This window comes from Microbulbifer pacificus, assembly GCF_033723955.1.
Taxonomy (GTDB): domain Bacteria; phylum Pseudomonadota; class Gammaproteobacteria; order Pseudomonadales; family Cellvibrionaceae; genus Microbulbifer; species Microbulbifer pacificus.
The window spans coordinates 3,368,772-3,599,457 of record NZ_CP137555.1; the positions used below are offsets into that span (position 1 = coordinate 3,368,772).

A 230,686-nucleotide genomic window follows, 5' to 3' on the forward strand; every position below is an offset into this window, starting at 1 on the left:
CGAGCCGGTGGTGCCGGAGGTGTACTGGATATTGATCGGGTCACTACAGTGCAGTGCGGACTGTGACCTCGCCAGGGTTTGCGGCGCGACCGATGCGGCCTGTTGTGGCAGTTCCTGCCAGCGCCACATGCCGGGCTGGGGTTTTTCCGCCAGGGTTACCACGAGTTCCAGGTGTGGCAATTTTTCCGACTTTAATCGCGTTTTGTCACTGTTTCTGAGTTCCGGCGCCAGCTCGTACAGCATCGCCGTGTAATCGGAGTTTTTGAATTTTTCCGCAGTGACCAGCATGCGCGCCCCCGAGTGATTGAGTGCGTATTCCAGCTCGTGCAGGCGATAGGACGGATTGATGTTGACCAGAATGGCGCCGATCTTCGCGGTGGCAAACTGCATGGTGGTCCACTCGGCGCAGTTTGGCGACCAGACGCCGACCCGGTCCCCTTTTTCTATGCCCAGAGCCAGCAGCGCGCGCGCACAGGTGTCCACCTGCTGCTTGAATTCCGCATATGTCCAGCGGATACCCTGGTGGCCCGAGATCAGCGCGTCATTGTCGGGAAACTTTGCCGCGGTATCGTCAAACTGGTCACCGATGGTCATTTCGAGCAGCGGCTGGGTGGTATCGCCCTTGGTGTAGCTGGGGAGCGGGTGGTTCATTGCCGGGCACCTCTCGTTTCGTTGTCACTGGCCTGCGCATACCGTTACTGGCTCAGCTTAGCGGTTTATCGTTATTGGCCTCAGCTTTTCACGCTCGAGTTCCCGCTGTCCATTAACCATTCGTCGAAAGAGGTGCACGGATGTGTCGGCGAAAGGGATGGTGTGGGGAGTTAAGGATAGGGGGCGCGAAATGGAAGGGCTTGTCGGCGCGGATTAGGGAGGGCTCGGTTGCGGGGCCCGGTTGGGCCCCGCGGAACGAATCAGAAACAATTCAGAGCAGGGCGTCGAGCTTGTCCTGCAGGATCTGGTTGATCATCTGCGGGTTCGCCTGGCCCTTGGAGGCTTTCATGATCTGGCCGACAAAGAACCCCATCATTCTCGGGCGTTTATCGGCATCGGCATTGCGGTAATTTTCCACCTGTGCCGCGTTCGCGGCGATCACGTCGTCCACCAGCTTTTCGATAGCACCGGTATCGGTTACCTGTTTCAATCCTTTGGCTTCGATGACGGTATCTGCATCGCCTTCGCCATTCGCCATCGCCTCGAACACCTGCTTGGCAATTTTGGAGGAAATGGTGTTGTCCTTGATGCGCGCGATCAGTCCCGCAAGTTGCTCGGCCGTTACCGGGGAATTGGCAATGGATTTTTCTTCGCGGTTCAGCAGTGCGGCAAGCTCACCCATGACCCAGTTGGCCGCCAGTTTCGCTTCGCCGGACTTGGCCGCCACCTGCTCAAAATAATCCGCGGTGGCGCGCTCCTGGGTCAACAGGTCCGCATCGTAGGCGGATAGACCGTAATCGCTTTCAAAACGCGCGCGCTTGGCATCCGGCAGCTCCGGAAGCTCACCGCGAATCTGCTCGATGTACTCGTCCGACAGCACCACCGGCAACAGGTCCGGACAGGGGAAGTAGCGGTAATCGTTGGCCACTTCCTTGCTGCGCATGGAGCGGGTTTCATTTTTGTCGGCGTCGTACAGGCGGGTTTCCTGCACCACCTTGCCACCGTCCTCGATCAGGTCGATCTGGCGCTGGGCCTCCACCTTGATCGCCTTTTCGATGAAGCGGAAGGAGTTCAAGTTTTTGATTTCGGCGCGGGTACCCAGCTCTTCCTCGCCTTTCAAGCGCACGGAGACGTTGGCGTCACAACGCAGTGAACCCTGCGACATATCACCGTCGGAAATGCCGAGGTAGGTCACGATGCTGTGGATCTTTTTCAGGTAGGCCACCGCTTCCGCGGCGCTGCGCATATCCGGCTCGGATACGATTTCGATCAGCGGGGTGCCGGCGCGGTTGAGGTCGATGCCGGACATGCCGTGGAAATCTTCATGCAGCGATTTGCCCGCGTCCTCTTCCAGGTGTGCGTGGTGCAGGCGCACGATCTTGCTGCTGCCGTCTTCCAGATGAATTTCAATCTGGCCTTCGCCGACGATCGGCTGTTCCAGCTGGGTGGTCTGGTAGCCCTTGGGCAGGTCCGGGTAGAAATAGTTTTTGCGCTCGAATACCGAGCGTTTACCGATCTCCGCATTCATGGCGAGGCCGAACATCACCGCATAGCGGAAGGCCTCTTCATTGGGAACCGGCAAGGTGCCGGGCATGGCGAGGTCAATCGCGCACGCCTGGGTGTTGGGCTCGGCACCAAACGCGGTGCTGGCGCCGGAGAAAATTTTTGATTGGGTAGCGAGTTGTACATGTACTTCCAACCCGATGACGACTTCCCATTCCACGTCGCGTCTCCTTATTTTGCTGCCGGGGCGATTTGCTGGTGCCAGTCACTGGCCTGCTGGAACTGGTGCGCGACATTCAGCATGCGCGCCTCGTCCAGGTAATTGCCAATGATCTGCAGGCCGACGGGCAGGCCGTGGGCGAAACCGCAGGGAATGGACATGCCGGGCAGGCCGGCCAGGTTGGTGGCAATGGTGTAAATGTCTTCCAGGTACATGGCCACCGGATCGGCATTTTTTTCGCCGAGCTTGAATGCCGGGTTCGGCGCGGTGGGGCCCATGATCACGTCCACTTTCTGGAAGGCGTCGACGAAGTCCTGCTTGATCAGGCGACGCACCTGCTGGGCCTTGTTGTAGTAGGCATCGTAATAGCCGGCGGAAAGGGCGTAGCTGCCGACCAGAATGCGGCGCTTCACTTCCTCGCCAAAGCCCTCGCCGCGGGAGCGCATATACAGGTCGCGCAGATCCGCGGGATTTTCGCAGCGGTAGCCGTAGCGCACGCCGTCGAAGCGCGACAGGTTGGCCGAGGCCTCCGCCGGTGCAATGACGTAATACGCGGGTACCGCGAGCTTGCTGTGGGGCAGGCTGATTTGCACCAGTTCCGCGCCGAGTTTTTCGTAGGCCGCCAGCGCCTCCTGCACCCGCGCGCCGACCTCGGAATCGAGACCCTCACCGAAGTACTCGCTGGGTACGCCGATCTTCAGGCCGGCAATGGAATCGTTCAGGTTGGCGGTGTAGTCCTGCACCGGGCGGTCCAGGCAGGTGGAATCCTTGTTGTCCGGTCCCGCCATTACCGACAGCATCAACGCCACGTCTTCGGCGGTGCGTGCGATGGGACCACCCTGGTCGAGGCTCGATGCAAACGCGATCATGCCCCAGCGGGATACACGACCGTAGGTGGGTTTGAGGCCGGAGGTGCCGGTCATGGCCGCGGGCTGGCGAATGGAACCGCCGGTGTCGGAGGCGGTGGTGCCCGGTACCAGCTGTGCGGCCACTGCCGCGGCGGAACCGCCGGAGGAGCCGCCGGGGATCCGCGTTACGTCCCAGGGGTTTTTTACCGGGCCGTAGAAGCTGGATTCGTTGGAGGAGCCCATCGCGAACTCGTCCATATTGGTTTTGCCGAGACTGACGGCGCCCGCCTGCAGGAAGTTCTCCACCACGGTGGCGTCGTAGGGCGACACGAAGTTGTCGAGCATTTTCGAGCCGCAGCTGGTGCGAACACCGCGGGTGCAGAAAATGTCCTTGTGGGCGATGGGTACACCGCACAGGGCCGGGGCGTCACCCTGGGCCAGGCGTGCATCGGCAGCGGCGGCCTGCTGGATGGCCTGCTCGCCGGTGACGGTGATAAAGCTGTTGAACTGGCTATCCAGCTGCTGGATGCGCTCCAGCATATGGCTGGTGATCTCGACGCTGGAGAACTGCTTGTCGCGCAGGCCGCGGATAATCTCGGCGATGGTCAACTGATGCATGGGAAATCCGGTTTCTTGTCTATTCTGTAGTCGCTTGCGGCTGGTCGGTCAGTCGGTGACCCGTCAATCAATCACCTTCGGCACCAAGTACAGGCCCGCCTCGGTCTGGGGCGCCAGCGCGAGGAATTCCTCGCGGCGATTGGGTTCGGTGACCTGGTCGCGGCGCAGTACCTGCACCTCGTCCAGCGGGTGCGCCATGGGCAGGACACCGTCGGTATTCACCGCCTGCAGCTGGTCTACCAGTTGCAGTACGTCGCCGAGGCGGCTGCTGACTTCTTCAATGGTTTCTTTGGAGATGGCGATGCGGGCCAGTTCGGCCAGCTTTTCAACGGTTTGCGCGTCCACGGCCATGGGGGTAGAGACTCCAGCTTCTCAAAGGCTTACTTGCGGCCGTGCCCGGTGCGTCGGGTGGCCGGTGAAAAATAAGGGCGCAAATTTAGCATGTTTGTGGGGAAAACTCCCCAGCAGTAGTCATAAGTTGTTCTGGAGCCGTGCCTGTACCCTTTGGGCCTGGACACATTACCCGTTCTTACATGTGGGCATTATTCAGCCTTGCTCTGAACCCGCGCCATTGTTAGAGTTTGCCGATTCTGGCCAGGGGCCCCCTCGGCGCTGGCCTATTTGACGGAGATCGGGCGAAAACGCTGCCCGGAACACAGAATTATTTGCGTGGACTAACTACCCTGTAACGCTTTCCCCAGCCGGGAGCGCTATCGGGCCGTGTGTCGGCGCTCTGCGGCACCTGAACCCAATTCCGCTTCAGGTGTTGTACATCAGATTTAAGGTAACCGAATTCCATGTTTAAACGTTTGCGGGGCATGTTCTCCAGTGATCTCTCCATCGACCTGGGTACCGCCAATACGCTGATCTACGTGCGCGATCGCGGCGTAGTCCTCGATGAACCCTCTGTTGTCGCCATCCGCCACTACAACGGCACCAAAATCGTGGAAGCGGTGGGTGTGGAGGCCAAGCGCATGCTGGGCCGTACCCCGGGCAACATCACCGCCATCCGCCCGCTGAAGGACGGTGTGATCGCCGACTTCCAGGTGACCGAGAAGATGCTGCAGCACTTCATCAAGAAAGTGCACGAAAACAGCTGGATGCGCCCGAGCCCACGAGTGCTGGTGTGTGTGCCCTGTCAGTCCACCGAAGTTGAGCGTCGCGCAATCCGCGAATCGGCTCTCGGCGCCGGCGCGCGCGAGGTATGGCTGATTGAGGAACCCATGGCCGCGGCCATCGGTGCGGGTCTGAAGGTTGAGGAAGCCAGCGGTTCCATGGTGGTGGATATCGGCGGTGGTACCACCGAGATTGCGATCATCTCCCTGAACGGCGTGGTTTACTCCGACTCCGTGCGTATTGGCGGCGACCGCTTTGACGAGGCCATCGTCAACTATGTGCGCCGCAATTACGGCAGTGTCATTGGTGACGCCACCGCCGAGCGCATCAAAGAAGAAATCGGCTGCGCCTATGCCGGCAGCGAAGTGCGTGAGATCGACGTGCGCGGCCGCAACCTGGCCGAGGGTGTGCCGCGCAGCTTCACTCTGAACAGCGACGAGATCCTCGAAGCGCTGCAGGAGCCGCTCACCGGCATCGTGCAAGCGGTGAAGAGCGCGCTGGAACAGTCGCCCCCGGAACTGGCCTCCGATATCGCCGAGCGCGGTATGGTGTTGACCGGCGGCGGTGCGCTGTTGCGCGACCTGGATCGCCTGCTGATGGAAGAATCCGGTCTGCCGGTGATCGTCGCCGACGACCCGCTGACCTGTGTCGCCCGCGGTGGCGGCAAGGCTCTCGACATGATGGACAAGAGCCGCCTGTACCTGGTTACCAACTGATCTGGTGACTGTCTGCTTTGGCGGCGCTCAGGGACGCAGGAGTGCCGCCGCATCAGCGCGCATGGAATTAGCGCCACAGCCAATAACAACATCATTGCTGAGCAGGTCGATGGGGGCCGCCCATTAAACCGTTATTTACTCGAGGTCCGTCGCCGGAATCCCGCATTGTGGTGCTGGGCCTGGTGGCGACCGCGCTTATTCTGGTCAATCTCTACACCGATTGGCTGGACCCCGTGCGCGAACGCCTCTCCAGTCTTGCCGCACCCTTCTACTGGATCACCGGAACGCCGTCCCGTGTGGGCGACTGGGCGGAAGACCAGCTGCGCACCCGCGAAGAGCTGGTGGAAGAAAACAGCCGCCTCAAGCACCAGGTCATGCTGCTGGAGCAGCAGACCCAGCTGCTCGCCGCGGTGCGTGCGGAAAACACCCAGCTGAAAGAACTGATGAACTCCGCCGAGAGTGTGGATCAGCGGGTGCTGGTGGCGCAGGTAATCGGTGTGTCCCCGGACCCCCTCGAGCATGTGCTGATCATCGACAAGGGCCGCAGTGACGGCGTTCGCGACGGTACCGCGATCATGGACGCCAGTGGCCTGCTCGGACAGGTGGTCGAAGCGGGGGATTTCTCCAGTCGCGTACTGCTGATCACCGACGCCGACCACGCGCTGCCGGTGCAGGTGCTGCGCAACAGTGTGCGTGCGGTGGCCGAGGGCACCGGCGACCTGTACCGCCTGAAGCTTCGCCATCTGGCCAATACCAGTGATATCCGTGAGGGTGACCTGTTGCTGAGCTCCGGTCTCGGCGGCCGCTTCCCGGCAGGCTATCCGGTGGGTGAGGTGATTGCAGTCAGGCGCGACCCCGGCAAGGCGTTTGCCGATGTGGATGTACAGCCCCGCGGGCTGATGAATCGCAGCCGCTTTGTGCTGGCAGTGATCGGCAACGAGGACGTCGACCCGACGGAAGGCCTGGCGCCCGCGGCGCGGGATTGATGCCATGGACGCCCACAATCGCTGGTTCATCCTGCTGACCTTTCTTGTGGCCTTGTTGCTGGCGGTAATGCCGCTGCCCGCCAACTGGCTCTGGTTCCGTCCCTCCTTCTGTGCCCTGCTGGTCATATTCTGGACCACCCGCATGCCGGAAAATCTGGGTGTCGGCTTTGCCTGGATCATGGGACTGCTGGAAGACCTGGTTACCGGCTCGACCCTGGGGGCCCACGCCCTGTCCCTTGGGGTGCTCGCCTATTTCAGCCTGCTCACCTATCGCCGCACCCGTGCGTTCAATCCCGGGCAACAGCTGATGTGGGTGTTCGTGCTGGTGGGAATCAACCAGCTGTTGGGTAACTGGGTACACGGCCTCGCCGGCAAAACGGTGCCGGGGCTCACGTTCCTGTGGCCGGCTCTGACCACTGCTCTATTGTGGCCACTGGTGACCCCCTGGCTGGGTGGACTGGCGTCGCGGCTGCGAATTCGCTGAAAATCTACTGCGCGAGCGCCTGGCGGCGTCCGGCGGTGCTCGGAATGCTCATGTACTGAGTGTACATTCCGCTTCCTGTGCTCCGGCGGCCACCACCAGCCACCCGCTCGCTACGATTTTTAACGGTGCCGAGATTGCAGTCGGCAAATTTGTGTTAAGTCGCGCCGCCGGCGCGGTTATTTTTCGAGCGGGGCCGCTATAATCAGGCCTTTAGCCGAACCCATTGCCCGAATTCATAACGATAAGACGAACCCGTGCCAGATCCAGAATCCACACAGCGCCTGATTCTCGCCTCCGCATCGCCGCGGCGGGCGGAGCTGTTGCAGCAGATTGGCGTACCGTTTGCAGTTGCCGCCACTTCCGTGGAAGAGCGCCGCGGTGTCGATGAATCGCCGCGGGATTACGTGCTGCGTCTGGCCCGGGAAAAGTCCCGCGCGGGTTTCGCGCAGGTGCAACAGTCATCACACGCTGGAGCGGCGGTGTGGTCTCTGGGCGCGGATACCATTGGTGTGGTGGATGGCCAGATTTTGGAAAAACCCCGCGATTTCGCCGATTTTACCCGCATGATGCGTCTTATGTCCGGCCGTGAGCACTCGGTGCTCACAGCGGTGTGCCTAAGTGGTGCCGGCGGCGAATTCAGCGAGGTGGTGGAGACCCGGGTGCGCTTTCGCGCACTGGATCGCGCGCTGCTCGAAGGCTACTGGAATACCGGTGAGCCACAGGACAAGGCGGGCGGATACGGCATCCAGGGCATGGGTGCCGTGCTGGTGGAATCCATTCACGGCAGTTACAGCAATGTGGTGGGGCTGCCGCTGGAGGCCCTGGCGGAGTTGCTGGAGCGGGCGGGCATCGCCTATTGGCAGACAGGGACGAAGTTGGGAGCGACCTGCCCGTGAGCGAAGAATTACTTATCAACGTGGCGCCAATGGAAACCCGTGTGGCGCTGGTGGAAAACGGCGTGCTGCAGGAGGTCTATCTCGAACGCACCGCACGCCGCGGGATCGTCGGCAACATCTATAAAGGCAAGGTGGTACGGGTGCTGCCGGGCATGCAGGCGGCGTTCGTGGATATTGGCCTCGAGCGCGCCGGGTTTATCCATGCCTCGGATATTGCGCCGCTGGACGAGCACGGCATGGAGTCCCGCGAGGGCGAAGTGGCGGACATCCGTGCGCTGGTGCGCGAGGGCCAATCGCTGGTGGTGCAGGTGGTGAAAGACCCCATCTCCAGCAAGGGCGCGCGTCTCACCACCCATCTCTCGGTGTCCGCCCGCTACCTGGTGTACATGCCGCAGACCCGACATATTGGCATCTCCAACCGCATCGAAGACGAAGCCGAGCGCGAGCGCCTGCGCGCGCTGGTGGATCTGGCGGCGGCAAAGCTGGCGGAAGAGGGCCACAGCGGCGACGGCGGCTTTATCCTGCGCACGGTGGCTGAGGGCGTCAGTGAAGAGGAGTTGCTGCGGGATATCCCTTTCCTGTACAAGCTGTGGAAGGAACTCGAGCAGCGCGTCAAGATCGAAAGAGAGCCGGCGATCATATACGAAGATCTGCCGCTGTTCATGCGCGCACTGCGGGACCTGGCGCGGCCGCATACGGAAAAGATCCGTATCGACTCCCGCGAGGCCCACGCCCGCGCCGCCAAGTTCACCAGTAAATACGCGCCGGAAATCGCGCCGCGTATCGAGCATTACCCCGGCGAGCGGCCGCTGTTCGACCTCTACGGGGTGGAAGAGGAAATCCGCAAGGCGCTGCAGAACAAGGTTACGCTCAAATCCGGTGGCTACCTGATCGTCGAGCAGACCGAGGCCATGAGCACCATCGATGTGAACACCGGTGCGTTCGTCGGCCATCGCAATCTCGAAGAGACCATCTTCAAAACCAACCTGGAGGCGGCCACGGCCATCGCCCGCCAGCTGCGCCTGCGCAACCTAGGCGGCATTATCATCATCGACTTTATCGACATGCAGGACCCGGAGCACCAGCGCCAGGTACTGCGCACACTGGAGAAGGCGCTGGAGCGGGATCACGCCAAGAGCAGCATCACCGGTGTGTCCGAACTGGGGCTGGTGGAAATGACGCGAAAGCGCACCCGCGAATCCCTCGGGCAGATGCTGTGTGAGCCCTGCAGCGTATGTGCCGGGCGCGGAACCCTGAAAACCGCTGAAACGGTGTGCTATGAAATCTTCCGGGAGATCATCCGCGAGGCCCGCGCCTACGACAGCGACAAGATCATGGTGCTGGCAAGCCAGGTGGTGATTGACCTGCTGTTGGACGAGGAATCCGCCAATGTGGCGGATCTCGAGGAATTTATCGGACGCCCCATCCAGTTCCAGGTGGAGCCCATCTACAACCAGGAGCAGTACGACATTGTACTGGTGTGAGTTTGCCACCGGCGCGCTTCGTGCGCGCCGCCAGCGTGACGCCATCGTCAGGACCATCCGGGGAGGTGGGGCCTGATGTTGTGGCTGCGCTGGTGTGTCCGCAAGTTCTGGTTGCTGGTGGTCACACTGCTGATCTCGCTCGCGATCCTGGTACAGACCGGGCGCATCCTATCGCCCCAAGTTGGCAACTACAGTCCGCAGATCAGCCACTGGCTGTCTCAACGCCTCGGCGCACCGGTGGCGCTGGAGCATATTTCCCTGCGCTGGCAGGCGCTGGAAGTGGCGCTGCAGATCGACGGTCTCAATATCGGCGCCGAAGGGCAGGTGAAGCTGCAGCGCGGTCTGTTCCATCTCGATCTGCTGTCCAGTCTGTGGAACCGTGAACTCATCTGGAAGAACCTGGAGGTGGACGGCTTCTCCGCACAGCTGCAGCAGCGCGCGGAAGGCGGCTGGCAGGTACAGGGTTTCCCGCTGGCGAGCGCTGCAAGCCATGAGCAGAGTACCCACAACACCGCCGGCATGCGCCTCGGTGACCCGGCGCGTATCTTCCAGCTGGGGCCGAAAGTGCTGGTGCGGGATGCCAGTCTCGGCCTGGTACTCAGCGACGGCCAGTCCGCCAATGTCGACCTGCGGGAAATCCAGCTGGAGAACAGCGGCAATTTTCACCGCCTGGTGGCAAGGGCCTATGTCACCGGCGCCATGGAGAGTCTGCACCGCGGCGAAGAGAGTTTTCACCTGGTGCTCGAAGGTCGCGGCAACCCGCGCCGCAGCGACGAATTTTCCCTGCGCGGTTACGCGCAGCTGAACGAATTGATGGTGGATGCGGACCTGGTAGGACTGCTGTACCAGCTGTCGCCGCTGCCGGAGAAACTGTACTGGCCCGGGCGCAAACTCGCCGGTGGCCGCCTGTGGCTGAGCTCCGATGCGAAAAACGGCTACAGCCTGCGGGGTGACCTGAGCCTCGCGCAAATGGCGCAGAGCGACGCCGGTGGCGAGCAACGGCAATCTGATGCAGGCGGCCAACCCCGCGGCGCGCTGGAAACCCTGAACGCGCTGTCGAGCAATATTTCCGGCCGCTGGCGTCCCGGCGAATCCTGGGAGCTGGTACTGCAGGAACTGGGGCTCAACTGGCAGCAGTTGGAAGTGCCTGCCGTCAACCTGCAGGCCAGTGGCGACCAGCAAGGCAATCTTGAGCTGGCGGTGGACCAGATTGAACTGCAGGCCTGGCACCGGGTACTGCGGGTACTGGAACTGATTCCGGAAAAGGCCGACGAGTGGTTACAGGCACTGGAGCCCACCGGCGAACTCATGAACGTGCGCCTGGCCCGTCGCGATGGCGACGTCAGTGTGGCCGCCAACCTGCAGAATGTGTCGGCAGGTGCCCACCTGGGCGCGCCAGCCGTCACCGGCGTCAATGGATACATGACCCTCAATGGCCAGGGCGGTCGCGTGGAGCTCGACAGCGGCCGGGGTTTCAGCGCGCACTTCCCGTTGTTGTATGAGGCTCCTTTCTCCTTCGATGCCGCCCGCGGCACCGTGGCCTGGGATATCGACCGCGACCACAACACCGTTTCGGTGTACTCCGGGCCACTGATGCTGGACGCTGCGCCGGTAGAGCATGCGGAGTTCAGTGCGGCGCCCGCCGCCGGCGTCACTTCTGGGGCGAGCGCCTACCGCGGCCAGTTCCTGCTACAGATTCCGCTGATCCCCCACAGCCGCGCTGCGGACTTTACCCTCGCTCTCGGCCTGCGCGATGTCGCCGTCGACGAGCAGCACAACCTGGTGCCCACTGTAGTGAGCGAGGATCTGCGCCAGTGGCTGAACCAGAGTGTCGGCAAGCACAACAAGGGCCGCATCCCCAGTGCCGGCTTTGTGTACCGCGGCTACAGCTATCGCGAAGGGGAAAAAGAGAATTTGCTCGCCCTGGGGCAGCACGAATTCCGCCAGACGGTGCAGCTGCAGGCGGACATAACCGGCAGCAGCCTGGAGTATGCCGCGGGCTGGCCGGCGGCGGAGAATGTAGACGGACACCTCGGGATCAACGACCGCGATGTACTGGTGCTGGCGCCGCGGGCGCGTCTCTGGCATGTGGATGGGGCCAACGTTTCCGTGCGGGTATCGCCGCAGCAAACCGGATCGCGCCTCGATGTGCGCGCGGAACTGGCGGGCCCGGCGGCCGACGGACTCAAACTGCTGCGGGAATCGCCGCTGCGGGACAAACTGGGCAAGGCCTTCGACAGCTGGAAGCTGGGCGGGGATATGCAGGGTACCCTGCGCATTGCCCAGCCGCTGGGCGGCGCCGATTTTGCTCCCAGCCAGCAGATCGACCTGCAGTTGAGCGATGCGGAACTGACCCTGCAGAACCTGAATCTCGATATCCAACACCTTAACGGCAATGTGCGCTACCACAGTGTCGACGGCCTTGCGGGTTCGGCGTTCCGCGGCCAGCTCTGGGGTCAGCCGCTGAAGGCGTCCATCCAGCACCTGGGGCAGGGCGAAGAGCGCGATACCCAGGTGGTGGTGCGCGGCCAGGCGGAGACCGCGAGTGTTGAGCGCTGGAGCGGGCGCCCGGAATTGCAGTGGCTCGAGGGCGCCCTCGACTACACCGCGCGTATCACCATTCCCGCCAGTGCCAAGCAGAAGCCCTACGGCGCGATTCTGGAACTGCAATCCGATCTGGAGCGGGTGGCGGTGAATCTGCCAGCTCCGCTGGCCAAGCCCGCGGGGCAGAAGTCCCGTTTCGTGCTGCGGGTGCCAATCGGCGACCAGGGCAATCTGTATCACCTCAGCTATGGCGAGCATCTGCAGGGGCAGATCTGGCAGGTCGATGGCCAGCTGGAACGGGCCTCCATTGCCCTGAACGCGGAGGCCAAACTGCCGCCGTCACCGGGTATTTCGATCATCGGTGACCTGCAATTGGTGGATCTGCAGCCGTGGCAAAATGCGCTGTCGATCTATACCGGCGACAAATCCGCTGCCGACGAAAAGGCCTCCGCCGCGCCGCCCGGGGAGAATACCGGGGACACTGCTCCATCCGATGCTACCGATACCGAGATGGCCGACTCCCGCCGTCTGCCGATTACCCTGGATCTCAGCACCGATCTGCTGCGGATTTCCGAGTCCACCCAGATCGACAATATCCATGTAAGTGGTCGCGGTGTCGGTGAGGACTGGCAGTTGCAGTTCGAGAGCGAAACCGCCACCGGTGAGCTCAGCGGTATGCTGCACTCCAGCACGCCGCTACAGGTCAAGCTTGAACATCTGCGGCTGCCGGCCATGGCGAAGGAAAAAACGACCGCGGGCGACGCCGCCCCGGAGCAGGCTGCGCCTCCAGTGGACCGCTGGCAGGGATTCGAATTTGCCAGCTTGCCGAAGGTGGATTTCAGTACCGACGAACTGTGGCTGGGTGAGGAGTCCCTCGGTCCCTGGTCCTTCCGCCTGCGGCCTTCGGCCGAGCGGCTGGTGGTGAGCGAAATCCACGGTGCCATGCGCGGTATCCGGATCGAAGGGCGCGGCGAAGCGGAAAACCGCCTGGGTGCGCAGCTGATGTGGATGCGCGATGAAACGGGCCGTGAGTCGTCGCAATTTATCGGCCGCCTGAGCGGTGAAAACCTCGGGGATGTGCTGCAGGCCTGGGGGCAGGAGGCGGCCATCGAAAGCCGCAGCGCCGTATTCGATACCGCACTGCGCTGGAGAGGTTCGCCGGCGATGGTGAACCCCAGCAGTCTCAACGGCGAGATCCGCATCGATATCCGCAACGGCCGCTTTATGCGCGCCAGCGACAACGCCGGCACCTCGCTGCTGCGACTGTTGTCTCTGTTCAATTTCGACACCTGGGCGCGGCGCCTGCGGCTGGACTTTTCCGATCTGGTGCAGAGTGGCCTGACCTTCGACCAGGTGCACGGCGAGGTTTATTTCGAGGGCGACGGCGAGCTGTTGATCGCGGTACCGATCCAGGTAGTGGGGCCCACTAGTGAGTTGCAGATGGCGGGGCGGGTGAACCTGCAGCGTGAAGACCTGAACCTGACCCTGGTAGCGACCTTGCCGGTGGGCAATAACCTGGCCTTTGTGGCCGCACTCGCCGGCGGCCTGCCGGCGGCGGCGGGAGTCTACCTGATCAGTAAGGTGTTCAAGAAACAGGTGGACCGGGTGGCCAGCGTCAGTTATCGCATCAACGGCGAGTGGTCTGACCCGGAAGTGCGTTTCGACCGGTTGTTTGACGACGGCGCCGCCGATCGCGAGGGCGAAAGTGCGGTGGCCGAGCGCAGGCAGGAAGTTGAACAGCACCAGCGGCAAAAAACGCAGGCGGAAACGGTTAAGCGCGCGGCCGAAGGCGCGGATTCCGCAAGTACCAAGTTACCGGTCAGCGGCGATTCCAGCGCGCCGGGCATACCAGGCGGCAAACCTCAGCAGTGGAACCCGGTGGGCGCATAGCTGCCTACGGGGCCGGTTAGTGGTTGCAATAACCGAATAATTGTTCGATATTGACGCGTCTATAAACAAAAATAACGCCATCAAAAGAATAAACACGTTATCCGAGGTGCGTCGCCAATGACTGAGGTGGTCTCTTTGGCCGGAATTTCCGTAAACCGCTACACGCTGTTCAAGCTTTTCAAATACGCCGTCTACTGTCTGCTGACATACAACGTCTACGCCTTCTTTCTGGAAAACCACGCCGCCGTGGGCACCGTCTTCGCCGACGGCATCAGCCTTGGCAGGGTCATTGAGGGGTATAACGATTTCATCGATACCCTGGCCTGGGTGCTGCTGCTGGTGGTGTTCGAGCTGGAAACCTGGGTGCTGTCGGATACCAAATTGAAGGGCGGTACCAAGTGGCTGCTGAATGTGGTCTCGGCGGTCTGTTATCTCTTCATCATCTATTCCTTTTACGGTTACCTTTCGGAGATGGTGTCGCTTACGCACCTGTTGCCGGTGACTGGCAGTGCCTGTGACCTGGCGGCAAACGGCGGCTGGTCGATGGTGCTGGAGCAGGACGATTATACGGCGCTCACTGCGGCCAACTGCGGCCAACTGGCAGATGTGCACCTGCTGCGTCTGGCGGATGCGCAGATTGTGGGCGATGCGGCGGTGTGGCGTGAGATTCAGTGGCTGGCGTGGGTGGATGTGATCAACGCCGGTGCCTGGCTGTTGGTGGTGGCGATTCTGGCGTTCGATGTTTGGTTGCAGCTGCGCCACGAGCTGTCCGATGCGGTTATGCGCTACTCGCAGATCGTGAAGGGCCTGCTGTATTTCACCCTGCTGGTATGCGCCATCTACTGGGGCTTTAACGGCAGCTTCCTGGATTTCTGGGATGCCTTCCTGTGGCTGGTCGCCTTCTTCTTTATCGAGATGAACCTGTTTGAATGGCAGGCTGAGACTAGCGCCGAATAATAGAAGTTAAATCGTGGTTTGAATTGACTGCAGTGACGGTGCCGCTAACGGGGCAGCCTTGCGAAACACGCCGTGAACCCATCCATGGGGGCTCTTCCGCGAGGTCCCTCTCGCGGAAGGTCTCGCAAGGCTGCCCCGTCAGCGGCACCTTAGCGAATAGTTCGAACTTCGAATCGCTCAGTTTTAAGAGCGGCTGGTCACTTCCAGCAGGTGATAACCAAACTGGGTTTTCACCGGGCCGTGTACCTTGTTCAGCTCACCGCTGAAAACCACCTTGTCGAATTCCGGCACCATCTGACCCTGGCTGAATTCACCCAGATCGCCGCCACTGCGGCCGGAAGGGCACTTGGAATATTGCTGGGCGATTTTTCCGAAATCCGCGCCGTCTTCGATCTGCTTTTTCAGATCCAGACATTGGGCTTCGCTATCTACCAGAATGTGGCGGGCTGTTGCTCTTGGCACAGTGGTCTTCCTTTTTTAAGTGAATGACAAAAATTTTAAGCGCGGAAGCATAGAGGCTGATGCGCTCAGCGGCCAGGCCAATAGTAAAGAAGTTTTGTTACTGCCCGGCCAGCGCGGCAAACGTATTGCACTTGTTCACATCGCCGGTGGTAAATCCTTGCTTGAACCAGTAGGCGCGCTGCTCGGCGCTGCCGTGGGTGAACGCATCCGGGGAGACTACGTGGCCGGTGCGGCGCTGCAGGCGATCGTCGCCGACGGCGGCGGCGGCGCGTAGGCCTTCTTCGATATCACCGGGTTCCAGCATGTTGCGGTCGCGGTGGGCGTAAAATGCCCAGACACCCGCGAAACAATCTGCCTGTAATTCCAGCATCACCGACAGGCGATTGGCTGTCACCTTGTCAGCGCGCATGCGCGCCTGCTGCACTTTCTCTGAGGTTCCCATCAGATTCTGCACATGGTGGCCCACCTCGTGGGCGATCACATAGGCGAAGGCAAAATCGCCCGGTGCCCCCAGCTGTTTCAGCTCGTTCAGGAAACTGAGATCCAGGTACACCTTGGCATCACCCGGGCAATAGAACGGACCCACAGCCGCAGTACTGAGACCGCAGGCGGAGCGCACGGCGTCGTTGTAGAGCACCAGTTTGGGCGTGACATATTGCGAGCCCGCCTGCTGAAACAGGTTGCCCCAGGTATCCTCGGTATCTGCGAGCACCACCGACACAAATTGGGCGACCTCATCTTCCGGTCCCGCCTGGGTGCCCGGGGCGGTCTGGCTCTCTGGTCCCAGACTTGGCGGTTCGCTGTGCCTGCTGCCGGAAAACAGATTGCCGCCAAAGTAGTACAGGGCTGCCAGTGCCAGCAGGATCAGCCAGCCTTTCTTGCTGCGGAGCAGGAAGGGCGCCAGCGCCAGCAGATTGCCGAGGCCGCCGCCCAAGCCGCCACCGCCGCCGCCGGGGGAGGGTTCTCCGCGGCGGTCTTCCACATTCGAACTTCTGCGACCCTTACGCCAGCGCATGGTGTACCTCTTGATTCACATCCGCGTATAGATTTCAGCATAGAACAGCTGGCGCGGTTTTCTGTTTTACCTTCGTGACCTTATCCTTACGAGGCAGGTAGCAGTGGTATCTTTGTCGCCTTATCGGGCCAATTTAGGACCCAACGGGCTGTGTATGACTTGATCTCGGGGCGGATATTTTGTCGTTGATTCCTCTTTTCCCTCTCCACATGGCGCTGTTTCCCGGCGTGACCCTGCCGTTGCGGATCTTTGAGCAGCGCTATCTTCGCCTGGTTACCGAATCCCTCAAGACCGACACCGGCTTTGGCGTTGCGCTGATCCGCAGCGGTCGCGAAGTGGGGCCGGCGGAGGTCTGGCCCCTCGGGCTCTATGTGCGTATCGTCGACTGGAGTCAGGGTGAGGAGGGGTTGCTGCACATCGAGGTGGTGGGGGAGTCGCGATTTCGCGTGCTGGAAACCTACCCCGAGGAAGATGGCCTGCTGATGGCAGATGTGGAATGGCTGCCGGATGAAGAGCCCCACCCGGTACCCGAAAGCTGCGACGGCCTGCTCGCAGTGCTGAACGAACTGAAGCAGTACGCCGCTGTGCTCTCGCTGAAGTTTGCCCCGGTAGAAAGTGCCGAGGCGCTGTCGTGGCAGCTGGCGCAATTGTTGCCGCTGGATGACGCGGTGCGGTTGGAACTGCTGGCCAGTCACGATCCTCTGGAACGCCTCGCACATATCGCCGCCAATCTGGATCAGTGGGCCCGGCAGTAATTCCTCGGGATGCCCCTGTGAGCATGGCTGCGAAAAACACCAAGTACTGAAATAACCATAAACGGACGTTTTGCGGATATATGGATAATCTGGTTTTGCTCGGCGTGCTGCTGTTTCTGACCGTGGTAGTCGGGTCCTTTATGGGCATTTTTGCCTTTGCCGAAGTAAAAAGCCTGCGCGGCGAGGTGCGCAGGCTGCGCGCCGCCGTCGAGTCCGCATCCGGAGCTTCTTCCGAGAGCGGACCTCCCCCCATCGCACCTGCGGCGCAAAGCGTCGCGGCGCCGCCGATAGTGATCGCCCCCGTTGAGACACCGTCGTCTGTTGATATACCGGCAACCGGCCAATTCGCGGCAACCAGCCGGCACAAGCAGCAGGACTTGGATGATGTTGTTGCCGATACCGCCGGGGAATCTGCCCCGCGTGCGGTTCCGCCCCTGCGGGAGGGGTTCTGGGAGCGTGTACAGCAGAACTGGATGGTGTGGCTGGGCGGTGCCTGTGTGGCGCTGTCCGGTATTTTTCTCGCGCGCTATGGCATTGAGCAGGGGTTGCTGGGGCCGCGGGTGCGGGTGGCGCTGGGGCTGATCACCGCACTGGCGCTGTACATCGCCTCGGAAGTGCTGCGCCGCCGAACCGGCGGCAGCCATCCCACCTTTGCCGCACTGGCGGGGGGGGGCGCGATTACTGCGTTCGCCGCCATCCTGTCGGCGGTGCACCTGTATCACTTGGTTGAGCCCGGCCTGGCGTTTGGCATGCTGGCGGTGGTGGCGCTGCTCACCATGTGGCTGGCGCGCTTGCACGGCCCTGTGCTGGCGGCGATTGGCATGCTCGGTGCCTATTCGGTGCCAGTACTGGTGTCCACCGGTGGCGGCAATGTTGTCGGCGCCATGGTCTACGCGGTGATCATTAGCGTCTCGGTGCTGCTGTTGCTGCGCCATGTCTACCGCAGCTGGTTGTGGCTCGGGCTGCTCGCGGGCGCGCTGCTGTGGTGGCTGATTTCGCTGCAGGGCCATCAGGCGGATGGCTGGCGCGGCCCCTACCTGGCGGCACTGGCTTACCTGCTGCTTTCCGTGGTGCCCGGGGACTGGTTGCTGCAGCAGAACGCGGGAGACGGCGAGGGCGATATTAGCTCCGCATTCGCCAGGATCACCCAGATGTTGCTGCCCAGTCTGCTGCTACTGCTAACAGCCCAGTGTCTGTCTATTTTCCGCGAGGGCTTCCCGTCTGCGTCTCTGGCATCCGCGCTGTGGGCGTGGAGTCCGCTGGTTTTGGTGCTGCTGATTGCCGCTCGCCGCCGCACACAGCTGGCACCACTGCCCTGGCTATTGCTGCTCGGGCAGCTGGCGGCGTGGCTGGCGGGGCGCCTCGACCGGTGGGAGGGTTTGCCAGTGCAATTGCTGCCGCTGCCGCCGGACAAGCAGGGCGTGTTCCTGGCATTTCTCGCGATTACTGCCGCACTGTTTTCCGCTTTCGCCCTGTTTAATTACCGCCGCGGGTTGGCCCGCTTCTGGTGGGCGTCGCTCGCGGTGATGGCACCACTGCTGTCGTTGCCAGTAGGTTATTTACTGGCGGGAGACGGGTTGCCGCTCTACTGGTGGTGCCTGTATGCGGCGGTATTTGGCGCCGTGTTCCTGTATCTCGGCAGTCGCGGCGCGGGCCAGGGTTGGCACAAGTCCATGGTGGTGTGGCTGTTTATCGGCGGGCATTTTGCCTACAGCCTTGCGGCCTGCCTGTGGCTCGAGCAGGCGAGCCTGACACTCGCGCTGGCGCTGCAGGCGGTATCGCTGGCTTGGATCATCCGCAAGTTCGAGATGCCGGCACTGGGCTGGCTGCTGAAGGGGGTGTTGTTGCTGGTTGTGGTGCGTCTGACCCTGAATCCGTGGCTGCTGAGTTACGGCGACGACAGCCACTGGTCGCTGTGGACCTACGGCGGTTCCGTCCTGTGTACCTGGCTTGCCACCCGCATCCTGCGCGACCGGCAACCGGCACTGGTGCGCTGGGCCGAGGCGGCGGCGTTGCATCTGCTGGTACTGGCGCTGTGGGCAGAGAGCCGCTACTGGCTGTACGACGGTCACGCCTTTGCCGCGCACTACAGCTTTACCGAGGCAGTGATCAATATGTGGCTGTTTACCGGCTTGGGGCTGGTGTACTACCGCAAGAGCCTGTTGGCCGGCAGCTTCTCTCGCTGGTACGACGGCTACGGGCGACTGCTGATACTGGCGGCGGTGGCCAACTATGTGGGGATTCTGCTGGCCACCGCCATCAGCGAGCCCTGGGTTTGGAGTTCGATCGGCGAGCGGCCCCTGCTGAACATGTTGCTGCCGGCGTTTGCCGGTCCCGCGCTGCTGGCGTGGCTGGTGAGCCGCTGGTACCTGCCGGGGGTGCGACGGCCGGCGGGACTGGCGTCGGCATGTGCCGCGTTCATCTGGATTTCGCTGGAGGTGCGCCACCTGTGGCAGGGGGATATCCGCCTTGACACTTCGGCCTCCACCGGCGAGTTGTACACCTATTCGGCGGTGTGGCTGTTGCTGGCGGTGGCGGCCATCCTGTTCGGCAGCTGGCGCGGCTGGCGCAGTTGCTACCGAGGAGGCATGGCGGTGCTGGCGCTGGTGATCGTGAAACTGTTCCTGGTGGATATGTCCGGGCTCGAGGGGCTGCTGCGGGTGGCCTCATTTATGGGCATGGGGCTGGCTCTGCTGGGAATCGCCTACCTGCACCAGAAACTGGGGCGTGTCAGCGCCGGTCGGAGCCCATAAACGCATTTCTTGGGGGCAGTAATCCCGCGAGGTTACGGTATACTGCGCGGCCGTTTTCCGGGGGCCGTTTATGTGCGTGTTTGGAAAATGGGTGGGATCGAGGCAGATCCATACGTTTTTGCGTAAATTGAATGGAGATCAGCAGTGAATAGTGTCAGTGACAGTGTCGCAACAACCGTGCCGGCAGATGGACAAGCAGATGGGCAAGGTAGTACCGAAGCCACCATGCAGGCCATGGGTCGCGCCGCGCGCGCCGCTGCGCGCCTGATGGCACGCGCTGATACCGCAAGCAAAAACGCCGCCCTGAAAGCCATCGCCGCCGAGCTGGATGTTCAGCGACCGCAACTGGCGGCGGCCAATGCCAAAGACATGCAAAGGGGCCGCAACAACGGCCTCGACGCCGCGCTGCTGGACCGCCTGGAACTGAACGATGCGCGCATTGACGCGATGATCGACGGGTTGATTCAGATTGCGGAACTGCCGGACCCGGTGGGTGAGGTCAGCGACCTCAAATACCGCCCCAGTGGTATCCAGGTGGGCAAGATGCGGGTGCCACTCGGTGTGGTGGGGATCATTTACGAGTCCCGCCCCAATGTGACCATCGATGCCGCGAGCCTGTGCCTCAAGTCCGGCAACGCGACGATTCTGCGCGGTGGCAGTGAGGCACTGTATTCCAACGGCGCCATTGCCGCCTGCATCGCCGCCGGCCTGAAGCGGGCGGGGTTGCCGGAAACCGCAGTACAGGTGGTGAATACCACCGACCGCGCCGCGGTGGGCGCACTGATTTCCATGCCGGAATACGTGGATGTGATTGTTCCCCGCGGCGGCAAGGGCCTGATCGAGCGCATCAGCCGCGAGGCGCGGGTGCCGGTGATCAAACACCTCGATGGCATCTGTCATGTATACCTGGATGACCGCGCCGACCCGGAGAAGGCGTTCAATATCGCACTGAACGCGAAGACCCATCGCTATGGCGTGTGCAACGCCATGGAAACCCTGCTGGTGGCCGAGGCGGTAGCGGCGGAGTTCCTGCCGCGACTGGCGAGCGCCTACATTGATAAAGGGGTGGAGCTGCGCGGTTGTGAAAAGACCTGCGCCATCCTGCCCCAGGCCCTGCCGGCCACGGAGGAAGACTGGGCCACGGAATATCTGGCGCCGGTACTGTCCATTCGGGTGGTGGCGGATATGGATGCGGCGATGGACCACATTGCGCGCTACAGCTCCGGGCATACGGAATCCATCGTCACCGAGGACTACAGCCGCGCGCGCCGCTTTTTGGCGGAGGTGGATTCCAGCTCGGTGATGGTCAATGCCTCCACCCGCTTTGCGGACGGTTTTGAATACGGACTGGGTGCGGAAATCGGTATCAGTACCGACAAGATCCACGCGCGCGGACCGGTGGGCCTTGAGGGTCTCACCTCACAGAAATGGATCGTGTTCGGGGACGGGCACATCCGCCAATGAGTAATCCTTCGTCAGCGCTACCGCGCTCGTTGAAGACTCTCGCCCTGTTCGGCGGCACCTTTAACCCGGTGCACTTCGGCCACCTGCGCATGGCGCTGGAACTGAAGGAAGCGCTGGGCTTTGACGAAATGCGCCTGCTGCCTTCCCACCAGCCGGCGCACCGAGCCGAGCCGCGGGTGAGTGCCCAGGCCCGGCGTGACATGCTGGCGCTGGCACTGGAGGGGTGTCCCGAGCTCGCATTGGACGATCGCGAACTCGCGCGGGATGGACCCACCTATACCGTGGATACCCTGGAAGGATTGCGGGAGGAGCTGGGGGAGGAGATCTCCATCAGCTTCTGCATGGGGCTCGACTCACTGCTCGGCCTGCCCGGCTGGCACCGCTGGGAGCGCTTGCTGGAACTGGCCCACCTGGTGGTGGTGACCCGTCCCGGCTGGCACATGCCGCGGGACGGTGAGGTGGCGGAGTTGCTGGCCCGCCACTGCGGAACCATGGACGACATTCGCGGGCATTCGGTAGGGCGCATCCTGGTAAGGGAGCAGACCCTGCTGCCGATTTCCGCGACAGGTATCCGCAGCCTGATCGCCAGCGGCCGCTCGGCGCAGTTCCTGCTGCCGGAGCGGGTACTTAACTACATTCAGATTCATCAGCTCTACCGGAGCTAAAAGCAGGGGCTTCGGCCCCAGATATAGGTGTTATGACTGATCTCAAATCGATTGCCGTAAACGCACTGGAAGACCTCAAGGGCCAGGACATCACCGCCCTCGACGTATCCGAACTCAGCGATGTGATGGATACCCTGATCATCTGCACGGGCACCTCCAACCGCCAGGTGAAGTCCCTGGCCAACAACGTGGTGGAAGATGGCAAAGAAGCCGGCTTCCGCCCCATCGGCGTCGAGGGGATGGAAACCGGCGAGTGGGTGCTGGTGGACTACGGTGACGTGGTGGTGCATGTGATGCAGGCGGAAACCCGCCGTTTCTACGACCTGGAAAAACTCTGGTCCATGACCCCGAACACCCGCAACAACGCGGATGGCAGCGATCCGCACCGGGACTGATCGTCGGTGAAAATCAGGATACTGGCGGCCGGCGGCAAGATGCCCGCCTGGGTGCAGGAGGGCTACGGTGAGTACGCCAAGCGCCTGCCCCGGGAGCTGACCCTGGAAATGGTGGAAATTCCCCTTGGCAATCGCGGCCAGAAAAATGCCGCGGCGCTGGTGGAGAAGGCCCGCCAGAAAGAGGGCGAGGCCATGCTCGCGGCGATTGGCGCGCGGGATCATGTGGTGGCACTCGAAGTTACCGGCAAGGCCTGGAGCACCGAGCAACTGTCGCAAGAGCTGGCGGGCTGGCAGATGTCTGGCGACAATGTGTGCCTGCTGATTGGCGGCCCCGATGGCCTTTCCAGGGAGTGCCTGGCGCGGGCCAACCAGAAGTGGTCGCTGTCGGCACTGACCATGCCGCACCCGTTGGTGCGGGTGTTGCTGGCAGAGCAGTTGTACCGCGCCTGGACCCTGCTGGCCGGGCATCCCTACCACAAATAATTTTTTACCAGATCACCGGCAGGCCGTATTTCCGACCGCGAATACAGGCTACCTGCGCTTGACGAAATCCGGTTGAACTTGCGCGCGCAGCCCCTGTCTTAAGCGGCTGGCGCAGGCTCCTTTTGCCGGCTCGCGGTCCCGCCGGGGCGAATGTCCAGGCGCAGGAGACTCCGCAGGGACGATAAACTTGTGTACACTTCGTGGTCATTTTCGCGCCACCGATGATCCCACTTCACCGAAATGTCTGAAAACCTGCGCTTCAAAGACCATCACACCGAGCAGCGACTGTTTCGCAACCGTATGCTGGTGGCCATCATCGGCGTGGCGGCGCTGCTCGGCGTACTGGTGGCGCGGCTGTACAACCTGCAGATCGTCAATTACGAAAACTATCGCACCCAGTCGGACGAAAACCGCATCCAGGTGCGACCGGTGCCCCCCACCCGCGGCCTGATCTACGACCGCAACGGCGTATTGCTGGCGGATAACCGCGCCAGCTACACCCTTGCCATCGTGCGCGAGCGCATCAAGGATCTGGACGCCACCCTGGAACTGCTCGGCAATCTGGTGCAGATGGACGATGACGACGTGGAAAAATTCAAACGTCGCCTGCAGCGCCGCCGCCCGTTCGAGCCGGTGCCCCTGCGCTATCGCCTAACCGAAGAGGAAATCGCCCGCATCAGCGTCAATGAATTCCGCCTCCCCGGGGTGTCCGTGGAAGCAGAACTGGTGCGCTATTACCCGGAAACAGAACTGTTCGCCCACAGCGTCGGCTATGTGGGGCGCATCGCCGAGCGGGATCTCTCCGCGTTTTCCGAAGAGGACGTGCGTCGCTACCGCGGCACCCAGAGCATCGGCAAGGTGGGGCTGGAGCGCTCCTACGAGGACCTGCTGCTCGGGGAAGTGGGCTTCGAAAACGTGGAAACCAACGCCCGCGGTCGCGTGCTGCGGGTGCTGGAGCGCCATGATCCTAAGCCCGGCGCCGAGCTGACCCTGCACCTGGATACCCGCCTGCAGCAGGTGGCCACCGATGCCCTCGGCGAACACCGCGGCGCCGTGGTGGCCATCGATGTGAAGACCGGCGGCGTGCTGGCGTTTGTGAGCAAGCCGTCTTACGACCCCAACCTGTTTGTCACCGGCATCAGCTTCAAGGATTACAGCGAACTGCGGGACTCGCTCGACGTACCGCTGTTCAACCGCGTGGTGCAGGGCCAGTACCCGCCCGGCTCCACCTTGAAGCCGATGATGGGCCTCGGTGGCCTGGCCGCCGGGGTGATCACCGCCAATACCCGTGTTGCGGATCCCGGTTTCTTCCGCCTGCCCAACGATTCCCGCATCTACCGCGACTGGAAGCGCTGGGGCCACGGCAAGAGCATCGACTTGATCGAGGGGCTGGCGCAGAGCTGCGACGTGTATTTCTGGGATATGGCTTCGCGCTGGAATATCGATGGCATGCACGACATCGCCACCCGCTTCGGTCTCGGCGACAAGACCGGTATCGACCTGCCGCGGGAGTATCCGGGGATTTTCCCGTCGCGGGAGTGGAAGCGCGGTGCACGCGGCGCGGCCTGGTACCCGGGTGACAGTCTGAACGCGGTTCTGGGGCAGGGCTTCGTGCTGGCCACGCCGCTGCAACTGGCGGTGATGACCGCCACCATCGCCAATCGCGGCACCCACTACCGCCCGCAGATGGTGATGGCCATCGACGGTGTGGAACAGCCGCCGGAAGTACTGCACCACGTGGAGGCGCGCCCGGAACACTGGGATCTGGTGTTCAAAGGCATGGAGCAGGTGGTCAAGGCCGGTACCGGTAAAAATGCCGGCGCCGGGCTGGATTTCCGGGTGGCCGGCAAGTCCGGCACCGCGCAGGTGGTGGGTATTGCCCAGGGGGCAAAATACGACTCGGAGGCACTCAAGGAGCGCCACCGGGACCACGCCCTGTTCATCGCCTTTGCACCGGTGGACGACCCACAGATCGCGGTGTCGGTGCTGGTGGAGAACGGCGAGGGCGGTGGCCGGGTTGCGGCGCCGGTGGCACGGGAAGTACTGGCCGACTGGATGCAGCGGCCGTTTGAAGATACCGCCGGCCTGTCGTCCTGGCGGCCGCCGATGGCGCCGCTGACATCAACACCGTTTGAGGAGGTTCGCGTCCGTGGCTAGTCGCGACTATATGCACCGGCTGCCGGACGCGGGCAGCAGCCTGCGCCGCCCGGAGAGTCTCTCCCGTCGCTGGCATATCGACCTGCCGCTGTTGCTGCTGTTGCTGATTCTGGCGGGGGTGGGTCTGGTGGTGCTGTACAGCGCCTCCGGCGAGGAAATCCACTACGTAAAGCGCCAGGCAGTATTTATGGGCCTGGCATTTACCGGCATGGTGATTGCGGCGCAGATCCCGTTGGAGTTTTATCGCCGCTGGTCGCCCTGGTTCTATCTCGGCGGCTGCTGTCTGCTGGTGGCGGTACTGTTCGTGGGGGTGGGAGCCAAAGGGGCCCAGCGCTGGTTGCAGATCGGCGGTTTCCGTTTCCAGCCTTCCGAGGTGCTGAAGCTCGCAGTGCCCATCTCCGTGGCGGCCTTCCTGCACCGGCGCACGCTGCCGCCGTCGCTCTTCACTATCGTGGGCGCACTCGCGATTATCGGGGTGCCCGCACTGCTGATCGTGCGTCAGCCGGATCTGGGGACGTCTATCCTGATTGCGGCGTCCGGTATCTTCGCGCTTTATCTGTCCGGCCTCAGCTGGAAAATGATTGGCAGCGCCGGGCTGCTGGCTGCTTTGGCCGCCTGGCCCATGTGGATGTGGGGCATGCGGGACTACCAGCGACAGCGGGTGCTCACCCTGTTCAACCCGGATGCGGACCGCCTCGGTGCGGGCTGGAACATCTTTCAGTCCAAGGCCGCTATCGGCTCTGGCGGTTGGGCGGGCAAAGGCTATATGGAAGGTACCCAGTCACAGCTGGACTTCCTGCCGGAGAGTCATACGGATTTCATCATCGCCGTACTCGCGGAAGAGTGGGGCATGCGCGGGGCGCTGATTCTGCTGACCCTGTATCTGCTTATCATTGCGCGGGGCATCTATATTAGTTTTACGGCCCAGCATGTCTTCGGACGCCTGCTGGCGGGCAGTATCACCCTCACATTTTTCGTGTATGTGTTTGTGAATATCGGTATGGTCAGCGGCCTGTTGCCGGTGGTGGGGGTACCCCTGCCGCTGGTGAGTCATGGCGGGACCTCGGTAATCACGCTGATGGCGGGCTTCGGTATCCTGATGGCCATCAGCACGGAAAGACGCAGAGTACTTTTTTGACCCGCAATCTGATTTGTTTCAGTAGCGGTTCAGGCCGGCTTCATTTTTTGTCGTGTATCGTGCCACTTTTTGGCGCTTTTGCAGTCACAACAGCGAATTGATTCTAATAACGAAAGAAGTTGCCGGAAGTACCTTATGAGAACAGGAGCGGTTGTTTTGAAGTGGACCACCGGATTATTGGCGGGCTTGGGACTTGTCCTCGGTGCTTGCGCGCAGGAGCAGGGGCATGGTGAAAACGCCCAGGCCCAGGCCTTTGTGGATTACATGGTGGCCGAACACAACTTCAACCGCGAAGAGCTCCAGGCCCTGATGCAGGAGGCCAAGCGCAAGGACTCCATTCTCAACGCAATCAAGCGCCCGGTGGAAAAGGCCAAACCCTGGAAGGAATACCGCGAGATTTTCATCACCAGCGCCCGTATTCATGGCGGTGTGGACTTCTGGGACAAGAATGCAGAAGCGCTCAAAAAGGCGGAAGAAAAATACGGTGTGCCACCGGAGCTGATTGTCGCCATCATCGGCGTGGAAACCCGTTACGGCGGCAATATGGGCAGTTACCGGGTGCTGGATGCGCTTTCCACCCTGGCCTTCGATTATCCCCGGCGCTCCAAGTTTTTCACCAAGGAACTGGAAAACTACCTGCTGCTGACCCGGGATGAAAAAATCGACCCCACCTCACTGAAAGGCTCTTACGCCGGTGCCATGGGATTCGGGCAGTTTATGCCCTCCAGTTATCGTCACTACGCGGTGGACTTTAACGGTGACGGCCGTGTGGATATCTGGACCGATACCGAAGACGCCATCGGCAGCGTCGCCAATTATTTTGTCGAGCACGGCTGGAAAGCCGGCGAGCCGGTGACCGTGATCACCCAGCCGGCGCCGAATGCGGACATGACCATCGTCAACGATGACCTGGAACCGAAATGGACCGTGGGCGAACTGGAAGCCAAGGGTTTCCCCACCACCGCCCAGGTAACCAAGGAAATGCCCGCCAATGTGTTTTCACTGGATACCCGGGATGGGGAACAGTACTGGATTGGGCTGAATAATTTCTACACCATTACCCGGTACAACCACAGCCGCCTGTATGCCATGGCGGTGTATGAACTGGGCCAGGAAATCATCAAGGCGCGCGGTGGACGCTCCTGATTTCGGCGACAGCCTTCACAATCTAAAGTATTAAAACGCGCCGGGGACCGATACAGTGTCCGGCACCGGCTAAAACTAAAAACTCGAATAACGAGTATGAAAATCGCGGTTGTGGGCGCTGTTTGTCCTGCACCGGGGGGAAGCCATGAAAAAAACAATTGCCCTGGGCGCAGCCCGGGTTAGCGCTGCTTTTTTGCTGACATTACTCACCGCCTGCAGCAACGTGCCAGTGAAGACCGCGGATAAGCCCGCGGACAAGGGTGAAGTCCCGTTTGACCAGCTCCGTGACGGTTACCCGGATATACCGGTGGATATGTTGGCCACGCCGGAAGTGACGCCGGTGCGCGAGCCCATCGGTGTCGCCGGAAATAAATCGCCCTATGTAGTGGATGGCGTTCGCTACAAAGTGCTGAACAAAGTTAAGGGTTACCGTGAGCGCGGCCGCGCCTCCTGGTACGGCACCAAATTTCACGGGCGTAAAACCGCGAATGGCGAGGTCTACAATATGTACGCCCTGTCTGCGGCGCACAAAACACTGCCACTGCCCAGTTATGCGAAGGTGACCAACCTGGACAATGGCCGCAGCGTCATTGTGCGGGTCAACGACCGCGGTCCCTTCGTGCCGGGGCGGATCATCGATCTCAGCTACACCGCCGCACAGAAGCTCGGTTACCTGAATAACGGTACGGCACGGGTGGAGGTAGAAGCCCTGGACCCGGACAGCCTGCCAAGTGCTACCCAGACGCTGGCGGTGGAAAAAGACGCCGCTGCGCGCAAGGGATTGCCCCAGGACGCCAGTTTCAAACTGCCGGAGAACACTTACCTGCAGATTGGCGCGTACAGCTCAGCGAGCCAGGCGGAAGATATCCGCGGCCAGCTTGCCGCTGCATTCGGCTATCCTGTACTCGTCAGCCCGGTCAAGAGCGGAGAAAAAATGCTCTACCGGGTGCGTATTGGGCCCATCGCCCAGCAGCGGGTACTGGCCGCATTGCGGGAGTCCGTAGAGCAGAAGCAATTCGGACAACCCCAGGTCGTGGTGGACTAACCGTTCCACCCGCAACGCTTATTCCGGCGGGAGCCGGAATTTTGACACCCATTGAACGCAAGGATAAAGAGACACCCATGTTCAAACGCTTATTTGCCTGCCTGCTCGTGATTGTCAGCACCAGTAGTGTGGCCCAGGCCGATAAACCGCTGATTCCCGCACCGCCACAGCTGGCGGCGACAGCCTACATTCTGATCGACGCCCACACCGGCCAGGTGCTGGTAGAGCAGGACGCCGACAAGCAGATTCCCCCGGCCAGCCTGACCAAGATGATGACCAGCTACATCGTGTCGGAAGAGCTGGATAAAGGCGCCATCAAGGAACAGGATCCGGTGAATATTTCGGAGAAAGCCTGGCGCATGGGCGGCTCCAAGATGTTCGTCAAGGTCAACGACAAGGTGCCGGTGATCGACCTGCTGCGCGGGGTCATCATCCAGTCCGGTAACGATGCCAGCATCGCGCTGGCGGAGCACGTTTCCGGGAGCGAAGAGGTATTTGCCGAGGTGATGAACCAGCAGGCCGAGCGTCTGGGCATGACCTCCACCCACTTCGTGAACGCCACCGGCTGGCCGGCTGAGGGTCACATGACGACCGCCCGCGACCTGGCTACCCTGGCGCGCGCGCTGATCAACGACCACCCGTCTCACTACGCGCTCTACTCCGAGAAGTATTTCCGCTTCAACGGCATCAACCAGCCCAACCGCAATCGCCTGCTGTGGCGCGACCCTGCGGTCGACGGCATCAAGACCGGTCACACCGAAGAGGCCGGTTTCTGCCTGGTGGCCTCTGCGGTCAAACGCGGTATGCGTCTGATTTCCGTGGTCGTCGGCACCGACAGCGATGAGAAACGCGCCGCCGAGACCCAGAAACTGCTGGCTTACGGCTTCCGCTACTTCCAGACCCACAAGGTGTATGGTGCCAACGACGTACTGCAGACCGAGCGCGTATGGGGTGGCAAGGCCGACACCGTGGGCGTAGCGGTGCAGAACGACGTCTTCGTCACCATCCCCCGCGGCGGTGAAGAGAGCATCAAGGCCGACCTGATCGTCGATGGCGAGCTGAAAGCGCCCCTGGCCAAGGGCCAGCAGGTAGGTAAAGTGATCGTGACCCTGGACGGGCAGACCGTTGCCGACGTACCTGCGGTGGTGGCGGAAGATGTGGAAGAGGGCGGCTTCTTCAAGCGTCTGTGGGACTCCATCAAGCGCTTTGTGATGGGCTTCTTTCAGTAACAGATACTGAAAATATACGCACTATCCCGGCGGCATCTGCCGCCGGGTTCTCTTCAAAGCCGTTTCTCCTGCAATCTTTCTTCCCTGTCCAGCCCCCTGTCGGCACTGTATAATCGCCGCCCGGCCGCAATCCCCGCTGGGTTCGCCCCGCGTCTCCACTTCCGACCTGCGGCCCTGTGAGTGTGGTATGACCCAGGATTCAGAACAGCAGCCCCCGAAAATCGAATTTCCCTGTGAAGACTACATGGTCAAAGTCGTGCGCGACAGCGAAGGCCATGTGCACGAATTCGTGCTCGAAGTCATGCGCCGCCATGTGCCGGACCTGGATGAATCCAGGCTGAAGCACACGCCGAGCCGCAACGGGCGCTTCACCTCCATGACCTTCTTCATTATCGCCACCGGCGAGCCGCAGCTGAAGGCTCTGTTCGAAGAACTCAAGGCCCACCCGGGCGTGCATATGGTGCTGTGATGGGTGCTGCTATATCGGTGCCGGCACCGGCGATCTGCAATCTGGGCCGGCGCGATTACGAAACCGTATGGCGCGCCATGGCCCACTACACCGATACCCGCGGCAATGAGGCCGGGGATCAGATCTGGTGCGTTGAACACCCCCCCGTATTCACCCAGGGCCAGGCCGGCAAGGCGGAGCACCTGCTCAACACCGGCGACATCCCGGTGGTACAGGTAGACCGCGGCGGCCAGGTCACCTACCACGGCCCGGGGCAGTTGGTGGTTTACCCACTGCTGGACCTGCGCCGCGGCAAGATCGGCGTGCGCGACCTGGTGAGTGCACTGGAAGACGCCACCGTGGATATGCTCGCGGAATACGGCATCGCTGCAGCGCCTCGCGCCGATGCCCCCGGCGTGTATCTCACCGAGGGACTGCGCGCGGGCAACAAGATCGCCTCCATTGGCCTGCGCGTGCGCCGTGGCTGCTCCTTCCACGGGATTGCGATCAATATCAATATGGACCTGGCGCCGTTCCTGCGCATCAATCCCTGCGGCTATGCGGGCATGCAGATGGTGCAGATGGCGGAGCTGATCCAGCCAACCCCGGAGTGGTCGGGTGTGGCAGAGAAATTTGTCGCCGCGCTGGCGCGCAGGCTGCAATTGCCGGAGGCCCAGTGGCAGCCGGTAGACGAGAACCTTTTTGCGGTGCCCGGAACAGCGTCCGCTGCACCATCAGGAACAAGCAATGTCTGAACGTTTTGATGCCGACAAGCCGGAAATCATCGCCACCTCGGCCGCGGTGGAAACTGCGGCCCCGGAAATCAGCCCGGTAAAACGCACCCGCCGCCTGCAGCAGGGGGAAAAACTGCGCGATGGCGACAAGGTTGAACGTATCCCGGTGAAGGTGATCGCCAGCGACCAGTTGCTGCGCAAGCCGGACTGGATTCGCGTCAAGGTGCCGTCGGTCAAGGCGTCCCAGGAAGTCGATCGCATCAAGAGCATCCTGCGCTCGCAGAAGCTCGCCACCGTGTGTGAAGAGGCCAGCTGCCCTAACCTGGGCGAGTGTTTCAGTGGCGGTACCGCCACCTTCATGATCATGGGCGAGATCTGCACCCGCCGCTGCCCCTTCTGCGACGTGGGCCACGGCAAGCCGAACCCGCTGGATCCGAACGAACCCCAGCACCTGGCGGAAGCCATTGCCGCCATGAGCCTGCGCTATGTGGTCATCACCTCCGTGGACCGCGATGACCTGCGCGACGGCGGTGCCCAGCACTTTGCCGACTGTATCAAGCGCTCTCGCGAACTGTCGCCGAACCTGCAGGTGGAAATTCTCACCCCGGACTTCCGCGGCCGTATGGAAGTAGCGCTGGACATCCTCGAGGCCGAGGCCCCGGACGTGTTCAACCACAACCTGGAAACCGTGCCGCGCCTGTACCGCGAGTCCCGCCCCGGCGCCAACTACAAGTGGTCGCTGAAACTGTTGCAGGAATACAAAAAGCGTCGCCCCGACGTACTCACCAAATCCGGCCTGATGGTGGGCCTCGGTGAGACCCGCGAGGAAATCTTCGAAGTGATGGACGACATGCGCGCCCACGATATCGACATGCTCACCATTGGCCAGTACCTGCAGCCGAGCAAGGAGCACCTGCCGGTACAGCGCTACGTGCACCCGGACGAGTTTGAAGAGTACCGCCGCTACGCCGAGCAAATCGGCTTCAAGCACGCCGCCTGCGGCCCGATGGTGCGCTCCTCTTACCACGCCGACAAGCAGGCACACGGCGAAAAAGTCAGCTGAATTTCCCTCCGAAAAGTAAGTCACAGCGTTCGTCGTTACACCCAGCGACGAACCGTACTTAGTCCAAGAGGTGGGAGCGTCATACCAAGGTCATGACGCTCCCCACCGACGATCACTCCCGCAATGTACACAGGATCAGACTGCCGAATTGAGGTGTAGCCCCTCCTTTGAGCCCCTGACCCGAGTCAACTTCGACCATCCCCCTTTATTCCAATATTCGAGTCCCCTGCAGTAGATATTCCCGTCGTGTTCAGATAACCATGGCGTGTGTACACCGAATTGAGCGGCGCAAGTATTTGATTTATAAAGACTGCGATACTCCAAACAAAGCCATGTGAGAGGCCGTAAACAACGGCAAGAGGCTTGTTTTCCTGGCGGGCTATTTTAATGAGCCTCTCTAACTTATTGAATTTAAATAATTTTATTGGTTCTTTGGGTGGGGCGATGAGATGTGCACAAGCCTCTGGCTGCACGAGCCTAGGGCTAATGAATAAAACTGCTAGTTTTTCTGGGGGGGAAGTGTGGAGCTTTCAAATATTCAAAAGTGGTTTTTATTCGAGCTACAGTACTTTGATATGTCGCTTCCTCTCCTTTTGTGCAACATCGAAAGAGCTTCCCCTGAAGTCGATGAAATCAATAAATATGAAATTTCTCAAGAATTAGTACTTACTATGAATGAAAAGGGTTTGGTTGACCTTTATGAGATAGATAAGTCAGTAATCCCTGAGTATGATTTAACCAGCGCGCGGGCCATTAGTGGTTCTGAGTTAAAAAAATTTATTTGTGATTCCATAAGGTGGGTGAATCAATATTCACATGATGGCAAGTACCGATATGCGTTTGCAACAACAGAGGAAGGCGATAATTTAATAGCAAGAATTAACTGGCCCAAAGCAAAAAAATAACAAGCAGTTGTAATCGCCGCGAAATGCGCGGCTGAGGCGGCTTCCTCTACGCTCCAGTCGCCCCTAAACCGAGCTTTATGCGTCAATATAAGGAAATGTAATGCGATCGATATTGCCAATCTTTATTTTTCTTTTTGGAAATGTTGTTTTTGCGAATGGTTCGGACAAAGAAATTTTACAAAATCTTAGCCTGAATGAAGAAATGGGTAGGCTAAAGGATATTTGTCCATCGGAATTGTATAGTAAAACGGATTTTGTTTTTAAAGATCGAATTTCGTATTGCCGAGAAAGAAAAGGTGATTGCTTGTCTAAATGTGAAGGCGGTGATCCCAATTTCTGCTTCGGTCTGGGGAATGTGCTGCAAGAGGGAGGGATCTTGGAACTATATCCTGAGCTTCTCTACGCTAAAGCATGTAAGGAGGGGCTCGTAATTGCATGTACTAATCGAGCGGCAGGATTGATGCGATTCGAAGCAGAATCAAAGCAAAATTGCTACTCTTCTACATTCAAACTAACCTGCTCGAAAGATGATGCTTGGGGTTGCGCGATGTACGGACTGGTTCTGCACGAAGGTAAAGGTTTTAAGAAGAACGATACTCTTGCGTTAGAAGTTTTGGATTCGGCGTGTAAGTTTGATGTGGAAAGTCAAGCTTGCCAGTATGCGCAGCAGCTCAAGAGTAAAATAGCTGAGTCACGGAATGCGGTAGTGGAAAAGTGAAAGCATATAACAATTCAAGGAAAGCCGACGTGCTATCGCATGCACCTTTTTGAGGCGTTAAATGCTCTCGGAGTCGAGCAATGATTGAGTGGACGGGAAACCTAGAGGATGATTGCTGCGCAATGTGGGGCGGTTTATTTCTGCACGTCGAAGAGATGGATCGAAATTTATGGTGGTGGGCAGTTTACGATGCCGAAGACGAGATCATCGATACCTCGAATAATTACGAGAAAAAGTTTAAAAATGGTAAGGACACTCGTCTCGCGGCTGAGATCGCAGCTAAAACCTATGTCGGCATTTAACAAATTTTGGTTACCGATAATTTGGCGCTGCGCACCAATGTGCGGCAACAAAAAGCGTTATGCGTAAAAGATGATCCGTGGTATTTACGAACAGTATTGCTGGTTAGAGGTTGATGAGCCGGTATTAGGTTTCGTTGGAGAGGTCTTAAATGCAAACAGCGGAAACCATCTCTACATTACCGCTTTCGATAGTGGGCATATATCTCCGGCTGAGGAAGAATCGAAGAAAGGATGGGTTTCTCAGGGGGAGGTAATGGTTAGCCCGAGGTTGGGGCGAAATACGGAGGTACCTTACGATAACTTCGATGAATGGTATTTCTTTCCAAGCCTCATCAACTTTCCAAAGGAACAGAAAGTGTTTGTTAACTACGGCCGTTTTTCGTTGGTGCCAGTTAAAGAGCAGCTGAAACGCTTTGATTCAACATGGGGGCCTGATTCACTTGATTGGCTTCAGTCTCTACAAGATCAGTTCTGGGAGCAGATCATGCGCCTAGAACCAGAAACATATGTGGCCATGGGTGACCGAGGTATTGTGGTTTCAAAAAACCTACCGCTGTTGGAGAGAATACGTGCATCGCGTAACAAGTAGCTCCATAGGACCACAAAATTCGAGCGGCTTTTAGCGCATGGATTTGCAATTGTTGCGAAATCGCTGCCCTCCGTTTCGGCCCGTTGAGCATGGGCATTAGGCTTCCAAGTGCCCAATTAAGAGGAAATTATTATAAATGAACGCGAGCGGTAGAAATAAGGGTAAGTGCATCTGCGGAGAAGTCGAGTATGAACTGACAGCAGTTCCAATGTTCGTGCATTGCTGTCATTGCACCTGGTGTCAAAGGGAAACCGGTTCGGCTTTTGCAATCAATGCACTTATCGAAGCTGATGAGGTTCAATTAATACAGGGTTATCCTGAAAAAATTTATGTTCCGAGTAATAGTGGCATGGGGCAAAAAATTAGCCGTTGCCCTTCGTGTAAAACCGCTCTTTGGAGTAATTATGGCGCTGCAAAAGACGCTGTATGCTTTATTCGTGTGGGAACACTTAACAATCCAGACGTATGTCCGCCAGACATACATATTTTCACATCTACAAAACAGAAGTGGGTGGAACTAAACAACACCGTGCCAGTTATGGACGAGTACTATCAAAGGAGCAAGTATTGGCCTGAGCCGAGTATTGTGAGGTATAAACGTGCCAATAAAGCCTAGCAAGGTAGTGTTGCAGGCTTGCTATTTTCAAGGAGATCTCTCAATGGTTAAGAAAATTATTACACACCTCCTCGCGCTAAGTGCTGGAGTCGCGGTGACCGTTTCTATCATGGCCATGTCAAAATTTGGTGTAAAAGAAGGGGCGTCAGCGGATATGACGGTGGTAGTGTATCGAGTGGCTGAGGAGCTGATGGGGCCTAAAATGATAACTACCGATTCCAGGTTCAAAGCTTCCTTGGATACAGCAGAGGGGAAACGTGTAGAGCTATCTATAGAGGGAGTTAATTCGCGGTCATCAAAAACTATCTCCTACCAGAATGTCACGGTAAATGGGACAAGTGTGAAAATTGATTCAAATGGTACCGCCCTGGTCGATGATATTATGGTCGTTCTGGTCGATCACTCTAAGTATGAGGTGGAGGTCGCAGCGCGGTAATGGCTAACAAGCGCGGAAACAATTGCGCACTACTTGCACTGGATTCATAACAAGTCGCTTACCCGTGCGGTGAGCACTAAAACTATTGGGGTCCGAATATGAATCAAGAATTGAAGGCGGCTAAAGGCCAATGTTTATGTGGATCTGTCAAATTTGAAATTGATGGCGAAATCTCATCATTTCATATTTGCTATTGCTCAAGATGTAGGCATTCTACCGGTTCGGCCCACGCGTCGAATATGTTTACTAAACCTGAAAGTGTTTCCTGGCTTTCCGGTGAGGAATTCATACAGCGCTTCGAGTTGGAATCAGCCAAAAGTTGGGCAAAGCAGTTCTGTAAGGTTTGCGGCTCGGGTGTTCCATATTTGAATCGCTCGGGTACATTTCTTGTCGTGCCTGCCGGTAGTCTTGATGACAATATAAATATCAAGCCGGATGATAGAATTTTTTGTGAGGATAGGTCTGCTTGGGTTGAGGGTATCCAGAATAGTCCTGAGTTCCCGGCCCTCCCGGATAAGTTTTAACAAGCGAGGCAGTTCGTTCGGGGAAAAACTTGCGAAGCGATACTGCATAATTTGGCCTGCTTGCCATGAAGCCAATAGATATTGGAAAAACGTACGATAAAATTACCCATCTTTGGGAACGGGTAGGGTTCAACCGAGATGATGGGATAGCGCAGCATAGGCGAGCCTTGTCATTCGTAAAAAATCGAGGCAAGGCGCTGGATGTAGGCTGTGGCTGTACCGGCAGATTTATCGATCTGCTTGAACGTGAAGGGTTTTCTCCTGAAGGTGTCGATATCTCCACGGAGATGCTGGCTTTGGCTCGGAGTCGACACCCGGAGGTGGCGTTTCATCACAAGGATATATGCGATTGGGTAATCCAGGAAAGCTACGACTTCATTACGGCCTGGGATAGTATTTGGCACATACCCCTCAGTGAGCACGAGAACGTCTTACAGAAGCTGGTTTCCAGTCTCAACCCGGGCGGTGTGTTGATTTTTTCGTTTGGTGGTACCGGTGAAAAAAGCGAACATACGGACGATGCGATGGGGGCGGAGGTCTATTACTCAACCCTGGGTACCAATGGATTTGTTGACTTGTTAATTAGCCTGGGCTGTACCCTCAGGCATCTTGAATACGATCAGTATCCCGAGTTGCATGCTTTTGTAGTCGTGCAAAAAGGCTAGCAATTGCATTGAGCCGTCTATAGAAAAGCCTCCCGTGAATTGGATTTTCCGCGAGGCTTTTTTTTGCAGAAATACGGCGTTTCAGTGTGCGTAGGTCAGGCAGTTTACCGTGTCGCCGCTATAACCCAGTTCGATCTTGTCCGCTCCACACTCAAAGTCGTCATTGTGGCTGCAACTGGTAATCTTGCAGGCACCGACACCGGCGATGCGCTCCCGTTTGGTGTGGCTGCTGTTACTGAAAAATGTGTCGCAATCCGGCTCATCACCATCGCCGATGGTGATGGCGCGGGCATGGCAGGCGGAGTCGCTATTGTAGGCGCACTCGGTGGCTGCGCAGCGGCTGACTTCGGGCATATCGGTGGCGATGATCATGGCGCAATTCTCACTGGATTATTCTCGGGAGAACAAACTCCCGCTTTGAGCCTAGGTCAGTGTCGGTAGGTGTCAAATGAATGCGTCAAACGATTGGCACAAATTGCTCCTGATCATTGGGTGATGTTGGTACTTGTCAGTCACGTTATTCACCGGCTCTCTTGACCTGAATCAAGCGTCACATTCGCGAGGAGGGAAGAATCCCCGCTCTGCTTTTCGCTGTGTTTTGCCAACTCACCGGCTCACAAGGCTGGGAAGAGGGTGGAAAGATGCAGGAGGTAGCTTGAATGAAAGAGGTATTTTCATGAGCCACACCAAGCTGACCACGTCCGCCGGCGCACCCATTGCCGATGACAACAACAGTATCTCCGCCGGCCCGCGTGGATCACTGACCTTCGATAACTACCGCGTGTTTGAGAAACTTGCCCACTTCAATCGCGAGCGCATCCCGGAGAGAGTAGTGCACGCGCGTGGCACCGGCGCCTACGGTACCTTCCGTCTGAGTAAAGACCTGAGCGACTGGACCATTGCGGATTTTTTGCAGAAAGCCGGCACCGACACCGAAGTATTCGTGCGCTTTTCCACCGTGGGCGGCGGCCAGGACTCCAGCGATTACGCTCGCGACCCGCGCGGATTTGCGGTTAAGTTCTACACCAAAGAGGGCAACTTCGACTTGGTGGGTAACAACACCCCGGTGTTCTTTTTGAACGACCCGTCCAAATTTCCGGATTTCATTCACTCGCAGAAAAAAAATCCGCGCACCAATCTGCCCGACCCTGCGGCGAGTTTTGAATACTGGGCCAACCACCCGCAGTCCCTGCACCAGATGACCATTCTGATGTCCGATCGCGGCATCCCGCTCAGCTACCGCCATATGCATGGCTTTGGCTCGCACACCCTGAGTTTCTGGAACAAAAAGGGTGAGCGTTACTGGGTGAAGTGGCACCTCAAAACCCTGCAGGGTATCAAGAACGTGCGCAGCGAGGACGCGGCCGACTATCCCGCATTCGGTGCGCAGCAGGATCTGGTGGAATCCATCGACCAGGGCGATTACCCCAGATGGAAAGTGCAGCTGCAGATTCTCTCGGAGGCGCAGGCGCAAACGTTGTCGGTGAATCCGTTCGACCTCACCAAGGTCTGGCCCCACAGCGAAGCGCCGTTGATGGATATCGGCGTGCTGGAACTTAGCCGAAATGTTGACAATTATTTTGCCGAAACCGAACAGGCTGCGTTTGCGCCCAGCAACCTGGTGCCCGGTATCGGCGCTTCGCCGGACAAAATGCTGCAGGCAAGACTGTTCGCCTATCAGGATGCGCACCGCTATCGTGTGGGCGCCAACGTCAACAATATCCCGGTCAACGCGCCGAAATGCCCTGTGCATCACTATCAGCGCGACGGGGCATTTGCCGGCATGTGTCCGGTCAGCGGCAAGGCGCCAAATCAGGGCAGCGAGGTGAACTTCTACCCCAATGACCGCAGCAAACTGGGCGCACCGGTAGCGGTGCCGGAAGTTGCCGAACCGCCGATGCCACTGGAGCAGGACGCCTGGATTGCGCCCCATAGCCAGGACGACGAGGACTATTACTCCCAGGCCGGTGCGCTGTTTCGTCTGATGAGCGACGACCAGAAGCAGCAGCTGGTGGACAATATCGCGGCAGGCCTCGCTCGGGCGAATGCGTCCATTCAGGCGCGGATGCTGCAGCAGTTCAACAAGGCTGATGCCGCCTATGCGGAAATGGTGAAAATCGCACTGGCGACGGCTGCGGAGTAATCTAATTCTGAAATAGCCATGCGGCGGGGGCACCCGCCGCATTTTTGTGGGTGCAGTTTCGACCTTTCGCCAATTGCCCGCGGTCCTTGCCATCGGTTATACAGGTACACCTGACCCGGTGCGCGAGGAATTCATGATCGGCAAGTCCCTGTTGCTGTTTTTTGCCCTGCTGTATGTGGTGCTGCTATTTGTGGTCGCGTGGCGCGCGGGCCGCCACAAGCAGTGGATGCAGCATTTTCGCCCCATCATTTACGGCCTCACCCTCGCCGTGTACTGCAGCTCATGGACATTTTTCGGCGCGGTAGGGCAGTCTGTCAGCGATACCTGGAGTTATCTGCCGATCTACCTCGGGCCAATTCTGCTGTTTCTGTTCGCCGGCGGCTTCCTGCGCAAGCTGGTGCTGGTGGGCGAACGCCAGAAGGTCACCTCCATTGCCGACTTTATCGGCTCCCGCTACGGCAAAAGCCGGGGGCTTTCCGCGCTGGTGACGCTGCTCGCCATCGTCGGCAGCCTGCCGTATATCGCGCTGCAGTTGCGCGCGGTGACCATGGGCTGGGAAGTCATAGGTGGCGGCAGTGAAAGCGACAGCTTCGTTAATCTGGACACTGCGCTTGCCACCGCGCTTTTGATGGGGCTGTTTGCCATCCTGTTCGGGACCCGCCATCTGGAAGGCCGTGAGCGCAATGTGGGCGTGGTGGCGGCCATCGCCCTCGAATCCCTGGTGAAACTGTTTGCCTTTGGCGCGGTGGCGATACTGGCGCTGTGGCTGCTGGTGACCGGAGGCAGCGGGCTCGCGGTGGAAAGCCTGCAGTGGCAGCCGCGGCTGCAGTGGCTGGCACCGGATATCAACTTCGTCACCCAGACCCTGCTGGCCATGGCGGCGATCATCTGCCTGCCGCGCCAGTTCCATATGGCCGTGGTGGAATACCGCAACCCGGAAGACCTGAATACCGCGCGCTGGCTGCTGCCGGCGTACCTGGTGCTGTTCTCGGTGCTGATCCTGCCCATTTCCCTCGCCGGTCAGCCGCTGGTGGCGGCGGGCATGAGTGAACCGGACAGCCTGGTGCTGACTCTGCCGCTGCAGAGCGGCAACAGCACGCTCACCATGCTGGCGTATATCGGCGGTTTTTCCGCGGCTACCGGTATGGTGATTGTTGCCGTGCTGACGTTAGCGGTGATGGTTTCCAACGAACTGGTGGCGCCGGTGTGGCTGTATCTCAGCCGGTATACCCAACTCACCGCCGTGTCCCTCGGCAACCACCTGCGCTTGATCCGGCGGCTGAGTATCCTGCTGTTGATGTTGATGAGCTGGGGCATGCACCGGGCGATTTCCGGTACCGAGGCACTGGCGTCCATCGGCCTGCTGTCTTTTGCCGCCGCCGCGCAGCTCGCACCGGCTCTGATCGCCGCGCTCTACTGGCCCGGTGCACACCGGCGCGGGGTGTGGGCGGGGCTGATCGCGGGATACGGCCTGTGGTTTTTTTGCCTGGTGCTGCCGGCCGTGTACCCGGAGACAGCGTTACTTGGCCGCGGGTTGTTCGGTGTTGAATTCCTGCGTCCACAGCAGTTGTTTGGACTGGCGGGACTGGACCCGCTCAGCCACGGGGTCTTCTGGAGCCTGCTCGGCAACCTGACACTGCTGGTGGGCGTATCCCTCACCTGCCGGCAGGATGGCAATGACCTGCGCCAGGCCCGTGCCTTTGTAGCGCCGGAGCAGGCCGGTGAGCCGGCACCGGATCTGGTGCCCACCGGAATCCGCATGGGACAGGTACGTAGCCTGCTGCAGCCCTTTGTGGGGCCGGCAAGGCTGGAGGAAATCTGGAACGACTTCGAGCAGCGCAGCCAGCAGCGCCTGTTGCCGGATGACGCAGCCTCGCGCTTTGTGGTGGCGGATGCCGAGCGCATTCTCGCCGGAGTTGTAGGTTCCGCGGCGGCGCACCAGGTGGTGGGGCTGCTCTACAGTAATCGCCCGCTGAAACTCGAGGATATTGCGCGGCTGGTGGACAGCACGTCCCAGCGCCTGCGGTTCAGCCAGGAGCTGCTGCAGACCACGGTGGAAACCATCAGTCAGGGCATCAGCGTGGTGGATGCGGAACTCAGGCTGGTGGCCTGGAACCGCCAGTATCTGGAGCTGTTCGATTACCCCGAGCGCCTGCTGTACATCGGCTGCCCGGTGGCGTCGCTCTACCGCCACAATGCGGAGCGCGGTCTCTACGGTGACACGCACGATCCCGAAGCGCTGGAGGCCCATGTCCAGCGGCGCCTCGACCTGCTGCGTCACGGTAGTGCCCACCGCTTCGAGCGCCGCCTGCCCAATGGCGCGATCGTGGAAGTGCGCGGAACGCCCATGCCCGGTGGCGGCTTTGTCACCACCTTTACCGATATCAGCGAGTACCGCGCCGCGGTGGATGCGCTGGAGGAAACCCGTCGGAGCCTGGAAGACCGGGTGCAACAGCGCACCGCAGAGCTCTCCGACAGTAACCGCGCGCTGCAGCAGGAAAACCGCCGCCGCGCCGAAGCGGAAGTGAAAATCCGCGAGCTGCACGCCGCCAAGACCCGTTTCCTCGCCCATACCAGCCACGACCTGTTGCAACCCATTAATGCGGCGCGGCTGTTTATCGCCTCGCTGCAGAACAAGGCCGCTGCCGGCAGCTGGCGGGAGATGGGCGATGACATCCACTACATCGACAGTGCACTCACCTCCGCGGAGCAATTGATCGGCGCGCTGCGGGAAATCAGCCGGCTGGATGCGGGCAACCTGAAGCCCAAGCGGGAGCATTTCCCGCTGCGCCAGCTGCTCGACGGCCTCAACGCGGAATTCTCGGCCCTGGCCAGCGAGCGCGGCCTGGCCCTGCACTATGTACCCACGGATGCCTGGGTGATCAGCGACCGCCACCTGCTGCGGCGCATACTGCAGAACTTCCTTAGCAATGCGCTGCACTACACCGCGCGCGGCCGCGTGCTGTTGGGCGCGCGCCGACGGGTTGGTGCCGGCGGTGAGCCGCTGCTGGAAATCCAGGTGTGGGATACCGGTCCGGGCATCGACAGCAGCGCGCGCGAGCGGATATTCGACGAGTTTGTGCGCCTCGGCAGCAGCGAGCGCAGTGCCGACAAGGGCCTTGGCCTCGGCCTCGCCATTGCGCGCCGCAGTGCCGACCTGCTGGGGCACCAGCTGGGGCTTGAATCCTCACCCGGTCACGGCTCCATGTTCAGCATCCGTGTCCCGGTGGGGGAGGCGCGCGAAGCGGCACCGCAAGAGCCCGGGGTCATAGAAGTGGCGAACGTGTCGGCGGTGCCGGTGCTGTGTATCGACAACGAGCGCCAGATTCTGCGGGGCATGGACAGCCTGCTCAGTGGCTGGGGCTGCCGGGTGGTGACGGCGCTCTCGCTGGAAGAGGCGCTGGTGCGCTGGGACCTGCGCAGTCCGCCGGCACTGGTCATTGTGGATTATCATCTCGATCGCGATGCCACCGGCATCGAAGCGCTGGAAGCGCTGTGTGAGCACTGGCAGACCGAGTTACCGGGCATCGTGGTTAGCGCGGATACTTCCGAAGAAATTCGCAGCGCGGCCACCGAGCGCGGCTGGTTTTATCTGCCGAAACCGGTGAAGCCGGCGGTGCTGCGCAATCTGGTGCGGCGGCTGGCACGCACCGCGAGGAATAACGTCAGTTGACCTGGTTGGCTTTGGCTTCCGGTTTCTGCGGCGGGGCAAATTGTCCGGGCGCTTCCACATCCAGGCTGCTGAGCGCCAGCACCGCCTGGGTGCGCGAGTTGACGTCGAGCTTGCGAAACAGCGCGGTGAGGTGCGCCTTTACCGTGGCCTCGGTCACCTGCATTTCGTAGGCAATCTGCTTGTTCAGCAAACCTTCCGCCAGCATGGTGGCGACGCGGAACTGCTGTGGGGTGAGGGTGGCGATCACGTCCACCACCCCGTTATCTTCCTCGGCACCGGCGGATTCGTAGCGCTCCGCCACCGCCGGCGGCAGCCAGATTTCGCCCGCCAGGCTCTGCTGCAGCGCCTGCGCAATCTGTTCCACCGGTGCGGATTTGGGTAGGAAACCGCAGGCGCCGTAGTCGATGGCGCGGCACATGATCTCCGGCTTTTCATTGGCGGAAACCACCATCACCGGCAGTTGCGGATACTGGCCGCTCAGGAAAATCAGGCCGCTGAAACCATGGGCACCGGGCATGTGCAGGTCCAGTAACAGCAGATCGCAGTGGGGGTGTTCCGCCACGCACTGCTGCAGGCTCTGCATATCACAGGCTTCAAAGATTTCAGCGCCGGGAAATGTCTGCTGGATAGACAGGCGCAGGGCGTTGCGGAACAGCGGGTGGTCGTCCGCAATGATGAATTGCCGGGCAGATTGCCCGCTGTCGGTGTGATCGTTCATCGCTATGCATCCCTAACGCAATGGGACTTTTCGGCCGAACCTGTGCCCGGAACAGAGCACAGGAAAAAATTGTACCGGAAAGTCCCACCGATTCCCGTTGTTATTTTTTATCGGTGTCTGCCGCTGATCCTTCACACGGCCATGCATTTCATTCTGATCTACTGCACAAAATCGGGATGAGTGTACGGCAACGGCCCTCCACCGGAAAACGGTTTCGGGCCGGGTCGGTTAGACGGTGGCGGCCGCGCGGTTGGCCACCAGGTGGTCCACCACGCCGGGGTCGGCGAGGGTGGAGGTGTCGCCGAGCTGGTCGCACTCGTCCGCCGCCACCTTGCGCAGGATGCGCCGCATGATCTTGCCGGAGCGGGTCTTCGGCAGGCCCGGCGCCCACTGGATTACGTCCGGCGTGGCGATCGGGCCGATCTCTGCGCGCAGCCAGTCGCGCAGGGCTTTGCGCATATCTTCGCTGGGCTCCACACCGCTGTTCAGGGTTACGTAGACGTAGATACCCTGGCCCTTGATGTCGTGGGGATAACCCACCACCGCGGCCTCTGCCACCGCCTCGTGGGCCACCAGTGCGCTTTCCAGTTCCGCGGTACCCATACGGTGCCCGGAGACGTTCAGCACGTCGTCCACGCGGCCGGTAATCCAGTAGTAACCGTCTTCGTCGCGCCGCGCGCCGTCGCCGGTGAAATACATGTTTTCAAACGTGCTGAAATAGGTCTCGGCGAAGCGCTGGTGGTCGCCGAACACCGTGCGCATCTGCCCCGGCCAGCTGCCCAGCAGCACCAGATTGCCCTCGGTGGCGCCGTCGAGAATATGGCCCTCGTTGTCCACCAGCGCCGGTTGTACCCCGAAGAAGGGGCGGGTGGCGGAGCCGGGTTTCAGCGCGGTGGCACCGGGCAGCGGGGTAAGCATGGCGGCACCGGTTTCGGTCTGCCACCAGGTGTCCACGATGGGGCACTGGCTGCGGCCAAAGGTGCGGTAATACCACTTCCACGCCTCGGGGTTGATCGGTTCGCCGACGGTGCCCAGCAAGCGCAGGCTTTCCAGGCTGGCGCCGGCAACAGGCTTGTCGCCTTCTGCCATCAGTGCGCGAATCGCGGTGGGGGCTATGTAGAGAATATTGATCTGGTGATCGTCGATGATCTGAGCCACCCGGGTCACATCCGGGTAATGCGGTACGCCCTCGTACATCACGGTGGTGGCGCCATTGGCCAGCGGTCCGTAAAGGATGTAGCTGTGGCCGGTAATCCAGCCGATATCCGCCGCGCACCAGTAGCGTTCGCCGCGGCGGTAGTCGAAAACGTATTCGTGGGTCAGTGAGGCGTAGGTGATATAGCCACCACTGGTGTGCAGTACGCCTTTCGGTTTGCCGGTGGAGCCGGAGGTGTAGAGGATAAACAGCGGGTCCTCCGCGCCCATCACCTCCGCCGGGCAGTCGTCGCTCTGTGCCGCCACCAGTTCCGCATAGTCGCGGTCGATCGCCGGGTTCCAGTCCGTCGTGTCGTCGGTGTAGTTGAATACCACCACGTTTTCCACGGTGGTTTCCCTGCACAGCGCTACCGCCTTGTCGACGTTCTGCTTCAGCATCACCGAGCGGCCGCCGCGGCGGCCGGCGTTGGCGGTGATCAGGGTGCGGGACTGGCCGTCGTCCATACGCCCGGCGAGCGCCTCCGGCGAGAAGCCGGCAAATACCACCGAGTGCACGGCGCCGATGCGGGCGCAGGCGAGCATGGCGACCGCCGCCTCCGGCACCATCGGCATGTAGATGGTCACCACATCACCTTTGTTCACACCGAGGCTTTTCAGGCCGTTGGCAAAGCGGCAGACATCCCGGTGCAGTTCGCGGTAGCTGATCTCGCGGGAAGTGCCGGGCTCGTCACCCACCCACAGGATGGCGGTATCGTCAGCGTGTTTTTCCAGGTGGCGGTCCAGGCAGTTGGCGGCCACATTCAGCTTGCCGTCGGCGAACCAGCGGATGTGCAGGTCGTCCTTGGCAAAAGAGACATCCTTCACCTGGGTAAACGGCTCGATCCAGTCGATGCGCTGGGCCTGTTCACGCCAGAAAGCATCCGGATCCTGGATAGAGCGGTTGTACATTTCGATATAGCCGTCTTCATTCAGCAGTGAATGGGCGGCGTAGCTTGCGGGTACGGGATAAATATCTGATTTACTGGTCACGGGTCGGCCTCTCATCAGTGCAAATTCTTATGCTGTGCATTCTGGCACCGGGGCTGCGAGAGTTCGTATTAGACAAAAGTCGAAAGGCGGTGGAATAGGAGGACAGGTACTATTCCAGCGTACCAGTTAGGCACCTAGACATTGGTCGAAATCGACTGCCAATTTAGACCAATGGTTAATACCAGAGTGCTCCGTGAAGTTGTTTGCTTGGAACTGCTCACTCCAAACCCAACAAACAACGGCAAGGACAACGGCTATGTCAGTGAAAATAATAAAAAGTAAACTGGCCGGCGCGGTGGCGCTGGCAGCGATGGTGAATGGTCTGCCCGCACTGGCTGTGGCGGAGACCGAACAGATGACCGCAGCGCAGCTGCAGCAGCTCATTGCCGAGCTGCAGGCGCAGGTGGACCAACTGGCCGCAACCCAGGCTTCCAGCGATAAGCCGGTGGTGGAAAACCCGGAGCCCCCCAAAACTGCGACTTTCGGCAATACCAGTATCCAGATCGGCGGCTACGTCAAACTGGACAGCATTTTCAGTGATTACTCCGATGGCAATTCCGCAACCGCGGCTCTCGGCGAAGATTTCCTGGTGCCATCCACCATTCCCGTCGGTGGTGTGGTGGATGGAGAGGGCGGCGATGTGCACTACAACGCCCACGCCAAATCCACCCGCCTGTTTTTCAAATCCTCCACCGAGGCCGGCGCCGGCAGTGTGGACACCCATATCGAGATCGATGCCATGGCGGGCAACCAGGGCGACGAGCGCATCAGCAATTCCTATGCCCAGCGCCTGCGCCACGCCTATGTGAACTGGAAAATGGACGACAACCGCAGCCTGCTGGCAGGCCAGACCTGGTCCACCTTTTTCAATGTGGGTGCGCTGCCGGATGGCCTGGATTTCGTCGGTCCCGTGGGTACCATTTTTGAAAGGCAACCGCAGATTCGCTACACCCAGGGACTCGGCAGTGGCAGTCTCCAGCTGGCCGCGGAAAATCCGGCAACGACGCTCTACAACGGCGCCGAGAATCCCTATGACGACAACAGTCGCCCCGACCTGATTCTGCGCTACGACAACAGCATCGGGGATCTCAAATATTCTGTAGCCTCAATGAGCCGCGAGCTCGCCTACGATCGCGTGGATGGCGGCAATGAATCCGAACAGGGCTATGCCATCAGCCTGGCGGGCAAGTGGCAACTGGGGCGCGACGACCTGCGCTTTATGTACAGCTACGGCAATGCACTGGGTCGTTATCTCGGTTTGAACAGCTACCGCGGCGGCATTATCGATCCGGTAAACGGCAGTATCGACCTGATCGATCAGCACGGTGGTTTTGTGGCGTTGCGGCATTTCTGGAGCGACCGCTGGCGCAGCAATCTGGTGCTGTCCGCCACGGCGGCGGACAACCCGGATACGGTTTCCGATATGACGCCGTCGGCGTACCAGAGCCTGCAGCTCAACCTGATGTATTCACCGGTACCCAAAATGACACTGGGTGGCGAATATATTCTCGCCAGCAAGGAAGTGGAGAACGTGAGCGGATTACTGGCGGACGCTGAAGGGGAACTTCAGCGGATGCAGTTTTCCGTACAGTACATATTCTGATGTTCCGGGGGCGGGGCGCTCCCGGCACAGATAAGTGCAAGTACGATTCCGAAGATCTAACAATAAACGTGGAGCGAAGACGATGAGTTTTGAGAATAAACAGAAGGCCAGTGATTACTGGCGAGAGAACCTGAAGCTGATGTTCAGCTTGCTGGTGGTGTGGTTTGTGGTTTCCTTCGGCTGCGGTATTTTGTTGGTGGACGAGCTGAACCATATCCGTATCGGCGGCTTCAAACTCGGATTCTGGTTTGCCCAGCAGGGTGCCATCTACGTATTCCTCGCGCTGATTTTTGTCTACGTCTACAAGATGAATCAGCTGGATCGCAAATACGGCGTGTACGAGGACGATGAGTCCGCAGAGCAGGCCGATGCCGCTGCGGCACAGCCCAAAGCCCAACAACTGCAGGGAGGTCACTGAGCCATGGACGTACAGAGCCTTACTTTCCTGATTGTCGGTGGAACCTTCGTTCTCTATATCGCCATCGCGCTGTGGGCCCGAGCCGGCTCCACCAATGACTTTTACGTGGCCGGTGGCGGTGTGCACCCGGTGGCAAACGGTATGGCGACCGCGGCGGACTGGATGTCGGCGGCCTCGTTTATTTCCATGGCCGGCCTGATTTCCTTCATGGGTTACGACGGTGCCGTGTACCTGCTGGGCTGGACCGGCGGCTACGTGCTGCTGGCGCTGTGCCTCGCGCCCTACCTGCGGAAATTCGGCAAATTCACCGTGCCGGACTTTATCGGTGACCGCTACTACTCCCAGGCTGCGCGCACGGTGGCAGTGATCTGTGCCATCTTCGTGTGCTTCACCTATGTGGCGGGGCAGATGCGCGGTGTGGGTGTGGTGTTCTCCCGCTTCCTGGAAGTGGATATCACCACCGGCGTCATCATCGGCATGGGGGTGGTGTTCTTCTACGCGGTACTCGGCGGTATGAAGGGCATCACCTACACCCAGGTGGCGCAATACTGCGTGTTGATCTTTGCCTACATGGTGCCGGCGATCTTCATCTCCATCATGATGACCGGTCACGTGTTCCCGCAGCTGGGCTTTGGTGCAACCCTGTCGGACGGCACCTACTTGCTGGACAAGCTGGACGGTCTCTCCACCGAGCTCGGGTTTGCGGAGTACACCTCGGGTACCAAAAGCACCATTGATGTGTTCTTTATCACCGCCGCACTGATGGTGGGTACCGCGGGTCTGCCGCACGTGATCGTGCGCTTCTTCACCGTGCCGAAAGTGCGCGATGCACGCAAGTCCGCCGGTTGGGCGCTGCTGTTCATCGCGCTGCTGTATACCACTGCACCGGCCATCGCCACCTTCGCACGGGTGAACATGATCGACACCATCAACGGCACCGACGGCCAGGGTACGCCCCACGGGTCAGCACCCAGCTGGGTTACCAACTGGGAAGAGACGGGCCTGATCAAGTGGGAAGACAAGAACGCCGATGGCAACATGTTCTACTCCGGGGACGCGCGCAACGAGATGACCGTCGACCGCGACATCATGGTGCTGGCGAATCCGGAAATCGCCAATCTGCCGGCGTGGGTGATCGCACTGGTCGCTGCCGGTGGCGTGGCTGCGGCGCTGTCCACTTCTGCAGGACTGTTGCTGGTGATTTCGACCTCGATTTCCCACGACCTGCTGAAGCGCAACCTGATGCCGAATATCAGTGAGAAAAAGGAACTGCTCTACGCCCGTTCGGCGGCGGCGGTGGCCATCTGTATCGCCGGCTATCTCGGGATCAACCCACCGGGCTTTGTGGCGCAGGTGGTGGCGTTTGCCTTCGGGCTCGCGGCCTCGTCCTTCTTCCCGGCGATCATCATGGGGATTTTCTCCAAGCGCATGAACAAGGAAGGGGCGATCGCCGGTATGCTGTCGGGCATCCTGTTTACCGCGGCCTATATCGTGTACTTCAAGTTCATCAATCCCGCGGCCAATACCCCGGATAACTGGTGGTTCGGTGTATCGCCGGAAGGCATCGGTACCCTGGGCATGATCATCAACTTCGCCGTCGCCATCGCTGTGGCGAAAGTGACCCGCGAAGCGCCCAACGATGTACAGGAAATGGTGGAAAGTATCCGTTTCCCTCGCGGTGCCGGCCAGGCCAGCGCACACTGATAAAAGCAATGGATGTGAAAAAGCGAGCTTCGGCTCGCTTTTTTATTTTCTGCTCCGCAAAAAATGGCGGATCTTCGGGCCCGCCATGCCGGTAACAATGAGCGGGGTGATCAGCGGCAGCAGGGTGGGGTTTGGTTGCGCCCGGCATCCCATCCCATGAGGATCAGGTTATCGCTGCTGCCGGGAAGTCTGATCATTCTTTCCCGTCTGAGACCGAGTCGCTCAAGCAGTTCGATAGAGGCGCGGTTGTCCGGAGAGGCAATGGCGACAATACGGGTGAGACCGAGTTCGGATTCCCCCCAATGCATCACCGCCTGCGCCGCTTCCAGTGCATACCCCAGACCGCGGTATTGGGGCAGGAAGGCGAAACCGATATCCGCATCGTCGAGGCCGTCCCGTTTCAACAGCCCGCACTGGCCGATGGCGGTGCCGTCTTGCAACTCTACCCGATACATCCCGTATCCGCGCTCGCGGTACATGGCAATGGGGCCGCGCTGGTTATAGCCGCGGGCGTCTTCCAATGTGCGCACACCGCGGTCACCGATGTAGCGGTGGAAGTCCGGGTCGTTCAACAGTTTCAGGGTGAATTGTGCATCGTCGTCACTGTCCGTGAGTTCGCGCAGTTGCAGGCGTTCTGTGCTCAGCAGGTACATGGGGATATCCAGAAAATCAGTCGGCGTCAGAATGACAGATATTTGCACACGACAAAAGAAAACGCCCTCTTGCGAGGGCGTTTTCAGGAGGGGCTACCGAAAAAAATCAGAAGTGATAGCTGACGCTGATGGAGCCGTGCTCGGTGGTCGGGCGAGCGGTGAGGTTGGCGCTGATGGCGATGGCTTCAGCCGCCTGCCAGCGCAGGCCGAGCAGGGCGCCGGCGCCACTTTCGAACAGGCCGACGTCCTTGCTGACGTAGCTCGGCATGGCATTCATATTGCCAGCCATGGATTTGATACCCACTTCCACAGAGTCGTTTTCGGTACCGGTAGTGTCCTCGTACCACAGCTGGCCATAGACGCTGACGCTGTCCCAGTTTTTATCCGCAAACGCGCCCAAGCGCATGGTGGTGTAGCGGCGCTCCTGATCGCCAAACTGCATACCCAGAGGGTCCTGTTCGACGCCGCTGGCATCGGTATAGGTAAAGCCCGCGAGTGCATTTTCGGTATAGCCGTCCACATCTGCAGTCACCTGGCTAACACCGGCAAACGGACCGTAGTGGGTATCGCTCTTGGACATGTTGACGCCGCCCATCAGGTCGAGGGTCAGGCTATTGCCACTGGTGCTGGCTTCCAGGGTGTCATTGAACTGCCCGCCGAGGGCGATATGGCGACCGATGCGGTCGTAATCCATATCGGTAACGGTGGCGCTGGCATCCACGAAAAACTCGTTGTAATAGAAGCGGCCAAACAGGCTGTAATTGATGGCGGTGGTGTCGACGTCAGTTAGCTTGTTTTCCAGCGTTGCATCCGAGCGACTGACGGCAAAGCCGAGCTCGGTATTGCTGCGCAGCGCTACACTGGCGCCGATCAGGGCGGCAGTCTGGTCACCACTGGCACTGGCAGCGAAGCTGTTGTCGTAGTCGCTGTTGCCGAACACTCCGGTGACAAACACCCCGGTTTGCGCGGGACGATAGCGGGCGCTGGCCAGATTCTCTTCCAGTGCAGTGACATGACTGCGCGCCGCCTGCACACCCATATCCGGCAGTTGCCCGGCCACCTGCGCGGCGTTGACCACGCCGGTGTAGTAGTCGGCAAGCAGCTCTTGTGCGGCCTGGGTCGGGTGTACCGCGTCGTTGAAAATCAGTCGGTCCGCATCCGGGGCGGAACCGTTCTTGCCATAGACCGGGTGCTCGATACAGCTGCCGCTGCCGTCGTAGCAGAACTGGGTCTGTTCGATTTGCCCGTCAAAACCCAGTACCGCGGCGTTGGCGATGGACACCTGCAAGATGCCGTTCTGGTCGACCAGCAATACACCGTCGATATTCTTGGCATCGGCGATCAGCGTGCTGTTGAAAAGGTTAACCCCGGCAGTGGCCTGGGCCAGAGTGGCGTCGATGGCGGCACTCAGCTGGGCATTGGCTTGCTCCTGGGTCATCAGGCCTGCGGCCACGGCATCGGCCAACTGTGCCGCTTGCGGACTGCTGATAACCGCCTGGCTCACTGCGGCGTACATGCCCGGGGTCTTGCCGATATCGGGCACGTTGGACAGCAGGATGTAATTGGCTCCGGCATCGGCGAGTGCCTGTGCGCTGTCGGCCAGCATATTCGCCGCGATACCGACGCGAGCGCCAAACTGCTCCGCGGTGATGGCGCCGCCGAGCGAGGCGCTGAAGCCGTTCAACAGGTCATTGCCGCCGCCATTTACCCAGTACAGTGCCCTGCCGTCGGCGCGGCCACTGTTGAGTTCGAGATAGCCGAGGCCAAGGGGGTGTGGGTTACCGGTGATGCCGGAGTCGGCCACAATGGCGCCCGGCGCTGCGTCGATCTGTGCTTGCAGCCCATCGGCCTGGGCGGTCAGGGCTGCGGCAGTAGCGGTATCACCCGCGGCCTCAGCCTGTGCCGCACCGGCGCGCAGCTGGGCTACGACGGTTGGGCCCTGCAACAGCAGGCCGAGCAGGTTCAGGTCAGCATAGAGGCCGGTGCTGGTATCGCGGGTAGGGTCGGGGAGCAGCGCGCTGGCAAAGTTGTGTGCACTCACGTCAAGCGTGAGGCCGTGCTCCTGCAGATACTGCATGTAGCCTTCGGTGCCGAGAATATTCAGCAGCACATCCGCGGCGCGGTGGCCGCCGACGGCCCAGCCACCGCCCACATTCGACAGGGATGCCTGCACCTGGGCCTGGGCCGCGGCCAGCATTTCAGCCTCCGGCAGGCTCGGATCCACATCCGGCAGGCACAGGTACATCCCGGCGCAGGAGGGTGTTACCGGCCCCAGTCCCAGTTGCTGCGACAGCAGGCTGATGGCGGCCTGCTTGTCATCACCACTGGTGAAGATGCCGGCATTGCCAACGTCGGTCAGGCTGTCGCCAAAGGCGATCACCTGTGAAAACGGCGACTCATCGGCAGAGACTGTGGTGCTGGCGAAGCTGGAAGAAAGAGTGAGGCAGGCGATAGCCGCCGCGAGGCGGTGTTGCTTGATTGGCATGAAGAGTTCCTCTCAACAGCACTCCGACCTCGGATTCCGGCTGGCGGAACATCGGGTTCAGGCGCTCATCGTTATTGTTTTTTAAAAGTCGTTTTCGAGATTTTTATTGTTGACGTTTCCGGCCGATGCCGCGGGTCAGAAACCGTTCGATAGTAACCAAGCGCAATGGCTATGACTAGCAGTTCATTTGCAGTCGAGGCCGGTTTGTGTGACCGGGTGGTTTTGGGGTTGCGGTACTCCCTGTCGCTCTCCGCCACAGGCAGTGGCAGCCCCGCAAGCACATCAGCGCACCGTGTGCAGAAACTGTAAGTGCCGCTCGTACTGGGCGAGAATGTCCGTGAGTAATTGCTCCCGCGTCCATCCCATTACGTCGTAGTCCTGGCCACCCTCTGACAGATAGACCTCCGCGCGAAAATATTTCTCGGGATCACCATCGTCGAAGTCATCGTCCAGCGCCTCATCCCGCGGTGCGGCGTCCGGTTTCAGATGTGCCTTGGGGTGAAGACCGTAGAGAAAATCCACTTCCTCCCCGTGAAAAACCTCCAGGTAAACGTAATGGTTCTTGCCTTGCACGACCCGGGCAGAAAAGCCGTTCTTTTCCAGTTCGCTGGCGAATTCACGCAGTGCCGGTTCGCCGGTTTCATGCACATAGTCCTGGACTTCCACCAGCGAGGGTAACTTCAGCAGATTTTTCAGTCGTCTCTGCCAAGACACGGGGTTATGTGCGCTGATCGGGGCTACCACGGCGTTTTGGGAATCGCGTTTCGCCGTCTCTGTGCGCAGTGCCCGGAGCAGCCCGTAGATGGCCGCAAGCAGGATAATGGAGAAGGGCAGGGCACTGGCGATGGTGGCGGTCTGCAGCGAGCTGAGGCCGCCGGCCAGCAGCAGTGCAATGGCTACCGCGCCGATGATTCCCGCCCAGAATATACGCTGCCACAGCGGAGTATCGTCGCGGCCGTGGGAAGACAGCATATTGACCACCATGGCTCCGGAGTCCGCAGAGGTCACAAAGAACACGATGACCATGACCACGGCGAGCAGCGAAAATACCCCGGAGAAGGGAAACTGTTCGAGGAACTGGAACAGTGCCAGCGACTGGTCCTTGCTTACCACTTCACCCAGTGAGGTCAGCCCTTCATCCAGAATCATGTGAATGGCGGAGTTGCCAAATATCGTCATCCACAGCAGGGTAACCATGGCGGGCACCAGCATGGCGCCGATCACGAATTCGCGGATGGTACGGCCGCGGGAAATGCGCGCGATAAACAGTCCCACAAACGGCGACCAGGACATCCACCAGCCCCAGTAGAGAATCGTCCACCCCCCCAGCCAGTCGGTGGGCGCGTAGGCGTAGAGGTTGAATGTGCGGCTAATAAGGACCGAGACATAGCTGCCAAAGTTCTGCACAAAGGTCTGCAGCAGGTACACGGTACTGCCGAGCAGCAGCACCATAAGCAGCAGCAGGGCGGCGAGGACCATGTTCAGCTGCGACAGCCGCTTGATCCCGGTATCGAGCCCCGCAACCACCGAGATGGTGGCTAGCAGGGTGGTAATGACGATCAGTACTACCTGCACGGTCGGGTTAACCGGTAAACCGAACAGGTGATTGAGACCGGAGTTTATCTGCAGCACTCCGTAACCCAGTGTGGTGGCGACGCCGCACACGGTGCCGAGAATGGCGAACACGTCCACGGCATGACCGACGGGCCCGTAGATCCGGTCACCAATTACCGGATAGAGCGCGGAGCGCAGGGTGAGTGGCAGTTTGTGGCGATAACTGAAATAGGCGAGGATGAGCGCCACGATGGCGTAGATCGCCCAGGCGTGGAAACCCCAGTGGAAAAAGGTCAATACCATGGCATCGCGCGCCGCTTCGACGGTACCCGTCTCTCCAACTGGCGGATTCAGGTAATGCATGACCGGCTCGGCGACACCGAAAAACAGCAGACCGATGCCCATGCCAGCGGAGAACAGCATGGCGAACCAGCTGGTGAAGTCGTAGTCGGGTTTGGAGTGTTCCGGTCCGAGCTTGATATCGCCGAACCTGGAGATGGATATTCCAATGACGCTGAGCAGAATGAGAGCAACCACCAACACGTAGTACCAGCTCAGGTTCTGCACGATAAAGTTCTGCACACCCTTGAATCGCGCCGTCGCATCCTCGGAATAAAATACTGCATAGGCGACCACCAGGACGAGCACGGCGGTAGCCGTGTAAAACACCGGCGGGTTGAAATGGGCCTTTTGGGTGGTCAACGGTTTATCCATAGTGCGGATATCCCCTGGGCTATGCAGGCTTGTTGCTGTAGCGAATCAGTGGCATCGTCCGCCGCCACAGCAGGGAAACGACGACGAATTCATTGAGCATAGTTGATCGAGGACGTTAGTCTTTGCGCGAATATACAGAGTATTTTTAATGTTGATTGTTTCTAACCATATTCGCCTGCCCGATGCGGAAATAGAGCTGAGTGCGGTGCGCGCCCAGGGCGCCGGCGGACAGAATGTCAACAAGGTGTCCAGCGCTATCCATCTGCGTTTTGATGTGATGGCCTCAAGCCTGCCGGAAGAAATAAAGGTGCGTGTGCTAGCTTTGCGTGACCAGCGGATTTCCTCCGATGGCATTGTGGTGATCAAGGCACAACGCTTTCGCACCCAGGAAAAAAATCGCGAGGACGCGCTGGCACGTTTGCAGGAGCTGATTGCCAGCGTACTGAAAACGCCGAAAAAACGCGTCGCCACCAAACCGACCAAAGGCTCGCGCGAGCGTCGCCTGCAGCAGAAGTCGCGCCGCGGGCAGGTGAAATCCATGCGTGGAAAAGTGTCGGACCATTAATCCGAGTTTCACAAAATTGATGAGGAGAATCCATGTCCCAGCGCTATAGCGCCGAAGATCTGAAGCAGTTTGCCAGTGCCCTGTTTGCGTCCACCGGGCTTGAAGGTGGCAGGGCTGAGATCATGGCGGATACGTTTCTGCAGGCGGACCTGCTGGGGTTTACCACCCATGGATTGCACCGGGTAACCACCAACCTGCAGTGGCTGCAGTCTGGCGCTTCACGGTTGCACGGCGAGCCCAGTGTGTTGGCAGATCGCGGCAACTGTTTCAACTGGGATGCAGAATTTTTGCCGGGCCCGTGGGTGGTGCATCGCGCGATAGACCAGGCGCTGGCGCGGGTACGCGAGCACGGTGTAGTGACTGCAACCATCCGTCGCAGCCAGCATATCGCCTGTCTCGCGGCCTATCTGCCGAAAATCATCGAGCACAATTGCGTGGGCTTTCTCACGTGCTCGACGCCGGCGGAACATACGGTATCGCCACAGGGCAGTAAAACTCCGCTGTTTTCTGCAAATCCGATTGCATTCTGTGCGCCGGCCGCGGATTACCCGTTGCTATTCGATATCAGCATGTCGGTTACCGCCGGCGGCTATGTGTCCCGCGCCGCGCGCGAGGGCAAAAAATTGCCCGGACAATATCTCAAGGATCGCGACGGCCAACTCTCCGATGACCCCAAGTCGTTTGCCGATGGCGGCAGTATTCTGCCGGTGGGTGGTGCGGATCACGGTTACAAGGGCGCGGCGCTCTCCGCCATGCTCGAGGTGTTGTCGATGGCGCTGTCCGGCTACGGCCGCGCGGACGATGTGAGTGAAGACGATGAGGCGAATTCCGTATTCCTGCAGATCATCGACCCCAAGGCTTTCGGTAGTGAAAGGAATTTTTTGCGGCAGACCACGGCGCTGATGCAGCTGTGGGAACAGTGTGAAAGTGATAGTAACGACCCGCTGCGTGTGCCGGGAAAGCGCGCCTGGAAATTGCGAAATGCGCAGCTGGAATCGGGCGTTGAGCTCTATCCTTCAATCGTCAGCGACTTGGAAAAGCTGGCGGAAAGCACCGGTATTTCAATGCCGGAGGCAATTTCCTGAGGGAAATAATAAACGGGGCGGGTTGTTCCACCTGCATTTTACGAATTCGGCGCGAATCGGGGCTAGGCTAGGGGGAAAGCGAAAACCAGATAAATAGGGAGAATTGCGCGCGTGAACGACCTGGTGCGGAAAACGGCACTGGAACTGCTGGTGTCCTATCGGGAAAAATCCATTTCACCGGTAGACGCTGCAGAGGCGATGCTGGACCAGATTAGACGCGGCAATCCCGTGGTAAATGCCTTCAATCTGGTCGACGAAGAAACCACACTGCAATTCGCGCGTGAATCCGAACAGCGTTATCTCTCTGGCAACCCACTCGGGTTGCTCGACGGTGTTCCCGTCGCCATCAAGGATGTTTTTCTCACACCGCAGTGGCCCACCATCAAGGGCTCGCGCACCATTGATCCCACATCTACGCTTGGCAAGGAAGCGCCCTGTGTGGCAGCACTTCGCCGCAACGGCGCGGTGCCGCTGGGCAAAACCACTACACCGGAATTTGGCTGGAAGGGCGTAACCGATAATCCCGTAGACGGGGTTACCCGCAATCCCTGGAACCCGGAGAAAACGTCCGGCGGCTCCAGTGGCGGCAGTGCCGCGGCGGTGCCGCTCGGGATGGGACCGCTGGCACTGGGCACCGATGCCGGTGGTTCCATCCGTATTCCTGCGGGGTTCTGCGGGTTGGTGGGGTTGAAACCGAGTTTCGGTGAGGTGCCGCACTGGCCCGCGAGCCCCTTCGGCACACTCGCGCACGCGGGTCCGATGACCTGGACGGTGGCGGACTGTGCGCTGATGATGAATGTTCTCACCGAAGCGGACAGCCGCGATACCAATGCCATTCCCCGGCGTAACATCGATTATCTCGCGGAGATCCAGGGAGAGCCTGCAGATTTACTGCGCGGGGTGCGCATCGCACTCAGTGTCACCCTCGGCTATGTGGACGTCGACAAGGAAGTCGAGGCCGCAGTGCGCGCAGCCGCTGAGTTGTTGGCGTCTCTGGGAGCGGAAATTACCGAAGTGGCGCCGGGGTTTGATGATCCCATCGCCAGTTTTGGCCACCTGTTTTACAGCGGCGCTGCCAACGCATTGCGGGATATCGGCAACAAGCAGCGCGCACGGATGGATCCGCAACTGGTGGCGGTTTCGGAAAAAGCTGCGCAACTTTCCATGCTGGATTATCTGGACGCGGTGAATGAGCGCATGGCGCTGTGCGAGCGTATGGCGGCTTTCCACGGAAAATACGACCTGCTGCTGACGCCGACGCTGCCGATTACCGCCTTCAAGGCGGGGCGCGAGGTGCCGGAGGACTGGCCGAGCACCCGCTGGCCGTCGTGGACGCCGTTTACCTATCCCTTCAACCTCACCGGGCAACCGGCAATCTCCGTTCCCTGCGGATTTGACGCCGCGGGTCTGCCGATTGGGCTACAGTTTGTGGCCGCGCGCTTCAACGATACCGCAGTGCTGCGCGCGGCACAGGCCTACCAGCTGGCGGCGCCACTCACGGAAAAACGACCGGATTTGTTTTTTGAGGATGCCGGCCAAAATGCCAGTGCCAGGTTAAACGCATGAGCCGGCTGGATTTCGATTTTTACGAGTCGGAAGACCCGGTGTGGAACCCCGCGCTGCTCACGATTCCGGTGCCCGGCATTCGCAAGATGGTGAATCTCGCGGCCACCATGGACGATGTGATTCATCTGTCCATCGGCCAGCCGGATACGCCCACACCGCAGCATGTGGTACAGGCGGCGGTGGATGCGCTGAACGCGGGGCAGACCGGCTACACCATGGACGCTGGGCTGCCGGAATTGCTGGATGCGCTGGCGGATTATTACGGTGAGCGTTCCGGCCGTACATTAACTCCGGAAAACATCCTGATCACCACCGGCGCTACCGAGGCCATTTATCTCGCACTGACGGCGGTCTCTGCACCGGGGCGGGAATTTATTGTGCCCGATCCTTCCTTCATGCTCTATGCACCGCTGATCCGCATGAATGGCGGTATCGTGAAGTCGATTCCGACCCGTGCGGAAAACCATCACCAGCTGGACCCGCAGGAAGTCATCGATGCGATCGACAGTAACACCCACGCGATCATCCTGAATTCCCCCAGCAATCCCACGGGCACGGTATATCCGCGGGAAACCGTGGAAACCATTGTGCAGGAAGCCGCGTATCGCGGGATTTATGTGATCAGCGACGAGGTCTACGATCACCTCATTTACGATGAGCGCGGCTATCACAATTACGCCAGTGTGTTGTCTTGTTGCTCTGACCTGGACCATGTGATGGTGATCAGCAGTTTCTCCAAAACCTTCAGCATGGCGGGTATGCGTATCGGCTGGCTGATCGCGAGCCAGGGCGCCATCCGCAAATTGCGCCGCTACCACATGTTCACCACCACCGTGGCCAACACTCCCTGTCAGTGGGCCGGTGTCGCCGCGCTCAGGGGAGACCGCGGTTTTATCGCCGACGTGGTGGAAACCTACCGGAAACGACGCAATCGCCTGGTGGAGCTGGTGGACCAGACGCCATTTCTGGAAGGTTATGTGCCCGACGGTGCCTTTTACATGTTCCCGGCATTGCCGGAGGGGGTGAATGGCAACAATGTTGCCCTGAGAATGTTGCGGGAGACCGGAGTGTGCACCATTGCCGGTGATACCTTTGGCGAAAGCAGCCGCAATGCGTTGCGTTTCAGCTATGCGACATCGATCGAAAATATCGAGCGCGCGTTTGCACGGATAACTCCGTGGATGGCGAAGCAGGATTTTGCCTGAGCTTGGCTGTTTTGCAGCGGCATCCTGTGCGAATTATCTATTTCGTCTTCGACAGCTGTGCGCGCAGCACCCGCGGCGTATCTCCAAACCAGTCGCGACAGGCCCTATTCAGTGCGGATTGTTCCGAATAACCGAGCAGCCCGGCGATCTGGCTGAGTTTCAGGTTCGGTTCCATTAAATAATCCCGGGCCAGTTTCTGCCTCTCCCTGCTAAGCAGCCGCTCAAAAGTAATATTTTCTTTGGCGAGTTTTCGCTGCAGGGTGCGCTTGTGCATCGACAGGGACGAGGCGACCGCATCGTTACTGCACTGGCCGGTGGGTAGCAGGCCTCTGATCAGGCGAATGACATCTTCGGTAATAGAATTCGCGTTGGGCGCCTTTTGTGCATTCAGGTAGTGCTCGGCCAGCTGTCGGGTCTGGTGGTCCACGCTGGCGAGAGGAAGGGAATTAACGGATTCCGGCAGACAGAAGCCATACCAGCTCTGGTCGAAGTGCACCGGGCACCTGAAGACTTCCCGGTAAACGTGTTCGTTCCCCACGCGCCGGTGCATGAAAAAAATTCCCAGTGGCGTGAAGTGTTCACCGCACAGCAATTTCATCACCTGCATGGCATTGGCCAGGCCCAGCTCATAGGCCTGCACGCAGGGTCCCAGCTCATCGTCATTAATACTGTAGTCAAATTTGATGGCCCGCTGATGGTCGATCTGGTCAAGCATCGGGTTCAGTGCGAGGGCCGGGCAGTGCAGGTGGAGGTAGCGGGCGATGTTTTCAACCGCCGTGCCCACCGTGGCAGAACTGCGCGCGATCACGGAAATGGGACCGAGGATATCCAGGCCCTGGTATTCCGCGAGCTCCAGACCGAATTCCGGGTAGTGCAACGCTGCGGCGGTATCCTCAAGTAGTGCGACCATATCCTTGAAGATCAGGAAGGATTGGTCATCCCGCTGTTCCGCCGGCGCTATACGGTGTCTGGCCAGCAAAGGCAGTGGGTCGCCGCCACGGATTCTGACGAGCTCATCGTATCCCCACAGGTTTGTCGCCCGGATCAGGCTGCTCATGTGATCTCCGCCGTAGGTTATTCGCCGGCGTCCGGCGAAGTACGCTTTCCAGAATCTTTGTCGTGATTGGTCAAAAATATGTCGCGATCCGTCAATAATGTCAAACGCGGATGGTTAAATATCAATCTTCCAGGTCATCCATAGATATAAAAAGAGGCCACCGTGACAGCGATACACAATGAGATCATTATCATCGGCGCCGGGCTCTCCGGCATAGGTACGGCCTGCCATATCGCGGCAGAGTACCCAGACAAAAGCATTGCCATTCTCGAACGCCGGGAAAAAATGGGCGGAACCTGGGACCTGTTCCGTTACCCCGGTATTCGCTCGGACTCGGATATGGCGAGTTTCGGGTTCAATTTCAAACCCTGGTATTCCGACAAGGTGCTGGCCAAGGGCAAGGAAATTCGCGAGTACGTTGCCGAGACGGCGCGGGAGTTCGGACTGCAGGAAAAGGTGCGCTATGGCCTGAAAATTGTCAGCGCGGACTGGTCCGATTCCAAGCAGCTCTGGACCGTGACAGCACTGCACGAGGCCTCCGGCGAACCCCGGACCTTTACCTGCAATTTCCTGGTGAACTGCGCGGGTTATTACAACTTCGACCAGGGCTATCGCCCGCATTTCCAGGGCGAGGAATCCTTCAAGGGCGAGATCGTGCACCCGCAACACTGGCCGGAAAATTTCGATTACACCGGCAAGAAAGTGGTGGTGATCGGCAGTGGTGCTACCGCCATCACCGTGGTGCCGTCCATGGCGGAGAAGGCGGCCAAGGTCACCATGCTGCAGCGCTCTCCCAGCTACATCATGGCGGTACCGGACACGGATAAGGTGTCCATGGTCCTGAATAAATTCCTGCCCAAGCGCTGGGTATTCAAACTGACGCGGCGGCGCAACGTGCTGCTGCAGCGCGGCCTGTATCTGGCGTGCCAACGCTGGCCCAACGCCATGCGTAAACTGCTGCTGTCCCATGTGCGCAAGCGGGTAGGGCCGGATTTCGATATGCGCCATTTCTCCCCGAATTACAAACCGTGGGAGCAGCGGCTGTGTGCAGCGCCGGACGGGGATTTCTTTGATGTGCTTCGCTCCGGCAAGGCCGATATTGCCACCGATCATATCGACCACTTCTGTGAAGACGGCATAGTACTGAAATCCGGCGGGAAGCTGGAGGCGGATGTGATCGTGACGGCGACGGGTCTGGATGTGCAGCTGATGGGCGATCTGCAAATCAAACTGAACGGTGAAGCGGTCGATCTACCGGGAAAAATGACCTACAAAGGCATTCTGATCCAGGATATCCCCAATTACCTGTGGATTTTTGGTTACACCAACGCGCCCTGGACCCTGAAAAGCGATATCGGTGGCCGCTACCTCTGCCGTCTGCTGGCGCATATGCAGAACGGGGGGTTCTCTTCGGCGCGACCGGTGGATGGCGATAACAGTGCGAGCGGAAACGGTATGCTGGACGGCTTCGCGCCGGGTTACATGACCCGTGCCAAAGACCGCATGCCACGTCAGGGACGGGATGGCCCGTGGAAAGTGACCATGCACTACGGCAAGGACAAAAAAATGCTGACCCAGGACCCGGTGGACGATGGCGTGCTGCAGTTTGAACCTGCTGCCACGGCTATCGGCGCACAGGAACTGAAATTCAATGCCGTTGCATAACGCCTGCAGCCAGGTTTTCGAGGAGTTGGTGGCGTGAGCACGGGAGACAATCGCAAACCGCCGGTGTTGCTGATCCACGGCATGTGGGGTACCTCGGTCGCAATGACGGAAGTCAAGGCGGCCTTCGAGCAACAGGGTTATGAAGTGGAAGCGCTGACGCTGCCTTTCCACCAGGCCAAGCCGACATACGACAGGGCGGCCAAGGCCCGGCTGGCTCGCACCAGCCTGCAGGACTACGTGGACTTCATCACTGCCCGCATGCGGTCCTGTGAAGTCGCGCCAATTGTGGTGGGGCACTCCATGGGGGGGCTGCTGGCACAACTGGTGGCAGAGCGGGCGCCCTGTGAAAAACTGGTGCTGCTGTCATCGGCGGCACCCGGTGGAATCAATGGCTGGAGCTGGTCCATGATCCGCACCCTGGGGCGCAACCTGTTGTTATTCCCGTTGTGGCGGCGAGTCACGCAATTGCGTCTGGGTAATGTCCGCTACGGCATTGCCAATTCACAGAGTTCCGCCACCCAGCAGCAGATCTTGCAACTGTCCACTTACGAGTCGGGGATGGCGACATTCCAGATTGGTATCGGTGGCCTGTTCCCCGATGGCTTTTCCCGGGTCAATGCCGATGCCGTGCGCTGCCCGGTGCTGGTGATTGGCGGCAGCGAAGATCGTATTACGCCGTTTAGAATCCAGCAGCGTATTGCCAGCATGTATGGCCGCAGGGCACAGCTGGTGGAAATACCGGGTGCCTGCCACTGGACGGTGGGAGGATCGAATTTCCCGAAAATTCGCTCGGTGGTCTTCGACTGGCTGGAAGGCCGCGGGGCGTAGCGTTATCCGCAAGGCCCGCGTGCAGCGACCCCTGCTGCCGCGGGCACAGCATGCGGGCTTTTGGCATTACATGGTGGGGATTGGCATGCACTCCATCAGTTCCACGCTGTCGCCCGGAAAAATACTGAAGTGCGGATGCCCCTCAAACAGCTTTGCCGCGGCTTCGTGAGACTCCGCCCTGATGATCGTGTACCCGGTCATGTTATTGCGGATGTCACTAATACCGGTGGGGTCAATACGTTTGGTCTTGCCCAACGGACCGCCGGCTTCGACAAGTATGTCGCTGTGCTTGTCCATCCAGCCATGCCAGGCGAGCATGCCTTCCTGCATGCGTTGTTGTTTCTCGTCCTCAGACAGATGTTTCCATTTCTCCATGCTGTCTGGAGTGCCGATATAAATCGCCATAAAATTTTTCATGCTTTTCTCCTTGTGTCATTTATGTCCAGAGGGGCACGGTAGATACGCTCAGCCCGCATTGCCGCCGGCCTGATTGCCTTCCGCCAGCAGCTCGCGCGCCGGGCGGATTTCCACCGAGCCATAGCGGGCGGGTGGGATTTTACCGGCCAGCGTGATGGCCTCATTGAGATCCCTCGCTTCGAGCATGTAGAAACCGGCGAGCTGTTCCTTGGTTTCCGCAAACGGGCCATCGGTGATGGCGACGCGGTTGTCGCGTACCCGCACGGTTGTCGCCGAACTGGTTGGCAGCAGCGGACTGCCGGTGATGAAGTGGCCGTTGGCGCTGAGGCGTGCAACACACTCCATACATTCCTGATTCAGCGCATCCCATTCATGTTGTGAAAGGCGCTCCATGATCTTCTCGTCGTAGTAGACCAGTGCAAGGTATTTCATTTACTGATCCTCGGGAGTGTCGGTATTGACCATCCAGGAAATGCCGAAGCGGTCCGTCACCATGCCGAAGCCCATCGACCAGAAGGTTGAAGTGAATGGCATATCGATGACGCCGCCATCGGCGAGTCTGGTGAACGCGGCGCGGGCGCGCTCCGTATCCGCGAAACTGATCTGTACACTGAAACCCTGTGGTTTCTGGTAGCGATCCGGTGGCACGTCGCAGGCCATCAGTTTCAGTTTGCCGACGGCGATGCACGCGTGGATGATTTTGTCCTGCCACTCCTCGCCAATATCGCCCGCCATCGGGGATTCACCGAAGGTCATCATCATCTGTATGTCCCCTCCCAGTGCGTCGGCATAGAAATTCATGGCCTCGGTGCACTGGCCATTGAAATTCAGGTGTGCGCAGAGGCTGGCGGGCTGGCGCTCCAGGCGCGCGTCCAACTTCCTGTGCACTTCGAGACCATCACCTTCGGCAAAATCTTCCATGCTGAACAGCTGGCGCAGCTCCAGCGAGACATTGCCGTCGCCATCGCTGGTGGGCCATTGTTTCACCCGCTCGATGGCCGCGGCTTTCGAGTCGGCCTCGAACAGGGTGAAGCCCGCGAGCAATTCGTTGGTCTCGGTAAATGGACCATCGGTGATCACCGGCACGCCGTCGCGGAAATTGATGCGCGCGCCGTAGCGGCTCGGCTTCAGGCCCATGCCATCGACAAATACGCCATCATTTACCATCTGTGCGTTGTAGTGCCCCATGGCCGCCAGTTGGTCTTGGGTGGGCATGACTTCCGCTTCGGTGTCGGTGTCGGCTTTGCGCATAATCATGAACTTCATGGTGACGGTCTCCTTGGTTATTGCCACGTGCTCGGTTCATTAGCTCGATTGAATCGGTTACTTCATTAGATAGTCGAACGGGACAGCTGGAATTCGACAAGGGGATGAAAATATTTTTATTTTTTAAAATAGGGGGCCTGCAGGTCAGCCGTTATCCAGTTCCGCCAGGCGACGGGCGAGAAAACGCTGTTCCGGTCCCTGTTGGGCGAGTTCCAGGGCGCGCGAATAGGCGGCGCGCGCTTCCTCAATGCGGCCCAGGCGTCGGCACAGGTCGGCGCGGGCGGCGTGAGCCAGGTGATAGTCGCTGAGTGCGCCGTGGGCGAGGATGGCATCGACAAGCTGCAGTCCCTGTTCGGCGCCGTCGCGCATGGCCACAGCCACCGCGCGATTGAGTTCGACGACAGGCGATGGATTCCGTTCGAACAGGGCATCGTAGAGCGCGACGATTTCCCGCCAGTCGGTGGCTTCAATGGATGCGGCTTCCGCATGCACCGCGGCGATGGCAGCCTGCAGGGTGTACGGACCAAAGCGCCGGCTTGCCAGCGCCCGCAGTACCCGTTCGACACCTTCACGAATCTGCGGCTGGTCCCATAGTGTGCGGTCCTGCTGCTCCAGCAGGATCAGGTCGCCATCGGCAGAGACCCGCGCGGCGCGCCGGGAATCCTGCAACAGCAACAGTGCCAGCAAACCCTCCGCTTCCGGTTCCGGTAACAAACCGCATAGCAGGCGTGCAAGGCGGATGGCTTCGCTCGCCAGGTCGTGGCGTATCAGAGTGTCGCCAGCGGAGGCGGAGTAGCCTTCATTGAAAATGAGATAGATGGCCTGCAGCACCGACTGCAGGCGCTCCGGCAGCTGCTCCGGACTGGGGACCTCATAGGGAATACGCGCATCGCGGATTTTTGCCTTGGCGCGCACGATGCGCTGGGCCAGGGTCGGAGTAGTGGTGAGAAAGGCGCTGGCAATTTCTTCCGTGGTCAGGCCGCACACTTCGCGCAGGGTCAGGGCCAGCTGCGCCTCCGGCGCCAGGCTCGGGTGACAGCAAGTGAAGATCAGGCGCAGGCGGTCGTCTTCGATGCCCTGCTCTTCCTCCTCTTCTTTTTCGAGTTCTGCTTCCAGCTGCTCGGCAACATCCTCAAAGGACACGTTGAAACGCGCCTTGCGGCGCAGCTGGTCGATAGCCTTGAAGCGCCCGGTTGAGACCAGCCAGGCACGGGGGTTATCCGGTAAACCTTCGGCCGGCCATTGGGCGAGCGCGGCGGCGAAGGCTTCATGCATCACCTCTTCTGCCAGGTCAAAATCGCCCAGCAGCCGGATAAGGGTCGCGAGCACCCGGCGCGATTCCGTCTGGTAGAGCTGGTTAAGCGACGCTTGGGATACGAGAGTCATAGGCTGGCTCGTTGCTGGCGACGTTTGGGCACTGACATTTGCAAAAATATGGCGTATGGCCACTAGCTTGTCAGTGAAGTGGGCAGCATATCAGCGATCCTGCCGCTGTCGCGCCGGCCAACTCTTGGACGGACGTTAACGGCTAACGCCGTCGCAGCCAGTGACTGAAACCGTCCACAGCAAATACCATCAACAGCATTGCGATCAACACCGTCGCCGCCTGGGGCTGTTGAAACAGGCTCAAATGGATATACAGCATCTGCCCGAGGCCGCCGGCACCGACAAACCCGAGCACCGATGACATGCGGATATTATTTTCCCAGCGATAGAGGGTGTAGGCAGTGAGCTGTGGCCACAGCAGCGGCAGTGTGCCGTAGCAGAAGGCACCGAGGCCGCTGCCGCCCGCAAGCCGGATCGCCTGGGCGGGATCGGGTGGGGTGTTTTCCAGGGCTTCGGCAAACAGCCTCCCCAGTACACCCGTGGTGTGCAGCGCGAGCGCGAGGGTGCCCGCATTGGGACCCAGGCCGGCGGCCAGTACCATCAGCGCGGCCCACACCAGTTCGGGGATGGCGCGCAACATATTGAGCAACCCCCGCGCCAGGTATTTGGCCACCTTGCCTAAATTCCCCGCGGCTGGCAGCGCGAGGAGCAGGCCCGTAATCGCGGCTAACAAGGTTCCCGCAACGGACATGGCAAGGGTTTCCAGAGCGCCGCGGCCAACCGCGATCAGGTGGTCGGAGGAATAATCCGGCGGCAGGAATTCGAGCAGGTAGGCGCCCATATGGCGCAGGGTGTCGGCTTCCAGCAGTCCGGAAAAATCCAGCGCGAGATAGCGGAAGGCGGCGATGCTGATCAGCACCAACAGCAGCAACACAAAGAGGTTACCGGTAATTACTGCAGGCTTCAGACCTGCATTTTTAGCGCTCATCCCAGACGCTCCCGCAGCCACCGGCTGATGGTGTCCGCTGCCAGTACCAACAGCAGGAACACCAGCAGGATGGTAATGACTTCGCTACCGGCAAACATGCGCAGGGACAGTTCCAGTTGCTGCCCCAGGCCTCCGGCGCCGACAAATCCCATCACCACGGAGGCGCGCAGGGCGCACTCCCAGCGGTAGACGGTGTAGGAAATCAGTTCCTGCGATGCGTTGGGCAAAATGCCGTAGATGAAGGTGGTCAAGCGCGAGGCGCCGGCGTGCAGCAGTGCCTGCGCCGGACGCCGGTCGACGGATTCAAAAATTTCGCTGTAGACCTTACCGAGCATGCCGCTGTAACTGATGGCGATGGCGAGGACACCGGCGGTTGGCCCGAGCCCAACGCCGCGCACAAACAGCAGCGCCCATACGATTTCCGGCACGCTGCGCAACAGGATCAGCAGCGCGCGCACCGGCCAGCGCAAACAGCGCCCGAGCAACGATGGGGTACCGTCGCGCTCACTGGCCGAGCGCGACAGCGCACGGGTGGCAATAAGTGAAGTGAGTGCGGCCAGCGGCAGGGCCAGCGCTATACCGGCGATGGCAATGGCGGTGGTTTCCAGCGTGGCGGTTGCCACAAGCTGCAGGAATTCTTGTGAGTGGGCGGGAGGCCAGGCTCCACTGAACAGGGAGACCATGGCCTGGGTGCTGTTGCTGTCGAACAGCACGCGTAAATCCAATTCGCTGAAATGCAGGCCCGGCCACACCAGCAGCAATACCAGCAGTGTCAGCAGCAGGCGGCCGCTTGTGGCGGGGTCACGATCCGGTATCGGTTGAAGTTTGGTCGTGGATGCTGCGCTGCTGTGTCTCACTGTATCAGCATCGGGGAATTTGAAACGCGGCGCGAGCGCTGGTCGGTAATTCTGCGGTCGAGCGCAGCTGGCGATTGGCGTATAGCTGCTTGAGTTCTTCACTGGTCAGGTCGTTTGCGGCCTTATCAAACATCACCTGGCCGTCGCGCAGACCGATTACACGGGGGAAAAAACGCAGCGCCAGTTCCAGGTTGTGCAGGCTCACGATCAACGTGGTGTTGCGCTGCTGCGAAATGTCATTCAGCAGCGCTAGGGTATGCTCCGCCAGTACCGGGTCCATGGCGGAAACCGATTCATCCGCCAGTAACAGTTCCGGTGCCTGATACAGCGCGCGGGCAATGGCGGCCCGTTGCAATTGCCCGCCGGACAGCGCGTCACAGCGCGCGAAGATTTTCTCGGCCAGGTCCAGCTGTTCCAGGGTGCGGGCAACGCCGGGAATATCCAGCGGAAAGACGAAATTGAGCAGGCTCTTCCACAGCGGCCATTGCCCGATGCGACCGGCACTGACGGCGGTGACCACGCGCTGGCGCGGTGGCAGAGGAGGTGACTGTTGGATCAGCCCAATACGCGCGCGCAACCGTCTGCGGGCGCGTGTATTCATTGCCCAGGGGGCGGCATCGAGTAACTGAATTTCCCCGGCGCTGGGCTGTTGCGCAGTGGCGAGCACTCGCAGCAACGTGGACTTGCCCGCGCCGGACGAGCCAATCACCGCGACCCGCTCGCCGTGTTCGATGCGGAGGTCGATATCCCTGAGGCCATTGTTGTGATCGATCTTGCCGGCGGTTGGATAGCGCATCCAAACTCCGCGCAGGTTTACACTCACTTCAGCAGGCCTACGGAGCGCGCCGCATCCTCGATGGACTGATAATTTTCCGGTGACGTTTCGATAAAGCGATCCGCGGCCTGCAGCTCGAGAATGGCTTTGTGCTCGGGGTTGGTCGGGTCCAGGTTGAGAAACGCAGTTTTGATTTTTTCCGCAAGTGTTGGGTCCAGATCACCGCGCACGGTCCAGTTGTAGTCGTAGTAGGGCGGAGTGGTGGCGAGTACCCGCACTTTACTCGTATCCACTTTGCCGCTGGCCACGAGTTTGTCCCACACCGAGGCGTTGAGCACACCGGCGTCGGCTTTGCCCGCCTGTACCCAGGCCGCAGTGGCATCGTGGGCGCCGGAGTAAGCCACGCGGCTGAAAAAGCTTTCCGGTTTTATCCCTTCCTTGTCCATGAAATAGCGCGGCATCAGGCTGCCGGAGGTGGATGAAATGGAGCCAAAGACAAAACTCTTGCCCTTGAGGTCCTGCAGGGATTTGACCGCGGGATCGGCGGTGATGAATTTACTGGTGAACTGGCGATCCTTTTCTCGCTGTACCAGCGGAATGGCGTTGCCGGTTTTCAGCCGCGCCTGCACAAATGTGAAACCGCCGAGCCAGGCCAGGTCTACCTTGTCCGACGCGAGGCCTTCCACCACCGCGGCGTAATCGGTAACCGGGATAAACTGTACCTTCATCCCCAGCTGCTGCTCGAGGTATTGCCCCAGCGGTTTGAATTTGCGCAGCAGTTCTGTGGGGGCCTCGTCCGGAATGGCGGATACCCGCAGGGTTTGCAGGTTGTCGTCCGCGGACGCGAAAGTGCCAAACATCAGGGTAAGCGGTAACAGGCACAGGGCGGCCAGCGCCTTGGCGTTTTTGAACATGCGAGTTCTCCAGTTCAATAGTGGAAAAAACGTTAATCGAATGGTTAATTTGGCTGGGCACAGGCCCGGCACTTAGCCCGAAGCGGACTGCGCGCGCAGGTACTCCACCACTTCCCGCTGGTTGCCACGGAAAATGATGCGCCCGGCCTTTTGTTCCAGCTGGTAGTAGTACATCGGGTCGTAGTAGTCGCTCAGCAGCATCCGGATCCAGTCCCGGTGACGATCCACATCGCCATCGGCCAATTGCCGCTGTAGCGCTTCCTGCATAATCGTGTCGAGTTCGCGGTGACGTTCGCCGCCCAGGCGTCGCATGATATTAGCGAGATTCTGGCGTAGCGCGCCGGCAAAAACCTGCGGACCTTCTTCGGCACCGTGTTGCGCAACGAAATCCGCACACAGGTCCACCACGTAGTCTTTCAGAATACGCTCCACCCGGCCCTCCACGGAATCGTCCAGCCACACCAGCGGGTAACCGCGCATTCCCTCGTGCAGGGACAGCGGTACCGAGCAGCGGCCGATCAGGCGGCTTTCGTCTTCCAGCACGAAGCGCTGCCAGCCCGCGGCGCGGCGTTTCAGAAAATCGATCGCCAGTGCATTTTCAAAGCTGATCTGCGAGGGCTGCGGTGTCGCGCGCTTGCCGAAACTGGAGCCGCGATGATTGGCGTGGCCTTCGAGGTCGATGGCATTGTCCAGCTGCGCCAGCACTTCGGTTTTGCCGGTGCCGGTCATGCCGCCCACTATCGTAAATGCGCAGTCGAGTACGGCACTTTCGATTTCCTCGATCAGGAAAGTGCGCATGGCCTTGTAGCCGCCCTGTACCCGCGGGTAGGGAACGCCGGCGTCGCGCAGCCACTGCTGGCTGATCTGGGAGCGCAGGCCACCGCGGAAACAGAACAGGTAGCCGTCGGGGTGGGCACGGGCAAATTCCGCCCAGGCCTCCACGCGCGTCTGTTTAGTCTTGCCACTCACCAGTTCGTGGCCGAGGGCGATGGCCGCCTGCTGGCCCCGCTGCTTGTAGCAGGTGCCGATTTTCTGGCGCTCGATGTCGGTCATCAACGGCAAGTTTATCGCATTGGGAAACGACCCCTTGTTGAATTCCACCGGCGCACGGGTGTCGATCATCGGCAGGTCGTGCAGAAATATTTCGCGGTAGTCCGCACTGTCGGGTCGTCCGGCTGCGTGACTACTCATGCCACTATCACCGCGGCTTCGTCGACGGTACTTCTCGCCACGAGTGTGCCGATGGGGGTGAGCGCCAGATCGAAAGCGGCCGCGGCCGCGAGGAATTCCTCTTCGCCGTCTGCCGCTACCGCTACCAGCAGGCCGCCACTGGTCTGCGGGTCGGCCAGCAGCAGGCGCTGGTTGTCGTCCGCCAGCCGTACCCGGTGGCCGTAGCTGTCGAAGTTGCGCCCGGTACCGCCGGGGATACAGCCCTGCTCGAGGTAGTACTCGATGCCGGGAATGCGCGGCACCGCGTCAAAGTCGAGGTGCGCGGTTAGCCCGCTGCCGTCGGCCATCTCGACCAGATGTCCAAGCAGGCCGAAGCCGGTGACGTCGGTCATCGCCTGCACCGCGGGAATCTGGGCAAAGCGGCTGCCGGGACGGTTCAGCGTGCACATCAGGTCACGCGCCACTCCCTGGTCTTCGGTGCGCAACTTGCCCTGTTTTTCTGCCGTGGTCAGTACGCCGATACCCAGTGGTTTGGTGAGATACAGGCGGCTGCCAGCGACGGCGGTGTCGTTGCGTTTCAGCCGATTTTTCTCCACCACGCCGGTCACCGCGAGACCGAAGATGGGTTCCGGTGCGTCGATGGAATGTCCGCCGGCCAGGGGAATACCGGCAGCGGCGCACACCGCGCGCCCGCCACGGATCACTTCCCGCGCCACTTCCGGCGGCAGCACATTTACCGGCCAGCCGAGAATCGCGATCGCCATCAGCGGGTCGGCACCCATGGCGTAGATGTCGCTAATGGCGTTGGTGGCGGCGATACGGCCGAAGTCGAAGGGGTCGTCGACGATGGGCATGAAAAAGTCGGTGGTGGAAACCACACCGCGCTCGTCATCCAGCGCGTAAACCGCGGCGTCGTCGCGGGAGGCATTGCCCACCCACAGGTTCGGGTCGGGCAGCTGGACTTCGCTGTCCGCCAGAATCCGGTCCAGCACCGCCGGCGAGATCTTGCAGCCGCAACCAGCGCCGTGGCTGTACTGGGTCAGGCGGACGGGTGAGGTGGCGTTGGCCGTGTCGGTCATGGTGATTCCCGGGAATTGGATTTTCGGGGGGGGATTCTAACAAGGTTCGAAAACGCTGGCGGCGTTTTCCATTGGCGATGAGTTGCCGGTGCCGGCGGCGGTCGGATCAATCGGGCAGTGAGGCGAAGTGGGGCGCGGGAGCTTCACACCCGGAGTGGGAAGCTCCCAAATTGGCAGCGGGGCAGATTCAGCCGGCCTGGTTCAGGTCTCCGAACTGATCGACCTGCTGGGCGATGGCTTCCGCCGCCTTGGCGGTGTTGTAGTCCATCACCAGTTGCGGCTCGTCGGTGAATACACCGTCGGCACCCATGTTGGCCACCAGATACAGGTCGTGGGGGTTGTTGACGGTGTAGACGTAGCTTTTTAGCCCGCGCCGGCGACCGTCGGCGATCATTTCCCGGCACACAAAATCTAGGCTCAGGTGCAGGGAGTAGGCCTCCAGCGGCTCGGCGCAGGCGGCGAGATCCAGGGGTACACCGTCGATCAGTACGCCCCTGCGTACCTGCGGGATCAGCTTCAGGCATTCGTAAACCTGGCGGTGGTCGAACGACGACAGGATGTACTGCTCGTAACTGGCGCCGTTGTCGCGAATGTAGGATTCCAGTTCCTGTGCCGCCAGCGCGGCGCAGTTGGGACCCTTCAACTCGATATTCAGCTGTACATGGTTCCCCACCAGTTCCAGTACTTCCCGCAGGGTCGGTACCTGTTCACCACCGGGCAGCAGCATCTGGCGCAATGCGGCTGGGGCGATGTCTGTCAGCAGCTCCCGCCCCGGCAGCAGGCGCCCGAGCCGGCGGTCGTGCTTGACCATCAGCTCACCACCTACGTTCCACACATCGATTTCAATACCGTCGATATCAAACTCGAGTGCATGGGTAATGGCTTGCAGGGTGTTTTCCGTGGCCCGCTTGGGATAACCCCGGTGGGCAAAACAGAACAGGGTATCGGTACTGTACATTTCGACGTCCACAGTTGCGGAGGCCTCCCAAGGGTGTACCTGAAGTATGACGTTGAGGTGACGTATCCGCCGAAAATTTATACAGGGTCCGGCGGATATACGGCGTCAATATAGCCCGAAAATCATCCGGAACAGACAGGATTCTGTGGCGACGCTGTTATTCGCCGGCCAGGGCGCGGTAGCGGCCGCGGTGGAAGATCAGGGGCTCACCGCCGCCGGCGGAGAACTCCAGCACCTCACCCAGCAGAATGGTGTGGTCGCCGCCTTCAATATTCTGGGCGCGGCGGCAGTGGAACAGGGCGGCGCAGTCGTCCAGCTGCGGGATATTGCCCGGGCCGCTGTGCCACTTTACCTGCCCGAACTTGTCGGCGCCGCGGCCTGCGAACAGGTTGGACACATGCTGCTGGTCGCCCTTGAGGACGTGCACCACGAAGCGCTCGCCTTGGGTAAAGGCGTCGTAGCTCAGGGAGCCGCGGTCGATACTCCACAGGATCAGCGCCGGGTCGAGGGACACGGAATTGAAACTGTTCACGGTCATGCCCACCGGCAGGCCATTGGCGTCGAGGGTGGTGATCACGGTGACGCCGGTGGCGAACTGGCCCAGGGTGTCGCGCAGTGCGCGGCCGCGCTCCGCCGGCGACTGCTCGGTACTTACTGGGTTGGCGGTGCTGGCTTGGGCCGCGGATTTGCTGGATGCCGTCATACTTCGATCAAAAATTGCTCAAAATTTGTACTGGCGGCCATTTTACGGGAAAACTGGCCGCACTGTCGGATTTTCTTTGCTACCGCGGGAGCGGGGGTACGGCCAGCTCGGCTGGCCGTCAATCCATCAGCGGCGCACAGCGCTTGCTGAGCGCGTCGCGCTCGGTGATCGCACTGCCGGTGAGGGCAAAGCCCAGCAACTTGCCGGTGTTATCCACGAATTCCGCACGCACGCCGTCGGTGGATGCCGAGACCTGCCACTCCCCCTCGCTGCCGCGCCGCGGCGGGCACACCACGGTGGGGCGCAGGGTGGTTTTCACCGCTACCGGCAGAGCGCCGTAGTGCACCGGTGTCGGGGTACCGCACAGGGTCTGGGCGAGGGCGCGGGCACTCTGGGTGAGCGGGGCGACAAAGTAGAGGCTGTGGCCATCCACTTCGGCACAGTCTCCGAGTGCAAAGATATTGGCGTCGTTGGTGCGCAGTTCGCGGTCGGTGACGATGCCGCGACTGGTGGCGACACCGGCCGCCTCGGCGAGCCCGGTATTGGGGGTGAGGCCGAGGGCGGCAAGGGCAATATCGGCTTCAATGCTGCTGCCATCTGCCAGCTGCACGTGGATGCCGCCAGCGCGGCGCGCCATGGCGGTAACGCCGGCACCGAAGTGGAAACGCACCCCGGCCTGTTCCAGTGTCTGCTGGATATCGCGACCGGCGGCTTCCGGCAGCAGGCTGGCCAGGGGCCAGGGCTGCAAGTCCACCACATCCACCGCAAATCCGGCCTGTACCAGGTCGTTGGCGAATTCGCAGCCGATCAGGCCGGCACCGATCAGCAGAACCCGTTTGCGGTTGGTGAGTGCGGTGCGGAAGCGGTGGTAGTCACCGAGGCTATTGACCCGGAACAGGCGTGACAGCCCGTCGCCGTCCACCGGTGGCAGCGGCGCGCAGCTGGCGCCGGTGGCGAATACCAGACGGCTGTAGCGCAGTTCGGAGCGGATACCGCCGTTGTCGGACACCAGTGTCAGTAGCTGTGACTCCCGGTTCACATCCGTTACATGGGTATGCACCAGGATTTCGGCATTCAGTTCCCGCGCCATGTCCTCGGCGCTGGCGCTGGCCAGTTGCGCCGGCGTTTTGCCGTGGGCGAGGGAGGCGGACAGCAGCGGCTTGGAATAGAAGGTGCCGTCGTCGCCGCTGATCAGCAGCAGCGGGGTGCGCTGATCCAGCTTGCGGAACTCTTTTGCCAGGTGATAGCCGGCGAGACCGGTACCGATGATGACCAGGGGATCGGCGTCGTTCAGTACCGGTGCCGCGGGGGGCGGGGGCAGTTCTTCCGCTTCCGGCTGGCTGACCAGCACCATATCGAAGTCTTCCTTGCCCACACCGCACTCGGGGCAGGTCCAGTCGTCGGGGATGTCCTCCCAGCGGGTACCGGCGGGAATACCTTCTTCGGGGGCGCCCCTGGCCTCGTCGTATACCCAGCCGCACACCATGCACTCCCAGATACGACCGGCAGCAGCTTGCGGTTTGGCAGTGACGGGCGCGGATGCTTTGCTTGCGGCGGCGGCAGGGGCCGGCTTCGGTGCCTCGCCGACGACCTCGACCATGGCGAACTCGTCCTTGGTGGCGCCGCACTCGGGGCAGCACCAGTCGTCGGGGATGTCCTCCCAGCGGGTGCCCGGGGGGATGCCGTCGTCCGGCGAGCCCTTGGCCTCGTCGTAAATCCAGCCACAGATCTGGCATTCCCAAACGCGAAAATCGGACATGTTTACCCCTGATACCGCTGTTATCTATTCGGTGTAATTTTTTAAGGTTGGGGAGTGTAGGGAAAAACGGAGGGAAAGTTAACTTGCGGTTACCGCTGGCGGTAACCGCGAACCAATAGGAGGATTTTACCCGCCGGCGGGATCAATCTTTGCCGCGCTGGGCGAGGCTGGTGAGCGCGCGGTGATAGGTGTCGTGGAGCTGCGCGGTGTTTTCCACGGTAATCTCCAGGTCGTTGACCAGGCCGTTCGACAGGCCGTAGCACCAGCCGTGTACCGAGAGATCCTGGCCGCGCTCCCAGGCATCGCGCACCGAGGTGGTCTGGCACACGTGGATCACCTGCTCCAGCACATTAAGCTCGCACAGCAGATCCACCCGATCCTCTTCCGGGAAGAGTTCGATCAGGGTGTGGTGTTTGTCGCGCACGTCCTTGATATGGCGCAGCCAGCTTTCGATCAGCCCGAGGCGGGTGTCTTCCAGTGCCGCACGCACGCCACCGCAGCCGTAGTGCCCCACTACCATGATGTGTTTGACCTTGAGCACCTCAACCGCGTACTGCACCACCGACAGGCAGTTCAGGTCCGAAGGCACCACCACATTGGCCACGTTGCGGTGCACAAAGAGCTCACCGGGCAGCAGGTCGACAATCTGGTTCGCGGGTACGCGGCTGTCCGCACAGCCGATCCACAAGTATTCGGGCGATTGCTGTTCGGAGAGCTTGAGGAAGAAGTCGGGCTTTTCCCGACGGGTAGACTCGGACCACTCGCGGTTTTTCTGGATCAGATCTTTTAACTGTGACAAGGCAATCATTCCGTCGGTATGCATTGACCGAGCAGGATAGCGTTTTTGGCAGAGGGCGCCAATCTACAATGGTCGCCTGTGCCGTATCGAAGGCCGGTGCCACATCTGCTAATCTGCGCCGTCACCCGAAGTTCGCCGAGCAACTCGTCAACCCAAAAGGAGAGGCCGTATGGGGCTTCGCAACTCCGTGATTCGCCGCCCGGGCCGCCTGAACAAACACAATGCCACCCTGGCGCGGCGGCGCAAGAAAGTGCGCTGGCTGTTGGCTCAGCGTACCCGCGTGCGCAATTACCGCCGCTTTTTCCAAGCGCAGTGCGAGATCTGCGCAAGGGCTGAGGCCAATCGACAGGCGGGCGAACAGGCGCAATGAATAATTTGAACACCGCAGACGTGGAGGTTGTGGTTTGACGGAGCAGAGCAGTGCGCAATTGGACATGGTGCTGGTGGATTACCGCGATCAGAAGCAGGCGGCAGATCTGCTGGCACTGCTGGATGAATACGCGCGGGACCCCTGTGGTGGTGGCGAGCCGCTGCCGGAGATCTGTTGGCACGAGCTGATCGACCGGCTCGCGGCCTTTCCCGGAGCCTTCTCGGTCATTGCATACCGCGGGGATACGCCGCTGGGACTGACGAACTGTTTTATGGGTTTTTCGACTTTCCTGTGCAAACCACTGGTGAATATTCACGATGTGGTGGTGAGTGAAGCGGCGCGCGGTCAGGGCGTGTGCACCCTGATGATGGAAAAAGTGGCGCAGGAAGCCCGTGAGCGCGGGTGCGCAAAAATCACCATGGAAGTGCTGGAAAAAAATCATCCCGCCCGCGCGGCCTACCGCAAGTGCGGCTTCAAACCCTATGCGCTGGATGAGGAATTCGGCAAGGCAGAATTCTGGCAGCGCTATTTATAACGCTGCCAGGGTCGCGATTAGCGATTCAATAATCCCTTGATGGCATGCGGAAGATCCGCCGGGAAGATGATGTTCTTGGCGTTGTCGGAGGCGGAGAGGTTTTCCAGCGCGCCGATATAGCGTTCACCCAGCAGGTACATTACCGGCAGCTCCTGGTCGCTGATGGCGCGGGTAACCCGCTCGATGGCCTCGCGACTGGCATCCGCCAGAACGATCTGCGCCTGTGCATCCCGCTTGGAAGCCTCAAGGCGGCCGTCCGCTTCCAGAATGGCCGCCTGCTTTTCCCCCTCGGCGCGGGTTACGGTGGCGCGGCGCTGGCGCTCTGCCGCCGCCTGCTCTTCCATCGCCTTCTGCATGGTCGCGGACGGATTGATATCCTGGATTTCCACCGTCTTCAGATTGATCCCCCAATCCGAGATATCGTCGGAGATGGCTTCCTTCAGTTTTGCCTTGATCAGGTCGCGGGACGACAGCGCCGAGTCCAGTGACATCTCACCGATAATGGAGCGGAGCGCCGTTTGCACCAGGTTCTGGATCGCGATCTCGTAATCCTCCACCCCGTACACCGCCTTCTCTGGCGACACGATATTGATGTAGGCGACGGCGTTGGCAATGATGGTGGCGTTGTCTTCGGTAATCACCTCCTGGGAGGGAATATCCAGCACGATATCCTTGGTGGTCACCTTGTAGGGCACCTGATCCACATAGGGAATGATGATGTTCATGCCCGGGTTCAGGGTGCTGTGGTATTTACCCAGCCGCTGCACGATATGTTTGGAGCCCTGGGGCACAATACGCACGCCCATGCCGATGGTGATGATCACCAGAATCACCAGCGCTACAACTACAGATAATCCTTCCATGTTTTACTCCCCCTTCAAATTTCCACATTGAAACCGTTGTTGTCGAAAAAATTGCCGGCGTTGTCGCCGAACCTATCAAAGCGGGCTGACCACCAGGGTGTTGCCGGAAATATTGAGTACCTTCACCCGTTCGCCAATGGCGATTTCGCTGGTACTCATGAACTGCCACTCGTCCTCCCCCAGAATTGGCGCAGGGAAGCGCAGGCGGCCGCGGGGCCTGCCGATATTGGATTCGATCACCGAGCCCACCTGGCCGGTGAGTGCCTCCATGGCCATGCCGGAGGTGGTGCGGTCTTTCCAGTTGGGCTTGATGAATTTCAGCCACAACAGCACCAGCGCAACCGACAGGCCCGCCCACAGCAACAACTGCGCGGTGATGGGAATGCCCACCAGCATCAGCAACACGCCGATGGCGAGTGCCGCGAGCCCGAACCAGAACAGGATAAAACCGGAAACAAAAATCTCCGCTGTGACCAGCAGCAGCCCCAGAACGAGCCAGTGCCAGTAGGCAATGTGTAGATTGAGCCATTCGAGCATAAAGGCCATTCTCCCTGTTGAACTCTGTAGCGAGCCTCAATGTAACCAGCTCGTGTAACAAACCCATCGATTATGCCCCAAAGTCACAAGCCGGGAGCACTTTGCCGTTCCTGCCCTTTGGGGAAATCTTCATTCGGGTTATGTCCGGAGCTGTGTTTTCGTCCTCATAAAAAGTTCCCGCAAATTTCACAAATCCGCAGCAAATCTTTACCCCTGTGCAATACTTTTTGCAGGTAAGAGCGCGTTAATCCATGCATCAATTTTGTGCGTTTGCACCCTTCAAATCACCTTCAGCATCAAGAGATATCACGGACGAAGATCTTATGCGAATGACTGCTAACCTGGCCCAGGGTCGATACCAGTACAGCTGCGATGGGCGAACGATGCCGGTGCAGGACGACTGGCAGTTGGGACGCGACGACAAGGGCGGCCTGATGCTGGTCAGCCGTCGGCTGGTGGGCGAGCAGGGTCATGGAATGGAAGTGCATGCCCTGATGAGTGCGGGTCTGGTCACCGAGTGCCGCGTGGTGTGGAAAGACGAGATGGACGAGGTAAACGCCCACTACCGTCTCGCCCCCGCTGCCGGCGAGGCACCCGCCATGGGCAACCCCATTGAGGCGGAGTGGACCGGTCCCAACGGGCTGCAGCAGAGCGTGCTTACCGGCAATAACCGTCTTTTGTTTCCGTTGATGCGGATCTTCATGGGGCCGCTGCTGCTGCGCCTGTGCGATATGGAATTCGGCGTGGAAGTGGTGACGCCGGATATTGTGGATCCCTCCCAGCGCGGCAAGCTGCTGGCGCCGCGGGTGAATCACCGCCGTGCCGCCATACTCCCCGGAGATGCGAATATTCAGGGGGTACATGACCTGGGGCCGGATATCCGCGTTTTTTCCTATCTGGGTGATGAGGCCGAGCGCGACGCTTACTGTTTTGTGGACCAACGCGGCCTGCTGGTGGGCTACGACTGGCCGAGCAGCACCGGACGGTTGTGGCAGGTACGCCTGCGTGACCTGGAATGGTCTCCGGAACTGGTTTCCCTGTGCTGAAGTGCGCGCTGATCCGGAGTTGATCTGGATCTGACCCGCCGCACAACACCCGTTCACAAACCGTGTACACTGGCGCCCTGCATCTGCCCTGGAGCGCCTGTTTTGTCTGTACCCCGTAGCCATTTCCCTCTGAATCTTGTCAAACCGATAGCCCTGTTCCTGTTGTGTGGAGCCCAGTTCTCCTCGTACGCCTTTGCCCAGGAACCGGAGCCGAATCCGGATGGCGTTGCGCAAGAAGCAGAACCCGGGGCGGGAGAACTCGCCCCGCAGGGCGCGGAACAGGTCCCGCCGCCGGAGCGGGAAATCGAACTGCTGCAGATGGACGACTCGCTGCAGAGCGAGGAGCGACGCCAGCAAAACTGCCTGCGGGAACAGCTGCTGACCGCGCCCGCCAATATCACCCTGGAAGAAATGCGTATCCGCTGCAAACTGGCGGTGATGCGCGACAACCCGCAAGCGGAAACCCCGCTTTTTGCCACGGTGCCGGAAGCGGAGTCGCCGGACGAGGGACAGGTTCTGTTCAGCAAGCGCGCCAAGGCCATTCGCGACGCGGCGGAAAACCCGTTTACGCTCGCCTCCCACAAGGTCAATTACCTGCTGCCGGCCACGTATAATCCGCATCCGAACAAAGCGGGTCTCGAAGACGAGGTGCAAAACGGCGAGCCTCTCGACCTGGATTCGATGGAGGTGCAGTTTCAGCTCTCGGTGCAGGTGCCGGTGTGGCGGGGGTTCCTCGGCAAGGCGTCGTTCATGAGTGTCGCCTACACCAACCGCTCCTTCTGGCAGGCCTACAATTCCGACGATTCCTCGCCGTTTCGCGAGACCAACCACGAGCCGGAACTGATCATGACCTGGCTGAATGACTGGACCGTGTTCGGGTTCCAGAACGTCGCCAACCAGCTCGCCATCAATCACCAGTCCAATGGCCGCAGCGAACCGTATTCCCGCAGCTGGAACCGGATTTACGCCAATTTTGTGTTTGAACACGACGAGTACTATCTCGCCTTCAAGCCCTGGTACCGCATACGTGAAAGTCGCGAGGAGGACGACAATCCGGACCTGGAGTACTACCTCGGCCACTTCGAACTCACCGGCGGTGTGGAAATCGGGCAGCACGCGGTGTCGCTGATGCTGCGCAACAATTTGCGCTCGGACAACAAGGGCGCGGGCGAACTGCGCTGGAGCTTCCCCATGGGGCATCGGGTGCGCGGTTACGTGAAGTATTTCAATGGTTACGGCGAGAGCCTGATCGACTACGATGAGTCGGTACAGACTTTGGGCATCGGCTTCGAGCTGGCCCGGGGTACCGGAAGCTGAGATAAAACCGCAAGGTCCACGGATGGGATTTGACGATACCTACAAACTGAGCGCCCATGCGGTGATCACCAATGACGAGGGTGGCGTGCTGCAAGTACGCGCCACCTACGCCGACAAATCCTGGGGTCTGCCTGGTGGTGCACTGGATCTCGGTGAAACCATACACGAGGCGCTGCATCGGGAGTGTCGTGAGGAGCTGGGGCGGGACATCGTCATCGACTACCTGAGTGGCGTCTATTACCACCGGGTCTACAATTCGCACGTATTTATTTTTCGCGCGCACTTCAAGGGTAATGGGGGCATTACGCTGTCATCGGAGCATTCGGAATTCGAATATTTTCCGGTGAATGATTTGACGCCCGTACAGCAAGTGCGTGTGCAGCACTGCCTGCAATTCAATGGTGAAGTGCAGAGTGCCAAGTTCTGATGTGATCACATTTCCCATTGGTTGATTTTGCGTTTCGACCAATTTTCCGCATGAACCCCCAAATCATCGCAACTCTCCGTTTTCGTCGTCTGCCTCATTTAGTATCCGCCTTCTATGCTTAAAGATAAGAAGACGCGATATGGAAATGACGATGCCTGATCTGGGCAATCTGAGAGAGCAGCGCCAGCCACTGGAATGCCGGGTGGCACTGGTCAGTAATGACCGCGATCTCAGTTGCAATTGGGTGAGCGCGCTCAATACCACCGCCGCCCAGCATGAAAATCCCCTGGGGTTGCGTTTCGAATCGGTGATGCACAGCGCGCTGGAAAATTACCTGCTGTCTGAGGACAAACTGCAGGCGCTGATCATCGATGCCGGCTGCAGTCCCGAAGAGTTGAAGGGGGCGGAGATACTGGCGGATCGCCTGCATGATCTGCGTGCGCAGCTGAATGTCTTTCTGGTGGCGCAGGATTCATTTCTGAGCGACCAGGGCGGTGCACCCGCTTCCGTGCGCAAGCGCTTTGATGAATTGTTTGACCGCCGCGAGTGTAACTTCAACCAGATGTTTCGCCTGGTACAGGCATTCATCGCCCGCCGCGCTTCCACGCCATTTGCCGATACGCTGAAGGAATACGTATTCTCTGCCCGCGATGCCTGGCACACCCCCGGCCACTCCGGCGGTGACAGCCTGCGCAATAGTCCCTGGGTAGGGGACTTCTACCGCTTTATGGGGGAGCATGTGTTCAACACGGATCTCTCGGTGTCGGTACAGGTACTGGACAGCCTGCTCGAGCCCCACTCGGTGATTCAGGAAGCCCAGGACCTGGCAGCCCAGGCTTTCGGTGCCGAGCACACCTTCTTCCTCACCAATGGTACGTCCACCGCCAACAAGGTGGTGATCCAGCAGATACTCGGTGGTGGCGGAAAAATCATTGTCGATCAGGCCTGTCACAAGTCGGTGCACCACGCGATTGTGATGAACCGGGTGGAACCGGTGTATCTGAAGTCCACCCTGCATCCCCAGTTCGGTATCTACGGCCCCGTGCGCCGCGCGGATATCGAAGCGGCGCTGGACGAACATCCGGATGCGGGGTTGCTGGTGATTACCTCCTGTACCTACGATGGCCTGCGCTACGACCTCAAACCCATCATCGACTACGCCCACGAGCGCGGTGTGAAGGTGCTGATCGATGAAGCCTGGTATGCCCACGGATATTTCCATACCGAACTGCGGCCGACGGCACTGGAGTGCGGTGCCGACTATGTCACCCAGAGCACACACAAGATGCTGTCGGCGTTTTCCCAGGCCAGCATGATTCACGTGCAGGACCCGGACTTCGACGAGTTCCGTTTCCGCGAGAACCTCAACATGTACGCTTCCACGAGTCCGCAGTATCTGATGATTGCGAGCCTGGATGTAGCGCGCAAACAGATGGCGATGGAAGGTTACGGCCGCCTCCGTCACTGCTTGCAGATGGTGGAAACCCTGCGTCGTGAAGTGGACGCCACCGGGGTTTTCCGCGCGCTTACCTGTGAAGACCTGATCCCGGCGCCACTCGCCAATGACAATATCCGCCTCGATCCCACCAAGGTCACCATTGATGTGACCGGCAGCGGCTTCTCCGGTAAGGAAATCCAGGTAAAACTGTTCGACCAGTTCGGCATTCAGGTGGAAAAAACCACCTACAACACCATCACTGTACTGGTGACCATCGGCAGCACCGAAAGCAAATTACTGCGGCTGGTGCACGCGCTGAAGGAACTCGCGCGCAGCCCGCGTCGCCGCCGCCATATCAGCGCATCGCGCCAGCTGCCGGAATTCACCCGCCTGAGCTGTCTGCCTGCGGATGCCTATTTCGCCGAAACCGAAGAGCTGCCGCTGATGGACAATGGCGTGGCGGCGGAGAAGAAACTGGTGGGGCGCACCTGCGCCGATGAGATCGTGCCCTATCCCCCGGGGATTCCAGTGCTGGTACCTGGGCAGGAAATCTCCGCGCAGATCGTGCAGTTCCTGCAGCAGTTGTTGCAGGGCCAGAACACCACGGAAATACACGGGCTGATCTTCCGCTCCGACGAGCCCATGTTGCGGGTGGTGAAAGGTTTCGAGAAACGCGCCGAAAAAGCCCCGCCCGCCAAGCCGGAAAAGTAAGCCACGAGCGGGCGATGCGAGGACCGTGCAGCCGATGAATCAACCGGACAATTCGCCGCCTGCATGTATCCTTGTCGCCGGGGCCAGTGGTGGTCTCGGCGTCGCGTTATGCAGAGAGCTGATTGCACGGTTTCCCCGCGCAACACTGCTCACCGTCAGTCGTGGGGAGGTGCAACTGGCGCCGACCCAGTCTCACCTGAAAACCAATCTGAGCGACCCGGAATCGGTGGCTGCGACTGCCCAGTGGCTGCAATCGCAGCCACTTCCCAACTGGGTGATTAATTGCTGCGGCACACTGCACTGGGATGGGCACCTGCCGGAAAAAAACCTTTTGCAGTGTACCGATGAGGCACTGCTTCGCAGTATTTCTGTCAATGTACTGAGCCACCTGCACCTTGCCCAGGCACTGTCGCCGCAGCTGCGGCGACAGTCTCCACTCACCTGGGCGTCGCTGTCGGCCAAAGTCGGAAGCATCGAGGACAATGGCCTCGGTGGCTGGTACAGCTACCGCATGAGCAAGGCGGCCCTGAATATGCTGGTGCGCAACCTTTCCATCGAGTGGGGGCGCAAACTCGATTCCTGCCGGGTGGTAGCGGTTCATCCCGGTACTACGGATACCGCGCTTTCGAAACCGTTTCAGAAAAATATTGCTGTAGACAAATTGTATGCGCCTGCCCTGAGTGCGGAGAGAGTGGTTTCTGTAATCGCAGGATTGCAGGATTCTGATACTGGCAAGCTGCTCTTTTGGGACGGCACCACCATACACTGGTAGCGAGTGCTATGAACAAGCCGCGTATCGCACGGGTAACACCGGCGCAGTACGCGGCTTTTTTTATTGCATCAACCCTAAATCTGAAACGACTTCGAGAGCATCAGGGATTCAGCAGGCCAGGCCAGGTATCGCCATTGATACTTTTGGGGTAATCGCTATCCACCTGATCGTTGCTGATGCCGTAGCGAATATAGCGCTGGTTGGTCAGGAAAAAATAGGCGCGGCTGTTGCTCCACTGGTGGGCTGCGGTGATCTCCGTGGCGTAGTCGGACATACCGGGCCAGGTGTTGTTGTTGATGGCCTTGGGGTAGCCCCCATCGATGCTGTCATTGGTCATGTCGTAGCGCAGGTAGCTGCCATCGGCCAGGAAGAAATACACCTTGCTGTTCGGCCATTTCAGTGCGGCGCGGATCTGCGTTGCGTAGGGAGCGAGTCCCGGCCAGGTATTGTTATTGACATGTTTGGGATAGCCGGGATCGACGCTGTCGCTGTTCAGGTCGTAGCGCAGATAGCGACCGTCTTCGAGAAAGAAATAGCCTTTGCTTCTACTGGCCTTGAAGGCTGCAACGATTTGATCGGCGTAATCCCCGAGTCCCGGCCAGGTGCTGTTAGAGATCGCCAGAGGGTAACCGCTGTCGGCGCTGTCACTGGTTTTGTTGTAGCGAACATACTGGCTGTCATCGCGAAAGTAGTAGGCGCGGCTGGTGCTCCAGTCCAGCGCTGCGGTGATATCCAGGCGGGTCTGCCGCAGTGCCACTGGGGTCTGGTCCTGAACGAATACAAAATCGGCGGTGCCGTGGAAGCTGCTCTGGTCCTGCCAGCTACGCGCGAGCGCATCCACGCTGTCAACGAGTTCGCCGTTGCGGTACACATCGACCTGGCCGGCAGTCTGCGCAAACCACTCTGCGGTGCTGTTGTCTCCGGGCAACAGTTTACGCGCGCCGGTATTGCCGAGTAGCGGGGTGCCATCCAGTTTCCAGTCGCGATCAAGACTGATGCCGAGGTGACGCAATACCGTGGGTGCAATGGCGGTCTGCGCGGAGCGTCCATACAGCCCGTCGAAATCGGTATTGCTGATATCGCTGATTTTTTCACTGTGCTCCAGGTTCAGTACCTGGTTACTTGCGATAAAAATGGTTTTCTCATTACTGGTCTGCGCACCATGGTTGCAGCCGAGGGGGTCGCGCCCGTGGTCGGTGGTGACCAGTACCAACCAGTTGTCGCCCTGTGCGTTGCGCGCTTCCACGGCATCCAGCAGTTGGCCTAGCAGTGTATCAGTGCTGGTTATGCTGCTGTTGTAGGCGCTGCCGAAACAGTAGCTGTGGCCAGCGTGATCGGGTTCGTCCAGGTGCAGGAACAGGAAGTCCGGCGTACCGCTGTTGATCCGGGTAATGGCCTGGGCAGTCACCTGGTCATCGGAAAGGCCACTCAATACCAGGTCGGCGTTGCCCAGGTCCTGGGTAAAAAACTGGGTATTGATGGGACTCCAGTTAACGATACTGCCCACCCAGTGATTGCTGTCCGCATCCTTGATGCGCTTGAACAAGCTCGGAAATTCGTTGTTGGCTAAACCGGAACTGTTGGATGTCACCCGGTGCTTATTGGCCCATACGCCGGTGAGGATGGTGGACCAGCCGGGCCCACTGTACGTGGTCTGCTGGTTGGCGGCACCGTTGATACCACCGGTGTAGGCTTGTTCCACGCGCAGGCGATCGAAGTTGGGTGTATTCACGGACAGCAGTTTCTCGTACTGGAGTCCGTCGACGCCGATCAGCAAAACTTTATTGTTGGATTGGGCCTGCGCCACGGTGCAGCAGGCGATGGCCAGTAAGGCGCAACACCAATGTGTAACACGATTCATGGATTTTCTTCCCGTTAATCTGTGATATGGAATGCTGGTCTAGACCAGGATTTCAGGTTAACGAGACAGGATGAAATGCCAGTGAAGCTGGCGTGACCTGACAATGACTAAATGGAGAAAACAGAGGTAGAGGCGACAACGCGTTGTGCGCTGGTTCTCGCCTCGCAAAAGAAGGCTGAAATGGACGGGCTGTCAGCGGGTGGCGACTTCCATTTCAATGGCGTGTGGCAGCCAGTGCTCGACGTTGTAGTCGATCAAACGCTCCTGTGTGTCGTAGCGCAGGCGCAGAATTTTCAGGCCAAGGGCACCTGCGTGAATTCCCAGTGGTTCCGCATAGCACTCTTCGAGATGTCCCATCTGGATATTGCACTGCTCGCGGCTGACAGATACGCCGTAACGGGCGTGTAGTTGCGCGGTAACAGAACCGGACAGGTCCAGCTCTTCCACGCCGCAAAAACGCTCTATGGGTAAAAAGCTGTCTTCCACCATCACTGCGCGTCCGTCGAGGCTGCGCACCCGGCGCAGTGCGTAAAAACGACTGGATTTTTCCTGGCCAAACGCTTGGTAAATTTCCCGACGCTGTTGCTGACGGCGCAGTTGCAATACCCGGGTGCTGGGGTGGAATCCTTGCTCTTCCGCCATGCGATTGAAATCCACCTTGTGTGCCGGCTTCATCACAAAGCGCTGCGGCGCGACAAACCAGCCGCGGCGGTTTTGCCGGTAAATCAGTCCTTCGCCTTCCAGGCGATTCAGTCCGTCACGCAGGGTGATACGGGTTAATTGCAGGTGCTCGGCCAGCTCGCGCTCAGAAGGCAGTTTCTCATTCGCTGCCAGGCGGCCGCCTCCGATCAGGCTACAGATATGGGTTTTGATGTCGTCGTAGGCGAGGGACACAATACTTCACTCAAACAAGGGGATGCGGCCATATCCTAACTCATAGGGAGCGAGCTGGCCGCATCAAAAACAACGGAAAAATTACGGTGTTTCACCCAGCGCAAGGCGGCGGTTGATATCCACCAGTACCGCTTCAAGCTCGGAAACATCGTCGATCAGATAGTGGGCGCCGCAGGATTCCAGTGCGCGATAGGCGCGATCTCTTTGCGTTTTTTTCTGCTGCTCATCCAGCTGTTGCCACTGCGCAAGCGACAGACCGAGCGCATTGCCGCTGCATACGACCGCGACGGTCCACATGCCGGCGTTACGGCCCTCGTCGATACCGGGGGCTGTATCGTCCACTTTGACACATGCACTCACACAAGAAATCCCCAGATCGATCACCGTACGCAGGGCGGCGGCGGGGCCGGGACGCGCGCCGGGGGCTTCATCGGCGGCCACTACGCTGTCGGGAAGCAACTGCTGTTGCGCCGCAGCTTCCAACATGCCTTCGATCATGTTGCGGCTGTAACCGGTAGTGGTGCCGATTTTAAGGCCGCGCGCGCGCGCCATGGAGAAGGCCGCAGTCGCGCCAGGTACCGCGGCGCTGTGGTGGTCGATAGCACGTTGCTGTACTGGTCCCAGGTTTTTGTAAAGCCGGGCTACGTCGGCTTCTGTGGCCGGAGTATTGTGCGCAGCCTGCCAGGCGTCACGAATGCGCGGCATTTGCAGCAGGCGCCGGATGTGCTCCTGTTTTTCCGTACCCATGGGCGTACGGGTTTCACTTTCGCTGATGTCTATGCCGGCATCAGCAAATACCTGCATGAATGCGCTGAGCGGAGCGCGCGAACCGAAGTCCACGAGCGTGCCGGCCCAGTCAAAAATAATGGCTTCCAGTTGTCTCGTCATCGTTATAGTCATCCGTTGGACTCGAGTGAAGTAGAGGTGATGTTTTGCGGGAGTTGTTTGGCTGCGATACCGGCAGTGAGTTCGAGTTCGCAGAGATCGAGCCAATAGTCCATCTCGGCAATGGCTTTTGAATCGCACTTGCCGGCTTCATCCCAAAGCCGCAGTGCAATGGCATCTTGTGCATACGTACCCAATAGAAAGCGGCTTCGTTCCGCGGAGGACATGGTATCCCCCTGTAACTGCAGTGAGCGTTTGCTCGCGGGGCTCAGGTGCTGGATATAGTCCCCGTCACAGGCCGCGAGAAAACGCTTGGCTTCCACGTGCTTTGCCACCGGGACAAACACGGATTCCGAAAATCCGAGCTGGCACAATAATTGGGCACCGATACGGTCGTGATCCCTGTGGCCTTCATCGTCGGTACCCGGCAGCAGCAGGTGCAGGGCCTGGAGGTGGCCGATATCGTGCAGAAAGGCCGCGCACACCAGTGGGCGCGCCGCGCCTTCCGCCTGCGCCAGTGCCGCACACTGGCGGGCGTGTTCCAGCTGGCTGCAACGCTCGCCCAGTGGCAGATGGCCGAACTCTTCAAGCAGGTAGCGCAGGTATCGAATGTCCTTTGCCGCGTCGCAGTTTTCCGGTTTTGCTTTACGGATATCAGGCATAGCTGTGCTCGCGGGGCAATGTCAGAGCTTCTCCTCGTAACAATTGCTGCACGACGTTTTGCATCAGCGCCGGGCCAGTGGTCATGCCTTTGCCGCCGATACCGGTAACCAGATGAATTTTCTCGGATACGGACCGCAGCAATACCTTCTGCCCGGACATGTCCTGGCTGTAGTAGCCATTCCAGCAGCTCGTCATACGCCAGTGAGGCAATTTGAGGATATTCCGCGCTTCTTCGAGCATCAGCTGGTTGATGTCCTCGCGCACTTCGTAGTCGATGGAGGTAACGTCGTTCGCAGGAAAATACTCGTGGGAATCGCCGATGATGATGCTGCCGTCAGCCGATTGGCGAAACAGCATGTGAATACCGAACTCTCCGTAACGCGGGTCCAGTACCGGCTGTGGCAGAACCGGGTAACTCGGGCAGCTGTGAAATGCCTCGTAGCGGCGGATACTGAGGCCGGTGAGCAGGTTACCCGGCAGGCGGATGCCGGGCACCGATTCGCTGCGCAGCATCTGTAATTTGCACAGCTTCATCTGGTCGTGCTGGGTGATGTCCGGATATAACTGGTTCAGCAGATGCCCGCAGCAGATAAGAGCCTGATCTGCGCGCAGGGACTCGTTGCTGCTGGTAAGGATTTCTACGCTGCCGTCGCGCTCGCGGATATCCCGCACCAGGGTGCCAGGGCGCAGGGTCAATGCCGGGTTGGCGCTCAGCAGTGACCACAAGCGCGGCATCAGCTGTCCGCTTTCCGCACTCATCTCGTCGGGATAGTACAGGCCGCCATGGCAGTACTCCGCGCGCAAAGCCGGCATTTTTTCCATACACTGGTTCGGGGTCAGCAATTGTGAGCGGTAGTTATGTGCGCAATCGATTGCGTGCATCTCTTCCAGCAGCATGGCTTCCTCCGGCGTGGAGGCAATATAGGTGGATCCCTGTTGCCAGATCGCACCCCCCACCATTGGTTGCAGCTGTCGGTAAATGGACAGTGAGCGGATACCGAGTTCCCGCCAGGGGCCCAGTGCCATGCCGGAGGGAACCAGTTGCCCAAAGTTGCGTACCGTGGCGCCGCGTGCGATTACCCCGGCATCCAGCAAAAGTACACGCTTTCCCTTTCTAAGTGCTTCCAGTGCGGCAAAACTACCGAGTACACCGGCGCCCACGATGGCGAGATCAAATTTCATAGGTAATCACTTAAATGGTTGTTTTTGTTTATCAGGTGGATGCTGCGGTGGTGTGGGTTGAAACCGAATCGTCGCGCTGCATGTCGGGGTCGAGTTTCCGGAAGTACAGCAGGGAGACAACAATCAGTAACATGCAGGCACCACCGGCGACGTAACTGAATTGCAGGGTGAACGGCAACCAGGCGAGATCCGGCTGCGCAAAAGTTTTGTACAGAAGCACACAAATACTGCCGGCGTAACCGGAGGCGTCTGCCAGGTAGATAAGGAAGCCCGCGTTAGCGATGGAACGCGAAGCGGCCACCAGGCGCTCGAACAGCAGGCAATTGAACGGAATAAACCCCATATACAGCCCGGTGTTGATCGCGATCATCCAGCTGGCACCATCGATCCATCGGTTTTCAAAGGCATAGGTGGCCGCAATGCACAGCAGGCCACCGCCCGCCACTACCAACTGGTTGCACACTAGGGCCAGGTAATTGCTGCGGATGAACATCAACAGCCATAGACTGCCAAGTACGACCAGCGTCACCGGAAGCGTACTGGTGAGGAATATTTCCGGCGCTTCGCCATAACCCAGGGCGGACCAGAGTTCCGCGGCGAAGTTGTCGGTGAAGTCGCGAAATGCCGTAAGGAAAACATATACTGCCACCAGCGCCGCCAGACCCAGTCCGGTTTCCTGCAACAGCGCATTGCGCATCGCAGCATCCATCGGTGGTCGCGGTTTGCGCGCGGCCATATCCTCGCGGTCCGGTGCCGGTGTTCTCGCCAGCAACCACACGGACACAAGCAGGGGGGGAATAAACAGCGCGCCTACCAGGGCCGGCATCCAAAGTTCCGGGACCTGCCATTCCACCAGTAAATAGGCGGCGACGGCCTTTACCGCACCGGATGAGACAATCAATGCTGCGCACAGAATGGCTCCCAGTGCCTCTGTTACCCGGCGCCCCTCGAGATAACTGAAAACCAGCCCCCACACCATGCCGAGCGGAATACCGTTGATAAACAGCATGGTGACATTCAACGGTGCCGGCAGCAGGGCGAACCCCACCAGTGCCAGGTGGCTGACCAGCAACATGGCGACAAGAATCCAAGCGCGGCGCTGCGGTTGCATCTCTGAAACGACCTTGATGCCAGCAAATTTGGACAGTGCGTAGCCGAGTACCTGCGCAATGATCAGCGCGGTCTTGTAATCCATCTCAAAGTGCCAGTCTTCCACGTCACTGAATGTCGCTGCACTGAACGGCTTGCGGAAAGCGTACATGCAGAAGTAAGTAGAGAAGGCGGCAAGCCCTGAAAACATAACCAACGCAATCCTGTTGGCTTTCACCGCTTGTTCAGTCTCGTCTCTGGTACCCATGTTTTGCGTACGCACATTTTCCCCCTTTGGGATCTGGTCTAGACCAAATATTAGGGGTATGAAATGTCAGTTTCGTGACCGCAAGGTGACAGTTGCATTCGATGGGTGCAGACCTTGGATTGAAAAAGGCGGTGTAAGAATTTCAGCAAACAAATTTAATCGTCCTGTTACAAAAGCGTCACAGGGGCGGCCTAGGATTCTGGTCTAGTCCAGATGTGTGTGGGCGAAATAAATCTCAAGGCCAGACGTAGAACGCTAATTGAAAGCAGGGGTGGATGATGAATAGTCACAAATTGCTGCCGGCAGCCATTGCGCTGATCGTGGCACAGGGCCTACACGCCGATGACGGGGTGGCGGAAGCCAGGGAACAGGCCACTCAGAGTGGCAATATCGAAGAAATCGTCGTACTCGGAAGTATGTTTGATACCGAGCTGCGTGCAATTGAATTACAGCGTGCATCGGACCGCATAGTGAATGTGGTCTCCGCCGATGGCATCGGTCAACTGCCCGATCGCAATGCTGCAGAAGCGGTTCAGCGTGTTTCCGGTGTGTCTATCGAGCGCGACCAGGGTGAAGGCCGCTTTGTGGCGGTACGCGGTCTGCCGTCTGAGTGGAGTTCATCGAGCCTGAATGGCCACCGTTTGCCCTCCGCGGAAGAGGAAACCACCTCCCGCGCCACCGCGTTTGACTTTTTTCCCTCTGAACTGATTGAGCGCATCGAAGTAACCAAGGCGGTGACGGCAGATCAGGAAGGAGATTCCATCGGCGGTAACGTCAACTTCATTACCCGTACCGCACCGGAATCCCGCACCCTGGATATCTCTGTGGCCGGTGGTTACGCCGACAAGGCCGACGGTGATATCAAGTCGCTCAATCTGTTGTTTGGCGATCGCAGCGAAGATGGCAAATTCGGTTATATCGTCAACATGACGGGCTGGAGCCGCGACTGGGCTACCGACAACTTCGAGCCGCGCCGCGATGGCAATGGCATCTACCGCCTGGAACTGCGTGACTACACCGGCAACCGCGAAACTCTCGGCATGAATCTGGGTGCGGAATACAATTTCAGTGATGACGACCGTGTCTTTGTGCGCGGGCTCTACGGTACCCTGGCAGACGAAGAGACGCATTACAAACATCGCCTGCGTTTCGACAAGGATCGCATCGAGCTTCAGCATATTCACAACGAGCTGATCACCGAGATGAAGGGCTTCGAATTCGGTGGCGAACATGCGCTGGGCGAAACCTCAATGCTCGACTGGAGCTTGGCCAGTTACGACAATGAATTCCACTATGGTGCGATTCCCAATGGCGAAGACCGCTCCTATTTCGTGGTGCGCTTTGACCAGAAGAATGTGGGATACGAAGGGCTTGCTGACGACGGTCTGGCGTACAACACCATCGACGGCGGCACCGATCCGGCCAACGCCATATCTACGCATCTGCCAGACGGTTTTGTAATGGACCCGGCCCAGGCTGCACTGTCATGGGTGGAGCTGTACAAGGTTTACGTCAACGAAAAAGACAAGGTCGTTGCTTCTTTCGATTTCACCAGTGAGCTCAACAGTGAACTGGAACTGAAAATGGGCATGAAGTATCGCGACAAGGAACGTGTGTCCGTGTTTGCTGATGAGTTCTACGAGTGGACAGGTGAAAACCCAGTGCTGCTGTCGGATTTCGCGCTGTCAGATCAGCCGGGTCGCGGCGACTACCTCGACGATGTGAGTGTGGACTACGCTTCACAGTTTTCCCAGGTGGCATCCATGTCGGACCTGGCGCGCTTCTGGAACGAGAACCGCGATCAGTTCCAGTTGGTGGACGAGGAATCCGCTCTGGTAAGTAATGGCAATGCGCTCGGTCGCAACTTTGAACTGGCCGAGAAGCACCTGTCCGGCTACGGCATGGCAACGTACCTGATGAACGACCGCACCACTGTGGTGGCCGGTTTGCGCCTGACCCAGACCACCACCGAAGTGGACAGCCAGGTTTATGTCGAGGATGAAAGCGGTGAGGGCCATCTGCAGCCGTTCAAGGGCAAGAAAGATTACCTCTCGGTACTGCCTTCCGCGCATCTGAAGTACGCATTGACCGAAGACAGCAATGTGCGTTTGGCCCTGACGCGAACCTTCGCCCGCCCCAACTTTGGTGACCTGAACCCGGGTGGCTACTACGCGGAACACGATAATGAATTCCTTGGTGGTAACGCGGAACTTGAGCCCACCTATTCGTGGAACCTGGATGCCATCTACGAGCATTATTTCGGCGATGCGGGCCTGGTTTCCGCCGGATACTTTTACAAGGATATTACCGATCCAATTTTTGAATCGGTGCAGGAAGGTAATTACAATGGAAAGTCCGGTGTGGATATATACCGCCCGGAAAATGGTGACGATGCCTGGTTGCACGGATTGGAATTCAACCTGATTCGCAAGCTCGACTTCCTGCCCGGCGCCCTGGCCAATCTCGGTGTTTCCACCAATGTGACCGTGATGGATTCAGAAATGACCATCCCGGGTCGCGATGGAACAGTGCCAATTTCCCGTCAGGCGGATCTGCTGCACAACATCGCCGTCTACTACGATGATGGTGATTTTTCCCTGCGCCTGGCCCAGAACCACAAGGGCGAGTATGTGGAAGAACACGGTGACAATCCGGATGAAGATCAGTTTTATGGCAAGTACACAAGCCTCGACCTGAGCGCCAATTACACGGTCAATGACCGCCTGGTGGTTTTTGCCGAGGCCATCAATCTCACCGATGAACCGCTGACGTATTACATCGGCAGTGAGGATCGTCCGAAACAGGTGGAGTACTACGGGGTACGCGGCCAGCTGGGTGTGCGCTATAGCTTCTACTGAGTCCGGAACTGGAGCCGCACGGCTCCGGAATCCCGGTACTTGAAACTCCCGATCGTTCCTTGTTTGCCCCGCCACTCGGCGGGGCTTTTTTATTTGGGGGCCGCCCCCGTCCGAATTCGCAACCAGCGTGTTACTGCTTTGCCAGCACCAATACCGGTTGCTTTGCAAAAAACGGAACCTGGCTTGCCGGATCAACCACTTCACCGTCTTGGTGGAGCTCCCAGTGCAGGTGCGGTCCGGTGGCCTTGCCGGTGCTGCCCACCAGACCGAGGATCTGACCCTGTGCGACCCGCTCACCTTTATTCACCAGGCGTTTGTCCAGGTGTGCATAAAGGGTTTCCGTACCATTGCCATGGTCGATAATCACCACTTCACCGCTGGCGCCGTCGGCACCTGAGAAGGTGACCACGCCCGCCCGGGGTACCTGAATCTGAGTGCCCCGGGCCGCGCTCAGGTCGATACCCTTGTGCAGGCGTTTTTTATTGTGTTGCTCGTCCTTGATCGGCCAGGGTCTCATGCCGAAACTCGACGTCACCTTGGCGTTAGGCAGCGGATGGATAAACGCCTCCGCGACCTTGTCGGCCAGTGCCAGCTGCGGTTGCAGGCTCAGCAACAGGGCGCCGCCGAGGGTCATGGCCCACAGCGCTGTGTTGGGGCGCTTGCGGGCGCTCAGTTTGCCGTCCAGAATATGGCGGATTCTCATGGTGAAGCTCCTTTGGTTTTGCGTTGAGAATGCCGCGACAGGATCATTGCCGTGAGTTGTCGCGGTTTGGCGGAGGGTCTTCAGCATTGCTTCTGCATAGGCCCTCCGCCGTTTCGGGTTTTCTTTTCTGAGTACCTGCTCGTCACAACCCTGCTCCAGGGCATCCACCGCCAATTTCGCCAGCGCCTTCAGCGGCCAGTTGAACCACAGCAGCGCCGCCATCCATTGCAGGCCCAGCACCACCAGTGGATCCCGTTGCGCCAGGTGTTCCAGTTCGTGACGGACAACCAGGCGGATCTGTTCGAGGGACAGGTTGTCGAGCATCCACTGGCTGAGTACCAGCGTCGGTGTCGGCAGGGCAGCGGCGAAAGGCGAGATCCGCTGCGGCACCAGAACCAGTTTCATGTTTCTCGGAGCGTCTTCCACGCCGAGATGCCGCGCCAGTTCTCCCTCCGCCGGCAGTGGCTTGCCGCGCCGCACCAACTTGACCAGTCGCCATTGGCCCAATACCAGACGCGCCAGACTGATGGCCGCGCCCACTGCCCAGATCCAGCCCCAGGCCATAAATGCCCAGGACAAGGAAGCGGGGGAGTCTTTGATTTCACTGATAGGAACTGCCGCGTGAGCGGCTGCCTGGGTTGGCTCTGTCAGTGCCGGCAGGCTGAGTTGAATGGCCGGCGCGTTGTCTGCGGCGGGCAGGAATCCCAGGCAAAAACTGGCGAAGGTCAGTACCGCGGCCGCCAGCCAGGGCTCGCGCCAGCTATTGAGCCAGTCAAGGCGGCGGGCAAGCAGTACCAGTATTGCCATGGTGGTGGTGCCGACGACCAGGGAGATAAGGCTGGACAGCGCAAGTTGTGCAAGCCACTCAATCATCGCCGTCTCCCTGTTCCGTTTCTCCTTCACCTTCTTGTGCCAGCAGGGCTTCCAGTTCCATCAATTCGGCTTTGCTGAGTAACTCGCTACCGGCGAAGAAGGAGACCGGCACCGGACCTTTTATTTCCAGAACACGCTCGGCGAAATCCCGCGCATACGCAGCCAGCGTCGGAACCTTATCTGCTTTGGCTTCGAACACCTTGAGTCCATGTACTTCCAAGGCCTGTAGCAGGCCCTTGTCCTGCATGCGGTCCAGCGTCTTACGGGTAGAGGAATAGGACCAGCCCAATTGTTCTTCAATCTGCTGGTGAATCTCGCGGGCGCTGAGAGGCGACTGTTGCCAGAGAGCCTTGAGGATTGCCAGCTCGGACGCCGAGGGTTGCGGTTTCATAGGAACGTGCCTTGTGACTGATGGGGTAAGCGTACGACAGGTGTCGCACACCTGCAACCTTTGTCGCAATACGCATTCACAGCGGGGCTGTCCGCTGCGCTGAGCAGCGGCTTGGGAGGGTGGGGAACAGGTAGCAATGAGATGGGGCGGGAGCCCCGGGCCGTGAACGATCAGCGAATTAGAAACTGTCGTGAATCGCTGGCACAGCCGGGGTACGAATGAGATTTGCGCTGGGTTACGCGATGGTCAGCGGATTACCGCGCTCGATGATCGCTTTCACGTCCACACCTACCGGCAGGGTACCGGTATTACCGATACCCTGGGCACCCAGGCGCGAGGCAATGAAACCCTCGGCCACAGCACTGTTGCCGGTCTGCATCAACAGGTGGCTCTGCATGGTCAGCGCCAGCTGGTCGACGATATGCCGCGCGCGGTATTCGATATCGTCCATGCTCGCGAGCTGGTTTTTCAGTTGCGCGATTGCGCGGTCGTAGCGCAGGTCGCTGCCTTTGCTCCGCTCCAGTTCGTCGAACCAGTTATTGAGAACGGCCGGGGTTTTGGCGATTGCGCGCAGTACGTCGAGCGCCTGGATATTGCCGGAGCCTTCCCAGATGGCATTGATGGGGGCGTCACGGTAGAGGCGGGCGGTAATGAAGTTTTCGATCACGCCGTTGCCGCCTAGGCACTCCATGGCCTCGTAGGCGTGGTGCGGGGTGCGTTTGCAGATCCAGTATTTGCCCACCGCGGCGCCGAGGCGCATCAGCAGCTTTTCCCGCTCATCGTCGAGATGGTCGAAGGCGCGCGCCATGCGCATGGTCATTGCAACAGAGCCTTCCACTTCCAGTTGCAGGTCCGCGAGCACGTTCTGCATCAGCGGCTGATCGATCAGGGTCTTGCCGAACGCGCTGCGCTGGCTGGCGTGATAGATCGCCTGTACCACCGCCTGGCGCTGGCCGCCGCTGGAACCGATCATGCAGTCGAAGCGGGTGGTGGAGACCATTTCAATGATTGCCGGTACCCCGCGGCCTTCTTCGCCCACCAGCCAGCCGAGCGCGCCGCGCAGTTCGATTTCGGACGAGGCGTTGGAGACGTTGCCGGCCTTGCTTTTGAGGCGCTGTACCTGAATCGGGTTTTTCGTGCCGTCCGGTCGCCAGCGCGGTACCAGGAAACAGCTCAGCCCAACCTCGGTCTGCGCCAGCATCAGGAAGGCGTCGCACATGGGGGCGGAGGTAAACCACTTGTGGCCGACGAGCTCGTAGCTGCCATCGCCCAAAGGAGTGGCGGTGGTGGTATTGGCGCGCACGTCGGAGCCGCCCTGTTTTTCTGTCATGCCCATGCCGATGGTGAGCGCGGATTTTTCGGTGTGCGGGCGGTTGCTGGGATCGTAGCCGCGGTCGGTGATTTTCGGCAGCCACTCGTTCGCCAGCGCAGGCGTCAGGCTAATGGAGGGTACCGAGGCGAAGGTCATGGTCACCGGGCAACCGTGGCCGGATTCCACCTGGCAGTGCAGGTAATACTTGGCCGCGCGCACAACGTGGGCACCGGGCTTCGGGTCGGTCCAGGGCGCGGAGTGCAGGCCCTCGCTGAGGCCAAGTTGCATCAGCTGATGGTAGGCAGGGTGGTAGTTGACCTGGTCGATGCGGTTGCCCACGCGGTCGTGGGGTTCGAATTCGGGTTTGTAGTGATTGGCCTGAAAGCCGCGCTCGATCCACTCGGGGCGACCGCAGATCTCGCCGTAGCGCTGCAGGTCTTCTTCGCCCCAGTGGCCGCCGTTACGTGTGACAGCTTCTCGGAGTGCGGTATCACCAGCGTAGAGATTGTGGCCCTGCAGGGGCATTGGCTGGTTGAGCACGGTATGGGTGTTGGCGAAGTCGGAAAGCGCTTTTTTATCTGTCATGGATATTGGTCCGTGCCGTTATTCTGGTACTGATGGGGCAAGCTTAGCCACCCCAGTTGGCAATGCCGAATATCCTAGAGGTTTGTGCCGTTGGAGGCTTGTCTACGGGCGCCCGATTGATTGTCTAGTTGTGCCAAATTGACAGAAGTGCAATGCAGGAGCGGTGAGTCGCTTCCTGCATCGACCGTGGTGGCGGGCTAAATACTGCGCTTGCCGGAGAGATTCAGGGTCAGCTCCAGCAGTCCTGCCCAGGGGTCCATTTCCTTGCCGCCCTTGATGGCGTTGTCCACCGCGCGGGCGCGCAGCAGGAAGTTTTCCAGCTGGCGTGGGCGCAGGCGTTGGCACGCAGCCTGGATCAACGGCTGGCGCTTCTGGATACGCACCAGGCGGTTGATCGGCTGGCCCTGATCCAGCTTCTGCTGGGTTTCCAGCAAGGTGCGGATTTCCCGCGCTATGGCCCACAGCACCACAGCGGCTTCCACACCTTCCGCGCGCAGGCCCTGGAGTGTGCGCACGGCGCCGGCCGCATCGGCGGCCAGCGCCTTGTCGATCAGGCCGAATACGTCGTAGCGGGCAGAGCTGGCGACGGCGTTGTTCATGATATCGGCGGTGATGATGCTGTCCTGTGCCAGCAGTTTCAGCTTTTCAATTTCCTGGCTGGCGGCGAGCAGGTTGCCCTCGACGCGCTCGGCGAGAATCTGGATGGCTTCCGGCTCGGCTTCGAGGCCGGCGGCGCGCAGGCGCTCATGTATCCAGCGCGGCATTTCCGTGGCGTCCACGGGCCAGATCTGGATGAGTACGCCGCGTTCTTCCAGTGCCTTGACCCACTTGCTGTTGAGCTGGGCGCGGTCGAGTCGTGGTAGCACCAGTAACAGCAGGGTGTCGTCGGCCCCCATGCTGGCGAATTCCTGCAGCGCTTTGCTGCCCTTGTCGCCGGGCTTGCCGCCGGGCAGGCGCAGTTCGATGATTTTTTTATCGGCGAACAGGGAGAGGCTGCCGGCGGCGGAGAGCAGTTGTCCCCAGTCGAAGTTGTGTTCGCCGTGCAGCAGGTCGCGTTCAAAGAAGCCGTGTTTGCGCGCGGCGTCGCGGATGCTGTCGCAGCACTCCTGTACCAGTAGCGGTTCGTCGCCGGTGACGACGTAAATGGGGGCTATGCCCTGGCGCAGGTTTTGGCTTAGTTGCCTGGGGGTTATGCGAGCCATGTTGGTCCCTTGCCCTTAAGGGGTGGCGGGGTTGTCGGTGACGGGCGCGCTGATGTCCAGGCGGCGAATGCGGTCGATGATGCGGCTGATGAGTTCGCGGCGCATCTCTTCCCGCTGCAGGCGTTCTTCTTCGCCTTTACTGACGACTTCGTTGTCGTCCCATTCCAGGGTGCGGTAGACGTCGGCTTTGGCGTTGGTGAGCAGGTCGCGACCTGTATTGTCACGCACGCTGTATTCGGCGCTGGTGATGAGTTCATACTCTGAAGCGCGGCCTTTGGCATCCACAGAGACGGTGCGTTTCTGTTCGATTTCTTTGTGGATGGTGAGGGTGAAGTCAGCTTCGACCGGGGTTTCTGCCAGGGGCAGGCCGCTGGTTTGCAGCAGGCGGGTGATGCTCTCGGCGAGTTCGCTTCTGGGATCTTCGGTGGTGATGTAGAGCTTGCTTCCGGGTGGGAAGTTTTTCGGTGCGCCGCGGAGGTGCCAGCCACAGGCTGAGATTGTCACGGCCAGGATTAAGGTCAGTGTGCGAAGCGTGGTTGTTTTCATCGAGGTCCGTTGGGTTCTTTATTAATTCCGGTGGCGGCAAAGCACCGGGTAAGGGTTTTTGAAACCGCTGTGAATACATCCCTGTACGCTGCGTCGGCAACATCCCTGTTGCCGACGCTTTCAAAAACCCTTACCCGGCACTTTGCCTTCGCATCACGGTTTTATGCTTCGTAAGCCTGAGCGTTGAACTCGGGCCCTTTATTCAATTGGCTACAACGTTGACCAGTTTGCCGGGAACAACAATCACCTTGCGCACGGTGAGACCGTCGGTGAATTTCACGACGTTTTCGTCTTCCAGCGCCATTTTTTCCAGGGTCGCCTTGTCGGTGTCCGCGGCCACTTCGAGCTTCGCGCGCAGTTTGCCGTTCACCTGTACCACCAGGGTGATGGTGGAGCGCACCAGGGCTTTTTCGTCCACTTGCGGCCACTGGGTGTCGACCAGCTCGCTGCCATTGCCCAGCAGCTTCCACAGTTCGTGGCAGATGTGCGGGGTGACCGGGGCGAGCAGCATCACTGCCGCCTGCAGGGCTTCGCGTTCTACGGCGAGACCGTTGGCAGAATCTCTTTCCGCCACCTTGCCTACTTCGTTCAGCAGTTCCATGACCGCGGCGACGGCGGTGTTGAAGGTCTGGCGGCGGCCGTAGTCGTCGCTGACTTTCTGGATGGTCTCGTGGGTTTTGCGGCGCAGTTGCTGCTGCTTGTCGCTGAGGTTGTTTACGTCGATCTCTGCGCTGCCGTCGCCGGCTTCCAGATGGCCGTGTACGGTCTTCCACAGTTTGCGCAGGAAGCGGCTGGCGCCTTCCACACCGGAGTCGTGCCACTCGAGGGTCTGCTCGGGCGGCGCGGCGAACATGGTGAACAGGCGCACGGTGTCGGCACCGTATTCCTGTACCGCGGCGTGCGGGTCGATGCCGTTGTTCTTGGACTTGGACATTTTCACCACGCCGCCGGCAACCACTTCTTCTCCGGTGGCGCGCTCGATGGCCTTGATCGGTTTGCCCTTGTCGTCGCGCTCGACGTCCACGGCGGTGGGGGCGATCCAGGTTTTGTGGCCGTCGACTTCCTTGTAGAAGGATTCGGCCAGCACCATGCCCTGGCACAGCAGGCGTTTGAAGGGCTCGTCGCTCTTCACCAGGCCTTCGTCGCGCATCAGCTTGTGGAAGAAACGCGCGTACAGCAGGTGCAGGATGGCGTGTTCGATACCGCCTACATACTGGTCTACCGGCAGCCAGTAGTTGGCGCGCTCCGGGTCGAGCATGCCTTCCTCGAAGTCGGGGCAGGTGTAGCGGGCGTAGTACCAGCTGGATTCCATGAAAGTGTCGAAGGTGTCGGTTTCACGCTCTACCGCTTCGCCGTTGTATTCGTCTTTGCGCCACTCGCTGTCGGCCTTGATCGGCGAGGTGACGCCGTCCAGCTCCACATCTTCCGGCAGCAGGATCGGCAGCTTCTCCGCGGGTACCGGGATTTCGGTGCCGTCGGCCAGGTTGAACATGGGGATGGGCGCACCCCAGTAGCGCTGACGGGATACACCCCAGTCGCGCAGGCGGTAGTTGGTGGTGACGCGGCCCTTGCCGGCGGCCTCTAAACCGTCGGCGATCGCGTTGAACGCGGCGTCAAAGTCGAGACCGTCGAAGCCGCCGGAATTGACCAGCACGCCCTTGTCGGTAAAGGCTTCCTTGTCCAGGTCGAGGGGTTCATTGCCCGCGGGCGCGATAACCTGCTTGATCGGCAGGTCGTACTTTTTGGCAAATTCCCAGTCGCGCTGGTCGTGGGCGGGCACCGCCATGACGGCACCGGAGCCGTAATCCATCAGCACGTAGTTAGCGACCCACACCGGAACTTCTTCGCCGGTGAGCGGGTGGATGGCCACAATGCCGGTGTCCATGCCTTTCTTCTCCATGGTGGCCATATCGGCCTCGGCCATGGACTGCTTTTTGCACTCGGCAATGAAGGTTTTCAGCTCGGGGTTGGACTCGGCGAGTTCCAGCGCGATCGGGTGCTCTGCCGCCAGGGACACATAGGTCACGCCCATCAAGGTGTCCGGACGGGTGGTGTACACGTCGAAGTGATCGACGCCGGCGATGGTCTTCGGCAGCGCGAACGCGAGCTCGACGCCCTTGCTCTTGCCGATCCAGTTGCGCTGCATGGTGCGCACCTGCTCCGGCCAGTCGGGGAGCTGGTCGAGGTCTTTCAGCAGTTCTTCGGCGTAGTCGGTGATCTTGATAAACCACTGCGCCAGTTCGCGGCGCTCCACGGTGGTGCCGCAGCGCCAGCAGCAGCCGTCTTCTACCTGCTCGTTGGCGAGTACGGTGGCGTCGTGGGGACACCAGTTCACCGCGGAGTTTTTCTTGTACACCAGGCCTTTCTTGTACAGGCGGGTGAAGAACCACTGCTCCCAGCGGTAGTAGGAGGGCTTGCAGGTCGCCAGCTCGCGGGACCAGTCAAAGCCGAAGCCCAGCGCTTTCAGCTGGCCTTTCATGTAATCGATATTGGAGTAGGTCCACTTGGCCGGAGCGGTCTTGTTCTGGATCGCGGCGTTTTCCGCCGGCAGACCGAAGGCGTCCCAGCCCATGGGGTGCAGTACATTCTTGCCCTGCATGCGCTGGTAGCGGGAGATCACGTCGGTGATGGTGTAATTGCGCACATGCCCCATGTGCAGCTTGCCGCTGGGGTAGGGGAACATCGACAGGCAGTAGAACTTTTCCTTGCTGTGGTCTTCCTTCACCTCGAAGCTTTTATTGTCCTCCCAGTGGGCCTGGGCGGCGGCTTCGACTGCTGAGGGGTTGTACTGCTCTTCCATCTGTGGGGAACCTATACTCTGTGACTCGATCAATTGGGATATTCCGGCCGTGGACGGCCCGGGCCTTTCGGCCAGAAAACGGCGAATTATAGGAGGGATGGGGTGAGTAAGAAACCTGTAGCTGGCAAACCGGATCTGCCATCGGAAGACGGGGACCTGTCGGCAGAGTTGCGCCGCGACCTGGAGAAACTGGTGGAAGGCGAATTGGCGGTGGAAGAGCTCAGTGCCAGCAAGGCCGCTTTCCTGCGCGCCTGGCTCAAGGACGACGCGCACCGCGCGGAAGATTATCTGCGGGATCTCGGCGGCGAGCTGAAAACCCTGGAAGAGCGCACCGGTGACTGGATGTTGGAGGCCGCCGACCCCACCAAATCCGCCTGGCCGGCGCTGATGTACTGTATCCGCCGCGGCGAACCCTGGGCACTGGCCGGGGAAACAGTGGGAGAGGGGGAGGAACTGCAGTGCATCGGCTGCGGCTACCGCGCACTGCCGCAGGCCGGAAGTCAGATTACCCCCTGCCACCGCTGCGGCTATGGCTGTTTCCGCCAGATCAGTGGCGGTCTCACCTCGGAGTAACAAACCCCGGAATCGCGGCCGGCCGAGATCGCCCGCAAGCACACAAAAAAGAAAATGGAGTCACTCCGGTCAGATGGAACTGCAGACTGCCCTTACCACCCTGATCATGCCGCCGTTCGCCCCACTGGTGGGGCTATTATTGGCATTTATCTTCTGGTTTTTCCCCGCTTCAACCCCTGTAGCCAAGCTATCATTGCCCCTGGCTGTTCTGTGCTTCCTCACCTTGTGGATCTGTGCGACCCCGGCTTTCTCCGGCTGGTTGGGGCAGCGTCTTGTGCACCAGCAGCCGGCGACACCTGCCGTCGAACCGGGCGCGGTGGTGATTCTGGGCGGTGGCCGCTATCGCGACGACGGCGCCGGAACCGAGCGGCTCTCCGCCATCAGTCTGGAGCGTGTGGCCTGGGCGGTTGCGCAGGCACCGGCGGCTTTGCCGGTATTGGTCACTGGTGGTCGGGTATATGCGGAAGAGAAGGTGTCGGAGTCGGACCTGATGGCCGATGCCCTGGAAAAACTGTTCCAGCGCTCGGTGACATGGCGCGAGAATTGCAGCCGCAACACAGCCGAGAATGCCGCGAATTCGGCGGCACTTTTGCACGATTCCGGAGTCGAAAGCGTACTCCTGGTAACTCACTGGTGGCACATGCCCCGCGCGGCGGAAAGCTTCGCCCGTGCCGGGCTCCAGGTTCGACCGCTGCCGGTAGGCAGTCCGGGAGAGCTGTTACCCAGAGGCGGGAGCGGCCTGTTGCGCTGGCTCCCCAGTGCGGCGGCGCTGTTGCGCAGCCAGGTGTACTGGCGAGAACTGCTCGGTGACCAGTGGTATCGCTGGCGAGCGCTGCCGGCGAAGCGCAATTGCTGACTGGACGGGTCCAGAGGTTCCGGATCCGTGCTTGATACGACTGCAACGAATAACTAGTATGGGCGCCCTGATCAAAGGTTTCGTTTGAAACTATCCGGGCGCCGCAAGGACCAGGCTATATGCCGGAAGGATCAGGAGTGAACCTCAGATGGCCGAATTGCACGAAATAACAAGATAAAAAACGAGGTAACGTTCACATGACGGGTATTCCATCTTCCCTTTCCCCTATTCAGTTACACAATCGCCTGAACCGTCCGGTGTGGATCGGATTCAAGCTGACTCGACGTGGCAAGCGCCAGCTGGTCCTGCTGTCTGCTGGCAGTGAAAGCGGTGCTCAGCTGAGCAAGAACTTCGAAACCTTCGTCGGGCAGATCGTGCGCGAATTCAAACTGGACCCGAAGCAGACGGATTTCATCGAGTTGCGGCAGGAACCGCTCAAGGAAGGACAGGCTAACAGCTGGTTCCGCTGGCACGCCCACTGGGTGGGGTCGGCGCCGATGGAATGTAAGGTCGACCCGGTTACCTCGGAAGCGGCACGCTCCTACCTGGAAGACGTGCTGGTTCGCAGCAGCGCAGCAGCCTAGCCTGAATTGCCCAAAATGAGATTCAACTGAGCCCGCCTTGCGCGGGCTCGGTGCTTTTTGGATCTCGGGAACTGGTGGGATTATGCGGAGCTGGTGCTCAGCGTGGGCGCGAGGATACGTGTGCCCCACCTTTATTGCTGACCGGGCCGAGCAGATCGGCGAAGGCCTTTTCCAGGGTGGGAAACTGGAAACTGTAGCCGCTGTCCAGTGCGGTGCGGGGCTCCATTCTCTGGCTGGCCAGCAACAGTTCAGTGGCCATTTCCCCGAAGATCAGCTTCAGTATCCACGCCGGTGTACGCAGCAAGCTGGGGCGGTGGAGCTGCTTCGCCAGCAGACGGGAAAAACTGTTGTTGGTCACCGGTTCTGGCGCGCACGCGTTAAAGGGCACGCAGAGCTGCCGGTCGATGGCGTGCAACATCAGGCCGACAATATCTTCCTCGTGAATCCAGCTCATCCAGTGTTCACCGCTGCCCATGGGGCCGCCAACGCCCAGACGGAAGGCTGGCAGCATCTCTGGCAGGGCACCGCCGCGGGTGGAGAGTACGATGGCGGTGCGCATGATGCCCACGCATATCCCTGCCCGCTGCAGGGGTAGGGTGGCCGTTTCCCAGTCGCGGCAGAGTTCCGCGGCAAAGCCGCCGCCGGGGCCACTGGATTCCTTCAGCAGGTCGCCGCCACGGTCACCGTAATAGCCCACGGCGGAGCCGGACAACACGTATTTGGGGCGCTGGGGGAGCGAGAGTATCCACTGTGCCAGGCGCGCAGTGGTTTCCACGCGCGAGCGGCGTATTTCCTGCTTGCGGGCATCGTTCCAGCGCTGGGCGATGGTCTCTCCCGCCAGGTTCACCACCACATCCACCGGTGCCTGAAGCTGTTGCAGGTCGCGCACACCTACGGCGGTTTCACCGCAGAGCCTGCGCACTTTGTCCGGATCGCGGCTTAAAACCGTAACGCTGTGGCCGCGCGCCAGCCATTGCGCGCAAAAAAGACGGCCGATCAGTCCCGTGCCGCCAGTGATTAAACAATGCATAAATGTGGCATCCGTGCCGCACATTGTCAGGGTGTGCAGAAAATTAGGTATCCGGTTGCGAGTTGGTCGCGCTTCCTGCGCTAGGCCCCGCAATGATTGCAGTCAGTGAATATCACCGGCCCGCAAATATCACAGGATAATAGCAGCCGCATTTACCGGTGCGGTGATATTCCGCGGATTCGCTGCATCGGAGGTGAAAGCAGGCGGCAAGCCGGAGCAAAGGGCGCCCCGGATTGTGCACTAATCGTTAGGAAAGCGTTCCTCTACGCGCATTTGTCGCGCAACTCAGTCCGCAATTTCGCGAGCGAAGACCGCTTCGGTGGTGGTGGCCGGGCGGCGTTGTAGCAGGGCGGCGGCGGCCAGCATCAGTGCGGCCAGAGCTACCAGTGCCCATACACCGATCACCATAAAGGGGGTAAATCCGCTGCGCGCCTCGACTTTGCCGATCAGGGTCGCCTGCTCAAACTGTGGCAGTTGCTCGAGAATGTGGCCATTGGGCGCAACGATGGCGGTCACACCGGTGTTGGTGCCCCGCACAAGGTAGCGCCCGGTTTCCAGTGCGCGCATCTGTGCCATCTGCATGTGCTGTAACGGGCCGATGGATCGGCCAAACCAGGCGTCGTTGCTCAGTGTCAGCAGTACCTGCGCCTCCCCACTGCTTTTTGCCACCAGTTGCGGATAGACGATCTCGTAACAAATGAGCGGCGCCCAGTGCAGGCTGCCCGCGCGCAGTGGTTGCTGCCCCTCCGGGCCGGGGCGAATAAATGAGGTGGGCAGGTTGAAGAATTCAATCGTGCCGCGAATCCAGTCTTCCAGCGGTACATATTCCCCAAAGGGCACAAGATGGCGCTTGTGGTAGAGCTGCTGCTCGCTGCCGAATACCGCTGCCGAATTGTGCACCACGCGGCGGAGATCCTGTTCGGTGTCGTAGAGGATGCCGGTGATGAGATCGGTTTCGGTATTTACCGCGTTGTCCTGCAGAGCCTGCATCAGATTCGGTGCGTGGTGATAGAGCAGCGGCAGCGCGGCTTCCGGCCAGATCACCACATCCACACCCTGCCGCTCGAGATTTTCCGTCGCGGACTGGTAGCGCCTGATGGTCTCGCCGCGAAATTCCGGCAGCCACTTTTTCTCCTGCGGAATATTCGCCTGCACCAACCCTACAGTCACCGCGCGGTCATCGGCCTGGGTCCACTCGATGTGACTGAGCAGCAGGCCCGCGGGCCACAGCAGCAGCGCCGCCATGACCAGGGAAATGGCACTGGCGGATTTCCAGGACTCGAAAGCGCGACGTGCGAGTAGCGCGCAAACTGCCGCGGAAAAGGCCAGCAGCAGGCCGATACCGTAAACGCTCAGTACCGGCGCCCAGCCCGCAAGCCAGGTGTGGATATGTCCGTATCCGGCAAACAGCCAGGGAAAGCCGGTGAACATCCAGGTGCGGAGCCACTCGCTCACAAACCAGAGTGCCGCAAACGCCAGCGCGAAGGACGCCGGGCGCGCGCGAAAGCGGCTGAGCAACATAAACGGCAGCGCAAACACCACTGCCAAAATGGCAACAAAGCCACCGGTGAGAATAACCCCGAGCAGCGGTGATGAATTACCGAAATCCGTGATGGAAACGTACACCCAGGAGGCGCCGGTACTGAACAGGCCGAATCCGTAACACAGCGCCAGCCAGTACGTCCCTTTGCCGGTTAATTGCGCAGTACCGCGGCCGGGCGCCAGCAGCCAGGCGAACAGCCCCAGGGAGAGCAGGCTGCACCACCAGTAATTAAACGGGGCAAAGGAAAGCGTCAGCAGGCCGCCTGCAATCAGGGCGGCCAGTGAGGGCAGGGCCAGTGAAGTCAGGTATTTGGGCATCAGCCATCTTCTTCGGTGGGCTTGTCGGAACGACTTACCCGCAGCAGGTGAATCTGTCGGTTATCGGCGTAGAGCACGCGGAAGCGGAATTCTCCGAGCCTGGTGGTTTCATCGCGTCCCGGCAGATGGCCGAAGGACTGCATCACCAGGCCACCGATGGTATCGAACTCTTCATCGCTGAACTCGCAATCGAAGTATTCGTTGAAGTCCTCGATCAGGGTGAGCGCTTTCACCACGTAATCGTTATCGCTCACCTTGCGGATGAAGCTGTCTTCCTCATCCTCATCGGTCTCGTCTTCGATATCGCCGACGATCTCCTCGAGAATGTCTTCAATGGTTATTACACCGGAAACGCCACCATACTCGTCGATTACCACCGCCATGTGATAGCGGTTCTCACGGAACTCCCGCAGCAGGATATTCAGGCGCTTGCTTTCGGGAATAATGCTGGCGGGGCGGATGATGTCTTCCAGGCGGAATTCGTCCACGCCTTTCAGTACCAGCGGCAGCAGGTCTTTGGCCAGCAGGATGCCGCGGATGTCGTCGATGCTTTCACCCACCACCGGGAAACGGGAGTGGCCGGATTCGATGATCTTCGGCAGGAAGTCTTTGGGGCAGTCCTGAATACTGACCACCACCATCTGCGAGCGGGGGATCATGATTTCCCGCACCTGCTGGCTGGATACGTCCAGCGCACCTTCGATGATGGAGAGCGCTTCCGGATCAACCACCTTGTTCTCGGCGGCGTCCTTGATGATGCTCAGCAGCTCATCGCGGGACTTGGGTTCATGTGAGAAGGCACCCAGTATTTTCTCCAACCAGTTTTTCTCCCCCGATCGGGGGCGGTTGGAAGAGGAGCTACTTGGGGGTTCGTCGGTGGTCATGGAAGTGGCCATACTCCGCGTTACTCGTCGGTTCCGTCTGAAATTTTTTCTGCCTGCGCGCCTTGCGCTGGCTCAATATTGGGTGTCTCTATTGCGGTATAGGGATCGTCAAATCCCAGCTGCGCCAGAATGCGGGTTTCGAGATTTTCCATGATCTCGGCCTCATCGTCCTCGATATGGTCGTAACCCAGGAGGTGTAGTGTGCCATGGACGACCATATGCGCCCAGTGCGCGCTCAGGGCTTTGTGCTGCTGTTCCGCTTCAAGGACCACTACCGGAGCGCAAATCACCAGGTCGCCAAGCAGCGGCAGACCCAGTTCCTCGGGGATATCCGCCGGGAACGAAAGCACATTGGTCGGTTTGTCCTTGCCGCGGTACTGGCTGTTGAGCGCCTGGCTTTCGTCTTCATCGACAATGCGCAGGGAGATTTCAGCCTCGGGGCGATGGATACCCACCGCGGCGGCGGCCCAGCGCGCGAGATCGTCATCGCAGGGCAGGTCTGGTTGGCTGGTGGCCCGCTGAACGTCGACAAATACATCAGCGGGCACCAGCGGCGAGGATTCGGATTGGTTCTTGTTCATGGGCGTTGCGTTAAGCCGCATCTTCTCCGGCTGCGCGCAGGGCTCTGCGGGCTTCGCGCTCCGCCTGCTGCTTCGCTTCCACTTCCGCTTCGTGCACGTCGTAGGCTTCCACGATGCGCTGGACCAGCGGGTGACGCACGACGTCTTTGGCGCCGAAGTGGGTAAAGCTGATGCCGTTGACGTTATCCAGTACCTCGATGGCGTGACGCAGACCAGAAGCTGCACCGCGGGGCAGGTCGATCTGGCTGGGGTCGCCGGTAATGACCGCAGTGGAGCCGAATCCGATGCGGGTCAGGAACATTTTCATCTGTTCGCGGGTGGTGTTCTGGCTCTCGTCGAGGATAACGAAGGCGTTGTTCAGGGTGCGCCCGCGCATATAGGCCAGCGGCGCCACTTCGATCACGTTGCGCTCGATGAGTTTGCCCACGGTTTCAAAACCGAGCATTTCATAGAGTGCGTCGTAGAGAGGGCGCAAATAGGGGTCTACTTTCTGGCTCAGGTCGCCAGGCAGGAACCCGAGCTTTTCTCCCGCTTCCACCGCAGGGCGGACCAGCAGGATGCGCTCGACGGAATCTTTCAGCAGGGCCTCTACCGCGCAGGCAACGGCGAGGTAGGTTTTACCGGTACCGGCGGGGCCGACGCCGAAGTTGATATCGTGGGTCTGCACGGCGCGCACATATTTGCGCTGGTTTACCCCTCGCGGACGCACACTGCACTTCTTGGTGCGGATCAGGACCACCTGATCCCCTTCGCCTTCCGCAACGCTTTGCCGGGCGTCCACCAGCTCTTCGACACCCGACTGCTGCAGGGCGAGGTGAATCTCGTCCGGGGTCAGGCTGTCCTTTGCCCCGGTTTCCCGGTACAGGTTGCTCAGGATCTCGCCGGCGGCGCGGGCGGACCTGGCATCGCCGTAAATGGCAAACTGATTGCCGCGATTGCGGATTTCGATATCCAATCGCTGTTCAATCTGGCGCAGGTGTTGATCGAATTGGCCACAGAGATTGGCCAGGCGGCGGGCGTCGTTGGGCTCAAGGGTGATGCTGTGAGCGAGGGCTTGTGTTTCCAAATTGGTTTCCATGCACCTTTCGTCTATGGGTTCTGACTGTAGGTTATACCCATTTCGCCAATATAGGAAAGGCTGGATTGTGACGATTGGGTTCTAACCAGTCTCACGGCTTATAACAGCGGAGTATGACCGTTCGGGGTTCCTGTCCGAACGGTCACTGCCCGATCATTGCGAGACTAGACCAGAGGCCCTTCCAGTTCGGAGGCTACCAGGGTTCCGCGCAGGGAGTTCGGCAGCGCTTCCTCGATCAGCACATCGGCGAACTTGCCGATCAGTTCCAGCTGATCGCAGCGGAAATTGACCACGCGGTTGTTTTCGGTGCGGCCCTGCAACTGTCCCGGGTCTTTCTTGGAAACGCCGCTCACCAGTACCCGCTCCACATTGCCTACCATGCGGCGCGCGATCTCCGCGGCCTGCTGGTTGATACGGTGCTGCAGCAGTTGCAGGCGCTGCTTTTTCAGCTCTTCCGGGGTGTCGTCCGGCAGGTCTGCGGCCGGGGTGCCCGGGCGGGGGGAATAGATGAAGCTGAAGGACAGGTCGAAACCCACATCCTGGATCAGTTTCATGGTGGCTTCGAAGTCTTTTTCGGTCTCCCCGGGGAAGCCGACAATAAAGTCGGAAGACAGGCAGATATCCGGGCGGATGGCCTTGAGGCGGCGGATCTTCGACTTGTATTCCAGCGCCGTGTGGCCGCGCTTCATCGCCATCAGGATGCGGTCGGAACCGCTCTGTACCGGCAGGTGCAGGTGGTTCACCAGTTCCGGTACTTCCGCATAGACGTCGATCAGCGCATCGGAAAACTCCACCGGGTGTGAGGTGGTGTAGCGGATGCGGTCGATACCGTCGATGGCGGCTACATAGGTGATCAGCTCGGCGAAATCGACCATCTGGCCATCTTCGCCCGCCGCGCGGTAGGCGTTCACGTTCTGGCCCAGCAGGTTCACTTCGCGCACACCCTGTGCGGCCAGGTGTGCCACTTCTTCCAGCACGTCTGCCACCGGGCGGCTCACTTCCTCACCGCGGGTGTAGGGCACCACACAGAAGGTGCAGTATTTGGAACAGCCTTCCATGATGGAGACGAACGCGCTCACGCCGTCGGCCTCCGGTTGCGGCAGGCGGTCGAACTTCTCGATTTCCGGGAAGGAAACGTCCACCACAATGGCCCCGTTCTGCTGTTTGCGGGTTTCCATCATCTCCGGCAGGCGGTGCAGGGTCTGGGGGCCGAATACCAGGTCGACGTAGGGCGCGCGCTTGGCGATGGCCTCTCCTTCCTGACTGGCCACGCAGCCGCCCACGCCGATCACCAGATCGGGATTCTTTTCCTTGAGGTGCTTCCAGCGGCCCAGCTGGTGGAATAATTTTTCCTGTGCTTTCTCACGGATAGAACAGGTGTTCACCAGCAGCACATCTGCCTCTTCCGGATCATCCGTGGGCACCATCTGGTGGGATTCGCCCAGCAGGTCCCGCATGCGCGCAGAATCGTATTCGTTCATCTGGCAGCCATGGGTTTTGATGAAGAGCTTTTTCACCGGTTTTTCGGACGGTTGAGAAGACATAATACGCCTGGTTAAAAACTGGTCAGTTCAAAAGGTGGGGCATTATACCGGCCGCTCTGGGGGCTGCATAGACGGGGGCTGGTTACAGTGATAATCTTCCGCGCTTTTTCGGGGGCAGCTCGCCCCGGAACTCGCTCCGGATCTTGCCCGACACTAGAATTCAGCGGGCGCTCTATCAGAGATTTTCATGGCCAACCCAATCTACAAAGTTATTTTTCTCAACCAGAACCAGGTGTTCGAGCTCTACGCCCGCGCCATCTATCAGAGCGAGATGTATGGCTTTATCGAGGTCGAAGAGTTTGTGTTCGGGGAAAAGTCACAACTGGTTGTGGACCCCAGTGAGGAAAAGCTGAAGAACGAATTTGCTTCAGTGAAGCGCTCCTACATTCCCCTGCACAGTATTGTGCGTATCGACGAAGTGGAAAAAGAAGGTGTGGGCAAGGTACACGAAGTGAAAGGGGACAAGATCGCCCACTTCCCGTTCCCCACCCCGCTGCGTCCCCCGGTCGACTCAGAGTGACCGACCGGCGAGTCTTTACTTGCAGGAATCCAAAAAACGGGCCTTGATGGCCCGTTTTTTTTGGGCTTTATTTTGCCCCCATTTCCGGGCGCTGCGCCGGATCCCTCGCAGTCGGTTTAGTCCTGCGACAGATAATGGAATTTCTGGCGCGGGGATTTGCTTTTTGGCAACGGTTTATCGAAATGGCGCTGACGACAACCGGCGGCCATCTATTCTGAGAAAAGGAAAACGCGCACCGTCCGTCCGCGATCCGGGTTTTGAATCCGGGCGTGAGACCGGCGCTGCAATTTCCGAAACCTAAAATGTAGTGGAAGTTTTTAGGTGATCTCATGACTTCAATACCGGCCATCAAAACCGCCATCTCCGCGCTCAAAATCGAGCAGCGTGTCGAGCGCGACGTGAAAGCGGGAATCCCCGAGGTAGACCGTCGCAACCATACCGAAAGCGAGGAAAGCCTGCGGGCCTATGTAGTGCGCGAGGTGATCGGCAGGGTGCACGAAAACCGCCAGACGGAACTGGACAAGGAGCTGGCTGACCGAAGTGAAGTGGATATCCGCCAGCTGTTCCAGGAAATGAAAAATATCGAGTCGCTGGTGGAAAAGAAGGTTGGTGGCCGGCTGGCCAGCCTGATCGGCGGGTTAAAGCGCAGTGCCCAGGACTACTCTGCGGTGCGTATGGACCTGGAGATTTTCCGCCATCGCAATGGGCTTACACGTGAAGCGGTATATCCCGAATCCAAGCTGCTGCATTATTCCGTGATCTTTTTTATTGTCATTCTGGAAACACTGCTGAATGCGTTTTTCCTCTCTAAAGGCAGTGAACTTGGACTGGTCGGTGGATTTTTCCAGGCCTTTATCATCGCCCTGATTAATCTCGGGCTCGCCGCCTTTATGGCATTCTCCCTCAGAAACTGCTTTCACCAGAACCTGGCGAGAAAGACATTCTCTGCCGTGCTGTTGTCTGCGGTGGTCACGCTTTCCATTGTGTTTGTGCTGGGTGTAGGCCACTACCGAGAAGCGCTGGAACAGGACCCGTTTACTGCCTCGCAGCTGGCTATAAATAGTTTGCGCGTAACGCCGCTGGCGATTGAGGATTTCAATTCCTGGGTAATGATGGTGGTGAGCATTATTGCGCTGGCGTTGCTCAGTACCAAATTTTTCGTGGTGGATGATCGCTACCCGGGCTATACGGCGGTCACCCGTCGCATGCGCAATTTGCAGAAGGCCTGGGGCGAGAGCTTTGAAGACGCCATAGAAGGGGTCAATGAAGTGGTGGATGAGCTGCACGAGCTGCTGGCAGAGAAAGAGAAAACTCTGCGCGCCCAGTTTATCCAGTTCAAGGCCAGCATCGAGCGCAGCGAGGAGATTCACCGGCATTATCAGGAAGATATTGTCAAAGCGCAGACATTGCTGGACGAGCTGATCCGTTACTACCAGTCCTATTCCGCGCGCATGATGAATCGTCGCGCGGCATATTTTGGCGAGTTGCTGCGTTTTGAACTGGATAAGATACCGCGCCTGAATACCACCGGGCTGGAGCAGCACCAGCGGGACCTGTCGGTATTCGAAGAGCTGATGGCGGAGCTGGATCAGGTGTACGACCAGAGTATCGCAACGGTAAATCAGCGCTGTGATGAAATTCAACAGTCCCTAACCGCGCTGGTGGACAAGCTCGAGTTGGATCACGGATTGCGGAGAGCGTGAAGCCATGGCAGTGGGACGACGTCGCGGGCAACGCCGGGGCCGGTATTCATGGGAAGACAAGAAAGGGATGGCGATTATTGGTGTCAGTCTCGCCATAATTGCATTGCTGGCACTGTTCACACTAAAGGTGGCGCGCGCTCCCGAGCGAAATTATGATCCTGTAACCCTGTGTAATCCCAGCCTGCCGCGCGCTGCACAACACATCGTGGTGATTGATGCATCCGATACGCTTTCTGCTCATCAGACCCATTTCCTGAAAACCCATCTGGCGGGACTATTGGGAAGTGCGGCAGTCAACGACCGCTTCTCGATTTTTGTGCTGGATGATCATTACAACGGCCTGTCTGAACCTGTTGTGGACCTGTGCAAGCCAAGTTCAGGCAAGGATGTGAGTACCTTGACCGCGAATCGCCAATTTGTGGAGGCGCTTTACCAGCAGCGTTTTGAGCAGCCGCTGGATCTGGCCATCGCGCGAGCGGTAGGAGGAAGTGAACAGCCTGTTTCCCCCATCTTCGAGGCGCTCTCGGATGTGGCGGCGTTGAATCATTTCGACCCCGCGGCGGAGAATGTTCACCTCACCATCGTCAGCGACATGATCCAGAATTCCCGCGCCGGTTCTGTATTCAAATTGGGCTCGGCGGCCATCGACCAGTTGCCGCCGATCGATTTGCGCCGGGCGCGCACCCGCGTTTACTGGCTGGATCGGGAGAAATACCAGCGCTACCAGACCTCGGAGCTACAGGCCAGTTGGCAGGATTACCTGGGCAGCGTTTCCCGCCTGGAAACCATTCAACGGGTGCGAAATTAGAACCAGATTTCTCTTTCCTGACTTTGTTGTCACCGGTTTTCTCATTTCCGCCCGGCTGACACAGAAGCTTCAAGAATCAGCCGCCGATTTGTAAGAAAACTCCCGCAAAGTTTCCGTCAACAGGATATCCCCAACCGATTTTCCTAACCGACGACGGGACTTGCCAATGAGTAACAGATATCGCGCACTGTGGATTTCCGATGTTCACCTGGGCAGCCGGGACTGCGAGCCGCAGCGGCTGGCGGACTTCCTCGTCCAGAATACTGCGGACACGGTGTACCTGGTGGGCGACATCTTCGATATGAAGGCCATGTCCCAGGGCAGGGGTAGCTGGTGCCACGCATCCAGCATGCTGCTGGAAATGCTCTCGGACCTCAGCACCCGTGTTCCCGAAATCATCTACGTTCCCGGCAACCACGATGCCCCCATGCGCAGCTGGGCCGGCAAGCGCCTTGGCAATATCCGTGTGGAGCGCGAGTGGACCCACACCACCGTCGATGGCAAGCGCTACTGGGTCACCCACGGTGATCAATTCGAGCACCACATCGAGATCAATCCCGTCAGCTACCACATCGGCGATCAGAGCTATTACCTGATGTTGCGTATCAACCGCTGGATCAACTACTGGCGCAGTCGCTTCGACAAGCCCTGGTGGTCCCTCGCCAACCATGTGAAAAACCGCGTGAATGCAGCGCGGCGGATGATGAACAAGTTCGAGGAGGTGGCGATCCGCGAAACCGGTCGCCGCGGTTTTGACGGCATTATCTGTGGGCATATCCACCGCGCCAGCATCCGTCACTGCGAGGCCAGAGACAAGGCGGTTACCTATGCCAACTGCGGCGACTGGGTCGATTCCATGACTGCGGTGGTCGAGGAAAAAAGCGGTGCATTGAATGTTCTCCACTGGCACCGCACTCCTAAAATTGCCCGTATCATGACCGAGGCGGTGGCCGCATGATCCAGCTCGAAAACCTGTTACACAAAAATCCCTGGTACAGTGCCGCGCCGCAAAGTCCTACAAGACGGCTGGTTTCTGCCACGGTTAAAAAAATCTGTTGCGAGCAGCAGCTTCAGCAATTCGGCAGGGATTTTCCACATCTGGGCGGACTCGACTTTATCCGCCAGGTATTCCGCTCCTTCGATTTTCGTTACGACGTCAATCTGGCAGAGCTGGAAAGGATTCCCACCAGCGGACCACTGGTGATCGTTTCCAACCATCCGCTCGGTAGCCTCGACGGACTCGCGCTCATCGATCTGGTGGCGCGAGTGCGCCGGGACGTAAAGGCGGTGGCGAGTCAGCTGCTGTGGAATATCGAACCCCTGCGCAGCTACCTGCTGCCGGTGGACAACTTCAACGGCCGTACCCGCCGCGAGGATGTCGAGGGTATCTACAGCCACCTGCGCGCCGGCGGCGCCATCATTGTTTTCCCCGCCGGGGAAGTGTCCCGCCTTACCCACCAGGGCGTACGCGACGGTCTCTGGAACCCGGGTTTTATCCGCTTTGCCGACAAGACCGGTGCACCGATACTGCCGGTGCAGGTGCGCGGCAGAAACTCTCTGTGGTGGTATGGCCTGTCCATGGTCCACAAGCCCCTGTCCACCCTGTGGCTGGTGCGGGAAATGTTCAAACAGGTGCGCCGCGGTATCGATATTCGTATCGGCATGCCGGTGGCACCGGAGCACTACCGCGCTTGGCCCATGGCGCCACGGGCGCAGGCCAAGTTGTGGAAAAAACAGGTCTATCGCCTGCACAAAAATCCCCAGGGTTTGGCACCGGAACCTATTGCAGGTGCGGAAGCCGCAGCAGACATCGCCGCAGTGCTGGCACACTGTGAGACCCTGGTGGCGCAGGGTGAGTTCGAGGTAAAACTCTACCGCCAGCAGCCGGACTGCCCGGTAATGCGCGAGCTGTCGCGCCTGCGGGAAATCGCTTTCCGCGCTGTGGGCGAGGGCACCGGCAACAGCCGCGACTGGGATGCGTTCGATGCCTGGTACGACCATCTGCTGCTGTGGGACAAAGATCGCCAGCGTCTTGCCGGCGCCTACCGCCTGGTGAGCACCGGCGGACTCACCGCGGACAAGATCTACAGTACCACCCTGTTCAATTACTCCCGTTCACCGGAGGAGTGCCTGCCGGCTTCCGCAGAGCTCGGTCGCAGCTTCCTGCTACCAGACTACTGGCGCAGCCGCGGGCTCGACCTGCTTTGGTGCGGTATCGGCCAGTGGATACAGCGCAACAATCGCCGCTATCTGTTTGGCCCGGTATCCATGCCCGGTAACTTTTCCCGCCGCGCCAAGTCCGCCATCGTGCGCTATTTTCTGCACCACTTCGCCACCCATCAACCGATGGGCAATGCGCGCCTGCCGTTTATCGAGGCGCGTTCCGACTTGCCGGAGCTGGCAGGCGACGCCAACGAAGATATGCTGCAGTTGAAGCAGATCCTGAAAGAGGAGGGGGTCGTACTGCCACCGCTCTTCAAAAAATACACCGCAGTTACTGTCCCGGGCGGCACCAGCTTCCACGCCTTCAATATCGACCCTGATTTCTGCGATTCGGTAGATGGACTGGTTGTGGTAGATCTGGAAAAGATGGATGCGAAGTTCGCCAGACGCTACATGGCGGCGGGTTAACAAAATCTGATTCGACGTGCCGATGCGGGTAGAGGATTACCCGCATCCGGCGCGCCAATCCCTCTGCTTTCCCCCCGCTCTGTTACGCTTGTGGTTCCCCAGTCTTTCCGTCCCCCGGATAACGGCCATGAACCAGCGGTTGTCGAAAGGAGTACTTGCCTGCCTACTGCTATTGGCGCAGCTTCTATGTGTTTTTGGCTTCGCGCAGGAAGTGCAATCGCAAGCTGAACAAAAGGATAATACGTCGGAGCAGGCGGGTCCGCATATTGCCCAGCTCTCGATCAATGGCCCCATTGGTCCCGCCACAGCGGATTACCTGATTCGCACCAGCGATAAGGCACGCAAAAACGGCGCGCGATTATTCATCGTAAATATCGATACCCCGGGCGGGCTTGACGCAGCCACGCGGGACATTATCCAGCACATCCTCGCCTCGGAAATTCCCTATGTTACCTACGTTACCCCCGCCGGTGCCCGTGCCGCCAGTGCAGGTACTTATATCCTCTATGCCAGCCATGTCGCGGCGATGACTCCTTCCACCACTCTTGGTGCGGCCACGCCGGTACAGATTGGAGGTATGCCCGGTCAGCAGGAGCCGCCATCCACTGCGCCGGATAAATCCGGGGAAAAGGCAGGTGAAGAAAAAGTCTCGAAGGAGCAGCAGGAAAAGCACGCTGGCGATTCCGGTAGCGCGATGGAGCGCAAGGTCATCAACGATTCCGTCGCCCATATCCGCGGGCTCGCGCAGCGCAATGGTCGCAATGCGGACTGGGCGGAGAAAGCCGTGCGGGACGCGGCGACACTGACGGCGAGGGAGGCACTTGCCGAGAATGTGGTGGACCTTGTCGCGGACAACCAAAAAAAATTGCTGCAACAACTGCCCAACCGGGAGGTGATACTACCCGACGGCAAGCAGAAAATCGCCGGGAGCATCGCGCAGCTGCCGGTGGTGGCTTACGAGCCGGACTGGCGCAACGAGCTGTTGTCCCTGATCACCAATCCACAAATCGCTTATATCCTGTTGCTGATCGGTATTTATGGCCTGATATTCGAAGGCTACAGCCCGGGCGCGATCGTCCCCGGGGTGGTGGGTATTATCTGCCTGTTACTGGCACTTTACGCACTGCAGGTACTTCCAACCAATTACGCGGGGCTGGCGCTCATTATCGTGGGGGCGCTGTTGATCGCTGCGGAAATGTTTGTGCCGAGTTTCGGCGCCCTCGGCATAGGCGGCGTTATTGCCCTGGTGATTGGCTCGGTGATACTGATTGATAGCGACGTACCCGGAATGCGGGTATCCAGGACATTAATCGGTTCGATCGCCGCGGTCAGTGGACTGGCACTGCTCGGATTTTTATACGCGGTCGGTCGCAGTCTGCGTAAACCCAAAGTCGCAGCCAACCAGGCGATGGTGGGACGCACCGCGGTGGTGTCAGAGGTTGAGCCGGACCTGCTGGTTAAAATCGACGGCGAGATCTGGCGCGCTTACTGTGACAACCTGGTGACCGAAGGGCAGTTGGTAAAAGTGACGGCGGAGAAGGGTTTGTTGCTTCAGGTAAGACCGGAATAACCAAACAAGGAGAGGTTTATGATCAGCTACTTTGCCAGTCTGCTAATGCTGGCCGTTGTTCTGCTGGTGATGTATGCGATCCGCATTCTGCGGGAATACGAGCGCGCAGTGGTGTTTTTCCTCGGCCGCTTTCAGGCGGTGAAAGGCCCGGGCCTGATCATCATCATCCCCATTATCCAGACCATGGAGCGGGTGGATCTGCGCGTGGTGGTGATGGACGTGCCCACCCAGGATGTGATCAGCCGGGATAATGTATCGGTGAAGGTTAATGCGGTGGTGTATTACCGCGTGATCGATCCGCAGTCCGCGATCATCAATGTGGAAAATTATCACGAGGCGGTAAGCCAGTTATCCCAGACCACGTTGCGTTCGGTGTTGGGTAAGCACGAGCTGGACGAGATGCTGTCCGAGCGGGACAAGCTCAATGTGGATATCCAGAAAATCCTCGATGAACAGACGGATGCATGGGGCGTGAAGGTCACCAATGTGGAGATCAAGCATATCGACCTGGATGAAAGCATGATCCGTGCGATTGCCCAGCAGGCTGAAGCAGAGCGCGCGCGGCGGGCGAAGGTCATTCACGCGGAGGGTGAGGCGCAGGCGGCGGCAAAGCTTACCGAGGCGGCGGATCAGTTATCCAAGAATTCGAATGCGATTACCTTGCGGTATATGCAGACGCTTATAGATATTGCCGGGGACCAGAGTTCTACGATTGTATTCCCCTTGCCTATGGACTTGATCAAGCCGTTACTAGACCAGAGTCGTGGTGGAAAAGGGTAGAGATCCCGATTAGATAGTTGAGTGGCGTCGGAGCACCGGGTGCGGGTTTTCAGGACCGGGCTAGGCGCCCCCCTTCAACCCATCCCTGTACGCTGCGTCGCAAACATCCCTGTTTGCGACGCTCCTGAAAACCCGCACCCGGTGCTCCGCCCTAGATCCGAAGTTTGTGGTTTTTCCCCGGCGAATAGGTAATTTCAAGTGGATCAAAGTGCTGAACGAGACGAGAAGGCAAAGTGCTGGGGATCTGTTTTCAAAAGCGTCGGCAACAGGGATGTTGCCGACGCAGCGTACAGGGACGTATTCACAGCGGTTTTGAAAACAGATCCCCAGTGCTTTGCCGCCACCGGGTTAGCTAAGTGAATACCACAAAATTAGCGACTACCTGAGAAGCAATTTCAGGAGGTGGGCAGTAGACCCATCCCAATCCGCCGGAATCTCGCCCTCAATCGCATCGTGCACCCCATTGCCAAGTACCTTGCCCAGCTCCACGCCCCACTGATCAAACGGGTTGATATCCAGCAGGCAGCCAAAGGTAAACACCTTGTGCTCATACAGGGCCAGCAAAGCGCCCAGATGGAAAGGATCGAGCCGTTCGACAACCAGCGTATTGCTCGGGCGGTTGCCCGGAACCACCTTGTGTGGCGCCAGCTGGTGTACTTCCTTGTGGGTGTGACCGGATACTTCCAGTTCCTTGCGCGCCTCGGCGAGGGACTTGCCGCGCAGCAGCGCCTGGCTCTGGCTCAGGCAGCAGGCCAACAGCCACTGGTGCTGTTCCTTCAATTCTGAGGTCGGCTCCTTGATCGCCACAAAGTCCGCCGGAATCATATCCGTGCCCTGGTGCAGCAGCTGGTGGAAAGAGTGCTGGCCGTTACTGCCCTCCGCTCCCCAGATTACCGCGCCGCTCGGGTATGGCAGATGCTCACCGCCGCGAGTAACGCTCTTGCCCAGGCTCTCCATATCCAATTGCTGCAGCCACGCAGGGAACTTCGCCAGGCGCTGGGCGTAGGGCAGGACCGCGAGGCTGCCAGCGCCCCAGCACTGGCGATACCAGAAGTGGATCAGCGCCATCAGCACCGGCAGATTCTGTGAAAATTCCGCCTCGGCGAAATGGGTGTCCATGGCGTTTGCGCCCTTGAGCAGATCGCTGTACACCTCGAAGCTGCAGGCCAGAGCGATGGGCAGGCCGATGGCGGACCACAGGGAGTAGCGGCCACCCACCCAGTCCCACATGGGGAATATGTTCTGCGCGGCGATGCCGAAATCCTGCGCAGCGACGATATTGCTGCTCACCGCCACAAAATGCTTTTCCAGATCCGATGGCGCACAGCCTGCATCGAGCATCCACTGGCGGGAGGAAAGTGCATTCTGGCGGGTTTCCAGGGTGGAGAAAGACTTGGACGCGACAATGAACAGAGTCTCGTCCGCAGGCAGGGCGGCGAGGGTATCGCTCAGGTCTGCACCGTCGATATTCGCCACAAAATGCACCGTTAGTTCTTTGTTGTGCCAGGGGCGCAGGGCCTCACACACCATACGGGGACCGAGGTCCGAGCCGCCGATACCAATATTCACTACATGGCGGATGCGCTTGCCGTTGAAGCCGGTCCAGGCGCCGCTGTGTACCTGTTCGACAAATTTGGCCATCTGCGCGCGACAATCTGCCACCGCCTGTTCGTGCTCGGTTTTCGGCTCGCCCTGAAAGCGCAGGGCGGTGTGCAGGGCGGGGCGGTGTTCCGTGTTATTGATATTGGCACCGGAGAACAGGGCCGCAATGTGGCCTTTCAGTTGCGCAGTGCCGGTGTAGTCCAGCAGCAGTTGCAGGGTTTCCGTGTTCAACAGGTTCTTGCTGTAGTCCAGATAGATACCGGCCGCTTCGGCGCTGAAATTCTGGGCGCGATCCGGTGTGGATGCGAACAGATCGCGCAGGGACCAGCGCTGCTGATCTTTATGTTGTTGCAGTTGGGCAATCGCGGCGGAAAGGGGGAGAGCATCCATGGTCAATTGTTCTTCGATGAAAGGAATAATCTGGGGGAAAGGCGTAAATATTAGCGACAATTGACCGGGGCGGCCAGTGTGTATGGCATGGATTGCTGATGTCAGCGATTGGTTGGATGAATCGGGGAGGGTATGGTGGTGCAGCCGCTGGATGATCTGAATTCAGTGCTGGATTGTGGCTGCGTATATCGCCGACTGGTGGCTGCAGTCGAGCTCTGGAAGGGATTCAAACTTTCTCAGCAAATGGTGACACCCGGAAATGCAAAATGCCGCTTCGAAAAGCGGCATTTGCATGTTCCTGTATGAGTGTGATTATTTAACCACCTTCATGCAACGAACGTTGTCGGATGCCATCCAGCAATCCGCGTCCGCAGGACAGGCCATAGAAGTCGGAATTTGTTCAGAGCCCGGAGGGCAGGCGGCCGGCATCGGAGCCGGTGCACAGCAACCTGCGAGAACCAGTGCACAAATAATTCCGGTTAAGTACTTGGCTGGAGTGAAATTCATCCCCTAACTCCTTTCCGTTGATGTTAGTCAATAGCATAGACAATAAAACGTCACCTGTTTGGTGTGCTTTGTAAAAATATTTTCTACAAACATACCGCCCATTGGAGTGTAATAGGCACGCGGTAAAAATAGCCGCCACGGTTGAATTCAGGATAAAACCGCCGCCAGTTTGTCGCATCAGAAGCCGCGAATAGGCAGGGTTTTCTGCCAATTTTGCCTTGGGTCATTGATGGGCACTGAAGATTTTTTTTCAGTAAAGCGAAAATTTTTTTATTTTTTTGTTTTTAAGAAAATACACGCGGGAATGCGCGTCAGAAACTGGAAATAGGGTTCCACATGGCAGTTGCTCTGCCGGATGAATTGCGCGCATATTTTTATGCGCGCACTGGGCACGTTAGTAATCCGAAAGGTAGAGCCGGGGCTTTGGCGCGTGGAGTATCTCGCGGTTACTGATTCCTGATTACTGATCTCCGGTTATTTGCCGGTGGGCTGTAAAAAAGCACCGAATGCGCGCGCGACGGATTCCGGTCGCTCGGGATTGCGCAGAACACCCAATAAAACGTTGCGCAGCTGCGGTAAAAACAACAGGTCCGTCAGCAGCAGATTGAAGGTTTGCTGGGGTTGGCTTGCGCTCAGTTTTTCCAGCCAGGCACTGGCGACCTCCGGTTGTTGCAGGTCTTCACTGCAGCGGCTGCCGATGGCCGCCAGAACTTCGCCGTGTGCGCCTGCCTCGCTCAGTAACAGTTGCAGCAGGAACTGCTGGCGCATACCCGCGGCGACACTGTGAGACAGCCCGCGCACCACCGCGGTAATCAGGTTGAAATCCGGCGTTTCGCTGGCGAGGGACTGTTGCGCGCGACGAATCAGCGGCTCGGCGATCTGGTGGTCGATGGCTTCACTTTCCAGGCACTGGCACAGGGAAATCAGTGCCGGGGTGGCAAAGCGTGGCAGGGTTTTCAGCAGCTGAGGTTTTTCCTCTTCCCAGCGTACTGCGAGATCGGCGATACCCTGAAGGGCAAGCTGCTCCCAGGGGAAAGACGCCGGATCTTTGGCGTAGGCACGCGCGGCCGCGTAGTGGTCGCTGGCGTCGCGGTTGAGGAAGCGGGCAGATTTCGCATGGAATACCGCGCGTTTATCCGCGGCGGGCGCAAACATGAGGCCACTATCGTCCAGCGCTTGCTGCAGGGACTTGGCGGGAGCCGTCGGTATTCCATTTGCGCACGGTTCATCCGGCGACGGGCTGAACAGTGCCTGCTGCAATTGTTCGAGGAAACGGTCGCGGACCGACAGCAGCAATTTTCCCTGTTCGTCCAGGGGGAGGCGTAAAAACCACACCACCGGTTCAGTGGTTTCCCCTTTCCCGTCGGCGGCACTTTTCCCTTTGGGCCACAACAGCAGTCCGCACCATGCCTGTCGCAAATAGGGGTGGGGCCAGGGAGCCGTGCCACGTTCAAAGTCTTGCGCGACTTTTCTGCCGATGGGTTGGACGCGACGGCCCAGGTCAAACCAGCGCAAATCGAAGTCCGCAGCAGCGATCAATTCGCTCAGTGTGGAAGGCGGCTCTTCGTTTACGGGTGCAGAGGATGTGGGCTGGGAGGGTTTGCTGGCGTCAGTCACGGCAGGGGCAATCCGGATTGGTGTTGTGTCGGAGGGAAGTACCGGGCGGCGCCATTGCGACACCGCCCAGTTTTTATATTAGCGCTGTGGCTCGTCAGCAAACGGCAGTTCGTCCTGTTTGCCCAGGGGCATCTGCTTGAAGTGCAGCCAACCGTAGGCAATGGCCAGCAACGGGCAGATGATATTGAACAGGGCAAAGGGCGCGTAGGTAAATGTGGCAATACCCAGGGTGGCGCTCATGTAGGCGCCGCAGGTATTCCATGGGATCAGCACGGAAGTGATGGTGCCGGAGTCTTCCAGGGTGCGCGACAGGTTCAACCCGTGCAGCCCCTTGTCTTTGAAGGCTTCACGGAACATACGCCCGGGGATGATGATGGCCATGTACTGGTCGCCCGCAGCGGCGTTCATACCGAAGCAGGTAAGTACGGTGGAAGTGACAAGACCACCCACGGTTTTGACGCCGGACAGTGCCCAATTGACGATGCGCTCGAGGAAACCGGCGCGCTCCATGACGCCGCCGAAGGCCATGGCGGAAATGATCAGCCAGATGGTATTGAGCATGCTGCTCATGCCACCTTTGGACAGCAGGGATGCGACAGCCTCATTGCTGGAGGAGGATTTGTAACCGTCGAACAGGCTGTGCCAGGCACCTTTCAGCAGGCTCAGGGGGCCTTCGCCGCCGGCCAGCTGGCGGGTGGCATTCGGCTCGAAAATCATCGCAATCAGGCAGCCAACCAGTGCGCCAATGATCAGCGTGGGGTAGGCGGGAATCTTCCGCCAGGCCATGAACAGCAGCAACGCCAGCGGCAAAAGGCTGACGATGGAAATGCTGAATTCTTCCTGCAGGGCGCCCAGCAGCTGCTGGATATCTTCCGCCGATGCCTGGCCGGTATCGGCGCTGAGTCCGATGATCGCGAATGTAACCACTGCCAGGGTAAATGCCGGGATCGTCGTCCACAGCATATGGCGGATATGCAGAAAGAGATCGTTGGAGGTCACTGCCGCGGCGACGTTGGTGGTGTCGGACAGCGGGGACATCTTATCGCCGAAATAAGCACCGGAGATTACCGCACCCGCGGTGATGGCCGGGTCGAGCCCCAGAGCCGAAGCAATACCCATCAGCGCCACACCCAGGGTACCGGCGGTAGTCCAGCTGGAGCCAATACTGAGGCCGACGATGGCGCAGATGATGCAGCTGGCGGCGTAGAACCACTGGGGCGACAGTATCTGCACCCCGTAGTAGATCATCGACGGCACGGTGCCGGCGAGAATCCAGCTGCCGATCAGCGCGCCGACCGCCAGCAGAATCAGAATGGCGCCGAACACCAGGCTCATGCCGTGCAGCATGCCACCTTCCATTTCATTCCAGGTGAACCCGTTTTTCATCCCCACCAGCGCGGCGACGCCGGCGCACAGCAGCAGGGCGATCTGGTTGGGGCCGTAGGAGGAGTCGGCGCCGTAGAAAAACACCGAGAGGGAAAGCAGGGCAATAAGGATCAGCAGGGGGATCAGGGCATCCAGCAGGCTGGGGTTACGGTGAGATTCACTGGCATTGCTGGAACTGGTCTGGCTCAAGTTGTTCTCCTTATCTCTGACAACAGCCGGCAACCCCACTTGTGGCCGGGCCGTCGGGTCAGTTTCCTGTTGCCAGTATTTGTAGACAGTATCTTGTTATAGGCGCAAACAGGCGCAAAGCGGCCTATTCTCGGGGCCGGGCCAACATATGTCTATAGCGGGCCGGCGGCAGCGGGCAGAGGGCGGTGGCGCCCGGGCGGCGTCTGGGGCCGGGTATTCCTGCACTACAAGGTCCGCTGCAGCGCTGGCAGTTCGTGCGCGCATCCGGTATGTTCTGCGCCGGTTTTACCCGGCCTTCCCTGTGTTTTTCGGGGTGGGCCACAATAAGAATGAGCCAGGGTGTCGTTTCCGGAGTGAACGCGCTGTAGTTGGCAGGTAGAAAATCCCCATGAATGCGAGAAATCTGGACCTGAGTCAATTCGATGAAATCCGTCCCTACCGGGACGATGAGGCGCGCCCGGTGCTCCGGCGCCTGGTAGAAGACCCGGAAATGTCCCGCGTAGTGGCGCACTTCCTGCTGCCCGGCGCTGCCAGCAAGCTGGAGCGACCGCTGGCGTGGCTGGTGCGTCAGTTCGTGCGCTTCGAATTTCGCAAGGCGCACAATATTCGCGGTGTGCAGGAAGTGATTGCCCGCTATCTGGAAAAGGCGGTCAATCGCACCAGTTGCGGGCTTACCATTTCCGGGCTGGATACCCTGCCCAGGGATCGCGCCTGCCTGTTCGTCAGCAACCATCGCGATATCGCCATGGACCCAGCGCTGGCGATTCTCGCCATGTTCAAGGAGGGCCACGAGACCTCCCGCATTGCCATCGGCGACAACCTGCTGTCCAAGCAGTTTGCCACTGACATCATGAAGCTGAACAAGTGCTTCGTGGTGAAGCGCAGCTCCGGCAGCCGTCGCGAAAAGCTGGCAGCCGCCACCACACTTTCCCAGTACATCCACCACTCCATCGTCAACGAAAACGAACACGTGTGGATTGCGCAGCGCGCCGGTCGCGCCAAAGACGGCCTCGACCGCACAAATCCCGCGCTGGCGGCGATGTTTGCGATGGCGAAGCCAAAGGAGCAGCCATTTGCGGATTTCTGGCGTGAGCTGCATATCGTACCGCTATCGATTTCCTACGAGTGGGACCCCTGCGACCGTTACAAGGCGCGGGAGCTCTACATCACCGAGCACCAGGACGAATACCAGAAAGAAGCGCACGAGGATCTGGGTAGTATTGGCAAGGGCGTGGTGGGCAAGAAAGGCCACATCCACGCGGCATTCGGCACCCCGATCGAGAAAGATTTCAACGATGTCTCCGCGCTCGCAGACGAGATCGATCGCCAGATTATTGGCAACTATGTGCTGCACCCGACCAACCTGATCGCCTACCAGATGATCTACGGTGTGGCGCCGGCGCTGCCCGTTGGCTACCCGGCCAAACCCTGGCATCCGGACGAGCATCAGGAGATCCGCGAGCAGTTCGAGCAGCGCATGGCGGCGATTGATGAGCGCTGGCGGGATAAGGCCATTCAGGCCTATGCCAATCCGGTGGTCTCTCGTTTGGCGTTTGAGCAGTAGTACGGGTTGGCTAAACCCTGAACAACCGTGGATAATGGCCGGCTGATTTAACCTCCAGTGCAGATTATTCCGTCGGTCCCCAGTGCTCAGCGAAAAAGACAAAGAATCCATCCAGAACGCCTATCGCCAGTTCCTCAACGGGCGCGAGCTCAAGGCCCGTTACGGCCAGAAGCTGATGATTGCGGCCATCGCACGTGCCCTCGGCGGCATCCAGCGCAATGGCGCCGGTGAGCGGGATCACGGTAAGACCGATGGCGAGCACATCTGCGTGGTGGAGGCGGGTACCGGTACGGGTAAGACCGTTTCCTATCTGCTGGCAGCCATCCCCATGGCGATCGCCCACGACAAAACCCTGGTGGTCTCCACCGCTACCGTGGCCCTGCAGGAGCAGATCATCAACAAGGATCTGCCCGAACTCATCCGCCACTCCGGCCTCAAGTTTGAAGTCTCCCTCGCCAAGGGGCGCGGTCGCTACCTGTGCCTGTCCAAGCTCGACCAGCTGCTCACCGAACTCACCTCCAGCGGCGTCGGCGCGTCTCTCGCGTTGTATGAAGATGAAAAGCCGCAGGTAGACGAAGTGGGGGTCAAACTGTACCGCGATATGGCCGACGAACTGGCCAGTGGCCGCTGGGACGGCGATCGCGACAACTGGAAAGACACCATCGAGGGCGACGACTGGAGCCGTGTTACCACCGATCACCGCCAGTGCAGCGGCCGCCGCTGCCCCCATGTCAGCAGCTGCAGCTTCTTCCGCGCCCGTGAAAGTCTGGGCAAGAGCCGGGTGATCGTGGCCAACCACGACCTGCTGCTGGCGGATCTGGCCCTCGGCGGCGGTGCGATCCTGCCGCCGCCGGAAGAAACCATTTACGTGCTGGACGAGGCCCACCACCTGCCGGATAAGGCGCTGAACCACTTTGCCCACCACAGTCGCGTCGGTGCCACCACCGGCTGGCTGGATCAGGCCAACAAGAATCTCGGGCAGTTGCTCGGCGAAATCGGTGATGGCGGCGAACTCGATCGCGCCGGCGAAGAGTTGCCGGCACTGCTCACGGCCGCCAAGCAGAAAATGGAGATGGCCTGGCCGCTGCTGGAGGACCTGTGCGAATTCGAAGACGAGCGCGGCAATAACGGCGGTTCATTCGCAGGCCGCAGTGCCCGCCATCGCTTTGAGGGCGGCGTGGTGCCCGAATCCCTGATGCACCTGGCGGAGCAGTTGCGGGAGGACTTCGATGAGATCGAGTCCCTGCTCAGCAAGATGGTACAGTCCGCCCAGCGCATGATGGAGGACGTCCACAGCCCGGTGCCGATTGTCGACCTGGAGCGCTGGTACCCGGTGTTGGGCAGCTGGCACGGCCGCGCCGAGGCAAATCTGGAGTTGTGGGCGAACTATTCCCGTGTCGATGAGGGTGCGGTGCCACAGGCGCGCTGGGTGACCCTGGTGGAGTGGGGCGGTTCGTTTGATTTCGAGGTGTGCAGCTCGCCGATCCTCGCCGGCAAGACCCTGGAGTTCAGCCTGTGGCGCCGCTGCTACGGTGCGGTGCTGACATCTGCGACCCTCACCGCGCTGGGGCGCTTCGATCGTCTGAAAATGCGCGCCGGAACGCCGGACAACGCCAGTTACGAAATCGTACCCAGCCCGTTCGACTTCTCCCGCGCCGAGCTGCGGGTCCCGAGAGACGCGGTGGAGGCGAATAATGCAGACCTGCATACGGATGCGGTGAGCGAGGCACTTCCGGACCTGCTGGAGGGGCCGGGCGGCTCACTGGTGCTGTTTGCGTCGCGCCGGCAGATGGAAACGGTGTATGAATCGCTCCCCGGCACCTGGCGCAACCGCATCCTGATGCAAGGGCAGCAATCTCGCCAGCAGCTGCTGGACAGCCACAAGAAAAGTGTCGATAGCGGCGGCCACAGCGTGCTGTTCGGTCTCGCCAGTTTTGCCGAGGGCCTGGATCTGCCGGGGGACTACTGTCGCCATGTAGTGATCGCGAAATTACCCTTTGCAGTGCCGGACGACCCCATCGAAGCGGCGCTGGCGGAGTGGATTGAGGCCAAGGGCGGTAACGCCTTTATGCAGATCACCGTACCCGATGCAGCGCTCAAACTGGTGCAGGCCTGTGGCCGGCTACTGCGTACAGAGCAGGACAGCGGCACCATCACCCTGCTGGACCGGCGCATCGTCACCAAACGCTACGGGCGCGCGATGCTGGATTCGCTGCCGCCTTTCAGACGCTCGATAAACTGAACCAATTTAGCTTTATGAAGTCGATTTACCCCGATATCGCCACCCTGCTGCTGGAGCTGGAGGCGGAACTTCGCGTTCTGAGCCTTTGGGATGCCGAGCCGCCTTCGCCTGCGGCGCTGGCGAGTACCGAACCATTCTGTGTGGACACACTGACACTGCCCCAGTGGCTACAGTTTGTGTTTCTGCCCCGCATGAGCCAGATGGTGGAGCTGGAAATACCACTGCCGCACGCGTGCGGTATCGCACCGATGGCGGAGGAGTTTTTTCGTGGCAGCGAACTGCCGGTGGCGGCACTTACCCGCAAACTGGAGGAGATAGACACGCGTCTGGCCAGGGGGTGATGCCCGGTATTGGGGCGAATACTTGTGGATCGGCGCTTGATTGATCGTGACCAGTTGGTACCATCTCGTTGCAGAGTCTGCTGGAGGCTATCCTTCCCTGACCGTTTTCCGGGGCAGTTCGTCCGGAATGTGTCCTCTGTCACAGTCACTGTGCAGCGGCAACGGGGATACGATAGTATGCGCAGCTTTCAAAAAAACGGGCACCACGGATGGCCCGAATATGTTTTGCCGCCAGGATTTACGCTCGATAACAAGCTCAGGGCCGGTTGCCCCGCCCCTAAGGTAGTAATAAACAGATGCGGTTTTTACCCATAGCTCTCTTTGTGCTGGTTGCCCAACTGCTGTCAGGCTGTGAAACCCAGGCTACTAGCGCGACCCCGATTGAATCCCCGGCTGCGGAGGATGTTGCTTCGGCGATGCCCGCCTCCTTTGATCCAAGCCTTTGTCCCGCCGTTGAAGCGGTCGTGTGCGCCGAGCCTGAAATCCAGGTGGTGGAGCGGGTGGTCGAGCGTAAGGTGGATCGCGTGATCGAAGTGCCTGTCGCCAAGGACAAACTGGTACTCGGCTCGGAAGAGATCTTCACCGTTGAACCGGGCGGTGTCCGCCTGATGGCGCTGGTCGACACTGGTGCCGCCACCTGCTCACTCAGCGTACTGGAGCTGACGCGCTTCGAACGTGATGGCAGCGACTGGGTGCGATTCAAACTGGAAGATGACGACGAGGGGCTTTCGGAGAAAATTGAGCTTCCCATCAAGCGTCACGTGCGTGTAGCGCGCCCCGGATTCGATCGCCAGCGCCGCCCCATTGTTGATATGAGCCTCACCGTGGGTGAGGTTACCCACATAGTCGAAGTGAACCTGGTAGAGCGCGGTGAATTCGAATTCCCATTACTGGTGGGTCGCAATTTTCTGAAAGACGCCGCTGTGGTGGATGTGAGCCGCAAGCTGGTACAGGGCAAGCCCAAACTGCCGGTGATTAGCAAATAATTCCACGTTTAATACCCGGAATTGTGGGCCGGGTACTGGCGAAAGCACCGGTACTCGGCAAGAATACGCGGCCACAAGCTGCATCCAACAACGAACGGGGAATGGCGAATGTCGCCACGGGCACAGGTCTATATTCTCGCTGCGCTGCTCACACTTCTGGGCGCCAGCCTCACCATCTACAAACATTTCGCCCTGGGCTTCCCCCTTTTGCCCGGTGAATATCGCACCGTCTGGACCATCGAAGCCAAGGTGCGCTTCAATGCCGACGGCGGCCCGGTAAAAGCCGCCCTCACACTCCCGCGAGCCCAGCGCAATATGGAAGTACTGGGGGAGACCTTCAGCTCATCCGGCTACGGCTTCAATATTGTGCACGAGGACGACGAGCACCGCGCGGTGTGGTCGCGCCGTCAGGCAAGCGGTGTCCAGTCACTGTTCTATCAGCTGGATGTACACCAGACACCCGGGGCCGCGCTGGAGCAGTCGCTGGATCTCAGCACCGAAGTGGTAAAACCGATGCTCGGTGCCCGTGAGCAGGAGGCTGTGCGCCAGGCGATTTACTCTCTGGTGGAGGCTGGCCGTGCCCGCTCCTCCGACGTTTCCACCTTTACTTCAGAGCTGCTGCTCGCGCTGGCGGACACCCGTAACCAGGATCGCAACCTCATTTTCGGCTATTACAAAGACCGCTCTTTTGTGGATGTCGCGCTGGTGGTGCTGGCGGCTGCGGACATCCCGGCGCACCGGATTCGCGGGCTGTATCTGGAAGACGACCGTCGCCGCCTGGACCCGGAGGACCTGCTGGAAATCTATGACGGCAAGCGCTGGGTGGTGTTCGAACCCACCAGCGGAACACCCGGAGTGCCGAAAAACTTCTTTATCTGGCAGCGTGGTGGCAAGAGTCTGCTGGACGTGGAGGGGGGGCGTAATTCCGGCGTGACCTTCTCGGTGATCTCCAACGACGTGCCCGCGCGCGACGTGGCCATGTTGAGCACCAGCAAGGAAAAAGAAGCGCTGGTGGATTTCTCCATCTACAGCCTGCCCATCGAACAGCAGAGCATTTTCAAACTGATCCTGCTGGTGCCCGTGGGGGCATTGGTGGTGGTGCTGTTGCGGGTGTTCGTGGGGCTGCGCACCTCCGGTACCTTTATGCCGGTGCTGCTCGCCATCGCGTTCATTGAAACCCAGCTGCTCACCGGTCTGTCGATCTTCGTGCTGATCCTGATTCTCGGTCTGTGGGTGCGTTTCTATCTAAGCCGGCTCAATCTCTTGTTGGTCGCGAGGATTGCCGCCGTGGTGATCACGGTGGTGATATTGATGGGGGCCATCAGTGTGGTGAGCTACAAGCTCGGTATCGAGCAGGCACTGACGGTGACCTTCTTCCCGATGATCATTCTCGCCTGGACCATCGAACGCATGTCCATTCTGTGGGAAGAGGACGGCCCCTACGAAGTGGTGATTCAGGCGGGCGGCAGCCTACTGGTGGCGGTACTCGCCTGGTGGGTGATGACCAACCGCTACATCGAGCACTGGACCTTCAACTTCCCGGAGCTGCTGCTGGTGTTGCTCGGACTGGTCATGATTATCGGTAACTACACCGGTTACCGCCTGGGTGAACTGGCGCGATTCCGCCAGCTGGTGCGCTGATGCAATTCCGCTTACCCGCGTTGCGTTTACCACCGTTTTTCCGCGGCGGCCTGGTGTCGCCGTTCAAATTGCGCAAGCTCGGCATACTGGGGATGAATGCGCGCAATGTGCGCTATATCGCCCGCTATAACGACCGCGACAAATACCCGATTGTCGACGACAAGCTGAACACCAAGCGCGCCGCGCGGCGCTACCGTATTCCGGTGCCGGACCTGATCGCCGCCTTTGACACCCAGCCCACCCGCACCCGCATCATGCAGGTGATCGGGCCGTTGCAGCAGTTCGTGATCAAGCCGGCGCGGGGTTCTGGTGGCAAGGGCATTCTGGTGATCGTCGGACGCGACGGCGAAGACTATGTCAAACCGTCCGGCAACAAGGTCACGGCACTGGATATCCAGCGCCACGTGAGCAATATCCACAGTGGCCTATACAGCCTCGGTGGCAAGCCCGATAGGTGCATGGTCGAGGCGCTGGTGGATTTCGATCCGGTGTTCGACAAGTACTCTTTCGAAGGCGTGCCGGATATCCGCGTGATCGTATTTCGCGGATTCCCGGTGATGGCCATGTTGCGCTGCTCCACCCACGACTCCGACGGCAAGGCCAACCTGCACCAGGGCGCGGTGGGTGTGGGCATCGACCTCGCCACGGGTAAAGCTTCACATGCGGTGCAGCGGGGCGTCCGGGTCGATACCCATCCCGATACAAAAATGCCGTTTGCGGATCTCGAGGTGCCGGGCTGGACCGAGTTGGTGAAACTCGCGGCAAGCTGCTACGAAATGACAGGCCTTGGCTATCTTGGCTGCGATATTGTGCTCGACCGCAAGCGCGGGCCGTTGTTGCTGGAAGCCAACGCGCGCCCGGGGCTCGCGATCCAGATTGCCAATGGTATCGGCCTGCGCACGCGCCTGGAGCACATCGAGTCGCTGGATATGGAACACCTGGAAAAAAATGTGGAGGAGCGCGTGGCCTACTCCATGGATTATTTCGCCGCGCGCACCACTCTTTGAGATGTAAGGTGCGGCGGTCTCATCTGCTTCCCGGTCTGTTTCTTATCGCTCCTGCGCTCGCGGTCTCCGCCAATTCCGTGCAGGAATCCCCGCTGCGAATTCAGGAAACCTCTCTGGAAACGGTTGAGGTAATCGGCAAGCTGACACACAAAGGCTCCGTTGCGGATTCGATAGCGGGGGCCACGCTGGATGTGGATACCATCGCTCAGCGAGTACCGACTCATCCCGCAGAGCTTATCAACGGCCTTCCAGGCATCTGGATCAGCCGGGGCGACGGCCAGGAGCACCTCACCGCGATCCGTTCGCCGGTGCTGAGTGGTGCCGGCAGCTGTGGTGCGTTTGCGGTGCTGGAAGGGGATATCCCGGTGCGCGGCACCGGCTTCTGCAATGTCAATCAACTCTCTGATCTCCCCCTGTCCCAGGCCGGCAGCGTACAGGTGCTGCGCGGCCCCGCCAGTGTGCTGTACGGCTCCGATGCCCAGCACGGGGTGGTCCGGCTGCTGAGCGCTGCTCCTGCGGAAACCCGCGAAGTTGGTGTGAGCCTTGAGGGCGGCGCAAATGACTACCGCCGAATTTCCACCGGCGTCAGCGACACCATAGGACGTAACGGTGTGCGTCTCGGTTTCAGCGGCAGCCACGACGGCGGCTATAAAATCGATTCTGGCTACGACCAGCAGCAGTTCAGCGCCCGTCACGATTACCGCGGTGACATTTGGAATACGCGCACGCTCGTCAGCATCAGCAATCTCAATCAGGAAACCGCCGGTTACGTAACCGGGCTCGACGCTTACAGGGATTCCCGCCGCAGGCGCGAAAATCCGAATCCGGAAGCCTTCCGCGACAGTCAGTCTGCGCGACTGCAGACCCGTTTCGAGCGCGCAACGGCGGCGGGTAATCACTGGCAAATCACCCCCTACGCACGCCATACGGAAATGGCCTTTCTGATGCATTACCTGCCCGGCACACCACTGGAAGAAAACGGCCAGCGGGGCGCGGGTATCCAGGCTTCCTATGATTACCGGCTCGGCGAAAACCTGGAACTGCTGAGTGGCCTCGACCTGGAGCATACCAACGCCCGGGTACGGCAGACCCAGGAAAGCGGTTTTTCCTCGTTTCCCGCCGGGCGGCAATACGACTATCAGGTTGCGGCCGATGTATTAGCGGCTTTTTCCAATATGGATTGGTTGTTCGCCGAACGCAGTCGGTTCACGCTCGGCGCCCGCTGGGAATCCCTGCGCTACGACTACGACAATCAGATGCTCGCCGGTGATACCGCGGAAGATGGCAGCCAGTGTATCAACGGGTTCACCGGCACTGAGGGCTGCCGCTACAGCCGCCCCGACGACCGCCGGGATGAATTTTCCAATCTCTCGTTCAATGCCGGTCTCGCACGGGAGTTTGCTAACAACCTGTCCGCCAGCCTGCGCCTTGCCCACGGCTTTCGCGCGCCGCAGGCCGGGGAGTTGTACCGCTTGCAGAACGGGCAGACAGTGGCGGACCTGGATTCCGAATCCATCGACAGTGTGGAACTGGGATTGCGAAAAAATTCTGAGGGCCTGGGTTTCAGTCTCACCGGATTTTATATGGAAAAATCCGACGTGATTTTCCAGTCATCCGAGCGTCTGAACCTGAGCGGCGGGCAAACCCGGCACTACGGTGTGGAATACGAGTTGGACTGGGGCCTGGCCCCGCAGTGGGCACTCATCCTGGCGGGAACCTACGCGCGCCACCAGTACACCAACAATGTCAGTGAGCCGGGCAGTGACACCTTGATCGAAACCCGTGGCAACGACATCGACACCGCACCGCGGCATATGCACAGCCTGACGCTGGGCTGGACCCCATTTGCGCAAACCCGTGTCGAACTGCAGTTCCAGTCCATGGGAAGCTACTACACCGATATCGAAAACGCCCACCGCTATCCCGGCCACGACCTGCTACACCTGCGGTTGCGCCAGCAGGTCGCACCCAGAATAAATCTCGGGGTGCGGATCAATAATCTGGCGAATGTGGATTATGCGGAGCGGGCGGACTATTCAGGTCTGGCAGGTGGCGATCGGTATTTTATTGGTGAGCCGAGAAGTGTTTTCGGGGATGTCCGTTTCGAATTTTGATCGGGCAAAAAAATGGCGAACCGTTTCCAGTTCGCCATTTTTGTTTGCGGGTCTACAGATCCGCCATTACAGGTTCTTCAGGGATTCCAGCTGTTGAACGAAACGGCTGTGGGCAATTTCCAGATCTGCCAGTCGCGCTCTTTCCTTGTTCACCACCTCTTCCGGTGCTTTGTCGACAAAGTTGGCATTGCTGAGTTTGCCGGAAACCGCGGCCAGTTCCTTGCTCAGACGATCGATTTCTTTCTGTACGCGCGCACTTTCCGCTTCCACGTCGATCAGCCCGGCCATCGGTACCAGCAACTCCAGCTCACCGACCAGCGCAGTAGATGAGGCCGGTGCGTCGGCGCCCGCGGGTAGCGAGTCGATGGACTCGAGTTTCGCCAGCTTGGTCAGCAGTGTGCGGGTCTGATCCAGCAATTTTTGATCCGCTGCGGAAACGTTGCGCAGAATCAGGGGGATGCTTTTCGCCGGGGAAATATTCATCTCGCCGCGAATATTGCGCACACCTTCGATCACACCTTTCAGCCAGGCAATCGCCGCTTCGGCGTTCTCGTCGATGCGGTGCTCGTTCGCTACCGGATACTTCTGCAGCATGATGGTATCGCCGGACTGGCCCGCGAGCTCCTTCACGCGCTGCCAGATTTCCTCGGTAATAAACGGCATCAGCGGGTGCGCCAGGCGCAGAGTGGTTTCCAGCACGCGGATCAGGGTGCGGCGGGTACCTTTCTTCACGGCGTCGGACGCGTTGTCGTCCCACAGTACCGGCTTGGACAGTTCCAGATACCAGCTGCAGTACTCACTCCATACGAAGTCGTACAGTGCCTGGGAGGCCAGGTCGAAACGGTAGCTGTCGATGGCTTCTTTAACGGTGATCTCGGTGCGCTGCAGCTGGGAGATGATCCAGCGGTCGGCAATTGAAAGTTCGAAATTCTCGCTGCCGTCCTGACCGCAGTCGTGACCCTCGCAGTTCTGCAGTACATAGCGGGACGCGTTCCAGATCTTGTTGCAGAAGTTGCGGAAGCCCTCGATACGTCCCACGTCAAACTTGATGTCGCGGCCGGTGGAGGCCAGCGAGTAGTAGGTGTAACGCAGCGCGTCGGTGCCGTAGGCGGCGAGGCCTTCCGGGAATTCCTTGCGGGTCTGCTTTTCAATCTTGTCGCGCAGGTGCGGCTGCATCATGCCGGAGGTGCGCTTGGATACCAGGCTCTCCAGGTCGATACCGTCGATCAGATCGATGGGGTCGAGCACGTTGCCCTTGGACTTGGACATCTTCTGGCCGTGGCTGTCGCGCACCAGGCCGTGCACATACACGGTGTGGAACGGCACTTCCTTCTTGAAGTACAGGGTCAGCATCATCATGCGCGCGACCCAGAAGAAGATGATATCGAAGCCGGTTACCAGCACGGACGTCGGGTGGAACGCCGCCAGCTCCGGGGTTTCTTCCGGCCAGCCCAGGGTGCCGAAGGTCCACAGGCCGGAGGAGAACCAGGTATCGAGCACGTCGTCGTCCTGGCGCAGTTCGATATCGCCCAGGTTGTGCTTCTCGCGCACTTCTTCTTCGCTGCGGCCGACGTAGACCTTACCGTCGTTGTCGTACCACGCCGGGATGCGGTGGCCCCACCACAGCTGGCGGGAGATGCACCAGTCCTGGATATCGCGCATCCAGGAAAAGTACATGTTCTCGTAATTTTTCGGCACGAAGTTGACGCGGCCGTCTTCCACTACCTTGATGGCCTCGTCCGCCAGCGGCTGCGTTCTGACATACCACTGGTCGGTGAGCCACGGCTCGATGACCACGCCAGAGCGGTCGCCGCGGGGTACTTTCAAGGTGTGCGGTTCGATTTTTTCCAGGCAGCCGATGGTATCGAGGTCGTCGACGATCTGCTGGCGTGCGGCAAAGCGCTCCATGCCGCGGTATTTTTCCGGCACGTTGTCGTTTAGGTTGGCGTCGGCGTCGAGGATGTTGATCATCTCGAGGTTGTGGCGCTGGCCCATCTCGTAATCGTTGAAGTCGTGCGCCGGGGTGATCTTCACGCAGCCGGTGCCGAATTCGCGGTCGACGTAGTCGTCGCCGATGATCGGGATTTCACGGTCTGCCAACGGCAGCTTGATGGTCTTGCCGATCAGGTGCTTGTAGCGCTCGTCTTCCGGGTGCACCGCCACCGCGGTATCGCCGAGCATGGTCTCCGGGCGGGTAGTGGCGACAACCAGGTGGCCACTGCCATCGGTCAGCGGGTAGCGGAAGTGCCACAGGTGGCCCTGCTCTTCCTCATTCAGTACTTCCAGGTCGGAAATCGCGGTGTGCAGTTTCGGATCCCAGTTCACCAGGCGCTTGCCGCGGTAGATCAGATCGTCTTCATACAGGCGGATAAAGACTTCCTGCACCGCCTTGTAGAAGCCGTCGTCCATGGTGAAGCGCTCGCGGGACCAGTCCGGGCTGGCGCCGAGGCGACGCAGCTGGCGGGTAATGTTGCCGCCGGACTCTTCCTTCCACTCCCACACCTTCTCGATGAACTGGTCGCGGCCCAGCTCGTGACGGGTTTTGCCTTCCGCCGCCAGCAGACGCTCCACCACCATCTGGGTGGCGATACCGGCGTGGTCGGTGCCAACCTGCCACAGGGTGTTGTCACCCTTCATACGGTGGTAGCGGATCAGGGCGTCCATGATGGATTCCTGGAAGCCGTGGCCCATGTGCAGGCTGCCGGTAACGTTCGGCGGCGGGATCATGATGCAGTAGGGATCGGCGGCGGTATCGCCGGAGGGCTTGAAGTAGCCGTTGTCTTCCCAGGTTTTGTACCACTGTTGTTCGATGGCGTTGGGCTGGTATGTCTTGTCCATGCGCGGGGGAGTGCCTTGCGTTGTATGGGCTGGCCGCCCGGACATCTCGATGTCGGGGGCAGTGAATAAATAAAAGGGGCGGAATTATACCGCTGGGGCCAGTGGGGGCAAAAGGCCGGCGGACCGGTTGGTCGACCGCCGTCAGGATTTTTTCGGGTAGAGCTCGTTGAGCATCATGCTGATGCTGAGGCGCAGTTGCCGTTCCAGTTCCGGCAGCTGCTCTGCGACTAGCTGCTCGAGCAGCCGCTCGCGCTCCTCGTCGGAAAGCTTGCGATTAGTGCCAGCTGCCGCTTCAGGCTTGGCCGGGGCTGCGTAGTACGCCGGTGTGACTGCCGGGATTGGGTCCGGCCGGGGGATCTTGCCACCGGTCAGACGCGCGCGAATATGTGGGGGCAGGAAGGGGTTTTCCGTCATGGATACTGTGGTGACCTTGGGGCTGCTGGGGCTCGATGGAATTTGAGCGCTTGTCCGTGTTGCTGGTTGAGTCGCAGTGTTGGCCGGTTTTGCTGCTGGCTCAGCGGGTGCGGGTTCGATGAGCTGGAGATCGGCCAGTGATTCCGGCGCTTGTTCCTGCTCGATGTCGAACAGTTCGGGCTGGAATTCTTCCCGCACTGTTGCGGTCCGCTGTGTATTTCCCTGCGACGTTTGCTGGGGTGTCGGTTGGGTGTCATTTTTCACCGGCCACGGCTCCGCCACCGGCTTGCGCGCTTCGTCTCGCTCTGGTGCCGGTTTCGGCAGATCCTGTAACGGGCGCAGCAGTTTGAGGTCGGCCTCGCTCAGTTCCGTTGAATAATCGTCGAAATCGTCCAGTAGTTCTTCATCGATAGGGGAGAAAAGGATCGGCAGGTCGATTTCTGTCAGCGGGCGCTGTGGCGGCGTCGGCGCATAGCTCGGCGCGCGCGGCGGGGTGGTGTGTTGTTGGGCGTTGTTTACTTTCTGATCGCTGGTGGGCTCGGCTACCTGATCCAGCAGCGGAATATCGGCTTCCATGTCACTGCCCAGCAGTTCCCGCAGGGAGCTGAGTTCCCGGAGAAGTTCGTGAGGCGGCTGGCCGTTTTGGTGTCTTCTGTTTTTCTTGCGACCGGACATGGATGTGGGTTCGGGTTGCGATCAGTTGGTGATGTTGTGAGATTGTAACGGATATCCCCGATCGCGGTAGTGGGTGTATCGCGTTCTGGAACGGGCGAGCGAGCCCGGTTGCTGGCAGACGATTTCGGCGAGGCGCTCGAAACGGCTGAACCAGGCGGGGATGTCGCTACAGAGGTTGATAAGCAGGCCGTGGTGCTGGCCGGGATCTTCGCCGCTGTTGATTTCGATGGCGGCCTGCTGGACTTTGTTCTGCACGGCGTGGGGCAGGAAGCTGTCCTCCCGGTAGGTCCACAGCAGTTCGTCCAGTTGCTGCGCCTGCTCCGGGTTGTCCACTGCAATCAGTACGTGCAGTCCGCTGCGGAAGGCTTTTTCCGCAAGTCGGCAGGCAAAGGTCGGTATCTCGCCGGGATTCTCAGAGGCCAGAACGTAGAAATCGATTCGGGTCATATTACTTGCGACTGTGCGATGAAATTTGATGCGAAGGCCCTGATGCCGATGGCTGTTCGCAGGACCGTCTGCGGCCTGGATGGCCGCAGCCGAGCCCCCATGGATGGGTTTACGGCGTGTCCTGCGAACAGCCATCGGCTACAGGGCCGCCACTGCGGCAGTTTCAGAACTCCGAACTGACTTTAGTGGCGGCGCCGCTACCGGGTAGTGCCTTGCGAGACGCGCCGTGAACCCATCCATGGGGGCTCTTCCGCGAGGTCCCTCTCGCGGAAGGTCTCACAAGGCACTACCCGGTATCAGTTCCTTCGCGTCGAACTAACCACTTCGTGGTCTGATTTATTTTGATTTCAGAATGTATTGCAGCAACAGCGGTACCGGGCGGCCGGTCGCGCCTTTTGCTGCGCCAGAAATCCATGCACTACCGGCGATATCCAGGTGTGCCCAGGTGTATTCCTCGGCGAAGCGGGACAGGAAGCAGGCGGCGGTGACGGAGCCGGCTTCGCGGCCGCCAATGTTCTGCAGGTCGGCGAAGTTGGAGTTCAGCATCGGCTGGTACTCATCCCACAGTGGCATGCGCCAGGCGCGGTCGCCGGCAGTTTCGCCGGCGGCGATCAGGTCGTTGGCCAGCTGGTCCTGGTTGGCGTAAAGGCCTGTGGCGTGGTTGCCCAGGGCAATCACGCAGGCGCCGGTGAGGGTGGCGATGTCGATCACCACGCTGGGCTTGAATTTGCCCGCCCAGGTCAGGGCGTCACACAGTACCAGGCGGCCCTCGGCATCGGTGTTGAGGATCTCGATGGTCTTGCCGCTCATGGATGTAACGATGTCGCCGGGCTTGCTGGCGCGACCGCTCGGCATGTTTTCAGCGGCGGCGACGACGCCGACGACGTTCACCGGAGCATTCATTTCGACCAGCGCGTTCATCACGCCAAACACGCTGGCGGCGCCGCACATGTCGAACTTCATTTCATCCATCTGCAAACCGGGTTTGATGCTGATGCCGCCGGTGTCAAAGGTGATGCCCTTGCCGACAAGAACGATCGGCTTGTCGTTGGCTTTGCCACCCTTGTACTGCATCGCGATCATGGCTGCAGGTTCGTCACTGCCCTTGGCGACGCTCATGAAGGCACCCATGCCCAGTGCTTCCATCTTCTTGTTGTCGAGTACGGTAGTGGTGAGCTTTGGGTGTTTTTTCGCCAGCGCCTTCGCCTCATTGGCGAGGTAAGTTGGGGTGCACAGGTTGCCCGGCAGGTTACCGAGCTCGCGGGCGATGTTGCTGCCAAGTGCCTGGGCACTGCCGAGATCGGTACCGGCCTGCACCGCTTTTTGCTGCTTCTTGTCGCTTACATGCAGGGTGAATTTTGCGAGCGGATTGGGCTTGGCGTCGCTCAGGAAACGGGTGAATTTGTAACCGGCAAGGCCCGCAGCCAGTGCCAGTTGCTGGGCCTGCCACTCGATATCGGCATCGCGCACCGCCACTTCGGTAAGGTAACTGGTGGCGTCTTTGAGCGAGGTCACGGCCTTGGCGCTCGCATTGGCGAGCTTGCGGAATTCCGCCTGGGATACCGGCGCTTTGCCGGTGCGCACAAACAAAACGCGCTCGGCGTCGCCTTCCAGCAGGGACACCAGAAGCGTGCTGCCAGCGGCCTTACCCAGGTCGCCGCGCTTCAGCAGTTTGCCGAGGCTGCCGTTGCTGGCCTTGTCGAGGGCATTGCCACTATCGGTGAGCTGGTCCTTGTCGTTGACGGCGAGGATGGCGCAGGCGCTGCGCTGTTTGCTGATATCGGTGACCTTGGCGAAAAACTGCATGAAATGGTTCCTTGATGTTCTTTGTGCTCTGAAGCCACGGCCACCGGGGCGGACGTCTTGTCCGCTGCTGCCGCGCTGGCGGATTCGGGCGCTGGGGGCCAGACTCCTCAAGACGTTGCGAGCGGGCGGGGTGCGGTGGGGCCGGGCCCTGCCAGGCCGAGACATGGCCGGGCTTTTTGGTGATAATGCGCCCCGCAAGTTTAACCCGAGAAGGATCGGATTGCTTGATCGGGTGTCCTATCCGTCACCTGAGTATCCAATAATCGGATTCTCGATTTCCAATTCGCCGTTTCTTCAAAGTAAGTGCAATCAGGGAAGCTGGTCGTTCAGTGATTATTTTTCGTTACCTCTGTCGCGAGCTGCTCGGCGCAACACTGGCCGTCAGCGCGGTGCTGCTGCTGATGGTGATGAGCGGCCGTTTTGTCAAATATCTGGCGGAGGCCGCCGCCGGGGACCTGTCGGCAGGTATCCTTTTTTCACTGATGGGATTCAAGCTGCCAGGGTTTCTCGAACTGGTTATCCCCCTGGGCTTTTTCGTCGGTATCCTGCTGGCATACGGGCGTCTTTATATTGAAAGCGAGATGACGGTACTGCACGCCTGTGGCTTCAGCGAGCGCCAGCTGCTGCGCTATACCCTGCTGGTGGCGCTGCTGGTGGCGGCATTGGTAGCGGCCATGAGCCTGTACCTGACGCCGACCGGTATCGAGCGCACCTCCCATCTGCTGACCGCAGACAAGTCCCGCAATGAATTTGATCACCTGGTGCCGAAAAAATTTGTCAGCACCGAGGGCGACCGCGCCGTTTACTACGCCGAAGCCCTGAGTGAAGACCGATCCACCATGCACAATGTGTTTCTCGCGGAGCTGGGAAGCTCGCGCGGCGAGACCGAGACGGACCACCAGATTGTGACGGTGGCGCGGGAGGGCGTGCAGCAGATAGACCCGGAAACCGGCCTGCGTTACCTGGTGCTGCGGGATGGCTACCGCTATGAGGGGGTTCCCGGGCAGAGCGATTACCGCCAGATGGCGTTCTCCAGCTACGAAGTGTTGTTGGAAATCCCGCGCCTGCGTTCCAAGGCCAGCGATAAATTGCAGTCCATGACCACGGCCGAGCTGTGGAAGAGTAGCGATCCCCGCGAGCGCGTTAATCTGCATTACCGCTTCAGCCTGCCGGTGTTAGTGCTGGTGGTGGCGATCCTCGCGGTGCCCCTCAGTCGTACCAACCCGCGCCAGGGGCGTTACGCCAAAATGATACCGGCGATACTGCTTTACATTATTTATATCGTTGCACTGCAAGGGGTTCGCGGTGCCATCGAAGACGGCAAGATCGAACACGCCTGGACCATCTGGCTGGTGCATCCACCGTTTCTGATTCTCGGATTACTGCTGCTTGGTGGCGGTAATTTGCGCAAGCCGCGCAACCGTCCGGTGGGAGACAGCGGGGATAGTAACGGGGGACGCAGTGATGTCACGGCTTGATAGTTATATTGCCCGCACCGTGACACTGGCTATTCTGGCCGTGTTGATGGTGATTCTCGGTCTGGATGTGATTTCCGCGATTGTCGATCAGTACGACGATCTTGGCGGTGACTACCAGTTTTTTAATCTGCTGGAATATGTGTTGTGGACACTGCCTGAGCGTGTCTACAGTCAGCTGGGTTTTTCTGCCCTGGTTGGTTGTATGGTGGGGCTCGGTACCCTCGCCGGTACCAGCGAGCTCACCGTCATGCGCGCCTCGGGTGTGTCCATCGGTCGCATCGCCTGGGCGGTGATGAAACCGGTGATGGTGCTGATCGTGCTCGGCCTGGTACTGGCGGAGCTGGTGGTGCCGGTTACCAACCAGACCGCGGAGAGTCGCCGCGCCATCGCCAAGGGCGAGCTTGAAAACTCCGGTCTGGAGCAGGGGTTGTGGTTTAACGAAAACGGGGAGTTTGTGCATTTCAATGCGGCGCTGCCCGGAGGAACCCTGTTCGGTATCACCCGCTACCGGTTTGATGACAACCGCCAGCTGCAGCAGGTGGTGTTTTCCGAGCGCGGTCTCTATCAGGGCGGCCACTGGGAACTGCAGAACAGCCGCCAGACCAGCCTGACCCCTGAGCGAGCCAGTAGCAGCCAGGAGGCGAAGAGCATCTGGGAATCCGATATGTCGCCGGACCTGTTCGCGCTGGTGGTGCCGTTGCCTTCGGATCTGTCGCCGCGCAACCTGTGGTCTTACGGCAAATTTCTCGATCGCAAGGGTGAGGAGTCCGCCCGTTACTGGCTGGCGTTCTGGAAAAAGGTGCTGCAACCGCTCACCATCGCCGGTCTGGTGATGATGGCGATTTCCTTTATCTTTGGTCCGCTGCGGGAAGTGACCACCGGTCTGCGGGTATTTACCGGGGTAATCGTGGGGATCGTGTTCCAGACCCTGCAGGACATGCTCGGGCCCTCGTCGGTAGTGTTCGGGTTCCCGCCATTCATTGCGGTACTGGTACCGATTATCGCCAGCTTCCTGATCGGCTGGTTGCTGCTGAAGCGGGCGCGCTAGTCGCCCGCTTCAGCGCCAGGTTTATCGATTTCCCTTCAGAGCTTTTTCGCTTTTTTCTTCTTCGGCAGTTGCCGAACCTCGGAGTCTGACGCCAGATCGTGCCAGCTGGCGCGATCAATCCGCAGATAACCCCAGAAAAATCCCAGCCCCAGGCAAGCCAATGAAATCGGGCCCACCAGCGCCCGCACCAGGCACTGGTACCAGCTGAGCTGCACACCGTTGTTGTTCGCCACCATCAGACGCCAGGCGCGCATGCCGATGGTCTGCCCGGCCACACGCCAGGACCACAGGAAGTAAGCTGCAGTTACCAGCAGCAGACCCAGCTGGTACAGCGGGCCGCCGACGCAGGGGGTGTAGTCCTGGTGCTCCGGTTGGCAGTGCAGGTCCCCGAAGGTGGACGCGACCAGCATGGCGAAGAAGCCGTATACCATCCACAACCCCGCCACAATCAGGGCGTCGTAGATGAGTGCCATCAGGCGCGGAAGTACTCCGGCGTAAGGGAGGTGATTGAACTGGGTGGGGGATTTGACTGTTTCGGGCACGGGAATCTCCGCCAAAAGGAAGTGGCGGAGATTCTAGCAAATTCGCAGTGAGGAGCGACGCAAGGAGCTGACGTTAGAACTCGTACTCGAAGGATATCGAGAATTTGTCGTCCGACAGGCGGAAGTCGTAATCGAGTGCGCTGTTGATACTGCCGTGGCTATTGGTGTAGCGCAGCAGCGGGTGTTGCTTGGCGCGCTTGTGCTGTTCCATATAGGTCTTGAAACCCATCTTCAGGATTTCATTGATCGCGCGACTTCCGGTGACATTTTCAGACTGGTCGGGATAGGTGAGCACTTCCAGCCACTGGTGATTCAATCGACGCTGAACCATTCCCATGGAGTTGTTGCGCAGATTTTCGGCGGATTCGTACAGGGCGTTATTGTCCATGCCAAACGCGCTGTCGATGAAGAACGCATTGTCGGCCTGGAGATTGAGGGCACTGGAAGAGTCGGGAATGAAGATGTTGTCGTCAGCGAGCAGGCTCGCGGATACGGGAAGCAATAGTATCCCGAGCGCGGCAGACAGGCTGCTGGCTAGGCACTTGTTGGAACGAAACCGAGAACAACGAGTTTCCATCTTTCCACCCCGGGGCGTTTGTCTACATCAGTTGGTTGCTGAACAACCACTGAATTTATTATGGCTCACCCTTGCTGAACCGTTTTGTCTCACAGATTCCGTCATTTTGCCAACCCTGGGTGTGAATATTTGTGGGGTGGCAGTCACTTCTTCGCGAGCCCCGTCGTTGCTGGATATACAGAGTTTTGCCGAGTTTCCGCGGGCTGCGGGGAGGTTTCCGCCAATGTTTTTTAATACCAATTTCCCCAAGGAAATCTGCGCCTTATAAAAACTTTGTCTAGTAATCGGGAAGTTCGATCACTAGCCGCAGCTGTGGTTCAGTGGTCATATGACCATTGGCGGATATTTGGTCTTGTTGTGGTTTTACTTTCCGGCCCCGTGAATTTGTTGACAGCGTTGTCTTTTTCGCTATGGTGGACGCTTGACCGGTGTCTGTTCACTGCGTCTGCGCCTTAACAAAATCAATAGAGCACCACCCATCATAAAGAGAAGACCCATGAATCGGCTTCCCCTCTTTGCCAGTCTGGCCCTGTCGGCCTTTATCGCCTCCTGTTCCGACCCCGAGTCCGCGACCGCACCGGGTGTGGCAGAACATTCTGCCGCGGCCGCTATCTCTGCGCCCGAGCGCATTGCCGCCAATTTCTCGGTGACCCAGGAGGTGCTGACCAATTTCCAGGGCGTGGACAAATCGGTGCGCGGGCTGTGCAAGCAAGCCGGGGGCAGTGGCGCCACCTGTTCCACATACCGCATCAGCCTGATCAACAACGGCCCGGCGATCGCCGCCAATGAGCGGGACTGGGTGCTTTATTTCCACAGCGTGCGCCGCTCACTGGCGCTGACCAATAGCGATGCCTTTACCCTGGAGCGGGTCAATGGTGACCTGCACCGCCTGATCCCCACCGAGCAGTTTGCCGGTATCGCCAGTGGCGAGACCCTGGCCCTGGATATGCTCGCGGAGAGCTGGATGCAGTTTGCGTCCGACTTCCAGCCGCGCCTGTTCGTGGTGGATGCGGAAGGCGAGGCGCGGGTGATCGAGTCTACGGATACCGACGACCTGAGCGACATCGCGCTGCCGATCAACAAGAACGACCCGAACAACTGGAAACGGGCGGCAGACGACGCCAATGTGCTGGCTACCGCGGCCACCCGCTTTACCCGCTTTACTGCGGACGACGCCATCGCAAGCGCGGAGGACCAGAGCTGGCGCGGCCGAATCATTCCGCAGCCGCTCTCCACCGAGATACTTGCCGGTGCCCCCGTGGCGCTGGGCGCGGGCGTGGCGCTAGAAGCGACTGGTCTTGCCGAAGGCAGTGTGAGTGCGCTGGAGCAGCGCCTGTCGCAACTGGGCCTGGCCGCAAAAGGGGATGATGCCTATCCGGTGCAGATCGCCGTGGACAAATCGACGTTTGCGGATAAATCTGCAGGCGCCTATCGCCTGGTGGTGAGCGCCGATGGCGCCCAGGTAACCGGTGCCGACGCGGCCGGTGCCTTCTACGGCGTGCAGTCCCTGATCGCGCTGGTTGATCTCAACAGCAACAGCCTGCCGCAGGTGAAGGTGGAGGACGCACCGCGCTTCCCGCACCGCGGCATGTTCCTGGATGTCGGGCGCAATTTTCACAGCAAGGAAGTGGTGCTGAAGTTGCTGGGGCAGATGGCGGCGTACAAACTCAACCGCTTCCATTTCCATCTGTCTGACGATGAGGGCTGGCGCCTGGAAATCCCCGGCCTGCCGGAACTCACCGAGGTCGGCAGCCAGCGCTGCTTCGATCTGGCAGAGAACAAATGTCTGTTGCCGCAGCTGGGGTCCGGCCCCAATGCCGACAACTTCGGTTCCGGCTACTTCAGCGTCGACGACTATGTGGAAATCCTGCGCTACGCCGCCGACCGCCATATCGAAGTGGTGCCGGAATTTGATATGCCCGCCCACGCCCGCTCTGCCGTGGTGGCGATGGAAGCGCGTTACCGCAAGCTGAAAGATACCGACCTCGCCGCGGCGGAGGCCTACCGACTGATCGACCCCGAGGACGATACCCGGTACCTGTCGGTGCAGTTCTACGACGACAGCTATATCAACCCCTGCGTGGATTCCACCTACAACTTTGTCGGCAAGCTGATCCGCGAGGTGAAGGCCATGCACGACACCGCCGGCGTGCCGCTGCAAAGCTGGCATTTCGGTGGCGACGAGGCGATCAACATCCTCGCCTCCGACGCGTTTGAAGTGGGTCCGGGTAATGACCCTGAGAAAGGCGATACCAGCGCCGACAAGCGCAGCAAGCCCTGGAGCAACTCGCCCCAGTGCCAGAAACTGATTGCCGGCGGCGAAGTGAAAGCCCTTGACGAGCTGGGCGAACTCTATGCCAAGCGCGTGAGCAAACTGGTGGCTGAGGCGGGAATTCCCACCATGGCCGCGTGGAACGACGGCGTGAAAAAAATCGGCAACGCCAGCGAGGAACTGGCGACCGAACACAACTTTGTGAATTCCTGGGCGCCGCTGTTCTGGGGCGGCGGCGATGAGAGCGCGCACTTTGCCGAAACCGGTTTTGACCTGGTGCAGTCTCACTCCGACTACCTCTACTTTGATATGCCCCAGGAAGTGGACCCGGCGGAGCGCGGTTATTACTGGGCCTCCCGCTATACCGATGTGCGCAAGACCTTTAGTTACGCGCCGCTGAACACTGCGCAACAGGCGGAAATCTACCCCAACCGCGACGGCCACGGCTGGAGCGCCACCTCGCCGGCCCCGGAATTTGCCGACAGTGTGCGCGGCATCCAGGGGCAGCTGTGGAGCGAAGTTGTGCGCACCGATGAAGCGGTGGAGTACCAGGTATTCCCGCGCCTGCTGGCACTGGCGGAGCGGGCCTGGCACCAGGCGAGCTGGGAGCTGCCGCTGCAACAGGGGCAGAAGTTCTCCGCGGAAACGACCTTTGTGGACAAGCAGGCGCTCGCGCGCGACTGGGCCGGTTTCTCTGCGGCACTCGGCAACAAAGAGCTGCTGAAGCTGGATCGCGCAGGCATTGGCTATCGCGTACCGGTGCCCGGTGCGCTGGTAGCCGGCGATCGCGTGAAAACCGCACTGCCGTATCCGGGCCTGGCACTGGAATACTTTGATGGCGAGCAGTGGCAGCCCCTCAGCGAGGGCATAGCCCCGCAGGCGATCCAGTCCCTGCGCGCAAAGAGCGCCGACGGCCAGCGCGCCAGCCGCGAAGTGATGCTGGAACCTTCGGCCAGCCTGAGTGCAAATTAAGTCACTCTCTCGACCTGCCGCCTTGGCTAGAATGTTCTGATCATCCACTACCAGCGATGATCAGAACAATGGACTGGAGGCGGGTATGGGTAAAAGTCGGGTCTACGACTATGTGATTGTGGGGGCGGGCTCCGCGGGTTGTGTGCTGGCCAACCGCCTGAGCGAAGACGAACAGAATCGTGTGTGCCTGCTGGAAGCCGGTCCCTCCGATCACAACCTGTTGATCCAGATGCCCGCAGGTATCGGCTACCTGCTGCCGGGCAAGCGCTTCAACAGGCACTTCTATACCGAACCCCAACCCAACCTCGACAATCGCCGCCTGTTCTGGCCGCGGGGTAGGGTGCTGGGTGGCAGCAGTGCCATCAACGCCATGATCTATACCCGCGGCAACCCCGGGGATTACGACGCCTGGGAACGGGCCGGCAATCCCGGTTGGGGCTGGTCCGGCATGCTGCCGTACTTCCTGCTGGCGGAAGGCAACCAGCGTGGCAGCGACGCCTATCACAGTGGTTACGGTCCGCTCACCGTTTCGGACCTCAAATGGAAATCGGCCGCCGGGCGCGCTTTCGTGCAGGCCGGGCTGGAGGCCGGTTACCGCTCCAACCACGATTTCAACGGCTACCAGCAGAACGGCGTGGGTTTCTATCAGGTCACGCAGAAATTGGGCCGGCGCTGCTCTGCCGCCACTGCCTATCTTTACCCGGTAAAGAATCGTCCCAACCTCAGTATATTTACCAGCGCAGAGGTGGCGGGGCTCGATTTCAAGGGCAGCCGGGTGAGTGCAGTGACCCTGCAAAATGGCCACCGCATTATTGCCAACAAGGAAATCATCCTCTGTGCCGGCGCTATCCAGTCGCCACAGCTACTGATGCTCTCCGGTATCGGCCCCGAGGCAGAACTGAAAAAAATGGGCATCTTGCCCCAGTGCCACCTGCCTGGCGTCGGCCAGAACTTGCAGGACCATCTGGATATTTCCCAGGTGGTGGAGACCGATCGCGCGGTGGGCTTCAACGATGCCTTTTTTCCCAAACTCGCCACCGCCATGCGCCTGCCGGAATACCTGCTGCTCAATCGCGGCATGCTCACCAACAACGTGGCGGAAGCCGGCGGCTTTGCCAGTTCCAGCCTCGCGGTCGAGAACCCGGATATCCAGTTTCACTTAAGCGCCGCGCCGCTGTTCAAACACGGCCTGGAAAAAAAAGCCGGCAACGGTTACACCCTGCACGCCTGCGCACTGAGGCCGAAAAGCCGCGGCCATATTGCGCTTGCCTCCCGCGATCCCAAGGCACCGCCACTGATCCAGCCCAACTATCTCGACGATCCACACGACCTCCAGGTATTGATCGAGGGGTTTGAGATGGCCCGCGACATCATTGGCCAGTCCGCGCTGAAAACACTGCAGAAACGCTGGTGGGCGCCGGCAGAAATGCTGACCGACCGAGACGCGATTGCGAATTTCATTCGCCAGAATGCCGAGACCATCTACCACCCCGTGGGTACCTGCAAAATGGGGGACGATGATTTTGCGGTGGTGGATAGCCAGCTGCGAGTGCGGGGCGTGGATGGACTGCGGGTAGTGGATGCCTCCATAATGCCCACCCTCATCAGCGGCAACACCAATGCACCGGTGATTGCCATCGCCGAAAAAGCGGCGGAAATGATCCTGAACAAACCCGCCGTGCAGAAAACACAGGAAATCAGCGAAAGCGCATGATCTGGCAGTGCCCTCATTGCAATCACCCCTTGACGCTCGAAAGCCAAAGCTGGCGTTGCAGTAACGGCCACAGTTTCGACCGCGCGAAAGAGGGCTACGTAAACCTGCTGCCGGTGCAGCAGAAACACAGCCGCGAGCCGGGAGATTCCGCGGAAATGCTCGGCGCGCGTCGGCACTTCCTCGAGGCCGGATATTACGGCCCGCTGGCTCAGGCCATCTGCGCGCAACTCCTACTAAACGCGCAGGGCGAGAATCCGGTACTGCTGGATCTCGGTTGTGGTGAAGGCTATTACGCACGCAAGCTGGCGGAACGCGGCTGGTCCCCGTCGAATATCTACGGTGTAGATATCGCCAAGGCCGGTGTGCGGCTGGCGGCAAAAAAACAGTCCCAGGCAAACTTTGCCGTGGCCAGCAGCTTCCATCTGCCGGTGGCAGATGACAGTGTCGATGCGCTGCTGCGGGTATTTGCGCCGGGGCCGGCGGAAGAACTGGTGCGGGTACTGAAGCCCGGCGCCAGTCTGCTGGATGTTGCGCCGGGCCCCGAGCACCTGTGGAGCCTGAAAACCCGTCTGTACGACACCCCGCAGCAGCACACGGCACCCGCGCCGGTGCCGGGGCTTGAACTCGCCAGTGAGTTGCGCTTGGTCTTCCCGCTGAATATTGAAACCAATGAAGCGGTCAGGAATTTCCTGGCGATGACCCCCTTCGCCTGGAAGGGACGCAGTGAGGCGCGTGAGTTGCTGGAGCAGCAGAATTACCTGCACCTGGAGGCGGACTTTCTGTTGCGGCGCTTCGTCAAACCGGCGAGCGCAAGCGAATAAACATCCATAACATTGCGTACTGAGTCGCGTAACAACAATCGCGTAACAACTAAGGGCCGTAAACTTGGCGACACCGCGGGATTACATGTTCATGCAGCAGGCGTTGGGGCTTGCGGCCAGAGCTGCCGAACTGGGAGAGGTACCGGTCGGTGCGCTGGTGGTATTGGACGGGGAAGTCATTGGTGAGGGCTTCAATCAGCCGATTACCGCATCGGACCCCAGTGCCCATGCCGAAGTGGTTGCACTGCGTGCCGCCGCCACGCACATGAACAACTACCGCCTGCCCGGCGCCACCCTGTACGTCACCATTGAGCCCTGCACCATGTGCTTCGGCACCCTGGTACACGCGCGTATTGCGCGCCTGGTCTACGGCGCCGCGGAACCTCGCGCCGGTGTGGTGGTGAGCCAGTTACAGTTGGCGGAACAGACGTTTTTCAATCACAAAATCCAGGTGGAAGGCGGGGTCATGCAGGACGAGGCCGGCACACTGGTAAGGGATTTTTTCCAGAAGCGACGTTAACCAGAACTTCACTGATATGTTGATGACATTCCTGATCAACAGCCTACTGGTCGCCTGCGCTGTCGTGATTCACCACGAGGTGCTGAACGGCCTGTTCAAGCTGGGGCACAAGCTGCAGTTGCGGCGCAACCTCGGGGTTTTGATGGGGGTATTCGGAGCGCTGATCGGACACGTCGCCGAGATCTGGATGTTCGCGTTTGGCTATTACTTTATGTACAGCTCGCCGTTCTTCGGCACCCTGACGGGTAATTTCAACGGTACCCTGATCGACTGTGCGTACTTTTCCTTCACCACCTACACCTCCCTCGGTTTTGGCGATGTCGAGCCCCACGGCGAGCTGCGTTTTACCGCCGGCCTTGAGGCCCTTACCGGTTTGGTGTTGATCACCTGGACCGCGTCCTTCCTGTTCCTGAAGATGCAGAAATACTGGCAGCGATACGAACAGGAAAGTTGAGGTGAGGGCAGTTGCCCTCACCCGGATTTACCGGCGCTCGAACCGCCGTCCAGACAGGCGCTGGCTCACACCGCAATGGCGGCCAGGGTCTGTTCCACCAGCGCGCGCAGCTGATTCCTTGCGCCATCGTCCACCAGGTTTCCCTCGGCATCGAAAATATTCATGGATTCCGGAACGGCCAGCATGGTGGGGGCAATCCAGGTACCCAGTGGCTGCAGGATATCCCGCAGGTGATTGAGTCCGCGCATGCCGCCGAGGCCGCCCGGTGAGGTGGCGAACAGTGCGGCGCGACGGCCCTGGAAAACTTCGGCGCGGCCGTACTGGCCATCCGGTCGGGATACCCAGTCGATCAGGTTTTTCAACGCGGCGGTGACCGAACCGTTGTACTCGGGGCTCGCAATCAGCAGGCCGTCGGCGCTGGCAAACAGGTCCTTCAGGCGGCTGACCTGCTCGGGCAGGCCGGCGGCTTCGATGTCTTCGTCGAACAGGGGCAGGGGGAAATCGCGCAGGTTCACTTCCACCACTTCGGCGCCGGCATCTCGCGCCATTTGCGCGGCGGCGGAAGCCAGCAGGCGGTTCCAGGAATCCTGGCGCAGGCTACCGGCGAGCGCCAGCAGGCGGGGTTTGCGGTTGTTGTTCATGATCGTACCTCTGGTGTTTTTGGCGGGCGGTGTTTGTGGCGGGCCGCCCCGTCTTTCGGGGGAGGGCCGGTATCGTTGATGGCGCATTCTGGCAAATGTGACCGCGAGCAGAAATGCTATACCTGCAATGTTTCTGTGCGTATTTGCACAGATGGTCTATGAACGTTAGAGTCTGATTGGTCAGCTTTTGCGTCCGCTTGTCAGTTCAAATAACGGGAGACTTGCATGTCCGGCAGTTCGGTCAAGGACTGGAACAACCTGCACTATGCGTTGGCGGTCGCACGCGCTGGCACCCTGTCGGGTGCGGCACTGGAGCTGGAGGTTTCCCATTCCACCGTGCTGCGGCGTATCGATGCGCTGGAGAAGGCATTAAAAACCCGTCTGTTCATTCGTCATCCCCGTGGCTACGTGCCTACCGAGGCCGGGCAGATCCTGGTGCGTGCCGCGGAAAACATGCAGGATCAACTGGACCTGCTGGTGGGTAAGATGCAGGGGGTGGATGAAGCGCTGCACGGCACACTCATCATTACTACCGTCAACACCCTGATCCCGCAGCTGATGCCCATCATGCGTGAATTTCAGGTGCAGAACCCGCAGGTGCAACTACAGCTGGTGGCGGACCGGCGCCACCTGCGACTGGAACACGGCGAGGCGCATATCGGCATCCGCCCGGGTGCCAGGCCCAGCGAGCCGGACTACGTGGTGCAGCCGGGCATCACACTGCAGAACTCCCTGTACGCCTCCGATGCCTATATCCGCGAGTGCGGGCCGCTGACAAGTCGCGACGATCTGTCCGGCCACCGCTTTATCGCACCGGTGGAGGCGTACGATTTCATCCCCAGCCTGGACTGGATTGCCAAGCGGGTGCCGGAAGAGCAGGTCGTGTTCCGCTGCAATGAATTTTCCGGGTTCGAGGATGCCGCGCGCAGCGGCGTGGGAATCGCCGCCCTGCACAGCTGGTGCGCGGAAGCGCGTCCGGGACTGCGGCGTATGATCGAGCCGCCGGAGGAGTGGCGTACCAACTTGTGGTTGGTGACGCACCGGGATATGCACCGCACGCGCAAGGTGCAGCTGTTTCTGGAGTGGATCAAACAGGCGCTGGCGCGTCTGCCACCAGAGATCGGCGTGAAACCCTGAATCGACTATGATCGTCGGCGATGAAGTTAAACTCTCTCAAGAATTTTCAACCGGAAGAATGTGCGTGAAAAAAATAATGACCTCTGCGGCAATGTGCCTGCTTGTTGCGATACAGGCGGGTTGTGATGCCCGCAAGACGGAAAATACCCAGGCTCCGTCTTCAAGCGAAACTTCACCGTCAGTGGCGAAAGCGACGCCGGAAACTCCGGTAGACGATACCGCGCTGGACCAGTTGGCGGAAGATTACGTGCGCCTGGTGCTGACCCTGGGTAAACACGATAAAAGCTATGTGGATGCCTACTACGGCCCCGCGGCGTGGAAGGAGGAAGCGGAAGCGGATCAGGCCTCACCGGCGGAACTCGCCAGCCGCGCGGAATTGCTGCTGGCCAAACTACCGGAAACCATCGAGCCGGCGAGCGACCTGCAGACGCTGCGCCAGCACTACCTGAAGACCCAGCTCGGTGCGGTGGTGGCCCATGCCCACCAGCTCGCCGATGCTAGTTACCGAAATTTCCAGCGCGAGGCCAACGATCTTTACGACACCGAACCGCCGGTACAGCATTATGCGGAATTTGATAAGGAACTGGCGGCGCTGGAAAAAGAGCTACCGGGAAGCGAACCGCTGCATATTCGCGTGCAGCAATTCCAGCAACAGTATCGGATTCCGGAAGACCGGCTGGATGCGGTGTTCAACGCCGCCATCGACGAGTGTAAAAAACGCACCAAGGCGCATATCCAGTTGCCGCAAAACGAGAGCTTCCGGCTCGAATACGTACAGGACAAACCCTGGAGTGGCTACAACTGGTACCAGGGCGATGCCCACAGCCTGATCCAGATCAACACCGAACTTCCCATCTATATCGACCGCGCCGTGGATCTCGGCTGCCACGAGGGTTATCCGGGTCACCACACCTACAATGCACTGCTGGAGCAAAAGCTGGTGAAGGATCGCGGCTGGGTGGAGTACAGCGTGTACCCATTGTTCAGCCCGCAATCCCTGATCGCCGAAGGCAGCGCCAACTACGGAATCGACCTCGCATTTCCCGGCGATGAAAAAACGCGTTTTGAGCAGGAGACCCTGTACCCGCTCGCCGGTCTCGATCCCGCCGGTGCAGAAAAATACCAGCGGGTACTGGATCTGCTGGGGAAACTCAAGTTCGCGGAAAATATCGTTGCGCGGGAATATATCGACGGCGACATAAACCGCGAGGAGGCCATCGCCCGCTTCCAGAAATACACTGCCATGAGCCCGGAAAAGGCTGCGCAGCGCGTGCGGTTCGTGGATGCCTACGGCGCCTACGTGATCAACTACAACTGGGGCAAACAGCTGGTGGCGGAATATGTGGAGCAGGGCGCGGATTCACCGGATGAGCGCTGGGAAAAATTTTCCAGGCTGCTTTCATCTCCCCGCTTGCCCTCGTCACTGAACTGGTAATTGCGGGGATTATTGCCGTGGCAATGTATGGCGGAGCCTATGTGCAGTGTCTTTGACGTCAACGACGATGCAGGCATAGAGCGCTTTCTGGAAGAGTGTGGTGTGCTGCACCCGCAGCGCATGTTGTTCGGGCGCCGCCGGCGCCCCACCACCCTGGTAAGTATTGTCACTGCGCGCCACGGCCAGCCGGAAGTGGAAAATGCCATCTGGCATCTGTACCTGGAAAAGAGTGGTGACCAGTGGAAACCGCATAAAAAGTACTGGTCTATCAACAGCAACTGGCAAAAGCTGCCGCAGCGCCCGGAATACCGCAAATCCCGCTGCCTGATCCCCGCCACCGCCTGGGTGGAGAGCCAGCACGGCAAGAATCCGGTGGAGTTCAGTTTCGGTGAACCGTTCTTTTTCTGCGGCCTGTACAAAACCTGGGGCGATCTGCTGAGTTGTTCCATCATTACGCTGGCGGCGCACCCGAGCACCGCAAAATATCACGAGAAAAGCTTCCCCATGATCGCGCCAAAAGACGGGGAGTTTGTCGAGCGGTGGCTACAGGGTGGGGAAGACACAGAGCCGTTTGAGCCTTACCTACACCCGGATATCCAGTTGGGCAACCATCGGCTGACGGTGCAGCCGCTACATAAGGCCATGGGTACGGAATACACCGGTGATTCCATACAGGTAGGGCAAGTCGCGCGCTGAAACCGTCGGGCAGACTCACACATGAACAATCAGGTATCATGCGCCCAGATATTCAGCGGAAACCAAGACTAAAAATGACCATTCTGAGACTGATCTTCGTACTACTGCTGACTGTGTTGGCTTCCTGTTCGAGCAGGAGTTCTAATGATTCCGCTGTAATGGCAGACATTGTTGTCCCCGCATCGATGAAAGCCGCGGAAATGGCGCAGCGGCAGCGTGAACAATACCTCGCTTATACACATCGCTTATCTATTGCGTTGCCCTCTGCGCAGCTGGAGAAGCACTATAACCAGATTCTGGATTGGTGCAGCGCGGCAGAGCGTTTTCGTTGCACCATGTTGCAGAGCCAGTTGGAGACCGATAATTACGTCAGTGCACGCTTAGAGCTGCGTATTGTGCCGGAAGGCGTTGCCGAGTTGCTGGAGCTCGTATCGGGCTCAGGCGAAGTTACCAGTAAGGCCACATCGGTCGAGGACTTGGGCGATGCCATCGTCGACAACCAGAAAAGGCTTGAGTTGTTGAAGAATTACCGGGATCGCCTGGAGGTTCTGAGTGGCAAGCCCAACAATGACGTGGATGCATTGATCAAACTGGCCGGTGAGATGGCCAAGGTTCAGTCAGATCTGGAGTTGGCGAGCGGACAGCGGCAGAAATTGTTACAACGTGTCGAAATGGATCTGGTCACCATTTATTTCCATGCGCACTCCCAACGTTCCTTCCTGTCCCCTATCAAAACGGCATTCAAAGAATTTGGAAGCAAGTTATCCCGTGGGGTTGCCGATGCGGTAACCGCAGTTGCTTACTTGCTGCCCTGGTCTCTGCTGCTGCTGATCACACTGTTCATCATTCGCGCGATATGGCGACGAGTCCGGCGTGCTGGTAAGTAATTACACGATTGCGACGTCGCGGAGCGTGAGGTTCGATGCCTGCGACCCAACGAACAGGTGCAGTAGCGTGTACCATTCGTCAAATACAGAGCGGTTCAATGAGGATTGGTTTTGAACGAACATATTATTGATGTCACAGCCCAGAATGCCCAGCAGGTTTTGATCGAAGAATCCATGAAGCGCCCGGTGGTGGTGGATGTGTGGGCGGACTGGTGTGAACCCTGCAAGCAGCTGATGCCGGTGCTGGAAAAGCTGGCGAGGGAATACGCCGGTCAGTTCCTGCTGGCAAAGCTGAACGCCGACACAGAACAGATGCTGGCAGGACAGCTGGGGGTGCGCAGCCTGCCGACGGTGATGGTGCTGAAGGACGGCCAGCCGGTGGACGGCTTTGCCGGTGCCCAACCGGAAAAACAGATCCGCGAGATGCTGGACAAGTACCTGCCCAAGCCCTGGGATATCCAGCTGCAGCGCGCACAGAAACTGGTCGGTGAGGGCGAACTGGATGAGGCGCTGCCGATTCTGCGCCAGGCCTACGGCGACTCCAGCGAGCGCGCGGATATCGCCAAGCAGTACGCCGCGGTACTGCTGGAGAAAAACCGCACCAAGGACGCAGAAGCGGTGCTCGGCAAGATATTGCTGGCGGACCAGGACGGCGATTACCAGCAGCTGATGGCACAGCTGGAGCTTAAACTGCAGGCGGCGGAATCCCCGGAGATCAAGGCATTGCAGCAGGCGCTGGAAGCCAATCCGGAAGATTTTGACTCCGCGCACCAGTTGGCCGTGCAATACAGTCAGGCCGAGCGCCACGAAGAGGCACTGGAGTTGCTGCTGAATATTCTGCGCCGGGATATGGGCTATGCGGATGGTGCGGTGAAGCAGGCGTACCTGGATATCGTCAAGGCACTGGGCAAGGGCGATCCGGTGGCAACCGCCTACCAGCGCAAACTGATGACCCTGTTGTTCTGATATTTTTTAAGAGAGCAGCGCCTTGTTCAAACTCTGCGTGTATATCCCCGAGTCACACCTCGAAGCGGTGAAACAGGCGCTGTTTGCCGCCGGTGCCGGGCGCATCGGCGATTACGACAGCTGCTGTTGGCAGGTGCTTGGCACAGGCCAGTTCCGCCCGTTGGATGGCAGTCAGCCGTTTATCGGCCAGCAGGGACAGGTCGAACAGGTGGCGGAGTACCGGGTGGAAACCGTGTGTGCGGATGCGCTGGTGGACGAGGTGCTCGCCGCCATGCGCCGCGCCCATCCCTATGAAGAACCTGCGTTTGACTTGTGGCGGCTGGATAGCCGCTGCGGTTAGGTAATCACTGAAAAGCTACTGCGCGTGCGGCTGGCGGCAACCGGCGGTGCTCGGAATGCTCATGTATTACTTATACATTCCGCTTCCTCCGCTCCGGCGGCCACCACCAGCCACTCGCTCGCTACACTTTTCTGCGATTCCCTAGAGCTTCCGCTCGATCACCCCGCGGTGCAGCTGGTATATGCCTTTTTCCCGGTCGCGGAAGTAGTGCTTCAGTGTCTGGGTCATCACCGGGAAGGCCATCTCGTCCCAGGGAATGTCTTTCTCTTCAAACAGTTCCACTTCCAGTGATTCCGGCCCCGGACCGAAGTCCGTGTCGGTGAGCTCCCCGCGGTACATCAGGTACACCTGGTTGATGTGGGGAATGTCGTACACGGAGAAAAGTTCGTCCACGCGCAGTTTTGCGCGCGCCTCCTCCCAGGATTCCCGCACCGCGCCCTGTTCGCTGCTCTCGCCGTTTTCCATAAAGCCGGCGGGCAGGGTCCACAGACCGTGGCGGGGCTCGATGGCGCGTTTACACAGTAATACCCGGTCGCCCAGGTAGGGGAGGGTGCCCACGATCACGCGGGGGTTTACGTAGTGAATGGCACCGCAGTCCCGGCACATGTGACGGGGGCGGTCGTCCCCGGTGGGGATCTCGAATACGACGGTGTGGCCGCAATGGCTGCAAAATTTCATCGCGGCAGTATACGCGTGATAGGCGCGGTGCGGAATTGCGTCGGCCGTCTCAGGCTTCGCGCTCCGGCTCTGGAGAGAGCGGCGTGTCCAGCTTCACCAGCTTGAAGCCGGTGTAGCCATACAGCACGCTGAGTGCCGGGCTCGCGATATTGAACAGGCAGAATGGCAAGTAGAGCAGTGTTGGCACCCCGAGTACCGCGGCCATAAAGGCGCCACAGGAGTTCCAGGGTACCAGCGGCGATGTCACCGTGCCGCAGTCGGCGGCGAGGCGCGACAGGTTTTGTGGCGCCAGGCCGCGTTTTGCAAACTCCGCGCGAAAAATACGGGTCGGCAATACCAGCGCGATGTACTGGTCACCTGCGACTACGTTGAGGCCAAAGGCACTGGCAAATACCGTCAGGAACAGACCGCCGATGGTTTTGGCGCGGTAAATCAGCGGGTTGATCAGTCGTTTGATCAGGCCAAATTCATCCAGCAGTGCGCCGAAGGTGACCGCCCCCATGATCAGCCACAGGGTGTGAAGCATGCTCGACATGCCGCCCCGGGACAGCAGCTGGTCTACATCGGCGACACCGGATTCCATGCGAAAACCGTTCGCCATTGCCTGCCAGATGGCTTTCACCGCGCCGCCGATGCCGAGACTTTCCTCACCGGCAAATCCGGCATAGACCGCTGGTTGCATAAAGGCACCCAGGATTCCGGCAAACATGGCCGACAGCAGCAGCGAGATTGACGCGGGAAATTTGCGAACTGACATTACGACCAGCAGCAACAGCGGCAACAGGTTCCATGCGGTAATCCGGTAAATGCCGTTGAGCGAATCCAGCTCCACCACTTTTTGCAATTCGGTCTGCCCCTCGGCATCGACGCGCCCGAGACCGAGCAGGGTAAAGATCACCGCGGCAAACAGAAACGCCGGTACCGAGGTCCAGAACTGGTTGCGGATATGGGTGTAGACATTCACCTTGACCATCTGCGAGGAGAGAATCGTGGTCTCCGACAGCGGTGAAAGTTTGTCGCCGAGGTAGGCACCGGAAATGACCGCGCCCGCGGTAATCGCGGTGGAGACTTCCAGCATGCTGGCGATCCCCACCAGCCCGACGCCGATGGTGCCGGCGGTGGTCCAGGAACTGCCGATGGACAGGGCAATCACACCGCAAATCACCGCACTGGCCACGTAATACCAGGTGGGCGACAGGGCCTGGATACCGTAGTAGACCAGCGTGGGTATGGTGCCCGACAGGTTCCAGGTACCGATCAGGGCGCCCACCGCGAGCAGAATGAAAATCGCACTGGTGATGGAAGCCAACGCCCCCTGGCCGGCCTTCTGCACCGATGCCCACGAGTGTCCGTTCTTCAGCGCAATCAGTGCGGCGACCATGCAGCACACGATCAGCGCCGTCTGGATCGGGCCATCCAGCGCCTGCATGCCGAACAGGGCCAGTGCGCCGCCGATGGATACTGCCAGCGTCAGCAGCGGGATCAGCGCATCGGCGAGAGAGGGCTCGCGGATTGTGGGAGGGGCACCCGACTCTGCCATGGTGGAGATTTCTCGTGTGGGCCGGTGGCCGGCGCTGGGCCGTCAGCTCGCACCCATTGACGGGGATGAAAAAATTCCGCAATCCATTGTTCAGAAATCGACAGGATCGCGCACGATCGGGCAGGTCATGCAGTGACCGCCGCCGCGACCGCGCCCGAGTTCGGCGCCGACGATGGTGACCACTTCAATACCTTCTTTGCGCAGCTGGGTATTGGTGTAGGTATTGCGGTCGTAGGCGAACACTACCCCGGGCTTTGCCGCCACCAGGTTGTTGCCGCTGTCCCACTGTTGCCGTTCCGACGCGTAGTGGTCGCCGCCGGTCTCGACCACGCGAATTTTTTTCAGGTGCAGTGCCTTGGCAACGACATCGACAAAGGGTTTCGTTTCCAGGGATACGTGCAAATTCTTGCCACTGTCGCCAGGGCGCAGAATCAGCGAGTGGACGTGATTCATGATTTCGGGATACAGCGTAACCACATCGCGGTCGGCGAAGGTGAATACGGTATCGAGATGCATGGCCGCGCGCAGTTTTGGCATCGCCGCCACGATCACCTGCTCCGCCGCTCCTTTTTCGAACAGTGCGGTGGCGAGTTGGGCAATGCCCTGGCGCGAAGTGCGTTCGCTCATGCCGATAAGCACAATACCGTTACCCACCGGCATCACATCGCCCCCCTCCACCGTGGCGAGGCCGAAGTTTTTGTCCGGGTCTCCCCACCAGACTTCAAATTTTTCCTTGGTAAACATCGGGTGAAACTTGTAGATGGCGGTGGTGAGGAACGTCTCCTCCTTGCGCGCCGGCCAGTACAGCGGGTTCAGGGTGACGCCACCGTACAGCCAGCAGGTGGTGTCGCGGGTATACAGTGTGTTTGGCAGTGGCGGTAGTAAGTATTCGGTGGCACCGTGGGCTTCGCGCGCAAGCTCCATGTAATCGGATTTGGAGAATTCATCCGGTAGGTCGATCACCGACAGGCCGCCAATGAGATATTCGGCCAGTTCGCGCGGTTGCAGGCTTTCCAGGTAGGCGCGCGTGTCCTCCATCATGCCGAGCCCCACATTGTTGGGCGTCACCTTTCGATCCAGTAGCCACTTGCGTGCTTCCGGAATCGCCACGGCCTCGGTCAGCAGATTGTGCATTTCTACCACTTCGACGCCGAAGTCGCGCATTTTGTTCATGAAGTCGAAATGATCGCGCTTGGCATTCTGCACCCAGAGTACATCGTCAAACAGCAGGTCGTCGCAATTGGTCGGGGTCAGGCGGGTGTGCGCCAGACTGGGGGCGCATACCATGACCTTGCGCAGCTGTCCGACTTCGGAGTGCACGCCGAGCGTGGCGGAGGATTTCGACTTGGAAGTAGCCATGGGAAAACTCTCTCTAGAGAACAATGGCACCGGTGACAAGTGAGTAGATACCGATGATGGCGCCGACCACAATGGCCGAAAACAGAATCAGCTCTGTGCGGGTAAATGTGCGCAGGTTCAGTTCCCGCCGCGCAACTACGAACAGCAAGGTGCCGGGCGCAAACAGGATGCAGGCCAGCAACACATACACCATGCCGCCGGCCAGTATCATGAAAAAGGTATACAGCGTGGCGATGATGCCAACGATCAGTTCGCGATTGCGCAGTCGTGCAGGGTCGGATTCATAGGTCTCGCGGGTGAACGCGAGCTTGAGCCCGTAACCAGCGACCAGCAGGTACGGGATCAGCGTCATGGCACTGGTCAGCTCCAGCGTCAGGTCGAATGCGTAGCGCGCGAAGATGGTGAGAATCAGGAAAATTTGCACCAGGCTGTTGGTCAGCCACAGGGCGGTGGATGGCACTCCGTTCTGGTTTTCGTGCCCGAATACCTTGGGGACCAGGTCGTACTTGGACGCGGTGAACAATGCTTCCGCACACAGCAGCGTCCACGCCAGATAGGCACCGAGTACGGAAACGATCAGTCCCGCGCTCACGAATATCGCGCCCCAGGTGCCGACCACCGCCTGCAGCACGCCGGCCATGGATGGCTGGCGCATTGACGCGATTTCCGGACGCATCAATACGCCGTAGGGCAGCAGAGTGACCAGGATCATCAGGCACAGTACGCCAATAAATCCCATCACCGTCGCCCAGCCCACGTCCGCGCGGTTCTTGGCGTAGCGGGAGAACACACTGGCGCCTTCCACGCCGATAAAAACAAACACCGTAACAAGCATGGTGCGGCGCACCTGGCTCATCACGTCGGAAAAATTGTAATCACCGCCGCCCCAGAAATTGTCTACGAACAGGTCTTTCTTGAACGCCATCGCCACAATAATGATGAACAGGATGATGGGAATGATTTTGGCAACGGTGACGATTCTGTTGATGGTTGCGGCCTGCTTGACCCCGCGCAGAATCATGAAATGGATAGACCAAAGAATAACCGAAGAAGAAGCCACGGCAGGGATGGTGTTGCCCTCGCCAAACACCGGTATGGCCGCGCCAAGCGTGGACTTGATCAGCACGAAATAGGTGGTATTACCGAGGCAACTGCCGGCCCAGAAGCCGAAGGCGGCCATAAAGCCGATGTAGTTTCCGAAGCCGTCTTTGGCGTAGGTAAAGATACCGGCATCCAGGTCCGGCTTGCGCACCGCCAGGCTTTGGAACACGAACGCCAGCATCAACATGCCGGTACCGGCAATGCACCACGCGATCAGCGCGCCGAACGGGCCGGTGGCATTGGCAAAGGTGGCCGGAAGCGAAAAGATACCGGCGCCGACCATCGAGCCGACGACCATGCCCATCATGGTCGTGCGCGTCAGATGCTGTTGGGACTCTGTGCTCATTGAAATACAGCCGGTAGATAACTGTTTTCAGTGTAGTTGCCAAGGTGAATTTGGGCGCCGGGCTGGTTCAAGGCGATTTGTTATGACTAGCACCTTTGATATAGCGACTTAATTGCGTGCGGCTTCGGCGGCGCGAACTTGGCGGTGGCTCGCCACGGAGAAATAGCCGTACAGTCCTAGCATCGAGATCATGTAGGCCACGGCCGCACCGGTCGCTCCCAGCCTGGGAACCATGATCAGCAGTAGCAGGGCCTGTAGCAGTGCGGCGAGTGCCAGAGCGGGAAAGATGATTCGGTTCTGCTTCTGGTGTTTCAGATAAATCGGTGCGACGCCCATGATAACGGTGGCCGAGGTGGTGATTGCGAGAATGCGGAAGGCGGGGGTTCCCTCTGTGACGAAATCCGGGTGAAAAAGACCGAGAATTTCCTCGGTGAAGGTCAGGGCGATTACCAGGAAAAGTCCCAGCGCAGGCAGCATCCACTGCAAGCGCTGGATGCGCAAGCGCTGCAGTGCGGCATGATCGCCGGTTTCCAGGATAATCGACATTTCCCGCGCATACACACGGTTCGTTGCCGCCGCCAGTACCGCAGCCAGGCCGGCAGTGGACAGGGCCGCGGCATAGGCACCAGTTGCCGCGGACGAAGGCTGTAGCCAGTCGAGCAGGATGATGACGATCTGCGCAATGATGCCCATGGACAGGCGATAGAACCAGAAGGGGCTCACGTCTCGCTGCCAGGAAAAGTCAATTTTCTCCGGGGGCCGGGCAGCAGGTCGCGATGGCCACGCCTTCTTCAACCAGTAGATTGCGAGCATCAGCCCAAAGCACCAGGCAATCAGCCAGCAGAGAATGCCGAGAGCGCCGCTTTTTTGTGACGTCGTGAGCAGCGCCACACCGATACACACCAGGGTGAGAGTGGGCACGACCAGATAGGTGACCGCGGCTGCGCGCACACAGTCGCCGGTGGCGCTGATCACGGCGCAGAGATAGTAGGTCAATGCGCCGAGGGGCAACGCGAACAGACCGTAATGGATGGCCTTCATGGCATCCGGTGAATATTCGCGAAGTTCCGTCGCCCACAGCAGCGTCAGCGCCGCGACCACAATAGAGCCAATGATCAGACGGGTTATGGAGAACACAAAATAGTGTGCTGCGTGGCCGTGATGCTGGCGGGCAAATTTTGCCGGCATCATTCTGATGGCGTATTTGTCCAGACCTTGTGAGGTGATTGCCAGGATCAGCAGGAATATCGCGACCGCTACCACATAGTTTTCGTACTCGTCCACAGACAGGTTGCGCGCCAGGATCAGGTTGATCAGGAAAATAACGCCGTGCCCAGTAAATGCGATGGCGGCCAGCTTGCCGACTTCACTGAAATGTTCACGTCTGGAGGCGATTAACATCGTATTTGACAACTGCCGGGTGCTGTTTGTATGACGAGCGCTGGGGCGTGGATATCCCGCGCAAAGTTTAGTCCGGTGTATCGCGGACACCGCAGCGCTCGAATATTTTCTAACCTGCGGGTCAGCGACTTCTCACCGTTTGCGCGCCTATCCGGTCTTTTGGCACACGCTTAGTCGCGCTGTGCGGTTTCGCAAGGTGTGCCATCTATAGTTGAAGCATGAGTCGTAGTGCTAAAGGCGGTGTGTTTTAGCTGATGTTCAGATCCCATTTTCCTGCGCCGTTCTCTGCTCTGTTTATTGCGGCGCTCATCTTTGTGTGCGTAAGTGCCTGCTCAGACAAAGGCAAGGACACGCCACCATCCAAGCCGCCACCGGTGGAAGTACTCGCGGTGCGCGCGCATCAGGTGATTCCCCGCTATGAATATGTAGGTCGGGTCGAGGCCACCGATGAATTCATGGTGAGGCCGCGGGTGGAGGGCTTTATCCAGAGCCGCAATTTTGTCGAGGGACAGATGGTGCAGGAGGGCGAGCTGCTCTATGTGATCGATCCCAGGCCATTTGTCGCCGCGCTGGAAAATCAGCGCGCGAACCTAGCCCAGGCACAGTCTGCGCTGGTGATCGCCGAGCGCAATTTCCGTCGCGGAAGTGAACTGGTGCGCACCGGCGCCATCAGCAAGGTGCAAATGGATGAACTCGCCGGTACTTACGAAGCGGCCCAGTCGCAGATGGAGGCGATGAAGGCGAATGTCGATACGGCCGAACTCAACCTGAGTTTCACCCAGATCCGTGCGCCACTCACCGGCATCATCGGTCGCAGCCAGTTTACCGATGGCTCGCTGGTAGGGCCGAACTCCGATCCGCTGACATCCGTCGTGCGCATGGACCCGATCTTCGTGAATTTTGAGGTCCCCGAGCACCGTCTGTTCGTGGTGCAGGAAGAGGCGGCGAGACGCCGCCAACAGGGGATCGCGCCGGAACGACGGGAGGTGCGTATCAAGCAGCCCAATGGGGAGCTCTATCCCCATCCCGGGATCATCGTATTTGTCGACAATCAGATCGACCAGACCACTGGCTCGGCGCTGGTGCGTGCGCGCTTCCCCAATCCCGAACATTTGCTGGTGCAGGGTCAGTTTGCACGGGTGGAAATCAGTGTTTTTTCCGGCAAGGACGCCATCAAGCCGCTGATCCCCCAGGCCTCGGTACAGGAGGATATGCAGGGGCGCTTCGTGTACGTGGTCGATGGCGAAAATATTGCGCGCAAGCGCTATCTGGAACTGGGGCAGCGGGAAGGGGAGCTGTGGGCCGTGGAGCAGGGACTCCAGCCGGGAGAGCGGCTTATCGTCAATGGTCTGCAGCGGGTTACGGCCGGTGAGCCAGTGACGCCGCAGAACACTGCGTTGAATCCCTACAAAGGATTGAAAACGGTAACGCCACCGGGCACCGCAAGCCCGGTGATGCAGCTGCCCGGTGAGGAAGTGCTGGAGAGGGGACGCGAAAAATCCGGTGCCGATGAATCGACACGGGGCAGGGAGCCGGATGCGTACCTTGACGGCAAGTAATCCCGGGCGGGCGGCGCGCTCGCGAAGGACACGTGGGCGATGATCAGCGCCACCTTTATCCGTCGTCCGCGCTTCGCGCTGGTCATTTCAATCCTGATCAGCCTGGCGGGGATATTGACCATACCGCTGTTGCCGATTGCGCAGTTCCCGGACATCGCGCCACCGACGATAAGGGTGAGTGCATCCTTCCCCGGGGCCAGTGCTGAAGTGATGCGCGACAGCGTGGCGATCCCCATCGAATCACAGGTCAATGGCGTGGAGGGGATGCAGTACATGTCCTCCACTAGCAGCAGCGACGGCACTTACAGCCTGACGGTCACCTTCGACAGCGGTTACGACGGGGACATCGCGCAGGTGAACGTACAGAACCGGGTGCAGCAGGCGACCCCAAGCCTCCCGGAGGAGGTGACCCGCAGTGGTGTGACGGTAGAAAAAAGATCCAACACCATATTGCTGGTGGTGAATCTACTCTCTCCAGAGAATACGTTCGATACGCTGTTTCTCGCCAATTACGGTGAAATATTTATCCGCGATGAACTGGCACGCCTCGATGGCGTCAGTGACGTGCAGATTCTCGGCGCCCAAGATTACTCGATGCGACTGTGGCTCAACCCCGACAAAATGGCTGCACTCGATGTGACCGCTGGCGATGTGATTGCCGCAGTTCGTGCGCAAAACCTGCAGGTAGCGGCCGGCAGTATCGGCGCACCGCCAATCCAGAAAGAGCAGCAATTCCAGTACAGCATTATCGCGCGGGGGCGACTGGAAAGCCCTGATGAATTTTCCAATATCAGTATCCGCTCAACACCCAACGGCGCCATTGTGCGCTTACGGGATATTGCACGCATCGAACTCGGTAGTTTGAGTTACGCCGCATTCGGGGAACTGGATAACAAGCCTTCGGCCGTTATTGCGGTCTATCAGCTGCCGGATGCCAATGCCCTGAATGTGGCAGATGCCGTGCGGGAAAAAATGGCGGAGCTTTCCAAGCGCTTCCCCGACGGTCTGAAGGCGGAAATCCTTTACGACACCACGGATTTTGTGCGCGCTTCCATTAAGGAAGTGGTGGAGACACTGGTAATTGCCTTGTTACTCGTGATTGTGGTGGTGTTTATCTTCCTGCAGGACTGGCGTGCGACGCTGATTCCCGCGATTGCGATTCCAGTTTCGCTGGTCGGTACCTTTGCGGTGATGTATGCGCTGGGAATGACGGTCAATACGGTGACGCTGTTCGCGCTGATTCTCGCCATTGGCATCGTGGTGGACGACGCCATCATCGTGGTGGAAAACACCCAACGGCTGTTGAGCGAAGGGCTGCCGCCGCAGGAGGCGACGATGGAGTCCATGCGCGAGGTGACCGGGCCGATCGTTGCCACTACTGCAGTGCTGTTTGCGGTATTCGTACCGGTCATGTTGATGCCGGGTCTGACCGGGAAAATGTATCAGCAGTTTGCCCTCACTATTTCCATTGCAGTCCTCATTTCCAGTATCAACGCCCTGACATTGAGTCCTGCGCTCAGCGCATTATTGCTGCGTCCCACCAAGGGCGAGGGCGAACACGGCGAGCGGTTGACGGGGGTATTCGGGTTTTTTAATCGCTTTCTACGCCGTGCCACCCATCTCTATATTCAGATCGTGGAATTCTGCGTGCGGCGCCCACTCATCGGGCTGGCGACGATTGCCGGTGCCGTTACCCTGTGTGCGTGGCTTTTTACCGCGGTGCCGACGGGGTTTATTCCCGATGAAGACCAGGGCTTCTTCATGATGAATGTGCAGTTGCCCGATGGTGCATCACTGCGGCGCACGGTGAATGTAGTGGAGGGGCTGAGCGACAATGTTCGCAAGCTGGATGGTGTGGCACACGTGATGGCTGTGCCTGGCTTCAGCCTGCTTTCCGGTAGTCTCACATCGAATACCGCGTTCATGATCGTGATACTGCATCCCTGGGAAGAGCGCACAACACCGGCGCTGAACCAGTTTGCAATCCTCGGCAAGGTGCAGCAGCTGGGCGCTGCGGTGTCCGAGGCACAAGTGCAGGCGTTTCCGGTACCGGCGCTGCCGGGCCTCGGTACCATCGGCGGCTTCGAATTTATTCTGCAGGATTTGCAGGGGCGGCCGATTCAGGAACTGGCTAATGTGCTCTATGCGCTGCTGGAAGAAGCCAACCAGCGCCCGGAGATCGGGCGCGCCTTCACCACTTATCAGGCTTCGACCCCGCAGTTGCAGTTAAATGTGGACAAGGACAAGGCTCACATCCTGGGGCTGCAGTTGTCCGATGTGTACCTCACGCTGCAGACGTACCTGGGCGGGTTCTATGTCAACGACTTCAACCGGTTTGGCAGGATGTTCCGGGTGATGGCGCAGGCCGATGCACAGTTTCGCGATGACGAGCAGGATCTGAACGGTTTTTTCGTGCGCGCCAATAGCGGTGGCCTGGTGCCGGTCAGCTCGGTGGCAGAAGTGGTGCCGAGCATCGGTCCACAGACGGTGAACCGCTACAACCTATACAACAGTATCAGTGTCAACGGCGTGCCGGCTCCGGGCTATGCCAGCGGCCAGGCGATGCGGGCCATGGAGGAACTGGGGGCGCAGTTGCCACAGGGCTACAGCTACGAATGGACCGGTTCCAGCCTGGAGGAAATCAGCGCCGGCTATGTGGCACCGATCCTGTTCTCACTCGCGGTGCTGTTTGCCTACCTGTTTCTGGTTGCCCAGTACGAGAGCTGGTCAATTCCGATCGCGGTACTGCTGGCGATTCCCATCGCCATCGGCGGCGGTCTGCTGGCGTGCTGGCTGATGGGGCATGAAAACAACCTCTATACCCAGATTGGCCTGGTGCTGCTGATTGCGATGGCGGCGAAGACGGCGATTCTTATGGTGGAGTTCGCCATGCTGCAGCGGGATTCGGGGAAATCGGTGCAGGAGTCCGCACTGGAGGCCACACGCCTGCGCTTTCGCGCGGTGCTGATGACGGCACTGTCGTTTGTGCTGGGCATTTTTCCGCTGGTCATCGCCACCGGCGCCGGTGCCGCCAGTCGCGTATCTCTCGGACTCGCGGTGTTCGGTGGCATGGTTGCTGCAAGTATCCTGTCGACGTTCCTGATACCGATTTATTACGCGCTGGTGCAGTCCGTGCGGGAGAAAGTAAAGGGTGGTCATAAACCCAAGCACCGGGGTGAGGAAGGGACGCGTTCATCATCCCCGGAACCACAGGGGTGAGGACCATCCGCAATCGGGGTATAGTTCTAGAAGTTTCGTATGCACCACCAGTGCAGGAAACGGTGCCAGAGTATGACAACGATGTTGAATATCATTGAACGACGGTTTGCCGCAGTGAAGGATGAATTGCAGGCAAAAGTACCCCGGGGGCCCGATCTTCACGGGCACGCGGCGGTCTTGCTGGCACTGACCGACGAGCCGGACCCGCAGGTCATCCTCACATTGCGCTCGCAACAGCTCTCCAGTCATTCCGGTGAAGTCTCGCTGCCAGGTGGTCGCTGGGACGAAACGGACCCCTCTCTCGAGTTCACGGCACTGCGGGAAACCCACGAAGAAATCGGTTTGCCCGCGGACCAGGTACGTGTTCTCGGTCCCCTGTGGACCCGAAATACCCGCTGGCAGGTGGCGGTCACCCCCTGGCTCGGTGTTGTCTCCCCGGACGCGGCGCTAACGCCCAATCCCGGCGAGCTGGATGCCATCTTCCGGGTGCCGCTATCCTACTTCTTCGATGACCCGCGTATCCGCACCGACCGCATCACCATCGACCAGCGCCGTATCTACCTCCCTGCCTACGAATACGAGGGGTTTGAGATCTGGGGCTTTACCGCCGGGGTGCTGACGGAGTTCCTGGTGCGGGTACTGGATGCGCCCATCGGGCGTCGCGACGACGTCCCGGTCAGAGCCTTGAGCTGATCGCGATTGCTGCACTAGGCCTTCTGGGCGCAGGCTCCGCTATACTGCGCGGCTGAATTGCCGAGATTGATCATGCCGAGACCCAAGTCCGCCGTCGCTCTGGAAGAAGTCCACTGGAGCGCGCTGAAAACCCTGTTCCCCTATCTGCTGGAATTCAAGCGCCCGCTGTTGCTGGCGCTGCTGTGCCTGGTCGGCGCCAAGGCCGCCAGCGTTGGCCTGCCATTCCTGCTCAAACATATCGTCGATGATCTCGACAGTGCGGGCGGTACTGCCGCGGCGATAGCCTTGCCGTTGGGACTGCTGCTCGCCTACGGTATTGTGCGCCTGTCCTCGGTACTGTTTGGCGAGCTGCGCGATACCATTTTCGGCCGCGTGACCGAGCGCGCGCAGCGTCGAGTCGGGCTCGAAGTCTTTCAGCATCTGCACCGCCTGGACCTGGATTTCCACCTCAACCGCCGCACCGGCGGCCTGTCGCGGGATATCGAGCGCGGCAATTCCGGTATCGGTTTCCTGATGCGTTTCATGGTGTTCAACATCGTGCCCACCCTGGTGGAAATCCTGATGGTGGTGGGGTTGCTGTGGTGGAATTACAGCGCCGCGTTTGCACTGCTGGTACTCGGTGCCGTGGCGGCCTATATCAGCTTCTCGGTGATCGCCACGGAGTGGCGCACGCGCTATGTGCGCGAACTGAACCAGGCGGAGTCCCAGAGCAGTAGCCGCGCGGTGGACAGCCTGCTGAACTACGAAACCGTGAAGTATTTTGGCAATGAACGGCACGAGGCGAGTCACTACGATCGCGAGCTGGAGACCTGGGAGCAGGCGCGCAGAAAAAATCGCCTGTCGCTGTTCGGCCTGAACGCGGGCCAGGCGTTCATTATCGCCGCCGCTATGTGCGGTGCCATGGTGATGGCCGCAGTAAATGTGACCAAGGGCATCATGACCATCGGCGACTTTGTGCTGATCAATGCGGTGATGATGCAGATATTTATCCCGCTCAATTTCCTCGGTTTCGTGTATCGCGAGATGAAGGGTGCACTCGCCAACATCGAAAAAATGTTCTCCATTCTCGAGGTAAAGCCGGCGATCGAAGACGTGCCTACCGCGGGAGGCCTTGCGGTGGCGCAGGGCAGTATCGAATTCCGCGATGTGCACTTCGGCTACAGTCGCGACCGGGAAATCCTGCGCGGCGTCAGCTTTACCGTGGCACCGAAGCAGAAGGTAGCCATTGTCGGCGCCAGCGGCGCTGGCAAGTCCACCCTGTTCAAACTGCTGTTCCGCTTTTACGACGTCAACCAGGGCAGCATTCTGGTGGATGGCCAGGACATCCGCGATGTCACGCAGGACTCCCTGCGCGGTGCCATCGGTGTGGTGCCCCAGGACACGGTGCTGTTCAACCAATCCATTCTGGAAAACGTGCGTTACGGTCGCGTGGATGCCAGCGATGCCGAAGTGATGGAGGCGATCCGCCACGCGCAGCTGGACAAATTCATCGGGCAGTTGCCGGAGGGGGCAGACACCATGGTGGGTGAGCGCGGCCTGAAACTGTCCGGTGGTGAAAAACAGCGGGTGGCCATCGCCCGCGCGCTGCTCAAACACCCGCCGATTATGGTGTTCGACGAAGCCACCTCCAGCCTCGACAGCCACTCCGAACAGGGCATTCTGCGCGCGTTGCAGGAGATTTCCCGCGAGCAGACCACACTGGTGATCGCGCACCGCTTGTCCACGGTTGTGGATGCTGACCAGATTCTGGTAATGGACCAGGGGCGCGTGGTGGAGCAGGGCAGCCACAGCGAACTGATCGCCACTGATGGCCGCTATGCCGAGCTGTGGCGAATGCAGCAGCGGGAGCGCGCACTGGATGCGGAAGCGCTGGCGCAGTGATACCGGTATAGCTGGATTTGTGGCGTGAATTGTCTTTTTGTTTCTTTGTTACACCACGTATTTTTCTGTGGTTGCCCATAATTGCAGTCGAATATCCGGCCGCGCGCGCAGGGCTGCCGTCATTGCTGGACATAATTCGGGGCCACATTTAATGTGGCGCGCAAGGCGCTGAGCCTCTCATGCAGAGTGCCTGGCCTCTTTCAAATAAAACTACAGGCAGGAATCAGAATGAAATCTGCAAATCGTATTGCATCGTTTGCCGCCTCTGCGCTGGCGCTCGCCATCTTCGCCGGCTGCTCTTCTGGCGAAAAAAACACCAGCAAACCGGAAGTCTCCACCCCAGCAGAAACCGCTGTGGTACAGCCCAAGGCTGATGCCTCATCTCCCGGCACCGGCCCCCAGACCGGCGCTATCGCCAAGGGCGTGGACCCATCGCGCTTCAACATTTATGCGCCGGTGGAACTGAATGCAGATCTCTCCTCCCTGTCGGATAACCAGCGCCAGTTGATCGGCAAACTGATCGACGCCAGTAAAATCATGGACCAGCTGTTCTGGCTGCAGTCCTATGGCCCCGCACAGGAACTGCTGAGCGGTATTGATGACAGTGCCGCGCGCAAATTCGCCGATATCAACTATGGTCCCTGGGACCGCCTGAACGACAACAAGCCGTTCATTGAAGGCTACGGCGACAAGCCACTGGGTGCGGAGTTCTACCCGGAGGACATGACCAAGCAGGAGTTCGAGGTCTGGAAACAGCCGGGGAAAGACGGCCAGTACTCTCTGGTGCGCCGCGGCGGTAACGGCAAGCTCGAGCTGGTGCCCTACCACGAGGCCTACAAAGCGGAACTGGAAAAGGCCGCAACCCTGCTGCGCGAAGCATCCGCCCTGGCAGAAGATGCCGAGTTCGCCGGCTACCTGAACCTGCGTGCCGACGCCCTGACCAGTGACCAGTTCCGCGCCAGTGATATGGCGTGGATGGACATGAAGAACAACCGCATCGACGTGGTGATCGGCCCGATCGAAAACTACGAAGATCAGTTGTTTGCCTACCGCACCGCCTATGAGGCCTATGTGCTGCTGAAAGACATGGCGTGGAGCGAGAAACTGGCCAAATTTGCCGCTTTCCTGCCGGAACTGCAGCGCGGCCTGCCGGTGGATGACAAGTACAAGGCGGAAACCCCCGGAACCGATTCCGACCTGAACGCCTACGACGTGCTCTACTACGCGGGCCACAGCAACGCCGGCTCCAAGACCATCGCCATCAACCTGCCGAACGATGAAGAAGTGCAGCTGCAAAAAGGCACCCGTCGCCTGCAGCTGAAAAACGCGATGCGCGCGAAGTTCGACCAGATCATGGTGCCGATCAGCGCACTGCTGATTGCGGAAGACCAGCGCAAGCACATCACGTTTGATGCGTTCTTTGCCAATACCATGTTCCACGAAGTGGCACATGGCCTCGGTATCAAGAAGACGGTAACCGACGGTGCGAACGTTCGTCAGGCGCTGAAGGAAACATCTTCCGCGCTGGAAGAGGGCAAGGCGGATATCCTCGGCCTGTACATGATCACCAAGTTGCACGAAAAGGGTGAGCTGGCAGAGGGCGAGTTGATGGACAACTACGTCACCTTCCTAGCCGGTATTTTCCGCAGCGTACGCTTCGGTGCCGCCAGTGCCCATGGCAAGGCGAACATGATGCGCTTCAATTTCTTCAAAAATGAAGGCGCCTTCACCCGCGATGAAGCCACCGGCCAGTACAGTGTCGACTTCGAAAAAATGCAGGCAGCGATGACCAAGTTGTCCAACCTGATCCTGACCGTGCAGGGTGATGGCAACTACACCAAGGCAGTGGAACTGCTGGACGGCATGGGCGTGATCAGCCCTGAGCTGCAGTCCGACCTGGATCGCCTGGCCGATGCGGATATTCCCGTGGATGTGACCTTCATCCAGGGTAAAGAAGTTCTGGGTATCAAATAACCCGGATCTGACGTCTGATGCTGCGCTGAGTCGTTCGTGACTCAGCGCAGATAATCAAGCGGGCTGATCGTTCCTTCCTTGTGCTTACCCACCACGTGGGTATAAATCATCGTCGTACTCACATCGCTATGGCCCAATAGCTCCTGTATATCCCGAATACTGGTTCCAGCGACAAGCAGATTGGTCGCAAAGGAATGACGGAATGTATGGCAACTGGCCATTTTTGCAATTCCGGCCTGTTTGATTGCCCGCCTTACCGCGCGACGTATCTGCTGCTCCCGCATATGGTGCCTCCGCACCACTTGGGTGATCGGGCACAAAGCGCGATTTTGCGCGGGAAATACATAAAGCCATTCAATCCCGGCCTCACGATGAGACACGGATGGCCTTCCCGGCACATAAATCGTGCCAAAACCCTCTTCAAGATCGCGACGGTAGAGCGCCGTCGCCATTTCGACCTGCGCCTTTAGCGAAGCAAGCAGTGACTCTGGCAATAGCGTGTTACGCCACTTCTCGCCCTTGGACTCTCGCACTATCAGCGAACAACGGTCAAAATCCAGGTCGCGCACCCGTAATCTCGCAGCCTCCATCACCCGCAAACCCGACCCATACATCAGCGAAGCCGCGAGCGATGCGGGGCCAGACATCAGCGACAAGACTTGCGTTGCCTCCTCGTGGCTGAACACCTCAGGCAACTTGCGCCCTTTTTTTGCGCGGCTAAACTGTAGCGGTTCAATATCCAGCCGCAAAAACTGACGATAAAGAAACACCACGGCATTCAGCGCAATCTTCTGCGTGTTTACCGACACCGAACGATCGCACACAAGATGCGATAGCCATTGGTCGATTTGCTTCGCCCCCAAGTGCTCTGGCCGCTGCATCCCGTGGAATCGAATGAAATCCCGAATCCAGTGACAGTAACTATCTTCGGTCCGGTAGGCCAACCTCTTTGCCCGCATAAAAGCGCGCAATCGATCCATAAAGCGCACCGGTGGGGTTGGAATAGGGCGGGGTAAATATTCCATAAGACCTTCTATGCTGGTTATACATACAGTATTGTGCACACTTCGGTCAATTTGCCAATTACAAGCGATTACACTGTCCTTTAAATCGGGAGATTCGAATAGATTTAATTTTTTTCTTTATTAATCAATGTGTTATAGAAATTTTGCGGTCTTGGGGATAGTGGGCAGGGGGATCGGCTTTGCTGAAACGAGTAAGGACATAAGATTGGCGGAAATCTTGACGCCACGGGCGCTGGAGGCGCATCCTTGGATCAAATAATCAAAGGGGATAGTGGGCAGATGGAAATCGATCACGTCGCCCACTAATTAACTGTTAGCAGTCAGAGCAAGTTATGAAGATAAAATTGGCGCTGAGCTTCTTCTTGGGTTGTTGCTGTACATTTTTACTCTTCTTATTCATGACTGGTCTTGTTGATGCACAAGGCAAAGGTGCCGAAGCAGATAATGAGTATGGTGCTTTAAATGAGGGCGTTGTTTGCGATTTCCCCTTGGTGCCAGAAGTTACTTTGGTCGAAGAAAAGTGCACTTGCTGGTATTTAGGTGATGGAAAGGGCTTTCAAGGATTAGGGGCAGGTTGTAATGCACTTAGCATGACAGAAGAGACATTCGGTAAGCTCCCAAAGTGCAGCGCTAGGTAAAACTGCTAACAAAGCCAGGCAGTTTGCTACGGGCCTTCGGCCCTCCGCTGGACAGCTTACCTTGTGCGCGTTTTGCGCAGGTCGCTTCGCTCCCATTTTTGCGCAAAACGCGCACAAGGCAAGCTGCCCCTGCTGGCGGCGTTATGTGCTTTAAGGAGAGGCTATGCCGATAAATCTCAAGGAAGTTGATGGTGTGCAAATTAAACCGAAGCACAAAGCAACTTGCCATTGCGGCGCAGTTGAATTAGAGCTTTCTCTTCCAGATGGTTTAGTTGATGTACGTCGCTGCGATTGTTCACTTTGTCGTCGCCGTGGCGCAATTGTCACATCAGTTCCACTTTCCGGTATTAATATTCTAAAAGGTAGCGAGCACCTCAAGCTCTATCAATTCAACACAAAAACAGCGAAGCATTATTTTTGCTCCAACTGCGGTATTTATACGCATCATCAACGCCGCTCAAATCCGTCTCAATATGGTTTCAACGTGGCGTGCCTTGAGGGCGTCAATCCGCTCAAAATTAGCGGGGTTCCAACTTATGATGGTGTTAATCACCCAGCGGATCGCAAGTAATGCACATAACAATTACAAGCAACGGGACCGCCAAACGCTGCGCATTCGTCGGCCCCTGTTGTAGGCGTTAGGCATCAGGAGTTAAGTCGTAGCATGAGGCTTGGAGAAAAATATACTCCGCTTGTAAAAACGGCAACGGTAACCGCAGTCCTTATAAGTGCCGGTATGCTGGTTCTCATGCCAGTATTGCTCATTTTGAAGGGGGCTAATTTCTCTATGTGGGTTTCAGCATACGGAAAGGTGATATCTATTTCCTTTGTGCTGGGGGCGCTAGCAATTTTTATGGCTTGGCTGCGCTGTGAACTGATTTCATCTAGTTTGCCGCGATTTCTAGCCGCAGTAATATTTGGTATTTTAAGTCCTGTGCTATTTGTAATATTTTTAGGTATAGCCACGTATTTTCAAGATGGCGTATTTCTAAAAGAAGATATGAGTAATGAGGGGCTAAAAAATATTGGTCTAATATTTGGGCTGCTTGGTCCTTTATGCTTTGTAATGTACTTTGGTGGAGCTAAAAATGCCTAACAATTCGCTGCATCCGACGTCTTACTTTATGCGGCTTTTGCACGGGCGCTACGCGCCTATTTTCGCGCAAAAGCCGCATAAAGTAAGCCGCTGCTGAGCGAGGCGTTATGCGGCCATTAGACGGAATCCATAAAATCGAATAATGAAAAGTAATTTTCTTCGGGCGTTTAAAGCTTATAGAGACCTGGCACTGTTCGTTCTTCTGGTGGCGGGATCTTCAGTACTCGGAGTTTTTGTCTTTAGGCTGGTAGTGTCAGGGTTTTCAGAAAATTTTTTGAGTCTGGATTATGTGATCACACTAGTAAAAATTATTATGGCCTTAGTCATTTTATTGCCAGCAGTGATCTTAAGCGTTGTCGGTATTTTTTTGGTTGCATTCAAGATGTTTGGCGCCGAAACCAAAGTGAAATAGCATGTGCTCTAGATCATCGCATAACAAAGCGAGGCATTTCGTTCCGGCCCTACGGGCCTCCACCGGACAGCTTACTTTGTGCACTTTACGCGCAGGTCGCTTCACTCCCATTTTTGCGCATAAAGCGCCCAAAGCAAGCTGCCGCTGCTCGCGGCGTTATTTACAAGGAGAGATAATATGTTTTTCCCGAAAAGGATTGAGACGGAAGAGGAAGTAATTGTGAGATCCAATTTGTACGGATTTGCTATTGGATTTTTGTTCGCAAATGCTTCCTACTTTTTGCAAGACGCAAGTTTTTCTGGTGTTAGTGCAGAATTTGTAAAGACTGCTGAAGTAGTTTTCATGCTTTTAGGTTATGCGATCTTGGGAAGGTACATCTACTTGGTATATGTAAATACATCAGACATAAGAAAAGCAGCTAAAAAAGGTCTAAATATCCGTGTCTCAGGGAGCCCATTCAGCATAAAAAACCCAGTAGAGCACAGGTATTTAAAATCAGAATTACGTGCCAGTATAGATAAATAACAATCACAGGCAGGTTGCTACGGCCCTTCGGGCCTCCGCGGGACGGCTTACTTAGTGCACTTTGTGCGCGGGTCGCTACGCTCCCATTTTCGCGCAAAAAGCGCACTAAGTAATCCGCCCCTGCTGTGGGCGTTATATGCCCAAGGTAGCCATGAAGAAACTTGCCGTACTTACGATTTTTTTGAGTTCTTTTGGAGCTTTAGCCGAGTGCCCCCAGCAACGAGATTTGGATATACAAACTGAAGTGAAAGTGGGTGGTGTGCAGGCTGGTGGCAATCACGGTTACATGGATGTTGTTACCATATCTGCGCCGAGTTCAGTTGAAGGAATACCTTTCCAGAATATTCAATTGACGTACGGTGAAGTTTCGGAATACTGGCTGCCTCTCGCAACCAAAAATACTGGAAGTCGGGTGTTAGCAACGTTAAGTGGCTATTCGGAATCTATCAAAGTATTTGAGTTCTGGGTTAATTACTCTGATGGGACATGTGCGCTTTACCAAGCAGGATCCATAGCAGGTGCATATAACAATCACGGGCAGTGAAGCTCCGGCCCTTCGGGCCTCCGCGGGACGGCTTACCTTTTGCACGTTTTGCGCGGGTCGCTACGCTCCCATTTTCGCGCAAATCGCGCATAAGGTAATCCGCCCCTGCCGTGGGCGTTAGCTGCACTGAGTAGATTCATGAGAAAAAAACAATATACAGCATCAGAAATTTACGAAGAAATTGGACCGAACCTGGTGAGCTGCTGGATTACCTCATATTTAATGGGAGTTCTCTTTCTAGGATCTCTTGCTTCCACATTACTAGGTGGTATTGGCTACGATACGATATTGCTAGTTTTCTCGGGGTTAATTCTCGTCCAAGCCATACGCGGAATTATAAAATTAAGAGGGTTGCGTGTGAGACTTCAGAACGATCCAGAATCGGTTCGTATGTCAGATGTACTATCTGCACCGAGTTTTAAGGGTATTTACGCCTTCGTCAGGTAGCAGCTAACAAACACAGGCAGTTTGCTACGGCCCTTCGGGCCTCCGCGGGACGTCTTACCTAGTGCACATTTTGCGCAGGTCGCTACGCTCCCATTTTTGCGCAAAAGGCGCACAAGGTAAGCCGCCCCTGCTGTGGGCGTTAGGCTATCGCTTATCAGAGAGCAGAATTTTGAAATTCTTTAACATATCTTTGTTTTTTCTCTCGAGTTTTGGCTTCTTCGCTCTGCTTACAACCGTGTCATATTTGTATTGGCGTATTCAAAGTACTGGGGTAGCCGATGGCATGGTCTATGCCGGCTTTCCCGTAAGGTTTATGTCTAGTGGTGGGATATCAGGACGGGCTACTTTTTCACTCGCTCATCTGCTTATAGATATTGCGTTTTCGCTACTGGTAGTCGGTGCTCTATGGTACAAAGGTGGCCTACGTGCCAAGCACAAGCCTAACAATCACGGGCAGTAAAGCTACGGCCCTCCGGGCCTCCGCGGGACGGCTTACCTTATGCACGTTTTGCGCGGGTCGCTTCGCTCCCATTTTCGCGCAAATCGCGCATAAGGTAAGCCGCCCCTGCCGTGGGCGTTAGTGGCATAAGAGAACGCGTCATGGAAAATAGTGGCTCTATAAAAATTTTGTCGGTTATTTATATGATTTTTTTCGGAGCCTTCACTATTGCAGCTCTGCTAAACACGAATATTCAAGGCTATCAGCTAGAAGCTATCTACGATGTGTGGGTGCCACTGGCTTTTTTTGTGATCTCATTTGGTATATTTAGAATGACAAAGTGGGGGCGTTTGTTAGGTTACCCTGTTTCGTTAATGCTATTGCCGGGAGTTCCAATAGGAACTATCTTCGGTGGTTTCATGATCTGGCAATTAACCAAATATCGCCAAGGCTTCACTCGGTGGTTATAGTTGCCACTAACAAGGCCAGGCAGTTTGCTCCGGGCCTTCGGCCCTCCGCGGGACAGCTTACCTTATGCACATTTTACGCGGGTCGCTATGCTCCCATTTTCTCGCAAAATGAGCATAAGGTAAGCTGCCCCTGCTGGCGGCGTTATGCGTCATGAGCTAATCAAAGGAAAAGGAGATTCAGATATGAGCTGTAAAAATGCTAGCTTTCTAACAATTGTGATAGCGTCAGCTGTTGTAATACTTTTGTTTGCGCAGGCAAACAGAAAAAATGAAAGTCAATTACTTACTCAAATAGCGCGTAATGAAGTCCAAATTCGTGAATTAGAGAAAAAAATAAAGACTTTAGATAATCGGTTGGGCAATGTTGAAGTAGGGTTGGGTGAAGCACAATCACAGCTTGAGTGGAAAGTGCAGCCCTTAGCTTCAGAGTCAAAATAGTACCTTGGAGCTGCTTCACGCATAACAAAGCCAGGCAGTTTGCTACGGGCCTTCGGCCCTCCGCGGGACAGCTTACCTTGTGCGCGTTTTGCGCAGGTCGCTGCGCTCCCATTTTTGCGCAAAAAGCGCACAAGGTAAGCTGCCCCTGCTGGCGGCGTTATGTTCCAGGGAGATAGCCGGATCAACGAGAAAGACATCCTATGGGAAGAGCTCAAATCTAAATGTCCAATAGGCACAAAGATCAAAGGTAAGGTCGTCGATGTAACACATTTCGGCTTGTTCATCGATATTGGTTACGGCCATCGACCAAGCAAAGAGCTCACAGGAATCATAGAAATCGTTGCCTCAAAGAGCTTGCCGAAAGATATGGCTCTTTGGCCAAAGGTTGGGGATTTTGTTATTGGGGAGGTATTCTTTTTTCGCGAAAATCTTAAAGAGGTAGATCTCCGGTTGGTAAGTGTCGCAAGTAAAGAGTAAAAACATAACAAACACAGGCAGTGAAGCTCCGGCCCTACGGGCCTCCGCGGGACGTCTTACCTTATGCACGTTTTGCGCAGTCGCTACGCTCCCATTTTCGCGCAAAACGCGCATAAGGTAAGCCGCCCCTGCTGTGGGCGTTAGATGGATCGTATGGATCGCGAATACCACAAATTATGGTACAGGCTGGACGGAAGCGATTATTACCTCATCTGGTATACAACCGAGATAGATGGCATATTCGTGGATTCGGAAGGGCGTGTGCCAGTGTTTCGCCGTGAGGGTAGCCTGGAAAATTATGCTATGGAGCGCGGCCTAGAGATTACGCCCGGTGAGCCAATACTCCATGACCTTGAGAAAATTAATTGTTGGCTTGAAGCAGAATTTGGAGAGAACCTTGAGTATGAATGCATCTTGAATGCTTGGAATATGTTCGATGACGTCTTTAAATCTATAGGAAAAACGTTTTCGTCTAAGTCAGAGCTAGAGAATTCGATATATGACAAGCTATTTTATGGCAGTAATTTGCCTGTGATTACACCAAAGGGGCAGCGCTACGATCCTGTCTGGACCTTTGCTGAAATTAGCTTTATCAGAACAGCAATGGAATTAGGTATAGAGCAGCTCAGGACGTCGGCGTACTGCCAAGACTAGCGTAAGATCCATCTAACAAGCGGTTGCAAACGCCGCGAAAGACGCGGCTGGGACGGCTTACGCGACGCTCCAGCCGCCCCTGAACCGAGCTTTACGTGAGGATATAGTATGAACATCGAAATTGTTTTAACGCTAATAATTTTGGTTTTAGTTCCGATAATTGTCGTAGTGTTGATGCTGGTAGATGCTTATAAGCAGCGAGACGATGCTAAAAAAGCATTTGGCACACTTTCAAGTTTTGAAAAGAAATCTTTGTGGTTCGGGCCAGCTTTGTTGTTGTCCGCTGCAACATTGGAGAACTTGTATGGTGAGGACCAGATAATTCTCAATGTTTTTATATCTCTTATTCAAACAATAGGAACCTCGGTTTTTGTGATCGGAGCTATTAAATTTGTTAAAGAGGTACATAATGCTCAAGAACAAAAGCCCTCTCGCTCTGAGAGTACAGCAGGACAGCCAGACTCTTAGTTTCGAGGAGCGGTGCTACATTTTCCACGTAACAAAGCGCTGCAACCCGACGTCTAACTTTGTGCACTTTATGCGTGGTCGCTTCGCTCCTATTATCGCGCATAAAGTACACAAAGTTAGACGCGGCTGAGCGCGGCGTTATGCTTCATGGAGTGAAACTCATGCAATTTCCTGTCATTGAAAGTAAGAGATTGCTCTTATCTGACTTCAATGCGAGTGATGAAACTGCGGTCTTCCGTCTATTTTCTGATAACTCGGTAATCGAACATTATGATTTGTCTGCGTTTACGAGCGTCGAGCAAGCTCGAGAGTTAATTAAGTTTTTTCAATCCCGTTATGAAGATAAGTCAGGAATTCGCTGGGCTATTCGGTTGAAGGATACTGGCCAGCTTATTGAAACCTGCGGCTTCAATTCTTGGAGCCAGAAAATGAAAAATGCCGTGATTGGCTATGATCTTATGCCTGCATATTGGGGTAGCGGTTACGCTATCGAAGCCGTTCGATCAATCGTCCTAGCCGCATTCGAAGGTCAATTACCCTGTGGTTCCATCCATAGAATTCAAGCTGACACTGTGCCGGGAAATCACGGCTCAGAGACGTTGCTTAATAGGTTAGGATTCAAAGAAGAGGGGATGCGTCGTGACGCTGGCTATTGGAAGGGTAAATTTCATGATCTCAATTGCTTTGGTTTGCTTCGTACCGTATTCAAAGCATAATTAACTGTTATGCGTCATAAAGGAATACCATGAGCGCACCTGAAATATGTCGTTGGATCATCGGTGGTAGCTGGATCTATCATGGTCTTATGCCAAAAATTATTCAGATCGCTCCGCTAGAACAAGCAATGACAAAAAAAATTGGCTTTGGTGAGGATGTATCGTATTTAATTACTAAGGCGGCAGGAGTCGGTGAAATTTTATTTGGCATAGCATTTATAATTTTCTACCGCTCAATATTAATGAACATGGCTAGCATGGTTGCATTGTCTGCTCTATTAATTTTTGTTGCATTTAGTTCTCCTCAGTTATTGATGGAGGCTTTCAATCCTGTAACTACAAATATTCCATTGATCGCGTTGAGTGCAATTATCATTATGGAGCTTCGTAGTGCCGAGCCGCATAACAAGGCGCTGCAGGCCGACAGCTTACTTTATGCACTTTTTTCGCGGTCGCTGTCGCTCCCATTTTCGCGCAAAACGCGCACAAAGTAAGCTGCGGCTGAGCGCGGCGTTAGGCTAGAGTCATGAGAAAAATTGCATTTTTAATATCTTTATTAATTCTTTCCTTCGGTGTGGTCGCGAAAGATGTGGCTGTCCAACCAGAAGGCAGCGGATGGAAAATTACTAAGCCAAAAGAATGGAAGTTACAAGCGGATGATGATTTATGGTCATTCTATAGAGAAAATGGTGCTGGCGCTTTACAGATAAGTATCTACAAATTTAAAAGTACAATTTCAGAGCAGCAATTCTTGAGCATTGCTGAGGAAAATAATCTCAGTGGTGCGCCCCTAGATGTAATCCAAGTTCAATCATTCCCTGCTTTAACAGCAAAGTATGTTGATTCTGGCGTATATTGGAAAGTTTGGTACATAGCAATCGATAACGAATTTTTATTTATAACTTATAACTGTGAAGTAAAGAACAAAGCGCTTGAGGAGAAAGCCATTAATGCCATGGTTCAGTCAATTCGAAAAGCCTAACAATGTGCTGCAGCCGACGTCTTACTTTATGCACCTTTTGCGCGTTCGCTGCGCTCCCATTTTCGCGCAAAATGCGCATAAAGTAAGCCGCGGCTGAGCACGGCGTTAAGAGTAAGAGTAATAAGAAGCATGGATGAGTCGATAAAGTCCGCTTATAGGCATCTTGGGCTAACTGGCTATGCTGCGATTCAAAGCATTTCTTCCAGTTTAAAAGTCGGATCCTTTAATCTTGGTACAGCTGGTCACGCAAATACTTCGCTAAAGTTGATAGCTTCATTATCGGAATGGTTCGGCTCACTTATGTCTGCCAATGTCTCTGATTTTCGCGAGTTCAGCGAAGAAGAGTTTTGGGCGCGCCACCAGTCAATTTGTGAATCCTATCCTGGTTATAACCTTGAGGTTTACAAAGACCTATTTGAGGACAGTGCAAACCATGGCCGTGGTAACTCTTAACAATCACAGGCAGGTTGCTACGGCCCTTCGGGCCTCCGCGGGACGTCTTACCTTGTGCACCTTTTGCGCGGGTCGCTACGCTCCCATTTTCGCGCAAAAGGCGCACAAGGTAAGCCGCCCCTGCTGTGGGCGTTAGGAGGCATTGCATGGCTCATAGCGAAGATGAAAGATATAAGGAACGTATTAAGGATTTCCTTAAAAAAAAGGGCTACAAGTGTTCTTCCGAAGGGGCGGTGCATAGGACCATTCGGACCTTAACTTTCACTCCGGAGGAGGTTGATGTGGAAACCGTTCTTTCACATGAGAGGGCTCTAGATGTGAAGCGCCTCAGAATTGATGGCCATACTTATCGATCCCTCGCTGCCGAGTGTGGCTACTTATGGGGTGTACATGTTGGAAGTGACCAGATCACAGGGATGAGATTGGTTATGCTATCGGGAGAAATGCTTGGAGAGGACTCGGAGTCTTGGTAGGCCTCCTAACATGCGCCGGCACAACCGCGCATTTCATGCGCTGGACTCGCAACAAGTTGCTCGCCTGTGCGGCGGGCGTTAAGTGTAAAGGAAAGTTCAAACATGGAATCTAGATCGAACTTTGTAACCGTTTTAGCTTGGATACTCATAATCGGATCTGCCTATTTATTCTTTCTTTCGGTTGTTAAGGTTCTATTGTTATCATCTATACCCGGTGGAGATGAGCTCTTTGCTGCAGCCGAGGGTCGCCCGTTCGTCATCCAATTCATGCTCGAGTATATGTATGTTTTTACGTACGGATTCTGTGTTATTACTGCGTTCTCTTTCTTTGCTTCCATTGCACTTTTAAGGCGAAAAAACTGGGCGAGGTTCGCCCTGATCGTTGTCATGGCTTTTGGTGTACTTTGGCAGATAAGTAATTTAATTATGAAAGTTTACATGTTCACGCAGGTTTCTCCATATTTACCAGAAGAGGGGCTTGAGGAAATTGAGCGTATTAATTCGATTCTTCGTTGGTTTAACTTTTTAAAGACGATTGTTGTAGCTAGCGTTTTTGCATGGATACTTAAAAAGCTATTGACTCACCCAGTTATCAAGGAATTTACACTTAACAATGCCAGGCAGTAAAACTCCGGGCCTCCGGCCCTCCGTGGGACAGCTTACCTTGTGCACATTTTGCGCGGGTCGCTGCGCTCCCAGTTTCGCGCAAAATGCGCACAAGGTAAGCTGCCCCTGCTGGCGGCGTTATGCCTCATTGAGGAGTTGAGATGGAACTTATAAAAACCAATTTTCTTCAGTTTTTTGAATTTTTAACCTTGAGATAAGGGTGGAGCAAAAACTACACAAAATTCACCTTGTTTTTGATCCTCTCAGCTACAAGTTTTACGGCATATTTCATCTTCAAAGCGCTCGGAATAATGAGCGCAAATGACATGAACGTGCTAGCTGCCAACCTCTACCAAATGAAGATCTTTGGCATTGCAGTATTGGCGGGAGCCTATGGATTTTTAGGCTTGTATTGCAGTGTACTATCAGTGGCAGTAATTAATGCATTAGTGCCCAAGGCATAACAATGCCAGGCAGTAAAACTCCGGGCCTTCGGCCCTCCGTGGGACAGCTTACTTTGTGCACGTTTTGCGCTGGTCGCTACGCTCCCATTTTCGCGCAAAGCGCACACAAAGTAAGCTGCCCCTGCTGGCGGCGTTAAGGCACAAGGAGGTGTAGGTGATAAGAGCATACTTTTCAGCTAGCGGACGTTTCACAAGGCGCCAGTACATATTGTATTTCCTAGGTCCTCAATTGCTCTTCGTAATTCTAGGTACAGTGTACTTGCTGCAGTGGGCTGGCTCCGTAAACTTCGAAAAAGCATATGTCGCAGAGGGAGTATCCAGGCTTTTTCTTTATTTGAGTATTTCAGGATTTTTACTTGGGCTAATGCCCACAATCAAACGACTCCATGACATCAGCATGTCTGGTTGGTTTGTTTTGGCTGGGTTGATCCCTCGAATAGGGTCCTTTCTGTTTTTTATTTTGGCTTTTATTCCTGGTGAAAAAGAAGAAAATAAGTATGGGGACAATCCTCGGCAGTTTCTTGCCAGTGGAGAGGCAAAGCCTTAACAAGCGCAAGCAGGATGCTCCGGCCCTTTGGGCCTCCGCGGGACGCCCAACGCTATGCACATTTTGTGCGGGTCGCTGTGCTCCCAGTTTCGCACAAAACGTGCATAGCATCGGTCGCCCCTGTTGCGGGCGTTATGCACTCTGGAGAATCAAGGATGACTAAAAAATTATTAATATTAGTTCCGTTAGTGGCGGCCATCGCTCTTGCAATATTGTTTAAGCCACAGTTGAAAGCTATTTTCACTGATTAACTAACTCGCTGGGAAATTGACAAAATAAGGGCATAAAAAGTTGATGTGGGATGCACTCAGGCAATATGTGGAGTCAAAGCGATAGAAAATGAAGTTTCGTTTTATTTTACCTTCAATGATAGAAGTCAGCTTTCCGAGCGAGTGTCAGCGTTAAATCGAATCATAGATGGCTGGCCGTCCAGGAAGTCGGAGTGCAGCACTTTCACGAATATTGGCGGTTTAGATGTTTGCTACCTGTGGCAATAAACATCAAGCGTGCTTGGTGGTAGGGCATGCATAACAAAGCCAGGCAGTTTGCTCCGCGCCTTCGGCCCTCCGGGGGACAGCTTACCTTGTGCACGTTTTGCGCGGGTCGCGGCGCTCCGATTTTCGCGCAAAACGCGCACAAGGTAAGCTGCCCCTGCTGGCGGCGTTAAATATATACTATGCTCGATCCAAAAATAGATGCACACGCCGCATCAGCGTATCACCGGGAAGAAATTCTTGATTCGGATCAATGTGGTTGCTTTCATTGTTTGCTTATTTTTACTCCGGGAGAGATAAAGGAATGGGCTGACTACGAGGGCGATGTCGGCAACACGGCTCGTTGTCCGAGATGTCGCATTGACTCTGTAATAGGTTCCGCTTCTGGATTTCCTATCACTAGTGCGTTTTTGTTCGATATGTGGAAACATTGGTTCTAAATGATATTTAACAAGCTAATGAACTTCGCGCGGATGCCGCGCGCCGGACAGCCTACGCTACGCTTCGGCTGCCGGTTATTAGAGCGTTAGATTCATTGTCGAAAAAACTAAGGAAAAGGTATGAAAATTAGAACAATAATGGCTGTCCTTGTTATGGCGCTATCTTCTGCCGCGATTGCAAAAGAAGAGGAGAAAAGTGCTAACCAAGAAATCAATGAAGTGATTGAAGCTTTTCACTTATCAATAATAGAAAAGGATGAAGAAAAGTTTCATGATCTTTTCTATGATAAATCCATCCCTTGGATCAGTGTTGTCCCAGATAAAAGAACAGGATCATTGCCTAGCCAGCTTGGCGTTCAACCAGGCTCTTATATGCAATTTATTTCGTGGATTGTTGCAACTAAAGAAAAAACAGAAGAAAAATTTTGGGATGTTGAAATTATAACCGACAAGGAAATTGCTTCGGTTCATTTTAAATATAGCTTCCATATTGATGATTACAAAAGTAACTGGGGTGATGAAGCCTGGCACTTGTTGAAAACCGCAGATGGTTGGAAAATTAGTTCCGTGATTTACTCTTACACAAGAAACCCGGAGCCAAAACCGAAAAAAATCTAACAAACGCAGACAGTCTGCTCTGGCCTTTCGGGCCTCCGCGGGACGGCTTACCTTGTGCACATTTTGCGCAGGTCGCTACGCTTCCATTTTTGCACAAAACGCGTACAAGATAAGCCGCCCCTGCTGCGAGCGTTATGCATGTCATAGGATACCAGTATGAAATATAGATTCTCCGTATTTGTCGTATGTCTGTTAATTCCGTTGTTGGCCCATTCAGGTGAAGATAAGTACGCTGTGGGGTGTTGGACAGCAGAAATTGGAGAATATGAAAATATAGTTACGCTTTGCGTAAATCATAAAGTAGGTTCACTTTCTACTTATTATTCAAATAAAGCGATCGGGTCGGACCCTACTCGGTGTTACCAGCCGGCATATATAGAATACAAAAGTGAAGAGATTATTCTTTTAAGTGGCACTGGCGGATTTTGCGATAATGGTAGAGACCAAGGTGAAGTGACAATTATGTGTGAGTTAAAATCTTCGAAAACTATTAATTGTGACGTCTATGGTGAATATAGAGAGATAAATGCCAAAGAGCTAATCCGGCTAAAATGAATTTAGGTAAAATGCATAACAATTTGCAGCACTTCAGCCGCCACTGCGCGTCGGCCCGGACCTCCTTACGCTGCGCTTCAGTCGGCCCGCGTGCAAGGCGTTAGGCATTACTATGACTCGCTACATACTTATCGTGGTTATATTTTTACTGTCGTCGGATGCTCTGGCAGTAGAAGATACATATCTACTTTTCGATGTTGATGTGGCTGGTTATGCAAATAGAGATCCTGTTTTTCTTGCAGTTGAGGGGGTTCATAAAGGGGTGAATCACCTGCGAATAGAAAGGCACCTTTTGCCCATTCCTCCTGGAGAATATCGGTTAGGCCATATTGACTTTCATGAGCCGTTTTTGGGTTCCTTCCATGGATTTGCCGGCTCAGGTGCACGCCCGCGCTCATTGCATCTCGTTCCAGAGAGGGGTAATAAAGGTGGTGTTAAATTTGTTTTGCAAGAAGGTTATATAAATTATATTGGAGTTTTGAATGTTAGTAAAAATTCAAAAGCCCAGATTGAGTTGAAGTTCGTATCAGAGAAGTCATTGGTTCGAAAAGCATGTGCAATAAACCCAGGCCTCCTTGCTGAAAAATTAATAAAGATGGTATTTGCTGAAGACAATAACAAAGAATATAAAATAGGCTGCGAAAGCCTAACAAGTTAATTAACTTCGCGCGCGATGGACGCGCGCCGGACAGCGCACACTGCGCTTCGGCTGCCGGCTATTAGAGCGTTATGGATCAAAAAGGAAATTTAGTATGAAGTATGTTTTATCTGCGATTATGTTAGTCTTATCTGCATCTACATATGCAGTAACTGATTCAAATTTTTCGGTTGGACTAGGTCTTGATCATGGCGGCCTTGGGGCCAGATATTCCAAAAATCAAGGGCAAAATAAGTATTTCGGATCGCTAGGTTTATTAAGCTATGTCGAAAGATCTGGGGCAGCGATAGGTTACGGCATAGGCTGGGAACACATGGTATCGCCTGATAAACATGGATTAGGTTTGTTTCTTGGCTCAGTAGACTCCAAGCATTTTGGAGAGGACGTGGCAACTTACCATGGTGTTTCGGCTTTATATAATTACTATTTTTCCGGCTTTTCAGAGAAATCATTTGTAATCGGTGCTTCTCTATATACCGGAACGACATTGGATGAAGAAGATTACGTTAGTGACAAGATTGCTGGCGTAGGAATTAAGCTTGCGTACCAGTGGTAATATATAATAAAGGAGGCATTTCGTTCCTGCGCTGCGGGCCTCCACCGAACAGCTTGCTTTGTGCGTTTTATGTGCAAGTCGGTTCGCTTCCTTTTTTTCCCATAAAGTATTCAAAGCAAGCTGCCGCTGCTCGCGGCGTTAAAATCTAAGGAGAGAGTATGAAAAATATAAAGCTTATTTCTGGACTTGTTTTTTTATCTATAGCAAGTTCAGGGTGTTCGACTTCCGGGTCTCTGGCAAATATATACGAGCCAAATGCACCATATCCAGAAAGGCAAAGCAGTGACTGGTGCCAAGAAAATTATTCATCAGCCTCGGTAAGTTCACGTGAAAGGCAGTCGAATGCTAAGTACTGTGATGAGCAATCTCGTAGGTCTTATATCGAGGCGCAAAGGAAGCAGCGTTCCAAGGGGTGAGTTTAAGTCAAATTTAACAAAGCCAGGCAGGATGCTCCGGGCCTTAGGCCCTCCGCGGGACGGCTTACTTTGTGCACGTTTTGCGCTGGTCGCTTCGCTCCCATTTTCTCGCAAAACGCGCACAAGGTAAGCTGCCCCTGCTGGCAGCGTTAAAGAATAAGGATGATATGCAATTCGCTGTTTTGGGTGTTTTGCGTGAATTTAATAATTATGGCGAAGTGGCATAAAACTGATGAGCAGAAATTAATATCAGCTTGTGTACATTACTGCAACCTGATCGAAGGCTCGAATATATGTGGTGGATGTTTTCGTACAACTGATGAAATTCAAGCTTGGAGATATCTTGATGTAGACGCTCGGAAGGTTATTTTGGATAAATCTGAAGTGCGTCGCAGCCATTGTCAGAATCAAATTGAGTGTTAACGAACTTGGTGTGTGAATCAGGTCATGCAGGTGCAGGTCGCTCGGTGCTTATTTTTGCGAAAATTCATATAAGGTAAGCCGTCTCCGCTGGCGGCGTCTGGAGAGAAGATGAAAAATATAGTTGCCCTTTTCTTGATCTTTATCGCTTCAATTGCTTCCGTATTCATTGTTCAGATGATGATTACTAAATTGTGGAATTTTAGTGGCGTCACTTGGGGCCCCGGTGATCTTCCAGTGAGTCCGGTTCAACAAATTGCGATGTTGACCACTACATTTATTGCTGGATTATTTGCGCCAATAGTAGCGATTGCCATCTGTCGCCGAATTCCATGGGTAGTCATTTTTGCGATTTGTACATTTGGATTGACGATTGATGTATTTGCTGTACTGGTTCCGCTGGTCTCATTGCCGCTGTGGTTTAAGGTGTCTTTTGTGATCTCGGTACCTTTGCAGGTATATGTAGGTACCAAAATTGGTACCGCACTTTTCCTATCAAGGCAGCCTGTAGTCCGTTACTCCTGACATTTACATACATGCGGCGTGGTTTCGTCTCGTTCGGCCTGATATGCAACTTGTTGAATAGTGGCGGCGGCGGCGCTAAGGTAGCGCCATAACTAAATCAATAATAACGAGGTCGCCCGATGATAGTGTCCCCCGAATCTCATGACCGCAGTGCCCCCAGGCCCAGCCGCTTACGTATCGGCCGGCGCTACCGTGCCAACCGGCTCGACGGCCGCTACGATGCTATCGTCATTGGCTCTGGTATCGGAGGACTCACCACTGCGGCACTGCTCAGCGCGGCGGGCAAGAAAGTCCTGGTGCTGGAGCAGCACTACACCGCCGGAGGGTTCACCCACGCCTACGATCGCAATGGCTACGAGTGGGATGTGGGTGTGCACTATATCGGCGACGTAGGTGAGCACCCTACGATGACCCGCCAGCTGTTCGATTTCCTTTCCGCTGGCAAACTGCATTGGGCACCGATGGACGATACCTACGACCGCATTTGTCTCGGCGATGAGCAGTTTGACTTGCGCGCCGGGCGCGGGGCTTTTGTGGACGAGCTGGTGCGGCGCTTCCCGGGTGAGCGCCATGTGATCGAGCAGTATCTTGAGCGCATTGTCGCTGTGGGCCGGGCCATGCCGTTGATCACGCTGGAAAAGTTGTTGCCGAACTGGTGTGGGCGATTCACTCGCCTGTGGAAGGCGCTGCGCTGGCCTGGCTACCTGAACAAGACCACTTACGAGGTACTGCGCGAACTCACCGACAACGAAAAATTGATCGCAGTACTTACCGGTCAGTGGGGCGATAATGGCATGACGCCGAAGACCGGCAGCTTCATTATTCATGCGCTGATCGCCAAACATTACCTGTACGGTGGCTATTACCCGGTGGGTGGCGCGAGCAAAATCGCGGAAACCATCATCCCGCAAATCCAGTCTGGCGGGGGCGAGGTTTTTACCTATGCAGAGGTGGAGACCATCCTTTTGGACGGCAACCGCGCGCGCGGTGTGCGCATGGCCGACGGCACCGAAATCGAGGCGCCGCTGGTCGTGTCCGGTGCGGGCGTGTTCAACACGTTCGAAAAACTGCTGCCGCAGAGCGCCAGCGAACATGCCGGTTATTTCCGTGACCTGAATACCGTCAAGCCGTCGATGGCCCATGTGTGCCTGTATATCGGTCTGCAGCGTACTGCCGAGGAACTGGGGCTGCCAAGGACCAACTACTGGCTTTACCCGAGCGCCGATTACGAGAGCGATATGCGGCGCTTCCTCGACGACCGGGATGCGGAAATCCCGCTGGTCTACATCTCCTTCCCGTCCGCCAAGGATCCGAGCTTCGCCCGCCGTTACCCCGGTCGCGCTACCATCGAAATCGTGGCCCCGGGCAAATACGAATGGTTTGCCCAGTGGCACGAGCAACCCTGGGGAAAGCGCGGCGAACACTACCAAGCGCTCAAACAGCAGTTCAGCGAGCGCCTGCTGGAGCACCTCTACAAGCACTTCCCGCAATTGCGCGGCCAGATCGATTACTGCGAATTATCCACACCGCTATCCACTGATTATTTCTGCCGTTATAACCGTGGCGAAATCTACGGCCTCGACCACGATCCCAGCCGCTTCCAGCAAACCTGGCTGCGCCCCAAAACCCGTATCAGCGGCCTCTACCTCACCGGCCAGGACATTATGAGTTGCGGTGTTGCCGGCGCGATGTTCGCCGGTGTCGCAACCGCGCAGAGCATCCTGGGGTGGCGCCGTGGTGTGCCACTGCTGCGCCGCGTATTTCGCACAAAAGCAAACCGGGAACGTGAGTTAAACAAGGTGTTTATCTGAGGCCCGAATAGGCAATTGTTCTCGCAATTGGTTCGGCGAAAGTTTACGCGCAGTCGGTTGCCGCGTTTCGTTCCGTTTCTAGGAAATCCTTGATTCACAGCAAATAAAAAAGCCCCGGTGTTAACCGGGGCTTTGCGTTGTTGTTTCGAAAGTTCGCTTGAGGTTAGAGCGGTGCCGTACAGGCCATATAGACATCCAGCTGGTTCACTTCCTGCAACAGGCTGTTCAGGCTCAGGCGCACCCTGTTGAAGTCCTGTTTGGTGGCAATCACTATGACTCGTTGATTCACCGCGCCATCAACCTTGAATGCCACCAGTGAGCTGCCAGTGGAGCTGTCGCCGGTGGCTGTGTCGTCCAGCCAAGTGCTGATGCTGATAGTTTCCTGCAATACCAGGTCGAGCAGGCTGGATGGTTTCTCTACCAGGAAGCCGATCATATGGCGTCCAGTGAGTACCGTTGCCTTGGTGACATCGATGTACGCGTAGCCACCTGCGCCCGCCGTGACCTCGAGCCGTGCGGCATCGGTAATCACGTTGTTAGTTACGCGTCCAGGACTGGTCACCGAGCAGCCTGAACAGGGGTCCACCTTGCCACTGGCCAGGAAGGAATCGCTGGTGGTAATCGGTTGGAAGTCACCCAGCGATTCGCAGGTGGCTGCGAGGTCGTTGTCACAGGCATCGCCGATACCGTCACCGTCAAAGTCTTCCTGGCCCGGGTTTGGTGTCTGCGGGCAATTGTCGACATCGTTGTTCACGCCGTCGTTATCCACGTCAACATCGCAGCTGTCGCCTATGCCATCACCGTCGGAGTCGAGCTGATCTGGATTTGGAACAGTCGGGCAGTTATCAACACTTTCGTCGACACCATCGCCGTCCTGATCCGGGTCACAGGCATCGCCGATACCGTCGCCATCTCTGTCTGCCTGTGATGGGTTGCTCACCAGCGGGCAGTTGTCTAAGTCGTCGTTAACGGTGTCGCCATCCAGGTCGTCATCGCAGACATCGCCGATACCGTCGCCGTCCGTGTCGAGCTGGTCAGCATTGGCGGTCATGGGGCAGTTATCGTCGTCGTTACCGACACCATCACCGTCGGCGTCACTGTCGCAAGCGTCGCCGATACCATCGCTGTCCTGGTCGGCCTGGTCGTTGTTGGCAATGCTCGGGCAGTTGTCCGCCGTATCGTCAACTTCATCGCCATCCTGGTCGAGGTCGCACAGGTCTCCAATACCATCGCCGTCGATATCGGATTGATCCGAGTTACTGATATTGGGGCAGTTATCCGCACCGTTGTCGATGCCGTCGCCGTCCCGATCAGTGTCACAGGCATCGCCGACGCCGTCGCCGTCACTATCGCTTTGATCGTTTGAGACCATCGGACAGTTGTCTGTGGCGTCGTCGGTGCCGTCACCGTCTGCATCACTGTCACAGGCATCGCCGATACCATCGCTGTCCAAATCTGCCTGATCGGCATTGGGGACCGCCGGGCAGTTGTCTGCTTCGTCCGGAATACCGTCGGTATCGCTATCGGTATTGGTGTCACAGGCATCGCCGTAGCCGTCGCCATCAGCATCTGCCTGATCGGCATTGGCTATGGCTGGGCAGTTGTCGGAGCCGTTGCTGACGCCGTCACCGTCCCGATCGCTGTCACACGCGTCCCCTAATCCATCGTCATCGGCGTCTATCTGTGCCGCGTTCGCGATGAGTGGGCAGTTATCGCTGCCGTCCTCGACCCCATCGTTATCGTCATCGGTGTCACAGGCGTCTCCAGTGCCGTCACCGTCGGTGTCTGTCTGATCGACATTCGCGACTGCCGGGCAGTTGTCGACATCGTCGTTCAGGCCGTCACCGTCTTCGTCCGTGTCGCACGCGTCACCGAATGCATCGCCGTCGAGGTTCGCTTGATCCTCGTTGCTGACGGTCGGGCAGTTGTCCACTTCGTTATCGACGCCGTCACCGTCGCGGTCCTCATCGCATGCGTCGCCGATGCCGTCGCCATCGCGGTCTTCCTGACCGGCGTTGGCAATCAGCGGGCAGTTATCGCTGCCGTCCGCAACGCCGTCATTGTCGTCATCGGTATCGCAGGCATCGCCGATGTTGTCGCCATCGCTATCGAGCTGCTCGGGGTTAACCACGGCCGGGCAGTTATCGCCGCCGTTGTCGGCGCCGTCACCGTCCTTGTCCGGGTCGCAGGCATCACCGATACCGTCACCGTCCAAGTCTGCCTGGTCGCTGTTTTCGATGGTGGGGCAGTTGTCGGTGGTGTCGTCAGTGCCGTCATTGTCGTCGTCACTGTCACAGGCATTGCCTATGCCATCGAGGTCGGTATCCAGCTGGGATGGGTTTGCGACATTGGGACAGTTGTCGGAATCGTTGTCATCGCCGTCGCCATCGCTATCGGTGTCACAGGCATCGCCGATACCGTCACCATCCAGGTCTGCCTGGTCGGAGTTGGCCGCGTTCGGGCAGTTATCCGCGTCGTCCGGGATGCTGTCGTCGTCGCTGTCGGTGTTGTCGTCACAGGCGTCGCCGAAGCCGTCGTTGTCCGTATCTGTCTGATCGGTGTTCGCAAGCAGCGGACAGTTGTCTGAGCCGTCGTCCACACCGTCGCCATCCCGATCGGTATCACAGGCGTCCCCGATACCATCGCCATCAAGGTCAGCCTGGTCGGCATTGGCATGTTGCGGACAGTTGTCGGCGCTGTCGCCGAGGCCGTCGTTGTCATCATCGTCGTCACAGGCGTCGCCGAGACCGTCGCTATCGCTGTCCTGCTGATCACCGTTGGCGACAATTGCGCAGTTATCAGCGGTGTTGTCGATGCCGTCACCGTCGCTATCGGAGTCACAAGCGTCACCGATACCGTCGCCATCCTGGTCGGCTTGCGAGGGATTACCGATCAGCGGGCAATTGTCGCTGTCGTTGCCCAGTCCATCGTTATCGGTGTCGGTCAGTTCGTCACAGGCATCGCCAACGCCATCGTTGTCGGCATCTTCTTGTCCCGGGTTGGCGACGAGCGGGCAGTTGTCTTCCGCGTTGGATACGTCGTCGCCATCGCGATCGGTATCGCAGGCGTCGCCAATTTTGTCGTTATCCAGGTCGTTTTGGTCCGCATTGGCGGTCAGTGGACAGTTGTCTGCACCATCGTCGATGCCATCACCATCGTCGTCTGCATCGCAGGCGTCACCGCTGCCATCGCCATCGGTATCCAACTGATCCGCATTGGGAATGGCCGGGCAGTTGTCCTCACCGTCATCCAGGCCGTCGTCGTCGGAATCGCTGTCGCTATCGCACGCGTCGCCTATGCCGTCATTGTCCTGGTCAGCCTGATCCGGGTTCGGTACCGAGGGGCAGTTGTCGAGGCTGTTGGTCAGGTCGTCGCCATCGCGATCGTTGTCACAGGCGTCACCGATATTGTCGCCGTCGAGATCACTCTGCTCGCTGTTCGGAATGGCAGGGCAGTTGTCCTGGTCGTTATCGACGTTGTCACCGTCGAGGTCGCTGTCACAAGCGTCGCCAAGACCGTCGCCATCCGTGTCGGCCTGGTCCTCATTGGCGGTCACCGGACAGTTGTCGCTGTCATTCGGTACACCGTCGTTGTCATTGTCGTTGTCGCAGGCATCGCCGAGACCGTCACCGTCCATATCCGCCTGGTCGGCATTGGCGATGTTGGGGCAGTTATCGCTGGTATCGGCAATGCCGTCACTATCGGTGTCGGCGACAAGGGTGTTAGTGGGTAATTGGGTTGTGCTGTATCGCTTTCCCTTATGGTCCGAGCAGGCGGTCAGAACGAGTATCGATAGGGTGAGGAGCACGATCAGAAGACGGCGCATGGATAAGCTCTCCAAAACAAATTTCCTTTTTGTTATCTGCAGAGAACAGGGGAGTACTTATGTATTTCGAGCAGACGGATTCTTGCTGGATACCTGTTATCGGTTGCTGTGTATCCAACACATACTTCCCTGTGGGGTCGGTAGCATGTCCGCGCATGGGAGTGATTGGTTTCCCTAGCATCGCGATGTACGTTCCCAGACGTCTTTATACTTCTTTGTCGGCCAAGTTCTTACTTGTTTTGTGATTTATATCTAAAAAATGGCGTGACAATGATCAAGTAATCGTTTGGCAGGTAGGTAGTGGTGCGACGCTGGCGCGGAACGACTTAAGTGGTGTCGAACACATTGGCGGAAAGAAGCGACCCCTGCAGCGGTGTTGAAGGAAGAATATGGCCAGTTCCGAATTTGACTAGTAGCTGCCGCCTCATCCCTCTACACTGCCCGCCAGTGAGAGGAGATATTCATGCGGCTCGACCCGGCAATCTGTTCCAGCGCGCGTCTCGCCCGTGACCGGCGCTTCGATGGGCGTTTTTTCACCGCGGTGAAGACTACCGGCATCTTTTGCCGGCCTATCTGTCCAGCGCGGCCGCCGCTGGAGCGCAATGTGACTTACTATGCGACGGCAGCCGAAGCGGCAAACGCCGGTTTTCGTCCCTGCCTGCGCTGCCGCCCGGATGCAGCTCCCGGCAGTCCCGCCTGGGGGCTTGTCTCCACCACCGTCCAGCGCGCGCTGAACCTGATGCGGCGGGAGCGGGAGGCGCATTCCATTGAGGAGCTGGCGGAGCGGCTTGGCATTACCAGCCGGTATCTGCGCAAACTCTTTGCCGAACACATCGGCCTCAGCCCATTGCAGGTCTGGCAGACCGAACGCGCCCTGTTTGCGTTCAGCCTGTTGCGGGACACCAGTCTGCCCATTGCGGATATCGCGTTTGCCGCAGGCTTCAACAGCCTGCGTAGGTTCAATGGTGTGTTTAAAGCCATCTACCAGCGCACGCCGACGGAAGTGCGTCGGGAGCGCGCGACGGTGGCTGCGGATGAGAAGCATGCAGAAGCGGAGCCGGTGAACATCTACCTGAGTTACCGACCGCCGCTGGACTGGCCCGGGTTGCTGGGCTTCTTTGCCGCGCGGGCGCTGCCCGGGGTGGAGCAGGTCATTGCCGGTGATACACCGGAGCAGGGGGTATACCAGCGCAGCTTCCGGCTGCAGGGGCAGCGTGGTGTGTTGCGCGTGGCCCACGAGCCGGACAAAGACCGGCTGCGGGTCAGTGTGTATGGCGAGGGCTGTGGTGCGGTGCTGTTCCCTCTGCGGGAAAAGCTGCGGCAGCTGTTTGACCTGGATGCCGATAGCGAAGAAATCCGCGGACATTTGCAGTCTGATCCGCTGTTGCGGCGGGTGTTGCAGGTGAACCCCGGGGTGCGCTTGCCCGGTGCCTGGGATCCATTCGAATACACCCTGCGGGCCATTTTCGGCCAGCAGATCTCCGTCGCCGCGGCCACCACCATCGCCGGGCGCGTGGCCAACCGCTACGGTGAGTCTTTTAATGCGCCCGGCGGCGATTCGCTGGTGCTGTTCCCATCTGCGGAACAGCTGCGCGATGCAGATTTTTCCGATATCGGTGTCACCCGCACCCGCGCCAAGACCCTGCAGCACTTCGTGGCCGCAACACGGCGTGGTGAGATCGACTTCGACCAGCCGGATCTGGATGACTTCTGCGCGCAGATGACCGCATTGCCGGGTATCGGTGACTGGACTGCGCACTATACGGCGATGCGCGGTCTCTCCATGCCCGATGCCTTTCCGGCATCCGATCTGGGCATCCTGATTGCGCTCGGCAAGGAGAGCGGGGCAGAGCGCAAGGCAACGCCGAAACAGGCGCTGGCCCGCGCGGAATCCTGGCGCCCCTGGCGAGCTTATGCGGCGCTCCTGCTGTGGCAATCCCTGAAACTGAGCCCGTCCACGGGAGACAATAAATGATCCGTTATGAAATTTACCCCAGCGCCTTTGGCGAGCTCGGTATTGCCGCCAGTGAAACCGGGTTGGTCGGAATCGATCTGCAGGCGGGCAAGCGGCCGCTGCCGGTGAAGCAAGACTGGCAGAGGGGGGCGACGGCGCTGACGGATTTGGCGGCGGCGCAGTTGCAGGCCTATTTCAGTGGCGAGCGACAGGCATTTGACTTGCCGCTGGATGCCGCCGGCACGCCGTTCCAGCAGTCCGTGTGGCGGGCGCTGTGTGCCATCCCCTACGGTGAGACCCGCAATTATCGCGAGCTGGCGGAGACTATCGGCAACCCCAAGGCGGTAAGGGCGGTGGCACGGGCGAACGGGGCCAACCCGCTGTCGGTTGTGGTGCCCTGTCACCGGGTGATCGGCTCCGACGGCACCCTGACCGGTTATGCCGGCGGGCTTGAGATGAAAGCGCGACTGCTGGCATTGGAGGGCGCGCTGATCGGCTGAAGTGTCCGTCTGGTCAGGGGACTTGAGGGTGGCAATCGGGGGCCTTGGGCGGGATAATGGCGGGCTAATTTTCGACAGCCCGCGAACCATGACCGGAGGCCAAATGCTGTACAGATTGGGCGATAAGCAGCCGCAGCTTGAAGGTGAGGGACACTATATTGCCCCCGGTGCCCAGGTGATCGGCAATGTGTTGCTAAAACCCCACAGTTCGGTGTGGTTTAACGCGGTGATTCGCGGTGACAACGACCTGATCACCATTGGTGAGCGCGCGAATATTCAGGACGGCTCGGTGCTGCACACCGACCCGGGCGTGCCGTTAACCGTGGGCACCGGGGTGACGGTTGGTCACAAGGTGACACTGCACGGCTGCCAGATCGGGGAGTACTCCCTGGTGGGCATGAATGCGGTGGTGCTGAACGGCGCCAAAGTGGGCAAGTGCTGCATTATCGGTGCAAATGCGCTGGTGACCGAGAATGCGCAGATCCCGGATTATTCGCTGGTGCTGGGAAGCCCGGGCAAGGTGGTAAAGACGCTGGACGAGTCCATGTTCGAGCTATTGAAAGCGAGTAGCGAGATCTACGTCGCCAACGGCAAGCGGTTTTCGGAAGAGCTGGTGCCGATTGAGGTGTGAGCGATGACTGAGAGCGATTGGAGCCGGGTGAAAGACCAGGAGCCGGAGCCGGCATTTGAGTTCCCGGTGAAATCCCCTTGTGTATCGGTGTGCGCGTTGAATCGCGAGGATATCTGTGAGGGCTGTTTCCGCTCCGGTACTGAAATCAGCCAGTGGGGGCGGATGAATAACGCCGAGAAAAAACAGGTGCTGGCCAAGTGCCATGAGCGTGCGGTTCAGATGCGCCGGGTTTGGTGGTCTGACTGATGCGTTGTAGTGATATTGGACTTGGGTGTTTTTCTAGTCCGGTGGCGGCGGATCACCGGGTGGGGGTTTTCAGGACCGCTGTGAACCCATCCCTGGGCGCTGCGGCGCAAACATCCTGTTTGCGACGCTCCTGAAAACCCCCACCCGGTGCTCCGCCTTCGCATATCGTTTTGCGCATTGTCAGAAATTTTGAGTGCTACTTCCGCTTTCTTGTGTTCCCGGATCAGAGTTTGAATTCTGAGAAATTCGGGACAAATCAAATAGAAAAAATATGACCCAACCCTTCGTACATTTAAGAATCCACTCCGAGTACTCCCTGATCGATGGCCTGGTGCGGATCAAGCCGTTGATCGGTCGTCTGGCGGAACTGGAGATGCCCGCAGCGGCCATCACCGACCAGACCAACTTCTACGCGCAGGTAAAGTTTTACAAAGCCTGTCTCGGTGCCGGAATCAAGCCCATCACCGGTGCGGATTTCTGGCTGCGCGAGGGCGGGGAGGAGCAGCCGACGCTGCTGACCCTGTACGCACTGAATACCACCGGTTACCGCAATATCACCGAGCTGATCTCCCGTGCTTGGATGGAAGGGCAGTACCACGGGCATGCGTATATCCAGCGTGAGTGGGTGAAAGAGTACGCGGAAGGTGTGCTGATGCTCTCCGGCGCCAAGTACGGCGATGTGGGCCGCGCGCTGATTGCCGGGCGCAACTCACAGGCGGAGGCGCTGGCGAATGAGTGGGCGTCGATTTTCCCCGGCCGTTACTATCTCGAGTTACAGCGCACCGGTCGTCCCGGCGATGAAGAATACCTGCACGCGGCGGTGAAGCTCGCGGGCCAGCTCAATCTGCCGGTAGTGGCCACCAACGATGTGCGCTTCCTGGAAGACAGCGAGTTCGAAGCCCACGAAGTGCGCGTGTGTATCCGCGAGGGCCGCACCCTGGACGATCCTCGTCGCGAACGCCGCTATTCATCAGAACAGTATCTGCGCTCCCCGGAAGAAATGTGCGAGCTGTTCAAGGACCTGCCGGAAGCGCTGGAAAATACCGTGGAAATCGCGCGCCGCTGTTCGGCGCCGATCCAGCTGGGCAAGTACTTCCTGCCGCAGTTCCCGATCCCCGAAGGCATGACCGAAAACGAGTTTTTCGAGAAGGTCTCGTTCGACGGACTCTACGATCGCCTGGAAACCATTCTCGACAAATCCGCGCCGGATTACGAAGCGCGCAAGAAGGTGTACGAAGACCGCCTGCGCTTCGAGCTGGATATCGTGATCCAGATGGGGTTCCCCGGCTACTTCCTGATCGTGATGGACTTTATCCAGTGGGCCAAGGATCACAATATTCCGGTGGGCCCGGGGCGGGGCTCCGGTGCGGGCTCGCTGATTGCCTATTCGCAGAAGATTACCGACCTGGACCCGCTGCAGTACGACCTTCTGTTCGAACGTTTCCTGAACCCGGAGCGGGTATCCATGCCCGACTTCGACGTCGACTTCTGTATGGAGAAGCGCGACCGGGTGATCAACTACGTAGCGGAAAACTACGGCCGCAACGCGGTAAGCCAGATCATCACCTTCGGTACCATGGCCGCGAAGGCGGTGGTGCGCGACGTGGCGCGGGTGCAGGGCAAGTCCTACGGCCTCGCCGACAAGCTCTCGAAGATGATTCCCGCCGATGTGGGTATGACCCTGCAGAAGGCATTCGAGCAGGAAGAGGTGCTGCGCGAGTTCCTCGAGAACGACGAGGAGGGCCAGGAAATCTGGGAGATGGCGCTGCAGCTTGAGGGTGTGGCGCGTAACGTCGGTAAGCACGCCGGTGGTGTGGTAATCGCCCCCACCAAGCTCACGGATTTTGCGCCGCTCTACTGTGACGAGACCGGTGCCGGCCTGGTAACCCAGTTCGACAAGAACGACGTGGAAGACGCGGGCCTGGTGAAGTTCGACTTCCTCGGTCTGCGCACCCTGACCATCATCGACTGGGCGAAGGTGATGGTGGACGAACAGCGCGCGCGCGAAGGCCTGGAGCCGCTGGTCATCGAAACGCTGCCGCTGGACGACGAAGAAACATTCAAACTGATCAAGCGCGCCGAGACTACTGCGGTATTCCAGCTGGAATCCCGCGGCATGAAGGACCTGATCAAGCGCCTGCAGCCGGACAACCTCGAGGACATGATCGCCCTGGTGGCGCTGTTCCGCCCGGGGCCGCTGCAGTCGGGCATGGTGGACGACTTCATCAACCGCAAGCACGGCCGCGCGCAGGTGGCCTACCCGGATGCCAAGTACCAGCACGAAAAACTGAAACCGATTCTCGAGCCCACCTACGGCGTTATCGTTTACCAGGAACAGGTAATGCAGATCGCCCAGGAACTCGCGGGCTATACCCTCGGCGGCGCGGACATGCTGCGCCGGGCCATGGGTAAGAAAAAGCCCGAGGAGATGGCGAAGCAGCGCAGTACCTTCGAGGACGGCGCCAAGTCCGAGGGCGTCGACCCGGAACTGGCGATGAAGATCTTCGACCTGGTGGAGAAGTTCGCCGGTTACGGCTTCAACAAATCGCACTCCGCGGCCTACGCGCTGGTGTCTTATCAGACCGCGTGGCTGAAGGCACATTATCCCGCACAGTTTATGGCCGCCACCATGTCGTCGGACATGGACAAGACCGACAAGGTGGTGACGTTCATCGAAGAATGCCGGGCGATGAAACTGGACCTGGTGCCGCCGGATGTGAACCTCGGTAACTACCAGTTCTCCGTTCCTGTCTCCGACAATGGCGACAACCGTATCATTTACGGCCTCGGCGCCATCAAGGGGCTGGGTGAAGGCCCGATCGAAAACATCATCAGCGAACGGCAGAAAAACGGGCCGTTCACGGACCTGTTCGATTTCTGTTCCCGCATCGACCCGCGCAAGGTCAACAAGCGCGCGCTGGAAGCGCTGGTGCGCTCCGGTGCCCTCGACAGCATTGGCCCCGACGCGTCCGGCGACGACGGCCTGAATTACTCTCGTGCCGTGCTGTTCGACGCGCTGGACGAAGCGGTGAAAGCCGCGGAACAGCAGAGCAAGAACGACAGCGCCGGCATGATGGACCTGTTCGGCGAGGTGGTGCGCACCGCGTCCGATGGCGACGTCTACCAGGATTTCCGCGGCGCGCGTCCGTGGAGCATCCGCGAGCGTCTTGAAGGCGAGAAGAACACCCTCGGCCTGTACCTCACCGGCCACCCCATCGACGAGTACGAGGACGAACTCAAGCACCTGGTACAGGCGCGTATCGCAGACCTGAAACCCGGGCGCGACAACCAGAAGGTGGCGGGCCTGGTGGTGGGCATGCGGGTGATGAAGACCAAGCGCGGCGATTCCATGGCGATCGTCACCCTGGATGACCGCAGCGCGCGCATCGAGGCAGCGGTGTTCAGCGAGGCATTCGGCCAGCACCGGGAAAAACTGGTGAAGGATTCGCTGCTGGTGCTGGAAGGCTCCATCTCCCACGACGATTACAGCGGCGGCCTGAAAATGAGCGTGAACAGTGTGTCCACGCTGGACGATCTGCGCAGTGGCAGTGTGATCGGGGTGACGCTCAAGATCGACAGCGCCCAGGCACTGCCGAAAATGGGGCAGCGCCTGAGCGCCTGCCTGCGGCCGTATGTGGGTGGAAACTGCCCGATTCTGGTGGAAGTGGAGCGCAGCGATGCGCGCGGTACCTTCCGCCTGGCGGACGAGTGGAAGGTGGAGCCAAACGACCAGTTGATCCAGTCCCTGCGGGAGGTGGTCGGCCGTGAACGGGTCAAGCTCAACTACACTCAACGGCAATGAGTGATCCGTGCACTCGACTGAGTGGTCCTATCCCGGTAAGCTAGCCGCCATTTTCAGTGGACGGGGCCTGTTTGCGACTGATCGGGGTGATTTAGTCGCATTTTCCAACATTTGGCAGGCCCACAGAATTATCAAGGCGCGAATTAAATGAAGTTCAGTTTTCTAGAGTTTGAACAGCCGATTGCGGAACTGGAAAGCAAGATCAAGGAACTTCAGCATGTGGGCGACGACAATGAGCTCAACATCGCTGAGGAGATCTCCCGCCTGCGGGAAAAGAGCGAGAAGCTCACCGAATCCATCTATTCCGATCTGTCCCCCTGGCAGGTTGTGCAGGTTGCGCGCCACCCGCAGCGCCCCTACGCCAAGGACTATATCGAGCGCATCTTCACCGACTGGGATGAGCTGCACGGCGACCGCCATTTCGGCGACGACAAGGCGATCATCGCCGGTATCGCGCGCCTGGAAGGGCGCCCGGTAGCGGTCATTGGCGAAGAGAAGGGCCGAAACGTCAACGAGAAAGTGAAGCGCAACTTCGGCATGCCGAAGCCTGAGGGTTACCGCAAGGCGCTGCGCGTGATGGAAATGGCCGAGCGCTTCAAGCTGCCGGTACTGACCCTGATCGACACTCCCGGGGCCTATCCGGGCATCGACAGCGAAGAGCGCGGTATTTCCGAGGCCATTGCCAAGAACCTGGCGGTGATGTCACGCCTGCGCACGCCGATCATCTGCACCGTGATCGGTGAAGGTTCTTCCGGTGGCGCGCTGGCCATTGGTGTGGGCGACCAGCTGAACATGCTGCAGTACTCCACCTACTTTGTGATTTCCCCGGAAGGCTGTGCCAACATCATCTGGAAAACCGTGGAGAAGGCGCCACTGGCAGCCGAGGCCATGGGGGTGACTTCTGGCGTGCTGGAAGAGCTGGGTATCGTTGATGAAACCATTGCCGAGCCCCTCGGCGGCGCGCACCGCGATCCCGACCTGATGGCGGCCCGCCTGCGGGATCGCCTGTCCGAGCAGCTGGACAAACTCACCGCAGTGCCGATTGAGGAGTTGCTGGAGAAGCGTTACCAGCGCCTGATGAGTTACGGCAACGTAACCGGCTGATCGCCACAATCATTCCGCCAGGGTTTTTGCTGAAGCCCTGAATCGACAACGGCAACTTCGGTTGCCGTTGTCGTTTGTGCAGCGCTACTACAGCCGATAAATACTGCGGTAGTCTGCCACTGCTACCTGAAATGGGGTGTGGTCCTGTAGGTACAGCCGCAGGCAATCCGCCGCATCCGGTTCACCGTGGACCAGCATGATCTGTGTGTCCGGTTGCAGGCGGGAGCTCTGCAGCCAATGGCCGAGTTCCACATAGTCGGCGTGGGCCGACAGCCCCTCCAGAACCTCGACTTTTGCCTTGCAGGGCACATATTCCCCGTGAATTTTGACACTGCTGGAGCCTGCCAGCATCCGCGCGCCGCGGGTACCGCCGGCCTGATAGCCAGTAAACAACACTGTCGTGCGATGATCCGGCAGCAGTCGTTTCATGTGGTGCAGAATCCGACCACCGGTCGCCATGCCACTGCCGGCAATAATGATGTGCGGGTATTGGATATTCTCCAGCGCTTTCGACTGGTCGACACTGCGGGTGTACTGGATGCCCCTGCACATGAAGGTGCAATTCTCCGAGCTGAGGCGATGCTGTTCCGGATAGCGCGAATAGATTTCCGATGCGTCGATCGCCATGGGACTGTCGAGGAACACCGGCAGCTCGGGGATTTTTTTCTCATGCATCAGGGAAAGCAGCAGAAACTGTAATGTCTGCGCGCGGCCGACGGCAAAGCTCGGGATCAGCAGCACGCCGCCGCGCGCCACCGTCTGGTTTACGATCTCGGCCAGCTGTTCCTTCTGATCAATTTGCGGATGGCGACGGTCACCATAGGTTGATTCCATCAACAATAAATCGAGCTCTGGCAGTGGCCTTGGCGGATGCATGATGAGGTCGTCCTGACGTCCCACATCGCCGGAAAATCCTACCTGTTTGCCCTCCGCATGCAGTATGGCGCTGCCGGCACCGAGAATATGCCCCGCGGGCTGGAAGTGCAGTTTTGCACTGCCGATATGAAACGGCTGATCAAACGCCACCGGCTGAAACAGCTCCATACAGCGCTCGGCGGTGTCGCCGGTGTAGAGCGGTTCAGGGTGAGCGTGCTTGCCCAGTTTGTGGCGTTGGTAGTACTGGGCATCTTCCTCCTGGATATGTCCTGCGTCCGGCAAAAGGACGGAGCAAAGATCCATGGTGGCGTGGTGGCAATATACCGGTCCGCGATAACCCATCTCGTACAGGCGGGGAATATAGCCGGAGTGATCCAGGTGCGCGTGGGTGAGCACAATTCCTTTGAGTTTTCGGTAATCGAATAGCGGGGTTTCCCAGTTGCGCTCGCGCAGCCACTTGTAGCCCTGGAACAGCCCGCAATCCACCAGGAATTCGGTTTTTCCGTCGTCGATCGACACCAGGAATTTAGAGCCGGTGACGGTCCCGGTACCACCCAGAAACGTGATATTCATGTTTGATGGTCTCTTGTGACATGTGGCGATCCGTCGGCGCGTGCGAGTAAATCCTGCACCGCCGGTGCGAGTAGCGGTGCCAGGTCAAACGCACAGTAATCGCCGGGGATACTGTTACTGGTGGCTAGCAGGTCGGCACCGGCCAGCCTGATTTTTTCGTCCGCGCCCTCGGCGAAAATGCCGTGCACCGCCGCGCAGATAGTGCGCGGTGCGCCGACAGCCCTGAGTGCGGCCAGGGTCTGCAGTACGGTGTGGCCGCTGGAAATGACATCGTCAACGATGACACTGGTCGCGTTGGCAATCCGGTTGTCCGCGGGCAGATCGATGCTCACCTCGCGGTCCCCATGGCGCTGTTTTTTCCCGACGATGAATGGCAATCCAGTGGCCCCTGCCAGGGCGGCAACCCACTGCTGGCTTTCCCGATCCGGCCCTACCAGTAACAGGGGCGCGGGTTGGCTGGCGAGCCACGCCTGCATGGCCGGCATCCCCGAAATGGCACGGGATGGGATGGTGTAGATCTCATCGAGGCTGCGATACCGGTGCAGGTGCGGGTCTACCGTCACCAGCCAGTCCACGCAGGTCGATAGCATTTGCGCAAAAATGCGCGACGTCACGGCTTCGCCGGGCATGAATACTTTGTCCTGTCGCATATAGCACAGGTAGGGCGCAACCAGCCCTACACCGGTCGCGCCCTGCATGCGCAGGCTGCGCGCCAGAAACAGCAGTGGCAGGATTTTCTCATCCGGCCGGCACAGGTTCGCCAGCACAACGCAATACCGCCCGCGCACCGGTGACAGAATACGCAGGTAGCTCTCGCCATCCGGAAACCGTCGCTGGTCGATTTCGCCGGCATCGGCACCAATGGCCGTTTGCAGCGACTCGCGCAGCGGAAGGCCGCTTTCCAGTGCAAACAGGACCGGATTGTTCACGTTTACTTTTCCGTCGCCGGGAGCGGGCTGGTTGCCGGGGATAGCTCAAACAGATCCCGGTTCTCGTGAAAATATTCCCGCGCGTAAGCCAGTTCCCCCGGCGTCTCTGCATACAGGGTCGCGAGTGGTTGCAGGGCTTCAACACTGTCTCCCACTTTCACCCGCAAGCGTAGCCCGGCCTCCGGCGACGAGGGGGCTCCGGCGAGCTTGGCCAGATGTGCCAGGCGCCGATTGTCCATACTGCGCAATTTGCCGGCGTATTCACTGCGCAGCTCGATATGGTGGCTGGCGATGGGCACTTCACGGAGCCCACCCTGGGCCTCGCAGATGGCGCGGAACTGAATCCACGCCTGTCCGGAATGCAGGATCTCCCGTGCCTGTTGCAGGGCCTGGGCTTCATCGGCTCCGGTGGCCATCGACAGCAACTGGCCGGCGAGATACAGCGCGCGGGCCTCAAGGTCCGCCGGCGCGGTGCTTTCATTGCGCAACACACTCAATACATCGCGGGCCTCCTCCGCCGGCCCGATGCCATTGCCGATGGTTTGGGTGCCGTCGGTCATCACGCACCGCACGTTGAGGCCGAGTGCTTCGGCGACGACCCGGAACAGCTCCGCCAGCACCTCCGCCTGCTTTTGGCTGCGCAGCTTGGCGGTGGGGCCAACGGGCATATCGATCAGGATATGGGTGGAGCCGGCTGCCATTTTTTTGGACAGGACCGACGCCACGAGCTGCCCCTCACTATCGAGGTCCAGTGCGCGCTCGATACGGATCAGCAAGTCGTCCGTGGGGCTGAGGCCAACCTTGCCGCCGGCGGCGAGACAGGCGCCGGTGCGGGTAATGACCTTGCGCAGTCTGTCGAGTGAAAGGTCGACATTCGTCAGAACTTCCATGGTATCGGCGGTACCGGCGGGGGAAGTGATGGCGCGGGAGGAGGTTTTGGGAATGATCAGCCCCGCGGCGCTGGCAATCGATACCACGATGGGGGTGGTGCGGTTGCCCGGCAGGCCGCCGATACAGTGTTTGTCGAATACCCGTTCATGCTCTGGCCAGTGCAACTGATTGCCGATTTGTGCCATGGCCCGGGTAAGCGCGGTCGTTTCCGCAGAATTCAGGCGTCCGCCGGCGCAGGCGGATATGAATCCCGCAATCTCGATATCTGAATACAGGTGCCGGCTGATGTCGCGAATGATGCTGGTGATCTCGCCGGTATCCAGCGTATGGCCGTAAATCTTTTTACGCAGCGCGCTGAGTGAGTGGACCTGGGGAGCGTGGTGTACCGTCACCGCTTGTCCTTGGGTGAGCGCGAGGAACTCCCAGGCGCTATCGGAAAAACCGATGCTGCCTGGCGGCAGGATCTCTTTCGCGACAGTATTGAGGGTGGCGATCAGGGTGCGGGAACCGGCCTTGATTTGCAGCCGTGTATTGGCGGTGTATCCCTCAGCGCGACAGATAGCGCAGTCGGTGCGCATGTAAACCAGAGGTTCCTGGTGGGTAGCAATTCCCATTTTGTAAGCGTGTTGCGGCATTGCCCGGGACATGCAGTCTTCCTGGATATTCATGTCGGGGGCCGCTCCTGTTGGAGGTCCGGCAGGTGCTGTTGCCCGCCGCTATCCAGCATTTGGGAAATTGCGGCCCTGTATTTAATTCAAGTCCGTTTAGGTATCAGCGGCAAGTCGCTGCCGGTATGTAGTTCCATAACCCCAGTTAAAGGTCGCCAATTACCCTGTCGCGTCCTTAAATAACCAGTCTCGGGCCCGTGACTACTGGGTTTGATGCTGTCTTGTGGTTAGACTGGCGATCGCTCAAAAACCGTTCGATGGAACGCATAGATTAGGGGAATACCTTGGCCGAATTGGGGGCGCTTTTCAGTCTGATACCTGGCCAGACACCCAGCCTCACACTGGGGTTGCTGTTGCTGGTGTGCGTGATCAGCGCATTTATCTCGGCGGTCACCGGTGGGGCGGGGGGTATCCTGATGTTTGCCGCGCTCAATGTTGTCATTCCCCTGCGCGCGCTCGTCCCCATTCACGGTGCGGTACAGCTGCTCAACAATCTCGCCCGCGTGGTTTATGTGCGCGAGCATATCCGCTGGGACCAGTGCATCCCGTTCTTTATCGGCTGCACGCTCGGCTCCGCCGCCATGACTCTGGGGCTCGCCAATCTCGACTGGCAGCAGCTGCCGCTGGTGCTGCTGGCGGTACTGATTTTTTATACGGTGTTCAAACCGAAAAAACTCCCGGAAATCCGCCTCAAGCCGCGCAATTTTTTCTGGGTGGGGATTGCCACCGGCACCCTCGGTATTGTCGCCGGAGCCGTAGACCCGTTGCTGGCCGCGTTTTTCGTGCGCAAGGATATGACGCCGAAAGAAATCGTGGCGAATAAATCCGTGATGCAGGCCTGGTGCCACGCCCTCAAGGTGCCCGCGTTCATTTATCTCGGCTTTGCGTTTTCCGAGCATCTCGGATTGATCCTGCTACTGACCGTGGCCGCGGTCATTGGCACGCGTATCGGTATTGCGCTGCTGAATCGGATCGACAGCGAGCTGTTTTTCAACTTGATGCGCGCCGCGCTGATGATTGCCGGCGCCCGCATTGTGTACCAGTTATTTGCAGTATAAAAACCTACAGGTATTTCCATGGCTGATTATCAGATTATCAATCCGTACAACGGCGAGTTGATCGAAGCCTATGACTTCCACACCAAAGAGCAGGTGGCAGAGGCCATCGAACTGCTGGTGGAAGGCCGTAACAAGCAGCTGGCCACACCCGCCTTCGAGCGCTCGAATATCCTGCTGAAGCTCGCGCAACTCTTGCTGGAGCGAAAGGAAGATCTGGCCCGAGCCATCACCGAGGAAACCGGCAAAACCATCGGTGACAGCCGGGTTGAAATCGACCGCGCCTACAACACCGCGCTGGCCAGCGCCATGGAAGCGCGCAATATCAACGGTGAAGCACTGGATTCCGATGCGTTCCCACCGATGCGCGAAAAAATCGGCGTGGTGCTGTGGAAACCGCTGGGTACCGTACTGTGCATTACCCCGTTCAACTTCCCGATCAATATCGCGGTACACAAAATCGGCCCCGCGTTTGCCGCCGGCAACACCATCCTGTTCAAGCCCGGCCCCCAGAACAAGCGCTCTGCGGAGTTGCTGGTGGAACTGTGCTATGCCGCAGGAATGGATAAATCCGTACTGCAGATGCTGGTCCCGGACATTGAAGCCACCAGCTACGCCGTTGCCCACCCGCAAATCCAGGCGATCAACTTCACCGGTGGCACCGCCGCGGCCAATGCCATCGCCGCCAATGCCGGCTACAAGAAAATGCTGTTCGAACTGGGCGGCAACGATCCACTGATCGTCATGCCCGACGCCGACCTTGACGCCGCCGTCACCGCCACCATCAACCAGCGCTTCGCCACCGCCGGCCAACGCTGCACCGCCGCCAAGCGCCTGTTCGTGCACAGTGACGTGTTCGATGCCTTCGCCGAAAAACTCGTGACCGCCACCGCCAAACTGAAAGTGGGTAACCCCGCCGAGGACGACACCTTTATCGGCCCGCTGATCCACACCAACGCCGCCAACGAAGTGGAAGGTCGCATTCAGTCAGCAGTAGCCGCCGGCGCCCGCGTTCTGTTCGGAAACCGCCGCGAAGGCAACATCCTGTGGCCGACCATCCTCGCGGATGTCCCAGACTGCGCCGAGGTGGTAGCAGAAGAGACCTTTGGCCCGGTCGTCCCACTGCGCAAGTTTGACAGCGAACAAGAGCTGGTGGCAGTGATCAACAGCTGTCCGTTTGGCCTGCAGGCTGGCGTATTCACCCAAAACCTGGCACTGGCGAAACGCCTCTACAACCAGCTGGAAGTAGGCCTGCTCGCCGTCAATGACGGCCCCGGCTTTCGCGCCGAGCACTTCCCGTTTGGTGGTGTGAAAGAAAGCGGAGTAGGGCGCGAGGGCGTGAAATATGCCATCCGTGAAATGAGTTACCAGAAAACGTTGGTGATCTGACCGTTTCAATTCGAAGCTCGAAATAAGAAGCGAAGGACGGGGACTGGGCGGAAGGTTTCAGGAGCGTCGGCGACATGGACGTCGCCGACGCAGCGTACAGGGATGTATCCACAGCGGTCCTGAAACCTTCCGCCCAGTGCCCGACCGCCACTAGGCTAAGTTTGGAACCTTCAAAATCATGGTCTTGGCCATCCACTCAAATATCCCCTATACTCGGCCCCAACTTGTCGGAGTGCCTTTGGGCTGAGATCGCTGTTGCGAGATCCGTTGAACCTGATCGGGGTAACCCCCGCGTAGGGAACAAGATCTGAATTCGCTTTTTTTTCGTGCGTATTGTTTTTGAACTGCTGTTTAAGAACATTCATGCATACGAAAGCTGCTCTCTCCAGCTGCATCCCCGGCAATCCATTCATGGATCAATACGCAAGGGGTCAGCATGTCTCAGGTCGCCGAACCAAAAACCAATACCCAAAATACGGGTACAAAATCCAGCCGCGCCGCTCAGCGAGGAAACGCCAGGGAATTCCTCGACAACCTTACCGCCCAACAGTTTCCCAACTCCCGCAAAGTCTATCTGCAAGGCGACAACCCGAGCGTAAACGTCGGCGTACGCGAAATCTGCCTGGGCCAAAGCCTTGTAGGCGGCGACGAACAAAACCCCATCTTCGAGCCCAATGACCCCCTGCAGGTCTACGACACCGCAGGCCCATACTCCGACCCAGCGTACAAGCCCAACGTCCGCGAAGGCCTGCCCAAACTGCGTCAGGTATGGATCGAAGAGCGCAGCGACACTGAAATATTGGAAACGCGCCAGGCCGCCTACAGCCAGAAACGCATGGCCGACCAGGGCCTCGACCATATCCGCTTCGATAACTTGCCGGCCCCACGCAAAGCGAACGCCGGCAAAAATGTCACCCAGATGCACTACGCCCGCCAGGGCATCATCACCCCGGAAATGGAATTTATCGCCATCCGCGAAAATATGGGCCGAGCCAAAATCGCCCAGCAGTTGAGCGAAGTTGAATTTCAAAAAGCCCGCGAAGGTATCTACATCCCGCCGCAAATTACCCCGGAATTCGTTCGCCGCGAAGTCGCCGAAGGCCGTGCCATTATCCCCGCCAACATCAATCACACCGAACTCGAACCGATGATTATCGGCCGCAACTTCCTGTGCAAGGTAAACGCCAATATCGGCAACTCCGCGATTACCTCATCCATCGAAGAGGAAGTGGAAAAACTCGTGTGGTCCATCAAATGGGGCGCCGATACCGTGATGGATCTCTCCACCGGCCAGAACATCCACGAAACCCGCGAATGGATACTGCGTAACAGCCCGGTTCCCATCGGCACCGTTCCGATTTACCAGGCGCTGGAAAAAGTCGACGGCATCGCGGAAGACCTCAACTGGGACGTCTTCCGCGATACCCTGATCGAACAGGCCGAACAGGGCGTGGACTACTTCACCATTCACGCCGGCGTACTGCTGCGCTATGTCCCCCTCACCGCCAAGCGCGTTACCGGCATCGTTTCCCGCGGCGGCTCCATCATGGCCAAATGGTGCCTCGCCCATCACAAGGAAAATTTCCTCTACACCCACTTCGAGGAAATCTGTGAAATTTTAAAAGCCTACGACGTCAGCTTCTCCCTGGGTGACGGCCTGCGCCCCGGTTGTATCGCCGACGCCAACGATGAAGCCCAGTTCGGCGAACTGCGCACCCTCGGCAAACTCACCGAAATCGCTTGGAAACACGACGTTCAGACCATGATCGAAGGCCCTGGCCACGTGGCGATCCACAAGATCAGGGAGAACATGGATGAGCAGCTGAAACACTGCCACGGCGCCCCGTTTTATACTTTAGGCCCTCTCACCACCGACATCGCCCCCGGCTACGACCACATCACCTCCGGCATCGGCGCAGCCATGATCGGCAGCATGGGCTGCGCCATGTTGTGCTACGTCACTCCGAAGGAGCACCTGGGCCTGCCGAACAAGGAAGACGTAAAAGAGGGCCTCATGGCCTACAAAATCGCTGCCCACGCCGCGGACCTGGCAAAGGGCCACCCCAGGGCACAAAAGCGCGACAACGCACTCTCCAAAGCCCGCTTCGAATTCCGCTGGGAAGACCAATTCAATCTCGGTCTCGACCCCGAGCGCGCCCGCGCGTTCCACGACGAAACCCTGCCAAAAGAATCCGGAAAAATCGCCCACTTCTGCTCCATGTGCGGCCCGAAATTCTGCTCCATGAGAATCACGCAGGATGTCAGGGAGTACGCAAAACAGCAGGAGGCGGAACAAGGGATGGAGGAAATGTCCATCAAATTTAAAGATATGGGCGCAGAGATCTATCACAAGGCGTAATGCCCCGCTGAAAGAAACTGCAAAAGTTGATGCGAAGGCGGCGCTACGGGTAAGCGTTTGCCAGACCTTCCGCGAGAGGGACCTCGCGGAAGAGCCCCCATGGATGGGTTCACGGCGTGTCTGGCAAACGCTTACCCGTAGCGTCGCCGCCCGAACCTGTCCAAGTACTTAACCGGGACCTAACGGTGACACAAAACATATTTAAAATCGCGATAGCAGGGGCCGGGCTGATGGGCCGCCTGCTAGCCTGGCGCCTATCAACAAAAGGTCACCACATATCCCTGTTCGAATCCGGATCACTGGAAAAGCCAACGGGTGCCTGCCACACCGCAGCCGGCATGATTGCCCCACTATCCGAACTGTTCCACTGCCCACTCCCCATCTACCAGCTGGGTATGCAAAGCCTGCAGTATTGGCCGTTGTGGGTCGAAGAGTTGCAGCAACTTACCGGTAGCGACGTCAACTACAGACAGGCCGGCAGCCTGCTAATCGCCCATCCACAGGACAGAACCGAACTCCAGCAATTCCACCAGGAAATCAAAGGCAAACTGGGCCATCAGAGTACCGACCAGCAGCAATGGCTGGACAACAACTCCCTGAAAAATATGGAACCCGATCTGCAGCACTTTGACCAGGGACTTTTTCTCTCCAGCGAAGCAGACATCGACAACCGAAAACTGCTGCCCGCGCTGCTCTCCGCCCTGAAAAAAAACAACGTTACACTGTGGGAAAACACCGCAGCAGAATGCAGCCCCGGAAAAATCCACACAGAAAACCAAACGCAATCCTACGATCTGGTTATCGATACCCGCGGTCTCGGGGCCAAGTATCAGATCCATGGCCTGCGAGGCGTGCGCGGTGAAGTGATGGTCGTGGAAACACCCGAAGTGAAATTACATCGCCCCGTGCGCCTGCTGCATCCACGGTACCAACTGTATGCCGTTCCCAGAGCCAACAATCAGATCGTAATCGGCGCTACCGAAATCGAAAGCGAAGACATGAGCCCGATCTCCCTGCGCTCTACCATGGAACTCTCCAGCGCGCTGTATTCGATTCATCCGGCATTCGCCGAAGCGCGCATACTGGAAACCCGCGTCAACTGCCGCCCGGCCACCATGGACAACCTGCCCGTGGTGAAGTCGGAGCCAGGGCTTATCCGAATCAACGGGTTGTTCCGCCACGGTTACCTGCTGGCGCCGGCACTGGTCGCACAGGTGGAACAGAAAATTCATCAACCAATTTCAAATACGGAACAGGTGAGCTGATGCAATTAGTGGTCAACGGCGAATCGACATTCGTTCAACACGAGCAAGAAACTATTGCCGACTTGCTACAGCAGCTCGGATACAGCGGTGACACTTTCGCCGTTGCCCTGAACGGCGACTTTGTTCCCCGTGCCAGTTATGCAGAGACCCACCTGAACAGTGGTGACAAACTGGATATTGTCGCGCCGGTCGTTGGAGGCTGAACATGACAGACAAACTGAAACTCTACGGCAAGGAATTCGACAGCCGCCTGCTGGTGGGCACTGCACTTTATCCGTCGCCCGCCATCATGCGTGAGGCAGTGGCGGCCTCCGGTTCCGAGATCATCACCCTGTCCCTGCGCCGCCAGAGCTCGGCGCAACAGCAGGGGAATATGATCTGGGACTATATCCGGGAAACCGGATGCCAACTGTTGCCCAACACCGCCGGCTGCAAAACCCCGAAAGAAGTCATTGCTCTGGCGGAAATGAGCCGGGAAATTCTTGGTACAAATTGGCTCAAGCTGGAAGTGATCGGCGACGATTACAACTTGCAGCCGGACCCGTACGGCCTGATCGAAGCCGCGTGCGAATTGATCCAGCGGGGGTTCAGGGTATTGCCATACTGCACCGACGATCTGGTGGTTTGCCGCCGGCTGCTGGACGTGGGCTGTGAGGTGCTGATGCCCTGGGGTTCCCCTATTGGCACCGGACGGGGCTTGATGAATAAATACAACCTGCAGACACTGCGCGAGCGGTTGCCGGATATCCCGCTGATTATCGACGCCGGTCTCGGTGCGCCGTCGCAGGCCTGTGAAGCGATGGAAATGGGGTTCGATGCGGTGTTACTGAATACCGCCATCGCCAAGGCGCAGGCCCCGGTTTTGATGGCTCATGCCTTCAAGCGGGCGGTGGAGTCCGGTCGCGCTGCGCGCACTGCGGGCCTGATGCTGAAACGCCAGACCGCGAGCCCCAGCACGCCCACCCTGGACATGCCGTTCTGGCAGCAGTCGTTTGCCCCGGGGAAAATACATGAGCGTTAGTGTCCCGCGCCCGATCGTCTGGACCATCGCCGGCAGCGATTCCGGTGGCGGTGCCGGCATCCAGGCGGATCTGCTCACCATGCACGACCTCGGCGTGCATGGCTGCAGTGCCATCACCGCCAATACCGCCCAGAACACCCTGGGTGTACCCGCCATCAATGCCGTGTCCGGCGAAGTGCTGCAATCGCAACTGGACGCGCTGCTCGCCGACCTGAAGCCAGCGGCAATCAAAATCGGTCTGCTCGCCAATGCGGGGCAGGTCAGACTGGTCGCGAATTTTCTGCGTGTGCTGAAAGAGTGCGGTGAATATATTCCGGTGGTATACGACCCGGTGGCGGTTGCCACCAGTGGCGCGCAGCTGACCGAAGACAGTACCGGTGCGGCGGTATTGCATGAATTATTGCCCCTGTGCGACCTGCTTACACCCAACAGTCTCGAACTGGCCTGGCTGGTGGGGGCAGGGGATGATCGCGCCGAGGTTGAAGGCGCAGAAGCGATACTTAGCGCGGCGCGCAAGCTGCGGGGCGAACATGCCACCGCAGTACTGGTTAGCGGCGGTCACTTTGAAATCGAGCCCGGCAGCACCGCGGATCTACTGTGCAGTGGGAATGGTGAAAATTTCAGTGAAGACTGGCTGATCGGCAAACGAATCGAAACCCGCAATTCCCACGGTACCGGCTGTACCCTGTCCTCTGCTATTGCCGCCTTGCTGGCGCTGGGGTATCCGCTGAAAGATGCCTGCGTGGTGGCCAATGCCTATGTGCGCCGTGGACTGCGGCTGGGCGACAGCGAGCATATCGGTGCCGGCACCGGGCCGGTGGGGCACTGTGGCTGGCCGGGGGCGCTGCAGGATTTCCCGGACGTCTTGGTTGCCGGCAGCGAACGCGCGAAACCGTTTGGCGTATTCGACCCGTCTGCCGCGGCCAACTTTGCCGCGGAGTTCCCGCAGCCCGAGACCAGCCGCCTGGGATTGTACCCGGTGGTGGATTCCGTGGAGTGGATCGAAAAGCTCGCGCGCGAGGGGGTGCGCACCTTGCAGTTGCGTATCAAGCAACCCGGCAGTGACCTGCGGGAGCAGATCGAGCGTGCGGTGGCGATCGCCCGCGGTTACGGTCTGCGCCTGTTTATCAATGACTACTGGCAGCACGCCATCGACTGCGGAGCCTATGGCGTGCACCTGGGGCAGGAAGACCTGCAGCAGGCGGATCTGAAGGCCATACAACGCGCGGGGCTGAAGCTCGGAATCAGCACCCACGGCTTTTTCGAGTTGCTCTATGCATGGCAGTTCCGCCCCAGTTATCTTGCGATAGGTGTCATCTACGCTACCAGCACCAAGGATATGAGCGGTCAACTGCAGGGCCCGGAAAAGCTCACGCGCATGGCCGCATTGCTGCCGGGATACCCGCTGGTGGCCATAGGTGGGATTAACCTGGCGCGCGCAGCCGACGTGGCGGCGAGCGGGGTGGGCAGTATTGCGGTGGTAACCGCGATCACGGACGCCCCCGAAGTTCGCGAGGCTGTGGCACAATTGCGCGCAGTCATTGAATAGTTCGGATAACCGGAGCCGTGCCGTGTTGAGTCGCAAACAGCTGCAGCGCTACAGCCGCCAGATCATGTTGCCGCAGATCGGTGAGGCCGGGCAGGAAAAACTCGCTGCCGCGCGGGTGCTGATCGTCGGTCTCGGCGGCCTCGGCAGCCCGGCGGCGCTGTATCTGGCGGCGGCGGGGATCGGCGAGCTGCACCTTGTTGACGGCGACAGGGTGGAGATCTCCAACCTGCAGCGTCAGGTCCTGTACAAAACCAATCACCGCGACAAGCACAAGGCGCAGGTGGCCGCACAGCAACTCACCGCGGCCAATCCGGAAATCCGTGTACACGCCCACTGCGTTATGGCGGATGAGGCCTGGCTCTCGACACAGCTGAGCCGGCAATCCTTCGACCTAGTGCTCGACTGCACCGACAACCTCAATATTCGCCACACCATCAACCGGGTGTGCCGCGAGCGGCAAGTTCCCGTGGTCATGGCCTCGGTGCGCGGCTTTTCCGGGCAGCTGGTGAGCTTTGACTTTCGCACAAATACCAGCCCCTGTTATGCCTGCCTGTTTCCGCCAGCGACGGGGCAGAGTGACCTGCCGGAAGCGGAGAACTGCTCCACGGTCGGGGTTATCGGTCCGGCGCTCGGGATGATGGGCAGTGCCCAGGCGCTGGAGGCCATCAAGTTTATTGCCGGCCTGCCGGTATCCAGTCTGAACAAATTGCAGTTGTTCGAAGCCGCAACGCTCGAGTGGCGCGCACTGGCCCTGCCGGCAAACAGCACTTGCCCGATTTGCCGATAAACAGTAAAAACAGCCAGGCATTCGCACAATAAACCTCGCAAAAAGGTAATTCCCTTGGCTGTTCGTCTTTTATCCAAACATCTTCTGCCCCGATATGTGCTGCTCGCCGGAGTTTCCGGGGCGCTGCTGGCGGGCTGTGCCGAAGGCAAACGCCAGTCCGCTACCGAACCAGAAACTCCTGCACACGTTGCCGCGTTGCAGCAAGTGGAAACCCAGCCGGTCACGGAATTGGATCAGGTACACGTGTCCGAGCAACTGCTCGACACCTACCGCCAGACCTGTGCCAGCTGTCACGAGCAGGGGGTAATCGGTGCGCCGAAGACGGGCGATGCCACGGCCTGGAGCCCGCGTATGGCGCAGGGAATTGATGTTCTTGTTGCGCACGCCCGGGATGGTTTCAAGGCGATGCCACCGGCGGGGCTCTGCTACAGCTGCTCGGATGAGGATTTCGCGCAACTGATCCGCTATATGTCCACGGAAAAATAACCGGGCATTTCTCCGTGCATTTCGCCGTGAGCAATGGGCAAAAAAGACCCGGCCGTGTGGCCGGGTAAATCTGAACGAGTGGGTTTGGGAAACGTTGAACGTCTCGTGGGCGTAATCAGAACTGTGCTTCGGCGGTCAGCCACAATTTGTCGGTATCAACACTGAACTCATCCGCGCTGTAGGCGCTGTATTTCATACTGAGGTTCACGCCTGCCAGCTTGCCGGCGAGCAAAAATCCCGCTTCGCTGCCAAGTTTGTCCATGCCGGATACACCGCTATCGTCTGAATTCAGCTGGTGATAATTGACCGCGAATTTCACCCCGCCGAGGCTGGTAGCCAGTGACAGGTAAACATCTTCGATACCGCCGGTGATATTGCCGCTGCCACCGCCGAGAAATTTATCCGTCCAGCCCTGGAATTTGTGCAGCGTGGCCAGCGGTGTGATGAACTGTCCATCGGCACCATCCGCTCCCAGCAACTCATAACCGCCCGCCAGGGTAAATTGACCAAGCTTGTAGCTCGCTTCCGCCAGCAGATAGTCCGCATCGTAATCCGCGGGGTTGTTGGCAGCCGACGATTGCGTGGCGTATTCCAGTGTGTAGCTCATGTCCGCTTGACTGCCCGCAAAGCGCAGGCCGTAAGTGTCGGTGGAGAAAGCCGCGGCATCTTCATTGTCCAGCAGGTAGGCGTAACCGCTGAGGGCACCTGCAGAGAAACCCGTGTATTTGGCGTTTAGCAGGTAGCTGTCGTTGGTGTGGTCCCCGACAGGGCTGTCTTCACCAAAAATACGGTTCACGTTGCGTACATGCGCCAGGAACAGGGTGGTGTCAGTGAAACTGGTATTGCTTGCGCTGAAGCCGTCGTAGGTCTGTTCGTTCTGTCGAAAACCAACACCGCCCACAAAGCGCTGGTTGTCCAGCAGAATGCGCTGGCGGCCGTATTTGAAGGTTGTGGCTCCAGTGGTGTATGCGAGATAGGCCTGATTGACCTCGGTACCTTCCGGGTCGCTGACACCGCCTTCGAATTCGGTGAGGTGGGTGACGTCGTCCATTTCAAGCAGGGTGCTGAAGCCCTGGTAGCTGGCCGAGGAGAACGTCAGGCGCGTCTGCAGGCTGGTAAGATCCACGTCGTCACTGCCGGCGGTGTCCACCATTTCGGTGCGCACACGCAAGCCCAGGGTGACATCACCTAGGGCCAGTGCATCGGTAATGCTGCTCACCACGGGAGCTTCCTGGCTTACGGTTTCCTGCGCTTGTGCCGGAATACTGGCGGCAGCGATGGTCACGGCGCCGATGGTGCTGGCCAGAATTCGGCGAGTCGGTTGCCGCGGTGTCAGAAGTGTAAAAATTTTGGTTTTCATGGTGTTGGTTCCTGTTTCTGATTAATTGAAAAATTGTTTGCTGTGGCGCTCGTGGAGGAATTTGAGTACCTGTGCCCGGTACTGGTTGTATTGCGGATCATCGGCGAGCGCCAAACGGTGGCGCGGGCGCCCGAGCTCAACGTCGAGAATTTCGCCGACAGTGGCGGCGGGGCCGTTGGTCATCATCACAATGCGATCGGATAACAGCACCGCTTCATCCACATCGTGGGTGATCATGATCACTGTGTTGTTCAGCTCCGCCTGGATTTCCATCAGGGAATCCTGCATATGCGCGCGGGTCAGGGCATCCAGGGCGCCGAAGGGTTCATCCATCAGCAGCACCTTGGGTTGCATGGCCAGTGCGCGCGCGATACCGACACGTTGTTTCATTCCGCCGGATATTTCCCCGGGGCGCTTGTGCATGGCGTGGCTCATGTGTACCAGTTCCAGGTTGTGCTCGATCCAAGTACGCATTTCTGCCCTGGTTTTGCTGTTGCCGAATACCTGCTTTACCGCCAGTTCGACATTTTCATAAGCGGTGAGCCACGGCAGCAGGGAATGATTCTGGAACACCACCGCGCGCTCGGGGCCGGGTTCGCTCACTTCCTTGCCGCTCAGGATGACGCCGCCGCGGGTGGCCTGGTACAGCCCGGCCACCACGTTCAGCACGGTGGACTTGCCGCAACCGGAGTGACCAATCAGGGATACAAATTCCCCCTGCCGAATTTTCAGGTCCACATCGCGCAGGGCGGTAAAGGGGCCCTTGGGCGTGGGGAACTCCATATCGATATGGCTGATGTCCAGAAGTACGCTCATTGTTCCGCTCTCCAATGTGAATATGTGGCTGGGTTACTGGTTGCTGCTCTTGTCCCAGGACACCAGCTTCTGCAGCATCAGCATGCCGCGGTCGAGAAGAAAACCGATAAATCCGATGACCAGTACCGCGGCCATGATGCGGGCGAGGGAATCGGAGCTGCCGTTCTGGAATTCATCCCACACGAATTTACCGAGTCCCGGGTTCTGTGCCAGCATCTCGGCCGCGATCAGTACCATCCAGGCGACGCCGAGGGACAGGCGCATACCGGTAAAAATCATCGGTACCGACGCGGGCAACACGATTTTTTGTACATGGCGCAGGGCCGGCAGGCGCAACACTTTGCTCACGTTCACCAGATCCTGATCGATACCGGCAACGCCTACCGCAGTGTTGATTACCATCGGCCACAGACAGCAGAGCGTCACCGTGATCATGGAGTTGAGGAACGACTTCGCCACCAGCGGATCGGGACTGGTGTAAAGGGCTGATACCACCATCGTCACCAGCGGCAGCCAGGCCAGCGGCGAGACCGGTTTGAAAATCTGCACGATCGGATTGACTGCACTGTTCAGGGTTTTGCTGAGCCCGATGGCAATGCCCAATGGAATGGCAATCGCTGCCGCCAGCAGGAAGCCGCTCATCACCGTTACCAGGCTGGTGCCAATCTGGTCGACGAACGTTTCCTTGCCGGTGTAGGCGCGGATTTTCGGCTCGTAGCTGGGATCTGCCGCGAGCCGTTCTGCGTTACGCACTTCCTGACGCTGGTAAAAAGCGTGTTCCTTTTCCCGCGAACGCTGGTGTTCACCATACAGCGCCTTGAACTGTTCCATTACCGCAGCGGGACCGGGAAATTTTCCCAGCGAAGTATCGATATTCTGTGCAGTCACCGACCACAGCAGCAGGAAGCCGAGCATCCCCAGTAGTGGCAGTGCCACCAGACGTACGGCGCTACCGAGTAAATTGCTTTCCAGTTGCGGCAATCGGAAGCCATAAAACTTGCCCGTATTCACTGTCGTGCTGTTCATACCTGCTACCTCGGGGTTCGTGTTGGTAAATTCCGGTTAAAGTTTCTGGCCGGACTTAAGGCCGATAGTAAACTTGTCGATGTACTCGTTGGGTTTGTGGCCGTTGTAGACGATGCCGTCGATAAAATGCGTCTGCGGATCGCGGAAGCCGTCTTCGTTGGCGAAGTCTGGGAACTGGTCTGCGCGAGCCAGCTTGTCGGCGACCAGAGATTGGGCCGCGGCCTGGTAGATATCCGGGCGGTACACTTTCGCGGCCAGTTCCTTGTACCAAGCATCAGATTTGTCGTCGGGAATCTGGCCCCAGCGGCGCATCTGCGTCAGGTACCAGATGGCGTCGGAGTAGTAGGGGTAGGTGGCGTTGTAGCGGAAGAACACGTTGAAATCCGGCACTTCGCGCTTGTCGCCTTTTTCGTACTCGAAGGTGCCGGTCATGCTGTTGGCGATCACATCGTAGTCCGCGCCCACATAGTTGGAACGGGACAGGATCTTCACCGCTTCCGGTCGGTTTTTATTGTTGTTTTCATCCAGCCACATGGCGGCGCGGATCAGCGCGCGGGTGATGCGCACCGTGGTGTTCGGATACTTCTCCGCGAACTCGCGGGTGATGCCGAACACTTTTTCCGGGTTGTCTTTCCAGATCTCATAGTCGGTTACCACCGGCACGCCAATATTCTTGAACACCGCCTGCTGGTTCCATGGTTCGCCCACGCAATAGCCGTAAATGGTGCCGGCCTCCAGGGTTGCGGGCATTTGCGGCGGTGGGGTGACGGAAAGCAGCGCGTCGGCATCGATCTGGCCGGAGATGTCACCCTTGTGTGGTGCGTAAAATCCCGGGTGGATGCCGCCGGCAGCGAGCCAGTAGCGCAGTTCGTAATTGTGGGTGGATACCGGGAATACCATACCCATATTGAACGGTTTGCCGTCGGCCTTGTATTTTTCCACCACCGGCTTGAGGGCATCGGCCTTGATCGGGTGTACCGGTTTGCCGTCCGCCTGCGTGGGGATATTTGGTTTCATCTGCTCCCAGATGGCGTTGGAAACGGTGATCCCGTTGCCATTCAGGTCCATGGAAAACGGAGTGATGATGTCGGCTTTGGTGCCGAAACCCATGGTGGCGGCGATGGGTTGGCCCGCCAGCATGTGTGCGCCATCGAGGCGGCCGTCGATTACGCCGTCCAGCAATACTTTCCAGTTGGCCTGGGCTTCGATGGTGACGTAAAGTCCCTCGTCTTCAAAAAAACCCTTTTCGTAGGCGATGGCGATAGGCGCCATATCCGTGAGTTTGATAAAGCCGAAGGTGAGTTCCTCTTTTTCCGGATAGCCAAGTTCTGCGGCATAGGCTGACGTCATGCCGGCGCCGAGTCCCGCAGCCAGTGCCAGCATTGCGGCCAGTTTTTTGAAGGGCGTTTTCCAGTACATGGGTGTCGTGCTCCTGCTCTCAAAGTGATTCAGAATTGGTCTTCGAAAATTTTGCGCAAAAAAAAGCGCTCACCGATTCCCTGCAAACGGGGCAGGATCGGTGAGCGCCTCTGCTCAAGGGCAAACGCCTTGGCGTTGCCAGTCTGATTGTTATCCGGGCTTAAACTGCGCCCGGTAGGTCAACGGAAATGAGTGGCCACAGTTGCCGGGTCATTTCGGTGCGGATAAGAGTTTCCGCATTTATCTGTCGCTTTGCAGACTCTGTGCCAATTTTTCACAGCTGGATCATGATTGGCGCCCCAATGAATTCTGCAGGACGTTGTGGCTGTGTCGCGAGAATAGTGGTGGGAATGCGGCAACTTGTTGAATTTTCGACAGGTTTTTTTCGCTGGCTTTGCTGTGCTTGCCCCAGCGGAGCTCCGTTTCAGTATTTTTCGGAGGCTTTGGTGCGGTGGGATTTCGCGACAGGCTGGTTTATACAGCTGCGCTTACTGTCGCGGTTACTGCATCCATTTCGGTGCGTTAGCGAGAACGGAATGGTGCATGCGCTGTAAATAAGCACGGCCGGATGGCGTCAGGTAAAAACAAAAAAAGGGCCGGGCGCTGGCGCCCGGCCCTTTTAATCGGGTGAGTCAGTGATCTACAGCGTGATCAGAAACTGTAGTTCAGGGATGCACCCACCAGCCAAGCCTCGAGGTTGGTGGTGCCACCATTGAAGTAGGTACCAAGTCCAGCGGTGGGTGTCAGCGGCAGTGCCTGGAACTCCTGAATCGGCTCGTCGTCACCCCACAGGTATGCCAGACCGGCGTCAATGCTCAACTGGTTGTTGAACTTGAAGGTGCCGCCAAAGGTCACCCACTGACGGTCTGCATCCGGGATGGACAGGGTGCGCCAGGTAACCGGCAGGCCAAGTCCGCCTCCCAGGCCATATGCTGCTGATTCTTCGATGCCGTCGTGGTTCAGGCCATCGCGCGCCGCGCCTTCGTCATAGGCGTAACCGACACGCCAGGTGACTTCATCACAGGGGTAGTACTCCAGGCCCAAGCTGTAGCGCCAGCCGCTCTGGAAGTTCTCTTCCTTGATGTGCAGCGGGTTGTAGTCCGGAATCGGAACGCCGTCGATGCGCTGGTTCGGGAAGTAGGCCTCCAGGCGCTCGAAGTCATTCCAGTCGGTCCACAGGGCGCCAAAGGCAATGCCCCAGTGCTCATCGAAGCGGTGATAGATACCCAGCTCTGCGATATCCGGCAGATCCAGGGTCAGGTTGGCCCGCTCGTTGTGGAAAGTGCCAATGACATTGCCGGCATTGTCGTATGCGCGAAGCAGATCGGAATCCACATCTGCCTCAATTTCCGGGTCAAATTCGGACTGGTAGGAAAGGGCAATACGAGTGCGGCCGTCGACACTGCGCCACAGCGCACCAATGCTCCAGCCGTAATCCCAGTCGTCGCCATCGGCATCAAGAAGTTTCGCGTTGGATACGGAAGTGCCCAGCAGCTGTTGTGCGATAGGATCGAGCACAAAATTATTCGGCACTTTGCTCTTCAGTGTCGCGTCCGCATACAGGAAGTTGACGGATACTCCGATGCTGAATTGATTGTTGTAATCAAATGCCACAGACGGGGCGATATCCACGCTCAGCAGCTCGGTTTTGTCGGCAATATGGGTAACCGGCCAATCGGAGTCGAAATCGGTTTCGAGGCCGTAGTCGGTATTGATCGCCAGACCGAATGACCAGCAGTCATTGAATGGAACTGCCAGATAGGCATTGGGAACAGCAGCGCTGGTTGCGTAGTCATTCGCCTCTGCAAATACCGAGGCCGCGAGTGTCGGACCGGCTGGGGTCAGCAGGTAGTAGTCGGTCGTGCCTGCGGCATCAATTTCCGGGTTTACATAAGTTACACCGACGGAAAACGCCATTTCGTTGAACAGTGCGGAGCCTGCCGGGTTGCGGGCGAGAATGGCTGCGTTGTCGCCAATGGCGTTTTCAGCCGCGAAAGCACGGCCGAGACCGGAGCTGCTGGATTCCTGAAGTCCAAAGCCTGCAGCCATGGCGCCGCTGGAAAAAATGCCACTGGATGCGGAACAGATTGCCGCAGCCAGCGCGGCTCTACGCAGAATTTTGATAGTCATGAGGTCCCACTCTATTGCTGAAATTAGTGCCGACGGGAGAAAAAATGCCCTGGTCTGGCAGAGAAGCATTTCCAGAAATGGTTTTACTGAAGCAAACAAATTCCCAGTTGTTTGATTCTAGCAGTGCGATTTTTACTCACGTGGAGAATGCGGCGACTTTATAGTGGCCCTAAGCGGAAAAATCTACGCCTTGGCGTAGATTTTTGTAGAGATGTGAAAAATTTTTTCGGATTATTTTTTTGCGCTGACTTCTTTACCGTCGATGGATAATTTTGTCAGGGTGATTTGGTAGCTTTTGCCATTATCTTCCTGCTGCATAAGCTTCACCAAGGCGTAATTCCACTCCGGTGCAAACCAGATATTGGTGACGCGTTCTGCATCCTCGCCACGCACACGTTGCACCTTGATGGTTTCGATCAACCCCATTGGCGTTTTTAGTTTTTCACTGCCGGTAATTTCAAATTCGTATTCGCGAATTTTCTTGCCGTCCGCTACCTGGTATTTCAGTGGTGATTTGCCATTGGCGACATCGATGGCCAACTGCAGCTGGTAGCTGATCTTGTCCTGAATATTTCCCGGTGCGTTGTCGATACTGAGGGATTTGTCGTACACATTGATCACGCGGGTGGCGTTGTCTTCAAAACTGAGTGCGGTGTGGCGATCTTTGCCGAGGCCGGATTTCTGGTAATCGTAATGTTGCGGAACAAGCCGCAACCCCTGTTGGGCGAAGCGGGAATACTCCTCGATTTTGGCAAACATGGAGTGGGCGGAAAAATCCAGGCGCCAGCTGCTGGGGCCGCCATTGAGCTTGCGCTCGGCAGTGACGCCGAAGCCGCTGAACTCTGCCCTGTACGTGGCAGTGAAGGGAATAAGTACTTGGGGGGGAGGGGTGGCGCTGGTGCCTTGCTGGGCGAAACCGGGAGCGCTGGGTATCAGCGCAAAAACAAGCGCAATAACAATTGCTGAAAAAGCGTTGAATGCTGCGTAACGAGACAAGATTCCACCTCCGGCCTGTAATTCTATTTCCATAGTCCAGGCCGGAAGTGTAACCGGCCTGTCAGTCGAGACGCTTGCCGCTGCGGGGCAACAATTCCCCATCCAGCTCAACGCGGTCGCCGACCATTTTGAGCCGCCCCTGGGCAAACCAGCTGGCGGCCAGCGGATAGATCCGATGTTCCTGCACCAGTACCCGATGTGCAAGTGCCTCGGCGGTATCGCCAGACTCAATGGGTACCGCCGCCTGCACGATAGGCGGGCCGCCATCCAGTTCTTCGGTAACGAAGTGTACCGTGGCGCCATGTTCGCTGTCTCCAGCATCCAGAGCGCGTTGGTGGGTGTGCAGGCCCTGGTACTTGGGCAGCAAAGACGGGTGAATGTTCAACAGGCGTCCGCTGTAGTGGCGCACAAAGCCCGGAGTGAGGATGCGCATAAAGCCCGCCAGGATCACCAGATCCGGGCGGTAGGCATCAATCACCTCAATCATGGCCTCATCGAAGCTTTCGCGGTCGGAGAAGTCCCGATGGCTCAGGACTTCGGTGGTGATACCGGCATTCTTGGCCCGGGTCAGGCCGTAGGCATCTGCCTTGTTGCTGATCACCGCTTCCACGGTGTAGTCACAGGCGTCATCCGCCGCGGCATCGAGAAACGTCTGCAGGTTGCTGCCGCTGCCGGAGATCAGGACTACGGCGCGGCACTTGCCTGGCAGGTTGGCAGCGAGTTCGGTGGCTGTCGACATGGAGGTTTAGAGTCCCGCCAGCTCGACGGCTTCACCGCTATTGCCGGCTTCGATGCTGCCGACGATAAAGGCCTCTTCACCCAGTTCTTGCAGTCGGGCCAGTGTCTTGTCCGCTTTGTCGGCGGGTACGCAGACCACCATGCCCACACCGCAGTTGAAGGTGCGGTACATTTCGCGGCCTTCGATGTTGCCCGCTTCCTGCAGCCAGCGGAATACCGGCGGTAGCTCCCAGCTCTTGGTATCGATCACGGCGCGGGTGTTTTCTGGCAGCACGCGCGGCAGGTTCTCCAGCAGGCCGCCACCGGTGATGTGGCAGAGGGAGTTGACCTGCACTTCCTTGATCAGGGTCAGCAGGTTCTTCACGTAGATGCGGGTGGGGGCCATCAGGGACTCGGCCAGGGTTTTACCTTCCAGGTCCTTCTGCAGGTCGGCACCACTGATCTCCAGCACCTTGCGGATCAGCGAGTAGCCATTGGAGTGGGGGCCGGAGGAGCGCAGGGCGATGAGCTTGTCGCCAACCTTTACCTTGCTGCCGTCGATGATGCCGGATTTTTCCACCACGCCCACGCAGAAGCCGGCGAGGTCGTAGTCGTCGCCTTCATACATACCCGGCATTTCCGCGGTTTCACCGCCCACCAGGGCGCAGCCGGACAGTTCACAGCCTTTGCCGATGCCACCCACCACATCTGCGGCGATGTCGACGTTCAGCTTGCCGGTGGCATAGTAGTCGAGGAAAAACAGCGGCTCGGCGCCAGCTACCACCAGGTCATTGACGCACATGGCAACCAGGTCGATACCGATGGTGTCGTGGATGCCCAGGTCCATGGCCAGGCGCAGTTTGGTGCCCACGCCGTCGGTGCCGGAGACCAGCACCGGCTCTTTATAGCCGCTCGGCAGCTGGCAGAGGGCGCCAAAGCCACCCAGTCCGCCCATCACCTCCGGGCGCGAGGTGCGCTTGGCAACATGCTTGATGCGCTCAACCAGAGCGTTACCCGCGTCGATATCAACGCCGGCATCTTTGTAGCTGAGGGAGGGAGAGTTGGGCTTGGAGTCGCTCATGGTTCAACCTGTAAGGGCCAGTTTCGAAGGGCGCGTATTCTAGTGGAAAAAGTACACATTGTGCGAACTGAAGGCTGGGAGAAATAGCCGACACTGATACAATAGCCGGTAATTGGCTGCCGGGAGGTGACTCCCAATCCGCAGGTCCGCCGTGAGCGGCCTCCTGCTGGCCGCGCAGTCACACGCAAAAACATAAGAGGTAAGGGGACTGAGAACCGATGCCATTAACGACGAATTTCCGTATGGTGCTCTGTTTCTCGCTGTTACTGGCGGCAATGATGCTGGCATTGCCGTCTTCGGCCAGAGTTTTGCCCGATTTATACGAGATAAGTGAAGCGGTTGCCAGCCGTGGAACCTCCGACCGCGCCGATGCCACGGTGCGCGGCCTCGGGCGGGTATTTGTGCGGGTGACCGGTGACCAGAATATTGTCAACGACCCGAAACTGGCGCCGGTGCTGGAGCAGGCACAGAAGTACGTGCAGAGCTATCGTTACGACAGTGACATCAATCAGCTCTTCCTGAACCTGACCTTCGACCCCAAGGCGGTGAATGATCTGGTACATCAGCTTCAGTTGCCCCTGTGGCCCAACAACCGTCCCGGCACCCTGGTGTGGATGGCGGTGGATACGCTGCAGTCTGGCCGCGATACCCTGCGCCAGGAAGATTATCCGGAGCTGTTCGGCCTGCTCGACGGTATCGCCCAGGAGCGCGGTCTGCCGCTGGACTTCCCGGTCATGGATCTCAATGACCAGCGCAATATGCCGCTTGGCAGCCTGTGGGCGCAGGATGAGGCTGCTGCCCAGCAGGCGGGTGTGCGCTACCGCCCGGATGCCACGTTGATGGGACGTCTGCTGCAGACCTCCGCCCAGCGCTGGCAGGCCAACTGGCTGCTGATTCACGGTGGTCGCAGCTATGCCTTCGATGCAGAAGGCAGCTCGCTGGAAGAGGTCGCCCTGCGCGGTGTGAACGAGGCCGCCAACCGCATGGCCGAGCGCTATGCCGTGCGCGCCAGTGGTTCCGGTGTTGCCAGCGCGGTGCTGGTGGAAATCGCCGGAGTTCGCAGTTTTACGGATTACTCCGAGGCCACCAGTTATCTGCAGGGGCTGGCCCAGGTCAGCAGTGCCGATGTACTGGCGGTGAATGGCGATCGCCTGACCCTGTCTCTCACCACCAGCATTCCGCTGGAAAATCTGCGTGATGTGCTGTCCCTCAACCGCAACCTGCAACCGGCGGGTGAAGATGGACTGGTGGATCTCTCCGGTTACCGCGCCCCGATGGGTAGCGCGCAAAATCCGCTTCGCTACAGCTGGCACTGATCGTGGGGGAGAGTAATCAATCCGGTGGCGTTCCACAGCAGCTCTCGCTGGGAGTCTCCCTGCGGGATGACGCCACTTTTGCCAATTTTTTCCAGTCCCGGGATGAAGGCGAAGGTCTGGAGGGGAGCAATCGCCAGATTGTCGGCCTGTTGCGGGCCTTCGCCAGTGGCGACAACGCCGAGCCGTGTATTTATATCTGGGGGGAGTCTGGCAGTGGGGTAACCCATCTGTTGCAGGCGGTGTGCCAGGGTGCAGAGAGTGCCCGGCGCGGTTTTCAGTATCTGCCGCTGGCGGATCTGATCGACAGCGACCCGGAGGGGACCGTCGAGGGGCTCGAGTTCCTCGACCTGGTGTGTATTGACGATTTGCACCTGATCGAGAAGCGCCGCAACTGGCAGACGACACTGTTCCACCTGTACAACCGGCTGCGCGATAGCGGCCGTCAGTTACTGATTGGTTCGCGCAAATCGCCCCGCGGTCTGAAGCTTGAACTGGCGGACCTGCAGTCGCGACTGCAGTGGGCCCTGATTTTCCAGCTGCACCCGCTGAGTGACGACGACAAGCTGGCGGCACTGCGCCAGCGCAGCAAACTGCGTGGCTTTGACCTGCCGGAAGATGTGGCGCACTACATTCTCCATCGGGCCCCGCGGGACACCCGCGCGCTGTTCGCCTGCCTGGAGCAGCTTGACCGCGCCTCGCTGCAGGCGCAGCGCAAAATCACTATTCCCTTCGTCAAACAAGTTCTGAATATCTAGGTTCAGACTCGTCTTGTACCAGGCCGGCGCAACCGCCCGGCCTTTTTGGCATTTGCTTCTACACTGTATTCGTTAGCGTGAATTAATACGCCGGCTGCCCGCGGTCGTCGGTGTGTAGTGGAGGAGACTCATGTTCCGAATTTCCAGGTTTGCCAAGCGCTGTCTGATCCACGGGGGTGTCGCCGCCGCGCTGGCGGGGGCTGCCGCATTTACCAGTGCGGAAACCGTGGTGAGTGTATTGAAGCTCGACAGCAAAGGGGTCGGCACGATGCTGGGCACCGTCACTATCACCGAATCCAAGTACGGCCTGGTATTCACACCCAATTTGAAGGGTTTGCCCGACGGGGTTCACGGTTTTCATTTGCATGAAAACGGCAGCTGTGAAGCAGGGGAAAAGGATGGCAAAAAGGTAGCTGGGCTGGCGGCGGGCGGTCACTATGACCCACTGAAGACCGGCAAGCACGATACGCCCTGGGGGGATGGCCACCTGGGCGATCTGCCAGCTCTTTTGGTAGATTGCGACGGTTTGGCAACTACGCCAGTACTGGCCCCACGCCTGAAGATGTCCGACCTCAAGGGGCGCGCACTGATGATTCACGCCGGTGGCGACAATTATTCAGACCAACCGAACCCCCTGGGAGGGGGCGGTGCGCGTCTTGCCTGCGGGGTAATTCAGTAATGGTTTTCCGCTAGCACACCACTGTCGACACCATAGCCCTGGCACTGGCTGCTCACAGCCTTGTCGTCCGCCGGGTTGAAGTGCGCATCAAAACACCGCGGCAGGGGCCAGCTCGGCTTGTAGACATTCAGCCCCTGTTGCGGTGTGCACTTTTGCGTTTCTCCCGGCACACACCAGTCTGTCGGCTCCCGTTGCGGTGCGTCGTTACTGGTGTGGCGGAAGTCGGAAACGGCGTGATACGCCAGTCGTCGCGCCCGGTTCAGGCTGCCCAGCGGTTCCCACTCGCCCACCCCGCGCCAGGGGTTCATCGACAGATTTTCACAGAACGCCCACTGTGCTTCGCTGGTAAAAGTTTGCGGCGGGATATGGATGCGCGCGACGGGAATAAATGGTGAGTCCTTTTCTTCCCAGATCACGGTGGCGTCATCCAGCGGTGTCTCCGCACTGATGTTGCGCGGCTGCACCAAAAAATCGAAACACGCGCTGCCAGACTGCAAGCTGTCGGACAGTTGTTCGGTGAGAAAATTTTCTGCGTTTTGATCAACCGTGATCGGGTAGTCGGCACCGGGGCATGGGCGGCTGGCAAATTTGAGTTGGGTATCGCCGAGGCGGTAGGGGAGAATGGAAAAATACGGTTCCTGCAGTGGTGTGTCTATGGTGGATGACACGGTCTGCGCGCCGCGTATCATCTGTTTCAGGTGCAGTCGCGGCGGCCACAGACCGAAAAACCAGCCGCGTTTGTCGAGCCGCGCCAGGTACTGCATGTTCTCCACGTAGTCGTGGATATTGCGATTGAAGAAGGCCTGATTGTTGGCCATCAGGAAATCCTGGGTGGCGCTATCGCCGAGCTCGGGCGCAATCGGCACGCCGTCCACGCCCATCAATTTCACCGCCATACCGCGCGCATCTTTCTCCCCATCCGCCTGCACCAGCATATCGCCGTTGGAAAAGCGTATCCACGCCGGGTAGCGACGCCCGGGTTCGGCAAAGACGCTGTGGCGGAATTGCGCGGGAATATCGCCGTTCACTTCAAATTCTGCGCGCACACAGCCGGTTGCCTTGGCGTGGGCGTCGCGGCGGAACTCATCGCCGTAGCGTAGACTATTGTGTTTCTGCGCCGCGCGGGAGACATCGCGTGCGGTCTGCATGACGGAGGCGATGGCTGCACGCTCCTCACTGGAAATATCCATTCCCAGTTGTTGGATGCTCGCATCCAGTGCGCTCAGGGTATCTGAATGATCTTGCGGATTCTGTCCGGCCAAGCTGGCGCTGGCGCAAAGTGACAATCCCAGTACCAGTGCGGGAGTAAACTGCCGGGGAGATTTACGCATCATTGCGGCCTTTCCTCCTGTGCCAGAACATTCGCCGCACCGGGGCGGAACCTGTCACACGCCAGCTCGCCAAGTGTGTTGGCGGGAGCGGCCGGGTATTGGTTCCAGTTCTGCGGGTCACTGCCTAGAGCGTCGCTGAAGTCCGGATTACCCATCACCTTCAGGTATTCGATCAGCGCCATGC

At 58.5% G+C, this 230,686-nt stretch carries 202 protein-coding genes and 1 riboswitch (2 of these 203 only partly in view); of the genes, 125 read left to right on the forward strand and 77 right to left on the reverse strand.

The window, feature by feature from the left end:
* The 4 genes from R5R33_RS14340 to gatC form a co-directional block, all read right to left on the reverse strand.
* A protein-coding gene (locus R5R33_RS14340) for an AMP-binding protein (protein WP_318953384.1) crosses the window boundary here: on the reverse strand, positions 1-651 show its 5' portion. Its footprint begins 1,038 nt before the window's first position; the window shows 651 of its 1,689 coding nt (coding positions 1-651); its start codon is at positions 649-651; the stop codon falls past the left edge of the window.
* A 271-nt stretch (positions 652-922) separates the two neighbouring features.
* Entirely contained in the window at positions 923-2,374 is a 1,452-nt protein-coding gene (gene gatB, locus R5R33_RS14345) for an Asp-tRNA(Asn)/Glu-tRNA(Gln) amidotransferase subunit GatB (RefSeq protein WP_318953385.1), read from the reverse strand.
* 11 nt (positions 2,375-2,385) lie between these two features.
* Positions 2,386-3,840: an Asp-tRNA(Asn)/Glu-tRNA(Gln) amidotransferase subunit GatA gene (gatA, locus tag R5R33_RS14350; protein WP_318953386.1), complete on the reverse strand. Its 1,455-nt coding sequence runs from the start codon at positions 3,838-3,840 to the stop codon at positions 2,386-2,388.
* Positions 3,841-3,903: 63 nt separating this feature from the next.
* The gene (gene gatC, locus R5R33_RS14355) at positions 3,904-4,191 is read right to left on the reverse strand and encodes an Asp-tRNA(Asn)/Glu-tRNA(Gln) amidotransferase subunit GatC (RefSeq protein ID WP_318953387.1); all 288 of its coding nucleotides are present in this window, start codon (positions 4,189-4,191) and stop codon (positions 3,904-3,906) included.
* A gap of 446 nt (positions 4,192-4,637) precedes the next feature.
* On the opposite strand from gatC, the gene R5R33_RS14360 reads away from it, so the two are divergent.
* The 7 genes from R5R33_RS14360 to R5R33_RS14390 all read left to right on the forward strand — a co-directional run bounded on the left by R5R33_RS14360 (position 4,638) and on the right by R5R33_RS14390 (position 14,913).
* Positions 4,638-5,672, forward strand: coding sequence for a rod shape-determining protein (locus tag R5R33_RS14360; RefSeq protein WP_105103606.1), 1,035 nt, complete (start codon positions 4,638-4,640; stop codon positions 5,670-5,672).
* A 122-nt stretch (positions 5,673-5,794) separates the two neighbouring features.
* Entirely contained in the window at positions 5,795-6,658 is an 864-nt protein-coding gene (mreC, locus tag R5R33_RS14365; protein WP_318955743.1) for a rod shape-determining protein MreC, read from the forward strand.
* A 4-nt stretch (positions 6,659-6,662) separates the two neighbouring features.
* On the forward strand, positions 6,663-7,142 hold the full coding sequence (gene mreD, locus R5R33_RS14370; RefSeq protein ID WP_318953388.1) for a rod shape-determining protein MreD: 480 nt from the start codon (positions 6,663-6,665) through the stop codon (positions 7,140-7,142).
* Between the two features lie 254 nt (positions 7,143-7,396).
* On the forward strand, positions 7,397-8,038 hold the full coding sequence (locus R5R33_RS14375; RefSeq protein WP_318953389.1) for a Maf family protein: 642 nt from the start codon (positions 7,397-7,399) through the stop codon (positions 8,036-8,038).
* Positions 8,035-9,522 carry a ribonuclease G gene (rng, locus tag R5R33_RS14380; RefSeq protein WP_318953390.1) on the forward strand — a complete coding sequence of 496 codons (1,488 nt, stop codon included), beginning with the start codon at positions 8,035-8,037 and terminating at the stop codon, positions 9,520-9,522. The genes R5R33_RS14375 and rng overlap by 4 nt, the downstream gene beginning before the upstream one ends.
* 75 nt (positions 9,523-9,597) lie before the next feature.
* Positions 9,598-13,956, forward strand: coding sequence for a YhdP family phospholipid transporter (locus R5R33_RS14385; RefSeq protein WP_318953391.1), 4,359 nt, complete (start codon positions 9,598-9,600; stop codon positions 13,954-13,956).
* Positions 13,957-14,073: 117 nt separating this feature from the next.
* Positions 14,074-14,913, forward strand: coding sequence for a hypothetical protein (locus R5R33_RS14390; RefSeq protein ID WP_318953392.1), 840 nt, complete (start codon positions 14,074-14,076; stop codon positions 14,911-14,913).
* 183 nt (positions 14,914-15,096) lie between these two features.
* Here R5R33_RS14390 and R5R33_RS14395 read toward each other — a convergent pair whose 3' ends face one another.
* Both R5R33_RS14395 and ypfJ read right to left on the reverse strand, forming a co-directional pair.
* Positions 15,097-15,375: a peptidylprolyl isomerase gene (locus tag R5R33_RS14395; protein ID WP_318953393.1), complete on the reverse strand. Its 279-nt coding sequence runs from the start codon at positions 15,373-15,375 to the stop codon at positions 15,097-15,099.
* 97 nt (positions 15,376-15,472) lie between these two features.
* Entirely contained in the window at positions 15,473-16,390 is a 918-nt protein-coding gene (gene ypfJ / locus R5R33_RS14400) for a KPN_02809 family neutral zinc metallopeptidase (protein WP_318953394.1), read from the reverse strand.
* 185 nt (positions 16,391-16,575) lie between these two features.
* On the opposite strand from ypfJ, the gene R5R33_RS14405 reads away from it, so the two are divergent.
* From R5R33_RS14405 to R5R33_RS14510, 22 genes are all read left to right on the forward strand, one after another.
* Positions 16,576-17,145 (forward strand): LON peptidase substrate-binding domain-containing protein, encoded by a 570-nt coding sequence (locus R5R33_RS14405; protein ID WP_318953395.1) that lies wholly within the window; start codon positions 16,576-16,578, stop codon positions 17,143-17,145.
* 80 nt (positions 17,146-17,225) lie between these two features.
* Positions 17,226-19,898 (forward strand): DUF2339 domain-containing protein, encoded by a 2,673-nt coding sequence (locus R5R33_RS14410; protein ID WP_318953396.1) that lies wholly within the window; start codon positions 17,226-17,228, stop codon positions 19,896-19,898.
* Positions 19,899-20,075: 177 nt separating this feature from the next.
* On the forward strand, positions 20,076-21,362 hold the full coding sequence (locus tag R5R33_RS14415; protein ID WP_318955744.1) for a glutamate-5-semialdehyde dehydrogenase: 1,287 nt from the start codon (positions 20,076-20,078) through the stop codon (positions 21,360-21,362).
* Positions 21,359-22,027, forward strand: a complete 669-nt coding sequence (nadD, locus tag R5R33_RS14420) for a nicotinate-nucleotide adenylyltransferase (RefSeq protein ID WP_318953397.1) — start codon at positions 21,359-21,361, stop codon at positions 22,025-22,027. The genes R5R33_RS14415 and nadD overlap by 4 nt, the downstream gene beginning before the upstream one ends.
* Before the next feature lie 32 nt (positions 22,028-22,059).
* A complete protein-coding gene (rsfS, locus tag R5R33_RS14425; protein WP_318953398.1) occupies positions 22,060-22,422 on the forward strand; it encodes a ribosome silencing factor in 363 nt (120 codons plus the stop codon).
* Between the two features lie 6 nt (positions 22,423-22,428).
* Entirely contained in the window at positions 22,429-22,905 is a 477-nt protein-coding gene (gene rlmH, locus R5R33_RS14430; RefSeq protein ID WP_318953399.1) for a 23S rRNA (pseudouridine(1915)-N(3))-methyltransferase RlmH, read from the forward strand.
* A 240-nt stretch (positions 22,906-23,145) separates the two neighbouring features.
* Positions 23,146-25,062, forward strand: coding sequence for a penicillin-binding protein 2 (mrdA, locus tag R5R33_RS14435; protein WP_318953400.1), 1,917 nt, complete (start codon positions 23,146-23,148; stop codon positions 25,060-25,062).
* On the forward strand, positions 25,055-26,200 hold the full coding sequence (gene rodA / locus R5R33_RS14440) for a rod shape-determining protein RodA (protein ID WP_318953401.1): 1,146 nt from the start codon (positions 25,055-25,057) through the stop codon (positions 26,198-26,200). The genes mrdA and rodA overlap by 8 nt, the downstream gene beginning before the upstream one ends.
* 156 nt (positions 26,201-26,356) lie before the next feature.
* Entirely contained in the window at positions 26,357-27,346 is a 990-nt protein-coding gene (gene mltB, locus R5R33_RS14445; protein WP_318953402.1) for a lytic murein transglycosylase B, read from the forward strand.
* A gap of 145 nt (positions 27,347-27,491) precedes the next feature.
* Positions 27,492-28,391, forward strand: coding sequence for a septal ring lytic transglycosylase RlpA family protein (locus tag R5R33_RS14450; RefSeq protein WP_318953403.1), 900 nt, complete (start codon positions 27,492-27,494; stop codon positions 28,389-28,391).
* A gap of 77 nt (positions 28,392-28,468) precedes the next feature.
* Positions 28,469-29,620, forward strand: coding sequence for a D-alanyl-D-alanine carboxypeptidase family protein (locus tag R5R33_RS14455; protein ID WP_318953404.1), 1,152 nt, complete (start codon positions 28,469-28,471; stop codon positions 29,618-29,620).
* Between the two features lie 187 nt (positions 29,621-29,807).
* A complete protein-coding gene (locus R5R33_RS14460; protein ID WP_318953405.1) occupies positions 29,808-30,089 on the forward strand; it encodes an HP0495 family protein in 282 nt (93 codons plus the stop codon).
* On the forward strand, positions 30,089-30,823 hold the full coding sequence (lipB, locus tag R5R33_RS14465) for a lipoyl(octanoyl) transferase LipB (RefSeq protein WP_318953406.1): 735 nt from the start codon (positions 30,089-30,091) through the stop codon (positions 30,821-30,823). The genes R5R33_RS14460 and lipB overlap by 1 nt, the downstream gene beginning before the upstream one ends.
* Positions 30,816-31,865 carry a lipoyl synthase gene (lipA, locus tag R5R33_RS14470; RefSeq protein WP_318953407.1) on the forward strand — a complete coding sequence of 350 codons (1,050 nt, stop codon included), beginning with the start codon at positions 30,816-30,818 and terminating at the stop codon, positions 31,863-31,865. The genes lipB and lipA overlap by 8 nt, the downstream gene beginning before the upstream one ends.
* Before the next feature lie 521 nt (positions 31,866-32,386).
* On the forward strand, positions 32,387-32,770 hold the full coding sequence (locus tag R5R33_RS14475; protein ID WP_318953408.1) for a hypothetical protein: 384 nt from the start codon (positions 32,387-32,389) through the stop codon (positions 32,768-32,770).
* Positions 32,771-32,870: 100 nt separating this feature from the next.
* A complete protein-coding gene (locus R5R33_RS14480; protein ID WP_318953409.1) occupies positions 32,871-33,488 on the forward strand; it encodes an SEL1-like repeat protein in 618 nt (205 codons plus the stop codon).
* 80 nt (positions 33,489-33,568) lie between these two features.
* Positions 33,569-33,790 carry a hypothetical protein gene (locus R5R33_RS14485; RefSeq protein ID WP_318953410.1) on the forward strand — a complete coding sequence of 74 codons (222 nt, stop codon included), beginning with the start codon at positions 33,569-33,571 and terminating at the stop codon, positions 33,788-33,790.
* A gap of 70 nt (positions 33,791-33,860) precedes the next feature.
* Positions 33,861-34,379, forward strand: coding sequence for a hypothetical protein (locus R5R33_RS14490; protein WP_318953411.1), 519 nt, complete (start codon positions 33,861-33,863; stop codon positions 34,377-34,379).
* 136 nt (positions 34,380-34,515) lie between these two features.
* The gene (locus tag R5R33_RS14495; protein ID WP_318953412.1) at positions 34,516-34,995 is read left to right on the forward strand and encodes a GFA family protein; all 480 of its coding nucleotides are present in this window, start codon (positions 34,516-34,518) and stop codon (positions 34,993-34,995) included.
* 43 nt (positions 34,996-35,038) lie between these two features.
* A complete protein-coding gene (locus R5R33_RS14500) occupies positions 35,039-35,431 on the forward strand; it encodes a hypothetical protein (RefSeq protein ID WP_318953413.1) in 393 nt (130 codons plus the stop codon).
* 98 nt (positions 35,432-35,529) lie between these two features.
* Positions 35,530-35,955, forward strand: a complete 426-nt coding sequence (locus R5R33_RS14505; RefSeq protein WP_318953414.1) for a GFA family protein — start codon at positions 35,530-35,532, stop codon at positions 35,953-35,955.
* A gap of 65 nt (positions 35,956-36,020) precedes the next feature.
* Complete coding sequence (locus R5R33_RS14510) at positions 36,021-36,620, forward strand: class I SAM-dependent methyltransferase (RefSeq protein ID WP_318953415.1); 600 nt, start codon at positions 36,021-36,023, stop codon at positions 36,618-36,620.
* A gap of 81 nt (positions 36,621-36,701) precedes the next feature.
* On the opposite strand, the gene R5R33_RS14515 is transcribed toward R5R33_RS14510, so the two are convergent.
* Positions 36,702-36,992, reverse strand: coding sequence for a DUF1540 domain-containing protein (locus R5R33_RS14515; protein WP_318953416.1), 291 nt, complete (start codon positions 36,990-36,992; stop codon positions 36,702-36,704).
* Positions 36,993-37,296: 304 nt separating this feature from the next.
* On the opposite strand from R5R33_RS14515, the gene R5R33_RS14520 reads away from it, so the two are divergent.
* Positions 37,297-38,763 carry a catalase gene (locus R5R33_RS14520; protein ID WP_318953417.1) on the forward strand — a complete coding sequence of 489 codons (1,467 nt, stop codon included), beginning with the start codon at positions 37,297-37,299 and terminating at the stop codon, positions 38,761-38,763.
* Positions 38,764-38,881: 118 nt separating this feature from the next.
* On the forward strand, positions 38,882-42,436 hold the full coding sequence (locus tag R5R33_RS14525; protein WP_318953418.1) for a hybrid sensor histidine kinase/response regulator: 3,555 nt from the start codon (positions 38,882-38,884) through the stop codon (positions 42,434-42,436).
* Here R5R33_RS14525 and R5R33_RS14530 read toward each other — a convergent pair.
* Both R5R33_RS14530 and acs read right to left on the reverse strand, forming a co-directional pair.
* Complete coding sequence (locus tag R5R33_RS14530; RefSeq protein WP_318953419.1) at positions 42,429-43,154, reverse strand: response regulator transcription factor; 726 nt, start codon at positions 43,152-43,154, stop codon at positions 42,429-42,431. The genes R5R33_RS14525 and R5R33_RS14530 overlap by 8 nt on opposite strands.
* A gap of 228 nt (positions 43,155-43,382) precedes the next feature.
* Positions 43,383-45,338 (reverse strand): acetate--CoA ligase, encoded by a 1,956-nt coding sequence (acs, locus tag R5R33_RS14535; RefSeq protein WP_318953420.1) that lies wholly within the window; start codon positions 45,336-45,338, stop codon positions 43,383-43,385.
* A gap of 256 nt (positions 45,339-45,594) precedes the next feature.
* Here acs and R5R33_RS14540 point away from each other — a divergent pair, with 256 nt between their 5' ends.
* From R5R33_RS14540 to R5R33_RS14550, 3 genes are all read left to right on the forward strand, one after another.
* Positions 45,595-46,941: a DcaP family trimeric outer membrane transporter gene (locus tag R5R33_RS14540; protein ID WP_318953421.1), complete on the forward strand. Its 1,347-nt coding sequence runs from the start codon at positions 45,595-45,597 to the stop codon at positions 46,939-46,941.
* A gap of 82 nt (positions 46,942-47,023) precedes the next feature.
* Positions 47,024-47,359 (forward strand): DUF4212 domain-containing protein, encoded by a 336-nt coding sequence (locus R5R33_RS14545; protein WP_404810368.1) that lies wholly within the window; start codon positions 47,024-47,026, stop codon positions 47,357-47,359.
* A 3-nt stretch (positions 47,360-47,362) separates the two neighbouring features.
* Positions 47,363-49,063, forward strand: a complete 1,701-nt coding sequence (locus tag R5R33_RS14550) for a sodium:solute symporter family protein (RefSeq protein WP_318953422.1) — start codon at positions 47,363-47,365, stop codon at positions 49,061-49,063.
* Positions 49,064-49,173: 110 nt separating this feature from the next.
* Here the strand turns inward: R5R33_RS14550 and R5R33_RS14555 are convergent, their stop codons facing one another.
* The 3 genes from R5R33_RS14555 to R5R33_RS14565 all read right to left on the reverse strand — a co-directional run bounded on the left by R5R33_RS14555 (position 49,174) and on the right by R5R33_RS14565 (position 54,469).
* A complete protein-coding gene (locus tag R5R33_RS14555) occupies positions 49,174-49,716 on the reverse strand; it encodes a GNAT family N-acetyltransferase (protein WP_318953423.1) in 543 nt (180 codons plus the stop codon).
* A 106-nt stretch (positions 49,717-49,822) separates the two neighbouring features.
* Positions 49,823-52,201: an autotransporter outer membrane beta-barrel domain-containing protein gene (locus R5R33_RS14560; RefSeq protein WP_318953424.1), complete on the reverse strand. Its 2,379-nt coding sequence runs from the start codon at positions 52,199-52,201 to the stop codon at positions 49,823-49,825.
* Between the two features lie 282 nt (positions 52,202-52,483).
* Complete coding sequence (locus R5R33_RS14565) at positions 52,484-54,469, reverse strand: BCCT family transporter (protein ID WP_318953425.1); 1,986 nt, start codon at positions 54,467-54,469, stop codon at positions 52,484-52,486.
* Positions 54,470-54,617: 148 nt separating this feature from the next.
* Here R5R33_RS14565 and arfB point away from each other — a divergent pair, with 148 nt between their 5' ends.
* From arfB to R5R33_RS14585, 4 genes are all read left to right on the forward strand, one after another.
* Positions 54,618-55,034 carry an alternative ribosome rescue aminoacyl-tRNA hydrolase ArfB gene (gene arfB, locus R5R33_RS14570; protein ID WP_318953426.1) on the forward strand — a complete coding sequence of 139 codons (417 nt, stop codon included), beginning with the start codon at positions 54,618-54,620 and terminating at the stop codon, positions 55,032-55,034.
* Between the two features lie 32 nt (positions 55,035-55,066).
* Entirely contained in the window at positions 55,067-56,119 is a 1,053-nt protein-coding gene (locus R5R33_RS14575) for an Ldh family oxidoreductase (RefSeq protein ID WP_318953427.1), read from the forward strand.
* A gap of 111 nt (positions 56,120-56,230) precedes the next feature.
* On the forward strand, positions 56,231-57,685 hold the full coding sequence (locus R5R33_RS14580) for an amidase (protein WP_318953428.1): 1,455 nt from the start codon (positions 56,231-56,233) through the stop codon (positions 57,683-57,685).
* Entirely contained in the window at positions 57,682-58,890 is a 1,209-nt protein-coding gene (locus tag R5R33_RS14585; RefSeq protein WP_318953429.1) for a pyridoxal phosphate-dependent aminotransferase, read from the forward strand. Before R5R33_RS14580 ends, R5R33_RS14585 begins: the two co-directional genes overlap by 4 nt.
* Positions 58,891-58,927: 37 nt before the next feature.
* On the opposite strand, the gene R5R33_RS14590 is transcribed toward R5R33_RS14585, so the two are convergent.
* A complete protein-coding gene (locus R5R33_RS14590; RefSeq protein WP_318953430.1) occupies positions 58,928-59,947 on the reverse strand; it encodes an AraC family transcriptional regulator in 1,020 nt (339 codons plus the stop codon).
* A gap of 162 nt (positions 59,948-60,109) precedes the next feature.
* Here R5R33_RS14590 and R5R33_RS14595 point away from each other — a divergent pair, with 162 nt between their 5' ends.
* Together R5R33_RS14595 and R5R33_RS14600 are read left to right on the forward strand one after the other, a co-directional pair.
* Positions 60,110-61,612, forward strand: a complete 1,503-nt coding sequence (locus tag R5R33_RS14595) for a flavin-containing monooxygenase (protein ID WP_318953431.1) — start codon at positions 60,110-60,112, stop codon at positions 61,610-61,612.
* A gap of 33 nt (positions 61,613-61,645) precedes the next feature.
* On the forward strand, positions 61,646-62,440 hold the full coding sequence (locus tag R5R33_RS14600) for an alpha/beta hydrolase (RefSeq protein ID WP_318953432.1): 795 nt from the start codon (positions 61,646-61,648) through the stop codon (positions 62,438-62,440).
* Between the two features lie 66 nt (positions 62,441-62,506).
* Here R5R33_RS14600 and R5R33_RS14605 read toward each other — a convergent pair whose 3' ends face one another.
* The 14 genes from R5R33_RS14605 to can form a co-directional block, all read right to left on the reverse strand.
* The gene (locus R5R33_RS14605) at positions 62,507-62,857 is read right to left on the reverse strand and encodes a YciI family protein (RefSeq protein WP_318953433.1); all 351 of its coding nucleotides are present in this window, start codon (positions 62,855-62,857) and stop codon (positions 62,507-62,509) included.
* A 48-nt stretch (positions 62,858-62,905) separates the two neighbouring features.
* A complete protein-coding gene (locus R5R33_RS14610; RefSeq protein ID WP_318953434.1) occupies positions 62,906-63,289 on the reverse strand; it encodes a YciI family protein in 384 nt (127 codons plus the stop codon).
* A complete protein-coding gene (locus tag R5R33_RS14615) occupies positions 63,290-64,123 on the reverse strand; it encodes a YciI family protein (protein ID WP_318953435.1) in 834 nt (277 codons plus the stop codon).
* Positions 64,124-64,267: 144 nt separating this feature from the next.
* On the reverse strand, positions 64,268-65,509 hold the full coding sequence (locus R5R33_RS14620) for an RNA polymerase sigma factor (RefSeq protein ID WP_318953436.1): 1,242 nt from the start codon (positions 65,507-65,509) through the stop codon (positions 64,268-64,270).
* Between the two features lie 142 nt (positions 65,510-65,651).
* Complete coding sequence (phnE, locus tag R5R33_RS14625; RefSeq protein WP_318953437.1) at positions 65,652-66,437, reverse strand: phosphonate ABC transporter, permease protein PhnE; 786 nt, start codon at positions 66,435-66,437, stop codon at positions 65,652-65,654.
* Positions 66,434-67,294, reverse strand: a complete 861-nt coding sequence (locus tag R5R33_RS14630; protein ID WP_318953438.1) for a PhnE/PtxC family ABC transporter permease — start codon at positions 67,292-67,294, stop codon at positions 66,434-66,436. The genes phnE and R5R33_RS14630 overlap by 4 nt, the downstream gene beginning before the upstream one ends.
* A gap of 4 nt (positions 67,295-67,298) precedes the next feature.
* Complete coding sequence (locus tag R5R33_RS14635) at positions 67,299-68,090, reverse strand: phosphonate ABC transporter ATP-binding protein (RefSeq protein WP_318953439.1); 792 nt, start codon at positions 68,088-68,090, stop codon at positions 67,299-67,301.
* Positions 68,091-68,113: 23 nt separating this feature from the next.
* Complete coding sequence (locus R5R33_RS14640) at positions 68,114-68,983, reverse strand: putative selenate ABC transporter substrate-binding protein (protein ID WP_318953440.1); 870 nt, start codon at positions 68,981-68,983, stop codon at positions 68,114-68,116.
* 72 nt (positions 68,984-69,055) lie between these two features.
* Positions 69,056-70,174: a tRNA 2-selenouridine(34) synthase MnmH gene (mnmH, locus tag R5R33_RS14645; RefSeq protein ID WP_318953441.1), complete on the reverse strand. Its 1,119-nt coding sequence runs from the start codon at positions 70,172-70,174 to the stop codon at positions 69,056-69,058.
* Positions 70,171-71,232, reverse strand: coding sequence for a selenide, water dikinase SelD (gene selD, locus R5R33_RS14650; protein ID WP_318953442.1), 1,062 nt, complete (start codon positions 71,230-71,232; stop codon positions 70,171-70,173). Before selD ends, mnmH begins: the two co-directional genes overlap by 4 nt.
* 187 nt (positions 71,233-71,419) lie before the next feature.
* The gene (locus R5R33_RS14655) at positions 71,420-72,190 is read right to left on the reverse strand and encodes a glycerophosphodiester phosphodiesterase (RefSeq protein WP_318953443.1); all 771 of its coding nucleotides are present in this window, start codon (positions 72,188-72,190) and stop codon (positions 71,420-71,422) included.
* A gap of 157 nt (positions 72,191-72,347) precedes the next feature.
* Entirely contained in the window at positions 72,348-72,893 is a 546-nt protein-coding gene (locus R5R33_RS14660; RefSeq protein WP_318953444.1) for a flavin reductase family protein, read from the reverse strand.
* Between the two features lie 118 nt (positions 72,894-73,011).
* Positions 73,012-74,652, reverse strand: coding sequence for an FAD-dependent oxidoreductase (locus tag R5R33_RS14665; protein WP_318953445.1), 1,641 nt, complete (start codon positions 74,650-74,652; stop codon positions 73,012-73,014).
* A 142-nt stretch (positions 74,653-74,794) separates the two neighbouring features.
* On the reverse strand, positions 74,795-75,451 hold the full coding sequence (gene can, locus R5R33_RS14670; protein ID WP_404810369.1) for a carbonate dehydratase: 657 nt from the start codon (positions 75,449-75,451) through the stop codon (positions 74,795-74,797).
* A gap of 169 nt (positions 75,452-75,620) precedes the next feature.
* Here can and R5R33_RS14675 point away from each other — a divergent pair, with 169 nt between their 5' ends.
* Positions 75,621-75,821 carry a hypothetical protein gene (locus R5R33_RS14675; protein ID WP_318953447.1) on the forward strand — a complete coding sequence of 67 codons (201 nt, stop codon included), beginning with the start codon at positions 75,621-75,623 and terminating at the stop codon, positions 75,819-75,821.
* Between the two features lie 34 nt (positions 75,822-75,855).
* Complete coding sequence (locus R5R33_RS14680) at positions 75,856-76,356, forward strand: GNAT family N-acetyltransferase (RefSeq protein ID WP_318953448.1); 501 nt, start codon at positions 75,856-75,858, stop codon at positions 76,354-76,356.
* A gap of 17 nt (positions 76,357-76,373) precedes the next feature.
* Here the strand turns inward: R5R33_RS14680 and R5R33_RS14685 are convergent, their stop codons facing one another.
* Both R5R33_RS14685 and R5R33_RS14690 read right to left on the reverse strand, forming a co-directional pair.
* The gene (locus R5R33_RS14685; RefSeq protein ID WP_318953449.1) at positions 76,374-77,219 is read right to left on the reverse strand and encodes an SPFH domain-containing protein; all 846 of its coding nucleotides are present in this window, start codon (positions 77,217-77,219) and stop codon (positions 76,374-76,376) included.
* Positions 77,220-77,294: 75 nt separating this feature from the next.
* The gene (locus R5R33_RS14690) at positions 77,295-77,756 is read right to left on the reverse strand and encodes an NfeD family protein (RefSeq protein ID WP_318953450.1); all 462 of its coding nucleotides are present in this window, start codon (positions 77,754-77,756) and stop codon (positions 77,295-77,297) included.
* A 329-nt stretch (positions 77,757-78,085) separates the two neighbouring features.
* On the opposite strand from R5R33_RS14690, the gene R5R33_RS14695 reads away from it, so the two are divergent.
* From R5R33_RS14695 to R5R33_RS14715, 5 genes are all read left to right on the forward strand, one after another.
* The gene (locus R5R33_RS14695; protein ID WP_318953451.1) at positions 78,086-78,802 is read left to right on the forward strand and encodes an RNA-binding protein; all 717 of its coding nucleotides are present in this window, start codon (positions 78,086-78,088) and stop codon (positions 78,800-78,802) included.
* 102 nt (positions 78,803-78,904) lie between these two features.
* Positions 78,905-80,119, forward strand: a complete 1,215-nt coding sequence (locus R5R33_RS14700) for a phospholipase A (protein WP_318953452.1) — start codon at positions 78,905-78,907, stop codon at positions 80,117-80,119.
* A gap of 22 nt (positions 80,120-80,141) precedes the next feature.
* Complete coding sequence (locus R5R33_RS14705; protein ID WP_318953453.1) at positions 80,142-80,546, forward strand: NUDIX hydrolase; 405 nt, start codon at positions 80,142-80,144, stop codon at positions 80,544-80,546.
* Between the two features lie 151 nt (positions 80,547-80,697).
* Complete coding sequence (locus tag R5R33_RS14710; RefSeq protein ID WP_318953454.1) at positions 80,698-82,695, forward strand: aminotransferase class I/II-fold pyridoxal phosphate-dependent enzyme; 1,998 nt, start codon at positions 80,698-80,700, stop codon at positions 82,693-82,695.
* A gap of 34 nt (positions 82,696-82,729) precedes the next feature.
* On the forward strand, positions 82,730-83,467 hold the full coding sequence (locus R5R33_RS14715) for an SDR family NAD(P)-dependent oxidoreductase (RefSeq protein WP_318953455.1): 738 nt from the start codon (positions 82,730-82,732) through the stop codon (positions 83,465-83,467).
* Between the two features lie 100 nt (positions 83,468-83,567).
* Here R5R33_RS14715 and R5R33_RS14720 read toward each other — a convergent pair whose 3' ends face one another.
* The 6 genes from R5R33_RS14720 to R5R33_RS14745 all read right to left on the reverse strand — a co-directional run bounded on the left by R5R33_RS14720 (position 83,568) and on the right by R5R33_RS14745 (position 90,252).
* A complete protein-coding gene (locus tag R5R33_RS14720; protein ID WP_318953456.1) occupies positions 83,568-85,328 on the reverse strand; it encodes an alkaline phosphatase family protein in 1,761 nt (586 codons plus the stop codon).
* Positions 85,329-85,520: 192 nt separating this feature from the next.
* Complete coding sequence (locus R5R33_RS14725; RefSeq protein ID WP_318953457.1) at positions 85,521-86,222, reverse strand: UTRA domain-containing protein; 702 nt, start codon at positions 86,220-86,222, stop codon at positions 85,521-85,523.
* A gap of 81 nt (positions 86,223-86,303) precedes the next feature.
* Positions 86,304-87,110: a phosphonoacetaldehyde hydrolase gene (phnX, locus tag R5R33_RS14730; protein WP_318953458.1), complete on the reverse strand. Its 807-nt coding sequence runs from the start codon at positions 87,108-87,110 to the stop codon at positions 86,304-86,306.
* Between the two features lie 8 nt (positions 87,111-87,118).
* A complete protein-coding gene (locus R5R33_RS14735) occupies positions 87,119-87,769 on the reverse strand; it encodes an HD domain-containing protein (RefSeq protein ID WP_318953459.1) in 651 nt (216 codons plus the stop codon).
* A complete protein-coding gene (locus R5R33_RS14740; RefSeq protein WP_318953460.1) occupies positions 87,762-88,952 on the reverse strand; it encodes a TIGR03364 family FAD-dependent oxidoreductase in 1,191 nt (396 codons plus the stop codon). The genes R5R33_RS14735 and R5R33_RS14740 overlap by 8 nt, the downstream gene beginning before the upstream one ends.
* A 31-nt stretch (positions 88,953-88,983) precedes the next feature.
* The gene (locus tag R5R33_RS14745) at positions 88,984-90,252 is read right to left on the reverse strand and encodes a DUF5690 family protein (protein WP_318953461.1); all 1,269 of its coding nucleotides are present in this window, start codon (positions 90,250-90,252) and stop codon (positions 88,984-88,986) included.
* 335 nt (positions 90,253-90,587) lie between these two features.
* Here R5R33_RS14745 and R5R33_RS14750 point away from each other — a divergent pair, with 335 nt between their 5' ends.
* Positions 90,588-93,167 (forward strand): TonB-dependent receptor, encoded by a 2,580-nt coding sequence (locus R5R33_RS14750; protein WP_318953462.1) that lies wholly within the window; start codon positions 90,588-90,590, stop codon positions 93,165-93,167.
* A 130-nt stretch (positions 93,168-93,297) separates the two neighbouring features.
* On the opposite strand, the gene R5R33_RS14755 is transcribed toward R5R33_RS14750, so the two are convergent.
* The 6 genes from R5R33_RS14755 to leuS form a co-directional block, all read right to left on the reverse strand.
* Complete coding sequence (locus R5R33_RS14755; protein ID WP_318953463.1) at positions 93,298-94,743, reverse strand: M23/M56 family metallopeptidase; 1,446 nt, start codon at positions 94,741-94,743, stop codon at positions 93,298-93,300.
* Positions 94,736-95,134 carry a BlaI/MecI/CopY family transcriptional regulator gene (locus R5R33_RS14760; RefSeq protein WP_318953464.1) on the reverse strand — a complete coding sequence of 133 codons (399 nt, stop codon included), beginning with the start codon at positions 95,132-95,134 and terminating at the stop codon, positions 94,736-94,738. The genes R5R33_RS14755 and R5R33_RS14760 overlap by 8 nt, the downstream gene beginning before the upstream one ends.
* A gap of 235 nt (positions 95,135-95,369) precedes the next feature.
* Positions 95,370-97,031, reverse strand: a complete 1,662-nt coding sequence (locus R5R33_RS14765) for an isovaleryl-CoA dehydrogenase (protein WP_318953465.1) — start codon at positions 97,029-97,031, stop codon at positions 95,370-95,372.
* Positions 97,032-97,228: 197 nt separating this feature from the next.
* Entirely contained in the window at positions 97,229-98,233 is a 1,005-nt protein-coding gene (holA, locus tag R5R33_RS14770) for a DNA polymerase III subunit delta (RefSeq protein ID WP_318953466.1), read from the reverse strand.
* 15 nt (positions 98,234-98,248) lie between these two features.
* Positions 98,249-98,737: an LPS-assembly lipoprotein LptE gene (locus R5R33_RS14775; RefSeq protein WP_318953467.1), complete on the reverse strand. Its 489-nt coding sequence runs from the start codon at positions 98,735-98,737 to the stop codon at positions 98,249-98,251.
* Positions 98,738-98,981: 244 nt separating this feature from the next.
* A complete protein-coding gene (gene leuS / locus R5R33_RS14780; protein WP_318955745.1) occupies positions 98,982-101,579 on the reverse strand; it encodes a leucine--tRNA ligase in 2,598 nt (865 codons plus the stop codon).
* 102 nt (positions 101,580-101,681) lie between these two features.
* Here leuS and R5R33_RS14785 point away from each other — a divergent pair, with 102 nt between their 5' ends.
* The 3 genes from R5R33_RS14785 (at position 101,682) to R5R33_RS14795 (ending at position 103,592) form a co-directional block, all read left to right on the forward strand.
* A complete protein-coding gene (locus tag R5R33_RS14785; RefSeq protein WP_318953468.1) occupies positions 101,682-102,152 on the forward strand; it encodes a zinc ribbon-containing protein in 471 nt (156 codons plus the stop codon).
* A gap of 73 nt (positions 102,153-102,225) precedes the next feature.
* Positions 102,226-103,008: a YdcF family protein gene (locus R5R33_RS14790; RefSeq protein ID WP_318953469.1), complete on the forward strand. Its 783-nt coding sequence runs from the start codon at positions 102,226-102,228 to the stop codon at positions 103,006-103,008.
* 197 nt (positions 103,009-103,205) lie between these two features.
* Positions 103,206-103,592, forward strand: coding sequence for a hypothetical protein (locus R5R33_RS14795; RefSeq protein WP_318953470.1), 387 nt, complete (start codon positions 103,206-103,208; stop codon positions 103,590-103,592).
* 97 nt (positions 103,593-103,689) lie between these two features.
* On the opposite strand, the gene R5R33_RS14800 is transcribed toward R5R33_RS14795, so the two are convergent.
* The 6 genes from R5R33_RS14800 to miaB all read right to left on the reverse strand — a co-directional run bounded on the left by R5R33_RS14800 (position 103,690) and on the right by miaB (position 110,569).
* Positions 103,690-104,622 (reverse strand): TIGR01777 family oxidoreductase, encoded by a 933-nt coding sequence (locus R5R33_RS14800; RefSeq protein ID WP_318953471.1) that lies wholly within the window; start codon positions 104,620-104,622, stop codon positions 103,690-103,692.
* Positions 104,623-104,907: 285 nt separating this feature from the next.
* Entirely contained in the window at positions 104,908-106,482 is a 1,575-nt protein-coding gene (gene lnt, locus R5R33_RS14805) for an apolipoprotein N-acyltransferase (RefSeq protein ID WP_318953472.1), read from the reverse strand.
* Positions 106,482-107,378: an HlyC/CorC family transporter gene (locus tag R5R33_RS14810; protein WP_318953473.1), complete on the reverse strand. Its 897-nt coding sequence runs from the start codon at positions 107,376-107,378 to the stop codon at positions 106,482-106,484. Before R5R33_RS14810 ends, lnt begins: the two co-directional genes overlap by 1 nt.
* A gap of 8 nt (positions 107,379-107,386) precedes the next feature.
* On the reverse strand, positions 107,387-107,947 hold the full coding sequence (gene ybeY / locus R5R33_RS14815) for an rRNA maturation RNase YbeY (protein WP_318953474.1): 561 nt from the start codon (positions 107,945-107,947) through the stop codon (positions 107,387-107,389).
* A gap of 10 nt (positions 107,948-107,957) precedes the next feature.
* On the reverse strand, positions 107,958-109,025 hold the full coding sequence (locus R5R33_RS14820; RefSeq protein ID WP_318953475.1) for a PhoH family protein: 1,068 nt from the start codon (positions 109,023-109,025) through the stop codon (positions 107,958-107,960).
* A 164-nt stretch (positions 109,026-109,189) separates the two neighbouring features.
* Entirely contained in the window at positions 109,190-110,569 is a 1,380-nt protein-coding gene (gene miaB / locus R5R33_RS14825; RefSeq protein ID WP_318953476.1) for a tRNA (N6-isopentenyl adenosine(37)-C2)-methylthiotransferase MiaB, read from the reverse strand.
* Positions 110,570-110,756: 187 nt separating this feature from the next.
* On the opposite strand from miaB, the gene R5R33_RS14830 reads away from it, so the two are divergent.
* From R5R33_RS14830 to R5R33_RS14860, 7 genes are all read left to right on the forward strand, one after another.
* A complete protein-coding gene (locus R5R33_RS14830) occupies positions 110,757-111,089 on the forward strand; it encodes a DUF1820 family protein (RefSeq protein ID WP_199775600.1) in 333 nt (110 codons plus the stop codon).
* Positions 111,090-111,418: 329 nt separating this feature from the next.
* A complete protein-coding gene (locus R5R33_RS14835; RefSeq protein WP_318953477.1) occupies positions 111,419-112,792 on the forward strand; it encodes a hypothetical protein in 1,374 nt (457 codons plus the stop codon).
* A gap of 4 nt (positions 112,793-112,796) precedes the next feature.
* Positions 112,797-113,600 (forward strand): hypothetical protein, encoded by an 804-nt coding sequence (locus tag R5R33_RS14840; RefSeq protein ID WP_318953478.1) that lies wholly within the window; start codon positions 112,797-112,799, stop codon positions 113,598-113,600.
* Positions 113,601-113,766: 166 nt separating this feature from the next.
* Positions 113,767-114,558: a UDP-2,3-diacylglucosamine diphosphatase gene (locus R5R33_RS14845; RefSeq protein ID WP_318953479.1), complete on the forward strand. Its 792-nt coding sequence runs from the start codon at positions 113,767-113,769 to the stop codon at positions 114,556-114,558.
* Positions 114,555-116,231, forward strand: a complete 1,677-nt coding sequence (locus R5R33_RS14850; protein ID WP_318953480.1) for a lysophospholipid acyltransferase family protein — start codon at positions 114,555-114,557, stop codon at positions 116,229-116,231. Before R5R33_RS14845 ends, R5R33_RS14850 begins: the two co-directional genes overlap by 4 nt.
* Positions 116,232-116,358: 127 nt before the next feature.
* On the forward strand, positions 116,359-117,801 hold the full coding sequence (locus R5R33_RS14855; RefSeq protein WP_318953481.1) for an NfeD family protein: 1,443 nt from the start codon (positions 116,359-116,361) through the stop codon (positions 117,799-117,801).
* An 18-nt stretch (positions 117,802-117,819) separates the two neighbouring features.
* Complete coding sequence (locus tag R5R33_RS14860; protein ID WP_318953482.1) at positions 117,820-118,581, forward strand: slipin family protein; 762 nt, start codon at positions 117,820-117,822, stop codon at positions 118,579-118,581.
* A gap of 378 nt (positions 118,582-118,959) precedes the next feature.
* Here the strand turns inward: R5R33_RS14860 and pgi are convergent, their stop codons facing one another.
* The 3 genes from pgi to nhaC (R5R33_RS14875) all read right to left on the reverse strand — a co-directional run bounded on the left by pgi (position 118,960) and on the right by nhaC (R5R33_RS14875) (position 124,272).
* Positions 118,960-120,573, reverse strand: a complete 1,614-nt coding sequence (gene pgi / locus R5R33_RS14865; RefSeq protein WP_318953483.1) for a glucose-6-phosphate isomerase — start codon at positions 120,571-120,573, stop codon at positions 118,960-118,962.
* A 981-nt stretch (positions 120,574-121,554) separates the two neighbouring features.
* Entirely contained in the window at positions 121,555-122,697 is a 1,143-nt protein-coding gene (locus R5R33_RS14870; RefSeq protein ID WP_318953484.1) for a DUF3549 family protein, read from the reverse strand.
* Positions 122,698-122,775: 78 nt separating this feature from the next.
* Complete coding sequence (gene nhaC, locus R5R33_RS14875) at positions 122,776-124,272, reverse strand: Na+/H+ antiporter NhaC (protein WP_318953485.1); 1,497 nt, start codon at positions 124,270-124,272, stop codon at positions 122,776-122,778.
* A gap of 388 nt (positions 124,273-124,660) precedes the next feature.
* Between nhaC (R5R33_RS14875) and R5R33_RS14880 the strand changes: the two genes are divergently transcribed.
* The 7 genes from R5R33_RS14880 (at position 124,661) to R5R33_RS14910 (ending at position 134,167) form a co-directional block, all read left to right on the forward strand.
* Positions 124,661-125,836, forward strand: a complete 1,176-nt coding sequence (locus tag R5R33_RS14880; RefSeq protein WP_318953486.1) for a 1-acyl-sn-glycerol-3-phosphate acyltransferase — start codon at positions 124,661-124,663, stop codon at positions 125,834-125,836.
* 82 nt (positions 125,837-125,918) lie between these two features.
* The gene (gene dinG, locus R5R33_RS14885; RefSeq protein ID WP_318953487.1) at positions 125,919-128,078 is read left to right on the forward strand and encodes an ATP-dependent DNA helicase DinG; all 2,160 of its coding nucleotides are present in this window, start codon (positions 125,919-125,921) and stop codon (positions 128,076-128,078) included.
* Positions 128,079-128,092: 14 nt separating this feature from the next.
* A complete protein-coding gene (locus R5R33_RS14890) occupies positions 128,093-128,419 on the forward strand; it encodes a YqcC family protein (protein ID WP_318953488.1) in 327 nt (108 codons plus the stop codon).
* Between the two features lie 296 nt (positions 128,420-128,715).
* The gene (locus R5R33_RS14895) at positions 128,716-129,405 is read left to right on the forward strand and encodes an ATP-dependent zinc protease family protein (RefSeq protein ID WP_318953489.1); all 690 of its coding nucleotides are present in this window, start codon (positions 128,716-128,718) and stop codon (positions 129,403-129,405) included.
* 108 nt (positions 129,406-129,513) lie between these two features.
* Entirely contained in the window at positions 129,514-131,046 is a 1,533-nt protein-coding gene (locus tag R5R33_RS14900; RefSeq protein ID WP_318953490.1) for an inactive transglutaminase family protein, read from the forward strand.
* Entirely contained in the window at positions 131,046-132,053 is a 1,008-nt protein-coding gene (locus R5R33_RS14905) for an alpha-L-glutamate ligase-like protein (RefSeq protein WP_318953491.1), read from the forward strand. Before R5R33_RS14900 ends, R5R33_RS14905 begins: the two co-directional genes overlap by 1 nt.
* 8 nt (positions 132,054-132,061) lie before the next feature.
* On the forward strand, positions 132,062-134,167 hold the full coding sequence (locus R5R33_RS14910; protein WP_318953492.1) for a TonB-dependent receptor: 2,106 nt from the start codon (positions 132,062-132,064) through the stop codon (positions 134,165-134,167).
* Positions 134,168-134,233: 66 nt separating this feature from the next.
* Here the strand turns inward: R5R33_RS14910 and R5R33_RS14915 are convergent, their stop codons facing one another.
* The 4 genes from R5R33_RS14915 to R5R33_RS14930 all read right to left on the reverse strand — a co-directional run bounded on the left by R5R33_RS14915 (position 134,234) and on the right by R5R33_RS14930 (position 140,347).
* Positions 134,234-137,005, reverse strand: a complete 2,772-nt coding sequence (locus R5R33_RS14915; RefSeq protein ID WP_318953493.1) for a valine--tRNA ligase — start codon at positions 137,003-137,005, stop codon at positions 134,234-134,236.
* Between the two features lie 141 nt (positions 137,006-137,146).
* The gene (locus R5R33_RS14920; RefSeq protein WP_318953494.1) at positions 137,147-138,094 is read right to left on the reverse strand and encodes a hypothetical protein; all 948 of its coding nucleotides are present in this window, start codon (positions 138,092-138,094) and stop codon (positions 137,147-137,149) included.
* A gap of 21 nt (positions 138,095-138,115) precedes the next feature.
* Entirely contained in the window at positions 138,116-138,541 is a 426-nt protein-coding gene (locus tag R5R33_RS14925; RefSeq protein WP_318953495.1) for a DNA polymerase III subunit chi, read from the reverse strand.
* Between the two features lie 336 nt (positions 138,542-138,877).
* Complete coding sequence (locus R5R33_RS14930; protein ID WP_318953496.1) at positions 138,878-140,347, reverse strand: leucyl aminopeptidase; 1,470 nt, start codon at positions 140,345-140,347, stop codon at positions 138,878-138,880.
* A gap of 329 nt (positions 140,348-140,676) precedes the next feature.
* Between R5R33_RS14930 and lptF the strand changes: the two genes are divergently transcribed.
* Both lptF and lptG read left to right on the forward strand, forming a co-directional pair.
* The gene (gene lptF / locus R5R33_RS14935; protein WP_318953497.1) at positions 140,677-141,825 is read left to right on the forward strand and encodes an LPS export ABC transporter permease LptF; all 1,149 of its coding nucleotides are present in this window, start codon (positions 140,677-140,679) and stop codon (positions 141,823-141,825) included.
* A complete protein-coding gene (gene lptG / locus R5R33_RS14940) occupies positions 141,812-142,873 on the forward strand; it encodes an LPS export ABC transporter permease LptG (protein WP_318953498.1) in 1,062 nt (353 codons plus the stop codon). The genes lptF and lptG overlap by 14 nt, the downstream gene beginning before the upstream one ends.
* A 35-nt stretch (positions 142,874-142,908) precedes the next feature.
* On the opposite strand, the gene R5R33_RS14945 is transcribed toward lptG, so the two are convergent.
* Together R5R33_RS14945 and R5R33_RS14950 are read right to left on the reverse strand one after the other, a co-directional pair.
* On the reverse strand, positions 142,909-143,415 hold the full coding sequence (locus R5R33_RS14945) for an RDD family protein (RefSeq protein WP_318953499.1): 507 nt from the start codon (positions 143,413-143,415) through the stop codon (positions 142,909-142,911).
* Positions 143,416-143,488: 73 nt separating this feature from the next.
* Positions 143,489-143,917 (reverse strand): hypothetical protein, encoded by a 429-nt coding sequence (locus R5R33_RS14950; RefSeq protein ID WP_318953500.1) that lies wholly within the window; start codon positions 143,915-143,917, stop codon positions 143,489-143,491.
* Between the two features lie 571 nt (positions 143,918-144,488).
* Between R5R33_RS14950 and R5R33_RS14955 the strand changes: the two genes are divergently transcribed.
* From R5R33_RS14955 to R5R33_RS14975, 5 genes are all read left to right on the forward strand, one after another.
* Complete coding sequence (locus R5R33_RS14955; protein ID WP_318953501.1) at positions 144,489-147,236, forward strand: family 20 glycosylhydrolase; 2,748 nt, start codon at positions 144,489-144,491, stop codon at positions 147,234-147,236.
* Positions 147,237-147,321: 85 nt separating this feature from the next.
* Positions 147,322-148,950, forward strand: a complete 1,629-nt coding sequence (locus R5R33_RS14960) for a GMC family oxidoreductase (RefSeq protein ID WP_318953502.1) — start codon at positions 147,322-147,324, stop codon at positions 148,948-148,950.
* Positions 148,947-149,771: a 23S rRNA (guanine(745)-N(1))-methyltransferase gene (gene rlmA / locus R5R33_RS14965; protein WP_404810370.1), complete on the forward strand. Its 825-nt coding sequence runs from the start codon at positions 148,947-148,949 to the stop codon at positions 149,769-149,771. The genes R5R33_RS14960 and rlmA overlap by 4 nt, the downstream gene beginning before the upstream one ends.
* Positions 149,772-149,835: 64 nt before the next feature.
* Positions 149,836-150,291, forward strand: a complete 456-nt coding sequence (tadA, locus tag R5R33_RS14970) for a tRNA adenosine(34) deaminase TadA (protein ID WP_449843686.1) — start codon at positions 149,836-149,838, stop codon at positions 150,289-150,291.
* Between the two features lie 16 nt (positions 150,292-150,307).
* Entirely contained in the window at positions 150,308-150,745 is a 438-nt protein-coding gene (locus tag R5R33_RS14975) for a potassium channel family protein (RefSeq protein ID WP_318953504.1), read from the forward strand.
* A gap of 65 nt (positions 150,746-150,810) precedes the next feature.
* Here the strand turns inward: R5R33_RS14975 and R5R33_RS14980 are convergent, their stop codons facing one another.
* Positions 150,811-151,386 (reverse strand): NADPH-dependent FMN reductase, encoded by a 576-nt coding sequence (locus R5R33_RS14980; protein ID WP_318953505.1) that lies wholly within the window; start codon positions 151,384-151,386, stop codon positions 150,811-150,813.
* Between the two features lie 225 nt (positions 151,387-151,611).
* On the opposite strand from R5R33_RS14980, the gene R5R33_RS14985 reads away from it, so the two are divergent.
* From R5R33_RS14985 to R5R33_RS15010, 6 genes are all read left to right on the forward strand, one after another.
* Positions 151,612-152,523, forward strand: a complete 912-nt coding sequence (locus R5R33_RS14985; RefSeq protein ID WP_318953506.1) for a LysR family transcriptional regulator — start codon at positions 151,612-151,614, stop codon at positions 152,521-152,523.
* Between the two features lie 64 nt (positions 152,524-152,587).
* The gene (locus R5R33_RS14990; RefSeq protein WP_318953507.1) at positions 152,588-153,958 is read left to right on the forward strand and encodes a hypothetical protein; all 1,371 of its coding nucleotides are present in this window, start codon (positions 152,588-152,590) and stop codon (positions 153,956-153,958) included.
* A 39-nt stretch (positions 153,959-153,997) separates the two neighbouring features.
* Positions 153,998-154,654 carry an SOS response-associated peptidase family protein gene (locus R5R33_RS14995; protein ID WP_318953508.1) on the forward strand — a complete coding sequence of 219 codons (657 nt, stop codon included), beginning with the start codon at positions 153,998-154,000 and terminating at the stop codon, positions 154,652-154,654.
* Between the two features lie 158 nt (positions 154,655-154,812).
* Positions 154,813-155,541 carry a DUF4349 domain-containing protein gene (locus tag R5R33_RS15000; RefSeq protein ID WP_318953509.1) on the forward strand — a complete coding sequence of 243 codons (729 nt, stop codon included), beginning with the start codon at positions 154,813-154,815 and terminating at the stop codon, positions 155,539-155,541.
* A gap of 111 nt (positions 155,542-155,652) precedes the next feature.
* Positions 155,653-156,507 (forward strand): thioredoxin, encoded by an 855-nt coding sequence (gene trxA / locus R5R33_RS15005; protein WP_318953510.1) that lies wholly within the window; start codon positions 155,653-155,655, stop codon positions 156,505-156,507.
* 22 nt (positions 156,508-156,529) lie between these two features.
* On the forward strand, positions 156,530-156,847 hold the full coding sequence (locus tag R5R33_RS15010; RefSeq protein WP_318953511.1) for a Nif3-like dinuclear metal center hexameric protein: 318 nt from the start codon (positions 156,530-156,532) through the stop codon (positions 156,845-156,847).
* 141 nt (positions 156,848-156,988) lie between these two features.
* On the opposite strand, the gene R5R33_RS15015 is transcribed toward R5R33_RS15010, so the two are convergent.
* The 5 genes from R5R33_RS15015 to R5R33_RS15035 all read right to left on the reverse strand — a co-directional run bounded on the left by R5R33_RS15015 (position 156,989) and on the right by R5R33_RS15035 (position 163,272).
* Positions 156,989-157,525 carry an NUDIX hydrolase gene (locus R5R33_RS15015; RefSeq protein WP_318953512.1) on the reverse strand — a complete coding sequence of 179 codons (537 nt, stop codon included), beginning with the start codon at positions 157,523-157,525 and terminating at the stop codon, positions 156,989-156,991.
* Between the two features lie 49 nt (positions 157,526-157,574).
* On the reverse strand, positions 157,575-159,065 hold the full coding sequence (nhaC, locus tag R5R33_RS15020; protein WP_318953513.1) for a Na+/H+ antiporter NhaC: 1,491 nt from the start codon (positions 159,063-159,065) through the stop codon (positions 157,575-157,577).
* A gap of 90 nt (positions 159,066-159,155) precedes the next feature.
* On the reverse strand, positions 159,156-160,424 hold the full coding sequence (arcA, locus tag R5R33_RS15025; protein ID WP_318953514.1) for an arginine deiminase: 1,269 nt from the start codon (positions 160,422-160,424) through the stop codon (positions 159,156-159,158).
* A 13-nt stretch (positions 160,425-160,437) separates the two neighbouring features.
* Positions 160,438-161,871, reverse strand: coding sequence for a basic amino acid/polyamine antiporter (locus tag R5R33_RS15030; protein ID WP_318953515.1), 1,434 nt, complete (start codon positions 161,869-161,871; stop codon positions 160,438-160,440).
* Positions 161,872-161,979: 108 nt separating this feature from the next.
* Positions 161,980-163,272, reverse strand: coding sequence for a lipopolysaccharide biosynthesis protein (locus R5R33_RS15035; RefSeq protein ID WP_318953516.1), 1,293 nt, complete (start codon positions 163,270-163,272; stop codon positions 161,980-161,982).
* A 254-nt stretch (positions 163,273-163,526) separates the two neighbouring features.
* Between R5R33_RS15035 and R5R33_RS15040 the strand changes: the two genes are divergently transcribed.
* The 5 genes from R5R33_RS15040 (at position 163,527) to R5R33_RS15060 (ending at position 172,598) form a co-directional block, all read left to right on the forward strand.
* A complete protein-coding gene (locus R5R33_RS15040; protein ID WP_318953517.1) occupies positions 163,527-164,831 on the forward strand; it encodes an efflux RND transporter periplasmic adaptor subunit in 1,305 nt (434 codons plus the stop codon).
* Between the two features lie 39 nt (positions 164,832-164,870).
* A complete protein-coding gene (locus R5R33_RS15045) occupies positions 164,871-168,050 on the forward strand; it encodes an efflux RND transporter permease subunit (protein ID WP_318953518.1) in 3,180 nt (1,059 codons plus the stop codon).
* Positions 168,051-168,122: 72 nt separating this feature from the next.
* Complete coding sequence (locus tag R5R33_RS15050; RefSeq protein WP_318953519.1) at positions 168,123-168,743, forward strand: NUDIX hydrolase; 621 nt, start codon at positions 168,123-168,125, stop codon at positions 168,741-168,743.
* A gap of 72 nt (positions 168,744-168,815) precedes the next feature.
* Positions 168,816-170,624: an ABCB family ABC transporter ATP-binding protein/permease gene (locus R5R33_RS15055; protein WP_318953520.1), complete on the forward strand. Its 1,809-nt coding sequence runs from the start codon at positions 168,816-168,818 to the stop codon at positions 170,622-170,624.
* A gap of 228 nt (positions 170,625-170,852) precedes the next feature.
* The gene (locus R5R33_RS15060) at positions 170,853-172,598 is read left to right on the forward strand and encodes a dipeptidyl-peptidase 3 family protein (protein ID WP_318953521.1); all 1,746 of its coding nucleotides are present in this window, start codon (positions 170,853-170,855) and stop codon (positions 172,596-172,598) included.
* 41 nt (positions 172,599-172,639) lie between these two features.
* Here the strand turns inward: R5R33_RS15060 and R5R33_RS15065 are convergent, their stop codons facing one another.
* Positions 172,640-173,623, reverse strand: coding sequence for an integron integrase (locus tag R5R33_RS15065; protein WP_318953522.1), 984 nt, complete (start codon positions 173,621-173,623; stop codon positions 172,640-172,642).
* 332 nt (positions 173,624-173,955) lie between these two features.
* On the opposite strand from R5R33_RS15065, the gene R5R33_RS15070 reads away from it, so the two are divergent.
* From R5R33_RS15070 to R5R33_RS15180, 24 genes are all read left to right on the forward strand, one after another.
* A complete protein-coding gene (locus R5R33_RS15070) occupies positions 173,956-174,261 on the forward strand; it encodes a hypothetical protein (RefSeq protein ID WP_318953523.1) in 306 nt (101 codons plus the stop codon).
* 163 nt (positions 174,262-174,424) lie between these two features.
* Positions 174,425-174,832, forward strand: coding sequence for a GFA family protein (locus R5R33_RS15075; RefSeq protein WP_318953524.1), 408 nt, complete (start codon positions 174,425-174,427; stop codon positions 174,830-174,832).
* A 93-nt stretch (positions 174,833-174,925) separates the two neighbouring features.
* A complete protein-coding gene (locus R5R33_RS15080) occupies positions 174,926-175,357 on the forward strand; it encodes a hypothetical protein (RefSeq protein WP_318953525.1) in 432 nt (143 codons plus the stop codon).
* Positions 175,358-175,499: 142 nt separating this feature from the next.
* Positions 175,500-175,769: a hypothetical protein gene (locus R5R33_RS15085; RefSeq protein WP_318953526.1), complete on the forward strand. Its 270-nt coding sequence runs from the start codon at positions 175,500-175,502 to the stop codon at positions 175,767-175,769.
* 177 nt (positions 175,770-175,946) lie between these two features.
* Complete coding sequence (locus tag R5R33_RS15090) at positions 175,947-176,294, forward strand: hypothetical protein (protein WP_318953527.1); 348 nt, start codon at positions 175,947-175,949, stop codon at positions 176,292-176,294.
* Positions 176,295-176,430: 136 nt separating this feature from the next.
* Positions 176,431-176,838, forward strand: coding sequence for a hypothetical protein (locus R5R33_RS15095; protein WP_318953528.1), 408 nt, complete (start codon positions 176,431-176,433; stop codon positions 176,836-176,838).
* 1,047 nt (positions 176,839-177,885) lie between these two features.
* Positions 177,886-178,194, forward strand: coding sequence for a hypothetical protein (locus R5R33_RS15100; protein WP_318953529.1), 309 nt, complete (start codon positions 177,886-177,888; stop codon positions 178,192-178,194).
* A 183-nt stretch (positions 178,195-178,377) separates the two neighbouring features.
* The gene (locus tag R5R33_RS15105) at positions 178,378-178,632 is read left to right on the forward strand and encodes a hypothetical protein (RefSeq protein ID WP_318953530.1); all 255 of its coding nucleotides are present in this window, start codon (positions 178,378-178,380) and stop codon (positions 178,630-178,632) included.
* Positions 178,633-178,791: 159 nt separating this feature from the next.
* On the forward strand, positions 178,792-179,109 hold the full coding sequence (locus tag R5R33_RS15110; protein WP_318953531.1) for a S1 RNA-binding domain-containing protein: 318 nt from the start codon (positions 178,792-178,794) through the stop codon (positions 179,107-179,109).
* A gap of 144 nt (positions 179,110-179,253) precedes the next feature.
* Positions 179,254-179,763: a hypothetical protein gene (locus R5R33_RS15115; RefSeq protein WP_318953532.1), complete on the forward strand. Its 510-nt coding sequence runs from the start codon at positions 179,254-179,256 to the stop codon at positions 179,761-179,763.
* A 108-nt stretch (positions 179,764-179,871) separates the two neighbouring features.
* On the forward strand, positions 179,872-180,231 hold the full coding sequence (locus R5R33_RS15120) for a hypothetical protein (RefSeq protein ID WP_318953533.1): 360 nt from the start codon (positions 179,872-179,874) through the stop codon (positions 180,229-180,231).
* A gap of 161 nt (positions 180,232-180,392) precedes the next feature.
* Complete coding sequence (locus R5R33_RS15125; protein ID WP_318953534.1) at positions 180,393-180,947, forward strand: GNAT family N-acetyltransferase; 555 nt, start codon at positions 180,393-180,395, stop codon at positions 180,945-180,947.
* Positions 180,948-180,976: 29 nt separating this feature from the next.
* Positions 180,977-181,441 (forward strand): DoxX-like family protein, encoded by a 465-nt coding sequence (locus R5R33_RS15130; protein WP_318953535.1) that lies wholly within the window; start codon positions 180,977-180,979, stop codon positions 181,439-181,441.
* A 32-nt stretch (positions 181,442-181,473) separates the two neighbouring features.
* Complete coding sequence (locus tag R5R33_RS15135; protein WP_318953536.1) at positions 181,474-181,929, forward strand: hypothetical protein; 456 nt, start codon at positions 181,474-181,476, stop codon at positions 181,927-181,929.
* Between the two features lie 129 nt (positions 181,930-182,058).
* Positions 182,059-182,382 (forward strand): hypothetical protein, encoded by a 324-nt coding sequence (locus R5R33_RS15140; RefSeq protein ID WP_318953537.1) that lies wholly within the window; start codon positions 182,059-182,061, stop codon positions 182,380-182,382.
* A gap of 575 nt (positions 182,383-182,957) precedes the next feature.
* Positions 182,958-183,482 carry a hypothetical protein gene (locus R5R33_RS15145; protein ID WP_318953538.1) on the forward strand — a complete coding sequence of 175 codons (525 nt, stop codon included), beginning with the start codon at positions 182,958-182,960 and terminating at the stop codon, positions 183,480-183,482.
* Between the two features lie 597 nt (positions 183,483-184,079).
* Positions 184,080-184,472, forward strand: a complete 393-nt coding sequence (locus tag R5R33_RS15150) for a DUF805 domain-containing protein (RefSeq protein WP_318953539.1) — start codon at positions 184,080-184,082, stop codon at positions 184,470-184,472.
* A gap of 1,054 nt (positions 184,473-185,526) precedes the next feature.
* Positions 185,527-186,024, forward strand: a complete 498-nt coding sequence (locus R5R33_RS15155) for a hypothetical protein (RefSeq protein WP_318953540.1) — start codon at positions 185,527-185,529, stop codon at positions 186,022-186,024.
* 156 nt (positions 186,025-186,180) lie between these two features.
* Entirely contained in the window at positions 186,181-186,579 is a 399-nt protein-coding gene (locus R5R33_RS15160; RefSeq protein WP_318953541.1) for a hypothetical protein, read from the forward strand.
* Positions 186,580-186,691: 112 nt separating this feature from the next.
* The gene (locus tag R5R33_RS15165; RefSeq protein WP_318953542.1) at positions 186,692-187,237 is read left to right on the forward strand and encodes a hypothetical protein; all 546 of its coding nucleotides are present in this window, start codon (positions 186,692-186,694) and stop codon (positions 187,235-187,237) included.
* A 94-nt stretch (positions 187,238-187,331) separates the two neighbouring features.
* Positions 187,332-187,793 (forward strand): hypothetical protein, encoded by a 462-nt coding sequence (locus R5R33_RS15170; RefSeq protein WP_318953543.1) that lies wholly within the window; start codon positions 187,332-187,334, stop codon positions 187,791-187,793.
* Positions 187,794-188,419: 626 nt separating this feature from the next.
* A complete protein-coding gene (locus R5R33_RS17780; protein WP_404810401.1) occupies positions 188,420-188,632 on the forward strand; it encodes a DUF1289 domain-containing protein in 213 nt (70 codons plus the stop codon).
* Positions 188,633-188,740: 108 nt separating this feature from the next.
* Complete coding sequence (locus tag R5R33_RS15175) at positions 188,741-189,154, forward strand: hypothetical protein (RefSeq protein WP_318953544.1); 414 nt, start codon at positions 188,741-188,743, stop codon at positions 189,152-189,154.
* Between the two features lie 119 nt (positions 189,155-189,273).
* Positions 189,274-190,965: a phytoene desaturase family protein gene (locus R5R33_RS15180; RefSeq protein ID WP_318953545.1), complete on the forward strand. Its 1,692-nt coding sequence runs from the start codon at positions 189,274-189,276 to the stop codon at positions 190,963-190,965.
* Positions 190,966-191,128: 163 nt separating this feature from the next.
* Here R5R33_RS15180 and R5R33_RS15190 read toward each other — a convergent pair whose 3' ends face one another.
* A complete protein-coding gene (locus R5R33_RS15190) occupies positions 191,129-194,791 on the reverse strand; it encodes a thrombospondin type 3 repeat-containing protein (protein WP_404810371.1) in 3,663 nt (1,220 codons plus the stop codon).
* A 463-nt stretch (positions 194,792-195,254) separates the two neighbouring features.
* Between R5R33_RS15190 and R5R33_RS15195 the strand changes: the two genes are divergently transcribed.
* The 6 genes from R5R33_RS15195 to R5R33_RS15220 all read left to right on the forward strand — a co-directional run bounded on the left by R5R33_RS15195 (position 195,255) and on the right by R5R33_RS15220 (position 203,028).
* Positions 195,255-196,766, forward strand: coding sequence for an AlkA N-terminal domain-containing protein (locus R5R33_RS15195; protein ID WP_318953546.1), 1,512 nt, complete (start codon positions 195,255-195,257; stop codon positions 196,764-196,766).
* Complete coding sequence (locus tag R5R33_RS15200) at positions 196,763-197,245, forward strand: methylated-DNA--[protein]-cysteine S-methyltransferase (RefSeq protein WP_318953547.1); 483 nt, start codon at positions 196,763-196,765, stop codon at positions 197,243-197,245. Before R5R33_RS15195 ends, R5R33_RS15200 begins: the two co-directional genes overlap by 4 nt.
* 103 nt (positions 197,246-197,348) lie before the next feature.
* Complete coding sequence (locus R5R33_RS15205) at positions 197,349-197,876, forward strand: gamma carbonic anhydrase family protein (protein WP_318953548.1); 528 nt, start codon at positions 197,349-197,351, stop codon at positions 197,874-197,876.
* Between the two features lie 3 nt (positions 197,877-197,879).
* Positions 197,880-198,122: a DUF1289 domain-containing protein gene (locus tag R5R33_RS15210; RefSeq protein ID WP_318953549.1), complete on the forward strand. Its 243-nt coding sequence runs from the start codon at positions 197,880-197,882 to the stop codon at positions 198,120-198,122.
* 271 nt (positions 198,123-198,393) lie between these two features.
* Entirely contained in the window at positions 198,394-201,924 is a 3,531-nt protein-coding gene (gene dnaE, locus R5R33_RS15215) for a DNA polymerase III subunit alpha (RefSeq protein WP_318953550.1), read from the forward strand.
* A 147-nt stretch (positions 201,925-202,071) separates the two neighbouring features.
* Positions 202,072-203,028, forward strand: coding sequence for an acetyl-CoA carboxylase carboxyltransferase subunit alpha (locus tag R5R33_RS15220; protein WP_318953551.1), 957 nt, complete (start codon positions 202,072-202,074; stop codon positions 203,026-203,028).
* Between the two features lie 87 nt (positions 203,029-203,115).
* Here R5R33_RS15220 and R5R33_RS15225 read toward each other — a convergent pair whose 3' ends face one another.
* Genes R5R33_RS15225 through R5R33_RS15235 form a run of 3 tightly spaced genes read right to left on the reverse strand, consistent with a single transcriptional unit; the run spans position 203,116 to position 206,965 of the window.
* Entirely contained in the window at positions 203,116-204,477 is a 1,362-nt protein-coding gene (locus tag R5R33_RS15225) for an MBL fold metallo-hydrolase (RefSeq protein WP_318953552.1), read from the reverse strand.
* Positions 204,474-205,406 carry a ribose-phosphate diphosphokinase gene (locus tag R5R33_RS15230; protein WP_318953553.1) on the reverse strand — a complete coding sequence of 311 codons (933 nt, stop codon included), beginning with the start codon at positions 205,404-205,406 and terminating at the stop codon, positions 204,474-204,476. Before R5R33_RS15230 ends, R5R33_RS15225 begins: the two co-directional genes overlap by 4 nt.
* Before the next feature lie 2 nt (positions 205,407-205,408).
* Positions 205,409-206,965 (reverse strand): thymidine phosphorylase family protein, encoded by a 1,557-nt coding sequence (locus R5R33_RS15235; RefSeq protein WP_318953554.1) that lies wholly within the window; start codon positions 206,963-206,965, stop codon positions 205,409-205,411.
* 284 nt (positions 206,966-207,249) lie between these two features.
* On the opposite strand from R5R33_RS15235, the gene R5R33_RS15240 reads away from it, so the two are divergent.
* The 9 genes from R5R33_RS15240 to R5R33_RS15280 all read left to right on the forward strand — a co-directional run bounded on the left by R5R33_RS15240 (position 207,250) and on the right by R5R33_RS15280 (position 216,876).
* Positions 207,250-208,023, forward strand: coding sequence for a sulfite exporter TauE/SafE family protein (locus R5R33_RS15240; protein ID WP_318953555.1), 774 nt, complete (start codon positions 207,250-207,252; stop codon positions 208,021-208,023).
* A gap of 18 nt (positions 208,024-208,041) precedes the next feature.
* Complete coding sequence (gene safD, locus R5R33_RS15245; protein ID WP_318953556.1) at positions 208,042-209,409, forward strand: sulfoacetaldehyde dehydrogenase SafD; 1,368 nt, start codon at positions 208,042-208,044, stop codon at positions 209,407-209,409.
* 218 nt (positions 209,410-209,627) lie between these two features.
* Positions 209,628-209,726, forward strand: a riboswitch (TPP riboswitch).
* A gap of 119 nt (positions 209,727-209,845) precedes the next feature.
* Positions 209,846-211,768 (forward strand): phosphomethylpyrimidine synthase ThiC, encoded by a 1,923-nt coding sequence (thiC, locus tag R5R33_RS15250; protein WP_318953557.1) that lies wholly within the window; start codon positions 209,846-209,848, stop codon positions 211,766-211,768.
* Between the two features lie 185 nt (positions 211,769-211,953).
* Positions 211,954-213,033: a glycine oxidase ThiO gene (gene thiO, locus R5R33_RS15255; protein ID WP_318953558.1), complete on the forward strand. Its 1,080-nt coding sequence runs from the start codon at positions 211,954-211,956 to the stop codon at positions 213,031-213,033.
* Entirely contained in the window at positions 213,033-213,236 is a 204-nt protein-coding gene (gene thiS, locus R5R33_RS15260) for a sulfur carrier protein ThiS (protein WP_318953559.1), read from the forward strand. Before thiO ends, thiS begins: the two co-directional genes overlap by 1 nt.
* A 2-nt stretch (positions 213,237-213,238) precedes the next feature.
* Positions 213,239-214,054, forward strand: coding sequence for a thiazole synthase (locus R5R33_RS15265; protein ID WP_318953560.1), 816 nt, complete (start codon positions 213,239-213,241; stop codon positions 214,052-214,054).
* Positions 214,044-215,603 (forward strand): thiamine phosphate synthase, encoded by a 1,560-nt coding sequence (gene thiE / locus R5R33_RS15270; protein WP_318953561.1) that lies wholly within the window; start codon positions 214,044-214,046, stop codon positions 215,601-215,603. Before R5R33_RS15265 ends, thiE begins: the two co-directional genes overlap by 11 nt.
* Before the next feature lie 22 nt (positions 215,604-215,625).
* The gene (locus R5R33_RS15275; protein WP_318953562.1) at positions 215,626-216,390 is read left to right on the forward strand and encodes a HesA/MoeB/ThiF family protein; all 765 of its coding nucleotides are present in this window, start codon (positions 215,626-215,628) and stop codon (positions 216,388-216,390) included.
* A 54-nt stretch (positions 216,391-216,444) separates the two neighbouring features.
* The gene (locus R5R33_RS15280) at positions 216,445-216,876 is read left to right on the forward strand and encodes a c-type cytochrome (RefSeq protein WP_318953563.1); all 432 of its coding nucleotides are present in this window, start codon (positions 216,445-216,447) and stop codon (positions 216,874-216,876) included.
* A 115-nt stretch (positions 216,877-216,991) separates the two neighbouring features.
* Here the strand turns inward: R5R33_RS15280 and R5R33_RS15285 are convergent, their stop codons facing one another.
* From R5R33_RS15285 to purM, 8 genes are all read right to left on the reverse strand, one after another.
* On the reverse strand, positions 216,992-218,236 hold the full coding sequence (locus tag R5R33_RS15285) for an alginate export family protein (RefSeq protein WP_318953564.1): 1,245 nt from the start codon (positions 218,234-218,236) through the stop codon (positions 216,992-216,994).
* Between the two features lie 21 nt (positions 218,237-218,257).
* The gene (locus R5R33_RS15290; protein ID WP_318953565.1) at positions 218,258-219,052 is read right to left on the reverse strand and encodes an ABC transporter ATP-binding protein; all 795 of its coding nucleotides are present in this window, start codon (positions 219,050-219,052) and stop codon (positions 218,258-218,260) included.
* 33 nt (positions 219,053-219,085) lie between these two features.
* Positions 219,086-220,078, reverse strand: coding sequence for an ABC transporter permease (locus R5R33_RS15295; protein WP_318953566.1), 993 nt, complete (start codon positions 220,076-220,078; stop codon positions 219,086-219,088).
* A 36-nt stretch (positions 220,079-220,114) separates the two neighbouring features.
* Positions 220,115-221,497, reverse strand: coding sequence for a CmpA/NrtA family ABC transporter substrate-binding protein (locus tag R5R33_RS15300; protein WP_318953567.1), 1,383 nt, complete (start codon positions 221,495-221,497; stop codon positions 220,115-220,117).
* 651 nt (positions 221,498-222,148) lie between these two features.
* Complete coding sequence (locus R5R33_RS15305) at positions 222,149-223,627, reverse strand: OmpP1/FadL family transporter (protein ID WP_318953568.1); 1,479 nt, start codon at positions 223,625-223,627, stop codon at positions 222,149-222,151.
* Between the two features lie 231 nt (positions 223,628-223,858).
* Positions 223,859-224,725 (reverse strand): DUF3108 domain-containing protein, encoded by an 867-nt coding sequence (locus R5R33_RS15310; RefSeq protein ID WP_318955747.1) that lies wholly within the window; start codon positions 224,723-224,725, stop codon positions 223,859-223,861.
* Positions 224,685-225,362: a phosphoribosylglycinamide formyltransferase gene (gene purN / locus R5R33_RS15315; RefSeq protein ID WP_318953569.1), complete on the reverse strand. Its 678-nt coding sequence runs from the start codon at positions 225,360-225,362 to the stop codon at positions 224,685-224,687. Before purN ends, R5R33_RS15310 begins: the two co-directional genes overlap by 41 nt.
* Before the next feature lie 6 nt (positions 225,363-225,368).
* Positions 225,369-226,421, reverse strand: a complete 1,053-nt coding sequence (purM, locus tag R5R33_RS15320; protein WP_318953570.1) for a phosphoribosylformylglycinamidine cyclo-ligase — start codon at positions 226,419-226,421, stop codon at positions 225,369-225,371.
* 218 nt (positions 226,422-226,639) lie between these two features.
* Here purM and R5R33_RS15325 point away from each other — a divergent pair, with 218 nt between their 5' ends.
* From R5R33_RS15325 to sodC, 3 genes are all read left to right on the forward strand, one after another.
* Positions 226,640-227,737, forward strand: a complete 1,098-nt coding sequence (locus R5R33_RS15325) for a DUF2066 domain-containing protein (RefSeq protein ID WP_318953571.1) — start codon at positions 226,640-226,642, stop codon at positions 227,735-227,737.
* A gap of 2 nt (positions 227,738-227,739) precedes the next feature.
* Positions 227,740-228,492, forward strand: coding sequence for a DnaA regulatory inactivator Hda (gene hda, locus R5R33_RS15330; RefSeq protein WP_318953572.1), 753 nt, complete (start codon positions 227,740-227,742; stop codon positions 228,490-228,492).
* 130 nt (positions 228,493-228,622) lie between these two features.
* Positions 228,623-229,171, forward strand: coding sequence for a superoxide dismutase [Cu-Zn] SodC (gene sodC, locus R5R33_RS15335; RefSeq protein ID WP_318953573.1), 549 nt, complete (start codon positions 228,623-228,625; stop codon positions 229,169-229,171).
* Here sodC and R5R33_RS15340 read toward each other — a convergent pair.
* Positions 229,165-230,505, reverse strand: coding sequence for a catalase family protein (locus tag R5R33_RS15340; RefSeq protein WP_318953574.1), 1,341 nt, complete (start codon positions 230,503-230,505; stop codon positions 229,165-229,167). The genes sodC and R5R33_RS15340 overlap by 7 nt on opposite strands.
* Positions 230,502-230,686 carry the end of a di-heme-cytochrome C peroxidase gene (locus R5R33_RS15345; protein ID WP_318953575.1) on the reverse strand. It continues 1,864 nt past the right edge of the window, so only the last 185 of its 2,049 coding nucleotides appear in the window; the start codon falls outside the window, past its right edge; it ends in the stop codon at positions 230,502-230,504. Before R5R33_RS15345 ends, R5R33_RS15340 begins: the two co-directional genes overlap by 4 nt.

Bases quoted from the DNA above. Each gene is read 5' to 3' on its own strand.
- R5R33_RS14585 (WP_318953429.1), top strand. From the start codon at position 57,682: ATGAGCCGGCTGGATTTCGATTTTTACGAGTCGGAAGACCCGGTGTGG.
- R5R33_RS14975 (WP_318953504.1), top strand. From the start codon at position 150,308: ATGTTGATGACATTCCTGATCAACAGCCTACTGGTCGCCTGCGCTGTC.
- R5R33_RS14450 (WP_318953403.1), top strand. From the start codon at position 27,492: ATGAAAAAAACAATTGCCCTGGGCGCAGCCCGGGTTAGCGCTGCTTTT.
- R5R33_RS14860 (WP_318953482.1), top strand. From the start codon at position 117,820: ATGATCAGCTACTTTGCCAGTCTGCTAATGCTGGCCGTTGTTCTGCTG.
- R5R33_RS14800 (WP_318953471.1), bottom strand. From the start codon at position 104,622: ATGCATTGTTTAATCACTGGCGGCACGGGACTGATCGGCCGTCTTTTT.
- R5R33_RS14675 (WP_318953447.1), top strand. From the start codon at position 75,621: ATGGGGCTTCGCAACTCCGTGATTCGCCGCCCGGGCCGCCTGAACAAA.
- ybeY (WP_318953474.1), bottom strand. From the start codon at position 107,947: ATGAACAAGAACCAATCCGAATCCTCGCCGCTGGTGCCCGCTGATGTA.
- R5R33_RS15145 (WP_318953538.1), top strand. From the start codon at position 182,958: ATGGAATCTAGATCGAACTTTGTAACCGTTTTAGCTTGGATACTCATA.
- R5R33_RS14750 (WP_318953462.1), top strand. From the start codon at position 90,588: ATGAATAGTCACAAATTGCTGCCGGCAGCCATTGCGCTGATCGTGGCA.
- R5R33_RS15045 (WP_318953518.1), top strand. From the start codon at position 164,871: ATGATCAGCGCCACCTTTATCCGTCGTCCGCGCTTCGCGCTGGTCATT.
- purM (WP_318953570.1), bottom strand. From the start codon at position 226,421: ATGAGCGACTCCAAGCCCAACTCTCCCTCCCTCAGCTACAAAGATGCC.
- R5R33_RS15080 (WP_318953525.1), top strand. From the start codon at position 174,926: ATGAGGCTTGGAGAAAAATATACTCCGCTTGTAAAAACGGCAACGGTA.
- R5R33_RS14555 (WP_318953423.1), bottom strand. From the start codon at position 49,716: ATGTACCTGCTGAGCACAGAACGCCTGCAACTGCGCGAACTCACGGAC.
- R5R33_RS14610 (WP_318953434.1), bottom strand. From the start codon at position 63,289: ATGAAATACCTTGCACTGGTCTACTACGACGAGAAGATCATGGAGCGC.
- R5R33_RS15030 (WP_318953515.1), bottom strand. From the start codon at position 161,871: ATGAGCACAGAGTCCCAACAGCATCTGACGCGCACGACCATGATGGGC.
- R5R33_RS15105 (WP_318953530.1), top strand. From the start codon at position 178,378: ATGAGCTGTAAAAATGCTAGCTTTCTAACAATTGTGATAGCGTCAGCT.
- nadD (WP_318953397.1), top strand. From the start codon at position 21,359: ATGAGTAATCCTTCGTCAGCGCTACCGCGCTCGTTGAAGACTCTCGCC.
- R5R33_RS14795 (WP_318953470.1), top strand. From the start codon at position 103,206: ATGACGGGTATTCCATCTTCCCTTTCCCCTATTCAGTTACACAATCGC.
- R5R33_RS14615 (WP_318953435.1), bottom strand. From the start codon at position 64,123: ATGAAGTTCATGATTATGCGCAAAGCCGACACCGACACCGAAGCGGAA.
- R5R33_RS15085 (WP_318953526.1), top strand. From the start codon at position 175,500: ATGAAAAGTAATTTTCTTCGGGCGTTTAAAGCTTATAGAGACCTGGCA.
- R5R33_RS14515 (WP_318953416.1), bottom strand. From the start codon at position 36,992: ATGATCATCGCCACCGATATGCCCGAAGTCAGCCGCTGCGCAGCCACC.
- R5R33_RS15130 (WP_318953535.1), top strand. From the start codon at position 180,977: ATGAGCGCACCTGAAATATGTCGTTGGATCATCGGTGGTAGCTGGATC.
- thiS (WP_318953559.1), top strand. From the start codon at position 213,033: ATGCAATTAGTGGTCAACGGCGAATCGACATTCGTTCAACACGAGCAA.
- R5R33_RS15135 (WP_318953536.1), top strand. From the start codon at position 181,474: ATGAGAAAAATTGCATTTTTAATATCTTTATTAATTCTTTCCTTCGGT.
- R5R33_RS14385 (WP_318953391.1), top strand. From the start codon at position 9,598: ATGTTGTGGCTGCGCTGGTGTGTCCGCAAGTTCTGGTTGCTGGTGGTC.
- pgi (WP_318953483.1), bottom strand. From the start codon at position 120,573: ATGGATGCTCTCCCCCTTTCCGCCGCGATTGCCCAACTGCAACAACAT.
- R5R33_RS15040 (WP_318953517.1), top strand. From the start codon at position 163,527: ATGTTCAGATCCCATTTTCCTGCGCCGTTCTCTGCTCTGTTTATTGCG.
- mnmH (WP_318953441.1), bottom strand. From the start codon at position 70,174: ATGAGTAGTCACGCAGCCGGACGACCCGACAGTGCGGACTACCGCGAA.
- R5R33_RS14840 (WP_318953478.1), top strand. From the start codon at position 112,797: ATGGCAGTGGGACGACGTCGCGGGCAACGCCGGGGCCGGTATTCATGG.
- R5R33_RS15180 (WP_318953545.1), top strand. From the start codon at position 189,274: ATGATAGTGTCCCCCGAATCTCATGACCGCAGTGCCCCCAGGCCCAGC.
- R5R33_RS14690 (WP_318953450.1), bottom strand. From the start codon at position 77,756: ATGCTCGAATGGCTCAATCTACACATTGCCTACTGGCACTGGCTCGTT.
- R5R33_RS15035 (WP_318953516.1), bottom strand. From the start codon at position 163,272: ATGTTAATCGCCTCCAGACGTGAACATTTCAGTGAAGTCGGCAAGCTG.
- arcA (WP_318953514.1), bottom strand. From the start codon at position 160,424: ATGGCTACTTCCAAGTCGAAATCCTCCGCCACGCTCGGCGTGCACTCC.
- gatC (WP_318953387.1), bottom strand. From the start codon at position 4,191: ATGGCCGTGGACGCGCAAACCGTTGAAAAGCTGGCCGAACTGGCCCGC.
- sodC (WP_318953573.1), top strand. From the start codon at position 228,623: ATGTTCCGAATTTCCAGGTTTGCCAAGCGCTGTCTGATCCACGGGGGT.
- R5R33_RS14695 (WP_318953451.1), top strand. From the start codon at position 78,086: ATGACTGCTAACCTGGCCCAGGGTCGATACCAGTACAGCTGCGATGGG.
- R5R33_RS14735 (WP_318953459.1), bottom strand. From the start codon at position 87,769: ATGCCTGATATCCGTAAAGCAAAACCGGAAAACTGCGACGCGGCAAAG.
- leuS (WP_318955745.1), bottom strand. From the start codon at position 101,579: ATGGAAGAGCAGTACAACCCCTCAGCAGTCGAAGCCGCCGCCCAGGCC.
- R5R33_RS14605 (WP_318953433.1), bottom strand. From the start codon at position 62,857: ATGAAAAATTTTATGGCGATTTATATCGGCACTCCAGACAGCATGGAG.
- rsfS (WP_318953398.1), top strand. From the start codon at position 22,060: ATGACTGATCTCAAATCGATTGCCGTAAACGCACTGGAAGACCTCAAG.
- R5R33_RS15290 (WP_318953565.1), bottom strand. From the start codon at position 219,052: ATGAGCGTACTTCTGGACATCAGCCATATCGATATGGAGTTCCCCACG.
- R5R33_RS14900 (WP_318953490.1), top strand. From the start codon at position 129,514: ATGTCGCCACGGGCACAGGTCTATATTCTCGCTGCGCTGCTCACACTT.
- R5R33_RS15160 (WP_318953541.1), top strand. From the start codon at position 186,181: ATGAAATATAGATTCTCCGTATTTGTCGTATGTCTGTTAATTCCGTTG.
- R5R33_RS15310 (WP_318955747.1), bottom strand. From the start codon at position 224,725: ATGGGGAATTGTTGCCCCGCAGCGGCAAGCGTCTCGACTGACAGGCCG.
- R5R33_RS15110 (WP_318953531.1), top strand. From the start codon at position 178,792: ATGTTCCAGGGAGATAGCCGGATCAACGAGAAAGACATCCTATGGGAA.
- R5R33_RS15170 (WP_318953543.1), top strand. From the start codon at position 187,332: ATGAAGTATGTTTTATCTGCGATTATGTTAGTCTTATCTGCATCTACA.
- R5R33_RS14790 (WP_318953469.1), top strand. From the start codon at position 102,226: ATGGAACTGCAGACTGCCCTTACCACCCTGATCATGCCGCCGTTCGCC.
- R5R33_RS14550 (WP_318953422.1), top strand. From the start codon at position 47,363: ATGGACGTACAGAGCCTTACTTTCCTGATTGTCGGTGGAACCTTCGTT.
- nhaC (WP_318953513.1), bottom strand. From the start codon at position 159,065: ATGGCAGAGTCGGGTGCCCCTCCCACAATCCGCGAGCCCTCTCTCGCC.
- R5R33_RS15070 (WP_318953523.1), top strand. From the start codon at position 173,956: ATGAAGATAAAATTGGCGCTGAGCTTCTTCTTGGGTTGTTGCTGTACA.
- lipA (WP_318953407.1), top strand. From the start codon at position 30,816: ATGTCTGAACGTTTTGATGCCGACAAGCCGGAAATCATCGCCACCTCG.
- R5R33_RS14545 (WP_404810368.1), top strand. From the start codon at position 47,024: ATGAGTTTTGAGAATAAACAGAAGGCCAGTGATTACTGGCGAGAGAAC.
- R5R33_RS14830 (WP_199775600.1), top strand. From the start codon at position 110,757: ATGGCCAACCCAATCTACAAAGTTATTTTTCTCAACCAGAACCAGGTG.
- R5R33_RS15190 (WP_404810371.1), bottom strand. From the start codon at position 194,791: ATGCGCCGTCTTCTGATCGTGCTCCTCACCCTATCGATACTCGTTCTG.
- dnaE (WP_318953550.1), top strand. From the start codon at position 198,394: ATGACCCAACCCTTCGTACATTTAAGAATCCACTCCGAGTACTCCCTG.
- mrdA (WP_318953400.1), top strand. From the start codon at position 23,146: ATGTCTGAAAACCTGCGCTTCAAAGACCATCACACCGAGCAGCGACTG.
- lptG (WP_318953498.1), top strand. From the start codon at position 141,812: ATGTCACGGCTTGATAGTTATATTGCCCGCACCGTGACACTGGCTATT.
- R5R33_RS14765 (WP_318953465.1), bottom strand. From the start codon at position 97,031: ATGACAGATAAAAAAGCGCTTTCCGACTTCGCCAACACCCATACCGTG.
- R5R33_RS14590 (WP_318953430.1), bottom strand. From the start codon at position 59,947: ATGAGCAGCCTGATCCGGGCGACAAACCTGTGGGGATACGATGAGCTC.
- R5R33_RS14955 (WP_318953501.1), top strand. From the start codon at position 144,489: ATGAATCGGCTTCCCCTCTTTGCCAGTCTGGCCCTGTCGGCCTTTATC.
- R5R33_RS15115 (WP_318953532.1), top strand. From the start codon at position 179,254: ATGGATCGTATGGATCGCGAATACCACAAATTATGGTACAGGCTGGAC.
- R5R33_RS15165 (WP_318953542.1), top strand. From the start codon at position 186,692: ATGACTCGCTACATACTTATCGTGGTTATATTTTTACTGTCGTCGGAT.
- R5R33_RS14905 (WP_318953491.1), top strand. From the start codon at position 131,046: ATGCAATTCCGCTTACCCGCGTTGCGTTTACCACCGTTTTTCCGCGGC.
- R5R33_RS14755 (WP_318953463.1), bottom strand. From the start codon at position 94,743: ATGATTGAGTGGCTTGCACAACTTGCGCTGTCCAGCCTTATCTCCCTG.
- R5R33_RS14480 (WP_318953409.1), top strand. From the start codon at position 32,871: ATGCGATCGATATTGCCAATCTTTATTTTTCTTTTTGGAAATGTTGTT.
- phnX (WP_318953458.1), bottom strand. From the start codon at position 87,110: ATGACGAGACAACTGGAAGCCATTATTTTTGACTGGGCCGGCACGCTC.
- R5R33_RS15125 (WP_318953534.1), top strand. From the start codon at position 180,393: ATGCAATTTCCTGTCATTGAAAGTAAGAGATTGCTCTTATCTGACTTC.
- R5R33_RS14720 (WP_318953456.1), bottom strand. From the start codon at position 85,328: ATGAATCGTGTTACACATTGGTGTTGCGCCTTACTGGCCATCGCCTGC.
- R5R33_RS14685 (WP_318953449.1), bottom strand. From the start codon at position 77,219: ATGGAAGGATTATCTGTAGTTGTAGCGCTGGTGATTCTGGTGATCATC.
- R5R33_RS14505 (WP_318953414.1), top strand. From the start codon at position 35,530: ATGAATCAAGAATTGAAGGCGGCTAAAGGCCAATGTTTATGTGGATCT.
- R5R33_RS14560 (WP_318953424.1), bottom strand. From the start codon at position 52,201: ATGCCAATCAAGCAACACCGCCTCGCGGCGGCTATCGCCTGCCTCACT.
- R5R33_RS15195 (WP_318953546.1), top strand. From the start codon at position 195,255: ATGCGGCTCGACCCGGCAATCTGTTCCAGCGCGCGTCTCGCCCGTGAC.
- R5R33_RS14810 (WP_318953473.1), bottom strand. From the start codon at position 107,378: ATGGCCACTTCCATGACCACCGACGAACCCCCAAGTAGCTCCTCTTCC.
- R5R33_RS14760 (WP_318953464.1), bottom strand. From the start codon at position 95,134: ATGAAACCGCAACCCTCGGCGTCCGAGCTGGCAATCCTCAAGGCTCTC.
- R5R33_RS14995 (WP_318953508.1), top strand. From the start codon at position 153,998: ATGTGCAGTGTCTTTGACGTCAACGACGATGCAGGCATAGAGCGCTTT.
- R5R33_RS15175 (WP_318953544.1), top strand. From the start codon at position 188,741: ATGAAAAATATAGTTGCCCTTTTCTTGATCTTTATCGCTTCAATTGCT.
- R5R33_RS14920 (WP_318953494.1), bottom strand. From the start codon at position 138,094: ATGTCCGGTCGCAAGAAAAACAGAAGACACCAAAACGGCCAGCCGCCT.
- R5R33_RS14495 (WP_318953412.1), top strand. From the start codon at position 34,516: ATGAACGCGAGCGGTAGAAATAAGGGTAAGTGCATCTGCGGAGAAGTC.
- R5R33_RS14390 (WP_318953392.1), top strand. From the start codon at position 14,074: ATGACTGAGGTGGTCTCTTTGGCCGGAATTTCCGTAAACCGCTACACG.
- lnt (WP_318953472.1), bottom strand. From the start codon at position 106,482: ATGCCCAAATACCTGACTTCACTGGCCCTGCCCTCACTGGCCGCCCTG.
- R5R33_RS15050 (WP_318953519.1), top strand. From the start codon at position 168,123: ATGACAACGATGTTGAATATCATTGAACGACGGTTTGCCGCAGTGAAG.
- R5R33_RS14925 (WP_318953495.1), bottom strand. From the start codon at position 138,541: ATGACCCGAATCGATTTCTACGTTCTGGCCTCTGAGAATCCCGGCGAG.
- R5R33_RS14880 (WP_318953486.1), top strand. From the start codon at position 124,661: ATGAATGCGAGAAATCTGGACCTGAGTCAATTCGATGAAATCCGTCCC.
- R5R33_RS14980 (WP_318953505.1), bottom strand. From the start codon at position 151,386: ATGAACAACAACCGCAAACCCCGCCTGCTGGCGCTCGCCGGTAGCCTG.
- R5R33_RS15060 (WP_318953521.1), top strand. From the start codon at position 170,853: ATGAAATCTGCAAATCGTATTGCATCGTTTGCCGCCTCTGCGCTGGCG.
- R5R33_RS14705 (WP_318953453.1), top strand. From the start codon at position 80,142: ATGGGATTTGACGATACCTACAAACTGAGCGCCCATGCGGTGATCACC.
- holA (WP_318953466.1), bottom strand. From the start codon at position 98,233: ATGGCTCGCATAACCCCCAGGCAACTAAGCCAAAACCTGCGCCAGGGC.
- R5R33_RS14455 (WP_318953404.1), top strand. From the start codon at position 28,469: ATGTTCAAACGCTTATTTGCCTGCCTGCTCGTGATTGTCAGCACCAGT.
- rlmA (WP_404810370.1), top strand. From the start codon at position 148,947: ATGATCTGGCAGTGCCCTCATTGCAATCACCCCTTGACGCTCGAAAGC.
- R5R33_RS15285 (WP_318953564.1), bottom strand. From the start codon at position 218,236: ATGAAAACCAAAATTTTTACACTTCTGACACCGCGGCAACCGACTCGC.
- arfB (WP_318953426.1), top strand. From the start codon at position 54,618: ATGTTGATTGTTTCTAACCATATTCGCCTGCCCGATGCGGAAATAGAG.
- R5R33_RS14490 (WP_318953411.1), top strand. From the start codon at position 33,861: ATGATCCGTGGTATTTACGAACAGTATTGCTGGTTAGAGGTTGATGAG.
- R5R33_RS14460 (WP_318953405.1), top strand. From the start codon at position 29,808: ATGACCCAGGATTCAGAACAGCAGCCCCCGAAAATCGAATTTCCCTGT.
- R5R33_RS15095 (WP_318953528.1), top strand. From the start codon at position 176,431: ATGCCCAAGGTAGCCATGAAGAAACTTGCCGTACTTACGATTTTTTTG.
- miaB (WP_318953476.1), bottom strand. From the start codon at position 110,569: ATGTCTTCTCAACCGTCCGAAAAACCGGTGAAAAAGCTCTTCATCAAA.
- R5R33_RS14855 (WP_318953481.1), top strand. From the start codon at position 116,359: ATGAACCAGCGGTTGTCGAAAGGAGTACTTGCCTGCCTACTGCTATTG.
- R5R33_RS14485 (WP_318953410.1), top strand. From the start codon at position 33,569: ATGATTGAGTGGACGGGAAACCTAGAGGATGATTGCTGCGCAATGTGG.
- R5R33_RS15055 (WP_318953520.1), top strand. From the start codon at position 168,816: ATGCCGAGACCCAAGTCCGCCGTCGCTCTGGAAGAAGTCCACTGGAGC.
- phnE (WP_318953437.1), bottom strand. From the start codon at position 66,437: ATGAGCGCTAAAAATGCAGGTCTGAAGCCTGCAGTAATTACCGGTAAC.
- R5R33_RS14635 (WP_318953439.1), bottom strand. From the start codon at position 68,090: ATGCGCTATCCAACCGCCGGCAAGATCGATCACAACAATGGCCTCAGG.
- R5R33_RS17780 (WP_404810401.1), top strand. From the start codon at position 188,420: ATGGCGAAGTGGCATAAAACTGATGAGCAGAAATTAATATCAGCTTGT.
- R5R33_RS14915 (WP_318953493.1), bottom strand. From the start codon at position 137,005: ATGGACAAGACATACCAGCCCAACGCCATCGAACAACAGTGGTACAAA.
- R5R33_RS14740 (WP_318953460.1), bottom strand. From the start codon at position 88,952: ATGAAATTTGATCTCGCCATCGTGGGCGCCGGTGTACTCGGTAGTTTT.
- R5R33_RS15300 (WP_318953567.1), bottom strand. From the start codon at position 221,497: ATGTACTGGAAAACGCCCTTCAAAAAACTGGCCGCAATGCTGGCACTG.
- R5R33_RS15000 (WP_318953509.1), top strand. From the start codon at position 154,813: ATGGCAGACATTGTTGTCCCCGCATCGATGAAAGCCGCGGAAATGGCG.
- R5R33_RS15295 (WP_318953566.1), bottom strand. From the start codon at position 220,078: ATGAACAGCACGACAGTGAATACGGGCAAGTTTTATGGCTTCCGATTG.
- R5R33_RS15120 (WP_318953533.1), top strand. From the start codon at position 179,872: ATGAACATCGAAATTGTTTTAACGCTAATAATTTTGGTTTTAGTTCCG.
- R5R33_RS15325 (WP_318953571.1), top strand. From the start codon at position 226,640: ATGCCATTAACGACGAATTTCCGTATGGTGCTCTGTTTCTCGCTGTTA.
- R5R33_RS15340 (WP_318953574.1), bottom strand. From the start codon at position 230,505: ATGATGCGTAAATCTCCCCGGCAGTTTACTCCCGCACTGGTACTGGGA.
- R5R33_RS14510 (WP_318953415.1), top strand. From the start codon at position 36,021: ATGAAGCCAATAGATATTGGAAAAACGTACGATAAAATTACCCATCTT.
- R5R33_RS15100 (WP_318953529.1), top strand. From the start codon at position 177,886: ATGGAAAATAGTGGCTCTATAAAAATTTTGTCGGTTATTTATATGATT.
- R5R33_RS15265 (WP_318953560.1), top strand. From the start codon at position 213,239: ATGACAGACAAACTGAAACTCTACGGCAAGGAATTCGACAGCCGCCTG.
- R5R33_RS14665 (WP_318953445.1), bottom strand. From the start codon at position 74,652: ATGTCCGATTTTCGCGTTTGGGAATGCCAGATCTGTGGCTGGATTTAC.
- R5R33_RS14500 (WP_318953413.1), top strand. From the start codon at position 35,039: ATGGTTAAGAAAATTATTACACACCTCCTCGCGCTAAGTGCTGGAGTC.
- R5R33_RS14575 (WP_318953427.1), top strand. From the start codon at position 55,067: ATGTCCCAGCGCTATAGCGCCGAAGATCTGAAGCAGTTTGCCAGTGCC.
- R5R33_RS15155 (WP_318953540.1), top strand. From the start codon at position 185,527: ATGAAAATTAGAACAATAATGGCTGTCCTTGTTATGGCGCTATCTTCT.
- R5R33_RS14930 (WP_318953496.1), bottom strand. From the start codon at position 140,347: ATGCAGTTTTTCGCCAAGGTCACCGATATCAGCAAACAGCGCAGCGCC.
- R5R33_RS14640 (WP_318953440.1), bottom strand. From the start codon at position 68,983: ATGTTCAAAAACGCCAAGGCGCTGGCCGCCCTGTGCCTGTTACCGCTT.
- R5R33_RS14715 (WP_318953455.1), top strand. From the start codon at position 82,730: ATGAATCAACCGGACAATTCGCCGCCTGCATGTATCCTTGTCGCCGGG.
- R5R33_RS14890 (WP_318953488.1), top strand. From the start codon at position 128,093: ATGAAGTCGATTTACCCCGATATCGCCACCCTGCTGCTGGAGCTGGAG.
- R5R33_RS14520 (WP_318953417.1), top strand. From the start codon at position 37,297: ATGAGCCACACCAAGCTGACCACGTCCGCCGGCGCACCCATTGCCGAT.
- R5R33_RS14360 (WP_105103606.1), top strand. From the start codon at position 4,638: ATGTTTAAACGTTTGCGGGGCATGTTCTCCAGTGATCTCTCCATCGAC.
- R5R33_RS14835 (WP_318953477.1), top strand. From the start codon at position 111,419: ATGACTTCAATACCGGCCATCAAAACCGCCATCTCCGCGCTCAAAATC.
- R5R33_RS14820 (WP_318953475.1), bottom strand. From the start codon at position 109,025: ATGGAAACCAATTTGGAAACACAAGCCCTCGCTCACAGCATCACCCTT.
- R5R33_RS15225 (WP_318953552.1), bottom strand. From the start codon at position 204,477: ATGAATATCACGTTTCTGGGTGGTACCGGGACCGTCACCGGCTCTAAA.
- R5R33_RS14530 (WP_318953419.1), bottom strand. From the start codon at position 43,154: ATGAACGATCACACCGACAGCGGGCAATCTGCCCGGCAATTCATCATT.
- R5R33_RS15305 (WP_318953568.1), bottom strand. From the start codon at position 223,627: ATGACTATCAAAATTCTGCGTAGAGCCGCGCTGGCTGCGGCAATCTGT.
- R5R33_RS15220 (WP_318953551.1), top strand. From the start codon at position 202,072: ATGAAGTTCAGTTTTCTAGAGTTTGAACAGCCGATTGCGGAACTGGAA.
- R5R33_RS15065 (WP_318953522.1), bottom strand. From the start codon at position 173,623: ATGGAATATTTACCCCGCCCTATTCCAACCCCACCGGTGCGCTTTATG.
- R5R33_RS14710 (WP_318953454.1), top strand. From the start codon at position 80,698: ATGCCTGATCTGGGCAATCTGAGAGAGCAGCGCCAGCCACTGGAATGC.
- lipB (WP_318953406.1), top strand. From the start codon at position 30,089: ATGGGTGCTGCTATATCGGTGCCGGCACCGGCGATCTGCAATCTGGGC.
- R5R33_RS14960 (WP_318953502.1), top strand. From the start codon at position 147,322: ATGGGTAAAAGTCGGGTCTACGACTATGTGATTGTGGGGGCGGGCTCC.
- R5R33_RS15140 (WP_318953537.1), top strand. From the start codon at position 182,059: ATGGATGAGTCGATAAAGTCCGCTTATAGGCATCTTGGGCTAACTGGC.
- thiC (WP_318953557.1), top strand. From the start codon at position 209,846: ATGTCTCAGGTCGCCGAACCAAAAACCAATACCCAAAATACGGGTACA.
- purN (WP_318953569.1), bottom strand. From the start codon at position 225,362: ATGTCGACAGCCACCGAACTCGCTGCCAACCTGCCAGGCAAGTGCCGC.
- R5R33_RS14660 (WP_318953444.1), bottom strand. From the start codon at position 72,893: ATGACGGCATCCAGCAAATCCGCGGCCCAAGCCAGCACCGCCAACCCA.
- safD (WP_318953556.1), top strand. From the start codon at position 208,042: ATGGCTGATTATCAGATTATCAATCCGTACAACGGCGAGTTGATCGAA.
- R5R33_RS14745 (WP_318953461.1), bottom strand. From the start codon at position 90,252: ATGTTTTCAGGGCTTGCCGCCTTCTCTACTTACTTCTGCATGTACGCT.
- R5R33_RS15200 (WP_318953547.1), top strand. From the start codon at position 196,763: ATGATCCGTTATGAAATTTACCCCAGCGCCTTTGGCGAGCTCGGTATT.
- R5R33_RS14985 (WP_318953506.1), top strand. From the start codon at position 151,612: ATGTCCGGCAGTTCGGTCAAGGACTGGAACAACCTGCACTATGCGTTG.
- ypfJ (WP_318953394.1), bottom strand. From the start codon at position 16,390: ATGCGCTGGCGTAAGGGTCGCAGAAGTTCGAATGTGGAAGACCGCCGC.
- R5R33_RS15210 (WP_318953549.1), top strand. From the start codon at position 197,880: ATGACTGAGAGCGATTGGAGCCGGGTGAAAGACCAGGAGCCGGAGCCG.
- thiE (WP_318953561.1), top strand. From the start codon at position 214,044: ATGAGCGTTAGTGTCCCGCGCCCGATCGTCTGGACCATCGCCGGCAGC.
- R5R33_RS14620 (WP_318953436.1), bottom strand. From the start codon at position 65,509: ATGACTCTCGTATCCCAAGCGTCGCTTAACCAGCTCTACCAGACGGAA.
- R5R33_RS14845 (WP_318953479.1), top strand. From the start codon at position 113,767: ATGAGTAACAGATATCGCGCACTGTGGATTTCCGATGTTCACCTGGGC.
- R5R33_RS15235 (WP_318953554.1), bottom strand. From the start codon at position 206,965: ATGAATATCCAGGAAGACTGCATGTCCCGGGCAATGCCGCAACACGCT.
- R5R33_RS14655 (WP_318953443.1), bottom strand. From the start codon at position 72,190: ATGTACAGTACCGATACCCTGTTCTGTTTTGCCCACCGGGGTTATCCC.
- R5R33_RS15075 (WP_318953524.1), top strand. From the start codon at position 174,425: ATGCCGATAAATCTCAAGGAAGTTGATGGTGTGCAAATTAAACCGAAG.
- R5R33_RS15090 (WP_318953527.1), top strand. From the start codon at position 175,947: ATGTTTTTCCCGAAAAGGATTGAGACGGAAGAGGAAGTAATTGTGAGA.
- R5R33_RS14565 (WP_318953425.1), bottom strand. From the start codon at position 54,469: ATGGATAAACCGTTGACCACCCAAAAGGCCCATTTCAACCCGCCGGTG.
- R5R33_RS14540 (WP_318953421.1), top strand. From the start codon at position 45,595: ATGTCAGTGAAAATAATAAAAAGTAAACTGGCCGGCGCGGTGGCGCTG.
- R5R33_RS15015 (WP_318953512.1), bottom strand. From the start codon at position 157,525: ATGAAATTTTGCAGCCATTGCGGCCACACCGTCGTATTCGAGATCCCC.
- R5R33_RS14410 (WP_318953396.1), top strand. From the start codon at position 17,226: ATGGATAATCTGGTTTTGCTCGGCGTGCTGCTGTTTCTGACCGTGGTA.
- R5R33_RS14850 (WP_318953480.1), top strand. From the start codon at position 114,555: ATGATCCAGCTCGAAAACCTGTTACACAAAAATCCCTGGTACAGTGCC.
- mreD (WP_318953388.1), top strand. From the start codon at position 6,663: ATGGACGCCCACAATCGCTGGTTCATCCTGCTGACCTTTCTTGTGGCC.
- gatA (WP_318953386.1), bottom strand. From the start codon at position 3,840: ATGCATCAGTTGACCATCGCCGAGATTATCCGCGGCCTGCGCGACAAG.
- selD (WP_318953442.1), bottom strand. From the start codon at position 71,232: ATGACCGACACGGCCAACGCCACCTCACCCGTCCGCCTGACCCAGTAC.
- R5R33_RS15205 (WP_318953548.1), top strand. From the start codon at position 197,349: ATGCTGTACAGATTGGGCGATAAGCAGCCGCAGCTTGAAGGTGAGGGA.
- R5R33_RS14895 (WP_318953489.1), top strand. From the start codon at position 128,716: ATGCGGTTTTTACCCATAGCTCTCTTTGTGCTGGTTGCCCAACTGCTG.